Source organism: Stagnimonas aquatica (assembly GCF_003730135.1).
Taxonomy (GTDB): Bacteria; Pseudomonadota; Gammaproteobacteria; order Nevskiales; family Nevskiaceae; genus Stagnimonas; species Stagnimonas aquatica.
In genome coordinates this window covers 1-230,188 of record NZ_RJVO01000003.1, presented here as the reverse complement: position 1 = coordinate 230,188, position 230,188 = coordinate 1, and the positions used below count along the sequence as shown (strand labels likewise).

Annotated in this window: 196 protein-coding genes, 4 tRNA genes and 2 pseudogenes; 63 read left to right on the top strand and 139 right to left on the bottom strand. The window is 67.8% G+C overall.

Annotated features, from left to right (window positions below; translation table 11 throughout):
• Nucleotides 1–96: 96 nt before the first annotated feature.
• From mrtJ to ED208_RS08240, 8 genes are all read left to right on the top strand, one after another.
• The gene (mrtJ, locus tag ED208_RS08275) at nt 97–450 is read left to right on the top strand and encodes a JDVT-CTERM system glutamic-type intramembrane protease MrtJ (RefSeq protein ID WP_123211417.1); all 354 of its coding nucleotides are present in this window, start codon (nt 97–99) and stop codon (nt 448–450) included.
• Between the two features lie 158 nt (nt 451–608).
• Nucleotides 609–3,383: a choice-of-anchor D domain-containing protein gene (locus tag ED208_RS08270; protein WP_123211416.1), complete on the top strand. Its 2,775-nt coding sequence runs from the start codon at nt 609–611 to the stop codon at nt 3,381–3,383.
• Nucleotides 3,384–3,414: 31 nt separating this feature from the next.
• Nucleotides 3,415–3,951: a TlpA family protein disulfide reductase gene (locus tag ED208_RS08265; protein WP_123211415.1), complete on the top strand. Its 537-nt coding sequence runs from the start codon at nt 3,415–3,417 to the stop codon at nt 3,949–3,951.
• The gene (locus ED208_RS08260; protein WP_123211414.1) at nt 3,948–4,172 is read left to right on the top strand and encodes a DUF4266 domain-containing protein; all 225 of its coding nucleotides are present in this window, start codon (nt 3,948–3,950) and stop codon (nt 4,170–4,172) included. Before ED208_RS08265 ends, ED208_RS08260 begins: the two co-directional genes overlap by 4 nt.
• On the top strand, nt 4,159–5,313 hold the full coding sequence (locus ED208_RS08255) for a DUF3570 domain-containing protein (RefSeq protein WP_199720554.1): 1,155 nt from the start codon (nt 4,159–4,161) through the stop codon (nt 5,311–5,313). Before ED208_RS08260 ends, ED208_RS08255 begins: the two co-directional genes overlap by 14 nt.
• Complete coding sequence (locus ED208_RS08250; protein WP_123211413.1) at nt 5,276–6,259, top strand: FAD:protein FMN transferase; 984 nt, start codon at nt 5,276–5,278, stop codon at nt 6,257–6,259. Before ED208_RS08255 ends, ED208_RS08250 begins: the two co-directional genes overlap by 38 nt.
• 5 nt (nt 6,260–6,264) lie before the next feature.
• Nucleotides 6,265–8,175: a protein-disulfide reductase DsbD gene (dsbD, locus tag ED208_RS08245; protein WP_123211412.1), complete on the top strand. Its 1,911-nt coding sequence runs from the start codon at nt 6,265–6,267 to the stop codon at nt 8,173–8,175.
• Between the two features lie 236 nt (nt 8,176–8,411).
• Nucleotides 8,412–10,544, top strand: coding sequence for a TadG family pilus assembly protein (locus tag ED208_RS08240; protein ID WP_123211411.1), 2,133 nt, complete (start codon nt 8,412–8,414; stop codon nt 10,542–10,544).
• An 11-nt stretch (nt 10,545–10,555) separates the two neighbouring features.
• On the opposite strand, the gene ED208_RS08235 is transcribed toward ED208_RS08240, so the two are convergent.
• A complete protein-coding gene (locus ED208_RS08235; protein WP_123211410.1) occupies nt 10,556–10,876 on the bottom strand; it encodes a hypothetical protein in 321 nt (106 codons plus the stop codon).
• Nucleotides 10,877–11,099: 223 nt separating this feature from the next.
• Between ED208_RS08235 and ED208_RS08230 the strand changes: the two genes are divergently transcribed.
• From ED208_RS08230 to ED208_RS08215, 4 genes are all read left to right on the top strand, one after another.
• Nucleotides 11,100–13,049, top strand: a complete 1,950-nt coding sequence (locus ED208_RS08230; RefSeq protein ID WP_123211409.1) for a sensor histidine kinase — start codon at nt 11,100–11,102, stop codon at nt 13,047–13,049.
• A gap of 58 nt (nt 13,050–13,107) precedes the next feature.
• Nucleotides 13,108–13,803, top strand: coding sequence for a peptidoglycan DD-metalloendopeptidase family protein (locus tag ED208_RS08225; RefSeq protein WP_123211408.1), 696 nt, complete (start codon nt 13,108–13,110; stop codon nt 13,801–13,803).
• Entirely contained in the window at nt 13,800–14,189 is a 390-nt protein-coding gene (locus ED208_RS08220) for a cupin domain-containing protein (RefSeq protein WP_123211407.1), read from the top strand. Before ED208_RS08225 ends, ED208_RS08220 begins: the two co-directional genes overlap by 4 nt.
• Nucleotides 14,190–14,271: 82 nt before the next feature.
• Complete coding sequence (locus ED208_RS08215; RefSeq protein ID WP_123211406.1) at nt 14,272–15,975, top strand: hypothetical protein; 1,704 nt, start codon at nt 14,272–14,274, stop codon at nt 15,973–15,975.
• Nucleotides 15,976–16,084: 109 nt separating this feature from the next.
• On the opposite strand, the gene ED208_RS08210 is transcribed toward ED208_RS08215, so the two are convergent.
• Nucleotides 16,085–18,103 carry a S8 family serine peptidase gene (locus tag ED208_RS08210; protein ID WP_123211405.1) on the bottom strand — a complete coding sequence of 673 codons (2,019 nt, stop codon included), beginning with the start codon at nt 18,101–18,103 and terminating at the stop codon, nt 16,085–16,087.
• Between the two features lie 162 nt (nt 18,104–18,265).
• Between ED208_RS08210 and ED208_RS08205 the strand changes: the two genes are divergently transcribed.
• Together ED208_RS08205 and ED208_RS08200 are read left to right on the top strand one after the other, a co-directional pair.
• The gene (locus tag ED208_RS08205) at nt 18,266–19,324 is read left to right on the top strand and encodes an NAD-dependent epimerase/dehydratase family protein (protein ID WP_123211404.1); all 1,059 of its coding nucleotides are present in this window, start codon (nt 18,266–18,268) and stop codon (nt 19,322–19,324) included.
• 30 nt (nt 19,325–19,354) lie between these two features.
• Entirely contained in the window at nt 19,355–19,936 is a 582-nt protein-coding gene (locus ED208_RS08200; RefSeq protein WP_123211403.1) for a YybH family protein, read from the top strand.
• A gap of 19 nt (nt 19,937–19,955) precedes the next feature.
• On the opposite strand, the gene mtgA is transcribed toward ED208_RS08200, so the two are convergent.
• The 6 genes from mtgA to ED208_RS08170 all read right to left on the bottom strand — a co-directional run bounded on the left by mtgA (nt 19,956) and on the right by ED208_RS08170 (nt 27,011).
• Nucleotides 19,956–20,816 (bottom strand): monofunctional biosynthetic peptidoglycan transglycosylase, encoded by an 861-nt coding sequence (gene mtgA, locus ED208_RS08195; RefSeq protein ID WP_123211402.1) that lies wholly within the window; start codon nt 20,814–20,816, stop codon nt 19,956–19,958.
• Nucleotides 20,817–20,914: 98 nt separating this feature from the next.
• Nucleotides 20,915–21,874 (bottom strand): patatin-like phospholipase RssA, encoded by a 960-nt coding sequence (gene rssA, locus ED208_RS08190; RefSeq protein WP_123211401.1) that lies wholly within the window; start codon nt 21,872–21,874, stop codon nt 20,915–20,917.
• Entirely contained in the window at nt 21,871–22,707 is an 837-nt protein-coding gene (locus ED208_RS08185) for an SDR family NAD(P)-dependent oxidoreductase (RefSeq protein WP_158608484.1), read from the bottom strand. The genes rssA and ED208_RS08185 overlap by 4 nt, the downstream gene beginning before the upstream one ends.
• 260 nt (nt 22,708–22,967) lie before the next feature.
• Nucleotides 22,968–25,160, bottom strand: a complete 2,193-nt coding sequence (locus ED208_RS08180) for a M3 family metallopeptidase (RefSeq protein WP_123211399.1) — start codon at nt 25,158–25,160, stop codon at nt 22,968–22,970.
• Nucleotides 25,161–25,294: 134 nt separating this feature from the next.
• On the bottom strand, nt 25,295–26,530 hold the full coding sequence (serA, locus tag ED208_RS08175; protein ID WP_123211654.1) for a phosphoglycerate dehydrogenase: 1,236 nt from the start codon (nt 26,528–26,530) through the stop codon (nt 25,295–25,297).
• Between the two features lie 142 nt (nt 26,531–26,672).
• Nucleotides 26,673–27,011: a BON domain-containing protein gene (locus ED208_RS08170; RefSeq protein WP_123211398.1), complete on the bottom strand. Its 339-nt coding sequence runs from the start codon at nt 27,009–27,011 to the stop codon at nt 26,673–26,675.
• Nucleotides 27,012–27,337: 326 nt separating this feature from the next.
• On the opposite strand from ED208_RS08170, the gene ED208_RS08165 reads away from it, so the two are divergent.
• The 4 genes from ED208_RS08165 (at nt 27,338) to dacB (ending at nt 31,764) form a co-directional block, all read left to right on the top strand.
• Nucleotides 27,338–28,243: a peptidylprolyl isomerase gene (locus ED208_RS08165; protein WP_123211653.1), complete on the top strand. Its 906-nt coding sequence runs from the start codon at nt 27,338–27,340 to the stop codon at nt 28,241–28,243.
• A 40-nt stretch (nt 28,244–28,283) separates the two neighbouring features.
• Nucleotides 28,284–28,691 (top strand): GFA family protein, encoded by a 408-nt coding sequence (locus ED208_RS08160; protein ID WP_123211397.1) that lies wholly within the window; start codon nt 28,284–28,286, stop codon nt 28,689–28,691.
• A 350-nt stretch (nt 28,692–29,041) separates the two neighbouring features.
• Entirely contained in the window at nt 29,042–30,208 is a 1,167-nt protein-coding gene (locus ED208_RS08155) for a pyridoxal phosphate-dependent aminotransferase (RefSeq protein ID WP_123211396.1), read from the top strand.
• Nucleotides 30,209–30,315: 107 nt separating this feature from the next.
• Nucleotides 30,316–31,764 carry a D-alanyl-D-alanine carboxypeptidase/D-alanyl-D-alanine endopeptidase gene (dacB, locus tag ED208_RS08150; protein ID WP_158608483.1) on the top strand — a complete coding sequence of 483 codons (1,449 nt, stop codon included), beginning with the start codon at nt 30,316–30,318 and terminating at the stop codon, nt 31,762–31,764.
• A gap of 79 nt (nt 31,765–31,843) precedes the next feature.
• Here the strand turns inward: dacB and ED208_RS08145 are convergent, their stop codons facing one another.
• Both ED208_RS08145 and ED208_RS08140 read right to left on the bottom strand, forming a co-directional pair.
• Entirely contained in the window at nt 31,844–32,254 is a 411-nt protein-coding gene (locus ED208_RS08145) for a group II truncated hemoglobin (RefSeq protein WP_123211394.1), read from the bottom strand.
• Nucleotides 32,251–33,564, bottom strand: coding sequence for an adenylate/guanylate cyclase domain-containing protein (locus tag ED208_RS08140; RefSeq protein ID WP_123211393.1), 1,314 nt, complete (start codon nt 33,562–33,564; stop codon nt 32,251–32,253). The genes ED208_RS08145 and ED208_RS08140 overlap by 4 nt, the downstream gene beginning before the upstream one ends.
• Nucleotides 33,565–33,638: 74 nt before the next feature.
• Here ED208_RS08140 and ED208_RS08135 point away from each other — a divergent pair, with 74 nt between their 5' ends.
• The 5 genes from ED208_RS08135 (at nt 33,639) to ED208_RS08115 (ending at nt 36,639) form a co-directional block, all read left to right on the top strand.
• Nucleotides 33,639–34,868: a TCR/Tet family MFS transporter gene (locus ED208_RS08135; protein WP_123211392.1), complete on the top strand. Its 1,230-nt coding sequence runs from the start codon at nt 33,639–33,641 to the stop codon at nt 34,866–34,868.
• On the top strand, nt 34,865–35,107 hold the full coding sequence (locus ED208_RS08130; protein ID WP_123211391.1) for a hypothetical protein: 243 nt from the start codon (nt 34,865–34,867) through the stop codon (nt 35,105–35,107). Before ED208_RS08135 ends, ED208_RS08130 begins: the two co-directional genes overlap by 4 nt.
• A complete protein-coding gene (locus ED208_RS08125; protein WP_123211390.1) occupies nt 35,104–35,511 on the top strand; it encodes an RNA-binding S4 domain-containing protein in 408 nt (135 codons plus the stop codon). Before ED208_RS08130 ends, ED208_RS08125 begins: the two co-directional genes overlap by 4 nt.
• A 19-nt stretch (nt 35,512–35,530) precedes the next feature.
• Nucleotides 35,531–36,232, top strand: coding sequence for a YoaK family protein (locus ED208_RS08120; RefSeq protein WP_123211389.1), 702 nt, complete (start codon nt 35,531–35,533; stop codon nt 36,230–36,232).
• An 83-nt stretch (nt 36,233–36,315) separates the two neighbouring features.
• Nucleotides 36,316–36,639: a hypothetical protein gene (locus ED208_RS08115; RefSeq protein WP_123211388.1), complete on the top strand. Its 324-nt coding sequence runs from the start codon at nt 36,316–36,318 to the stop codon at nt 36,637–36,639.
• On the opposite strand, the gene ED208_RS08110 is transcribed toward ED208_RS08115, so the two are convergent.
• The 4 genes from ED208_RS08110 to ED208_RS08095 form a co-directional block, all read right to left on the bottom strand.
• The gene (locus ED208_RS08110; RefSeq protein WP_123211387.1) at nt 36,636–37,433 is read right to left on the bottom strand and encodes an endonuclease/exonuclease/phosphatase family protein; all 798 of its coding nucleotides are present in this window, start codon (nt 37,431–37,433) and stop codon (nt 36,636–36,638) included. The genes ED208_RS08115 and ED208_RS08110 overlap by 4 nt on opposite strands.
• A 132-nt stretch (nt 37,434–37,565) precedes the next feature.
• Nucleotides 37,566–39,068 carry a DEAD/DEAH box helicase gene (locus tag ED208_RS08105; RefSeq protein ID WP_123211386.1) on the bottom strand — a complete coding sequence of 501 codons (1,503 nt, stop codon included), beginning with the start codon at nt 39,066–39,068 and terminating at the stop codon, nt 37,566–37,568.
• A 144-nt stretch (nt 39,069–39,212) separates the two neighbouring features.
• Nucleotides 39,213–39,614 carry a CBS domain-containing protein gene (locus ED208_RS08100; RefSeq protein WP_123211385.1) on the bottom strand — a complete coding sequence of 134 codons (402 nt, stop codon included), beginning with the start codon at nt 39,612–39,614 and terminating at the stop codon, nt 39,213–39,215.
• Nucleotides 39,615–39,707: 93 nt separating this feature from the next.
• Nucleotides 39,708–40,868, bottom strand: coding sequence for a mechanosensitive ion channel family protein (locus ED208_RS08095; protein ID WP_158608482.1), 1,161 nt, complete (start codon nt 40,866–40,868; stop codon nt 39,708–39,710).
• 71 nt (nt 40,869–40,939) lie between these two features.
• Between ED208_RS08095 and ED208_RS08090 the strand changes: the two genes are divergently transcribed.
• Complete coding sequence (locus ED208_RS08090; protein ID WP_123211383.1) at nt 40,940–42,310, top strand: MBL fold metallo-hydrolase; 1,371 nt, start codon at nt 40,940–40,942, stop codon at nt 42,308–42,310.
• A 15-nt stretch (nt 42,311–42,325) separates the two neighbouring features.
• Here ED208_RS08090 and ED208_RS08085 read toward each other — a convergent pair whose 3' ends face one another.
• The 8 genes from ED208_RS08085 to hemA form a co-directional block, all read right to left on the bottom strand.
• Nucleotides 42,326–42,565 carry a hypothetical protein gene (locus ED208_RS08085; protein ID WP_123211382.1) on the bottom strand — a complete coding sequence of 80 codons (240 nt, stop codon included), beginning with the start codon at nt 42,563–42,565 and terminating at the stop codon, nt 42,326–42,328.
• 28 nt (nt 42,566–42,593) lie between these two features.
• On the bottom strand, nt 42,594–42,791 hold the full coding sequence (locus ED208_RS08080) for a hypothetical protein (protein ID WP_123211381.1): 198 nt from the start codon (nt 42,789–42,791) through the stop codon (nt 42,594–42,596).
• Between the two features lie 8 nt (nt 42,792–42,799).
• Entirely contained in the window at nt 42,800–43,123 is a 324-nt protein-coding gene (locus ED208_RS08075) for a hypothetical protein (protein WP_123211380.1), read from the bottom strand.
• Nucleotides 43,124–43,131: 8 nt separating this feature from the next.
• Entirely contained in the window at nt 43,132–43,878 is a 747-nt protein-coding gene (locus ED208_RS08070) for a HesA/MoeB/ThiF family protein (RefSeq protein WP_123211379.1), read from the bottom strand.
• On the bottom strand, nt 43,875–44,750 hold the full coding sequence (gene prmC, locus ED208_RS08065; RefSeq protein ID WP_233574943.1) for a peptide chain release factor N(5)-glutamine methyltransferase: 876 nt from the start codon (nt 44,748–44,750) through the stop codon (nt 43,875–43,877). The genes ED208_RS08070 and prmC overlap by 4 nt, the downstream gene beginning before the upstream one ends.
• On the bottom strand, nt 44,747–45,148 hold the full coding sequence (locus ED208_RS08060; RefSeq protein WP_123211378.1) for an Aq_678 family protein: 402 nt from the start codon (nt 45,146–45,148) through the stop codon (nt 44,747–44,749). The genes prmC and ED208_RS08060 overlap by 4 nt, the downstream gene beginning before the upstream one ends.
• Complete coding sequence (prfA, locus tag ED208_RS08055; RefSeq protein ID WP_123211377.1) at nt 45,148–46,242, bottom strand: peptide chain release factor 1; 1,095 nt, start codon at nt 46,240–46,242, stop codon at nt 45,148–45,150. Before prfA ends, ED208_RS08060 begins: the two co-directional genes overlap by 1 nt.
• A 106-nt stretch (nt 46,243–46,348) precedes the next feature.
• Nucleotides 46,349–47,614 (bottom strand): glutamyl-tRNA reductase, encoded by a 1,266-nt coding sequence (gene hemA, locus ED208_RS08050; RefSeq protein ID WP_123211376.1) that lies wholly within the window; start codon nt 47,612–47,614, stop codon nt 46,349–46,351.
• Between the two features lie 130 nt (nt 47,615–47,744).
• Between hemA and ED208_RS08045 the strand changes: the two genes are divergently transcribed.
• The 10 genes from ED208_RS08045 to ED208_RS08000 all read left to right on the top strand — a co-directional run bounded on the left by ED208_RS08045 (nt 47,745) and on the right by ED208_RS08000 (nt 56,264).
• Complete coding sequence (locus ED208_RS08045; RefSeq protein WP_158608481.1) at nt 47,745–49,463, top strand: tetratricopeptide repeat protein; 1,719 nt, start codon at nt 47,745–47,747, stop codon at nt 49,461–49,463.
• A gap of 3 nt (nt 49,464–49,466) precedes the next feature.
• Entirely contained in the window at nt 49,467–50,096 is a 630-nt protein-coding gene (gene lolB, locus ED208_RS08040; RefSeq protein WP_123211374.1) for a lipoprotein insertase outer membrane protein LolB, read from the top strand.
• The gene (ispE, locus tag ED208_RS08035) at nt 50,093–50,938 is read left to right on the top strand and encodes a 4-(cytidine 5'-diphospho)-2-C-methyl-D-erythritol kinase (protein WP_123211373.1); all 846 of its coding nucleotides are present in this window, start codon (nt 50,093–50,095) and stop codon (nt 50,936–50,938) included. The genes lolB and ispE overlap by 4 nt, the downstream gene beginning before the upstream one ends.
• A 3-nt stretch (nt 50,939–50,941) precedes the next feature.
• Nucleotides 50,942–51,016, top strand: a tRNA-Gln gene (locus tag ED208_RS08030).
• Nucleotides 51,017–51,168: 152 nt separating this feature from the next.
• On the top strand, nt 51,169–52,119 hold the full coding sequence (locus tag ED208_RS08025) for a ribose-phosphate diphosphokinase (RefSeq protein WP_123211372.1): 951 nt from the start codon (nt 51,169–51,171) through the stop codon (nt 52,117–52,119).
• Nucleotides 52,120–52,225: 106 nt separating this feature from the next.
• Nucleotides 52,226–52,912, top strand: a complete 687-nt coding sequence (locus ED208_RS08020; RefSeq protein ID WP_123211371.1) for a 50S ribosomal protein L25/general stress protein Ctc — start codon at nt 52,226–52,228, stop codon at nt 52,910–52,912.
• 129 nt (nt 52,913–53,041) lie between these two features.
• Nucleotides 53,042–53,644 carry an aminoacyl-tRNA hydrolase gene (gene pth / locus ED208_RS08015; protein WP_123211370.1) on the top strand — a complete coding sequence of 201 codons (603 nt, stop codon included), beginning with the start codon at nt 53,042–53,044 and terminating at the stop codon, nt 53,642–53,644.
• Between the two features lie 62 nt (nt 53,645–53,706).
• The gene (gene ychF, locus ED208_RS08010; RefSeq protein WP_123211369.1) at nt 53,707–54,804 is read left to right on the top strand and encodes a redox-regulated ATPase YchF; all 1,098 of its coding nucleotides are present in this window, start codon (nt 53,707–53,709) and stop codon (nt 54,802–54,804) included.
• A gap of 60 nt (nt 54,805–54,864) precedes the next feature.
• Nucleotides 54,865–54,941, top strand: a tRNA-Met gene (locus ED208_RS08005).
• Between the two features lie 99 nt (nt 54,942–55,040).
• Entirely contained in the window at nt 55,041–56,264 is a 1,224-nt protein-coding gene (locus ED208_RS08000; protein WP_123211368.1) for a GGDEF domain-containing protein, read from the top strand.
• 45 nt (nt 56,265–56,309) lie between these two features.
• Here ED208_RS08000 and ED208_RS07995 read toward each other — a convergent pair whose 3' ends face one another.
• From ED208_RS07995 to ED208_RS07960, 8 genes are all read right to left on the bottom strand, one after another.
• Complete coding sequence (locus ED208_RS07995) at nt 56,310–58,376, bottom strand: S9 family peptidase (RefSeq protein WP_123211651.1); 2,067 nt, start codon at nt 58,374–58,376, stop codon at nt 56,310–56,312.
• A gap of 108 nt (nt 58,377–58,484) precedes the next feature.
• Nucleotides 58,485–59,747 carry a serine hydrolase domain-containing protein gene (locus ED208_RS07990; RefSeq protein ID WP_123211367.1) on the bottom strand — a complete coding sequence of 421 codons (1,263 nt, stop codon included), beginning with the start codon at nt 59,745–59,747 and terminating at the stop codon, nt 58,485–58,487.
• Between the two features lie 48 nt (nt 59,748–59,795).
• Nucleotides 59,796–60,191: a hypothetical protein gene (locus ED208_RS07985; protein WP_123211366.1), complete on the bottom strand. Its 396-nt coding sequence runs from the start codon at nt 60,189–60,191 to the stop codon at nt 59,796–59,798.
• Between the two features lie 22 nt (nt 60,192–60,213).
• Entirely contained in the window at nt 60,214–61,776 is a 1,563-nt protein-coding gene (locus ED208_RS07980) for an FGGY-family carbohydrate kinase (RefSeq protein ID WP_123211365.1), read from the bottom strand.
• Nucleotides 61,777–61,795: 19 nt separating this feature from the next.
• Entirely contained in the window at nt 61,796–63,241 is a 1,446-nt protein-coding gene (locus tag ED208_RS07975) for a glycerol-3-phosphate dehydrogenase/oxidase (protein ID WP_123211364.1), read from the bottom strand.
• Nucleotides 63,238–63,600 carry an NIPSNAP family protein gene (locus ED208_RS07970; protein ID WP_123211363.1) on the bottom strand — a complete coding sequence of 121 codons (363 nt, stop codon included), beginning with the start codon at nt 63,598–63,600 and terminating at the stop codon, nt 63,238–63,240. The genes ED208_RS07975 and ED208_RS07970 overlap by 4 nt, the downstream gene beginning before the upstream one ends.
• Nucleotides 63,600–65,189: an FAD-binding oxidoreductase gene (locus tag ED208_RS07965; RefSeq protein WP_123211362.1), complete on the bottom strand. Its 1,590-nt coding sequence runs from the start codon at nt 65,187–65,189 to the stop codon at nt 63,600–63,602. Before ED208_RS07965 ends, ED208_RS07970 begins: the two co-directional genes overlap by 1 nt.
• A 56-nt stretch (nt 65,190–65,245) precedes the next feature.
• On the bottom strand, nt 65,246–66,031 hold the full coding sequence (locus tag ED208_RS07960) for an HAD-IA family hydrolase (protein ID WP_123211361.1): 786 nt from the start codon (nt 66,029–66,031) through the stop codon (nt 65,246–65,248).
• A 104-nt stretch (nt 66,032–66,135) separates the two neighbouring features.
• On the opposite strand from ED208_RS07960, the gene gluQRS reads away from it, so the two are divergent.
• Together gluQRS and phaR are read left to right on the top strand one after the other, a co-directional pair.
• Entirely contained in the window at nt 66,136–67,050 is a 915-nt protein-coding gene (gene gluQRS / locus ED208_RS07955) for a tRNA glutamyl-Q(34) synthetase GluQRS (RefSeq protein ID WP_123211360.1), read from the top strand.
• Between the two features lie 71 nt (nt 67,051–67,121).
• On the top strand, nt 67,122–67,625 hold the full coding sequence (gene phaR / locus ED208_RS07950; protein WP_123211359.1) for a polyhydroxyalkanoate synthesis repressor PhaR: 504 nt from the start codon (nt 67,122–67,124) through the stop codon (nt 67,623–67,625).
• A gap of 512 nt (nt 67,626–68,137) precedes the next feature.
• Here the strand turns inward: phaR and pnp are convergent.
• The 24 genes from pnp to ED208_RS07830 form a co-directional block, all read right to left on the bottom strand.
• The gene (gene pnp, locus ED208_RS07945) at nt 68,138–70,243 is read right to left on the bottom strand and encodes a polyribonucleotide nucleotidyltransferase (protein ID WP_123211358.1); all 2,106 of its coding nucleotides are present in this window, start codon (nt 70,241–70,243) and stop codon (nt 68,138–68,140) included.
• Between the two features lie 99 nt (nt 70,244–70,342).
• A complete protein-coding gene (rpsO, locus tag ED208_RS07940; protein WP_123211357.1) occupies nt 70,343–70,612 on the bottom strand; it encodes a 30S ribosomal protein S15 in 270 nt (89 codons plus the stop codon).
• A gap of 101 nt (nt 70,613–70,713) precedes the next feature.
• On the bottom strand, nt 70,714–71,634 hold the full coding sequence (truB, locus tag ED208_RS07935; RefSeq protein ID WP_123211356.1) for a tRNA pseudouridine(55) synthase TruB: 921 nt from the start codon (nt 71,632–71,634) through the stop codon (nt 70,714–70,716).
• Complete coding sequence (gene rbfA / locus ED208_RS07930) at nt 71,635–72,045, bottom strand: 30S ribosome-binding factor RbfA (protein ID WP_123211355.1); 411 nt, start codon at nt 72,043–72,045, stop codon at nt 71,635–71,637.
• Between the two features lie 21 nt (nt 72,046–72,066).
• A complete protein-coding gene (gene infB, locus ED208_RS07925; RefSeq protein ID WP_123211354.1) occupies nt 72,067–74,784 on the bottom strand; it encodes a translation initiation factor IF-2 in 2,718 nt (905 codons plus the stop codon).
• 31 nt (nt 74,785–74,815) lie between these two features.
• Nucleotides 74,816–76,306: a transcription termination factor NusA gene (gene nusA, locus ED208_RS07920; protein WP_123211353.1), complete on the bottom strand. Its 1,491-nt coding sequence runs from the start codon at nt 76,304–76,306 to the stop codon at nt 74,816–74,818.
• Entirely contained in the window at nt 76,299–76,811 is a 513-nt protein-coding gene (gene rimP, locus ED208_RS07915) for a ribosome maturation factor RimP (RefSeq protein ID WP_233574937.1), read from the bottom strand. The genes nusA and rimP overlap by 8 nt, the downstream gene beginning before the upstream one ends.
• A 63-nt stretch (nt 76,812–76,874) precedes the next feature.
• Nucleotides 76,875–76,951: transfer RNA gene (locus ED208_RS07910), tRNA-Met, on the bottom strand.
• A gap of 78 nt (nt 76,952–77,029) precedes the next feature.
• Nucleotides 77,030–77,114 (bottom strand) — tRNA-Leu (locus ED208_RS07905).
• 49 nt (nt 77,115–77,163) lie between these two features.
• A complete protein-coding gene (secG, locus tag ED208_RS17805) occupies nt 77,164–77,532 on the bottom strand; it encodes a preprotein translocase subunit SecG (protein ID WP_123211352.1) in 369 nt (122 codons plus the stop codon).
• Between the two features lie 20 nt (nt 77,533–77,552).
• A complete protein-coding gene (gene tpiA, locus ED208_RS07895; RefSeq protein ID WP_123211351.1) occupies nt 77,553–78,320 on the bottom strand; it encodes a triose-phosphate isomerase in 768 nt (255 codons plus the stop codon).
• Between the two features lie 64 nt (nt 78,321–78,384).
• Nucleotides 78,385–79,722 carry a phosphoglucosamine mutase gene (gene glmM / locus ED208_RS07890; protein WP_123211350.1) on the bottom strand — a complete coding sequence of 446 codons (1,338 nt, stop codon included), beginning with the start codon at nt 79,720–79,722 and terminating at the stop codon, nt 78,385–78,387.
• Nucleotides 79,723–80,565: a dihydropteroate synthase gene (gene folP / locus ED208_RS07885; protein ID WP_233574936.1), complete on the bottom strand. Its 843-nt coding sequence runs from the start codon at nt 80,563–80,565 to the stop codon at nt 79,723–79,725. It abuts the gene before it with no gap.
• A 71-nt stretch (nt 80,566–80,636) separates the two neighbouring features.
• Complete coding sequence (gene ftsH, locus ED208_RS07880) at nt 80,637–82,550, bottom strand: ATP-dependent zinc metalloprotease FtsH (RefSeq protein ID WP_123211348.1); 1,914 nt, start codon at nt 82,548–82,550, stop codon at nt 80,637–80,639.
• 49 nt (nt 82,551–82,599) lie between these two features.
• The gene (rlmE, locus tag ED208_RS07875; RefSeq protein ID WP_123211347.1) at nt 82,600–83,229 is read right to left on the bottom strand and encodes a 23S rRNA (uridine(2552)-2'-O)-methyltransferase RlmE; all 630 of its coding nucleotides are present in this window, start codon (nt 83,227–83,229) and stop codon (nt 82,600–82,602) included.
• 266 nt (nt 83,230–83,495) lie between these two features.
• Nucleotides 83,496–83,972, bottom strand: coding sequence for a transcription elongation factor GreA (gene greA, locus ED208_RS07870; RefSeq protein ID WP_123211346.1), 477 nt, complete (start codon nt 83,970–83,972; stop codon nt 83,496–83,498).
• An 84-nt stretch (nt 83,973–84,056) separates the two neighbouring features.
• Entirely contained in the window at nt 84,057–87,266 is a 3,210-nt protein-coding gene (gene carB, locus ED208_RS07865) for a carbamoyl-phosphate synthase large subunit (RefSeq protein WP_123211345.1), read from the bottom strand.
• A gap of 16 nt (nt 87,267–87,282) precedes the next feature.
• Nucleotides 87,283–87,930 carry a leucine efflux protein LeuE gene (gene leuE, locus ED208_RS07860; protein ID WP_123211344.1) on the bottom strand — a complete coding sequence of 216 codons (648 nt, stop codon included), beginning with the start codon at nt 87,928–87,930 and terminating at the stop codon, nt 87,283–87,285.
• Between the two features lie 7 nt (nt 87,931–87,937).
• On the bottom strand, nt 87,938–89,071 hold the full coding sequence (gene carA / locus ED208_RS07855) for a glutamine-hydrolyzing carbamoyl-phosphate synthase small subunit (RefSeq protein WP_123211343.1): 1,134 nt from the start codon (nt 89,069–89,071) through the stop codon (nt 87,938–87,940).
• 130 nt (nt 89,072–89,201) lie between these two features.
• A complete protein-coding gene (locus ED208_RS07850; protein ID WP_123211342.1) occupies nt 89,202–90,278 on the bottom strand; it encodes a PA0069 family radical SAM protein in 1,077 nt (358 codons plus the stop codon).
• Complete coding sequence (locus ED208_RS07845; protein ID WP_123211341.1) at nt 90,275–90,658, bottom strand: DUF1801 domain-containing protein; 384 nt, start codon at nt 90,656–90,658, stop codon at nt 90,275–90,277. The genes ED208_RS07850 and ED208_RS07845 overlap by 4 nt, the downstream gene beginning before the upstream one ends.
• A gap of 30 nt (nt 90,659–90,688) precedes the next feature.
• Nucleotides 90,689–91,999: an amidohydrolase gene (locus ED208_RS07840; RefSeq protein ID WP_123211340.1), complete on the bottom strand. Its 1,311-nt coding sequence runs from the start codon at nt 91,997–91,999 to the stop codon at nt 90,689–90,691.
• A gap of 39 nt (nt 92,000–92,038) precedes the next feature.
• Nucleotides 92,039–92,842, bottom strand: coding sequence for a 4-hydroxy-tetrahydrodipicolinate reductase (gene dapB, locus ED208_RS07835; protein WP_123211339.1), 804 nt, complete (start codon nt 92,840–92,842; stop codon nt 92,039–92,041).
• Nucleotides 92,843–92,852: 10 nt separating this feature from the next.
• Nucleotides 92,853–94,184, bottom strand: coding sequence for a class II 3-deoxy-7-phosphoheptulonate synthase (locus ED208_RS07830; protein WP_123211338.1), 1,332 nt, complete (start codon nt 94,182–94,184; stop codon nt 92,853–92,855).
• 79 nt (nt 94,185–94,263) lie between these two features.
• Here ED208_RS07830 and mutS point away from each other — a divergent pair, with 79 nt between their 5' ends.
• Complete coding sequence (gene mutS / locus ED208_RS07825) at nt 94,264–96,888, top strand: DNA mismatch repair protein MutS (protein WP_123211337.1); 2,625 nt, start codon at nt 94,264–94,266, stop codon at nt 96,886–96,888.
• Nucleotides 96,889–96,921: 33 nt separating this feature from the next.
• On the opposite strand, the gene ED208_RS07820 is transcribed toward mutS, so the two are convergent.
• From ED208_RS07820 to ED208_RS07800, 5 genes are all read right to left on the bottom strand, one after another.
• Nucleotides 96,922–98,169, bottom strand: coding sequence for a DUF445 domain-containing protein (locus tag ED208_RS07820; protein ID WP_123211336.1), 1,248 nt, complete (start codon nt 98,167–98,169; stop codon nt 96,922–96,924).
• Nucleotides 98,170–98,297: 128 nt separating this feature from the next.
• Nucleotides 98,298–98,555: a DUF2970 domain-containing protein gene (locus tag ED208_RS07815; protein ID WP_123211335.1), complete on the bottom strand. Its 258-nt coding sequence runs from the start codon at nt 98,553–98,555 to the stop codon at nt 98,298–98,300.
• 31 nt (nt 98,556–98,586) lie between these two features.
• Complete coding sequence (locus tag ED208_RS07810; protein ID WP_123211334.1) at nt 98,587–99,081, bottom strand: DUF2505 domain-containing protein; 495 nt, start codon at nt 99,079–99,081, stop codon at nt 98,587–98,589.
• A gap of 82 nt (nt 99,082–99,163) precedes the next feature.
• Nucleotides 99,164–100,516: a DUF1329 domain-containing protein gene (locus ED208_RS07805; RefSeq protein ID WP_123211333.1), complete on the bottom strand. Its 1,353-nt coding sequence runs from the start codon at nt 100,514–100,516 to the stop codon at nt 99,164–99,166.
• A 121-nt stretch (nt 100,517–100,637) separates the two neighbouring features.
• Nucleotides 100,638–102,035, bottom strand: coding sequence for an ABC1 kinase family protein (locus ED208_RS07800; protein WP_199720552.1), 1,398 nt, complete (start codon nt 102,033–102,035; stop codon nt 100,638–100,640).
• 10 nt (nt 102,036–102,045) lie between these two features.
• Between ED208_RS07800 and ED208_RS07795 the strand changes: the two genes are divergently transcribed.
• Nucleotides 102,046–102,486, top strand: coding sequence for a DUF6918 family protein (locus tag ED208_RS07795; RefSeq protein WP_148044717.1), 441 nt, complete (start codon nt 102,046–102,048; stop codon nt 102,484–102,486).
• 130 nt (nt 102,487–102,616) lie between these two features.
• Complete coding sequence (locus ED208_RS07790) at nt 102,617–105,124, top strand: DUF1302 domain-containing protein (RefSeq protein WP_123211330.1); 2,508 nt, start codon at nt 102,617–102,619, stop codon at nt 105,122–105,124.
• A gap of 133 nt (nt 105,125–105,257) precedes the next feature.
• Here ED208_RS07790 and ED208_RS07785 read toward each other — a convergent pair whose 3' ends face one another.
• Nucleotides 105,258–106,130, bottom strand: a complete 873-nt coding sequence (locus tag ED208_RS07785) for an SDR family oxidoreductase (protein ID WP_123211329.1) — start codon at nt 106,128–106,130, stop codon at nt 105,258–105,260.
• Between the two features lie 182 nt (nt 106,131–106,312).
• Here ED208_RS07785 and ED208_RS07780 point away from each other — a divergent pair, with 182 nt between their 5' ends.
• Entirely contained in the window at nt 106,313–107,407 is a 1,095-nt protein-coding gene (locus tag ED208_RS07780; protein WP_123211328.1) for an alpha/beta hydrolase family protein, read from the top strand.
• 759 nt (nt 107,408–108,166) lie between these two features.
• On the opposite strand, the gene ED208_RS17060 is transcribed toward ED208_RS07780, so the two are convergent.
• Genes ED208_RS17060 through ED208_RS07765 form a run of 3 tightly spaced genes read right to left on the bottom strand, consistent with a single transcriptional unit; the run spans nt 108,167 to nt 112,064 of the window.
• On the bottom strand, nt 108,167–108,526 hold the full coding sequence (locus ED208_RS17060) for a hypothetical protein (protein ID WP_148044716.1): 360 nt from the start codon (nt 108,524–108,526) through the stop codon (nt 108,167–108,169).
• 21 nt (nt 108,527–108,547) lie between these two features.
• Nucleotides 108,548–111,265 (bottom strand): MMPL family transporter, encoded by a 2,718-nt coding sequence (locus ED208_RS07770; protein ID WP_123211326.1) that lies wholly within the window; start codon nt 111,263–111,265, stop codon nt 108,548–108,550.
• 10 nt (nt 111,266–111,275) lie between these two features.
• Complete coding sequence (locus ED208_RS07765; protein WP_123211325.1) at nt 111,276–112,064, bottom strand: outer membrane lipoprotein-sorting protein; 789 nt, start codon at nt 112,062–112,064, stop codon at nt 111,276–111,278.
• 104 nt (nt 112,065–112,168) lie between these two features.
• Here ED208_RS07765 and ED208_RS07760 point away from each other — a divergent pair, with 104 nt between their 5' ends.
• Nucleotides 112,169–113,149 (top strand): ketopantoate reductase family protein, encoded by a 981-nt coding sequence (locus ED208_RS07760; protein ID WP_123211324.1) that lies wholly within the window; start codon nt 112,169–112,171, stop codon nt 113,147–113,149.
• A 6-nt stretch (nt 113,150–113,155) separates the two neighbouring features.
• Here ED208_RS07760 and ED208_RS07755 read toward each other — a convergent pair whose 3' ends face one another.
• Both ED208_RS07755 and ED208_RS07750 read right to left on the bottom strand, forming a co-directional pair.
• Nucleotides 113,156–113,356, bottom strand: coding sequence for a PLD nuclease N-terminal domain-containing protein (locus tag ED208_RS07755; RefSeq protein ID WP_123211323.1), 201 nt, complete (start codon nt 113,354–113,356; stop codon nt 113,156–113,158).
• A 12-nt stretch (nt 113,357–113,368) separates the two neighbouring features.
• Nucleotides 113,369–115,153: a DUF885 domain-containing protein gene (locus ED208_RS07750; RefSeq protein WP_123211322.1), complete on the bottom strand. Its 1,785-nt coding sequence runs from the start codon at nt 115,151–115,153 to the stop codon at nt 113,369–113,371.
• A gap of 41 nt (nt 115,154–115,194) precedes the next feature.
• Between ED208_RS07750 and rlmKL the strand changes: the two genes are divergently transcribed.
• The gene (gene rlmKL, locus ED208_RS07745) at nt 115,195–117,552 is read left to right on the top strand and encodes a bifunctional 23S rRNA (guanine(2069)-N(7))-methyltransferase RlmK/23S rRNA (guanine(2445)-N(2))-methyltransferase RlmL (protein WP_233574931.1); all 2,358 of its coding nucleotides are present in this window, start codon (nt 115,195–115,197) and stop codon (nt 117,550–117,552) included.
• 5 nt (nt 117,553–117,557) lie between these two features.
• Here the strand turns inward: rlmKL and ED208_RS07740 are convergent, their stop codons facing one another.
• Nucleotides 117,558–119,870: an FG-GAP-like repeat-containing protein gene (locus ED208_RS07740; protein ID WP_158608480.1), complete on the bottom strand. Its 2,313-nt coding sequence runs from the start codon at nt 119,868–119,870 to the stop codon at nt 117,558–117,560.
• 262 nt (nt 119,871–120,132) lie between these two features.
• On the opposite strand from ED208_RS07740, the gene ED208_RS07735 reads away from it, so the two are divergent.
• The gene (locus ED208_RS07735) at nt 120,133–121,572 is read left to right on the top strand and encodes an alkaline phosphatase family protein (RefSeq protein ID WP_123211319.1); all 1,440 of its coding nucleotides are present in this window, start codon (nt 120,133–120,135) and stop codon (nt 121,570–121,572) included.
• Here ED208_RS07735 and ED208_RS07730 read toward each other — a convergent pair.
• The 6 genes from ED208_RS07730 to ED208_RS07705 form a co-directional block, all read right to left on the bottom strand.
• Nucleotides 121,536–122,048, bottom strand: coding sequence for a hypothetical protein (locus ED208_RS07730; protein ID WP_123211318.1), 513 nt, complete (start codon nt 122,046–122,048; stop codon nt 121,536–121,538). The two genes, ED208_RS07735 and ED208_RS07730, sit on opposite strands and share 37 nt — an antisense overlap.
• A 20-nt stretch (nt 122,049–122,068) precedes the next feature.
• Complete coding sequence (gene dcd / locus ED208_RS07725) at nt 122,069–122,635, bottom strand: dCTP deaminase (protein WP_123211317.1); 567 nt, start codon at nt 122,633–122,635, stop codon at nt 122,069–122,071.
• 35 nt (nt 122,636–122,670) lie between these two features.
• Nucleotides 122,671–123,276, bottom strand: a complete 606-nt coding sequence (locus tag ED208_RS07720; protein WP_123211316.1) for a hypothetical protein — start codon at nt 123,274–123,276, stop codon at nt 122,671–122,673.
• Between the two features lie 3 nt (nt 123,277–123,279).
• Nucleotides 123,280–124,353, bottom strand: coding sequence for an iron-sulfur cluster carrier protein ApbC (apbC, locus tag ED208_RS07715; protein ID WP_123211315.1), 1,074 nt, complete (start codon nt 124,351–124,353; stop codon nt 123,280–123,282).
• Between the two features lie 125 nt (nt 124,354–124,478).
• Nucleotides 124,479–125,768 (bottom strand): S8 family peptidase, encoded by a 1,290-nt coding sequence (locus ED208_RS07710; RefSeq protein ID WP_123211314.1) that lies wholly within the window; start codon nt 125,766–125,768, stop codon nt 124,479–124,481.
• Nucleotides 125,769–126,041: 273 nt separating this feature from the next.
• Nucleotides 126,042–127,340, bottom strand: coding sequence for a S8 family peptidase (locus tag ED208_RS07705; RefSeq protein WP_233574929.1), 1,299 nt, complete (start codon nt 127,338–127,340; stop codon nt 126,042–126,044).
• 161 nt (nt 127,341–127,501) lie between these two features.
• Here ED208_RS07705 and sbcB point away from each other — a divergent pair, with 161 nt between their 5' ends.
• The gene (gene sbcB / locus ED208_RS07700) at nt 127,502–128,953 is read left to right on the top strand and encodes an exodeoxyribonuclease I (protein WP_123211648.1); all 1,452 of its coding nucleotides are present in this window, start codon (nt 127,502–127,504) and stop codon (nt 128,951–128,953) included.
• Nucleotides 128,954–128,983: 30 nt separating this feature from the next.
• On the opposite strand, the gene ED208_RS07695 is transcribed toward sbcB, so the two are convergent.
• Nucleotides 128,984–130,420: an aldehyde dehydrogenase family protein gene (locus tag ED208_RS07695; protein ID WP_123211313.1), complete on the bottom strand. Its 1,437-nt coding sequence runs from the start codon at nt 130,418–130,420 to the stop codon at nt 128,984–128,986.
• 66 nt (nt 130,421–130,486) lie between these two features.
• Nucleotides 130,487–130,918: a hypothetical protein gene (locus ED208_RS07690; RefSeq protein ID WP_123211312.1), complete on the bottom strand. Its 432-nt coding sequence runs from the start codon at nt 130,916–130,918 to the stop codon at nt 130,487–130,489.
• Between the two features lie 127 nt (nt 130,919–131,045).
• Between ED208_RS07690 and metG the strand changes: the two genes are divergently transcribed.
• From metG to ED208_RS07665, 5 genes are all read left to right on the top strand, one after another.
• A complete protein-coding gene (gene metG, locus ED208_RS07685; RefSeq protein ID WP_123211311.1) occupies nt 131,046–133,103 on the top strand; it encodes a methionine--tRNA ligase in 2,058 nt (685 codons plus the stop codon).
• Nucleotides 133,104–133,239: 136 nt separating this feature from the next.
• Nucleotides 133,240–133,815, top strand: a complete 576-nt coding sequence (locus ED208_RS07680) for an RnfABCDGE type electron transport complex subunit B (RefSeq protein ID WP_123211647.1) — start codon at nt 133,240–133,242, stop codon at nt 133,813–133,815.
• A complete protein-coding gene (nth, locus tag ED208_RS07675; protein ID WP_123211310.1) occupies nt 133,812–134,447 on the top strand; it encodes an endonuclease III in 636 nt (211 codons plus the stop codon). Before ED208_RS07680 ends, nth begins: the two co-directional genes overlap by 4 nt.
• 49 nt (nt 134,448–134,496) lie before the next feature.
• Nucleotides 134,497–135,507 (top strand): EF-P beta-lysylation protein EpmB, encoded by a 1,011-nt coding sequence (epmB, locus tag ED208_RS07670; protein WP_123211309.1) that lies wholly within the window; start codon nt 134,497–134,499, stop codon nt 135,505–135,507.
• Entirely contained in the window at nt 135,504–137,666 is a 2,163-nt protein-coding gene (locus ED208_RS07665; protein ID WP_123211308.1) for an EAL domain-containing response regulator, read from the top strand. The genes epmB and ED208_RS07665 overlap by 4 nt, the downstream gene beginning before the upstream one ends.
• 64 nt (nt 137,667–137,730) lie before the next feature.
• On the opposite strand, the gene htpX is transcribed toward ED208_RS07665, so the two are convergent.
• The 4 genes from htpX to parE all read right to left on the bottom strand — a co-directional run bounded on the left by htpX (nt 137,731) and on the right by parE (nt 144,648).
• Nucleotides 137,731–138,612 carry a protease HtpX gene (htpX, locus tag ED208_RS07660; protein WP_123211307.1) on the bottom strand — a complete coding sequence of 294 codons (882 nt, stop codon included), beginning with the start codon at nt 138,610–138,612 and terminating at the stop codon, nt 137,731–137,733.
• 56 nt (nt 138,613–138,668) lie between these two features.
• On the bottom strand, nt 138,669–140,906 hold the full coding sequence (gene parC, locus ED208_RS07655) for a DNA topoisomerase IV subunit A (RefSeq protein ID WP_123211306.1): 2,238 nt from the start codon (nt 140,904–140,906) through the stop codon (nt 138,669–138,671).
• 33 nt (nt 140,907–140,939) lie between these two features.
• Entirely contained in the window at nt 140,940–142,616 is a 1,677-nt protein-coding gene (gene ybaL / locus ED208_RS07650; protein ID WP_199720551.1) for a YbaL family putative K(+) efflux transporter, read from the bottom strand.
• A 94-nt stretch (nt 142,617–142,710) separates the two neighbouring features.
• On the bottom strand, nt 142,711–144,648 hold the full coding sequence (gene parE, locus ED208_RS07645; protein ID WP_123211304.1) for a DNA topoisomerase IV subunit B: 1,938 nt from the start codon (nt 144,646–144,648) through the stop codon (nt 142,711–142,713).
• A gap of 96 nt (nt 144,649–144,744) precedes the next feature.
• Here parE and xseB point away from each other — a divergent pair, with 96 nt between their 5' ends.
• From xseB to dxs, 3 genes are all read left to right on the top strand, one after another.
• Nucleotides 144,745–144,966: an exodeoxyribonuclease VII small subunit gene (gene xseB / locus ED208_RS07640; protein ID WP_123211303.1), complete on the top strand. Its 222-nt coding sequence runs from the start codon at nt 144,745–144,747 to the stop codon at nt 144,964–144,966.
• Nucleotides 144,963–145,853, top strand: coding sequence for a polyprenyl synthetase family protein (locus tag ED208_RS07635; protein WP_123211302.1), 891 nt, complete (start codon nt 144,963–144,965; stop codon nt 145,851–145,853). The genes xseB and ED208_RS07635 overlap by 4 nt, the downstream gene beginning before the upstream one ends.
• Nucleotides 145,854–145,937: 84 nt before the next feature.
• On the top strand, nt 145,938–147,830 hold the full coding sequence (dxs, locus tag ED208_RS07630; RefSeq protein WP_123211301.1) for a 1-deoxy-D-xylulose-5-phosphate synthase: 1,893 nt from the start codon (nt 145,938–145,940) through the stop codon (nt 147,828–147,830).
• A gap of 1 nt (nt 147,831) precedes the next feature.
• Here the strand turns inward: dxs and ED208_RS07625 are convergent, their stop codons facing one another.
• Together ED208_RS07625 and ED208_RS07620 are read right to left on the bottom strand one after the other, a co-directional pair.
• Nucleotides 147,832–149,346 carry a lysyl oxidase family protein gene (locus ED208_RS07625; protein ID WP_158608479.1) on the bottom strand — a complete coding sequence of 505 codons (1,515 nt, stop codon included), beginning with the start codon at nt 149,344–149,346 and terminating at the stop codon, nt 147,832–147,834.
• Between the two features lie 99 nt (nt 149,347–149,445).
• Nucleotides 149,446–151,152: an AMP-binding protein gene (locus ED208_RS07620; RefSeq protein WP_123211299.1), complete on the bottom strand. Its 1,707-nt coding sequence runs from the start codon at nt 151,150–151,152 to the stop codon at nt 149,446–149,448.
• A gap of 105 nt (nt 151,153–151,257) precedes the next feature.
• Between ED208_RS07620 and ED208_RS07615 the strand changes: the two genes are divergently transcribed.
• Nucleotides 151,258–152,409, top strand: a complete 1,152-nt coding sequence (locus ED208_RS07615) for an acyl-CoA dehydrogenase family protein (RefSeq protein WP_123211298.1) — start codon at nt 151,258–151,260, stop codon at nt 152,407–152,409.
• Nucleotides 152,410–152,788: 379 nt separating this feature from the next.
• Here ED208_RS07615 and ED208_RS07610 read toward each other — a convergent pair whose 3' ends face one another.
• Entirely contained in the window at nt 152,789–154,756 is a 1,968-nt protein-coding gene (locus ED208_RS07610; RefSeq protein ID WP_123211297.1) for a hypothetical protein, read from the bottom strand.
• A 291-nt stretch (nt 154,757–155,047) separates the two neighbouring features.
• On the opposite strand from ED208_RS07610, the gene ED208_RS17715 reads away from it, so the two are divergent.
• The 5 genes from ED208_RS17715 to ED208_RS07585 all read left to right on the top strand — a co-directional run bounded on the left by ED208_RS17715 (nt 155,048) and on the right by ED208_RS07585 (nt 159,471).
• Complete coding sequence (locus ED208_RS17715) at nt 155,048–156,541, top strand: OmpA family protein (RefSeq protein ID WP_123211296.1); 1,494 nt, start codon at nt 155,048–155,050, stop codon at nt 156,539–156,541.
• Nucleotides 156,542–156,636: 95 nt separating this feature from the next.
• The gene (locus ED208_RS07600; protein ID WP_123211295.1) at nt 156,637–157,044 is read left to right on the top strand and encodes a ketosteroid isomerase-related protein; all 408 of its coding nucleotides are present in this window, start codon (nt 156,637–156,639) and stop codon (nt 157,042–157,044) included.
• Nucleotides 157,045–157,055: 11 nt separating this feature from the next.
• Nucleotides 157,056–157,646, top strand: coding sequence for a GNAT family N-acetyltransferase (locus tag ED208_RS07595; RefSeq protein ID WP_123211294.1), 591 nt, complete (start codon nt 157,056–157,058; stop codon nt 157,644–157,646).
• A complete protein-coding gene (locus ED208_RS07590; protein WP_233574927.1) occupies nt 157,643–158,548 on the top strand; it encodes a carbon-nitrogen hydrolase family protein in 906 nt (301 codons plus the stop codon). The genes ED208_RS07595 and ED208_RS07590 overlap by 4 nt, the downstream gene beginning before the upstream one ends.
• Nucleotides 158,549–158,712: 164 nt before the next feature.
• Nucleotides 158,713–159,471 (top strand): dienelactone hydrolase family protein, encoded by a 759-nt coding sequence (locus ED208_RS07585; protein ID WP_233574925.1) that lies wholly within the window; start codon nt 158,713–158,715, stop codon nt 159,469–159,471.
• Between the two features lie 59 nt (nt 159,472–159,530).
• Here ED208_RS07585 and ED208_RS07580 read toward each other — a convergent pair whose 3' ends face one another.
• The 6 genes and pseudogenes from ED208_RS07580 to ED208_RS07560 form a co-directional block, all read right to left on the bottom strand.
• Complete coding sequence (locus ED208_RS07580; protein WP_123211645.1) at nt 159,531–161,525, bottom strand: acetyl/propionyl/methylcrotonyl-CoA carboxylase subunit alpha; 1,995 nt, start codon at nt 161,523–161,525, stop codon at nt 159,531–159,533.
• Nucleotides 161,526–161,642: 117 nt separating this feature from the next.
• Complete coding sequence (locus ED208_RS17800; RefSeq protein WP_199720574.1) at nt 161,643–162,551, bottom strand: enoyl-CoA hydratase/isomerase family protein; 909 nt, start codon at nt 162,549–162,551, stop codon at nt 161,643–161,645.
• A gap of 180 nt (nt 162,552–162,731) precedes the next feature.
• Nucleotides 162,732–163,076, bottom strand: a pseudogene (locus ED208_RS17795) (GIY-YIG nuclease family protein); the annotation flags it as partial.
• Entirely contained in the window at nt 163,054–164,220 is a 1,167-nt protein-coding gene (locus ED208_RS07570) for an acyl-CoA dehydrogenase family protein (RefSeq protein WP_123211291.1), read from the bottom strand. The pseudogene ED208_RS17795 and the gene ED208_RS07570, both read right to left, overlap by 23 nt.
• 23 nt (nt 164,221–164,243) lie before the next feature.
• Nucleotides 164,244–165,869, bottom strand: a complete 1,626-nt coding sequence (locus ED208_RS07565) for an acyl-CoA carboxylase subunit beta (protein WP_123211290.1) — start codon at nt 165,867–165,869, stop codon at nt 164,244–164,246.
• A 264-nt stretch (nt 165,870–166,133) separates the two neighbouring features.
• Entirely contained in the window at nt 166,134–166,805 is a 672-nt protein-coding gene (locus ED208_RS07560; protein WP_123211289.1) for a TetR family transcriptional regulator, read from the bottom strand.
• Nucleotides 166,806–167,000: 195 nt separating this feature from the next.
• On the opposite strand from ED208_RS07560, the gene ED208_RS07555 reads away from it, so the two are divergent.
• The 4 genes from ED208_RS07555 (at nt 167,001) to ED208_RS07540 (ending at nt 171,801) form a co-directional block, all read left to right on the top strand.
• A complete protein-coding gene (locus ED208_RS07555) occupies nt 167,001–168,110 on the top strand; it encodes a ferredoxin reductase (protein ID WP_123211288.1) in 1,110 nt (369 codons plus the stop codon).
• A 25-nt stretch (nt 168,111–168,135) separates the two neighbouring features.
• Nucleotides 168,136–169,341, top strand: coding sequence for a fatty acid desaturase family protein (locus ED208_RS07550; protein WP_123211287.1), 1,206 nt, complete (start codon nt 168,136–168,138; stop codon nt 169,339–169,341).
• Nucleotides 169,342–169,456: 115 nt separating this feature from the next.
• Nucleotides 169,457–170,593 (top strand): ferredoxin reductase, encoded by a 1,137-nt coding sequence (locus ED208_RS07545; protein ID WP_123211286.1) that lies wholly within the window; start codon nt 169,457–169,459, stop codon nt 170,591–170,593.
• Nucleotides 170,594–170,619: 26 nt separating this feature from the next.
• Complete coding sequence (locus tag ED208_RS07540) at nt 170,620–171,801, top strand: fatty acid desaturase family protein (RefSeq protein WP_123211285.1); 1,182 nt, start codon at nt 170,620–170,622, stop codon at nt 171,799–171,801.
• 11 nt (nt 171,802–171,812) lie between these two features.
• Here ED208_RS07540 and qhpR read toward each other — a convergent pair whose 3' ends face one another.
• From qhpR to ED208_RS07470, 14 genes are all read right to left on the bottom strand, one after another.
• Entirely contained in the window at nt 171,813–172,853 is a 1,041-nt protein-coding gene (gene qhpR, locus ED208_RS07535; protein ID WP_233574923.1) for an AraC-like transcriptional regulator QhpR, read from the bottom strand.
• A 63-nt stretch (nt 172,854–172,916) separates the two neighbouring features.
• Nucleotides 172,917–173,699: an ethanolamine ammonia-lyase subunit EutC gene (gene eutC, locus ED208_RS07530; RefSeq protein ID WP_123211284.1), complete on the bottom strand. Its 783-nt coding sequence runs from the start codon at nt 173,697–173,699 to the stop codon at nt 172,917–172,919.
• Nucleotides 173,696–175,093, bottom strand: a complete 1,398-nt coding sequence (locus ED208_RS07525; RefSeq protein WP_123211283.1) for an ethanolamine ammonia-lyase subunit EutB — start codon at nt 175,091–175,093, stop codon at nt 173,696–173,698. Before ED208_RS07525 ends, eutC begins: the two co-directional genes overlap by 4 nt.
• 3 nt (nt 175,094–175,096) lie before the next feature.
• Entirely contained in the window at nt 175,097–175,753 is a 657-nt protein-coding gene (locus ED208_RS07520; protein ID WP_123211282.1) for a histidinol-phosphatase, read from the bottom strand.
• Between the two features lie 44 nt (nt 175,754–175,797).
• Complete coding sequence (locus ED208_RS07515; RefSeq protein WP_123211281.1) at nt 175,798–177,948, bottom strand: phosphocholine-specific phospholipase C; 2,151 nt, start codon at nt 177,946–177,948, stop codon at nt 175,798–175,800.
• Nucleotides 177,949–177,976: 28 nt separating this feature from the next.
• Nucleotides 177,977–180,133: a phosphocholine-specific phospholipase C gene (locus ED208_RS07510; RefSeq protein ID WP_123211280.1), complete on the bottom strand. Its 2,157-nt coding sequence runs from the start codon at nt 180,131–180,133 to the stop codon at nt 177,977–177,979.
• Nucleotides 180,134–180,141: 8 nt separating this feature from the next.
• A complete protein-coding gene (locus tag ED208_RS07505; protein ID WP_123211279.1) occupies nt 180,142–180,390 on the bottom strand; it encodes a hypothetical protein in 249 nt (82 codons plus the stop codon).
• Complete coding sequence (locus ED208_RS07500; protein ID WP_123211278.1) at nt 180,387–180,992, bottom strand: HD domain-containing protein; 606 nt, start codon at nt 180,990–180,992, stop codon at nt 180,387–180,389. The genes ED208_RS07505 and ED208_RS07500 overlap by 4 nt, the downstream gene beginning before the upstream one ends.
• Entirely contained in the window at nt 180,989–182,128 is a 1,140-nt protein-coding gene (locus ED208_RS07495; RefSeq protein WP_123211277.1) for a TIGR03364 family FAD-dependent oxidoreductase, read from the bottom strand. Before ED208_RS07495 ends, ED208_RS07500 begins: the two co-directional genes overlap by 4 nt.
• Nucleotides 182,125–182,958, bottom strand: coding sequence for a phosphonoacetaldehyde hydrolase (phnX, locus tag ED208_RS07490; RefSeq protein ID WP_123211276.1), 834 nt, complete (start codon nt 182,956–182,958; stop codon nt 182,125–182,127). The genes ED208_RS07495 and phnX overlap by 4 nt, the downstream gene beginning before the upstream one ends.
• Before the next feature lie 8 nt (nt 182,959–182,966).
• Complete coding sequence (locus tag ED208_RS07485) at nt 182,967–184,658, bottom strand: putative 2-aminoethylphosphonate ABC transporter permease subunit (RefSeq protein ID WP_123211275.1); 1,692 nt, start codon at nt 184,656–184,658, stop codon at nt 182,967–182,969.
• Nucleotides 184,655–185,725 carry an ABC transporter ATP-binding protein gene (locus ED208_RS07480; protein WP_123211274.1) on the bottom strand — a complete coding sequence of 357 codons (1,071 nt, stop codon included), beginning with the start codon at nt 185,723–185,725 and terminating at the stop codon, nt 184,655–184,657. Before ED208_RS07480 ends, ED208_RS07485 begins: the two co-directional genes overlap by 4 nt.
• Nucleotides 185,726–185,746: 21 nt before the next feature.
• Complete coding sequence (locus ED208_RS07475) at nt 185,747–186,802, bottom strand: putative 2-aminoethylphosphonate ABC transporter substrate-binding protein (RefSeq protein WP_436286623.1); 1,056 nt, start codon at nt 186,800–186,802, stop codon at nt 185,747–185,749.
• 36 nt (nt 186,803–186,838) lie between these two features.
• A complete protein-coding gene (locus ED208_RS07470) occupies nt 186,839–188,140 on the bottom strand; it encodes an OprO/OprP family phosphate-selective porin (RefSeq protein ID WP_123211272.1) in 1,302 nt (433 codons plus the stop codon).
• Nucleotides 188,141–188,435: 295 nt separating this feature from the next.
• Between ED208_RS07470 and ED208_RS07465 the strand changes: the two genes are divergently transcribed.
• Complete coding sequence (locus ED208_RS07465; protein ID WP_123211271.1) at nt 188,436–190,013, top strand: OpgD/OpgG family glucan biosynthesis protein; 1,578 nt, start codon at nt 188,436–188,438, stop codon at nt 190,011–190,013.
• Between the two features lie 251 nt (nt 190,014–190,264).
• Here ED208_RS07465 and ED208_RS07460 read toward each other — a convergent pair whose 3' ends face one another.
• The 38 genes and pseudogenes from ED208_RS07460 to ED208_RS07270 form a co-directional block, all read right to left on the bottom strand.
• A complete protein-coding gene (locus ED208_RS07460) occupies nt 190,265–190,549 on the bottom strand; it encodes a HigA family addiction module antitoxin (RefSeq protein WP_123211643.1) in 285 nt (94 codons plus the stop codon).
• 24 nt (nt 190,550–190,573) lie between these two features.
• Complete coding sequence (locus tag ED208_RS07455) at nt 190,574–190,852, bottom strand: type II toxin-antitoxin system RelE/ParE family toxin (protein WP_199720549.1); 279 nt, start codon at nt 190,850–190,852, stop codon at nt 190,574–190,576.
• Between the two features lie 152 nt (nt 190,853–191,004).
• A complete protein-coding gene (locus ED208_RS07450) occupies nt 191,005–191,871 on the bottom strand; it encodes an SDR family oxidoreductase (protein ID WP_123211641.1) in 867 nt (288 codons plus the stop codon).
• A 68-nt stretch (nt 191,872–191,939) separates the two neighbouring features.
• Entirely contained in the window at nt 191,940–192,872 is a 933-nt protein-coding gene (locus ED208_RS07445) for an electron transfer flavoprotein subunit alpha/FixB family protein (RefSeq protein ID WP_123211270.1), read from the bottom strand.
• 21 nt (nt 192,873–192,893) lie between these two features.
• On the bottom strand, nt 192,894–193,640 hold the full coding sequence (locus ED208_RS07440; protein ID WP_123211269.1) for an electron transfer flavoprotein subunit beta/FixA family protein: 747 nt from the start codon (nt 193,638–193,640) through the stop codon (nt 192,894–192,896).
• A 98-nt stretch (nt 193,641–193,738) separates the two neighbouring features.
• Nucleotides 193,739–195,382 (bottom strand): electron transfer flavoprotein-ubiquinone oxidoreductase, encoded by a 1,644-nt coding sequence (locus tag ED208_RS07435; protein WP_123211640.1) that lies wholly within the window; start codon nt 195,380–195,382, stop codon nt 193,739–193,741.
• 122 nt (nt 195,383–195,504) lie between these two features.
• Nucleotides 195,505–196,194 (bottom strand): carbonate dehydratase, encoded by a 690-nt coding sequence (can, locus tag ED208_RS07430; protein WP_199720548.1) that lies wholly within the window; start codon nt 196,192–196,194, stop codon nt 195,505–195,507.
• Nucleotides 196,195–196,449: 255 nt separating this feature from the next.
• A complete protein-coding gene (locus tag ED208_RS07425) occupies nt 196,450–197,661 on the bottom strand; it encodes a methyl-accepting chemotaxis protein (protein ID WP_123211267.1) in 1,212 nt (403 codons plus the stop codon).
• Nucleotides 197,662–197,755: 94 nt separating this feature from the next.
• Nucleotides 197,756–198,781: pseudogene (locus ED208_RS07420) on the bottom strand (protein-glutamate methylesterase/protein-glutamine glutaminase); the annotation flags it as partial.
• 10 nt (nt 198,782–198,791) lie between these two features.
• Entirely contained in the window at nt 198,792–199,409 is a 618-nt protein-coding gene (gene cheD / locus ED208_RS07415; RefSeq protein WP_123211265.1) for a chemoreceptor glutamine deamidase CheD, read from the bottom strand.
• Nucleotides 199,410–199,423: 14 nt separating this feature from the next.
• Complete coding sequence (locus tag ED208_RS07410) at nt 199,424–200,293, bottom strand: CheR family methyltransferase (RefSeq protein ID WP_123211264.1); 870 nt, start codon at nt 200,291–200,293, stop codon at nt 199,424–199,426.
• Nucleotide 200,294: 1 nt separating this feature from the next.
• Complete coding sequence (locus ED208_RS17285) at nt 200,295–200,459, bottom strand: hypothetical protein (RefSeq protein WP_158608478.1); 165 nt, start codon at nt 200,457–200,459, stop codon at nt 200,295–200,297.
• A 26-nt stretch (nt 200,460–200,485) separates the two neighbouring features.
• Entirely contained in the window at nt 200,486–203,422 is a 2,937-nt protein-coding gene (locus ED208_RS07405) for a methyl-accepting chemotaxis protein (RefSeq protein ID WP_199720547.1), read from the bottom strand.
• 16 nt (nt 203,423–203,438) lie between these two features.
• Nucleotides 203,439–203,642, bottom strand: a complete 204-nt coding sequence (locus ED208_RS07400) for a hypothetical protein (RefSeq protein ID WP_123211263.1) — start codon at nt 203,640–203,642, stop codon at nt 203,439–203,441.
• A 27-nt stretch (nt 203,643–203,669) separates the two neighbouring features.
• On the bottom strand, nt 203,670–204,200 hold the full coding sequence (locus tag ED208_RS07395) for a chemotaxis protein CheW (protein WP_123211262.1): 531 nt from the start codon (nt 204,198–204,200) through the stop codon (nt 203,670–203,672).
• A 22-nt stretch (nt 204,201–204,222) separates the two neighbouring features.
• Nucleotides 204,223–206,229 (bottom strand): chemotaxis protein CheA, encoded by a 2,007-nt coding sequence (locus ED208_RS07390; RefSeq protein WP_123211261.1) that lies wholly within the window; start codon nt 206,227–206,229, stop codon nt 204,223–204,225.
• Between the two features lie 301 nt (nt 206,230–206,530).
• On the bottom strand, nt 206,531–206,896 hold the full coding sequence (locus ED208_RS07380) for a response regulator (RefSeq protein WP_123211259.1): 366 nt from the start codon (nt 206,894–206,896) through the stop codon (nt 206,531–206,533).
• Nucleotides 206,893–207,261: an STAS domain-containing protein gene (locus tag ED208_RS07375; RefSeq protein WP_123211258.1), complete on the bottom strand. Its 369-nt coding sequence runs from the start codon at nt 207,259–207,261 to the stop codon at nt 206,893–206,895. The genes ED208_RS07380 and ED208_RS07375 overlap by 4 nt, the downstream gene beginning before the upstream one ends.
• Nucleotides 207,262–207,407: 146 nt before the next feature.
• On the bottom strand, nt 207,408–207,953 hold the full coding sequence (locus ED208_RS07370) for a chemotaxis protein CheW (RefSeq protein WP_123211257.1): 546 nt from the start codon (nt 207,951–207,953) through the stop codon (nt 207,408–207,410).
• Nucleotides 207,950–208,927, bottom strand: a complete 978-nt coding sequence (gene motD, locus ED208_RS07365) for a flagellar motor protein MotD (RefSeq protein ID WP_123211256.1) — start codon at nt 208,925–208,927, stop codon at nt 207,950–207,952. The genes ED208_RS07370 and motD overlap by 4 nt, the downstream gene beginning before the upstream one ends.
• Nucleotides 208,928–209,680: 753 nt before the next feature.
• Complete coding sequence (locus ED208_RS07360) at nt 209,681–210,421, bottom strand: flagellar motor protein (RefSeq protein ID WP_123211255.1); 741 nt, start codon at nt 210,419–210,421, stop codon at nt 209,681–209,683.
• On the bottom strand, nt 210,412–212,157 hold the full coding sequence (locus ED208_RS07355) for a chemotaxis protein CheA (RefSeq protein WP_123211254.1): 1,746 nt from the start codon (nt 212,155–212,157) through the stop codon (nt 210,412–210,414). Before ED208_RS07355 ends, ED208_RS07360 begins: the two co-directional genes overlap by 10 nt.
• 27 nt (nt 212,158–212,184) lie before the next feature.
• Nucleotides 212,185–212,937 (bottom strand): protein phosphatase CheZ, encoded by a 753-nt coding sequence (locus ED208_RS07350; RefSeq protein ID WP_123211253.1) that lies wholly within the window; start codon nt 212,935–212,937, stop codon nt 212,185–212,187.
• 11 nt (nt 212,938–212,948) lie between these two features.
• Nucleotides 212,949–213,341, bottom strand: coding sequence for a chemotaxis response regulator CheY (gene cheY, locus ED208_RS07345; protein WP_199720569.1), 393 nt, complete (start codon nt 213,339–213,341; stop codon nt 212,949–212,951).
• A gap of 29 nt (nt 213,342–213,370) precedes the next feature.
• The gene (locus tag ED208_RS07340) at nt 213,371–214,201 is read right to left on the bottom strand and encodes an RNA polymerase sigma factor FliA (protein WP_123211251.1); all 831 of its coding nucleotides are present in this window, start codon (nt 214,199–214,201) and stop codon (nt 213,371–213,373) included.
• Nucleotides 214,202–214,229: 28 nt separating this feature from the next.
• Nucleotides 214,230–215,132: a MinD/ParA family protein gene (locus ED208_RS07335; protein WP_123211250.1), complete on the bottom strand. Its 903-nt coding sequence runs from the start codon at nt 215,130–215,132 to the stop codon at nt 214,230–214,232.
• A complete protein-coding gene (gene flhF, locus ED208_RS07330) occupies nt 215,119–216,369 on the bottom strand; it encodes a flagellar biosynthesis GTPase FlhF (RefSeq protein WP_123211249.1) in 1,251 nt (416 codons plus the stop codon). The genes ED208_RS07335 and flhF overlap by 14 nt, the downstream gene beginning before the upstream one ends.
• Nucleotides 216,370–216,378: 9 nt before the next feature.
• Nucleotides 216,379–218,469 (bottom strand): flagellar biosynthesis protein FlhA, encoded by a 2,091-nt coding sequence (gene flhA / locus ED208_RS07325; protein WP_123211248.1) that lies wholly within the window; start codon nt 218,467–218,469, stop codon nt 216,379–216,381.
• 116 nt (nt 218,470–218,585) lie between these two features.
• The gene (locus ED208_RS07320; RefSeq protein WP_123211247.1) at nt 218,586–221,087 is read right to left on the bottom strand and encodes a sensor domain-containing diguanylate cyclase; all 2,502 of its coding nucleotides are present in this window, start codon (nt 221,085–221,087) and stop codon (nt 218,586–218,588) included.
• Nucleotides 221,084–223,417 (bottom strand): sensor domain-containing diguanylate cyclase, encoded by a 2,334-nt coding sequence (locus tag ED208_RS07315; RefSeq protein WP_123211246.1) that lies wholly within the window; start codon nt 223,415–223,417, stop codon nt 221,084–221,086. The genes ED208_RS07320 and ED208_RS07315 overlap by 4 nt, the downstream gene beginning before the upstream one ends.
• An 89-nt stretch (nt 223,418–223,506) precedes the next feature.
• Nucleotides 223,507–224,643, bottom strand: a complete 1,137-nt coding sequence (flhB, locus tag ED208_RS07310) for a flagellar biosynthesis protein FlhB (protein WP_123211245.1) — start codon at nt 224,641–224,643, stop codon at nt 223,507–223,509.
• A 4-nt stretch (nt 224,644–224,647) separates the two neighbouring features.
• On the bottom strand, nt 224,648–225,421 hold the full coding sequence (gene fliR, locus ED208_RS07305; protein WP_123211244.1) for a flagellar biosynthetic protein FliR: 774 nt from the start codon (nt 225,419–225,421) through the stop codon (nt 224,648–224,650).
• Between the two features lie 833 nt (nt 225,422–226,254).
• Nucleotides 226,255–226,524 carry a flagellar biosynthesis protein FliQ gene (gene fliQ, locus ED208_RS07295; RefSeq protein WP_123211242.1) on the bottom strand — a complete coding sequence of 90 codons (270 nt, stop codon included), beginning with the start codon at nt 226,522–226,524 and terminating at the stop codon, nt 226,255–226,257.
• Complete coding sequence (fliP, locus tag ED208_RS07290) at nt 226,521–227,261, bottom strand: flagellar type III secretion system pore protein FliP (RefSeq protein ID WP_123211241.1); 741 nt, start codon at nt 227,259–227,261, stop codon at nt 226,521–226,523. The genes fliQ and fliP overlap by 4 nt, the downstream gene beginning before the upstream one ends.
• A gap of 5 nt (nt 227,262–227,266) precedes the next feature.
• Nucleotides 227,267–227,956, bottom strand: coding sequence for a FliO/MopB family protein (locus ED208_RS07285; RefSeq protein ID WP_123211240.1), 690 nt, complete (start codon nt 227,954–227,956; stop codon nt 227,267–227,269).
• A 4-nt stretch (nt 227,957–227,960) separates the two neighbouring features.
• On the bottom strand, nt 227,961–228,302 hold the full coding sequence (gene fliN, locus ED208_RS07280; RefSeq protein ID WP_233574919.1) for a flagellar motor switch protein FliN: 342 nt from the start codon (nt 228,300–228,302) through the stop codon (nt 227,961–227,963).
• Nucleotides 228,299–229,303, bottom strand: coding sequence for a flagellar motor switch protein FliM (gene fliM, locus ED208_RS07275; RefSeq protein WP_123211239.1), 1,005 nt, complete (start codon nt 229,301–229,303; stop codon nt 228,299–228,301). The genes fliN and fliM overlap by 4 nt, the downstream gene beginning before the upstream one ends.
• A 14-nt stretch (nt 229,304–229,317) precedes the next feature.
• Nucleotides 229,318–229,866, bottom strand: coding sequence for a flagellar basal body-associated FliL family protein (locus tag ED208_RS07270; RefSeq protein WP_148044715.1), 549 nt, complete (start codon nt 229,864–229,866; stop codon nt 229,318–229,320).
• Between the last annotated feature and the right edge of the window lie 322 nt (nt 229,867–230,188).

Here is a 230,188-nt window from a genome sequence, read left to right as displayed (position 1 = left end):
AAGGGGTCAACGTTTCTACGTTGACCCCTTTTTATTGCTCTCACGCCCGGAGGACGACATGCCGGAGTTGGTCTTGACCAGTCGCTGCCATACGCCATGAGTCCGCCGGCGGAACCCGCCCTGCTGGCGAGCCTGGTGCTGGCCGCCGTTCTGGAGGAGGTGATCTTCCGCGCCGGCCTGCAGGAAGCCTTGCTGCGCTGGAGGCATACCGCGAGCCGGCGCTGTCTGGGCCTGTCTGCCGCCAATCTGATGACGGCGCTGCTGTTCGCGGCGGCGCACGCATGGACCCGCTCGGCCTGGCTGGCGGGCGCGACGCTGGCGCCGGCGTTGCTGCTGGGCTGGCTGTACGAGCGCCGGAGAAGTATCTGGCCCTGCATCGCCTTGCACGCCGGTTTCAACCTGTGTTGGTGGCTGGCCGCACCCTGGCTGGCGTTTGGACTTCGGCACTGAGCCGGACGCAAGCTGCACGGGCGTCAAGGCACGCCGTCTGCACCGACTGGCGATACCGCCAGTCGCAACTGCGGCGGAATTAATCTGACGGACAGGCTCCGTCCATCTTCGGTTCAGCAGACTCCTCTCGCGCCCCACCCAGGGCCGAGGAGACCGAAGTGCCCAGCCAGAAAATCACCGTCGTCTACGGACGCCGCCTGCTTACCGCCCTGTTCCTGATCGCTGGCTCAGCCCATGCCGCCGATGCGCTGCGCGGCAAGCAGCTCTACAGCAGCACGCCGGGAGGCACCTCCTGCGCCAACTCCTCCTGCCACGGCACCAATGTCGCGGCCAACCGCAACAAGGTGCAGCGCGGTGCCAACAACCCCAGCCTGATCCAGAGCGCGATCAACAGCAATACCGGCGGCATGGGCATCTACCGCAACAACGTGCTGACCGCGACCGATGTCGCCGATATCGCGGCCTACATCGCCAACCCCAACGTCACGGCCGCCCCGGTGGCTGCGGTTTCGCCCACCACGCTGAGCTTTGCCGCCACCGCTACCGGCGCCACCAGCGCAACGCAGACGGTCAGCCTGTCGAACAGCGGCTCGGCGGCGCTGTCGATCAGCAGCATCACCGTCAGCGGCAGCGACTTTCTCCGCTCCGGCGGCAGTTGCGCCGCAGGCGGCAGTCTGGCGGCGGGCGCCAGCTGTACGGTCGGCCTGGCCTTCAAGCCACTGAGCGCCGGCAGCAAGACCGGCTCGCTGAGCATCGCCCACAACGCCACCGGCAGCCCCAGCACGGTCAGTCTGTCCGGCACCGCGACGACGCCGGCCGCCGCCAGTCCAGCGGTCAGTCCTGGCACCCTGAGCTTCGGCTCGGTGGAGGTCGGCAGCCAGAGCGCCGCGCAGACCGCGACGGTCAGCAACTCCGGCACCGCAGCGATGCAGCTCAGCAGCCTGAGCATCACCAACAGCGTGTTCAGCATCAGCGGTGGCACTTGCGCCGCAGGCAGCACGCTGGCGGCTGGCGGCGGCTCCTGCACGGTGTCGGTGCGCTTCAGCCCGGCGGCCAGCGGCGCTGCCAGCGGCACCCTGAACATCGCCCACAACGCCTCGGCCAATCCGCTGACCGTGGCGCTAACCGGCTCCGGAACGACGCCGGCGGTGGCCATTGCCCAGCTCTCGCCGGCCAGCCTGTCGTTCTCACAGACGGTGGGCAGCAGTTCGGCAGCACAGACCCTGACCCTCTCGAACAGCGGCAGCGCGCCGCTCAGCATCAGCGCCATCACCTTCGGCGGTGCGGCTGCCTCCGAGTACCGGATCGGCGCCGGCAGCACCTGCAGCGTCGGCGCCAGCGTCGCTGCCGGCAGTTCCTGCAGCCTCGGGGTGGTGTTCACGCCCGCCGGCACCGGCAGCCGGAGCGCCAGCCTGAGCATCAGCCACAACGACGGCGCCCACAGCCCTTCCAGTGCCAGCCTCAACGGCAACGGGACCGCGGCGCCCGCCGGACAAGTGTCGGTGAACAAGCTCAGCCTCGGCTTTGCCGCGCAGGCGCAAGGGAGCCGCAGCGCCAGCCAGACCATGAGCGTCAGTAACAGTGGCTCGGCGCCGATGCAGCTGAGCAGCATCGCCATCAATGGCGCCCATGCCGGCGACTTCGCCATCGACAACAGCCTCAGCGACTGCAACACCAGCAGCAGCATGGCGGTGGGCGCCAGCTGCACGTTGGGCCTGAGCTTTGCGCCGACGGTGTCTTCGGGCACTCGCAGCGCCGCGCTGCAGATCAGCGCCGGCAGCAGCAGCGCCACGGTCAGCCTCAGCGGCAGCGCCGCGCCGGCCGGTCAGCCAGCGGTCAGCTGGAGCCCGGGCAGTCTCGATTTCGGCACGGTACCGCTGGGCAGCAGCGCCAGCCGCAATCTCAGCCTGAGCAACAGCGGCAGCAGCACGCTCACGGTGATTGCGCTGTCGGTCAGCCCCGCCGCCTATACGCTCAGCCACGACTGCCCGGGCAGTCTGGCGGCGGGCGCCGGCTGCAGCCTTTCGATCCGCTACAGCCCGGATCGCAGCGGCAGCTCCAGCGGCGTGCTGACGCTGCAATCGAACGCTGCGACCTCGCCCGACACGCTGGCACTCAGCGGCGCCGGCATCGCGGCGGTAGGCCAGCTGGGCTGGCAACCCTCGGCCGGCCTCAGCTATCCGGACACTGCGGTCGGCAGCGCCTCGGCCAGCCAGATCGCCACGCTCAGCAACAGCGGCAATGCCAGCGTGCTGATCCAGCAGATCCAGCTCGCCGGCGGCAACAGTGCCGAGTTCAGCCCGGACGCCGCCAGCAGCAGTTGCAGTGTCGGCCAGAGTCTCGCGCCGGGAGCCAGCTGCACGCTCGGCTATGTGTTCGTCCCCAACGGCGCCGGCCCCCGCAACGCCAGCCTCAACCTGGTGGCCGATGCCGGCACCCCGCCAGCATTGCCGCTGTCGGGCAATGGTGTGGCCAGCGGCAACGCCCAACTGAGTCTCAGCCCCGGCTACATCACCCTCACCAGCAGCGCGCCCAACCAGCCGATGCAGCCCGAGGCGCTGGTGCTCAGCAACGACGGCAACGCGGTGCTGCGCATCACCACGATCAGCGCGACCGCCGGTCTGCAGGCCCTGAATGCCAGCTCGCCCGCCGGTGGCACCTGCCCGCCGCCGCCCTTCGAGCTGGGGCCGGCGCTGTCCTGCACGGTGATGGTGTCGGCACTGTCCGACCAGCCGGTGAGCGGCAGCGTCGATGTCTACAGCAACAGCAATCCGGCCAAGAGCAGCGCCAGCGTGCAGGGTGCGCCGCTGGGCAATGCCGGCGCCGGCGGCTGCTCGATCGGTCCGCCGGACCAACCCCAGGACCCGATCTGGCTGCTGATGCTGATGCTCGCCGTCGCGGTGCTGGCCTACCGCCATCGCCAGCGGTCCTGAACCCGTCCCCCCATTTGACCAGGAGCCCCCCATGTCCCTTTCGATTCGCAAACCCTGGCTGCGCGGCCTGAGCATCGCTGGCCTGCTGCTCGGCTTGGCCGCACCGGCCCTGGCGGTGAAGCCGGGCGAGGCCGCACCTGCTTTCGCCCTGCCCAAGGTCGGCGGCGGCACCCTCAGCCTCGCGGACTATCGCGGCCAGGTGGTCTACCTCGACTTCTGGGCCTCCTGGTGCGGCCCCTGCCGGCAAAGCTTTCCCTGGATGAAGGACATGCAGGCCCGCTACGGCGCCCAGGGGCTGCGGGTGCTGGCGGTGAACGTCGACAGCAAGAGCAGCGACGCCGAGGCCTTTCTCGCCCAGTTCCCCGACCTCGGCTTCGGCATCGCCCTCGACAGCAAGGGCGCGACCCCAGCGGCCTACCAGATCAAGGGCATGCCGACCTCGTTCCTGATCGGCCCCGACGGCAGGGTGCTGCTGGTGCACCAGAGCTTCAAGGAAAGCGACCGCGAGGCGCTGCAAGCGCAGCTGGCCACCGCTGTTGCCGCCAACGGCAAGGGCAAGCAGCCATGAGCCGCCACCGCCAGAAGCTGGCCGCCCTGTTCGTCGCGCTGACCCTGAGCGGCTGCGCGCTGGACCCGCCGATGCCCTGGGAGAAAGGCACCCTCGCCCGCCCGGAGATGAGCATGGCCGGCGACAACCTCGAACAACGCTTCGATGAACACATCCGCGCCAGCAAGGAGGCCGCTTCCGGCGGCTCCGGCGTGGGAGGAGGCGGCTGTGGCTGCAATTAAGTCGCGACACCAACGTCCGCCTGCGCGCCCGGGCGGCGAGCGCCTCGGCAGTGTGCTGCTCGCCGCACTCGCCCTGCCCGGCCTGCTGCCGGTGGAGGCGGTCGCCGAGAACGCGCCGGAACACGCGGTGCTGGCCTACAAGCAGCTCTATTACCAGGACTCCCAACCTGGGCTCGACCGCATCACCGTCAACGCGCCCTCGGTGTACGGGCTGCTACCGATGGGCGAGCACTGGTCGGTCGAAGGCTCGGCGGTGGTGGACGCGGTGTCCGGCGCCTCGCCGCGCTACTACAGCACCGTTTCCGGCGCCTCGCACATGGACGACCTGCGCACCGCCGGCGATGCCAAGCTGAGCTACTACCGCGAGCGCAGCGCCTACAGCGTCTCGCTCAGCCGCTCGCAGGAGCACGACTACATCTCCAATGCCGCCGCGCTGGATGCGCGCTTCTCCAGCGCCGACAACAACACCACCTACAACCTCGGCGTCGGGGTCGCCCGCGACTCGATCAACCCCACCAACGATCTGGTCGACGACGAGACCAAGAACAGCTTGCAGGGCATCGTCGGCGTCACCCGCGCGCTGACCGCCGTCGACCTGGTGCAGTTGCAGCTCGCCTACAGCAGCGGTCACGGCTACTTCAGCGACCCCTACAAGCTGTTCGACAACCGCCCGCGCGAGCGCAATCAGGGCACCGCGCTGCTGCGCTGGAACCACCATGTCGCCGCCGCCGACGCCACGCTGCGGCTGAACTACCGCTATTACAACGACAGCTACGGCATCGCCGCCCATACCCTCGGCCTGGAGTGGGTACAGCCGCTGGGCCGCAACTTCAGCCTGACGCCGTCGCTGCGCTACTACACCCAGAGTTCGGCGGACTTCTACATCGACCCGCCGGCTTCGGCGCCGTTCCCGAACATTCCGGAGGGCGCGTACTCCTCGCTGGACCAGCGCCTGTCGGCGTTTGGCGCCTTGGCGGTGGCCGGCAAGCTGGAGTGGCGCCTGAGCCCGGAGTGGAGCACCGACTTCAAGGCCGAGTACTACCAGCAGCGCGCCGAGTGGCGCCTCACCGGCAATGGCTCACCGGGCCTGGAACCGTTCCGCTATGTCTCCTTCGAATTCGGCCTCACCCGCCGCTTCTGAGGCTGGCCGGCCAACGCCGCTGCAGCTGAGCGCGGTGGCGGACGGCGGCGAGGAGCAGCTGGCCCGCTTTGGGGCGATGGCCTGCCGGGCGGAGATCCGGGTTGCCGGCGTCGATGCCGACAGCGTGCCGCCGCTGATCGAGGCGGCGGTCGCAGAGGTCCGGCGCATCGAGGCCAAATACTCCCGCTACCGGCCCGACAGCCTGGTGTCGCGCATCAATGCCGCCGCCGGCAGCGGCGCGGCGGTGGAGGTCGATGAGGAGACGGCGGGTCTGCTGGAGTTCGCCGCCAAGCTGCATCGCCTGAGCGGAGGCCTGTTCGACATCAGCAGTGGCGTGCTGCGCCGGGCCTGGAACTTCCGCAGCACCGACCTGCCGAGTCCGCAGCAACTGCGGGCCTTGCTGCCGCTGATCGGCTGGGCCGACATCGACTGGCGGCCGGACACGCGCGAGATCGCGCTGCCGCGCGCCGGCATGGAGATCGACTTCGGCGGTTTCGGCAAGGAATACGCCGCCGACCGCGCCGCCGCGCTGCTGCAGGCGGCCGGTCTGCGTAGCGGCTACGTCAATCTCGGTGGCGACGTCCGCCTGCTCGGGCCACGGCCGGACGGCCGTCCCTGGACCCTGGGCATCCAGCATCCGCGCCAGCTCGACGCCACCGCCGCCGGCCTGGCGCTGACTCAGGGCGCGCTCGCCACCAGCGGCGACTACGAGCGCTATCTGGAGGTCGGCGGCCAGCGCTATTGCCACATCCTCAACCCCAGGACCGGCTGGCCGGCACATCGCTGGCAGTCGGTCAGCGTACTGGCGCCGCTCTGCCTCGCCGCCGGTGCACTGACCACTGTCGCCATGCTGCTGGAAGAGGAAGGCATCGACTTCCTGCGCCAGCAGGCTGTTCCCTTTCTCGCCATCAATCAGCGCGGACAGCTGCTCCGCGAAGGTCTCTAGCCGCCATGAACCGCCATCCCCGATTCGCCCGCGCCTGCCGATACGCGGCGCTGCTGCTGGCCGCCCTGCTCTGGCTGGCGGCGCCTGCCCGCGCCGAGGAGTTTCTCGACGTCGATCAGGCCTTCGTCCCGAGCGTGCAGCCCGAGGTGCAGGGGCTGGCCCTGCGCTTCCAGATGCCGGCCGGCTATCACCTGTACCGCGAACGGCTGTCGTTCGAGTCGGAACCGGCCTCGCTAAAGCCAGCTGCGGCGCAGATGCCGCAGGGCGAGCTGGTACACGACAGCAACTTTGATCGCGATATGGAGATCTACGCCGGCCAACTGCAGCTGGCCTTGCAGTTTTCCGGGGCGACCCCGGCCGGCGGCAGCGCGCTGCTGCGGGTGGGCTACCAGGGCTGCGCCGACGCCGGCCTCTGCTACCCACCGCAGTCGCGCCGCTGGAGACTGCAGTTCGACGCCGCCGGCCGGGTCGCTAGCGCCACCCCGTTGGCCGAGCCGGCGGCCGACGACGCTGTACCGCCACCGGCAGCGACAACCCTGGCGACCACGGTCGCGGCGGCTGACGTCAGCACGACCACCAGCAGCGACAACGCAGCGGCCAGCGGCAACGACAGTTCGCGCATCCAGTCGGTGCTGGCCTCGCGGCAACTGCTGACCATTGCCGGCGCCTTCCTGCTCGCGGGCCTGCTGCTGTCGTTCACGCCCTGTGTGCTGCCGATGGTGCCGATCCTGTCCTCGATCATCGTCGGCCAGTCGGAAACCCCCAGCCGCGCGCGCGGCTTCTCGCTGGCGCTGGCCTATTCGCTGGGCATGGCCCTGGTCTATACCGCGTTCGGCGTCGTCGCCGGGTTGCTGGGCGAGGGCCTGGCCGCCTCGCTGCAAAACCCCTGGGTGCTGGGCGCCTTCGGCCTGCTGATGGCGGTGCTGGCGCTGTCGATGTTCGGGGTTTACGAATTGCAGATGCCGAGCGCGATCCAGACCCGCCTGACCGTCGCCTCCGGTCGCCTGCGCGGCGGCAATCATCTCGGCGTGTTCGTCATGGGCGGCCTGTCGGCGCTGATTGTCGGCCCCTGCGTCGCCGCGCCCCTGGCCGGCGCCCTGGTTTACATCAGCCAGACCCGGGACGTGGTGATCGGCGGCGTCGCGCTGTTTGCACTGGCGGCGGGGATGAGCGTACCGCTGCTGCTGGTCGGGCTTTCGGCCGGAGCCCTGCTACCGCGCGCCGGCCGCTGGATGGAAGCGGTGAAGCGGGTGATGGGCGTGATGCTGTTGGCTGTGGCCTGGTGGATGCTGTCGCCGGTGCTGCCGGCGGCGGCGGCCATGCTGCTGCTGGCCGCGCTGCTGGCCTTCGTGGCGGCGCTGCTGGGCGCGTTCCAGCATCTGGACGGTCAGGCCGGTCTGGGCCGGCTGAGCGCCAAGGCCATGGGCTGGCTGCTGGCCTGCGTGGCGGTGGCCCAGCTGGCCGGGGCGCTGTCGGGCGGCGACTCACCCTGGACGCCGCTGGGCCACTTCGCCAACCGAACGGTCGGCGCCGCGAACGCCGCTAGCGCCTCGGCCGATCTGCGCTTCCGCCCGCTGGACAGCAAGGTCGCACTCGATCAGGCCCTGCGCGAGGCGCAGGGGCGGCCGGTGATGCTGGACTTCTATGCCGACTGGTGTGTGGCCTGCAAGGAGCTGGAACACCGCACCTTCGCCGACCCGCGGGTACGCAGCCGAGCGGCGCAGGCGGTGCTGCTGCGCGTCGATGTGACCGACAACGGCAGCGAGGCGCGCGCCCTGCTCAAGCACTTTGGTCTGTTCGGCCCGCCCGGCGTGCTGTTCTTCGATCCTTCCGGCCCGGAGCGCCAACACGCACGGGTGATCGGCTTCCAGGACGCCGAAACCTTTCTCGGCAGCCTGGAGCGGGCCGGGCTGTGAGTGGCCGTAGCCACGCCGCGATCCCGGCCAAAGGTTCTCGGCGCGGCCGCCAGCGGCACTCCCGCCGTGCGCGGCAACTGAGGCTGACGGCAGAAAACGCCTGCCAGGCGAGTCGCCAAGCACCTCGATAAGTATCTAATTTTTATCGGCTAATTCGCACCGCTGGACGGGCTTGGTGACGGAAATTCGACACCGCCATTCAGGCTGCTGGGGCTCACTTTCCCGCCCTCCCAGCCATGAACTACAGACAAGCCCACGCGGGCCCCCGACGACAGCGCGGCGCGGTGGCGGTGATGGTCGCGATCAGCCTGCTGGCGCTGATTTCGGCGGTGTTTCTGGCCATCGAGGTCGCCCGCGTCTACCAGGCGCACCGCGAACTCAAGAAGCTGGCCGGCATGGCCGCGCTCGACGCCGCAAGGGTCGTCTCCGGCTGCGCCGACGAGCACGGCCAGAGCGGCGGCGGGCTGAGCGCACTGAACCGCGCCGTGCAAGCCAGCCTGAAAGCCAACAACCCCGGCGGCGAGCCAATCGAAGTGAAGATCACCCCCGGAGTGATCCGCAGCAATCGCGACCTGCCCAGCAGCGATCCCGGCTACAACACCCGGGTGCTGGAACCGACCTCGATCGGCGCGGCGCAGGCGGTGCGGGTGACCCTGACCCGGCCGTTCCCGACACCGATGCTGCCGTTCCTGTTCGGCAACCAGAACCGGCGGATGAGCGCCAGCGCCACCGCCGTGCAGGAGGCGCTCGGCAGCTTCTACCTCGGCACCACCCTCGCCTCGCTGCAAGGCGGCCTGGTCAACGATCTGCTCGGCGCCCTGCTGTGCCCGCTGGGGCCGGTCGGCAACAGCTGCCGCAGCCAGGTGCTCAACCTCAAACTGCTGGACAGCAACAAGGGCCTGGCCAGCCTGAATGTCTCGCTCGACAACCTGCTGCTGGGCGCAGTGCGGCTGGGACTGAATGTCCGCGATGTCCCGACACTGCTGGACCTGCAGCTCACCCTGCCGCAGTGGCTGGGTGTGCTGGGCTATGGCCTGGAGCAGGCGGTCGGCGGCACGGTCGGCCAGGTCGGCAGCGGCGTCGGCGGACTGATCCGTGGCCTGGCCGGCTACACCGACGCGACCCGCACCTTCAGCCTGAGCACCATCCTGAATGTCACCGGCGACCTGCTCAATCCGGCGGTGTCCGGCGTGCTCGGCGCACTGCCGGTGGTCAACGGCCAGGAGCTGCTGCTGGCCCTGGGCCAGGCCGCCAAGGCCGACCCCGGCGGCAACCTGCAACCGATTGCCCTGCCGGTGCAGGTAGGGCTGGGCAATCTGCTGCAGGTCTACATCTTTCTGCAGATCCTGCAGCCGCCGAAGTTCGCGGTCGGCCGCGCCACCGGCACGCCGCCGGCCTGGAACGGCAGTGCGGCGATGAGCGACTGCAGCTACGACGGCGAGTACACCTGCGCCCAGTCCAGCCAGATCCGGCTGAAGGTGCGCGCCGGCATCAACGACCAGGTACTGGGCTTGCTGAAGCTGCGTCTCGGCGTCGATCTCGATGTCGGTGCCGGGGTGGCCTATCTCGACAGTCTGGAATGTCCGAGCCTGCGGCAGCCGCGACCGGTGGCCCACCTCACCGCCATGCCTTCGCTGGGGGTACTGGGCGTCGGTCCCTATGTGGGCGAGCCGCAGAACGCCAAGAACGCGCCGGCGCTCTACAACCTTCCGGGTGGGCCCAGCGCGACGCGCCCCTATCTGCTGCAACTGTTCCCGGACCAGGGGCTGCTCGGCGGCATCAGCTGGTTGCTGGGCTGGCTGCTCGGCGACCTCACCACCTCGGTGGCGCTCAATGCGCCGTTGGAGGTTCCGCTGAGCACGCCTCGATTCCAGAATCTGGACCCCATCGACGACTTCCAGCTGGCAACGCCGAAAACCAGCCACGACACGCCGCTGTACCTCGCCTACGGGCAGTCAGGACTGCCGGCCAGCGATAGCAATCCGCAGACGGTGGGCAGCTCCGGGCTGCTCGACAGCCTCACTGGCGGTCTGCTCACCGGCCTGGCCTGCGGCAGCCTCAACGGCAGCTGCAATCTCAACAGCCCGCCCAATCTCTACGTCAGCGGGCCGGCCTGGCAGAACAATTCCGCCAATCTGCTGACGCTGTTGCTGAAGGGCTTGGCGCAGCTGCTGAACCAGGTGGTGACGCCGCTGCTGACCGGCATTCTCGGCATCCTCGACTTCCTGCTCTCGCCGCTGCTGCAGCTGCTGGACGCGGTGCTGGAAGGCTTGCTCGCGCTACTGGGCGTGGAACTCGGCTCGCTGACCGTCAACATGGACTCGGTGAGCATCGACCAACCGCACATCGTCGCTCTGGATGACGAATGACTGGCGACCGCCTACCAGACTTCCAGCGTCGGCTCGAAGCGGCCGGTCTTCTCGGAATGCCAGGCGCGAATGTGGATGGCTCGCGGCACCAGGCTGCCGGCGCAGTACTCGGGACGCACTTCCACCTGGTTGACCAGATCGCGGTGGAAGAATCGGTCCAGCGAGCCCATCAGCTGCTCCCAGTTGTCGGCCAACGCCGTCGGCAGGTAGGCGGACGACACCGGCACCGGCCGGTTGCCGCGCTGCAAGGGCGTCAGCCACAGCTTTTCCAGGGCACCCTGCTGGCAGAGACGCTCGGCCACATCCGGCGATTGCACCGACGAAAAGTCCATCACTCCTCCTGCACGCTGCGGTCTGCCATCAGCCTCGGAATTCGCGACGACTGGGCGACAACTATTTTCTGACTCAGAGCTCATGTTAAGCCAAAACCACCCGCCCCGGCGATGCCGCTACCGGTCAATCTGGCCAAGCCCACCCTCCGCCCAGGCAGGGTGACTTGTCCAGCAGCGACTGACTAAGCTGCCGCCTCGCGGTCTGCCCATTTCACGGAGCGCTGTGCGTTTCAAACTCTCACTTCCTCGCTGGCTGGGCAACGCCTCCATCTCGGCCAAGCTGGCGATCTCCTTCCTCGCCTTCCTGCTCGCCACCACCGCGCTGCTGGCGGTGGTGGTGCTGGTGTTCCAGGTGCTCTCCGGCGTGCGCGCCTATGTCGGCGGCGAAGGCCTGTGGTCGAAGGGCCAGAAGGATGCCGTCTACGCGCTGAATCGCTATCTCGACAGCCGTGATCCGGCCGACTTCCACCGCTTCGAACAGGCCATCAGCATCCCGCTGGGGGACCGCCGCGCGCGGCTGGCGATGGAGCAAGACGCGGACAACTACACGCTAATCGAGCAGGGCTTTGTCCAGGGCGGCATCGCCGCCGCCGACGTTCCGGCGCTGGTGTTCCTGTTCCGCCACTTCCGCGACTTCGCCTATTTCTCCGACGCCATCGCGATCTGGCGCCAGGCCGAGGCCTATGTGCTGGAGCTGGAAGCCTGCGGCGAGGAGCTGCGCGCTCTGGCCGTACAGGGCCCCTGGAGCGCCGATCAGGTTCGGGACTTCCGAAGCCGCATCGACCACATCAACACCGCAGTGACGCCGCTGGAGCAGCGTTTCTCCTCCACCCTTGCGGAAGGCGCCCGCGCCACCCAGGGCCTGCTGCTGACCCTGGTGCTGGTGGTGGCGGCGCTGCTGACCAGCTTCGTGCTGTGGATCAGCTGGCGCATCTCCCGCGAGCTGCGTTCCAGCATCCTCGGCCTGCGGCTGGGCGCCCAGCAGGTGCGCTACGGCGATCTCAATGTCGAGATTCCGGCCCGCTCCAACGACGAACTGGGCAAGCTGACCCGCGAGTTCAACGCCATGATCGCGGCCCGGCGCAAGGCCGAGCACTCGCTGACCACCGCCCAGGAGTTCAGTGACAAGGTGATGGAGAACGCCACCAACGCCATCTACGCGCTCGACCGTCTGGGCCGCTTCACCCTGGTCAACCGCCGCACCTGCGAGATCAGCGGCTACAGCCGGGAGGAGTTGCAGGGACAGCACTACAGCCTGCTGATTCCCGAGGCCTACCACGCCGAGCTGGCCGAGCGCTTCGAGGCGATGATCCGGGGCGAAGGCGCGATCCCCCACTACGAGGTGCCGTTGGCCCGGCGTGACGGCGCCACGGTGATCGTGATGTTCAGCACGGCGGCGATGGAGCGCGATGGCCAGATCTTCGGCGCCGTCGGTGCCGCCGAGGACATCACCGAGCGCAAGCGCGCCGAGTCGGAGCTGCGCAACCGCGCCGAAGAGCTGGCGCGCTCCAACCGCGAACTGGAGCAGTTCGCCTATGTCGCCTCGCACGATCTGCAGGAGCCGCTGCGCACGGTCTCCGGCTTCGCCGAACTGCTGGCCAAGCGCTACCAGCAGCAGCTGGGCGAGGAGGCCGACGAGTACATCGGCTTCATCACCGCCGGTACCCGCCGGATGAAGAGCCTGATCGAGGATCTGCTGCGCTACTCGCGGGTCAGTCGCGAGCGCACCGAGCTGAGCCTGGTTGACCTCAACCTCGCGCTGGAAACCGCGCTGGCCAACCTCCAGGCCGCGATCCGCAGCAGCGGCGCCCAGATCGACGCCGGCCCGCTGCCCAGCCTGCGGGCCGACCGCCAGCAGCTGGTGCAGCTGTTCCAGAACCTGGTCGGTAACGCTCTGAAGTTCCGTAGCGCCGCCAGCCCCGAAGTGCGGATTCGCGCCGAGCGGCGCGGCGGCGAATGGTGGTTCTCGGTGCAGGACAACGGCATCGGCATCGACCCAACCAGTGCCGAGCGGGTGTTCCAGCTGTTCCAGCGCCTGCATACCCGCGATGTCTACGAGGGCAATGGCATCGGGCTCACCATCTGCAAGAAGATCATCGACCTGCACGGCGGCCGCATCTGGGTGGAGCCAGGCAAGCCGGGCTCGGTGTTCCACTTCACCCTGCCCGCTTAAAGCGCCATCGAGGCTGCCAGCGCAGTAAGGTAACGGCGCTCCAAGGCCATTCATCGTTATGTCCGATCTGCTCCGCCTGCTGCCCCAACTTCCAGTCGCCAGCCCCCTGCCTTTCGAGCTTGGTGCGCGGCCGGGTCTGCATCTCGATCTCAGCGAACGCAATCCGGCGCTGCGGGGCTTCGATCCCGCCGACACCGCTGCTTTCTCCGCCTGGCTGCTGGCGCAACTGCGCGAGCACGGCGCCGATTACGCCATCGGCGGCTATGGCGAGAACCGTGGTCTCTACCGCCTGAGTCCGCACTTCAACGGCGATCATGGCGAGCCCCGGACCCTGCACCTGGGCGTCGACCTCTGGCTGGCTGCCGGTACCGCCGTCCACTGCGTGCTCGCCGGCACGGTGCACAGTACCCGCGACAACGCCGTGTTCGGCGACTACGGGCCGACGGTGATCCTTGAGCACCGGTTCGAGAACCAGCGCTTCTACAGCCTCTACGGCCATCTGGCGCGGACTACGCTGCAACGCCTCCGGCCGGGACAGCGCCTGGAGGCGGGCGAACTGCTCGGCTGGCTGGGCGCACCGGAAGAGAACCTGGGCTGGCCGCCGCATCTGCATTTCCAGTTGATCGCCGACCTCGGCGGCCGGGTTGGCGACTACCCGGGCGTCTGCAAGCCTTCGGAGGCGGCGCACTGGCTGGGCTTGAGCCCGGACCCCAACCTGCTGCTGCGCCTGCCGCTGCTGCGGGAGCCGGCATGAGACTGCCCGGCGCCAGCCCGATTCACCGCGTCGATCCCGCCAGCGAACAACTCACCGAGGAGCGCTGCCACATTCTGGAGCTGGCCAACCACGCCGGCGATCCGGCGCTGTCAATCGCCCGCGCCCGCGTTGAGCCCGGCGTCTGCACCCGCTGGCATCGGCTGCACGGCATCAGCGAGCGCTACCTGATACTCGAAGGCGAGGGCCTGGTCGAGGTCGGCGCGATGGCGGCGCAGACCGTGAAGCCCGGAGATGTGGTGCTGATCGTGCCCGGCGAGCGGCAGCGGATACGGAACTCCGGTCCGCACGATCTGGTCTTTCTGGCGCTCTGCACGCCGCGCTTTCGCTGGGACGCCTACGAGGATGTCGATCCGGCGCCATTGTGAGGGGCGGCGACTGGGCGTATCGTCATTCCGACCTTCGAGTCCGATCCCCCGTGCTGGCCTGCTGCGCCGCACCCCGAGAGCCATGCGCCTTTCCCTGATCCGCTACTGCTGCGCCGCGCTGATCGCCGGCCTCGCGGCCTGCAGCCATGATTCCAGCCGCTTCGTGAAACCGGTGGCGACGCCGGTGGCCGGCAACACGGTGCAGGGCACCGGCTCCCGCTACGACGACGGCTATCTGCGCATCTTCGTCAGCTCCAACCTCGACGCCAACGGCCGCGCGCTGGACTTCGGCAAGGAAGACCAGCGGCCGGCGATGCTCTTGATCTCGGCGCGCTTCGGCAAGGGCACGGTCGCCAGCTTCGCCAGCGATACCGACCCGGAAATTCCAGTGCTGCTCTATGACGTGCAGTCCGGCAAGACGGTCAGCTCGGTGGTCAACAACGCCCTGCTCACCGAAGGCCTGCTGGTGGACCCGGAATCGCTGTCGAAGTCGCCGCACCTGCAGATCTACGTGCGCGGCGTGCCGGCCGACAAGGCGCACTGGGTCACCAATCTGCTGGCCATCGCCAACGACGAGCCGATCATGAAGCTGGGCCTGGGCTTCATCCCCGGCGGCAGCGCGGTGAACCTGCTCAGCACCCGCCTGGGCAGCCTGCTCAGCGAGGAGATCAAGTCCAGCAACAAGCCCTGGGAGGAAAAAACCCTGCTGGGCCTGCGCTCCGACCAGGGCCTGGCCGCGCTCGACGGCCGTCAGTTCGTGGTGATGCTCAACCCCAGCACCACCACGCTGGAGCCGCCCTCGCCGGACCTGCGCCGCTGCCCGGTCGACCAATCCCCCACCGGACTCTGCAATGCCGACGGCAAGCCCTGGGCACCGGCGCAGGCCTATGTGCGCTTCGAGCTGGATGTCAGCGACTACCGTTCGGTGAAGGATTTCCTCGGCACCGCCGTCTCCTGCGAGGCCGATGAGCGGGTCTGGGGCGAGTACCGGGCGCTGATCGCCTCGGGTCAGTTGGCGCGTCGCCAGACCCAGTACGAGCGTCATTTGCTGAGCCGTGGCGAACTGCTGCTGGCAATCCGCCGCGCCCAGGCCGACAGCACGCCCACGCCCTACGCCGGCCGTCTGCTCTACTTCGCCCAGCAGGCCAGCCTGCTCGGCACCCCGGACGACGCTTACTGGGCGGAGCACTTCCGCGACCGCGCCAAGCAGCTCGATGCCTGCGTCCGCAGCACGGCGATCAAGGGTCAGTCCAGCCTCGCCGGACTCTGGGACGACAGCCGCGCGGTGTTCGCGCGCACCGCCGCCTACCCGGGCTGGCGCAGCGCGCTGGCGGAAGTGCGCGGCGCCGACGCGCCGGTGCTGCGCGAGGCCGAGGACGAACTCGGTCGCCTCAACCACCTGCTGGCGCTGGACGAACTGCGCGGCCTCGACCGCCAGAGCCTGGAGAGCCTGCTGAGCCTGTCCAACCAGCTCAGGCAGATGCTGCTGCCGGCCTACGAGCGCATCGCCCAGCAGACCGTCGGAGCCAACGACCTGCCCGCCGAAGCCCGCATCGCCCATCTCGAAGCGCTGGCGCTGCGCAGCGCCTGCACCGATTGCTCCTCGCTGCTGCGCCAACGCGCCGAGGCCCTGCGCGCCAGCCTGCGGCCGCCGGAACCGCCGCCCGCCAGCGCCGAGCCCACCGCGCCGGCGGCAGACGCCGCCACCGTGCCCACGCCCAATCCGGCCGCTCCCGAAGCCAGCGGAGTGCCGGCCACGGCCGCTAACGCCGCGCCGGCTCCTTGAGCCCAGACGCCAGGCCGGCTTGGCGGGCCCGGCCCGGCGCGAATCGCAAGAGCGCGGCGCGCCAGGCGGTGCTGCTTGGCGCGCGTTAGCGTTTGCGCCGCAGGCGCTCTCAGCGCCCTGAGAAGCGGCGGCGCAGGCCCGCCGCCAGCAGGCCCAGCAGGCTGATCCAGCCGAGGGCACCACCGCCGTAGCTTCCGGACGTGCCGCCACCGGAACCACCGCCGCTGCCATTGCCACTGCCGCTACCCACCGCAGTGAGCAGCGTCGGTGCCGCCTTCGGGCTGACCTGGTCGGCCTCGGCGCTGCCCGCCAGGCTGTAGCTGCCGCTCTGGGCCGGACTCAGTTCCAGGCTCAGAGCCCACTCCTCGCCCGGTGCCAAGGCGGCGTGGCTGAAGCTCAGCACCTGGCCCTCGCTGGCGCTGGGCGCCTCGGAGGAAGACTTCAGGCTCAGGCCACTCGGCAGCGTCAGCTTCAGCAGGGCATTGCTGAGGTCGATCTTGCCGCTGGCCGGCTGGCTGAGGGTGAACACGGCGGTGTAGCTACCGCCGCTGGCGACGCTGGCTGGCGCGCTGGCCTGCACCGCCAGCTGCGGACGCGCCAGCACGGCGGCGGCGGCGTCGATGCGACCGTAGCCGAAGATGTTGTTGGGGATGGTCGCAGCATCGGTGCCGCCGCAGGTGGAGGCGGTATTGCTGGTCTTGACGTTGGGGTTGGCGGTGCGCTCGATCAGCGCGCGGATGTCGTCAACGCGACCGATCAGGCGCGGCTCGGCGGACATGATGAGAGCCACCAGGCCGGCGACGTGCGGGCCGGCCATGCTGGTGCCGCTGATGGTGTTGTAGTCGCCGTCGTTCCAGGCCGAGCGGGTGTCGACGCCGGGCGCGGTGACGTTCGGCTTGGTGCGCAGCGAAAGGTCGGTGAGCACCGGGCCCAAGCTGGAGAAGTCCGCCATCTCGTCGCCGACATCGCTGGCGCCGACCGAGAACGAGGACTCGTACACCGCCAGCGGGAAGGCGATGGTGCCGCAGACGCCACCGTTGCCGTCGTTGCCAGCCGACACCACCTGGACGATGCCGGCGGCCTTGATGGCGTCGTTGGTGGACTTCAGCAGCGGCGGAATGCAGCCCTCCAGACAACCCCAGGAGTTGTTCACCACGTCCGGCGCCATCGCCGGGTCGGCGGCGTCCGGCTGATCCACCGGGTAGGGCGCCAGCTGCCACTGCATGCAGTCGAGATAGGTGGGGATGGTCCCGACGCCGACGATGGGGTCGAGCAGCGAGCGGCAGGCGATCCACTTCGCCTCCGGTGCAACGCCGACCTGATTGGCGCCGCCGTCCCAGCCGACCATGGTGCCGGTGGTGTGGGTGCCGTGGCCGTTGGAGTCGCAGGGCACGCCGGGATCGGTGCAGAACAGATCCAGCGCGCCAAAGGCATTGCGCCAGTTGTAATCGTGATGGGCAGTGCTGCCATCCCAGCCACGGTACTGGCTCTTCAGCGCCGGGTGGTCCCACATCACGCCGACATCGTGATCGCCGACCACCACGCCCTGGCCCTTGTAGCCCAGCGCCCAGACCTCGGGCGCGCGGATCAGCGCCACGCCGGGTTCGACGCTGTCGGCCAGTGCCTTGGCGAGATCGAAGCCACCGACCGCCGCCGTCGCGCGCGGCGCCGGACGCGGAGTGTCGATGAAGCGGGCGATGCCGGCTGGTAGTTGCCGGCTGAGCTGGTTGTCGATCTTGTAGAGCTGCTTCACCGGCGCCAGCGCGGCCAGCGCCTGCAAGTCGGCCAGGCTGCCACGCGCGGTGACGGCGTTGGCGATCCAGAACGAGCGGTACTCCAGGCCCCGGGCCCGCAACTGCGCCAGCACCGGCGCCTGGCTGCGCTCGGCGGTGGCGCGCAGGGCCTGCATCACCGCCCGGCCCTTGTCGGCGCGGGTCTTCTCGGCGTCGGCGGCGGACAGATCGGCCTGCTCCTCGAACCAGATCAGGAAGTCAGCCTGACCGGCCGACTGCACCGCGCTCAGCAGCGCCGGATCGATCTTGACGCTCACCGCCGCCTGCGCGGAGGCGAAACCTGCCGTCAGCATCAGGAAAACAACCAGCTTCAACACAGCAGCCTGCAACTTCATCGGCGCTCCTAGCAACATGTCGGTCGTGGACGCGGCCGGCGGCCGCAGAATGGCAGAGGGAATTTTCCCCGCCGGATGTGGGCCGTACAGGCACGGAACGGGCCAATTTCCGGCAACATAGAAGCAACGACCGCGCCCTTACGCGGTTGACCTGAGCCCTCCATGCAAATCGACAAAACCAAGCCGGTGCTGGTCACCGGCGGCAACGGCTACATCGCTTCCTGGCTGGTGAAATACCTGCTGGAGGACGGCGTCGATGTCCACGCCACGGTCCGCGACCCCGGCAACCAGGCCAAGGTCGGCCACCTGCTCAAGGCCGCCGCCGGCGCCAAGGGCAAGCTGACGCTGTTCAAGGCCGATCTGCTCAGCGAGGGCGCCTACGACGCCGCCATGCAGGGCTGCGAGCTGGTGTTCCACACCGCCTCGCCCTTCGTCATCAAGGGTCTGAACGACCCGCAGAAGGATCTCGTCGACCCGGCGGTGATGGGCACCCGCAACGTGCTGGAAGCCGCCAACCGCGTCGCCAGCGTCAAGCGCATCGTGCTCACCGCCAGCGTGGTGTCGATCTACGGCGACGCGGTGGACATGAGCCAGCTCGGCCTGAAGACCTACACCGAGGCCTACTGGAACACCACCAGCACGGTCGATCACCAGCCCTACAACTATTCCAAGGTCGCCGCCGAGCGCGCCGCCTGGGACATCGCCAAGGCGCAGTCGCGCTGGGATCTGCTGACCATCAATCCCGGCCTGGTGCTCGGCCCCTCGCTGACCAGCGCCAGCGACTCCACCAGCCTGAGCACCATCCGCGAACTCGCCGACGGCACCCTGATGAGCGGCGTGCCGGACATGGAATTCGGCCTGGTGGACGTGCGCGACGTCGCGCTGGCTCACATCAAGGCCGGCTACACCGCCAGCGCCAGCGGCCGCCACATCGCGGTGTCCGCCTCGGTGACCATGTGGCAGATCGTGCAGATCCTCAAAGCCCGCTTCGGCCGTGGCTACCGCTGGCCACTGATGGTGGCGCCCAAGCCCATCGTCTGGCTGCTGGCGCCGCTGCAGGGCTATAGCCGTCGCTTTGTCAGCGGCAACGTCGGCTGGCCGCTGAAGTTCGACAACAGCTACACCCGCAAGGATCTCGGCCTGCAGTTCCGGCCGGTGGAAACCACCCTCGCCGAGCACTTCCAGCAGATGCTCGACGACGGCATCCTCAAGAAGCGCTGAACTTCCAACCCGCAACTGCCGATCTCCGCCATGACCCGTCTGCTCCCCGGCGCGCTGCTTGCCGCCTCGCTGCTCAGCGCCTGCGCCAGCGCGCCCAAGTCCACGGCCTACTTCCTCCCCGACCAGGTGCGGGAGACCGAGCGCGCCTTCGCCCAGACCATGGCCAACCGCGACTTCGCGGCCTTCACCCGCTTCCTCGCCGAAGACGCGATCTTCTTCGAGGGCGACAGCGCCACCCGTGGCAAGCAGCGGGTCGCCCAGGCCTGGAAGCCCTACTTCGAGGGACCGCAGGCACCGTTCTCCTGGGAACCGAGCGTGGTCGAGGTCGCCGCCAGCGGCAACCTCGCGCTCAGCAGCGGCCCGGTGCGCGATGCCAGCGGCAAGACCATCGCCCGCTTCAACACCATCTGGCGTCTGGAAGCCCCGGGCGAGTGGCGGGTGGTGTTCGACAAGGGCACCGAGGTCTGCAATTGCGAACCGAGGATCAGCACCCAGGCGGTGATCCCGGCGGAGCCGCTGCCCGGCCCTGTGGAACTGCCCCAGGCCATCGAACCCGAAGCCCTGCCCGACCCGGCCACCGCGCCGCTGGCAACACCTCCGTCCGGCAACTGAGCCGGGCGGAATCGCAGACTCAGGGTTCCGTCGGTACCGGGACCGGCTGCGGAGCGGCGCCCTCGGCGGCTGGTACCGTCGACTCGGCGCCCTCGGGCGCCTGGCTTTGCTGTTCCGGCACGGTCGGCGGCCGCGCCGCTGCCTCGGAGGCCGGGTCCGGGTCTGAGTCCGGGTCCGAATCCGCCGGTGGCTCCGGCTCCGGTTCGGCGGCGAGACGGGCGCGCTGCCCGTAGCCCATCTGCCGCAGCACCCAGGCCGCGCGCTTCTGCACATAGGGGCCGGGCTTGCTGACGCTCCAGCGGCGCGGGCTGGGCAGCACCGCCGCCAGCCGCGCCGCCTCGGCGGCGCTGAGTTTGGCGGCCGGCTTGCCGAAGTAGCGCTGCGAAGCCGCCTCGACACCGTAGATGCCCGGCCCGAACTCGGCGACGTTGAGGTAGACCTCAAGGATGCGCTCCTTGCCCCAGAGCGTTTCCAGCAACAAGGTGTAGACCGCCTCGATGCCCTTGCGGAAATAGCCGCCGCCCGGCCACAGGAACAGGTTCTTGGCGGTCTGCTGGCTGATGGTGGAGGCGCCACGGATGCGCCTGGACTTGCGGTTGTGCGCCTGCGCCTTCTTGATCGCCTCCAGATCGAAGCCGGAGTGCAGCGGAAACTTCTGGTCTTCCGCCGCAATCACCGCCTGCCCGGCCACCTTGGCGATGCGCTCCATCGGCACCCACTGGTACTGCACCGGCCGCACCTCGCTTTGCAGCATGAAGGCGGTGGTCGGCGGCGGCAGCCATTTCAGCGCCAGCACCGGCAGCAGTAGCACGGCCAGCAGCACCAGCAGCAGCCGGAGCAGCCAGCGCAGGGGGCGGAACGGGGAGCGGCGTCTGGACACGGGGGCCGGGCTGTGGAGGGACTTGGGCGGCCGCCATCAGTGGCGGCGGCGCGATAGTGCCGGCTTGCCCGCGCGGGCGCCAGCCGGCGCCGGACGGCTCAGGTGCGGCCGCGCGTCCAGGCGCGGATCTCGGCCTCATGGCGCTGCACCAGCCGCCGCCCCTCCTCGATGGCCTCGTTGGCGCGGTGGAAGTCCATCAGCGCGAAGTCCTCCAGGTGCGGGATCAGGGTGATTTCCGGCGGATCGCCGGCCATGCGGCTGCGGGTGATGCGGTCCTGCATGATGTTGACGCTGGCGGCGATCACGTCGAAGAAGCTGGGGTGCTGGCCATCACCCTGGAAGCGCGCCATCACCCGGCTCCAGAAGCTGCGCTCGGGGGTTTCGCTCCTGTCGTGCGCCTCGCGCTCGGCCTCCTCGCGGCCGGCATTGGACAGGTGCGCGCCCACCAACTGGGTGTTGAGGTTGACGGCGATCACCACGTCCGCCCCCAGCGCCCGGCAGGCCGACACCGGCACCGGATTGACCAGGCCGCCGTCGAGCATCCAGCGCTCCTCGTACATCACCGGCGAGATCACCCCCGGCAGCGCGCAGGACGCCCGCGCCGCGCTCAGCACCGGGCCGTGGTCGATCCAGATCTCGCGACCGCTGCGCATCTCGGTGGCGACGCTGACGAAGCGCTGGCTGAGCGTCTCGATGTCGGGATTCGGGTGGTGGTCGTTGAAGTAGCCGAACAGCTTCTCGCCCTTCATCACGCCGCCGGAGAGGGTGAAGTCCATCAGCCCCACCACGTCGCGGACGTTGAGCTTGCGCACCCAGTCGGCGAATTCCGCCAACTGGCCGGAGACATACACCGCACCGACCAGCGCGCCTATCGAGGTGCCGGCCACCACCTCCGGCCGCACGCCCATTGCCTCCAGCTCCTGGATCACCCCGATGTGCGCCCAGCCGCGCGCGGAACCGCTACCCAAGGCCAGGCCGATCACCTCGCGCGGCGCGGTCGGCGGCGGCGGCACTGGCGCGGCGACCTCGGCCGACTTCTTCTCACTGGACTTCTTCATGCCGACTCTCCGGCCGCGTTCAACTTGTCGCGCAGTTTTTCCAGCCGCCGCCGGTAGAACCCGGCGAGCAGCCGCAGGGCCGGCGCCGGCATTGCCACGGTCGCGAGCTGGAAGCCCAGCGCCAGCGCCGTGGTGCGTCGCGCCGGGCGCTCGGCGATGGCCTCGACGATCCAGGCGGCGGCGGCAGCGACCTCCATCTGCGGCAGGTACTTGTAGATCGCGGTGGGCGCGGTCATCGCCGTCTTCACCAGCGGGTAGTTGATGCTGGTGACATGCAGACCTTTCTCGGCCAACTCGATGCGCAGCGAGCGCGAGAAGGCATCCAGCGCCGCCTTGCTGGCCTGGTAGGCGGCGAAGCGCGGCGTGGTCATCAGCGCCGCGACGCTGGAGATGTTGATGACCTGGCCCTCGCCCTGCGCCAGCAGCAGCGGCAGCAGTCCCAAGGTCAGGCGCACCACCGCCAGGTAGTTGAGCTGGATGGTGCGCTCGAAGTCGTGCGGCCGGTCCAGGCTGTCCAGCAGCGGCCGGCGGATCGAGCGGCCGGCGTTGTTGACCAGCACATCCAGGCTGACCAGCTCCTGGCGCAGGCGCGCCACCAGGGCGTCGACCTCGGCCGGCTCGGAAAGATTGCAGGGATAGATGCGCGCGGAGCCACCGGCGGCGCCGATGGCCTGCTGCACCCGGCGCAACTCGTCCTCGCGACGGGCCACCAGCAGCAGGCGGGCACCGCGCGCGGCCAGTTGCTTCGCGGCCTCCTCGCCGATGCCGCTGGAGGCCCCGGTAATGAGCACGGTCTTGCCGCGATAGGGATCGGTGGGAGCGGACTTGGCCATGCGCGGCGACTTCGAGGGAACAAACGCCGGCGGCATGCCGGCTCCCACAGCGTGGGCGGAGGCGCGGCGCTTTTCAAGCGGATTGTCGCGGCTCTGCCCGAACCGGGCGCGGGACGATGACCCGCCCGAATACTCGCTGCGCTCGCCCCCTCTCCCCTGCCCCTCTCCCACGAGGGGAGAGGGGTTTCCATCGGTTGATGACCAAGAAAAAAACCCCGCGTCCGGTGTGGACGCGGGGTTGGTCACTGCCCGTGCTGAGCTCAGGGCGTGGCTTTCTTCTTGCCGCTCGCGGCGGCGTCCAGGCCACGCCGCACCAGCAGCGGCTGGATGTCGGCATCGCGGCCACGGAACTCGCGGAACAACTGCATGGCGTCGGCGCTACCGCCGCGCGACAGCAGCTTGGCGCGGAACCAGTCGCCGTTCTCGCGCTTCAGGCCGCCCTGCTCCTTGAACCACTCGACGGTGTCGGCATCCAGCACCTCGCTCCAGATGTAGGCGTAGTAACCGGCCGAATAGCCGCCGGCGAAGATGTGCGAGAAATAGCCGCTGCGGTAGCGCGGCGGCACGGCGGCGAAATCGACGCCGGCCTTCTTCAGCGCCGCCGCCTCGAAGCCGAGCACGCCCTCGGCCTCCGGCGTCTGCTCCGGTGCGAGCTGGTGCCAGGACTGATCCAGCAGCGCCGCGCCCAGGTACTCGGTGGTGGCGAAGCCCTGGTTGAACTTGCTGCTGGCCTTCACCTTCTCCACCAGGGCCTTGGGCATGGTCTCACCGGTCTGCCAGTGCTTGGCGTAGTGCGCCAGGATCTCGGGGTCGTCGGCCCACATCTCGTTGACCTGCGAGGGGTACTCGACGAAGTCGCGCGGCACGTTGGTGCCGGAGAAGCTCGGGTACTGCACGTCGGAGAACATGCCGTGCAGGGCGTGACCGAACTCATGGAACATCGTGGTCACCTCGTCCCAGGTGAGCAGCGTCGGCTGGCCGGCCGGCGGCTTCGGGATGTTGAGGTTGTTGGTGACCACCGGCTTGGTGCCCATCAGCTTCGACTGATCGACGAAGCTCGACATCCAGGCGCCACCGCGCTTGCTGGAGCGGGCGTAGAAGTCGCCCAGGAACAGCGCCAGCGGCGTGCCATCGGCGTTGAACACCTCGTAGACGCGCACGTCCGGTCCGTAAGTCGGCAGATCGGTGCGGCGCTTGAAGCTGAGGCCGTAGAGGCGGTTGGCGGCGTAGAACACGCCGTCTTCCAGCACCCGGTCGAGTTCGAGGTAGGGCTTCATCTGCGACTCGTCGAAGTCGTAGAGCGCCTTGCGCTGCTTCTCGGTGTAGTAGGCCCAGTCCCAGGCGGCGAGCTTGAAGCCGCCCTTCTGCTTGTCGATCAGCTTCTGCAAGGCCTGGGCTTCCTTGCGGGCGTTGGCGACCGCCGCCGGCGCCAGTTGCGCCAGGCGCTGGTTGACCGCCTTGGCACTGCCGGCGGTCTCGTCTTCGAGCACGTAGTCGGCATGGGTGGGGTAGCCGAGCAGGCGCGCGCGTTCGGCGCGCAACTGCACCAGGCTGGCGATCACGCCCCGGTTGTCGAACTCGCCGCCCTGGGTGCCGCGCGCCAGCGAGGCCCGGTACAGGCGCTCGCGCAGGGCACGGTTCTTGAGGCTGGCCAGCGGCGGCTGACCGCTGGTGTTGAGCAGGGTCAGCAGGTATTTGCCTTCCAGCCCGCGCGCCTTCGCCGCTTCGGCGGCGGTGGCAATGGCCTCGGAAGACAGGCCGTCCAGCTCGGCGACATCGTCCACCACCACGGCCCGCGCATTGGTTTCCTTCAGGTTGTTCTGCTGGAAGCGGGTGGTCAGCGAGGACAACTGCTCGTTGATGGTGCGCAACTTGGCCTTGTCGGCCTCGGCGAGATTGGCGCCGGCGCGCACGAAATCGGTGTGCGTGCGCTCGACCAGGCGCAGGGTTTCGGCGTCGAGACCCAGACTCGCGCGGCTCTCGTAGAGCGCCTTGACGCGGGCGTAGAGCGCGGCGTTGAGGTAGATGCCGTCGCGGTGCGCGGACAGCTTGGGGGCCAGCTCCGCCTGCAGCTTCTGGATCGTCGGGTTGGCATCGGTGCCGGCGAGGTAGAAGAACACCGCCGAAACGCGGTTGAGCAACTGCCCGGACTTCTCCATCGCCACCAGGGTGTTCTCCACCGTCGGCGCCGCCGGATTGCCGGCGATGGCGGCGATCTCGGCCTGCTGTTCGGCCATGCCCTGCTCGAAGGCCGGCGCGTAGTCGGCGTCGGTGATCTTGTCGAACGGCGGCAGCAGATAGGGCAGCGTGCTGGGACTGAAGAAAGGATTGCTCACGGCGGGCGGGCTGGTTTCGGCCACGGCCGGGCTGGCCGAGGCATTCTGGGGCGGAGTGTGCGCGCAGGCGGTCAGCGCCAGGGCGCCGACCAGCGTCAGGGGAGTACGGAGTCGCATGAGAGGTCCGGTGAGAATGGGCTTGCCGACCCCGGTGCGGGGCCAAGCGCTACCGCGCTTGGAGTAGCCGGGGCGGCGAAAGGTTTAAACCGCGCCGCCCACGCCCCGCCAGACCCCGCCCGGCGCGGTGGCCCTCAGTACAGCAGCCGCGTTCGCAAGGTACCGGGGATCGCCGCCAGGCCGTCCTTGAACGCCTGCGCCTGGGTCTCGTTGGCGTTGACGTCGATCACCACGTAACCGACCTGGCCCGTGGTCTGCAGGTACTGGGCGTCGATGTTGACCTCGCCGCTGGAGAACACCTCGTTGATGCGCGAGAGCATGCCCGGCACGTTGCGGTGGATGTGCAGCAGGCGGCGGCTGCTCGGGTGCTCCGGCAGCGAGACTTCAGGGAAGTTCACCGCCGACAGGGTGCTGCCGTTGTCGCTGTAGCGCACCAGCTTGGCGGCGACCTCGATGCCGATGTTCTCCTGCGCTTCCAGCGTGCTGCCGCCGACGTGCGGAGTGAGGATGACGTTGTCCATGCCGATCAGCGGCGAGACGAAGGGGTCGGCATTGCCCTTGGGCTCGACCGGGAACACGTCGATGGCAGCGCCGCCCAAGTGCTTGCTGCGCAGCGCCTCGGCCAGCGCCTCGATGTCCACCACGGTGCCGCGCGAGGCATTGATGAGCAGGCTGCCACGCTTCATCTTCTTCAGCTCGGGCGCGCCGATCATCCACTTGGTGCTGGGGGTTTCCGGCACATGCAGGCTGACGATGTCGCTGCGCTCCAGCAGCTCGCCCAGACTGGCCGCCGGGCCGGCGTTGCCGAGTGCGAGCTTGGTCTCGATGTCGTGATAGATCACCCGCATGCCCAGGCCTTCGGCGAGCACGCCGACCTGGGTGCCGATGTGGCCGTAGCCGATCAGGCCCAGGGTCTTGCCGCGCACCTCGTAGCTGCCGCTGGCGGACTTGCTCCAGCCGCCACGGTGGCACTCCATGTTCTTCTCGGGGATGCGGCGCATCAGCAGGATTGCCTCGGCGATCACCAGCTCGGCGACGCTGCGGGTGTTCGAGTACGGGGCGTTGAACACCGGAATGCCGCGCGCCTGAGCGGCTTCGAGATCGACCTGGTTGGTGCCGATGCAGAAGCAGCCGATGGTCATCAGCCGGCGCGCCTGCTCCAGCACCTCGGCGGTGAGATAGGTGCGCGAGCGGATGCCGACGATGTGGGCATCGCCGATGGCGCGGATCAGTTCCGGCTCGGGCAGCGACTTCTCGTGGAATTCGATCTGGCTGTAGCCGGCGGCGCGAAAGCTTTCGACGGCGGTTTGCGACACGCCTTCGAGCAGCAGGACCTTGATGTCCTGCTTGGGATAGGAGGTTTTCTTCATGGCGGCGAGGGCCTGCGGCGGGGCGATCCGGCTGATCGCGGCGCGCATGATGCCAGCCCGGCCCGGCAAACACAGCCCCGCGCCGGCAACAAAAAGCCGCCCGGGACGGTGGTGCCCGGGCGGCCTGCCGGTGGCGAGCCAACTAGCCGGTGAGCTCGGACTTCAGACGCAGATCGTTCTTCACCTCCTTGACGCCCTTCACATGCTTGGCGACATCCACCGCCTGCTCGATCTGGGCGGTGGAGATCACCGCGCCACTGAGCACCACCACGCCGTTGGTGGTTTCGACGCTGATGTCCAGCGACTTCAGATTGGGCTCGGCCAGAAACGCCGACTTCACCTTGGTGGTGAGCGCCGCGTCACCGGCGTACTGCTTCACCTCGGCCTTGGTCGGCGTCTGGATCGGTTCGGCCGCATGAGCCAGCAGCGGCAGGGAGCTGGCACCCAGGATGGCAGCGGCAAGCAGGGTTTGCTTCTTCACGGTACACCTCCATTTCACTTTGGGCCGGCGCCCGGGGATTCCCGAAGACGCCGGCCATTGCTGCCCTGTCACCGCAATGCGTATTGGGGCGGACCACCAATAGGGATTGCGTCGAACCGCCGTGGGCGAAAAGGAGTGGCGGATTCGATGCCTGTGCAGTGACGGGGTTCAGCCTGCGCCCCCGGCAATGAACTCCCGGTGAATCTTCACAGTGGCTCACAACGCCTTTGCGATGGCCGCGTAGGGGCAGGCCCCGCACCGAGCCCGTGCAGTGCCCAAGGCCGGCGCCAGCGTTCAGAATGGCGCTTCCACGCAAGGACGCCACCATGACACCCCGCAGACTGTTGTCCCTCGCCCTGCCCCTGCTCGCACTTGCCTTGCCCCAGGCGCAGGCGCAGGCGGCGAGCAGCGCCGAGATCCTCGCCCAGTCCAGCGCCAGCGACTGGCGCCGGCCGGATCCGGACAATCTGCTGCTGATGCAACTGCCCGGCGGCCCGGTGCTGATCGAACTGGCGCCGGCCTTCGCGCCCCGGCACGTCGCCAACATCCAGAAGCTCGCCCGCGAGCGCTACTACGACGGCCTGGCGGTGGTCCGCGTGCAGGACAACTACGTCGCCCAGTGGGGCGACCCCCAGGCCGAGGACGCCACCCTGCGCCGGCCGATGATCGAAGGCCAGCCGCAACTGCCCGGCGAGTTCAGCCGGCCCATCGCCGGCCTGGAGCTGAGCCCGCTGCCGGATGGCGATGTCTATGCGCCCGGCGTGGGCTACTACCAGGGTTTCCCGGTGGCCAGCAGCCGCAAGCTCGGCCGCGCCTGGCTCGCCCACTGCTATGGCATGGTCGGTGCCGGCCGTGGCGACACCGCCGACAGCGGCAGCGGCGCCGAGCTGTACGCCGTCATCGGCCATGCGCCGCGTCACCTGGACCGCAACGTCACCCTGGTCGGCCGGGTGTTGCAGGGCATGGAGAATCTGTCCAGCCTGCCGCGCGGCCACGGCCCGCTGGGCTTCTATCTGCCGGAAGAGGCAAACACGCCGATCCGCAGCCTGCAAAAGGTCGGCGAACTGCCGCCGGAGCAGCGCCCGAAGGTGGAAGTGCTGCGCACCGACACCGCCACCTGGAAAGCCTACGTGGAAGCCCGGCGCACACGCCGCGAGGACTGGTTCCTGGAACCGACCGGCCGCATCGAACTGTGCAATGTGCCGGCGCCAGTGCGGGTGGTCGCGCCTTGAACGAGCCGATTTCGACTGAAATTTCCCTAGGAACAAGCCCATGAGCGAGACACACTGCGGATCCTGCCTGTGCGGCCAGGTCCGCTTTGAGGTGCAAGGCGCCTTCGAGCGCTTCTTCCTCTGCCATTGCAGCCACTGCCGCAAGGACAGCGGCTCGGCGCACGCGGCGAATCTGTTCAGCAGCACCGCCAGCCTGCAGTGGCTGACCGGCCAGGAGAGCGTCCGCAGCTTCAATCTGCCTGCCACCCGGCATACCCGCTCCTTCTGCACCGCCTGCGGCTCGGCGCTGCCTTACGCGGACGCCGCTGGCGGCTTCCTGGTGGTGCCGGCCGGCAGCCTGGACAGCGAACTGCGCCGGCGTCCGGATGCCCATCTGTTCACCGCCAGCCGGGCGGCCTGGGACCAGGGCCTGGAGTCGATCCCCTCGTTTCCCGGCTTTCCCTCCTGAGGCGCCGCGCCTTCGCTGGCCGGCGCTTCGCCATGGAAGGCAGAGGCGCAAGCCTCTCCGGAGACCGCCACGACGAAGGGGCTCAGCCGCTATCCAGCGGTCTGCGGCCTGCTGGCAACCGGGCCGGCGACCCTGCTGGCCCTCAGCAAAGGGCCAAGCGCGGGTGCGCAAAGCCTGGGAGGCCAGCAGCGCAAGAGACCCTCTTACCCTGCATCACCGGGGAGATGGCGGCGTCATGACGGCGGGCGAGCCCCTCAAGCTGCCGTCCCGGATGCGCCAGCCGGGGTATCAGCGGAGCGCTTCTTGCTAACTTTGCTGGCATTCCTTTCCGCCTCAGGAGACTGACGACCATGCTTGCCCTCAGCCGCCGCCACTTTCTGCAGCTCGCCGCCGCCAGCGGCGCCGCGCTCGCCCTGCCGGCGCTCACCGAGGCCGACCTCGCCCAGGCCGCCGCCCCCGCCGCCGGGCCGGGCGCGGTGCTGCTCAACTACAACGAGAACCCGCTGGGCCCAGGCCGCGCGGCGCGCGCGGCGATCATCGAGGCAATCCCCCGCAGCGGCCGCTACCTGTTCGAGCTGACCGCCGAGCTGGTGGCGGAATTCACGGCGCAGAACGGCCTGAAGCCGGACTACGTATTGCCCTACGCCGGCTCCAGCGAGCCGCTGCAATACCTGAGCCTCGCCTACACCGGGCCGGGCCGCAGCCTGGTCACTGCCGACCCCACCTTCGAGAGTGCCGCCGAGGTCGCGCGCGCCAACGGCGCCACGGTGCATGCGCTGCCGGTGCTGGCCGACGGTGCCCACGATGTCGAGGCCATGCTCGCCGCCGACCCCAAGGCCGGGCTGATCGTGATCTGCAACCCCAACAACCCCACTGGCTCGGTGACCCCGCGCGCCGCCATCGAGTACGCGCTGGCGCACAAGCCGGCCGGCTCGCTGCTGCTGGTGGACGAGGCCTACATCCACTACTCCGAGCAGAAATCGGTGCTCGATCTGGTCGCCGCCGATGGCGAGCTGGTGGTGCTGCGCACCTTCTCCAAGCTCTACGGCATGGCCGGCCTGCGGGTGGGCCTGGCGGTAGGCCGGCCCGATCTGCTGGCCAAGCTCAAGCCCTATGGCAACAACCCGATGCCGGTGCTCAGCGTCGCGGCGGCGCTGGCCAGCCTGCGCGACCCCAGCCTGGTGCCCAGCCGCCGCCAGCAGACCGCCCGGCTGCGGGCGGATGTCGCCGGCTGGCTGCAGGCGCGCGGCCACCGGGTGACGCCCTCGGAGGCCAATTGCTTCCTGTTCGAGGCCGGCCGGCCCGGCAAGGAGCTGGCGGCGGCGATGGCGGCGCAGGGCGTGGTGATCGGCCGTAGCTGGCCGAGCTGGCCGCAGTGGTCGCGCCTGACCATCGGCACGGCGGCGGAGATGGCGCGCTTCAAGACCGTGTTCGCGGCGGTGGCCGGCAGCCCGGCGCCCACCCGCCTCGGTCAGATCGAACCAAGCCTGCCGGCGTTTGTCCCACACTGGGCTTGACGCTGGGTTGATGCCCAAGGCCTCAGCCTTTATACAGTCGCCCCGGTTTTTCCCGGCCGCCCCGCCCGGCCCCAGATTGGTCCTCAATGCCGTCTTTCCATCGCTTCTTGCCTCGCCTCCCCGTCTTGCTGCTGGCCGGCCTGGCCTTCGGTCCCGGCCTCGCCCATGCCGACCTGCCGGCTCTGAGCAAGCTGCAATCGCAGGGCGGCAAGGTCAGCGCCCTGGTGGTGGATCTGGACCGCAACGAGGCGATTGCCGCGCTGAACGCCGACAGCCGGCTGTCGCCGGCCTCGGTGACCAAGCTGGTCACCGCCGGTGCTGCGCTGGACGCCTGGCCGGCCGACCGCAGCTTCACCACCCGCCTGCTGTCCGAACGCGGCCCGCGTGAAGGCGCCATCGAGGGCGCGCTGACCCTGCACGGCGAAGGCGACTCCACCCTGGATCACCAGGCGCTGTTCTCGCTGGCGGTGCAACTGCGCTCGGCCGACGTCACCGCCGTCAATGGCGGCATCACCGTCAGCACCGCGCCGTTCGGCCCGCTCGGCTGCGAGACCAAGGACCGCTGCGACGCCCTGGTCAAAAGCGCGACCGCCTACAACGCGCCGCTGGCGGCGCTGGGCGTGGACTACGGCAACTGGTGCATCGAGGTGCGTCCGCAACGGGTCGGCACGCCGGCGCAGATCACCGCCTGTGGCGGCGTGCAACTGCCGATTGCGGTCGAAGGCAGCGTGATGGTGGTGCCCTCCGGCCGCCGCCAGACCTTCTACCTGGACCGTTTCACCAACAGCGGCGGCGACTTCCTGCGGGTCGGCGGCGAGCTGCCCATGGGCGGCATGCAGACGCTCTACCGCGCCATGTCCGAGCCCAGCCTGGGCACCGGCCTGCTGCTGCGCGAGACCCTGCGCTCGGTCGGCATCCGGGTCGATGGCGCGGTCAGCGTCTCCCCCGAATGGCCGTCCAACGGCGCCACCGAGCTGGCGCGGGTGGAAGGCGCGGCGCTCAAGGAACAACTGGCGCGCATGCTGCGCCACTCCAACAACTATGTCGCCGACCTCATCACCCTGAATGTCGCGGTCGCCATCGGCCGCAAGCCCGGACCGCTGGCCGATGCCGCACAATCGCTGAGCGACTACGTGGCGCGCGCCCAGCCGGGGAAGAAGAACGACGCCCGGCCGGTGCTGTTCTCCGGCTCCGGCCTGACCCCGGAGAACCGGTTGTCGGCGCAGGACCTGGTCTCGGTGCTGGAACACCAGTACCGCGACACCCGCCGCTTCCCCGCCTTCTACGGCGGCCTGGTGGTGCCGCGCGAGGGGCCCTATGCCTTCCTGCGTCGCGGCGGCAGCCCCGCCTGGCTGGACCGGGTGGCGCTGAAGACCGGCACGCTCAGCGAGCCGATCTCGGTCAACGCCATGGCCGGCTATCTGCGCAAGAAGAACGGCGGCTGGATGGCCTTCGCGGTGATCGTCAACGGCGCGCCGCCGCGCCGGGTGATCCCCTTCGGCACCGCCGTCGAGGCGATCCGCACCGACATCGAGCAGATCCTGGCGCGCTACTGAGGCACCCGCCAGCTTCGCGCGGTCATCCGGCTCCGCCACCCGGCGTGCGGCGAATCGCGCCGCCGCCTCCAGCCGGCCGCTAAGCGTCGCCGGCTGGCGTACCCGGCTCGGGCCGGTTGCGCATCCAGTCGGCGGTGCCGGCGAGGTGCTGCATCAGCACCGCCGCCAGCTCCGGCTCCACCCGCCGTTGCAGCAGCGCGCCGGCCATGCAGTGCAGCCACTGGTCGCGCTCGGCGATGCCGATGGAAAACGGGAAGTGCCGCATCTTCAGGCGCGGATGCCCGTAGCGCTGCTGGAAGTACTGCGGCCCACCGGTCCAGCCGCAGAGAAACCAGTACAGCTTGTCGCGCGAGCCGGCTAGATCGGCCGGATGCAGGTCGCGGATCAGGGCGTAGTCGGGCTGCTGATCCATGCGGTCGTAGAAGGCATCGACCAGGGCGCGCAGGCCCTCGTCGCCGCCCAGGGCCTGATGAAGACTGGTTTCACTCATGCCGCCGATAGCGGCTGCAAGGCATGCAGCATCACCGTCTCCTCGTAACCCTTGATGGCCTCCGGCGAGCGCGCCAGGAAGCGCGCCGCCAGCTCCGGCGCCAGCGCCTGCCGGCTGGTCTGGTCGATCAGCAGCTCGCCGTCCCCGGCGCGCTGGCAGAGCCGGGCGGCGAGATTGATCGCCGAACCCACCGCCACATACTCCAGCCGGCCGGCACCGTGGATGGCGCCGACGGTCGCCACGCCGCTGGCGATGCCGACGCCCAGGCCGATCTCCGGCGCCCACTGCCGCAACTGCGGCCGCAACTGCTCGATCAGCGCGATGCCCAGGCGCGCGGCGCGGGCGGCGTGATCCTTCTGCGCCACCGGCGCGCCGAGCAGGATCAGCACGCCATCGCCGGCATGGTCCTTGACCGTGCCGCCCTCGGCGGCGGCGGCGGCACCGACGGCGGCGTAGTAGCGCTCCAGCAGGTTCATCACCTCCTCGCTGCCGCGCTCCTGGCTGTAGGCGGTGAAGCCGCGCAGGTCGCAGAACACCGCGCTGAGCGTCCGTCGCTCGCGCTTGAGCGCGCGTTCGATGCCCTTGAGGCGGACCATGCCGGCCACCTCCGGCGCCAAGAACTGGCTCATGAACTGCCCGCGCCGGCTCAGCACGTTGAGGTAGCGCAGCGAGCCGGCCAGCACGATCAGCAGCGCCAGCGCGATCAGCACCGGCACCAGGCTCGGCCGCACCATCAGGCTGGCGAAGAACAGCGGCCCGGCCAGCAGCAGCGCGCGCAGGCGGATCGACTCCGCCGGGTCGGTGCGGGTGATCAGCAGCATGAAGATGGCGATGGCCGCGACCAGCGCGGCGGCGCCCAGCACCGGCGCGAAGATCGCCCACTCCAGCGGCCGCACCCGGATCAGGCCGCTCAGTCCGCTGGTGGCATCGGCCGGGTCCAGCCAGAGATAGCCGAGCGCCAGGCCGCCGTAGACCAGCATCAGGATCTGGGCGGCGCGGAACAGCCAGTGGATGGCGCCGCGCAGCCGGCGGGTGGCGGTCTCGGCGACGCGCCGCGCCCACTCGATGCCGGTCAGCAGACAGAACACCTCCATGCCACGGGTGAGACCGGTGAGCAGCACCGGATGGGCGCTGCTGGCGGCCAGTTCCAGCGGCGCCAGTTGCAGGCGGATGCCGAGCACGATCAGGCACAGCGCCAGCGCCCGGCTGCTGCGGCTGTGGCGGTCGGCGAGACCGAAGATCAGCCCGCAACCGGAAGCGAACAGGCCCACCACCAGAAAGGCATCGGCGGAGGCGGTGGCTGGGTCCATGCGGGAGGATGCGCGCCGCGACAGCGCGGCGAGGCTTGGTTGAAAATGGACCGGTACTTTAGTGCAGACGCTCCATGTCCGACGCTTTCAGTCCGGTAGCGGCCCGGCCAGCCGCGCTGGTCTTCATCTTCATCACCGTGCTGATCGACGTGCTGGCGTTCGGCATCATCATCCCGGTGCTGCCCAAGCTGGTGGAGGAGTTCCTCGGCGGCGACACCCCGCGCGCCGCCGAAATCTACGGTCTGTTCGGCATCGCCTGGGCGCTGATGCAGTTCCTGTTCGCGCCGGTTCTCGGCGCGCTTTCCGACCGCTACGGGCGCCGGCCGGTGATCCTGCTGTCCTGCCTCGGACTGGGCCTGGACTACGTGCTGATGGCGCTGGCACCCTCGCTGCTCTGGCTGTTCGTCGGCCGGGTGATCTCCGGCATCACCGCCGCCAGCTTCACCACCGCCGGCGCCTACATCGCCGATGTCACCCCGCCGGAAAAGCGCGCCGGCGCCTACGGCATGATCGGCGCCGCCTGGGGCGTCGGCTTCGTGCTCGGCCCGGCGCTGGGCGGCCTGCTCGGGCATTTCGACCCGCGCTGGCCGTTCTGGGGCGCGGCCGGGCTGGCGCTGCTGAACTTCCTCTACGGCTGGCTGGTGCTGCCGGAATCGCTGCCGGCCAGTCGCCGCAGCCGGCTGCAATGGGCCAAGGCCAATCCCTTCGGCGCGCTCCGTCTGTTGCGCTCGCACCGCGAGCTGTTCGGGCTGGCTGGCGTCAACGTGCTGTTCTATCTAGCCCACCACTCGCTGCCCAGCGTGTTCGTGCTCTACACCAGCTACCGCTACGGCTGGAGCATCGCCACCACCGGCTCGGCGCTGGCCCTGGTCGGCGTGTGCAGCGTGATCGTGCAGGCCGGCCTGGTGAAACCGGCGGTGCGCTGGCTGGGCGAGCGCGGCGCGCTGCTGCTGGGCTCGGTGGCAGGCGTGATCGGCTTCGCCGGCTTTGCGCTGTCGCCGACCGCGCTGGGGATGTGGCTGAGCATCCCGGTATTCGAGCTGATGGGCCTGACCCAGCCGGCGATGCAGGCACTGATGACCCGCCATGTCGGCGAATCCGAGCAGGGCCAGTTGCAGGGCGCCAATGGCGCGATCATGGGACTCACCGGCATCGTCGGCCCGGGCCTGTTCGCCTACACCTTCGCCTGGTTCATCCGCCCGGAGGCGAGCCCGCCGCTACCCGGCGCGCCCTTCCTGCTGGCCGCCGCATTGATGCTGGCGGCGGCGCTGCTGGCGGCGCGGGTGACCCGGAGACCGGCATGAGCCGCGTCGAAGCGGTGCTCGAACAGCTGGAACCCTGGTTCGACGAGCGCGAACGCGCCGCCCTGGAAGCCGCCTGCGCGCTGGCGGCCGACGGCGGAGCCATCGACCTGCCGGCCCTGCTGCACGCGGTGGAGACCGCGCGGGCGCCGGCCGAGGCGCGCCGGATCGCCGCCAGCGCCCTGCGCTACCGCCTGGGCCTGCCGGTAGTCCCCGGCGCCCCCTGCCGGAAAGGCCCGTGACGCCGCGCCGGGTGGACAGCCTGCGGCTGGACAAATGGCTGTGGGCGGCGCGCTTCTACAAGACCCGCAATCTCGCCAAGCAGGCCATCGACAGCGGCCATGTGAAGCTCGACGGCGAGCGCGCCAAGACCAGCAAGGAGCTGCGCCCCGGCCAGCGGCTGCAACTGCGGCGCGGCCAGGAGGAGATCGAGCTGCTGGTCCTCGCCTTGTCCGACCAGCGCGGCGGCGCGCCCGAGGCGCAAACCCTCTACGAGGAAACCGCCGGCAGCCGCGAACGCCGTGCCCAGGCGGCGCTGGAGCGGCGCGCCAACGCCGTCCAGCACCCGGACGGCCGCCCGACGCGCCAGCAGCGGCGCGCTATCCTTGGCTACAAGCGCGGCGCCCTCGGCGATCCCAGCGCCTGAACTGCCCGCCATCACGACCATGCCGTTTTCCGCCAGCCACCACCGCCAGCTCGACCGCTGGCTGTTCGTGGGCGGGCCCCTGCTGGCGCTGCTCGCCGGCTATGTGAACGTGATCCTGCTGATGAGCTTCTCGGTGCCGGTGAGCCATGTCACCGGCTCGGTCGCGCACCTGGGCCTGGACGGCGCCCATCACGACGCCGCCCACCTGCGCCTGGCCGCCAGCATGGTGCTGGCCTTCCTGATCGGCGCTGCGATCACCGGCTACTGGACCGACGGCCAGATGTTCCAGCACCGGCGCCGCTACGGCCTGGTGTTCGTGGTGCAGGGCCTGATGTTCGGCCTCGCCGCCCACTGGCTGGCGGAGGAGAGCCCCTGGGCGGTGCCCGCCGCCGCGCTCGGCTGCGGCATGCAGAACGCGCTGGCCAGCAGCTATCGCGGCATGAACCTGCGCACCACCCACATGACCGGCATCGTCACCGACATCGGCGTGCTGCTGGGCCTGCGCGCGCGCGGCCAGCAGATCCAGTGGTGGCGGCTGGCGCTGCTGAGCCTGATCTTCGGCGGCTATCTGCTCGGCACGGTGATGGGCGTGCTGGTCGCCGACCGCTGGCGGGCGCTGGCGCTGTATCTTTCCGCCTGGACCTGCCTGATCGGCGGCATCAGCTACCTGCTGCTGTTCCCGCGCATCCGTGGCGCCGACGCGACCACGACCTCGGTCTAGCCCGGTCGGCGCCAGTTCAGCCCTCGTTCAGCGCCGCGACCGCAAATGGCGCGGGTCTTTCAGCCATCGTCACGGAGTCCGCCATGAATCTTGTTCGTACCGCCCGCCTGCTGTTGCTGCTGGGAGCCTTCGGCAGCGGTCTCGCCTCGGCGGTGGAGCCGGTGGTGATCCTGCAAGGCGGCGGCGCCGCTGGCGATAGCCGCTTCAGCCTGCGCAACGAACCCTCGGCCAGTTGCAGCGCCGCCGGTGTCGGCGACTGCGGCAGTTGCTCGGTGAGCTGCCCGCAGGGCCAGGCGGCGGTCTGCAAGCCCGGCAAGGTGCAGGCCCTGGTCGGCGACGGTAGCTGCCAGCGCGAGCCGGTGTGCCGCTGCGAGAACGCCAGCCCGGAGCCGGCCACCCGCCGCTAGAGGCTGACCTCGGCCGCCAGCGGCAGATGGTCGGAAAGCCGCGACCAGGGTGCCGGGCTCAGGCTCAAGGGCGAAGCCTGGCGGAAATTGCGCGCATAGATGCGGTCCAGGCGCAGTAGCGGCCAGGCGGCCGGAAAGCTGCGTGCCGCCCGGCCCTGACTGCCCACCCACAGCTCCTCCAGCCCCACCCGACGCAGCCGCTGGTGCAGGCTGCAACGCCAGTCGTTGAAGTCGCCGGCGACCAGCAGCGGCGCCTCGGGCGGCACCTTCAACTGGATCAGGGCCAGCAGGCGCTCGGCCTGCTCCCGGCGATGCGATTCCAGCAGGCTCAGGTGCGCGCAGAACAGGTGCAGCTCCGGATGGCCGTCCGGCAGCCGCAGCACACAGTGCAGCAGACCACGGCGCTCCGGGCCGGCGATGGAAATGTCGTGGTTGTCGTTGTGGATGATCGGAAACTTGGACAGCACCGCATTGCCGTGATGGCCTTCGGTGTAGACCGCGTTGCGGCCGTAGGCGTACTGGCTCCAGATCGAGTCGGCCAGGAACTCGTACTGCGGCTGCGTCGGCCAGTTGGGGTGGCGCCCGCGATGCCCCTCGTGCTGGCCCTGCACTTCCTGCAGAAACACCAGATCGGCGGCCATGCCACGGATCGCCTCGCGCAACTCGTGCAGCACGAAGCGGCGGTTGAAGGCATTGAAGCCCTTGTGGGTATTGAGCGTCAGCAACCGCAGCCGCAGCGGCGATTCGGCGGCGGCGGAGTTCCCCGAGGGCCTCTGCGGCCCGGCCTTGAGCATGAGCGGCCTTCCTTGGACGAATGCGATGCCGCCTATGCTCGCGCATCCGCCGCCGCTGGCAAGCCGTGCGCGCCGGGCGGCGGAAGCCGCGCGGCGAGCGGCCCGCCGCGTCGGCGGCTCAGCCTGCGGGAATCAACGCCCGCCGCGCGAACCCGAACGGTGCCCGCCGGGGCGGCCACCACCACCCGGACGACCACCGCCGCTGGGCTTGTTGAGGTGCGCAGGCAGATTGCCGCGACCGGTGCCCGGCGCAAAGCCGCCGCCGCTGTCCGAGCGCGCCGGCTGGTTGCCGTGGCGCTGCTCGGGCTGGCGGGCACCCTCGGGACGCTGCGCCACCGCCGGCCGGTTCCAGGAGTCGCCACCACGGCCACCACCGCCCGGCGCGGAGGAGCGACCGCCGCCACCGCCACGCGAATCGGAACGCCCCTGGCCGCCACCCTGACGACCGCGACCACCCTGGGGCGGACGCGGCGGGCGCGGCGGCTCCGGCCGGTCGGCGGCGGCGCTGGGCACGAAGCCTTCCACCGTCAGCACCGGGATCTCGCGCTTGATCAGGCGCTGGATGTCGCGCAGGAAGGCGCGCTCGTCAGGCGCGCAAAAGCTCAGCGCCTCGCCGTCGTTGCCGGCGCGGCCGGTGCGGCCGATGCGGTGCACGTAGTCCTCGGGCACGTTCGGCAGCTCGAAGTTGATGACGTGCGGCAACTGGTCGATGTCGATGCCGCGCGCGGCGATGTCGGTGGCAACCAGGGCGCGGATGCGCTTGGCCTTGAAGTCGGCCAGTGCCTTGGTGCGGGCGCTCTGGCTCTTGTTGCCGTGCAGAGCGGCGGCCGGCAGACCGACTTCGTTGAGGTAGTCGCAGATGCGGTTGGCGCCGTGCTTCATGCGCGCGAACACCAGCACCTGCTGCCAGTCGCCCTGGCGGATCAGGTGGCTGAGCAGCTCGCGCTTGTGGCGCTGCTCGACGTAGGTGACCTTCTGGGCGACGGTGTCGATGGTGGAGTTGCGCGGCGCGATGTCGATCTCGCGCGGCTGGTGCAGGAAGGTCTTCGCCAGCGTGCGGATGTCGTCGGAGAAGGTCGCCGAGAACAGCAGGTTCTGGCGCTTGGCCGGCAGCACCTTGAGCACCCGCTTGATGTCGTGGATGAAGCCCATGTCGAGCATGCGGTCGGCCTCGTCGAGCACGAAGAATTCGAGCTTGGAGAGGTCGCAGATGCGGTCGTTGATGTGCTCCAGCAGACGGCCCGGCGTGGCGATGATGATGTCGACGCCGCGACGCAGGGCGTCGATCTGCGGCTGGTGGCCGACGCCACCGAAGATCACCGTGCTCTTCAGCGGCAATTCCTTGCCGTAGGTGGCGATGCTCTCGGCGACCTGGGCGGCCAGCTCACGGGTGGGGGTGAGCACCAGGGCGCGCGGATAGCGCTTGGCCGGCACCGGCGCGCTGGCCAGCTTGTGCAGCATCGGCAGGGTGAAGCCGGCGGTCTTGCCGGTGCCGGTCTGGGCGGCGGCGAGCAGATCGTGGCCTTCCAGCACCACCGGGATGGCGCGTTGCTGGATCGGGGTGGGGGTGGTGTAGCCCTCGCGGGAAACAGCATTCAGCAGGGCTTGATTCAAGCCCAGTTCGGCAAACGACATCTAGGGGAACTCCGGGAGCGCCGTCGAAAGGGCGTGCAAACCTCGCTGCGGAGGTCTGACGGCAGGGCGCGCGACGGTGAACCGCACCCAGTGAAGGCGGCGGATTATACGGACTGCGGAAAATGCTGCCTGAATAGAACTGGCTCAGGCGTCGTCGTGGATCGCCTTCAGCACATCACGCCGCGAAATCTGACCAACCAGGCGGCCATCCTCCACCACCGGAAAGCGCTTGTAGGGCGAGTCGAGGAAGCGGTTGGCGACTTCCAGCAGGGTGTCGTCCGGCGCCAGGCAGCGCACGCTGGTGGTCATGAAGTCGCGCACCGCGCCGGGCGAGACGCCCTCGTAGCTGGCGACCACCGCGACCTTCAAGCAGTCCTTCTCGGAGAGCATGCCGACCAGCCGGCCGCCCTCTTCGCAGACCGGCGCACCGGAGTGACCGCTCTTCACCAGGGCCCCGATGGCGCTCATCACCTCGGTATCCGGCGTGAAGGTGAGCAGGTTGCGGGTCATGTGGTCGCGCACGCTGTGCGCGCTCAGGTCAGCCATGATCGTCTCCTCCCGCGCCCGTGTTGGCGCTGGTCAAAGACTAGCCGAACCCCGTGGCCCTGGGCAGCCGTCTGAACGGACGAGTCGCGGGCCTCAGGGCGTGTCGCCGGCAGGCTCCGGGAGCACCTTCGGCAGACCGCCGCCGAGCAGTTCCAGCTGCTGCTTGCCGGAGGTCAGGCGGATGCCCTCGGCAGCGAAGGCGGCCAGGATCGCGTAACGCAGCTCGCTGGCGATGCCGCCACGGTCGTTGACGTTCATCACATAGCCGCCGATCTCGAAGGACAGCGTGCCGCCCCCGAAGTCCTTCAGCGATACATAGGGGCCGCCCAGCCCGGGGATCTGGCCGGCCTGGATCAGCCGAGGGCTGGCAGCCACCACCGCCTGCAGCACCGTGCGCACCTGGTCGGGCCGGCAGTCGTCGGACACCGGCACCGCCATCACCACCCGGCCATAGGTGTTTCCGTAGGTGAGATTCTCGACCCGGGTGGAGATCAGCTCGGAGTTGGGGACGATGATCATGGTCTTGTCCCAGGTCTCGATCTCGGTGGCGCGGATGCGGATGTGGCGGATGAAGCCCTCGGTCGCGCCCACCCGCACGTAGTCACCGACCCGCACCGGCCGCTCGAACAGCAGGATCAGGCCGGAGACGAAGTTGTTGATGACGTTCTGCAGACCAAAGCCAATGCCCACCGACAGCGCGCCGGCGACGATGGCCAGCTTGCTGAGGTCGAGACCGGCCACCGACAGGCCGACCATCGCGGCGATGATGAAGGTGATGTAGCCGAACAGCGTCGCCACCGACACCCGCACGCCGGGGTCCAGATGCGACAGCGGCAGCCAGTCCTCCTCCAGCTTCTTCTTGATGTAGCGGGTGAAGGTGATCAGCAGGAAGAACCAGATCAGGCCGAGCAGTAGGCTGGACGGCACGACGTGCGACTTGCCGATCTTCACGCCCTGCCCGGTCAGCACCTCGCTAACCCGGTCACCGAGATCGTGCTGCCCCCAGACGTGCAGCAGCAGGAAGCCGATGAAGGGCCAGAGCACGAACTGGTAGCTGAGCGTCAGCCACTTCAGCTCGGAGATGCGCTTGCCCTCCTCAACGCCGATACGGCGGCGCAGCCGCCGCTGCCAGGCATAGCGACCGGTGTCGAGAGTGCGGGTGATGAACTCCACCACCAGCGAGCAGACCACGCCGAAGGCGATCAGTACCAGGGTGCTGGTGGTCGGGTTGGCGAGAGCCCAGGTCGGCAGCATGCGCAGATTTCGCTCGTTAAACAGGTGGCCGGCATTTTCCACCATTGCGCCGCTCGTGCCAGCATGTCGGCATGAACGCCCCAGCCACCGACTCCATCCGCGACGCCGTCACCGCCGTCCTCCTCTGCGCAGGCCGCCTGCTGATGGTGCGCCGCCAGCCCAGCCTGAATTCCTTCGCCGGCTTCACCGCCTTCCCGGGCGGCAAGGTCGACAAAGCCGATGCCGAAGGGCCGGAGCCGGCGCTCAGCTGCGAGGGCCACGCGCCACGCCTGATCACCGCCTTGCTGCGCGAGGTGCAGGAAGAACTGGGCATCGACCTCACCGCCCTGGCCCAGACCGGCGCGGTGCAGGGCCTGCACTGCCTGGGCGAGGCCACCACCCCGCCGATTTCGCCGGTGCGCTTCCGCACCCATTTCTACCGCATTGATCTGGACCGGGCGCCGGAGCCGGTGCCCGACCTGGGCGAGATCGCCGAAGCCGGTTGGGCGACCCCGGCGGAATGGATGGCGCGCTACCGCGATGGCCGCCTGCTGCTGGCGCCGCCGACCCTGGACGTGCTGCTGGCGCTGGAGGCCGAGCCCGCCGTCACCCGCATCCCGGCGCTGGACGAGGACAACGACCGCACCGGCGCGGTCAACGCCCTGCGCAGCATCGAGCCGCTGCACGAACTCAAGCAGGTGTTCGTGCGCTCGCACACCCTGCCGCCGGCGCAGCACACCAATGCCTTCCTGATCGGCGACAAGCACAAGGTGCTGGTGGACCCCAGCCCGCGCGACCGCGAGGAGCTGGAGCGGCTGCTCGCCCTGCTCGATGTCATCGGCGTCGACGAGGTGCTGCTCACCCACCACCACCCCGACCACCGCCAGTACGCCAACGAGATCGCCGAGCGCTACGACATTCCGCTGGCGATGAGCGACACCACCCGCAAGCTGCTGGGCATGGCCGCGCCCGGCTTTTTCGGCGAGCTGCTGCTGCGTACCTACGACGAGGGCGATGTGGTGACCCGCTGGCTGGGCCGGCCGGTGCGGGTGCTGGCGGTGCCCGGCCACGACGAGGGCCAGATCGCACTGATGCCCGATGGCCGCGAGTGGTGCATCGTCGGCGACCTGATCCAGGGTGTCGGCACCGTGGTGATCCACAAGCCGGAAGGCCACATGGGCCGCTACTTCCAGACGCTACAGCGGCTGATCGACCTCAATCCGGCGGTGATCATCCCCTCCCACGGCCAGGCGCTGGGCACCGTCTACCGGCTGGAGGAAACCCTCAAGCACCGGCGGCTGCGCGAGCAAGCGGTGCTGGAACTGCACCGGGCCGGCAAGGCCATCGACGAGATGCTGCCGCTGATCTACCAGGGCCTGGACCCGCGCCTGCTGCCGCTGGCGCGCGCCAACATCGAGAGCCATCTCGACAAACTGCTGGAAGAAGGCCGGCTGGCGGCCTGAGCGCCGCCGGATCGCCTACTGCGGCTGTTCTGCCGCCTTGAGCTGGGCGTCGAGCGCGTCCTTGCGCTGGTCGTTGGCATCGAGCGCGCCATCGACCTTGTTGGCGATGGCATCGCCGGCGTAGCCAATCGCCTCGGTGTTGCGGATGCCCTGGGTCTCGGCGCGGCCCTGGGTATCGTCCACCTTCTTCGGCTCGGCGTTCGGCTGGCAGGCGGCGAGCGGCAACAGCAGGGCGGCGATCAGGACGGGTTTCATGGGCTTGCTCCGGGGTTGAAAGGCATGCTTACCAGAAGCCGCTGGGGCGATCCGGGTCTTCAGCATCGGCATCGGTCTTCGGTTCAGCGGCGGACGCCGGCTTTGCAACCGGCGGTGCGCCGTTCGGGCGGCGGCTACGGCAGTGCGATACCGCGCGCAGGGTGGCGAACGGCCCGACGATCAGGGCCACCACCAGCACCAGCACCCAGATCAGGGTCGCGTTCATCGCCCGGGCTAATCGGTGACCGCCAAGGGCTGCTCCCGCAGGCCCTCGGCCAGCAGCCGCCAGCCGCGCATTTCCAGCACGCCCTTGGTGTTGAGCGAGATCACCAGATGCAGGCCGTCGCCGCTCAGCTCTTCCGGCAGCGGCTCGGCGGCGCTGGTGGGCTTGGAGTAGCAGCGGGCGTAAACCACCGCCCCCGGCGCCGGCTCGCCTTCGTGATAGCGCAACGCCCCCGGCTGCACCCAGCCACGGCTGCTGTCCGGCGCCGCCAGTTGGGCGGCGTGGAGGATCTGGATGGCGAGGCGGCGCGGCAGCACCAGCGGTTCTACGGTCATGGCGGAATCTAGGCAGTGGCAGCGGCCGGACCGCAATGCGGACAGGCGGGATCACGAAGCAGGCGCAGCTTACGCCAGTCGAAGCAGCGTGCATCCCAGCAATGCAGGACGCCGGTGTTGTCGGCATGCCCAAGCAGCAACTGGATCGCCAGCAGGGCCTGCATCGCGCCGATCACGCCGACCACCGGACCGAGCACGCCGGCGTCCTCGCAGGCCTCGGCGGGCTCGCCGGCATCCGGGTACAGGCAGGCGTAGCAGGGGCCGCCCTGGCGCAGGTCGAAGGCGGCGACCTGCCCTTCCAGCCGGATCGCGGCGCCGGAAACCAGGGGCTTGCGGGCGCGCAGGCAGGCGGCGTTGATGGCGAAGCGGGCCGGGAAATTGTCGGTGCAGTCGAGCACCACATCGGCCTCGGCGACCCGCGCCGGGAACTGCGCCAGCTCGGTGTCGCCGTCGAGGGTTTCCACGATCAGCGATGCATCCAGCGCCAGCAGCCGCTCGCGGGCGGCATCGAGCTTGCGGCGGCCGACATCGGCTTCGGTGTAGAGCAACTGGCGTTGCAGATTGCTGCGCTCGACCCGGTCGCGGTCGGCCAGCACCAGGCGGCCGACGCCGGCAGCGGCGAGATAGAGCGCGGCCGGGCTGCCCAGGCCACCGCAGCCGACGATCAGCACGCTGGAATCGCGCAGCAACTGCTGGCCAGCGACGCCAACCTCGGGCAGCACCACCTGGCGCGCGTGGCGGCGGAAATCGCTCACCGCGCCACCCCCGGCCAGCGCCCGCCGCTGACCCGCTCCTGGCCGCCATAGTCGCGACGGCTGCTCACTTCGACGAAGCCGGCGGCAAGCAGCAGCGCGCGTACTGCCGCGCCCTGGTCATAGCCGTGTTCCAGCAGCAGCCAGCCGCCGGATGCCAGGCGTGCCGGCGCCTGGGCGATCAGGCGGCGCAGGCAGTCCAGACCATCGGGGCCGGAAACCAGGGCCAGACGCGGCTCGTGGCGCAGCGCCGGCAGATGCGGGTCGTCCTCGGCGATATAGGGCGGGTTGCCGACAATCAGCTCGAACGGTACCGGCGTCGGCCAGTCCAGGCCGTCGGCCTCGACCAGCTCCACCCGCGACAGTCCCAGAGCCTCGGCATTGCCGCGCGCAACCGCGAGCGCCGCCGGCGACAGATCGCTGGCGAGCAGGCGCGCGGCGGGGCTGGCCTCGGCGATGGAAAGCGCCACGCAACCGCTACCGGTGCAGACATCCCAGACCTGCGGCGCGGCGCAGCCGGTCGCCTGCCAGGCGGCGATGCGCTCCAGCGCCCAGTCGACCAGATGCTCGGTATCGGCACGCGGGATCAGCACCGCCGGGTTCACCTGCAATTCGATCTGCCGGAACGGCTGCTGGCCGCTGAGATAGGCATAGGGCTCACCGGCGGCGCGGCGCGCCAGCCATTGTTGGTAGCGGCGCACTTGCTCGGCACTGGGGGCGGCGGCCAGACCGGCGGCGAGCCGGGTGCGGCTGCTGCCCAGCACCTCGGCGAGCAGGCGCTCGGCCTCGGCGCGCGGCGACTCGCTGACTGCCGCCAGCTGCGGCGTCGCCTCGCGCAGCAGGGCCTCGATCACCTCGGAAGCCGCTTGGCTCAAGGCGCGGGCGGGCAGTTGAAGCTGCAAACCTGCTGGCTGCTGACCACGCCGCCGCAGCCCTGGAAGCAGATGCGGTGGTCGGACTCGCACTGCTCCTGGTCGCTGCCGGCGCCGGAGACGTTGCAGAGGCGGCGCTGGCAGTGGCTCTTTTCGGGATCGGCGCCCTGCACGGTGAGGCAGCGCTCGAAGTCGTCGCGCGCCTCGCGCTCGCAGCGCAGCTGGCGATTTTCGGCGCGCAGGTCGGCGTTGATCCGGCACTGGCTCTTGCCAACTTCGCACTGGGCAATACAGGCGCGGCCCTGGGCGTCGGCAGGCGGCGTGTAGCGGTACTGGGTCTCGTAGATCGGCCCGCAGGACAGCAGCAGGAAAGTCGCCAGGGCAGCAAGCAGGATGCGCATCAATAGTCTCCGTTACCACTGGTGAGGTCGGCGAGCAGCTCGGCTTGGTGCTCGGCCAGCAGCGGCTGGATCACCGGATCGAGATCGCCCTGCATCACCCGGTCGAGCTGGTACAGGGTGAGGTTGATGCGGTGGTCGGTGATCCGGCCCTGGGGGAAATTGTAGGTGCGAATGCGCTCGCTGCGGTCGCCGGAACCGACCAGCTTCTTGCGGGTGGCGGCCTGCTCGGCCTGCTGCCGGTTGCGCTCGGCATCGACCAGGTGCGAGGCCAGCAGGGTCATCGCCTTGGCGCGGTTCTTGTGCTGGCTGCGCTCGTCGTCGCATTCGACGATGACGCCGGTGGGGATGTGGGTGATGCGGATCGCCGACTCGGTCTTGTTGACGTGCTGGCCGCCGGCGCCGCTGGCCTTGAAGGTATCGACCTTCAGATCGGCCGGGTTGATCTCCACCTGCGCCTCCTCCACTTCCGGCAGCACTGCGACGGTGGCGGCGCTGGTGTGGATGCGACCCTGGGCCTCGGTTTCCGGCACCCGCTGCACGCGGTGGGCGCCGGACTCGAACTTGAGCTGGGAATAGGCGCCGTAGCCGACGATGCGGCTGATGACTTCCTTGTAGCCGCCGTGCTCGCCCTCGCTCAGCGAGATGCGCTCCAGGGTCCAGCCGCGCGACTCGGCATAGCGGCTATACATGCGGAACAGGTCGCCGGCAAAGATCGCCGCCTCGTCGCCGCCGGTGCCGGCGCGGATCTCCAGAAACACATTGTTGCCGTCGAGCGGATCGCGCGGCACCAGATAGCCCTGCAACTCCTTCTCCAGGGCCTCGATGCGGGCTTCCACCAGCGGCAGCTCGGCGTCGGCCATGGCGCGCAGCTCGCGGTCGCTGTCGTTGCGCATGGCCAGAAGATCCTCGCGCTCCTGGCTGGCGGCGCGGTGGCCGTCGTAAGCCTCGACCAGCGGGCCCAGTTGTGCGTACTCCTGCGACAGGCGCCGGAACAGGTCGTTGTTGGCGGCCACCGCCGGCTCGGCCAGCTCGCGCTCGATCTCGGAGCGGCGCTCGGCCATCTGGGACAGTTTTTCCAGCAGGGAGGATTTCATGGCATTGCCTGTGGCCCGCCCCGTCTGTGTGGGAGGGCTGGGTGGGGGTTCGCATCGCGCGGAACGCCCCCATCCCTACCTTCCCCCGCCAGCGGGGAAAGGGGTGCTAATGGTCGGATTCGGTGGGCAGATCGAACAGCGTCTGCGCGGCATTGAGCAGCAAGGCCTGCTCGACCGCGTCGGCGCGCTTCAGGGCGGCGCTGGGGGCATGCAGCAGCTTGTTGGCGAGGGTGTCGGCGACGAACTGCATCACCGCCTCCGCCGGCTCGCCGCCAGCGAGCTTGCGACGCGCCTTGTCCAGCACCTCGTCGCGGTAACTGCGCGCCTGCTGGCGCAGCGCGCGGATGGTCGGTGCCGAATCGCGCGACTCCAGCCAGCGGGAGAACTCGCGGGCGTGTTCTTCGAGCATCGCCTCGGCCTGCTGGGCGGCGGTCGCGCGCGCCTTCAGGTTTTCCGAGATCACCGCCCGCAGGTCGTCGACGGTATAGAGGTAGCAGTCTTCCAGCTCGCGGATCTTCGGGTCGAGATCGGCCGGCACCGCCAGGTCGATCAGGAACACCGGCTTGCGCCGCCGCCGGGACAGCGCCAGCTCCATCTGCGGCCGGCCGATCAGGTAGCCGCGCGCGGCAGTGGAGGACACCACCAGATCGGCGTCGGCCAGATGGCTGGGGATGTCGTCCAGGGAACAGGCGAAAGCGCCCAGTTCGCGGGCCAGATTCTGGGCGTTCTCGATGGACCGGTTGGCGATGATCATCCGGCCGATGCCCTGCCCGCGCAGGTGGCGGGCGAACAGGCGGATGGTCTCGCCGGCACCGATCAGCAGGGCGGTCTGGCGCGAGAAGTCGGTGAAGATGCGCTTGGCGATCTGCACCGCCGCATAGGCGGCCGACACCGGGTGGGCGCCGATTTCGGTATCGGTACGCACCCGCTTGGCCACCGCGAAGCTGTGCTGGAACAGGCGGCTGAGCACCGGACCCAGCGTGCGGGTCTCGCTGGCCACCGCATAGGCCTGCTTCATCTGGCCGAGAATCTGCGGCTCGCCCACCACCATCGAGTCCAGGCCGGAGGCGACGCGCAGGGAGTGCAGCACGCTGCTGAGGTCGCGGTGCACGTAGAGGTGTTTTTCCAGCACGCCGGCCTCGGCCTGGCGCTCGCGCCGCCACCACTCTGCCAGCCGCGATTCGTGCTCGGGCTCGGCGACGGTGAAGATCTCGGTCCGGTTGCAGGTGGACAGGATCGCCGCCTCGCAGACGCCCGGCAGCCCACGCAGGCGGGTCAGCGCCTGCGGCAGCTCGGCATCGGTGAAGGCGAGCCGCCCACGCGTCTCGACCGACGCGGAGTGGTGGCTCAGCCCTAGCGTGATCAAGGACATGGGGCTACCGGTAACAGGTACACATTGTCCCGCATCCTCCGAAAGGCCGACAAGCGAACGCCCGCCGGTGGGCGTAAAATCCGCCTCGTCCAGCGCCCTGATCGCTGGCCCATCCAGAGACAGACGCCCCGTGTTGGAAGCCAGCGCCAGCCGCGTACCCGCTCACCTCAGCCTCCCCATCCTGTTGATCTGGGCCGCCGCCCTCGCCCATTCGCCGACGGCCTTGGCCACGGCCGAGCCGGCGCCGGCCCTGCGCTCGCCGCAGGCCCAGGCCCAGTACCACGTACTGGCGGGCGAGATGGCCGCCGGCCGGCAGATGCCGGAAATGGCGGCGCAGGAATTCCTCCGCGCCCTGGAGTTCTCGCCCGACCCGGCGCTGGCCGCCCGCGCCACCGCCATGGCCCTGGCCGCCAAGCGCGAAGACCTGGCCCTGGCCGCCGCCCGCAAGTGGCTGTCGGCCGAGCCCTCCAGCCTGGAAGCGCGCGAGGTGCTGGCGCGGCTGAGCTTGCGCGCCGGCAACAGCGCCGAGGCGCTCGCGCAGTGCCAGGCCATCGTCAAGGGACACCCGGGCGGCGAGTCCGACGGTTACCGCCACGTCGCCCTGCTGCTGTCGCAGGACCGCGAAACCGCCGAGCCGGCGCTGGCCCTGATGAAGACGCTGGTCGCGGAAAAACCGCAACTGCCAGGCGCCCAACGAGCGCTGGCCTTGCTGGCCTTCCGCTTCGACGACGCCGCGCTCACCGAAAAGGCCGCCCGCGAGGCCCTGCGGCTGGCCCCCAACGAGCGGGAGTCGACGCTGCTGCTGGTCGGCGCCTTGGTCAAGAAGGGCGATGTGGCGGGCGCTGACGCGGCGTTCGAGAACCTGGTGCGCGAGCAAAAGAGCCCTGCCGAGCTGCGACTGGGCTACAGCAAGCTGCTGATCGACGCCAACCAGCGCATCCCGGCCCGCGAGCAGTTGCTGAAAGTGCTTAAGCTAGACCCCGGCAATGCCGACGCCCACTTCGCCCTGGCCCTGCTGCTGCTCGACGAGCGCAAGCCCGACGAGGCCGAACCGCATCTGAAGCTCCTGCTCGACAATGCCGAGCGCCGTCACGACGCCGCCTACTACCTGGGCCGGATTGCCGAGATGCGCCGCCAGCCGGAGGTAGCCCTGGGTTGGTACGAGCGGGTGCAGGCCGGCTCGCAGGCCTTCGACGCCTATCTGCGCCGCGCCCGCATGCTGTCGCAGCTGCGGCGGATGCCGGAAGCGCGCCAGCTGCTGTCTGGCCTGCGCGCGCAGTTCCCGCCGCTGGCGAGCCGGCTGTACGCCGCCGAAGGCGAGCTACTGAGCCAGCAGGATGCCGTTCTGGAAGCGCTGAGCGTCTACGACAACGCGCTCAAGGAAATCCCGGACGACGCCGAGCTGCTCTACGCCCGCGCCCTGCTGCACGAGCGCATGGGGCGCATGGAGCTGTCCGAGGCCGACCTGAGGCGCGTGCTCGCCAAGGACGCCAACGACGCCCGCGCGCTCAACGCCCTGGGCTATCTGCTGACCGTGCACAGCAACCGCTACGAGGAGGCGGCCAAGCTGATCGGCCGCGCCGCCGAACTGAGCCCGAACGACCCGGCGGTGCTCGACTCGCTGGGCTGGGTACTGTTCAAGCAGGGCAAGCCGCGCGAGGCACTGCCGCCGCTGGTGCGTGCCTACGAAATCTTCCAGGACGCGGAAGTCGCCGCCCACCTCGGCGAGGTGCTGTGGACGCTCGGCGAGAAGGACCGCGCGCGGGCGATCTGGGACAGCGCCAGCAAGCTCGACCCCGAGCACCGGGTGTTGCGCGAGACCATCCAGCGCCTGGCGCCGACCCGCTGAGCGATGCCGGTTTCCGCCGCCAGATTGCTGCTGGCACTGGCCCTGGCGAGCGGGCTGGGCGCCTGCGCCAGTGTGCAACCGCCATCGACCGGCACCGGGCTGGAGCAAGTCAGCCGCGCCTGGGAACAACGCCGCAGCCAGCTGGGAGCCCAGGACGGCTTTGAGCTTCAGGGCCGCCTGGCCGCGAAAGGCGGCGGCCTGTCCGGCAGTCTGCGCTGGCAGCAGGCCGGCAGCCGCTTCCGGTTGCGCCTGAGCGGCCCCTTCGGCGCCGGCGCGCTGAGCCTGGAAGGCGACGAAGCCCTGGTGGCGATCAAGGGCAAGGATCTCGACCTGGTCACCGCCGAACCCGAGGTCGTGCTCGCCGCCCGCACCGGCTGGCGGCTGCCACTGGCCGCGCTGCGCTGGTGGGTGCTGGGCCTGCCGGCCCCGGACGCCGAGGCGCAGTTGCAGCTTGATGCCGACGGTCGTCCGCTCGGCTTCCGCCAGCTGGGCTGGCAGCTGCGCTTTGCCGACTGGCGTCCCGGCACACCCAGCCTGCCCGGCCGCATCGAGGCGCAGCAGGACAACTGGCAGGCGCTGCTGCTGATCGAAAACCTCAGCCTCGGCGCCCCGCCGGCCCTGAGCGCGCCGTGATTCCGGAGGTCTGGCCGGCGCCGGCCAAGATCAACCTGTTCCTGCACGTGCTTGGCCGCCGTGCCGACGGCTATCACCGGCTCCAGACCCTGTTCCAGTTCCTCGATCACGGCGACGAACTGCGCTTCCGGCTCCGTGAGGACGCCGAAATACGCCGCAGCGCCGGCCCGGCGGAGATTCCCGAGGACAGCGATCTCGCCATCCGCGCCGCTCGCGCGCTGCGCGCCGCCTGCCCGGGCAGCCAAGGTGTGGACATCGCCGTCGACAAGCGCACGCCCACCGGCGCCGGCCTAGGAGGTGGCTCTTCCGATGCCGCCACCGTGCTGGTGGCGCTCAACCGGCTCTGGGCCTGCGGCCTCGACAGCGACCAGCTTGCCGCCATCGGTCTGAAACTGGGCGCCGACGTGCCGGTCTTCGTGCGCGGCCTGGCGGCCTGGGCCGAGGGCGTGGGCGAGCAACTGACGCCCGTGCTGCTGCCCGAGCCCTGGTACGTGGTGCTGGTGCCGACGGTGCATGTCGCCACCGCCGCCGTGTTCGGCGCCCCTGAGCTGAAGCGCGACAGCGCGCCGATCTCGTTCGCCGACTACCTGGCTGGCGCCGGCCACAACGATTGCACGGCGGTGACCGCCGCGCGCTATCCGCCGGTGGCCGAAGCCTTGCGCTGGCTGGCGGCGCGCGGCCTGGATGCCCGCATGTCCGGCACCGGCAGCGCGGTGTTCGCCGCCTGCGAGGACGAGGGCCTGGCCCGCGCCACCGCCGCAGCGGCGCCGACCGAATGGCGCGGATTCGCCGCCCGTGGGCTGAATGTCTCTCCCCTCGCGGCTATAATTCGCGCCGCTTGATGTTGGGGCGTCGCCAAGTGGTAAGGCAGCAGGTTTTGATCCTGCCAATCGGTGGTTCGAATCCATCCGCCCCAGCCATTTTTTGCGCTTTGGCGCAAAAAATGCCCCCCGCGCAGGCGGGGGTCCAGTTTCGTCATTGACCACGAGCTGGGGAGCCATGAGCAAAACTGGATTCCCGCCCGTGCGGGAATGACCAACCCACAGAACCGGCACCGAACAGGAACCGCAGCATGTCCGACTCCCTGATGCTCTTCTCGGGCAACGCCAACCGCAAGCTGGCGCAGGACATTGCCAACTACCTGAAGCTGCCGCTCGGCCAGGCTACGGTCGGCAAGTTCTCCGACGGCGAAGTGCAGGTGGAGCTGCTGGAAAACGTGCGCGGCCGCGACGTGTTCGTGATCCAGCCGACCTGCGCGCCCACCAACGACCACATCATGGAACTGTGCATGATGCTGGACGCGCTGGAGCGCTCCTCGGCGCGCCGCATCACCGCCGTGGTGCCCTACTTCGGCTACAGCCGCCAGGATCGCCGCATCCGCTCCGCCCGCGTGCCGATCTCGGCCAAGGTGGTCGCCGACATGCTGGTGCACTCCGGCGCCGATCGCGTGGTCACCGTCGACCTGCACGCCGAACAGATCCAGGGCTTCTTCGACGTCGCCGTCGACAACATCTACGCCTCGCCGATCCTGCTCGGCGACATCTGGCGCCAGAACTACGACAACCTGATCGTCGTCTCCCCCGACGTCGGCGGCGTGGTCCGTGCCCGCGCCCTTGCCAAGCGCCTGGACGATGCCGACCTGGCGATCATCGACAAACGCCGTCCGCGCCCGAACGAGTCGAAGGTGATGAACATCATCGGCGACGTGCGCGGCAAGACCTGCGTGATGATCGACGACTTGGTGGATACCGCCGGCACCCTCGGCAAGGCCGCCGACGCGCTCAAGGAAGCCGGCGCGGTGAAGGTGGTGGCCTATGTCACCCACGCAGTGCTGTCCGGCAACGCGGTCAGCAACCTGATGAATTCCACCCTCGACTCGCTGGTGGTGACCGACACCATCCCGCTGGCGCCGGACGCCGCCGCCTGCGGCAAGATCCGCCAGTTGTCGATCGGCGGCCTGCTCGCCGAGACCATCCGCCGCGTCAGCGCCGAGGAATCGGTCAGCTCGCTATACGACGACTGAGGTCGGCCCACGCGGTTCGACTACCGCCCGGCACCCCGGTGCGGCTATACTCCGCGCCCTTTCGCCCGGTCGCAGGCGAAAGATTCACCATTTCCGGAGTAGTCCCATGAAAGAATCCTTCGTCGTCAACGCCGAAGTCCGCAACGATCAGGGCAAGGGTGCGAGCCGCCGCCTGCGTCGTGAGGGCAAGGTCCCTGCCGTGCTGTACGGTGGTCATGAAGGCGCGCAGTCGCTCGTCGTTGACCACAACGAGCTGAAGAACCACCTCAAGACCGAGGCCTTCTACAGCCACATCCTGACCCTGGACGTTGGCGGCAAGCAGCAACAGGTCGTGCTCAAGGACCTGCAGCGTCACCCGCTGCGCCACGAGGACATCCTGCACCTCGACCTCTACCGCATCCTCGCCGACAAGCTGCTGCGTCGCGCCGTGCCGCTGCACTTCGTGGGCGCTGAAGCCGCCCCCGGCGTCAAGCTCGGCGGCGGCAAGCTCGAACACGTCCACAATGAAGTGGAAGTCGAGTGCCTGCCGAAGGACCTGCCCGAGTACATCTCGGTGGATGTCTCCAAGCTGGAACTGAACCAGTCGATCCACCTCTCCGAGCTGAGCCTGCCGGAAGGCGTGAAGCTGACCAGCCTGCTGCGTGGCAAGGACGACAGCGTCTGCGCCGTGCACGCGCCGAAGGTGGTGGAAGAAGCCGCCGCCGCTCCGGCCGCCGCCGATGTGCCGGCTGCCAACCAGAAGGCCCCTGCGGCCGCTGCGGCTCCGGCCAAGGCTGCGCCCAAGAAGAAGTAAGCCGCGGTCGGCGCCGACGGCGCCCGGTCCTCGAACCGGGCTCCGACGGCACCACCCGGTGGTTGCTTGCCACCGTTGCCGACCCCATCCGCTCGCAAGAACCGGATGGGGTTTTCGCTTTAGAGCCCCATGCCCGCCCCCGCTCTCATCGCCATCGTCGGCCTGGGCAATCCCGGACCGGAATACGAACGAACCCGCCACAACGCCGGCTTCTGGTTTGCCGATGCCGTGGCCGAGCGCTGGCGCGGCAGTTTCCGCACCGAGAGCAAGTTCTTCGGGCAGTTGGCGCGGGTCAGGATCGAAGGCAGCGAGGTCTTGCTGCTCAAACCCTCGACCTTCATGAACCGTTCCGGTCAGGCGGTGCAGGCGCTGATGCAGTTCTACAAGTTGACGCCGGCCGAGCTGCTGGTGGCGCACGACGAACTGGATCTGCCAGCCGGAGAAATGCGCCTGAAGCTGGGCGGTGGACACGGCGGCCACAACGGCCTGCGCGACATCCACAAGCCGCTGGGCGATGGCTACCGGCGCCTGCGTATCGGCATCGGCCATCCCGGCGACAAGAATCTGGTGCTCAACTACGTGCTCGGCCGGCCGTCGAAAGCCGACGAGGACGCCATCCACCAGGGCATGGCGCGCGCCGCCGATGCACTGCCGGTCTGGCTGGGCCAGAGTTGGGACAAGGCGCTGCAACAGTTGCACAGCCGGGACGCGGGCCACGGGAAGGCGGAGTAGCAACTCCCTCCCCCGGCCGGCCTTTCCCTTTTCTCATTTTTTAAGTTTTCCGGAGTTATTCCATGGGCATCAAGTGCGGCATCGTCGGGCTCCCCAACGTCGGCAAATCGACGCTCTTCAACGCCCTGACCAACGCCCAGAACGCGGCGGCGGAAAACTATCCGTTCTGCACCATCGAGCCCAATGTCGGCATCGTGCCGGTGCCGGACAAGCGCCTTGAGGCGCTGGCCGCCATCGTCAAACCGAACAAAACGGTGGCGACCACGGTGGAATTCGTCGACATCGCCGGCCTGGTCGCGGGTGCTTCCAAGGGCGAAGGCCTGGGCAACCAGTTCCTGGGCCACATCCGCGAAACCGACGCCATCGCCCACGTCACCCGCTGCTTCGTCAACGACGACATCATCCACGTCAGCGGCGGCGTCGATCCGATCCGCGACATCGAGGTCATCAACACCGAGCTGGCGCTGGCCGATCTCGACAGCGTCACCAAGGCGGTGGAGCGCAATGCCAAGCTGGTGCGCGCCGGCAACAAGGACGCCGCCGCCCGGCAACTGGTGCTGGAGCGCGTGCAGGCCCACCTCAACGAAGGCCAGGCGGTGCGGGCCTTGAACCTCGACGCCGACGAGAAGCTGGCGATCCGCGACCTGATGCTGATCACCGCCAAGCCGGCGCTCTATATCGCCAACGTCGACGAGGCCTCGCTGAAGAACGGCAACGCCAACCTCTCGAAGGTGCAGGCCTACGCCGCCAAGGAAGGCGCCCAGGTGGTCGCGGTGTGCGCCGCCATCGAGGCCGAGATCGGCCAGCTCGACGAGGCCGACAAGGCCGAGTTCCTGAAGGATCTGGGACTGGAGGAGCCGGGCCTGAACCGGGTCATCCGCGCCGGCTACGCCCTGCTGGGCTTGCAGACCTACTTCACCGCCGGCGTGCAGGAAGTCCGCGCCTGGCAGGTCAAGAAGGGCGCCACCGCGCCGCAGGCGGCGGCGGTGATCCACACCGATTTCGAGAAGGGCTTCATCCGCGCCGAAGTGATCGCCTACGAGGATTTCATCCAGTACAAGGGCGAAGCCGGCGCCAAGGAAGCCGGCAAATGGCGGCTGGAAGGCAAGGAATACCTCGTGGCGGAAGGCGACGTGATGCACTTCCGCTTCAATGTCTGACCACCGGCACTCGACGCCACTGCGGTCATTCCTTAAACTTCGCGCCCCTGCAAAACGATTGGTGATGTAGCTCAGACGGTTAGAGCGAGGGATTCATAACCCCTAGGTCGGCGGTTCGATTCCGCCCATCACCACCAGTTGCATCGGGCAAGGACCAGGCCCCCGTTGATCGGGGGCCTTGTTGTATCTGGGCGACGGCGCCGGCCGACGACCCTCGCAGAACCCGGAGCGCCTCCATGAACAGCCCGCCGCGTCCGCGCCAGCCGCCCACCGAGATCAGCGATCTGCAACGTCTGCGCGCCGCGCTGGAAGCGGTGGAACGCAGTGGCTGGCGCTCGCCTTCCGGCTGCGCTTCGGCTCTGCAGATCGGCTTCGAATCCTGGCTGGAGCGCGACTACCTGCGCTATCGCTCGGAAACCAATCTGCTGCTGCAACGCCTGGCGGTGGCCTTGGGGGTGCTGTTCTACAGCATCTATATCGGCTACGACTGGCTGGGCTCGCAGCACTTTACCGATCAGCCCATGTTGTTCTGGCTGATGCTGTTCGTGGCTCCCAGCAACGCCCTACTGGTGGCCTGCAGTTTCCGTCGCGGAGCCTGGCGCTACATCCAGTCGGTGGCGCTGCTGGTGGCGGTCGCCAACACCGTCGGCATGGTGGTGGTCAGTGTTGTGGGTGAACGAAACGGACTGCATGCCCCGCACGAACTGCTGCTGATCCAGCTGTTCTACGACTTCTTCCTGCTCGGCCTGCCCTGGATCCAGGCCACCATCCTGGCCCTGCTCACCGCCCTGGTGGCGCCGTTCGCGCTGTGGCTGGCCGGCAGCCGCGGGACTGCTTTGTTCGACTACGGTTTTTTCCTCGCCGTCGCCGCCGTGCTGGGTACCATCGCCTGCTACCTGCAGGAACGCGCTCAACGACTGGCCTGGTTGCGTCAGCAGCTGCTGCGCCAGCTCTCCGAACACGACCCGCTGACCGGCATCTGCAACCACCGCGCCTGGTACGAGCGCTGCGACGCGATCCTGCGTCAGGCCCAGCGCGAACAGCAGCCGGTGGCGGTGCTGGCGGTCGATGTCGACCATTTCAAGCAGTTCAACGACCGCCACGGGCATCTCGCCGGCGACGACTGCCTGCGCCGGGTGGCGCAGGCGCTGGCCGGTTTCGCGCGCCGACCGCTGGACGTGGTCGGACGCCTGGGCGGCGAGGAGTTTGCGCTGTTCCTCTACGGCGTCGACGCGGCGACTGCCGAACAGCACGCCGAGGCCGTGCGCGAGGCGGTGCGCGCCCTGCAACCGCTGCCGGAGGTACGGGTCAGCACCAGCGTCGGCGTCGCCAGCGCCCTGGCCAACCGGCTGACCAGTACCGAAACCCTGGTGGCGCGCGCCGACACCGCGCTGTATCGCGCCAAGACCGGCGGCCGGGACCGGGTCTGCCTGTGGTCGGAAGCCGAACCGCCGGCCTAAAACAAAGGGCCGCCCGAAGGCGGCCCTTGATCGCGTTGTGGACGACTAGGGACTGGTGCCGGCGGCTTGCAGCGATTGGCTGAGGCCGGGGACGAACTCGGCGCCAACCTTCACCTGCAAGCTGGAGTTCGCAAAGTCCTTGCCCACCGCTTCGGCGCGACCGCCCAGGCATTTCTCCAGGAAGGCCTCGGAGATGGCGTAGAACGACTGGCGGTTGGGCGGACGGGCGAAGCCGTGGCCCTCGTCGGGGTAGAGCACATAGGTCACCGGGATCTGCTTGGCCTGCATGGCGGCGACGATCTGCTCGGCCTCGGCCTGCTTCACGCGCGGGTCGTTGGCGCCCTGGGCGATCAGCAGCGGTTTCTTGATCTGCTCCACGCGGCTCAGCGGCGAGCGCTCGGTGAGCAGCTTCTTGCCCTCCTCGGTGCGCGGATCGCCGACCCGCTTGGCGAACTGTTCGAAGAAGGTCTTCCAGTACGGCGGAATGGTCGACAGCAGGGTGTTGAGATTGGAAGGACCAACGATGTCGACGCCGCAGGCGAAGGTATCGGGGGTGAAGCTGAGGCCCACCAAGGTGGCGTAACCGCCGTAGCTGCCGCCGTAGATGGCGACCTTGTCGGCGCTGGTGATCTTGCTGTCGATGGCCCACTGCACGGCGTCGAGCAGGTCTTCGTGCATCTTGCCGGCCCACTCGAGATTGCTGGCGTTGACGAAGTTCTTGCCGAAGCCGGTGGAGCCCCGGTAGTTCACCGACAGCACCGCGTAGCCACGGTTGGCGAGCCACTGGTGCTCGCTGTCGAGGCCCCACTCGTCGCGCGCCCAGGGGCCGCCATGGACGTTGAGCACCAGCGGCAAGGGCTGGTTCGGCAGGCCGTCGCCATCGGGATCGGATTCCACCGGCAGCGAGAGATAGCTGACCAGCTTCAGGCCGTCCCGCGCCTTCAGCACCCGGGGATGCATCTTCGCCAGGGTCTTGCCCTCGTACCAGGGCCGGTTGGCGAACAGGAATTCCGCCTTGCGGCTGGCGCGGTCGTAGACGTAAGTCTTGTAGGAGGCGTCGGAGCGATCGACGCCCACCACCCAGCGGCGGTCGTCCAGGGTGCGGTCCAGCACCTTGAAGTAGCCGTCGCCGGCCAGCGCGGCCAGCGCCGCGAAATCCGCCTTCACCGCCTCGTCGAGCACCGTCCAGACCGGCTTCTCGTAGTTGGAGGCCACTGCTTCCAGCCCATGGCTGACCGGGTTGATCAACACCTCGTCGACATCGGCACGGGCATCCTCGAACACGAGCTTGGGCGCGCTGTCCTTGAGTCCCAGAGTAGCCAGCGCGGCGGTATCGCGGCCGCGCGAGTCGAGCAGATAGAGCGTCTCGCCCTTGGCGTCGAGACCCAGGACATTGGTGGTGAGCGCGTCTTCCAGGCCCACGCTCAGCAGCGGCTGCCACCGGCCCTTGGCGTCGCGCTGCAGATAGGTGGTGCTGCCGTCCGGCTCGCTGCGGATCGCCAGCTTCACCGCGTAATCGTCGTCGCTGACATAGCCGGCAAAGCCGGGGTTCTTCTCCACCAGCTTGCGCTTGCCGCTGGCAATGTCGATGCGATACAGATCGTGCAGCGAATGGTCGCCGCGATCATTGAGTCCAACCAGAATCTCGCCCGGCAACTTGTGGCTGAGACCGTTGATCTCGGCACGACTGCCTTTGTACGGCGTCAGATCGGTGGTCTTGAGGCTCGCCAGCTCGACCGCGTAGACGTGGAAATTCTCGTCACCGCCGCTGTCCTGAAGGTACAGCAGGCGCTGGTTGTCATAGGCCCAGTAGTACTGACGGATGCCACGACCGCTGTCCCGGGTCACCGGCTTGGCCGCCTTGGGGTCGGTGGCCGGCGCCACCCAGATATTGAGCACGCCATCCACCGGCGCCAGCCAGCTCAGTTGCTGGCCGTCCGGCGACAGCTTGGGCAGCGCCTTGTCGGGATTGCCGAACAGCTCGGCACGCGGGATCAAGGCCGGTGGCGCCACCGCCGCCGCGACGACCGGAGCACTGGCGGCGGGTGGTGCCTCCTTCTTGCCGCAGGCGGCCAGCAGGGCCAGGGAGGACAGCAGACAGATTCGCAGCAGGCGCATGGACGGTCTCCGTTTCAGGCTCATTCCTTGAACACCGCCGTAACTTAGCGGAGATGGCCAGGCTTTGGATGCCGCCTGCCGTACACCGGGTTTGGCTGAGGCTCAGTTCGACGTGCGCAGTTGCCGGCCGATGATCGCCATCAACGCCGCCCAGGGCAGCAGATGCGGGCCGAGCACCGCCTTGCCGGTGACCAGCAGGGCGCCGGAGAGCGCACGCGCCGGGTCGGCCCAACCGAGGATGTTCATGAAGCCCAGATGCCCGTAGACGCCGCCGGTGGCCGGGCCGAACAGGCTCATCGGCCCGCCCAGCATCATGCCCTCGCTGTAGCGCATCGGCAGCAGCAGCATGGCGTCCGGCACGGTACGGCCACGCGGCTGCACCGCGCGGGCGATGGTCTCTTCCTTGAGGATGCGCCGGCCCTGCCAGACGCCGCCGTCGAGCAGCATCTGGAAGAAGCGCGACAGCTCCTCGGCGGTGGCGTAGAGGTTGCCGGCCGGGATCACCGCGTCCATGAACGCCGGGGTGTTGGAGGCCGACACCACCTCGTCGAAGGGCACGATCAGCGCGCGCTCGATCAGCGGCGCCACCGGAAACAACACCGGCATGCCGGCCGAATAGTTCAAGGCCACGCGCTCGCGATGCTCGGGCGCCAGGCCGTACTGGAAGTACTTCATGCCCAGGGGCCGGCGCAGCTTGGCGTCGAGATACTGCTGGATGGTCTGGCCGGTGACGCGGCGGATCACCTCGCCGAGCACGAATCCGCCGGTGATGGCGTGATAGGCCACCGGCCGCAGACGACCACCGGGAGCGGCGCAGATGCGCTCGATGACGCCGTCCCAGTCGTTGAGCATCTCCACCCTGCGCTCGGCCTTGGGAATTTTCAGCCCCGGGACGCCGGCGCGGTGCGAGAGCACCTCGCCGAGAGTGACGCCGGCCTTGCCGTTGCGACCGAATTCCGGCAGGTAGTGGGCGACCGGCGCATCGAGGTCGACACCGCCCTCCTCCGCCAGCTGATGAACCAGGATGGCGGTCACCGCCTTGGAGGCGGAGAACAGGCAGACCGGCGTATCGAGATCGAGCAACTGCCGCTCGCTGCCGGCCGGCTCGCGCGGGCCGTTGCCGCGCGCGTGGCCGTAGGCGCGGTGAAACACCACCTGCCCGTGCTTGCGCAGGCACAGCGATGCCGCCGGATAGGCGCCACTGCGATAGACCGCCGCCAGCGCGCGGTCCACCGTCTGGATCGCCGAGCGGCTGAGGCCGACGCTTTCCGGCGCGACCTCGGCACCGAAGGTCTGCACGCCGGACAGCGCGCGCGGCACCGCGACCTGCGCAGGCAGCAGCCCGCGCGGACTGGGAAGTGGCATACCGCTCTCCTCTGATTTCTTGTTGTGGTCGTGGCGCCAGCCCAGCGCTCAGCGCTCGTCTTCGTCCTGCAGCAGGCCAGGGTCGAGACCCAGGCCGTCCTCGGCATCGTCGCCCAGCCGCTCGCGGTGTTCGATCAATGCCTCGATCAGCGCGCGGGCCACGCCTTCCTGATCCATCTGCTCCTCGATCTCCTCGCGCAGCGCCAGCGAGTCGTAGTTTTCATCGAGCGCGTCGGTACTGCCTTCCAGGCTCAACTGGCCGTCCCAGCCCTGTTGCAGCACGAAGGCGACCAGGCTGGGCGGCAGTTCCTCGTCGGCGGGGGTGAAGTCCCAGCGCTCTTCATCGTCGTACCAGAGCACGGCCTGGGGCACGCCGGTTTCGATCCAGGCGATGGCCGCCTCGGCGTAGACGGCGGCGAATTGCAGAGAGGTTTGCGGATTCATGAGGGGATCCTGGGCTTCGGGTCTAGGCGGGATAGCCGGTGATGCGGCGGATACGGTGGTAGAGCGGCTTCAGGCGCGGGTACAGCTCCTGGTAGACCCCGCGATAAAGCGCTTCGTAAGTACGCACCGCCTCGGGATTCGGACGAAACAACGCGCCGGGCCGGCACATCGCCGACACCGCGCTGGCGTGATCGGCATGCCAGCCCAGGCCAACGGCGGCATTGATCGCCGCGCCCAGCGCCGAGGTTTCGTACAGCGCCGGCCGCTCGGCCGGCAGGTTGAAGACATCGGCGGTGATCTGCATGGCGGCATCGCTCTGGCTGCCGCCACCGGCAACCACCAGCCGCCGCACCGGCCGGCGCAGCTTGCGCTCGATCTGCTCGCGGCCGGCACGCAGGCCGTAGACCAGGCCTTCGAGAATCGCGCGGTAGAAATGCGCGCGGGTATGCACGTCGCCGAAGCCGATGATCGCGCCCTTGGCCTCCGGGCCCGGATCGCGCACGCCGGGGCTCCAGTAGGGTTGCAGGGTGAGGCCGAGACTGCCGGGTGGGATGTCACGCACCAGCTCGTCGAACAGCGACTCCACCGACACCCCGCGCTCGCGGGCCAGGCTCTGTTCGCGGTGCGCGAACTCGCGCTTGAACCAGCTCACCATCCAGAAACCCCGGTAGATCTGGATCTCGGTGTTCCAGGCGCCCGGCAGCGCGCCGGGATAGGCCGGCAGCAGGCGCTGCACTTCCAGGTAACGGCGCTGGGTGGTGTTGATGGTGGCGGTGGTGCCAAACGACAGCTGTGCCACTTCCGGCTCCAGCGCGCCGCAGCCCAGCACCTCGCAGGCCTTGTCGGCGGCGGCGGCGATCACCGGCAGGCCGGCGGGCAGGCCCAGGGCCTCGCCAGCTTCGGCGGTGAGCGCGCCGAGCCGCTCGCTGGGACGCACCAGGCGCGGCAGCTGTTCGCGCCGCACCGCCAGCGCCTGCCACTTGAAGTCGCGTGGCGCCGCCCAGTCCAGGCGCCGGTAGTCGAACGGCAGGTAGCCGACCGTACAGCCGGTGGAGTCCACGTAGTCGCCGGTGAGGCGCTGGCTGAGCCAGCCGGACAGCAGCAGGAATTTGTCGGTGCGCGCCCACAGCTCGGGTTCGTGCTGGGCCAGCCAGTTGCACTCGGCCTGGCGCTGCAGATGGGCGATCAGGCCGCTGGCACCGGCCAGCGCGAAGGCGGCGCGCCAGTACCAGGACAGCCTGGGCGGCTGACTGCACTCGCGCTGGTCCAGCCAGACCATCGTCGGCCGCAGCGCCTGGCCCTGGGCGTCGACGCAGACCACGCTGGCCCGCAGGGTGGTCAGCGTTACCGCCGCGATCTCTTCGGGCCTTACCGCCCCGCCCTGCCAGAGCTGCTCGCAGACGGTGCGGATGGCGGTCCAGTACTGTTCCGGGTCCTGCTCGGCCCAGCCCGGCTGCGGCGAGACATAGGCCGGCTCGTGCAGCGACTGCGCCTTGGCGTGCACCTGCCCCTGGGCATCGAAGACCAGGGCGCGGCTGGACTGGGTGCCGACGTCGATGGCGAGGATCTTGTTCTTGGTGCTCATGCTCTCCCCGGTCGCCGCGCTAGGCCAGGCCGCGCGGATCGTGCTGACGGCGCCAGTAGTCGCGGTAACGGCCGGCCTCGGCGGCGCAGCGCTCGGCATCCCAGCCCAGTTGCGTCTGGCAGGCGGCCAGCGTCGGCTCGATCAGGGCTTCGGCGGCCTCCGGCAGCACCAGTCCGGCGCGGCTGCGGCGCAACAGCAGATCATCGAGGTGGAACACCTGCTCGCCGACGCGTGCGCGAATCTGCGCCAGGTCAGGGGTTTCGCCTGGAGATTCCTGCGCTGGCCGGTCGAACAGCGGCGCTGAATCTGCGGCCAAGCGCAGCGCCGGCAGCTGCTGCGCGGCGGCTCGCAGGGCCTGGCGGGCGGTGACCCGGAAGGTGGTGAGCTTGCCGCCGGTGACGCCGATAAAGCCCGGCGAAGCCCATTGCGCCGACTCCCTGGACGCCGCCGAAGGTTTGTCGGCACCGTCGTCCACCACCGGCCGCACGCCGGCGTAGCTGGACAGCGCATCGGTCAAGACCAGACCGGCGCTGGGAAGCAGCCAGTCCAGGGCTTCCAGCAGGTAGTCGGCCTCGGCGCGCTGCATGCGCGGGCTCCAGAGATCCTCGCGGTGATCGAGATCGGTGGTGCCGAGCAGGGTCGCGCCCTGCCAGGGATAGGCGAACACCGGCCGCCGGTCGCGCGGGTGCAGCCAGCCCACCGCTTGCGGCAGCGGCAAGCGCGCCTGCGGGAACAGCAGATGCGAACCGCGCAGCGGCCGCAGGCGCGGCGCGCCGGCCGGCTGGCCGGGCAGCGTGTCGGCCCAGACCCCGGCGGCGTTGATGACCAGCCCGGCTTCGATCTCGCGGCTCTCGCCGGTTTCGGCGTCGCGCAGCGCGGCACCGCAGACCCGGTCCCGCGCCTGCAACAACTGTTCGGCGGCCACGTAGTTGAGCGCCCGGCCGCCGTCGCGCTGGCCCTGGTCGATCAGCCGCCAGACCAGCCGGCAGTCGTCGGTGTAGGCATCCTGGTAGCGCACGGCACCCAGCAAGCGCTCCGCACGCAGACCGGGCTGGACCGCACTGGCATCCGTCGCCGGCAGAAAACGCGAACGCGCGCCGCCCCGGGAAAAGCGGTCGTAGAGCCAGAGCCCCAGACGCATGGTGGTCTTGCCGGGCTTGATACCCCTGTAGAGCGGCATCACGAAGTCCAGCGGGCGCACCAGATCGGGCGCCTCGCGCAGCAGACGTTCGCGCTCATGCACCGACTCGGCGGTGAGCCGCCATTCGCCGGTCTTCAGGTAACGCAGGCCGCCGTGCACCAGTTTCGACGACCAGGACGAGGTGCCGGAGGCGTAATCACGCGCTTCCACCAGCAGCACCGACACCCCGGCCCGCGCCGCCTCGCGAAAAATGCCGGCACCGGTGATGCCGCCGCCGACTACCAGCAGATCCACCTTCGCCGGCAACGCGCCCAGGCGGCTCACGACAGCAGATCCTTGTGGACGCTGAGCAGCACGGGCGCCCAGGTGTCGTCGATGGTGGCCAGAAAGCGGTCGCGCAGCGCCGGGTCCAGCGGCCCTTCCTGGCTGAGCAGTTCGCTCATCGCCTCGGAGGCGGCCTGGCTGGGCCACTGCGCGTAGGCGATCCAGGTGCCCTGCATGGAGCGGTGCAGACGCGAGCCACCGCTGCCGAAGCGGACACGGATGCGCTCGGTCAGCTCGGTCCAGGCGGCGACGAAGTTGCGCACCTCACCCGGCTTCACCGACCACTGATAGAGCACCGCGAACTGCGGCGCGGCAGCGTCGCTCAGCGAGGCCGGCGGATGCACGCTGGCGCTGGCCATCAGGCGAACAGCTTGCCGGGATTCATCTGCCCCTGCGGGTCGAACTCGCGGGCCATGGCGCGGATCAGGTCCATGCCCAGTTCGCCCTTCTCCTGCGCCAGGTAGGGCGCGTGGTCGCGGCCAACGCCGTGCTGGTGGCTGATGGTGCCGCCGTGGGCGACGATGGTCTCGCTCAGGCGGCGCTTGAGGCGGGTCCAGCGCTCCAGGTCGCGCTCGTAGTCGCCGCCGGCGCGGAACACGAAGGTGGAATAGACGCTGCAACCCTGGCGGTAGACATGGGAGAGATGGGTGAAGCAGTGCACCTTCTCGTTCTCGGCGGCGAACAGGCTACGCGCCGCCTCTTCGATGGCGCGCATGGTGGCGGTGGCGTTGTTCCAGCCCACGCAGGTCTCCACCGTGTCGGCACCGTAGCCCAGCTCCCACAGGGAGTTGCGCAGGTAGGGGCCACGGAAGCGGTTCTTCGCCCAACCCTTGCCGATTGCCCTGCCAGTGTTGACGCCCCGGAACTGCTTGCAGATCGCCAGCGCCTCGCGCTTCAGACGCAGCACCTCGCGGTGGTTGCCGGTGGTGCCGACCAGCAGCATCACCGGCTGTTCGCCGACCTTGCGTACCTTGAGATAGCGGCGCAGCCAGGCGATGAGCTTTTCGTGACCGGCCAGCGCCAGTTGGGTTTCGGTCTCGACTTCATTGGAGAGACGCAGCAGCGACAGACCGAGGTCGGCCTGCGCCAGATGGCGCACTGCTTCGCACCCCAAGTCCCAGGTCGGGAAGAACACCGCGTGGAAATCCTCGTGCGTGGGCAGCCGCCGCAGCCGCACCGAGACCTCGGTGAGCAGGCCCAGGCGCCCTTCCGAGCCCATCAGCGCCTCGCGCAGATCCGGGCCAGCGCTGGAGGCCGGCAGGCCGCCGATATTGAACACCCCGCGCGGCGTCGCCAGCCGGCCACCGTGGAACAGCTGCTCGATGCGGCCATAGCGCAAGGACTGCTGGCCGGAGGAGCGGGTCACCACCCAGCCGCCCACCGTCGAATACTCGTAGGACTGCGGAAAATGACCGAGCAGGAAGCCGCGCTCGCGCAGTTGCGCTTCCACCAGCGGACCCGGCGTGCCGGCGTCGAAGCGGGCGATCCACTGGCGCTCGTCCAGCTCGCGCAGCTTGTTGTAGCGACCCAGGGCGATGTTGACCACTGGCCGGTCGCTGACCGGAACATCCAGGTGGCCGACCACGCTGGTACCGCCGCCATAGGGGATCACCACCGCACCCAGCTTGAGCGCGGCCGCCAGCGCCGCCTCGGCTTCCTCGCTGCTGGTGGGCAGCGCCACGGCATCGGCGACCGGCCCGAGCTTGCCGTAGCGCAGGGCCAGCCAGTCCGGATAGCTCTGGCCGCGTGCGTGCTGGGCGCGGCTGGCGGCGTCGGTGAGAAAGGGGCCGTTGGCCAGGCGCGAGGGCGCGACGCCGGCCAGTACCGATTCCAGGCTGGCATCGCGATTGGCGCTGCCTTGGCCGACACGCTCGCGCAGGAAGCCGCGCGCGACCTCGTTCAGCGGGTAGTCCTGCGCCTCATCACCCCAGCCGTTCCAACGCCGCATGTTCGCTCCTGATCTGCCCTGCCGAAGAGCGGCGGAGTATACCGATGGGCGCTGGTCTAGAGCCTCGGCGCGGCGCTGCGGGCGATGCGACGCAAGGTCTTGAGCCCCAGCTGTGGTTCGTCCATGCGGCCGGCCAGCACCCGCGCCGGCTGATCCGGCTCGCCCAGGGCATCGAGCACCAGGCTGGCGGCGGAAAAATCCTGCTCCAGGGTGTCGCTGTTGACGGTGATGACGGTGGGCACGCCGGCGGCGCGGGCGGCCTGCAAGCCCATCGCAGAATCCTCGATGGCGATGCACTCGTACGGCGCGAGCTTGAGCTTGCCGAGGGCATAGCGGTAGAGGTCGGGCGCGGGCTTGCGGGCGGCGATCTGGTCACCGCCGACCACCAGGCTGATGCGCTGGGCCAGGTCCTGGCCGAGACCGTATTTGAGAAACGGCTTGACGCTGGCGCGGCTGGCATTGGTCACCACCGCCAGCCGCAAGCCGGCCTCGCTGGCCTCGCGCAGCAGCCGTGCGACCCCTGGACGCAGCGGCACCTTGCCCTGGCGGAGGTAGCGGCGGAAATAGCGCGACTTCAGCCGGTGCACGTGCTCCACCCAGGCCTCCTCGCTTTCGGAAACCGCCTCGGCGTGCTCCCCGAGCTCTGGTTGGTAGCGGCGCAGGTAGTGCAGCAGGCGCTCGCGGCCGCTGGGCTGCTTGAGCAGGCGCCGGTACAGCTTCGGGCCCCAGCGGAAGCCGAGACCGAGCTTGCGAAAGGCGCGGTTGTAGGACGGGCGATGTCCGTGCGCCTCGGTATCCGCCAGCGTGCCATCGAGATCGAACAGCAGGGCGCGCAAGGCCATCAGCGGCCCTCTAGGGGCCTGCCGCAGGCGCGAGGCAGGACAGGATGCATGCCGTATTCTAGGTGAAGAAGATGCAAGAACAGCTTGATTTTGTTCACGACCCGATGAGCCCTCCCGACCCCGAATACCGCGGTCGCTTCGCCCCTACACCTTCGGGCCCGCTGCACCTGGGCTCGCTGCTGACGGCACTGACCAGCTGGCTGCGCGCACGCCAGGCCGGCGGTCGTTGGCTGCTGCGCATCGACGACCTCGACCGCGCGCGCTGCCCGCCCGGCGCCAGTGCAGTGATCCTGCGGCAACTGGAAGCACATGGACTGCATTGGGACGAGACGCCGCGCCTGCAAAGCGCACACGGCGCCGAGTACACGGCGGCGCTGGAACGCTTGCAGTCCCAGGGCCGGGTCTATCCCTGCGACTGCACTCGCGCCCGGCTCGCGGCCGAGAGCCGGCCCGGCCCCGATGGCCCCGTCTACTCCGGCCGCTGCCGCTCGGCACCGATCGGCACCGGTGCGGCCGCATTGCGCTGGCGCGTCCCCAGCGGCGGCGTGGAACTGCAGGACCCGGTGCAAGGCCGTCTGTGGCGCGATGCGGAAAGCGAGATCGGCGACTTCGTATTGCGTCGCGGCGACGGAGTTTGCGGGTACCAGCTTGCCTGCGTGGTCGATGAACAGGCGCAGGGCATCACCGAGGTGGTGCGCGGCGCCGATCTGATCGGCTCCAGCCTGCGCCAGATCCTGCTGCTAGGCGCGCTGGGTGCGCCGGTGCCGGCCTACCTGCACTTGCCGGTGCTGGTCGCGGTGGACGGCCGCAAGCTATCCAAGCAAAACGGCGCTCCGGCGCTGGATGAACACAGCGCCGGCGCCAATCTCCAGCGTTGTTTACGTGCCCTCGGCGGCGCACCACCGGTGGAGCTGGAGCGGGCGGCGCCGCAGGAAATTCTGGCCTGGGCCCTGCGGGAATGGCGACTCACGCAAGTTGCTCCAGCCCGGCAACAGAGCATTCCTGAAATGGCGGGTTAGAAGCGCCTCAATAGCGGGAAAGGGCGGCTTCTGGCATTCTTTCCGCAGTGCAACATTTTTATCCCGCGCCCATGAACGATGTCCGCATCATCAAGAAGTACCCCAACCGCCGGCTGTACGACACCCACGTCAGCCGCTACATCACGCTGGAGGAGGTACGGCAACTGGTTCTGCAGAACATCAGCTTCCGGGTCGAGGACAAGCGCAGTCACGAGGACATCACCCGCTCGATCCTGCTGCAGGTGATCGCCGAGCAGGAGGAAGGTGGCAACCCGATCTTCAGCGCCGATCTGCTGATGTTCATCGTCCGTTATTACGGCGACCCGATGCAGTCCAGCATCAGCCGTTACCTGGAGCTGTCGCTGCGCCTGTTCTCCGAGCAGCAACACCACTTCACCGACCAGCTGCGCGACCTGCTCGGGCAGGCGCAGCAGCCAGTGCAGGTGCTCAAGGAACTGGCGGAGAAGCAGGTTCCGGTCTGGCGGGCAGTGCGCAAGGAGTTCCTGAAGAGCCTGGAACGCGCCAAGGCAATCAACCCCTTGCGAGAAAAAGGCGAGGACGGCCCTGGCGTCTGAACAGAACGGCCCGGTTATTGCTTTCTTCTAGCCGTGACAAGCCTGATTTCGCAGCGGCATTAGCTCAGATCAATCATTGATATAAATGACGTTTGCGTCACCAATTTTTCAAGAATCAAAATAACTCATTGTTATGGTTGAATTTTTTTAAGCATCTGCAGAATTGACATTGCAATAACAGAGGTCTATACTGCACTGCAACAAAAGTAGGAAACGAAAAAAGCCCGGAAGCGGGTCTCGTTTCCGGGCTTTTATCTGGTCTCCTCCAGAAAGGCCATGCGCCTTTCTAGCACCTTACCCCCTTCGGCAACGAGGGGGGTTCTTTTTTTGGTCGGGACAAACTGACAGCGACCCGATGTGTTGCATTCTGAAGCAATCAGACGGTTGTTTCAAGCCGATGACGGCGCAAAACCCGGGTTTATTCCGCCGCAACGGCGGTACCGCGTAAAGAACACCACAAAAAACAAAACGGCCGCTCCACATGGAGCGGCCGTCCTTGTTGCGGCCGACGATCAGGCGAGACCGACGTCGGAAGCCTTCATGGACAAACGAATCTTGCCGTCACGCCCCACTTCCAGCACCTTGACGCGCACGATGTCGCCTTCCTTGACCACCTCTTCCACCTTCTCGACGCGCTGCTCCGAGAGTTGGCTGATGTGCACCAGACCGTCGCGGCCAGGCAGGATGGTCACGAACGCACCGAAATCCATCAGGCGGGCCACACGACCCTCGTAGACATCACCCGGCATCACTTCGCGGGTGAGCATGGTGATGCGGGCGATGGCGGCTTCGGCCGCTTCGCCAGTGACGGCGGCGATCTTGATGGTGCCGTCGTCGTCGATGTCGATCTGGGTGCCAGTGGCCTCGGTGATCGAACGGATGGTGACACCACCCTTGCCAATCACTTCGCGGATCTTGTCCGGGTGGATCTTGATGGTGGTGATGCGCGGCGCCCAGGGGCTCATGGTCTCGCGGGTACCGGACAGCGCCTGATTCATGGCGCCGAGGATGTGCAAACGCGCGTCCTTGGCCTGGGCCAGCGCCAGCTTCATGATCTCGCCGGTGATGCCGGTGATCTTGATGTCCATCTGCAGCGCGGTGATGCCGTTGACCGAACCGGCCACCTTGAAGTCCATGTCGCCGAGGTGATCTTCGTCGCCGAGGATGTCGGTGAGCACCGCAAACTTCTCGGCCTCCTTGATCAGACCCATGGCCACGCCGGCCACTGGCGCCTTCAGCGGCACGCCAGCGTCCATCAACGCCAGGCTGGCGCTGCACACCGAAGCCATCGAGGAAGAGCCGTTGGACTCCATCACCTCGGTGACCACGCGCACCACGTAGGGGAATTCCTTGACCAGATCCGGCATCACCGCCATGACGCCGCGCTTGGCCAGACGGCCGTGGCCGATCTCGCGACGCTTGGGCGCGTTCAGACGACCAGTCTCACCGACGCAGTACGGAGGGAAGTTGTAGTTGAACAGGAAGCTGTCGTTGGTCTCGCCGGAGGCAGCGTCGATCAACTGCGAGCTCTTGCCGGTGCCCAGGGTGATGGCGGCCATCACCTGGGTTTCGCCACGGGTGAACAGGGCCGAGCCGTGCACACGCGGCAGCAGGCCGGTGCCCATGGTCAGCGGACGCACGGTAACGCGGTCGCGGCCGTCGATACGCGGCGCGCCATCAAGGATGCGGTTACGCACCACGCGGGCTTCCAGGGCGTGGAAGGCATCCTTGATCTTGCCCTCGCTGAACTTCGGGGCATCGCCGCCGGCCAGTTCGGCGGTGAGCTGCTTGCGGACGGCGGCCACGGCGTCCTGACGCGCCTTTTTGTCGGTGATGCTGTAGGCATCGCTGACCAGGGCTTCGACGGCATTGATGGCGGCGGTCAGCTCGGCGGATTCAGCCGGAGCGGTCCAATCCCACTTCGGCTTGCCGGCGACGGCAGTCAGCTCGTTGATGGCATTGATCGCGGCCTGCATCTGCTCGTGACCGAACAGCACGGCGCCGAGCATCACGTCTTCCGAGAGCTGCTGGGCTTCGGATTCCACCATCAGCACTGCGTCCTTGGTGCCGGCGACCACCAGGTCGAGCTGCGAGGTTTCGAGCTGCTTGGTGGTGGGGTTGAGCAGGTACTGGCCATTGGCGTAGCCAACGCGGGCGGCACCGATGGGGCCTTCGAACGGCACGCCGGCCAGGCTCATGGCGGCGGAAGCGCCGATCAGCGCCGGAATGTCACCGGCCACTTCCGGGTTCAGCGAGATGACGGTGGCGACCACCTGGATCTCGTTGTAGAAGCCATCCGGGAACAGCGGGCGCAGCGGGCGGTCGATCAGGCGCGAGGTGAGGGTCTCGTTCTCGGTGGGACGGCCTTCACGCTTGAAGAAGCCGCCAGGGATGCGGCCGCCAGCGTAGAAGCGCTCCATGTAGTCAACGGTGAGCGGGAAGAAATCCTGGCCTTCCTTCGGCTCCTTCTTGGCGACCACCGAGACCAGCACCACGGTCTCGCCCATGCTCACCACCACGGCGGCGGTGGCCTGGCGGGCCATGTGGCCGGTTTCAAGGACTACTTCGTGCTGACCGTACTGAAAGGACTTGCGGACCGGCTGGACTGGAAAGGTCATGGATTCGTTCTCTGATTCGAGTGGAAGTCGCGCCGGCGCCAAACGCAGACCAGACGCGCAAAAACGAACCGCGCCTTTGGCGCGGTTCGTGTGGATCGCTTAGCGGCGAAGACCGAGTTCGGCGATCAGCTTGGTGTAGCGGCTCTCGTCTTCCTGCTTGAGGTAGTCGAGCATCTGGCGACGCTGGTTGACCAGCTTGAGCAGACCACGACGCGAGTGGTTGTCCTTCTTGTGCTGCTCAAAGTGCGGCGACAGGCTGTTGATGCGGTTGGTCAGCAGGGCGACCTGCACTTCCGGCGAGCCGGTGTCGCCCTTGGCGCGGGCGAACTTCTCGATCACGGCGCCTTTCTGTTCGGTGGTAACGGACATAAAAACAACTCCAGGGGAATGCGTTTCGGATGCTTGCACTTTTTTGAGCGCGAAATTATAGCGGAGACCACATTTTCAAACAATTACCAGGGAAAAGCCGTTCAAATCCCGACCGACCCGAACCAGCGTCGTGGCTGCAGCCGACCTTCGGGAGTCACTTCACCCAGACCCAGCAGCCTCTGATCCGCCCCCTCGATGGCCACTGGCCCCACCTCCTCGCACGGCCAGGGAACCGACCCACCGTGGTCCAGCGTCGGGAGCAACTCATCCTCCGGCCGCACGAAACGCCAGCCGTCCAAAGCCGCGCGCGCCGGCAGCAGCAAGGCATCCAGCGCCGCCACGCCTTGCTGTGCGACCTGCCCGAGTTCTTCCAGGGTCCGCATCGGTTGCTGACCGAAGGGGCCGACTTCGATTCGTCGCAGCGAGTGCAGGTGCGCCACCTGCCCCACCGCCTTCGCCCAATCCTCGGCCAGGGTGCGGACGTAGGTTCCCTTGCTGCAACTCACGTCCAGCAAGGCCAGCCCGTCTGCGAACGACAACAGGTCCAGCGCATGGATTTCGACCTCCCTCGGCTCGCGCTCGACCTCCAGGCCTTCACGAGCCAATTCGTACAGCCGCTGCCCACCCTGCTTGATCGCCGAGTACATGGGGGGAATCTGGCGTATGCGGCCGGTCAGGCTCTGCAGGGCGGCGCGCAGACGCAAGGGTTCCAGTCCGGCGGGATCGCTGCGAGCGATCACTTCCCCTTCCAGATCGCCGGTACTGCGCAGCTCGCCGAAACGGACTTCAGCCAGATAGCGCTTGCGGGAGTCCAGCAATTGCGCGCTCAAGCGCGTCGCCTGTCCCAGGCAGATTGGCAGCAAGCCGGTGGCGAGAGGGTCCAGCGTCCCCGTGTGCCCCGCCTTGTCGGCCTGGTAGAGCCTGCGCACCCGCAACAAAGCGTCGTTGGAACTCAGCCCCCGAGGCTTATCGAGCAGCAGCACGCCATGCACGGCGCGCCGTGGCCGGCGCACGCTGTTCATTTATTCGGATTCGGAGTCTTCGCCACGCGAGCGGGCGTGCTCGCGATCTTCAGCGACCACGGTGCGGATCAGCGCCGTGATGCGATCACCCTCGCGAGTGGCTTGGTCGGCGGTGAAACGCAGCAGCGGCAGATGCCGGACCTGAATGCGCTGACCCACCTCGTGACGCAACTTGCCCGCCGCGTGGTTGAGACCTTTGACCGCCTCCGCCAGCTTGGCGTCGTCGACCAGGCTGGATACCCAGACATGGGCGTTCGCCAGGTCCGGCGTGACATCAACGCTGGTGACGGTGAGCCCGGCACCCGCGACCCGGGGATCGCGGATGACGTCGGCGCGCAGAATTTCGGTCAGCACCGCGCGCAGCTCGGCATTGAACCGGGCGGCGCGTGGGTAGTCACGCTTGCTGGCCATCGCGCTGGCGTCGCCTTAGGCCTAAGCCTTGACGACGCGCTGCACCTCGACGCGCTGGAAGCATTCGATCTGGTCGCCGACCTTGACGTCGTTGTAGTCCTTCACACCGATACCGCACTCGGTGCCGGCCTCGACCTTGGCGACATCGTCCTTGAAGCGACGCAGCGACTCCAGCACGCCTTCGTAGATCACCGTGTTGTTGCGCAGGACGCGGATCGGCAGGTTCTTCTGCACGCTGCCGTCCATCACCAAGCAGCCCGCGATGGCGCCGATCTTGGAGCTGCGGAACACGTCGCGCACCTGGGCGATACCGACGATCTGCTCGCGCGTCTCGGTGCCCAGCAGGCCGGTGATGGCCGCAGTGACGTCGTCCAGGATGTTGTAGATGATCGAGTAGTAGCGCAGATCGACGCCGGTGTCCTGCACGCGCTTGCGTGCCTGCGCATCGGCACGGACGTTGAAGGCAATGATGATCGCCTTCGAAGCCAGCGCCAGTTCGACGTCAGACTCGCTGATACCGCCGATGCCAGTGGAGAGCACATTGACGCGCACCTCCTCGCTGGGCAGCTTGCGCAGCGCTTCGGTGATCGCCTCGGCGGAACCCTGCACGTCGGCCTTCACCATCAGGTTCAGCGCCTTCTTCTCGCCATCGCCCATGTTGGCGAAGGCGTTCTCCATGCGTACCGCCGAACTCTGCGCGAGCTTGGTCTCGCGCATCTTGTTCTCGCGGACGATGGCCAGCTCGCGCGCCTTGCGCTCGTCGGCCACCACCACCACGTCGTCACCGGCATCCGGCGCGCCGGAGAGACCGAGCACCTGCACCGGAATCGACGGACCCGCCGACTTCACCGGCTTGCCATTCTCGTCGAACATCGCGCGCACGCGGCCGAAGTGCGGGCCGGTGAGAATCACATCGCCCTGCTTCAGGGTGCCGGAACGGACCAGCACGGTGGCGACCGGGCCACGGCCCTTCTCCACCGACGATTCGATGATCACGCCGCGCGCGAGGGCATCCACCTGGGCACGCAGCTCCAGAACTTCCGCCTGCAGCAGCACCGCGTCGAGCAGTTCGTCGATGCCCTGACCGGTGTGGCTGGAAACGCCGATCACCATGGTGTCGCCACCGAAATCTTCGGCGACCACCTCTTCCTTCAGCAGTTCGTTCTTGACCCGGATCAGATCGGATTGCGGCTTGTCGATCTTGGTTACCGCCACCACCATCGGTGCCTTGGCGGCGCGCGCATGCTGGATGGCCTCACGGGTCTGCGGCATCACGCCGTCGTCGCCGGCAACCACCAGGATCACCACGTCGGTGATCTGAGCGCCGCGAGCACGCATGCGGGTAAACGCGGCGTGGCCCGGGGTGTCGAGGAAGCTGATGACGCCCTTCTTGGTCTCGACGTGATAGGCGCCGATGTGCTGGGTGATGCCACCCGCTTCGCCGGCGGCGACGCGGGTCTTGCGGATGTGGTCCAGCAAGGAGGTCTTGCCGTGGTCGACGTGACCCATGATGGTCACGACCGGCGGACGGGTGATGGTCTCGACATCCGAGCCCTCACCGGTGACCGCCTGCTCCAGGCTGTCCTCGAAATCGGTGTCCTTGATCGCCTTGGCGGTGTGGCCCATTTCCTCGACCATCAGTACCGCAGTGTCCTGGTCCAGGGTCTGGTTGATGGTGGCCATGACGCCGTTGCGCATCATCACCTTGATCAGGTCGCCGGCCTTGACTGCCATGCGCGACGCCAACTCGGCGACGGTGATTGCCTCCGGCACTTCCACCTCGCGCACGATCGGCGCCAATGGCCGCTCGAAGGCGTGGGCGTTGTCACCCATGCGCATCGCGCCGGAAGGCTTCTTGCCACCCTTGCGATCCCGCCGCCCACCCTTGCCATCGGCCAGGTGCAATTCCTCACGCCGGCCGCGATCACGATCACGGTCGCTTCCCTTCTTGGCCGGAGCCGGCGCGCCTGCCGGCGCAGGGCGCGCGGCGCCAGGAGCAGGACGGGCACCAGCCGGCGCAGGGCGCGCGGCGGCGGCAGCCGGGCGGGCAGCGACCGGAGGCGGTGCGGTACGGGCAATGCGCGCGGCTTCCGCAGCGCGCGCCAAGTTCTCCTGGGCGCGACGACGGGAGGACTCAGCCTCCCATTTGGCGCGATAGATCGGGTCGTTCTTGAGCTTCTCAGCGTGCTCAGTGCGGGCGCGCTCGGCGGCCTCCGCCTCGGCCCGCTGCTTGGCCTCCACTTCCTCGCGCTCCTTGCGCTTGGCCTCTTCCTGCACCCGCCGCGCTTCTGCTTCGGCGGCGGCCCGGGCGGCGGCGGCTTCGCGGTCGGCCTGCTGGCGCAGCGCTGCCTCTTCGGCCGCCTGGGCTTCCTCGGGACTGATTTCCGGCAAGTCTTCCGGTGCGCGCGTCGCGGTCGGCAGCTCGTCCTGGGCGACGTAGGTGCGCCGCTTCTTGACCTCAATGTTGACCGTCTTGGAGGGCAGGCCACGACCACCACCCAGCTTCAGCTCGGTCTTCTCGGTGCGCTTGAGGGTGATCCGCCCGGCACCGCTGGTGGCCAGCGTGCCGCTGCCGCGAGCCATCTTCTGCAGGTGCGCCAACAGGGCCATCTTCTCGGACGGCGAGATCGCGGACTGCTCGTCCTTGGCCTCCACGCCGGCGTCCTTGAGCTGAGACAGCAGTTCGGTGACGGGCTTGTGCAGCTCCGCCGCCAACTCGCGGATCGTTTGGGTACTCATGCGTGCGTATGTCCTAGGTCTGGGTCCGGGCTTAGCCGAGACCCCGCGCCGTCATGATCAGATCCGAGGCACGGGCCTCGTCGAGATCCGGCAGCATTTCCAGCAATTCATCGGTGGCGAGATCGCCCAGGTTTTCCCGGCTGATCACACCCTTCTCCGCCAAGGCATAAGCGGTGTCTTCATCCATGCCTTCCACCGCCAGCAAGTCGTCGTCGGGCTTGGCGCCGGTCGCGCGTTCGGCCTTGGCCAGGGCGCGGGTCAGCAGCACGTCCTTGGCGCGATTGCGCAGTTCCTCGACGATACCCTCGTCGAACTCGTCGATCTGCAGCAGTTCCTCGGCCGGGACGTAAGCGATTTCCTCCAGCGAGGCAAAACCTTCCTGCACCAGGATGCCGGCGATGTCGGCGTCGACATCCAGGCCTTCCATGAACATCTGCAGCAGGTTCTGGTTCTCCTGCTCCTTCTTGGCCTCGGCGTCGGCGGCGGTCATCACGTTCAACACCCAGCCGGTCAGCTCCGAGGCCAGACGCACGTTCTGGCCACCACGGCCGATGGCCTGCGCCAGCTTGTCCTCGGCGACGGCGATCATCATCGAGTGCGCCTCTTCGTCCATGACGATGGACTCGACTTCCGCCGGCGCCATGGCATTGATCACGAACTGCGCCGGGTTGTTGTCCCAGGGCACGATGTCGACGCGCTCGCCCGCCAGTTCGGTGGACACCGCCTGCACGCGCGAACCGCGCATGCCCACGCAGGCGCCGACCGGGTCGATGCGCTTGTCCTTGGCCTGGACAGCGATCTTGGCGCGCACACCGGGATCACGGGCGGCACCCTTGAGCTCGATCAGACCCTGGGCAATTTCCGGGACCTCGAGCTTGAACAGCTCCATGAGGTATTCCGGCTTGGTGCGCGAAAGGAAAATCTGCGGGCCGCGCTGCTGCGGGCTGACTTCGTAGAGGTAGCCACGGATGCGGTCGTTGGGACGCACCGGCTCGCGCGGGATCAGCTGCTCGCGCAGGATGATGGCCTCGGCGTTGTTGCCCAGGTCGATGATCACGTTGCCGCGCTCGATGCGCTTGACCATGCCGGAGATCAGCTCACCGATACGGCCCTTGAAGGCCTCGACGATGCGCGCGCGCTCGGCATCGCGCACCCGCTGAAAGATGACCTGCTTGGCTTTCTGGGCGCCGATGCGGCCAAATTCAATCGACTGCAGCGGCTGGGTGATGACCTCGCCCACCTGGGCGTCAGGATTGTCGATCTGCGCGCGCGCCAGCAGCAGTTGGCGGGCCGGAGACTCGAAATTCTCGTCTTCGTCGTCGACCACGGTCCAGCGCCGGGCGGTCTCGTACTCGCCGGTGTCGCGGTTGATGGTGACCACGATGTCCCACTCGGCGCCGTAATGCTCCTTGCTCGCCGAGGCCAGGGCCGCTTCCAGAGCCTGGAAGACGATTTCCTGATCCACGCCTTTCTCGTTGGCCATGACCTCGACCATCAGCAGCAGATTCTTGGCGTTATTCATTCGTTGAGTCCCCATCGTCTTCCTGCTCGGAAGACCCTTTTTTGGAAAATTCCTTGGCGAAATCCGGCACCAACCTGGCGCGTTCCAGATCCGCCATGGGCACTTGCAAGCTCTCGCCGTCTACCTCGATCACCAGCGTCTCGGCACTGGCACCGCGCAGCACGCCCAGCAGCTTCTTGCGCTTCTGAACCGGGGCCAGCAACTGCAGGCGTACCTTCTCGCCGAGGAAGCGCTGGAAATGCGCCAGCTTCACCAGCGGCCGATCCAGACCGGGCGAAGACACCTCCAGGCGATAGGCTTTCTGGATCGGATCTTCGACGTCGAGCAGAGCGGCAACCTCCCGGCTCACCTTCTCGCAGTCCTCCAAAGCCACGCCCTTGGGCGCATCGATATACAACCGCAGGGTGCCGGTCTGCAGGCCGGGGCTGAATTCCAGCAACACCAGCTCGTAACCCAGCGATTCCACGGCGGGTTCGATCAAGTGGCTGAGGCGTTCACGCAGCAAGGGCAACTCCAGACCAGTAGCAACAAAAAAGGCCCACGAGGGGCCTGGCACCAATTCAATATTTGGTAGCGGGGGCAGGATTCGAACCTACGACCTTCGGGTTATGAGCCCGACGAGCTGCCAGACTGCTCCACCCCGCACCAGACAGACAAAAAGTATACCGCAAACCACTTTCCGAATCAATGAACCAAGCTCAAATCAGACAACCGATTTCCGCTTGGTACCGACGGCGAGACTCGAACTCGCATAGCTTTCGCCGCTACCACCTCAAGGTAGTGTGTCTACCAATTCCACCACGTCGGCATTCGGGGGCGCGGATTATAGCCCAAGCGCCATCGCTGGGTAGTGGCTTTTATTCGGGCAGCTTCGGCTTGGCATCTTCGGCCGGCGCAGCCGGCGCCGGAACTGGCAGTTGCTCACCGACAGCAGGCGCCGACGCCTCGCTGGCGGCGGCCGGCAGGCTGTCGACGACGCTGGCACCGACACCGCTCTTGGTGTTGACGAAATACGCCAGCGCCAGGCTGATGCCGAAGAACACCACCGCCAGATAGGCGGTCGCGCGCGACAGGAAGTTGGCCGAGCCGCGGGAGCCGAACACGGTCCCGGAGGCACCGGACCCGAAAGCGGCGCCGGCATCGGCACCCTTGCCATGCTGCAACAGCACCAGGGCGATCAGACCGATCGCGACAATGACCTGAATAACCACCAGAAAGGTATACATCCCAACCACCGTCCCTGCGTTTACGAGTGCGACTGCGCCGCAGCACAGATCGCGAGAAAATCGGCCGCCTTGAGGGCCGCGCCGCCGATGAGGCCGCCATCGACATCGGGCTGGGCAAAAATTGCCAGCGCGTTGTCGGGCTTGACGCTGCCGCCGTAGAGAATCCGAAGCGAAGCCGCGATTTTAGCATCGCGGGCGGCGACACGCGCCCGGATGAAAGCGTGGACCTCCTGCGCCTGCTCCGGACTGGCCGTCTTGCCGGTACCGATGGCCCAGACCGGCTCGTAGGCGATGACCGCCTGCGCGAAGACCTCAGCACCACCGGCATCCAGCACCGCATCCAGCTGACGGCCGATCACGGCTTCGGTCTCACCAGCCTCCCGTTCGGCCAGGGTTTCGCCGACGCAGACGATGGGCAGCAACCCCTGTCGCAGCGCCACCAGGGTCTTACTGGCGACAATCGCGTCCGTCTCGCCGTAGTAAGCACGACGCTCCGAGTGACCGACGATCACGTAGCGGCAACCCAACTCGACCAACATCGTCCCAAGCACCTCGCCGGTGTAGGCGCCCTGCTTGTCCTGGTCAGAGAGATTCTGTGCACCAAGCGCCAAAACCGACTTGCCGATGGCGGCCGCAGCGGCGTCCAGATAGGGGAATGGCGGGCAGACCAGGGCCTCCACCGCAGGCGCGGCCGAAAGACCGTCGCGTATGCCGGCGATCAGCTCTGCGGTCAGCGCCCGGCTGCCGTGCATTTTCCAGTTACCAGCGACGAGATACTTGCGGCTCACAGTGACACTCCCCTTGCGAAATACAGCTTGTTAGAAAGATTCATCGACGATTCCACACCTCGGCTCAGGCCAGTGCGCGGACCCGTTCGGCAATGCGTTCTGCCATGCGCTGGCTCAGCGCCGCCTCGTCGGCCTCAACCATGACCCGCACCAGCGGCTCGGTGCCCGAGGCGCGTAGCAGCACCCTGCCCCGCGCGCCCAACTCGGACTCGACGGCGGCAACCTCGGCCACCAGGGAAGCATGCTCGACCAGCGCCTTGGCACCACCAGCGACGCGGACGTTGATGAGCACTTGCGGAAACTTCCTCAGCCCCGCCAGCAATTGTTCCAGACCCTGCCCGGCTTCCACCATGGCGGCCAGTACCTGCAGGGCCGTCACGGTGCCGTCGCCGGTGCCGGTCCGGTCCAGGCAGATGGTATGACCCGAGGTCTCGCCACCCAGAACGCCACCCTTGGCTTTGAGCAGCTCCATCACGTAGCGGTCGCCGACCTTGGCCCGCTCGAACTCCAGGCCCAGTGCGCGCAGCGCCTGCTCCAGCCCGAGGTTGGACATCTGGGTGCCGACCACCGGACCGCGCAAGCTACCCGCCGCCAGCCGCTGGCGGGCGATCAGATAAAGAATGTCGTCGCCGTCGATCTCGCGGCCGCTCGCCGACACCATCAGGCAGCGGTCAGCGTCCCCGTCCAGGGCGACGCCGACATCGGCGCGATGTTCCAGCACCGCCGCCTTGAGCAGTTCCAGATGGGTAGATCCGCAGTCCCGATTGATGTTGAAGCCGTCGGGCCGATCTCCGATCGTGATTACCTGGGCGCCCAGTTCGGCAAACACCGCCGGCGCGGTCTTGTAGGCCGCACCATTGGCGCAATCGACAACGATCTTGAGCCCAGCCAGCGTTGCCTCGCCTGGAAAGCTGCTCTTGCAGAACTCGATGTAGCGGCCGGCAGCATCGTCGATACGGCGCGCGCGCCCCAGTTGCTCGGCAGCCACGATCTGCATGGGCTGATCCAGCAGCGCCTCAATCTGCAACTCCACCGCGTCGCTCAACTTGCCACCGTCGGCGCCGAAGAACTTCACCCCATTGTCGTAATGCGGGTTGTGCGAGGCCGAGATCACCACGCCGGCCTGACAGCGCAGGGCCCGGGTCAGATAGGCGACACCGGGCGTCGGCAGCGGACCCAGCAGGTCTGTCTCGACCCCGGCAGCGGCAAACCCCGCTTCCAGAGCCGACTCGAACATATAGCCGGAACGACGGGTGTCCTTGCCGATCAGCACCCGGGCACCTGGCACCCGGCCCAACACGCGCCCGGCGGCCCAGCCCAGCTTGAGCGCGAATTCGGGGGTCATCGGCGTCTGGCCTACCGTGCCGCGGATGCCGTCGGTGCCAAAATACTGGCGAGTCATCTATTGGGTCTCCCGGCGTGCCTGGCGGATAGCCTGGGCAGTCTGAACCGCCTGCACCGTGGCACGCACATCGTGGGCGCGGATTATCGCCGCCCCCTGCTGGATGGCAAGCGCGGCGGTCACCACGCTGGGAATCAGCCGCTCGCCCACCGGCAGGCCGAGCAGTTTGCCGAACAGGGACTTCCTTGACACCCCCAGCAGCAGCGGACAGCCGAGGTCTGCGAAGACATCGAGACGCGCCAGCAGACGCAGGTTGTGCTCCAGGCTCTTGCCGAAGCCGATCCCGGGATCGACCAGGAGGCGGTCTCGCGGGATGCCGGCGGCCAGGCAGGCCGCGACGCGCGCGCCGAGGGCGGCATGAACTTCCGCCAGCACGTCCTGGTAATGGGGCGCGGCCTGCATGCTGCGCGGCTCGCCCTGCATATGCATCAGGCAGACCGCCGCGCCGGTCTGCGCGGCCGCTTCGACCGCACCCTCGGCGCGCAGGGCGTTGACGTCGTTGATGAGGCCGGCACCGGCAGCCACGGCGGCGCGCATGACGGCCGGCTTCATGCTGTCCACCGAAATCACGCAATCCAGATCGCGACGGAGGCGCTCGATGATCGGCACGACGCGGTCCAGTTCTTCCTGCTCGGACACCGGCGCCGCACCCGGCCGGGTGGACTCGCCGCCGACATCAATCAGGCGCGCACCCTCCTCCAGCATCTGACGGGCCTGGGCCAGAGCCTGATCGGCCTGCAGCCAGAGCCCCCCATCGGAGAACGAGTCCGGAGTGACGTTGAGGATGCCCATGACCGCCGGAACGGCAAGATCAAGTTCGCGATCTGGCAACTGCAGGATCAAGGCGATGAAGAACTCGGGGCAAAAATGAAAATGGGGCCGGCAAGGCCGACCCCATCAAAGGAGCTCGCTGCTTACAGCTGACTGGCAGGCGCAACCGACGGCGTGGGCGCTCCGCCCGTGGAGCTGGGCTTGGGCGCACTGGGCTTGTTCGGGTCGGTCCAGTTTTCCGGCGGGCCGGGTGGCTCACCGCGCATCAGACGGGCCAACTGCTCGCTGTCGATGGTCTCGTACTTCATCAGGGCGTCGGCCATCGCGTGCAGGATGTCCATCTTCTCGATCAGGATGTTCTTCGCCCGCGTGTAATTGCGGTCGATCACCTCGCGGATCTCGCGGTCGATGGCGTTGGCGGTGTCGTCGGAGACGTTCTTGGTCTGGGTGACGCTCTTGCCCAGGAACACTTCGCCGTTGTCCTCACCATAGGCCAAGGGGCCGAGACGCTCGGACAAGCCCCACTTGGTCACCATGTTGCGGGCGATCTCGGTGGCACGCTCGATGTCGTTGGAGGCGCCGGTGGTGACCGCCTCAGGCCCAAAGATCAACTCCTCGGCAAGACGGCCGCCGAACAGCGAGCTGATCTGCGAGTTCAGGCGCGACTTCGAATAGCTGTAGCGGTCGGCTTCGGGCAGGAACATGGTCACGCCCAGAGCGCGGCCACGCGGAATGATGGTCACCTTGTAGACCGGGTCGTGGTCCGGCACGGTCAGGCCGACGATGGCGTGACCGGCCTCGTGGTAGGCAGTCAGCTTCTTCTCGTCCTCGGACATCAGCATGCTGCGGCGCTCGGCGCCCATCATGATCTTGTCCTTGGCCTTCTCGAAGTCCTGATGATCGACCAGGCGCTTGTTGGCACGGGCAGCGAACAAGGCCGCCTCGTTGACTAGATTGGCGAGGTCAGCACCCGAGAATCCAGGCGTCGCACGGGCGATGATCTCGGCCTTGACGTTATCGGCCAGCGGCACCGAGCGCATGTGCACCTTGATGATCTGCTCGCGGCCACGCACATCGGGCAGAGGCACCACCACCTGGCGGTCGAAACGCCCCGGACGCAGCAGCGCCGGGTCGAGCACGTCCGGCCGGTTGGTGGCGGCGATGACGATCACGCCCTCGCTGCCCTCGAAGCCGTCCATTTCCACCAGCAACTGGTTGAGGGTCTGCTCGCGCTCGTCGTGGCCGCCGCCCAAGCCGGCGCCACGGTGGCGGCCGACGGCGTCGATTTCGTCAATGAAGATGATGCAGGGCGCGTGCTTCTTGGCCTGGTCGAACATGTCGCGCACGCGGCTGGCGCCGACGCCCACGAACATCTCGACGAAGTCGGAACCGGAGATCGAGAAGAACGGCACGCCCGCTTCGCCGGCGATGGCCTTGGCCAGCAGAGTCTTGCCGGTGCCGGGCGAGCCCGACATCAGCACCCCGCGCGGAATCTTGCCGCCGAGCTTCTGGAACTTGCCCGGGTCCTTCAGGAACTCGACCAACTCGGCGACTTCCTGCTTGGCTTCCTCGACACCAGCGACGTCGGCGAAGGTGACCTTCACCTGATCGGCGTTGAGCATGCGCGCCTTGGACTTGCCGAAGCTCATCGCGCCACGGCCGGCGCCACCGCCCTGCATCTGGCGCATGAAATACACCCAGACCGCGATCAGCAGCAGGATCGGGAACGAGCTGTACAGCAGCTGCAGCAGGATCGGGGTTTCCTTCGGCGGCTGGCCGTCGAAGCGGACGTTGTTGTCCAGCAGGGTGCCGATCATCGAGCGGTTATCGGTTTCCGGGCTGTAGGCCGAGAAGCGCTGACCGCCCTTAAGCTGACCCCGGATTTGCTGGTTCTCGATGACCACCGACTCGACATCGCCCTTCTTCACCTGCTCCAGAAAATCGGAGTAGGCCAGCGGCTGTTCGGCACCACGGCGCCCCGAGAAACTCTGGAACACGGTCATCAGCACCACCAGGATGACCACCCAGAGCAGCAGGTTTTTGGCTAGATCGTTCAAGAATTCACCTTCACTTCCGACTACTACAGAAAATTCGCACGTTTTGACCTTACACCCGGCGAAAGTTCTTCGCCACCAGATAAACCTCGCTGGAGCGTGGGCGGCTGGCTTTGGGTTTGCGAATGGCCACAGAACCGAACAGCGCCCGAACCTGCTTCAAATAAGCGTCAAACCCTTCGCCCTGGAATACCTTCACCACGAAGGTGCCCTGAGGCTTGAGATGCAGCCGGGCGAACTCCAGTGCCAACTCACACAAATACAGGCTGGCCGCCTGGTCGGATGCATCAATGCCAGAGATGTTGGGGGCCATGTCGGACAACACAAGGTCCAGCGCCTGCTCTCCGACCAGCGCCTCCACCCCCTTCAGTACGGATTCCTCGCGAAAGTCCCCGCAGAGGAAGTCGACGCCGGGGATCGGCTCAATGTCGAGGATGTCGGTGGCGATCACCCGGCCTTTGGCACCGACCATGGGCCGGGCCATCTGACTCCAGCCGCCGGGGGCCGCACCGAGGTCGACCAGGGCCATGCCTGGCTTGATCAGACGGTCGCGCTCGTTGAGTTCCTGCAGCTTGAACACCGCCCGCGAGCGATAGCCCAGACGCCGCGCCTCCTGCACATAGTGGTCGGCGTTGTGCTCGGCCAGCCAGCGGGCGGAGGACGGGCGGCGCTTCTGGCTCATGAGGGCCTGCTGACGCCAATGGGATCGCTGCGGCGGAAGGCGATTTTGGCGCAGTGCCAGAAAGCAAGGCTGCGCAATATGTCGATATTGAAAGACTTGCTGACGAAGCAATGCGCCAAAACCGTCCCGCCCCGAAGGCTTGCGGCCAAAACCGTGTCATGCGGCGTTACCGGCCTGGCGCAGGCAAAAAGCCTTCGCGTCGTGCGGCGCCTTGCCTGACGCGGTTTTGACTCGCAACGCAGCGGTCCCGTTGGCATCAGCAGGCCCTACAGGTAGTGCACCGCGACGATTTCCAGCTCGCGCGTGCCACGCGGCGTGGCAACACCCACCGCGTCGCCTTCCAGCTTGCCGATCAGCGCACGGGCAATGGGGGAATTCACCGAGATCAGGTTCTGCTTGATGTCGGCCTCGTCCTCGCCAACGATCTGGTAGCGCAGCTCCTCGCCGCTGTCGCTGTCCACCAGCTCGACGGTGACCCCGAACACCACCTTGCCGTTGTGCGGCAGCTTGGTCGGGTCGATCACCTGGGCATTGGAAAGCTTGGCCTCGATCTCGGTGATGCGGCCTTCGTTGAAGCCGTGCTGCTCACGGGCGGCCGCGTACTCGGCGTTCTCCTTGAGGTCACCGTGGGCGCGGGCCTCCTCGACGGCGGCGATGATCTTCGGACGCAGCTCGGACTTGCGCTCGCGCAGCTCTTCGCGAAGCTTTTCGGCGCCTCGCAGGGTCATGGGGGTCTTGATCATGTCAAACGGTTTCCAGTGTTCGCTCGCCAGCGGCGCTCTGGCCCCGCCTAAGCGTGGGCCGGCGCCGCAGGTCGGCGGTTGATGTTAGTGCAGGTCCTGCAGGCGGTTGACCTGCACGTTGTCGAGATGGTCCATGGCCAGAGCCGCCGCCAGCGCGCCAGCCAGGGTCGTGAAGTAGCAGAGCTTGTGCTGCATCGCTGCCGCGCGGATCGAGCGACTCTCCTCGATCGACTGCTTGCCTTCGGTGGTGTTGCAGACGAAGTGGATCTCGCCGTTCTTGATCGCATCCACGCAGTGCGGACGGCCTTCCTTAACCTTGTTGATCGACTCGCAGGGCAACCCGGCGGCGGCAATGACCCGGGCGGTGCCCGAGGTTGCCACCACCTTGAAGCCCTTGGCGACCAAGGCGCGGGCGAGATCGACGGCACGCGGCTTGTCCTGCTCGCGCACGCTGATGAACGCGGTACCGGACTCCGGCACCACCATGCCCGCCGCCAGCAGAGCCTTGTTGAAAGCCTCGCCAAAGCTGTCGCCGACGCCCATCACCTCGCCGGTGGACTTCATCTCCGGCCCCAGCAGCGGATCGACGCCCGGGAACTTGTTGAACGGGAACACCGACTCCTTCACCGAGTAGTGCTTGGGCACCAGCTCTTCGAGCACGTTCTGCGAGGCCAGGGACTGGCCGGCCATGCAGCGTGCGGCGATCTTCGCCAGCGGACGACCGGTGGCCTTGCTGACGAACGGCGAGGTGCGCGAGGCGCGCGGATTGACCTCGAGCAAAAATACCCGGCTGGCCTGCACCGCGAACTGCACGTTCATCAGACCATTGACCTTGAGTGCGCGAGCCAGCTTCACGGTCTGCTCACGGATCTCGTCCAGCACCGGTGCCGGCAGCGAGTAGGCCGGCAGCGAGCAGGCGGAGTCACCGCTGTGCACGCCAGCCTGTTCGATGTGCTCCATGATGCCGCCGATCACCACCGCGCCGCTGCCGTCGGCAAGCGCATCGACATCAACCTCGATGGCGTCATCGAGGAAGCGGTCGATCAGCACCGGCGAGTCGTTGCTGACCTGCACCGCCTCGCGGATGTAGCGGGTCAGGTCGGCGTCGTCGTGGACGATCTCCATGGCGCGGCCGCCGAGCACGTAGCTTGGGCGCACCACGCTCGGATAGCCGACCTTCTTGGCGGCGGCCAGCGCGGTTTCCAGCGAGGTGGCGGTGCCGTTTGGCGGCTGCAGCAGCCCCAGTTCATCGACCAGCTTCTGGAAGCGCTCGCGGTCCTCGGCGAGGTCGATGGAATCCGGCGTGGTGCCGATGATCGGCGCGCCGGCGGCTTCCAGCTGGCGCGCCAGCTTCAGCGGCGTCTGGCCACCGAACTGCACGATCACGCCCTTGGGCTTTTCGAGGTCGATGATCTCCATCACGTCCTCGAAGGTCAGCGGCTCGAAGTACAGGCGGTCGCTGGTGTCATAGTCGGTGGACACCGTCTCGGGATTGCAGTTGACCATGATGGTCTCGTAACCATCCTCGCGCAGAGCGAGGCTGGCGTGGACGCAGCAGTAGTCGAACTCGATGCCCTGCCCGATCCGGTTCGGGCCACCGCCCAGCACCATGATCTTGTCGCGGCCGCTCGGCTGCGCCTCGCACTCCTCGTCGTAGCTGGAGTAGAGATAGGCGGTGTCGGAGGGAAACTCGGCGGCGCAGGTGTCCACCCGTTTGTAGACCGGCCGCACGCCCAAAGCATGGCGGCGGGCGCGCACTTCCAGCTCCATCACGCCGATGAGTTTGGCGATGCGACGGTCGGAGAAGCCGAGACGCTTCCAGCTACGCAGGGTGTCGGCGTCCAACTGGTCGATGCGACTGCCGGTGATCGCCTTCTCGGTGAGAATCAGTTCCTCGATCTGCTCCAGGAACCAGGGGTCGATCTTCGAAGCGCGGAAGATTTCCTCCAGGCCCAGGCCGGCACGGAAGGCATCGCCGACGTACCAGAGCCGCTTGCCGCGCGGCGTCGCCAACTCCTCGCGGATGCGCGAGATCGACTCTGCCGAGTGATCGGGCACCTGCGGGTCGAAGCCGTCGCTGCCGGTCTCCAGGCCGCGCATGGACTTGTGCAGCGCCTCCTGGAAGTTGCGGCCCATGGCCATCACCTCGCCGACGCTCTTCATCTGCGTGGTCAGGCGCGAGTCGGCGGCCGGGAACTTCTCGAAGGTGAAGCGCGGAATCTTCACCACCACGTAGTCGATGCTGGGCTCGAACGAAGCCGGGGTGACGCCGCCGGTGATCTCGTTCTTGAGTTCGTCCAGCGTGTAGCCGACCGCCAGCTTGGCGGCGACCTTGGCGATCGGGAAGCCGGTGGCCTTGGACGCCAGCGCGCTCGAGCGCGACACGCGCGGATTCATCTCGATGACGATCAGGCGGCCGTCCTTGGGATTGACCGCGAACTGCACGTTGGAGCCGCCGGTCTCCACACCCACCTTGCGCAGCACCGCCAGCGAGGCGTTGCGCATGATCTGGTATTCCTTGTCGGTGAGCGTCTGCGCCGGCGCGACGGTGATCGAGTCACCGGTGTGCACGCCCATCGGATCGAAGTTCTCGATGGAGCAGACGATGATGCAGTTGTCGTTCTTGTCGCGAACGACCTCCATCTCGAATTCCTTCCAGCCGAGCAGGCTCTCTTCGATCAGCACCTCGGTGGTCGGGGAAAGATCGAGGCCACGGGAGACGATCTCCTCGAATTCCTCGATGTTGTAGGCGATACCGCCACCCGAGCCGCCGAGCGTGAAGCTGGGCCGGATGATGGCCGGGAAGCCGACGTACTTCTGCAGCTCGCGCGCCTCGTCCATCGAGTGGGCGACGCCGGACTTGGCCGAGCCCAGGCCGATCTCGGTCATCGCGTCGCGGAACTTCAGGCGGTCTTCGGCGAGGTCGATGGCATGCGCGTTGGCGCCGATCAGCTGCACGCCGTACTTGTCGAGCACCCCGTGTTTGACCAGGTCCAGCGCGCAGTTCAGCGCGGTCTGGCCGCCCATGGTCGGCAGCACCGCGTCGGGCCTTTCCTTCTCGATGATGCGCGCCACGGTCTCCCAGCGGATCGGCTCGATGTAGGTGGCATCGGCCATCTCCGGGTCGGTCATGATCGTCGCCGGATTGGAGTTGACCAGGATCACCCGGTAACCCTCGGAGCGCAGGGCCTTGCAGGCCTGCGCTCCGGAGTAGTCGAACTCGCAGGCCTGGCCGATGATGATCGGGCCGGCGCCGATGATCAGGATGCTCTTCAGGTCTGTGCGTTTCGGCATGGAACTCTCACTCTCATCAAAGACTGGCGGTCGCCAGCTTGGCGCTGAACGCCATGAACAGGACACCGGCCAGACCGGTCCCACCCGCCGCCAGGCGGCGACGGGAGCGGACGCTCTCCGCCAGGCGGCTGCCGGCGAAGATCAGGGCGGTGAGGTACAGGAAGCTGATCGTCTGCAGCATCAGCCCCAGCAAGGTGAAACTCAGCCCGGGATGCGGGTAGACCGGGTCCACGAACTGGATGAAATAGGACATGAAGAACAGGATCGCCTTCGGGTTGGTCAGGCAGATGCCGACGGTCCGGGCGAAGGGGTTTTCCACCCGCGCCAGCGGCACCGACGGCATCGAATCCGCCGACCGCGACTGACGCCAGGCTTCGGCACCCGCACGCAGCAAACCCAGCCCCAACCAGGCCAGATACGCGGCCCCGGCCAGCCGCAGCGCCAGATAGGCGCTCGGATAAGCCTTGGCCAGAGCCGCCACACCGAGCACCGAGGCCAGCATCAGGATCGCATCGCCAACCATCACGCCCGCCGCCGCCCGGTAGCCATCGCGCACACCCTGGCGGGCCGCCACACTGAGCACGAACAGGGAGTTCGGACCGGGCAGCAGAATGATGACCACCGTACCGATCAGGTAGGCGGTCAGGTCGGTGATGCCGAACATGGCCGCCCTACTTCGCCGCCATCAGCTGGATGAAACGGTCGAACAGCACGCCGACGTCATGCGGACCCGGGCTGGCTTCGGGGTGCCCCTGAAAGCTGAAGGCCGGGGCGTCGGTCAGGGCGATGCCCTGGTTGGAGCCGTCGAACAGCGAACGGTGAGTAACCTTCACATTGGCGGGCAGCGTCGCCTCGTCCACCGCGAAGCCGTGGTTCTGACTGGTGATCATCACCTGGCCGGTGCTGAGATCCTGAACCGGATGGTTGGCACCGTGATGGCCGAACTTCATCTTCAAGGTCTTGGCGCCGGCGGCGAGGCCGAGAATCTGGTGACCGAGGCAGATGCCGAACAGGGGCGTCTTGCTGGCGATGAATTCGCGAGCGGCGGCGATGGCGTAGGTGCATGGCTCCGGGTCACCGGGGCCGTTGCTGAGCATCACGCCGTCCGGCTTGAGTTTGAATACCTCGGCCGCCGGCGTCTGCGCCGGCACCACGGTCAGCTGACAGCCGCGATCCACCAGCATGCGCAGGATGTTGCGCTTGATGCCGAAGTCGTAAACCACGACCTTGAAGCGCGGATTGTTCAGTTCGGTCTCGCGATTGGTCTCCAGCGTCCAGGAACCCTTGGTCCAGGCATAGGGTTCCTTCACCGACACCAGCTTGGCGAGATCGGCGCCCTTCAGGCCCTTGAAGCCGCGCGCAGCGCTCAGCGCCTGCTCGGCAGTGACGCCGGGACCAGCGACGATGGCGCCGTTCTGGGCACCCTTGTCGCGCAGGATGCGGGTCAAGCGGCGGGTGTCGATGCCAGCGATGGCCACCGTGCCCTGCTCGGCCAGATAGGCGCGGAAATCCTGGCTGGAGCGGAAATTGGAGGGCTTGCGCGGCACCTCGCGCAACACCAGCCCGGCCAGGCGCACCTTGCCGGACTCGTCATCCTCGGCGTTGACCCCGACATTACCGATGTGCGGATAAGTCAGGGTAACGATCTGGTCGGTGTAGGAGGTATCAGTGAGAATTTCCTGATAACCGGTCATCGCGGTGTTGAACACCACTTCCCCGGTCGTGGCACCTTCGGCGCCAACGGAAATGCCTTTAAAAACAGACCCATCGGCAAGGGCCAACAGGGCGGGCGTAGCTAGGTTCATGGTCGCAGGGGCTCTCGAACGTCGGGGTGCGGCCATGAAAAAGGGGGCTTTTGGCCCCCTTCTTCAGGATTAAGGCGATAGTTTAGTGGTTTTAGGCCATTTCGTCCATGCGGACGAGGCTCGGAGAAAGCTAGAACAGCCCCATCTGGCCACCGAGAGAAGGCGGCCGAAATCGCGCGGCACTCAAGCTCAGGCGCTCGCCAGTGGCCAGGCCCAGACGCCGACAGGCCAGCTCGAAGCGCCGGCGCAGCAGCTCCGCCACCGGACCGCTGCCACGGAAGCGGCTGCCCCAGTCGGCCTGGTAATCAGCGCCGCCACGGGTGTCGCGGATCAGGCTCATGACGTGCTGGGCGCGGTCCGGGTAGTGGCTCGCCAGCCATTCCTGGAACAGCGGCGAGACCTCGCGCGGCAGTCGCACCAGGATGGTGCTGGCCCTTTGCGCACCGGCCTCGCTGGCGGCTTCGAGAATCCGCTCCAGCTCGTGATCGTTGATGCGCGGGATCATCGGCGAGGCATTGATGCCCACCGGCACCCCGGCTGCACGCAGTTCGCGGATCGCGCGCAGCCGCGCGCCCGGGCTGGCGGCGCGCGGCTCCAGGATGCGCTTCAGCGCCGGGTCCAGCGTGGTCAGGCTGATGTAGACCGCCACCAGATCGAGCTTGGCCATCTCCGCCAGCAGATCGAGGTCGCGCAGCACCAGCACGCCCTTGGTGACCAGGGCCACCGGATGGCGCGCTTCGAGCAGCACTTCCAGCACGCTCCGGGTCAGCTTCAGCTCGCGCTCGCAGGGCTGGTAGGGGTCGGTGCTGCTGCCGAGATTGATCGCCGAAGGCCGGTAGCCGGGCGCCGCCAGCTCCTGGCGCAGCAACTGCGCCGCCTCCGGCTTGTAGAACAGCTTGGTCTCGAAATCGAGGCCCGGCGACAGGCTCAGGTAGGCGTGGGTCGGGCGCGCGTAGCAGTAGATGCAGCCGTGCTCGCAGCCCTTGTAGGGGTTGATCGAGTACTCGAACGGGATGTCCGGCGAGTCGTTGCGGGTGAGGATGGTCTTGCTGCGCTCCGGAATCAGTTGGGTCTCCAGCGTCGGCGCCGGGTCTTCCTGGATGTCCCAGTCGTCGTGGAAAACCGCATGTGAGTGCGCGCTGAAACGGCTGTCGGCATTGGAAACCGCGCCGCGCCCCTTGCGCGGCCCCGTGGTCGCCGAACTCACCCTGCCCTCGCCCGCGCGTTGGCTTCGACGAGCAACTGCTGGAGCACCGTCGGATTGATGCCGTCGAGGCCCTTGAGGTGCAGACAGGCCTTGCCGGCGCGGTACTTCCCCAGTCGCGCGACGATGGTCTCCAGACCTTCCAGGCCGCCACCCAGGTAGAGGGTGATCTCGTTGCGGCGCGGCGCGAAGCCCAGCCGGAAATCGCCTTCGGCACCGGCGGCGCGCCCGGGGCGACTGCCGAAGCCCAGCACCGAATCGCCGCAGACCCGCGCCGGCTCGCCGACCACGTTCTGCATCAGCTTGACCAGGAAATAGCAGTCCTGCCGCAGCTTGCCGTCCGCCACTGAGCGCAGCAGCGCATCAACGCCGGGCGCGGTCACGAACGCCCTCGTTCCGGCCGCCAGGCCCGCTCAGGGCTGGACCGTCGCGGCATAGTCCACCACCAGATTGGCCAGGGTGCGCACGCCTATCGGCAGCACTCCCTCGTCCAGATGGAAGCGCGGCGAATGGTTGGCGGCGAACTTCTCCGGCGCCTCGCCCTTGGGCCGCGCGCCCAGGAACACGAACAGACCGGGCACCCGCTGCGCGAAGTAGGAGAAGTCCTCGGCGCCGAGCATCGCGTCCGGGGTCTTCACCGGGCCGCCGGCGACCCGCGCCAGGGTCGGGCGCATGCGTGCCACCAGGGCCGGATCGTTGACCGTCACCGGGTAGTCCGACTCGGCACCGATGGTGACCTCGGCCGTGGTCCCCGCTGCTTCCGCGATTTTCTGCGCGGTGCGGGTCACCCGCTGGTGCAACTCCGCACGCATGCCGTCGTCGAGCGCCCGCAGCGTGCCCTTCATCACCACCTGGTCGGGGATGATGTTGTTGCGCACACCGCCGTCGATCTTGCCGATGGTGACGATGACCGGCTCCTTGCCGATGTTCATCTGCCGCGAGGCGACCGTCTGCAGGCCCATCACGATCTGGCTGGCGACGACGATGGGGTCGATGCCCTGCCAGGGTGCCGCGCCGTGGGTCTGCTTGCCCCTGACCAGGATGTCGAGACTGTCGGCGCTGGCCATCGCCCCGCCTTCCTTCACCAGCAGCTCGCCGACCTCCCACTGCGCGAACACATGCAGGCCGAAGATCGCCTCCGGCTTGGGGGCCTGGTCGAACACGCCCTGCTTGAGCATGAGCTGGGCACCGCCTTCCTCCCCGACCGGCGCGCTCTCCTCGGCCGGCTGGAAGATGAACTTCACCGTGCCCGCCAACTGCGGCTTGAGTTGCGCCAGCACCTCGGCGGCGCCGAGCAGGATCGCAGTGTGAGCGTCGTGACCGCAGGCGTGCATCACGCCGACGTCCTTGCCGTCGTAGCTGCTGCGGACCTTGGAGGCGAACGGCAGATCAACTTCCTCGACCACCGGCAGCGCATCCATGTCGGCGCGCAGCGCCACCACCGGCCCCGGCTTCCCGCCTCTGAGCACCGCCACCACCCCGGTGTGGGCCACTCCGGTCTGCACCTCCAGGCCCAGCCCCTTGAGCCGGGCGGCGACGAACTTGGCGGTCTCGAACTCGCGGTTCGAGAGTTCCGGGTGCTGGTGCAGGTGGCGGCGGTTCTTGATGACCTGGGGCTCGATCTGGGCGCTCAGGCGGTCGATCTCCGCATGCAGATCGACGGGCGCGGCGGCCGCCAGAACCGGAGCCATGGCGAGGGCGGCGAGTATGGCCAGGGATTTCATGTCGAGCGCTCCGGATCGCGGGAACCCCAGCTTAGCGGACTACAGCCCCAACACATCCGGCATGTCGTACAGCCCTGGCTTGGCCGTGGCCAGCCACTGCGCCGCGCGCACCGCGCCGCGCGCGAAGTTCATGCGGCTGGTCGCCTTGTGGGCGATCTCGACCCGTTCGCCGTCGCCCAGGAACAGCACGCTGTGGTCGCCGACCACGTCGCCGCCGCGCACGGTGGAAAAGCCGATGGTCTGCGCATCGCGGGCGCCGGTGTGGCCGTAGCGCTCGTAGACCGCGCAGGTCTTCAGGTCACGCCCCAGGCCGAGCGCCACCGCCTCACCCATGCGCAGCGCGGTGCCACTGGGGGCATCGACCTTGTGGCGGTGATGGGCCTCGACGATCTCGACGTCATAGCCCTCGTTCAGCAGCTTGCCGGCCTGCTCCAGCAGCTTCAGCACGACGTTGACGCCGATGCTGAAATTGGCCGCCAGCACGATGGGAATCTGCGTCGCGGCAGCGGCAATCGCCGCCTTCTGCTCCGGCGTGAAACCGGTGGTGCCGATCACCAAGGCCTTGCCCTGCTGCTGACACAGCGCCAGCGCGGCGAGCGTGCCCTCGGGGCGGGTGAAGTCGATCAGCACGTCCAGGCCGGCGATGGCAGCCGCCAGATCGTGGTGCACGCTCAGCCCGACCGGCGGCAGGCCGACCATGGAGCCGGCGTCCAGGCCGTAGCCGGGCGTGCCCTCGGGCGCGATGGCGGCGGCCAGCCGCGCGCCGTCGGCGGCGGCAACCGCCTGGATCAGCGCCTGGCCCATGCGGCCGGTGGCGCCGTGTATACCGATGCGCAAGCTCATGCGGCGCTCCTCAGCGGCCCTGGACGCCGACGATCTTCATCGCCAGCTCCAGCGCCTGTTCGTAGTTGAGTCGGGGGTCGACCTGCGAGCGATAAGCGCGCTCCAGATCGGTTTCGGTCAGGTTGCGGGCGCCACCGACGCATTCGGTGACATCTTCGCCAGTCAGCTCCAGGTGCACGCCGCCCAGACGCGAGCCGGCGGCACGATGGATCGCGAAGGCGCTGGTCAGCTCGCCGGCGATGTCGTCAAAGGCGCGGGTCTTGAGACCATTGCTGGTGCTCTGGGTGTTGCCGTGCATGGGGTCGCAGAGCCAGAGCACCGGGTGCCCGGACTTCCGCACCGCCTCGACCAGCGCCGGCAGGTGCTGCTCGATCTTGCCGGCGCCCATGCGGTGGATCAGCACCAGCTTGCCGGCCTCGCGCTGCGGATTGAGCGCCTCGCACAGGGCCAGCACCCAGTCGATGCCCATGCTCGGACCGACCTTGACGCCGATGGGATTGGCGATGCCACGGCAGTACTCGACATGGGCGCCATCCAGCGCTGCCGTGCGCAGACCGATCCAGGGGAAATGGGTGGACAGGTTGTACCAGCCGGGCTGGCGCGGCACCTGCCGGGTCTGCGCCTGCTCGGCCCAGAGCAGCAGGGCCTCGTGGCTGGTGAAGAAGTCCACGCGCTGGAAATCGCTGATCGGTGCGCCGGCCAGGGTTTCCATGAAGCGCAGCGAGTCACCGATGGCATCGACCTGGGTCTGGTATTCGGCCGCCAGCGGCGCGTGCTGTACCCAGTCCAGATCCCAGTACTCGGGGTGATGCAGGTCGGCGAAGCCGCCGTCGATCAGGCCGCGCACGAAGTTGATGGTCATCGCCGAGCGGGTATGGCCGTCGAGCAGGCGCTGCGGATCGGGCCGCCGCGCTTCGGGAGTGAATTCCGGCGCGTTGACCAGATCGCCGCGATAGCTGGGCAGCGTCAGTCCGTTCTTGGTCTCCAGGTCCGCCGAGCGCGGCTTGGCGTACTGGCCGGCGAAGCGGCCGACGCGGGTGACGCGGGTCTTGAGCCCGTGGGTCAGCACCAGGCTCATCTGCAGCAGCACCTTGAGCCGGTTGGTGATCAGCTCCGGCCGGCAGTCGGCGAAGCTCTCGGCGCAATCGCCACCCTGCAGCACGAAGCGCTCGCCACGCTGGGCGGCGGCGAACTCGGCCTTGAGCTTGTTGACCTCCCAGGAAGTGACCAGCGGCGGCAGCCGCTTGAGCTGGGCCAGCACCTCCTGCAAGGCAGCGGGATCGGGATAGGTCGGGTGCTGCGCGACCGGCTTGGTCTGCCAGCTTTCAGGGGTCCAGGTCATCGGTGAAGCGCGATCAAGGCGGTGCGGGCTGCGATAATGGGGGCGCAAGTATAGACCCCACCCGCCTACTTCCCGACCGATGACCGTGACTCCGGCCGCCGCGCACACTCCCTTGATGCAACAGTACCTGCGCATCAAGGCCGACTTCCCGGCGACCCTGGTGCTGTTCCGGATGGGCGACTTCTACGAGCTGTTCTACGACGACGCCCGCAAGGCGGCGCGGTTGCTCAACATCACCCTCACCCAGCGCGGTGAATCCGCCGGCCAGCCGGTGGTGATGGCCGGCGTGCCCTACCACCAGCTCGACAACTACCTGGCCCGGCTGATCAAGGCCGGCGAGTCGGCGGCCATCGTCGAGCAGGTCGGCGAGGTGGGCGTGGACAAGGGACCGGTGCGCCGCGAGGTGGCGCGCATCGTCACCCCCGGCACCGCCACCGACGAAGCCCTGCTCGACCCGCGCAGCAGCAACCGCCTGGCTGCGGTCTGCGTGCAGGACGGGCGCTATGGCCTGGCCTGGCTGGAACTCAGCTCCGGCAGCTTCCGGGTGCTGGAGACCAGCAAGATCAGCGACTTCAGCGGCGAGCTGGCGCGGCTGAGGCCCAGCGAGCTGCTGATCCCCGACGATCTCGCCTCCACGCTCAGCGACTTCCTCTCCGGCAGCCCGGCGCGCCGGCGTCCGCCCTGGCACTTCGATGCCGTCGCCGCCCGCCGCAAGCTGACCGAGCAGTTCGGCACCCGCGACCTGCGCGGCTTCGGCGCCGAGGACTTGCAGCCGGCGCTAGGCGCGGCCGGCGCCCTGCTCGCCTATGTCGCGGAAACCGCCCGCGCACAGCTCGCCCACGTCGCCGGCCTGACGGTGGAAATTCCCGACGAGGCGCTGATCCTCGATGCCGCCAGCCGCCGCAATCTGGAGATCGACCGCACCCTGGCCGGCGAGCCCTCGCCCACCCTTGCCAGCGTGATGGACAGCGCGGTCAGCCATATGGGCAGCCGCCTGCTGCGCGCCTGGCTGCTGCGACCGCTGCGCGACCGCAAGCTGCTGTCGGCCCGCCAGGATGCGGTGCAGGAGCTGCTCGCTGCCTCCACCGCCATCCCGCCCTGCGCTCAGCCGCTGCACGAGCCGCTGCGTCTGGCGCTGCGCGACATCGCCGATCTGGAGCGCATCACTGGCCGCATCGCCCTGCGCAGCGCGCGACCGCGCGACCTCGCCGGCCTGCGCGACACCCTCGCCAGCCTGCCGGCGGTGCGCGGCGCGCTCGCCGGTGCCAGCACCGCCCGTCTGACCGAGCTACTGGAGCGACTGGGTCAGCACGAGGCGCTGACCGAGCGCTTGGCCGGGGCGCTGGCCGAATCGCTGCCATTGCTGGCGCGCGACGGCGGCGTGTTCCGCGCCGGCCACGATGCGACCTTGGACGAGCTGCGCGGCCTGTCGGAGAACGCCGACGGCTATCTGCTCGACCTTGAACGCCGCGAGCGCGAGCGCAGCGGCATCGACAGCCTCAAGGTCGCCTACAACCGGGTGCATGGCTATTACATCGAGATCGGCAAGAGCCACGCCGCGAAGATCCCGGCCGACTACACGCGCCGACAGACGCTCACCAATTACGAGCGCTACATCACCGAGGAGCTGAAGCGCTTCGAGGACACCGTGCTGTCCGCCCGCGACCGCGCACTGGCGCGCGAGAAGGCGCTCTACGAGGCGCTGCTGGAAGAACTGGCCGGCCATCTGCCGGCGCTGCAGGCGACCGCCGCCGCGCTGGCCGAACTCGATGTGCTGGCCGCCTTCGCCGAGCGCGCCATGCAGTTACGGCTGGTGCGGCCGGAGCTGGCGGAGAGCGGCGGCATCGAGATCGTCCAGGGTCGGCATCCGGTGGTGGAATCGACCCTGAGCGAGCCGTTCACGCCCAACGATCTGCGCCTGGATGAAGGGCGCCGCCTGCTGGTCATCACCGGCCCCAACATGGGCGGCAAGAGCACCTACATGCGTCAGGCGGCGCTGATCGTCCTGCTCGCCCACACCGGCAGCTTCGTGCCCGCCGCGTCAGCGCGCCTCGGCCCCATCGACCGCATCTACACCCGCATCGGCGCCGGCGACGACCTTGCCGCCGGGCAATCGACCTTCATGGTCGAGATGAGCGAGACCGCCAACATCCTGCACAACGCCACCGAGCAGTCGCTGGTGCTGATGGACGAGGTCGGCCGCGGCACCTCCACCTACGACGGCCTGTCGCTGGCGCGCGCCAGCGCCGAGCATCTGGCGGTGGCGGTGCGTGCCTACACGCTGTTCGCCACGCACTACTTCGAGATCACCGCGCTGGCCAGCGAGAAGCCCGGGGTGGCCAATGTCCATCTGGAAGTCGCCGAATACTCGACGTCCGGCAATGGTGCCGGAGCTGATGCCGGTGGCGAGACCCTGGCCTTCCTGCACAGCGTCCGCGAGGGGCCAGCCAACCGCAGCTACGGCCTGCACGTAGCGGCACTGGCCGGCGTGCCCAAGCCGGTGATCGAGCAGGCGCGGCGCATCCTCGCCGAGCTGGAACAGCAGCCGGAAAAAGCTCCGAAGCCCGACCGCAAGGCGCCGCAGCTCTCGCTGTTCGCCGAGCCGCCCTCGAAGGCGCTGGCCGCACTCGACGCGCTGGACCCCGACGAGCTGTCTCCCAAGCAGGCTCTAGAAGCGCTCTACAAGCTCAAGAAGCTGCGGTGAGGACGGCGGCGGCTGGCGGCCGTCCTCGCCGACTCAGTGCAGCATGATGAAGGTCTGCAACTCGCCGACCAGGAAGCCGAGCACCGCGCCGACCACGATCAGCGACCACTCGTCCTCCTTGAACGCCGGCCGCAACATGCCCTCGAATTCCTCGGGGCTGAGCTTCTGCATGCGCGCCTGCAAGGTGTTGCGGATGTCCATCGCGCCCTCGGCGTAGCCATCGACGTGGCGCAGGGTCTTGGGCAGGGTCTGCACCAGCTTCTCGGTGACGGTCTGCTTCATCTGCTGGTACTGGCGCGAGCCGATGGCGAAGGCCACCAGCGGACGAGCGAAGCCGGCCTGCTCGTCCACGGTCTTTTCGACGTGCTTCTGCACCAGCGCGAACAGGCGATCGGAGGCAGGCCCCTCCAGCACCGCTTCCCAGATGTTGGCGGGGGTGATGATCTGGTCGGCGACCAGTCGCGCGTAGTCGCGCGAGACCTCCTGCTGGCGGCGCAGGAACAGGCCCTGGTAGGTCAGACCGAGGATCTTCTTCGGCTGCTTCGGGTGGAACAGCATCTGCAAGGCCAGCCAGTCGGAGGCGAAGCCGATGAACAAGCCGAACGCGGGCAGAATCCAGGGCGACTGGTAGAACAGCCAGACCAGCATCTGCACCAGACCGATGATGAAGCCGAACACCAGACCGGAGTGGCCGAAGAAGCGGAACTCCTTGCGCCCCACTTCGGAGAACACCCGGTTGAGCAACTGCTTGTCCCTCAGCAGCGCGGTGATGACCATGTGCTTGAGGTCGAATACCTGCCCGATGTTGCTGCGCAACTCGGCCATGACCTGCGCCACCACCTGCGGCGCCTCAGCCTGCACGCGCTTGATCAGACGCTCGCGGGCGAAGTTGGGCAGCAGCTCCCAGAGCCCGGGCTGATACTGCGAGAGCACCTCCCGGGTGATCTGCTCGACCGCGCCGAGCATCGGCTTTTCGATCTCGGCGGCGATCTGCTGGGGGTCGAGACGGGCAAAGATTTCCTCTACGGTGATCAGCCGGCTGGTGATCACGTCCACCGCGACGCTGGCCATCTTCTCGGCCTTGCGCGGGATCACGCCCTGCCAGCCCAGGTAGGGCTTGATGCCGACGAATTCCAGCGGCTGGAACATCATCCGCACCGCGACGATCTTGGTGACGTAGCCGATCACCGCTGCGATCAGCGGCATCGACAGGTACAGCCACCAATGCGCCAGAAAATTGGCCTGTGCGGTCAGCAAGGCAGCATGCAAGCTCTGCAACATGCAGGCGTTCTCCCCTCGAAAGGATTCTTGTGCCGGGAAGGCTAGCAGACCGGCGGCCACAAAAAAGCCCGCGAGCTGCGGGCTTTCCAGGATTTTCGCGCGCCGCCATGGCGGCGCATGGCGCCGCGCTAGTTGCCGGCCATACCCGCCTGCTCCAGCGAGCAGCGCACCGCAAACAGCACGCAGGTGACAAACACACAGACCATCACCGCGCCCATGAAGATCAGCTTGCCGGGGCTGGCCTTCTGGAAATCGCGCTGGTGGGCCTTGGAACTCTGAACCCCGAACATGGCCGCCGCCGCGCTGGCGGCGGCAGCGGCGAGGCCGCTGTCCTTGTCGGCATTGCCGGTATTGGGGCTGCTGTTCTCGGACTCCGGCTTGTTCATGCTCGCTCGCAGTGGTGCAAAAGGGTACTGCTCAATAATCGGCCAGGATCTTGGCCGACACCGTCTGATCGCGCGCCGACTTCACCTTGACGTCCTCGCCGAGCAGGGCCTCCAGTTTGCCACCAACCAGCGGAATGCCGCAGGACAGCGTCCACTTCATGCGGTTGACCGCGCTCTTGGCGTCGCCTTCCAGCTTCATCTCGGCGGTGACCTTCACCGGCGCGCCCTTGATCTCGGTGCTGATCTTGCCGGTCTTGCTGGCGGCGTCCCAGCTATCGGTCTGGGTCACGCTGATGCGCTCGCCAATGAACTTCTTGGCGAAGTCGGGTAGCGGCGCGTCGGAGCCGGCGTCGTAGCGGACGGTGATCGAAAAGCCCTTGGCGGAACTCTGGTAATCCAGCACTTCGATGTTGCTGTAGCCGGAGTCCTTGTACTTGCGCTCGAAGAAGGCACGGTCGGAGTACATCTTCCAGACGCTGGCCACGCCCTTGCTGAACTTGTGCTCGAGATCGATCTTGGTGCTCATGGTTTCTCCCCTGTAAGTCTCGTTGTGCGCCTAAGAAAAAAGGCCGCCGGGCGTACGCGCGGCGGCCTTTGTCACAGCCCTGTTACTTGGTGGACATCTTCTGCACCGAAGCGGCGGAGAAGTAGTCCTTGCTGAAGTTGGCGGTCAGGTCGAAGGGCTTGTCTTCGTTGAACGCGGCGGTGATGAAGTAACGGCCGGAGGTGAAGTGGTAGATGATTTCCGGCACCGTCGAGGTGGCCTGGATGTTCGAGCCGAACACCAGATGGCCTTCCTGGAACTGGTACAGGTTGCCACGCGCGTCGTAGTTGTCGGCGGCGACGATGTTCCAGCTGTCTTCGTCGAGGTACATCACGCGCTTGGCGAAGGTGTGGCTGGTGCCCGGCTTGATGGTGGCTTCCACCACCCAGACGCGGTGCAGCTCGTAGCGCGGCAGGTCGGCATTGAGGTGCTTGGGCTTGGCCAGATCCTTGTACTTGGTCATCGGGCCGGCCAGCTTGTAGCTGTTGTAAGGAATGTAGATTTCCTTCTTGCCGACCAGCTTCCAGTTGTAGCGCTCAAGCACGCCGTTGAAGACGTCCACCTGGTCATAGAATTCGTGACCGTCGGTGCCCTCGTAGGGGTTGTCGCAGCACACCGTCGGCGCGCGGCGGATGCGCTTGATGCCGGGCGAGTACAGCCAGGCCGCGCGACCGTCGTTGCCAATGCCCGCCTTGTCGTGAACCAGGATGAAAGTACCGGCGAGACGCGGCGGCGCCACGGTCTGCGACAGATACTTGAGGTACTCGCCCTCGGTCTTGGTCATCGGGATCGGGTTCTTGATCGAGGCGTAGGAGAACTGCACGTTCTCGATCACCTTGGTGAGCTGGAAGTCACCATTGGGCTGCACGATCATCTGGTTGTTGAAGCGGGTCACCGACTCGCCGCGCCACTTCAGCTTGTGGTTCCAGACCGGCTCGGCGCCGCTCTTCGGGATCGGGAAGGGGAAGCCCAACTTACAACCGTCGAGCACGTCGGTGCCGATCAGTTCGCAGTTGGTGGCGTTGACCTTGGTGGCGTCGTAGATCGGCTGCGGCCAGGACACGTTGCGATGCGTCGGGTAGACGTTCATCTTGTAGGTGTCGTAGGTCTTCAGCAGGTACTTGTGACCCTCGGTCAGCTTGTCCTTGTACTGGTCGAGCGTGGCCTTGGTGATGGTGAACTTCGGCTTCTCGGCCGCGATCACCGGATCCATCGGGAACTCGCCCTTCAGCGAGCCGCTCTGCGGAGCCGGCTTCCATTCCGGAACGCTGCCATCCTTGTTGCCGGCCTTTTCCGCACCGATCGGGGTGAGGCTGGTGCCGAGCTTGGCCGCTTCATCGGCCCCGACTTTCGCAATGGCCTGTTGGGCCGCAAGGCTCAGCGCGATGGCGCCGAACGCTAAGGACAAATTTTTCATGTCCGATTTTCTCCTCGGAGGGTGGCAGTGTTCGCAGGTTTACGGCCCCTGCGAGGCGTTGGATGCTAACGAATATTCCGCAGTCGCGCCAAGCTGACTAGAGGCTCGGTTGCAGAAGGATTTAATGCTGCATTGCGATAGCGGAAAGCGCTCTGGCCAGAGGCTTGCGCAGATCGAGTTCGGCACCCAGGGTCGCCAGGGCAATGAACACGCCGGCCAGGCGCCGGTGCAGGAAGACGATTTCGCGCGGCGGTACGCGGAAGCTCAGAGAAAGCGCGTTCTTTGCCGCCATCTGGCTGACCCGCATCGGCAGGTTGGAAGCGCCGAACCGATAGGCGCCACTCGCGTTCAGCAACTCCTTGGGTGCGTGCTCGGGGTCGAACGGCTCGACGATGCGCGCACACATGTCGGTGAACGCCTGCAAGGCCGCCGGGGGGAAATTCTCGCCGGCGAGGCCGATGGCCGTAGCCCCCACGCCGACCATCGGCGCATCCCGGTGCAGGGCGCCGCGCAGGATCAGGGCGTAGTCGCGGACGAAAGCCGGCTCGTAGACCCGCGTAGCCCCGAAATCCAGCAGCACCAGCCGGTCGCGGCCGTCGGCATCCAGACGCACCCGGTAGTTGCCGAAGTGCGGGTCGGTCTGGACCAGCCGCCACTCGAAGAACTCGCGCAGGAACAATTCGGCGAAGGCCAGGCCCAGGGCATCCCGCCGCGCCTGCGGCAGCTCCCGCACCTGCACGTCCTGCACCGAACAGCCGGACTCGTAGGTGGTGGTGAGCACGGTCGCGGCGCTGTACTCGGACAAGACCCGGGGCACGGCGTAGCGGTGGTCGTCGGCCAGGCGTCGCCCGAACTCCTCGGTCCAGGCGCGCTCCTGCACGTAGTCGCACTCGCGCAACAGCATCTCGCGGACCTCGGCGAAGATCGGAGTCAGATCGAAGTTCTTCGGCGTCAGCCGGCTGGCGGCGATCAGTCTTGACAGAGTCTTGATGTCGCTGTCGATGGCCGAGGCCACGCCCGGGTACTGGATCTTCACCACCAGCTCCAGACCGTCCTTGCGCCGGCGCGCCCGGTGCGCCTGCCCCAGGGAGGCGGCGGCAATCGGCGTGTGGTCGATGTCCAGTTCGCGCAGCACCTTCGCGCCCAGCGCCTGCTCCAGCTGCGGCGCCACCACGGTCCAGGCCACCGGCATCGAGGAGTCCTGCAAGGTCGCCAGCACCTGCACCGCTTCCTCCGGCAGGAAGTACTGGGCGTAGAGCGAGAGCATCTGCCCCGCCTTCATCACGCTGCCCTTGAGCTGGCCCAGTTCATCGGCCAGCACCTGCGCCTGCTGGGCGTAGAAGCGGCGGTCGGCCTCGGTGCGGGAAATCTCGCCACGGAAGATGTTGGACAGCGAATGCAGGGCGATCTTCGCGCCCGCGCCCATGCCCAGTTTGGCGAGCGCCAGATTGCGCTCCAGCGGTCGGGTTTTCAGGCGCGCGATGGTAGGCTTCGCGGCATCGAATTCGTCTTCCGACATCCCTGATCTCATGAGTTCTCTCGCCGACATTCTATTGGCCGCTCACCACCGCGACGAACTGATCGCCGATGCCGCCCGGCTGGTCGAGCAGCACATCCAGCAGCGTGGCGGACTCAAGGGCATGGGGCTGAAGACCGGGCTGGCCCTGCTCAAGGCCGCCCGGCCGGACATCCTCGAGCGCGCCAGCCAGCGCATGCTGCCGGACATGGTGCGGGCGCTGGAGCCCCTGTATCAGGAGTTCCGGAACTCCGGCGTGGGCGATTTCGCGGTGTTCCTCGACCGCCGTGCCGATACCGCCGTCGAACTGCTGCTGGGCGTCGCCGATGCCAAGGTCGCGGCGGCCCAGAATGCCGCCGCCAAGTCGGCCTACCAGAAGTTTCGCGGCGGTGCCGGGGAGGAAGTCCGTGGCCTGCTGCCCCGCATCGGCAAGCTGGTCGCCGCCTACCTGTAGAGCGGGCCAACCCGAGACCGTCAACCTGAACGCGAAAACAGGGTGACAGCGTTCTGACAGGCCGCTATAAACACTGCAAATCCGCCGGGCGGCATGTGTCCGGCGCATAAAAAATTCATTCGGAGGATTCATGCGTACCCACCGCCGCCCCAGTACCCTGCTGGCCGCCCTCGCCCTTGCCCTGAGCGCCGGCTCGGCGCAGGCCGTCAATCTCAATTTCGAGTCGCTCGGAATCGAGGGCACGCTCAACAACACCGTCACCGTCGGCGCCCAATGGCGCATGGAGACCCGCTCGGGAGACCTGGTCGGCAAGGCCAACCTCAACCAGGGGGTCTGCCGGGGCGTGTACCAGTCCTGCCAGGGTCTGTTCAAGGACCAGATCTACCCCTCCGAGCAGCTCGCGCGCTCCCCGGGCGCGGCGAGCATGCGTACCGACAACGGCAACCTCAATTACGACCGCTATGACATGACCCAGGGCGGCGTGCGCCTCACCCAGGACATCACCCTCAACAAGGGTGACTTCGGGTTCTTCGCCCGCGCCATCTCCTTCTACGACGTGCTCAACGACCAGAAGAAGGACTACTACCCGAGCCTGATCACCACCGACAACGCCGGTCGCGTCGGCATCACTGGCGACCCGGTCGCCAACCGCTACTTCACCCGCGTCTACGGCCCGGGCGAAACCACTGAGCTGGAGCGCACCGACTCCACGCTGCGTCGGCAACTGGTGGCCGATGTGCAACTGCTGGATTTCAACTTCTTCGGCAAGCTGCCCATCCCCTTCACCGACAAGGAATTCGCCTTCAAGCTCGGCCGCCAGAACGTCAACTGGGGCGAGTCCACCCTGCTGGTCATCAACTCGCTGAACCAGGCCCAGCCGGTCAACGCCAACAACCTCAACCGCTTCGGCTTCATGGTCGAGGAGGTGTTCACCCCGGTGAACATGGCCTTCTTCAGCTTCGAGCCCTACGAGAACGGCACCCTGGAGGCCTTCTACCAGCTGGAATGGAAGCCGGTCGAAATCCCGGCGCCGGGTAGCTATCTGTCGAGCAACGACATCGGCACCGACAACGTCATGAACTACGTCAACCTGTCGTTCGGCGGCTCGGCGGACGACAAGGACAAGGTCGGGTACTACCTCGACAACCCGCTGTCGCTGGTCACCGGCACCACCGCCAACATCAGCCGCCTGCCGGATCGCGATCCGGGCTCGGCCGGCCAGTTCGGCGTCGCTCTGAAGACCTACTTCGAGGACCTCAACGGCGGCACCGAGATCGGCCTGTACTTCATGAACTACCACTCGCGCCTGCCCTACGTCAGCTTCAAGGCCGGCCAGGCCAGCTGCGCGCGTCGCGAGGGCAACGCCCTGGGCATCGACGCCACCAACTCGGCGCAGATCTTCCAGACCTGCCCGAACCTGCCGGTACTGACCGTGCCTTCGGCGCTCAACCAGTTCCGCCTGGACCTGCTCGACACCATCGGCCGCAACCCGGAAATTCTGCTGAATAACGATCTGGGCCTAGGGCTCGACCCCGCCGCCCTGGGCGTGCTGACCAGCCTGCTCACCGGCGGCGATGCCAGCGACCCGGACGACTTGGTCAAGCTCGACTCCGGTCCGTTCTTCCTCGAATACCCGAAGAACATCCAGTTGTTTGGCGCCTCCTTCAACACCACCGCCGGCGACTACTCCTTCCAGGGCGAAGTTGCCTACCGGCCCAACCTGCCTTTGCAGGTGTCGGTGATCGACGTCGCCTTCGCCGCCGCGCAGCCCTTTTTGACCCGCTGCGGCGGCAAGGCTGCGGACGGCTCGACCATCAACTGCGCCGGCTCCAGCGCCGGACGCGGCTGGGCCGAGAACGGCACGCGTGTCGATTACGACCGCAGCGACGCCGACCCCAACTGCGTCGCCAACGGCAATTGCGACACCGTCAACCTGCTGCTCGGCAGTGCCCCCAATTCGGCGCGCTCCTTCCCGAGCTTCCTGTGGGCGTATCGTGGCCGCGAGGCCGGCGAAGCGACGCCGGGCGAGTACATCCAGGGCTACGAGCGCTTCGACGTGCTGCAGTACAACCTGGGCATCACCCGCATCTTCGGCGCCACCGAAAACCCATTCGGCGCCGACCAGATCATCTCGCTGGTGGAGATCGGCGCGACCCACGTGCCCAACATGCCATCGGTGGACGTGCTGCAGATCGACGCCCCCGGCGTTTACTACCACGCCAGTGCCGGCGCCGACGGCAGCGGCGCTGACGGCTCCCGCCAGGCCTGCGTCACCAACCCGAACTGCGTGGTTGGCCCCGACGGTGGCCGCTTCAACCCGCACCAGGCGAATCTCGAAGCCTTCGCCGATCCTTTCTCCTGGGGTTACCGCTTCGTCAATATCGTCAAGTACGAGAGCCTGCTGCCGGGCATCTCCTTGCAGCCCTTCCTGGTGTTCGCCCACGACGTCAACGGCACCGCGCCGGGACCGGGTGAGAACTTCATCCAGGGCCGCAAGAGCATGAGCGCCAACTTCGAGGTGCGTTACAAGTCGGACTTCTCGTTCACCGCCGGCTACAACTGGTACTGGGGCGGCGGCGAGAACAACCTGATCCACGACCGCGACAACCTGCAGCTGTACGCGCGCTACCTGTTCTAAGAGCGGCCTGCGAGGCCCAAAGCCCCAAGTCCGGGAGTCCGGGCTTGGGTTTTTTTGTTGCTGTGGCGAGTTTTCCGCTCTCCCGTGGCAGGAGAGGAAACGGCAAAGACCGACCGCAACGATAGGTCCGCGCCTACTCCGGCAACTCCGCCACATCCTTGGGCAGGAAGAAGTCCGGCAAGAATTTGCGGGTGCCCGGCACCGCCGCGTACGCGGAGAAATCCCGCACGCCCGCTTCGTACAGCACCAGATCGTCAATACAGAAGTTGCCGGTGAACGCCCTGGACGGCTTGCTCAGGATCTCCTGCGCGGCGTCGGCCATGATGCTGGGCAGGCGGCTCTGCTTCATCATCGGATCACCGCCCACCATCTGGATCGCGGCAGTGGCAATGGTGGTGCGCGGCCACAGGCTGTTGGCGGCGATGCCCTCGCGCTTGAACTCCTCGGCCCAGCCCAGGGTGCACAGACTCATGCCGTACTTGGCGATCGCGTAGGCGACATTCGGCCCGAACCAGCGCGGCTCCATCGCCAGCGGCGGCGAGAGCGTCAGGATGTGCGGGTTGCGACCGGCCTTGGCGGCGGCTTGCAGATGCGGCAGCACCACGCGACCGGTCAGATAGGTACCGCGCGCGTTGATCCCGTTCATCAGGTCGTAGCGCTTCATGTCGGTGGCCAGGGTGCCGGTGAGCTGGATCGCACTGGCGTTGTTGACCAGGATGTCGATGCCGCCGAAGCGCGCCACCGCCTGCCGAACCGCCTCGACGACCTGCGCCTCCTCGCGGATGTCGCATTGCACCGCCAAGCCCTGCCCGCCGGCGGCCTCGATCTCGGCCACGGCGGTGTGGATGGTGCCAGCCAGCTTGGGATGCGGCTCGGCGGTCTTGGCGGCGATGACCACGTTGGCGCCGTCGCGCGCCGCGCGCAGGGCGATGGCGAGGCCGATGCCACGGCTGCCGCCGGTGATGAACAGGGTCTTGCCGCTCAGGGTGTTGCCTTGCAGACTCATCGTCTTTCCTCGGACTGGACTGATTTGTTGGTGGCGCAGTTTAGCGAGGGGCGGCGGCAAGGGGGTTTACGCGGCGCGCGGCGAAGCTCGTTCATCGGGAAGCAAAGATTTGGCTCCCCGCTGCCGAATGGCGTGCAATTTGCGCATCGCTGAACCAGACAGGAAATCCAGGAGATTCGCCCATGCGTTGGCTTCAGCAATCGTTGCCGGGGATTGTGCTCTGGCTGATCGCCACCACCACCAGTGCCCAGGCCGGGCCGCTCGCCAATCTATTCCCCGGCCAGTCAGCCTGCCCCGCCGTGCCGGTGCCGCAGGCCGCAGGCGGCTACGGCGCCAACGGCAGCTACACCCAGGCGAGTCTCTCGTTCAAGAATCCGGTGACCGTGGGCGAGAAGGTCTACATCTACTACCCGCAGGGAGCGACCCCGGCTCCGACCATCTTCTTCTCGCACGCATTCGGGGCCCGCGACCCGGACCGCTACAGCAGCACCATCGCGCACCTGACCAGCCTCGGCTACACCGTGGTGTTCAGCCAGTACCAGACCCCGGGACGGGCCGACCCGAAGTACGACGTGCTCTGGGGTGGATTCCAAGCGGCGGTGGCCCAGCATCCCGAACTGATCGACACCTCGCGGGTGGCATTTTTCGGGCACTCGTTCGGCGGCGGCGCTAGCCCCCGCATGGCCCTGAATGCCAAGGCTGCCGGCTGGGGTTCTGCGGGCACCGCCATGTACATCATGGCGCCGTGGTACTCGCTGCGGCTGTCAGACGGCGACCTCGCCGGCTTCGATCCCAGCGTCAAGCTGGTGATGACGGTCTATGACGAGGACAGCACCAACGATCACCAGATGGCGATTGACGTCTACGATCACATCGCCATCCCCAACAGCGAAAAGGCCTTCATCAAAGTCTTCAGCGACACCGAAGCCGGCTGCACGCTGACCGCCGACCACACCCTGCCGTCAAAAGAAAACCAGGCCAGCAACGTCAACGGCCTCGACTACTGGAACTGGTACCACATGGACGCCCTGCTGGCCTACACCTTCACCGCTGACGGCGTGGCGAAAGACATTGCGCTGGGTGGTGGCTCCAGCGCCCAGACCTATTGGGGCAGCTGGTATACCGGTCGCGCGTTCACCCCAGCACAGGTGAGCACCGACCCGCAGCCATCAATGGCCTCCTGCGACTACGAGTTCCCCTGCGACTCGTCGGACAACTTGCGGGCGGCGAGTTGCCAGACGCATCAGTCTTGCGGAGGACTGCTTGGCGGCAGGTGAGGGGCTGCAAGCCCAAAACCGACACTCGCAATCCCGGTCACTTGACGGCCCAAAGTAGTGGGTGTGAAGTCGAGATCAGCTGCGGAGGGGTCTGCGGCATAACTCGGCGACGCTAAGAAGTAGCTCGCACCAAGGGACTGATTCGCATGACCAAGCACCCTCATACGACCGCCTTGCGGCAATTAGTTGCCGCATTTCGGCGGTCTAATTGGCGTTGGACCGCATGAATAACAGCAGCCCCAACCACATCGGGTCCGCCAAGATATTGGTTTCAGACGTCTTTAATGGCGTCGTCTTTTTCTCTTTTTTTGGACCTCCCTTAGGGGGTCTTGTATACGTAACCTGTGCATTTTGCGGCCAAATCGTTGGATGGCTTATGCAAGGGCAGTCGATACACTTCGGAGCAACGCTCGGGATGTTCTATACAGCGCCGTTCTTCGGATATTTATTGGGTTTGGTACCGGCCGCTGTCACAGGGCTCGGTGCAGGGCTTGCGAGGAGAGTTCGAGGCAAGAGTGTTGAGTCGTTAGTGGGCGTTTTTTCGGCCGCATGCAGCGTCGCTTACTTTGCAAAATCGGGCGAAGCGTACGCGACGGAAAAACTCGTCGGCATATGTGTTGCAGCCTTTTTGGCGTCATTTGTTCTTGCACGTATTTTCTGCAATCCAGCAGAGGTCCAACTAGCGGTTCAACGTGACGGCCCCGCCTCCAGCGGGTCCGCGCGTTAACCTAGGCGTTGACCGTCCGCGGCACTGCACGGTCACCGTGCAGTGACTATCCACTCCCCTTCCACTGCCGCCCGCTTCATCTGAAAGCGAGCGCGATGCGCCGTAGTGCCGCCGAACGGGGTGCGCGCTTCGAAGTGCACCTCCACATCGAATCGGCCCGGATCATCGGCGAGCGGTGCGATCGCGGTGACGGTGTAGTTCTGCAGACTGTCGGGAATCCGCAGTCGCGCCTTGACGAGAGGGCGGGTGTAGAACACCACCACGGGAATCTCGGGCGGGGCTTCCAAGGCTTTGGCGGGCGAGGCCGATGGGCCTGCTGCCTGCGCAGCACCCGGATTGAACAGCAAAAGGAAGCTGAGCAAAGCAACCCGAAGCAAGGGCGACGACGGCACGGGAGCAGGCCGCGAGGCGGCTCAGTTCAGCATCGCGGTCATCCGCGCGATGCGCTCGGACTGGATGCGGTTGAGGTTGCGGAACACCGTGGCGGCGATGCGCGGGTGACGCAGGCGCAGGCGTTCGAGATCCTGACTGTCGAAGCGCAGCAGACGGACATTGCTGGTGGCGTCGATGTTGGCGGTGCGGCGCTGACCGAAGTAGCCGGCCTCGCCGATCACCGCGCCACGGCCGAGCGTCGCCAGCGTCTTGCGCTCGCCGTTGCGTTCCACCCAGGCCTCGACCTGGCCGTCGATAATCACGTACATGTCGCGGGCGTAGTCACCCTCGGTGATGACCCGCCGGCCACCGGGCAGCTTCTCCATGTTGGAGAGCAGCGCGAAGGTGCGGGCCTGCCGCAGCGACAGGCCGGACAGCAGCGGGATCGTGTGTTGCGGACTGTGGCCGAGGTCCAGGCGCAGCAGATCCCACAGCGTGACGATGCGGGCGTAGGAGGCCAGCGCCGGGGTCAGGGTGATGTCCGAGGCCCAGGACAGGAAAAGGGTGAAGGCGGCGAGCGCACCGAACTGCACCTGGCTCTTCATGTCGGCGCCGAGGAACACCAGGAAGCCCAGGCAGAGCGCGATCATGGTCAGGGTGATCGGCCGCAATACGCCGGCCAGGGCGTGATGCACCGCCTCGACCTCGCTGCCGCGCGCCCTCGCCTCGCGGTTGAAGCGGACCATGTAGTGGATGGTGTCGTCCACCGAGATGCCGAGCACGATGCTGGCGATCAGGCTGGTGGTGGGCGACAGGCCGATGCCGGTGAGTTGCAGCAGGCCGTAGTAGATCGACACCGGCACCAGATTGGGCAGCAGGGCCAGCAGCGCCGCGCGCGGCGAGGTGAAGATCACTGCCAGGATCGCCCAGATCAGCGCCGCCGTCAGCGCCACCGTCGCCCACTGGCCGGAGGTGAGCTGCGCCACCGTGCGGGTGGCGAGCAGGCTGGAGCCGGTGAGACTGGCCGACAGCGGCGGCGGCAACAGCGCCAGGCGCGCATCGACCCGCTGCGCGAAGGCGGTGAGCATGGCGGCGTCGTCCACCTTCACCCGCAGCACCACGGCGGCGGTCTTGAACTGCTTGTCCACCACCCGCTTGATCTGCTCGCCGCCGGCGAACACCAGCAGTTGCTTGATCGCCGGCGCGTTGTCCGGCACCACCGCGTAGACCGGATCGCCCTCGTTGAGGCTGCGGTTGAGCAGCTTCAGCAGGTCGACATAGGTGTAGACGCCGCCCACTTCCGGTTGCTGGCGCAGCCAGTCGGCGAAGCGGTCGATCTCCCGCGCCAGCGCGGGATCGGTGAGCGCGTCCGGCACATGGGTCTCGACCAGCACGGTGAGCACATTGGCGCCGTCGAAATTGCGGTTGATGGCCTCGTAGTCGACCCGTACCGGCGCGTCCTCGGGGAAGCCGCGCACGAATTCGGCACTCGGCTTGAGCTGCGAGGCCAGCACGCCGCCCACCAGCAGTAGCCCGATGGCAGAGCTGATGATGAGGGTGCGGCGCCGCACCGCCAGCCGCGACAGGCGGGCGGCGATGGCGTGGTAGATCGGCTCGCGCGGCTGACGGTAGCGGCCGCTGCCGCAGAGCAGCGTCAGCGCCGGCAGCAGGGTGAGCGCGAGCACCGCCGCCAGGGCGGTACCGATGGCGGTCAGCACCGCGAACTGCCGGATCGCCGGCAGGTCATTGAGCAGTAGCGCCAGGAAGCCCGCGCAGGTGGTCAGCGCATTGAGCGCCAGCGGCAGCGAAGCATGCTTGAGCGCCCACTGCGCGCGGGCTGCTGGCGGGCGCGTGTCGCCGTGCTGCACATAGTCGGCCAGCCAGTGGATGCAGTAGCAGAGCCCCTGGGTGACCACCAGCACCGGCGTCAGTGCGGTGAGCATGTGCAGCTTCCAGCCCAGCCAATGGGCGATGGCCAGGGTCCAGATCAGCGCAACACTGACGGTGACGGTGCCCGCCAGGGTCACGCGCAGATCGCGGAAGGCCACCAGCAGCACGCCGACGATCACCAGCAGCACCATCGGCACGGTGACCATGAAGGTCTTCAGCAGCGCATCGGCGGTGGCGCGCTTGATCACCGGCGCGCCGCTCACCCGCACCACGCTGGCACCGCTGACCTCCCTGGCCAGCGCAGTCAGGCGCTCGGGATAGCCGGCGGCGCGGAAGGCCTGCTCGTCGAAGTCGTGCAGCGACAGTGCGAACGCCGCCTCCTTGCCGTCGGCGGACACCAGGGTGTTGCGGTACACCGGGTTGTCGGCCATCTGCCCGGCGAGCAGCGCCACCCGCGAGGGATCGGCCTCGGCCTGCTGGGTGAAGCTCGACACCTCGACATCCTCGCCGCTGGCCGAGAGGTTCGGCGCGGTAGCGAGCGAGAACACGTCGGCGACGCCGGGCTGCTCGCGCAGGCGGTCGCTGAGGCGGGCGACGGTGGCGAGATTGGCGGCGGTGAACACGCCGTCCTCGAAGCGGACGGTCAGCAGCACCGGGTCGGTGTCACCGAACACGGCACGAGCGCGATCCAGCACGGCACGGTCGCTGTCCTGCGCCGGCAGCAGGCGCTCCATCGCCGGGTCGATGCCCAGCTTCAGCTGGCGACTGTGGAAGTCGAAGATGCTGAACACCGCCAGCAGGCTGATCAGCGTCATCACCGTCAGGGTCAGCCAGGGGCGGGCGGCGAAGCGCTCCAGCAAACGCAGCATGCGCGGTCTCTTAGTTGCCGACGTAGAAGTTGCGGGTGTCGAAGAAGCGGTTGGCCATTTCCACGCCGCTCTTGACGCCGGTGATCTTCAGGCGGGTGCGGCTGCCCTCCTTGAGATCCTCCATGGTCGCCTCCGACAGATACCAGTAGCTGCCGGAGCGCTCCAGCGCCTTGGCCGGGCCGGTCAGGCGCTTGCGCACGCTGCTGCCTTCCAGAAACTCGACCTTCAGCGCCACGCAGCTTTCGTCGTCCACCCAGGCACGGATGCGGCTGTAGCGCGAGCCGGCTTCCTGATGCGGCACCACCGACAGCCGCTTCACCGAGCGGCCGTCCAATTTCTCGGCGGCTTCGATGACGGGCTGGTTGCCGCTGAAGGCGTTGTGGATCTGCTTGATGTCGGCATACGAGAGGTCGGTGCCGAACAGCGGGCCGTCGCTGCTGCCGCCGGTGATCCGCCGCACCTTGTTGAGCGCCGGCAGGAACACATACATGTCGTCGGACTTTTCGCCCTCGCGCATCAGGTAGGAGGCGCCGTTGACGTCGTTGGGGGCGGTGAGCCGCAGCATCGCGCGCAGCTTCTCGTCCTCGCGCTTGGCATACAGGCGCCCGCGCAGCAGGCGGGTGCCGCCGGCACGGTCGGTGGCGACGAGGTCGAATTCCTGGATGCGCAGGGTCTGCGGAATGTTGGCGCGCATGCAGCTCATCAGCTTGTCTTCCGGCGCGCCGGCCTGCGCCGTGCCGGCCAGCCAGCCCAGGACCAGCCCCCCTAGTCCGCGCAACAGCAAACCACGCATATCCATGTCCCCGGCCGCCAGCCTGTGATCCCGCCGGCAGTGTAGCCGGGGCCGACCACGGGCGCGTAAGCTCGCCACTCGCTTTCGGGTACGCACAGGAGTTGCAGCCGATGATCACTCTGGTCGGCGCCGGCGCGGTCGGCATCACGCTCGCCAGCTATCTGGCTGCCGCCGGCCGGCCGCTGCGCCTCTACGTCCGCGCCAAGGACCGCGCCGCCTTCGAGCAAGCCGGCCGCCTGCGCCTGGAGCGGCCGCGCGGCGCTGCGCTGGAAGCGCCGCTGCCAACGCTCACCGAGCGGCTACTCGACGCCGACACCCGCTATCTGCTGATCGCCACCAAGTTCGGCGCGCTGGACGGCGTGATCGACGCGCTCGGCACGCCGCCGCCAGGGCTGAGCCTGGTGTCGACGCTCAACGGCGTGCGCGCCCTGCCGCGCCTAGGCGAGCGCCTGCCGCAGACGCCAGCGCTGGCCCTGACCATCATGTTCAACGCCCAGCATCTGGGGCCGCTGCACGCGCAGCTCACCACCAAGCCGGCGGTGATCCTCGCCGACGGCGATGAGCAGTTGCGCAGCCTCCTCGAAGGCAGTGGCCTGGCCGTCGGCCGCAGCCGGGGCGAGGAGGCCTGCTGGGGCAAGCTGCTGATCAATCTCGCCAACGCCATCGGCGCGCTGACCCAGAGCACCTTCCGCGATCTGCTCAGCGAGCCCGACCTGCGCCGGATCTTCGCCGCCGTGCTGGAGGAAGCGGTGGACCGTATCGAGGCGGCCAACATCGCCTACAAGCTGCCGATGCCGCTACCGCACGCCGCCTACCGGCAGTTGCTGCTGCGCGGCGGGCCGCTCACCTGGTGGCTGGCACGGCTGAAGAATGGCCTCGACGACGGCGCCTATCCGAGCATGGTCTCGGACGTGCGCGCCGGTCGCGCCACCGAGGTGCGCCAGCTCAATGGCGAGATCGTGGCGCTGGGCGAGCGCCTGTCCTGGCCGGCGCCGCTCAATGCCCGGCTGGTGGAACTCGTGGAAGCGCTGGAGCTGTCCAGCCCAGCGCGGCTCAGCCCGGACGAACTGCGTCGGCAGCTCGGCCTCTAGCCGAAATCAACCGGCCCTGGCGCGCGGCCCGGCCAGCCACCAGATGATGAAGCCAAGCACCGGCAGGAACAGCACCAGCAGGGTCCAGACCACCTTCTTGCCCACCGTCTCGCTGCTACTGAAGATGCTGAACAGCGCGTAGAGGTCGGCCGCCAGAACCAGCAGTCCGAACAAGCCGCCGTAACCACCACCGAGGTTGATGCTCATCACTTGCTCCGATCAGGGTTGGGCGGCGTCTTGCGGCCGCATCAGGGATTCGATCACCGCCACCGGCGCGCTGCCGAAGCTCAGGAAGCGCTCGTGGAAGCGTTTGAGGTTGAAGCGCGGCCCCAGTTCAGCCTTGAGCCGCTCGCGGTAATCGTAGATCGCCGAATAGCCGGCGAAATAGCTGGTCAACTGCACCTGGCTGAGCGTCGCCCGCCGCCACTTGCCGCGTGCCTCAGTCTCGCTCTGGAAAGCCTCGTCGCGAATCAGGTCCAGCACCTGCTGCTCGGACCAGCCCAGCACCTGGATGCCGTAGTCGAGCAGGGTGTTGGTGACCACCCGCAGCAGCCACTTGCTGTGGATGAACTCCATCTCCGGCTCGAAGCCGCCCCAGCCGCTCTCCAGCATCATCTTCTCGGCGTACACCGCCCAGCCTTCGACCATCGCGCCGTTGCCGAACAGGGTCTTGATCCGGCTCGGCGACTTGTTGGCGTGCAGGAGCTGCACGTAGTGGCCGGGCACCGCCTCGTGGATGTTGAGCACCTGCAACTGCCAGTGGTTGTACTCGCGCAGGAAGCTCTCGGCCTGCGCCGGCGTGTAGTCGCTGAGCGGCGAGACGTTGTAGTAGGTGTTGGCGGTGGGGTCGTAGGGACCGGGCGCGTTGATGCTGGCGATGGAGAAGCCGCGCATATAGACCGGCGTCTCGCGCACCTGTAAGGGCCGGGTCGGGTCCTGGCTGACCAGATCGTGCTCGCGCACCCAGGCCTCCAGCAGCGGAATCTGCCGCTTCACCTCGGGGATGAAGTTGTCCGGCGTGGTGTGATTCTCGGAGAGCTTGGCGATCAGCGCCGCGATCTTCGCCACCCGGTCGGCGGGCGGCGCGGTGTCGGGGAAATACTTGGGCCAGAGCTCTTCGGCGAGCACCGCCATCCGCGCGTGCAGGCGCTCCTTCTCGGCCAGCGCGCGCTCGTAGAGCTGCTTGGCGCTGCCGCCGGACTGGATCTCGTGGGCGAACTTGGTTTCGTAGAGCGCCTCGCCGAGACGGAAGCTGCGGGCACCGCCGTGTTCGGCGAGATCGGCATCGAGCGCCTTCAGCCAGGCGATGTAGTCACCGACCGCCGCCCGCGCCCTGCCCAGGCGTTGCAGGAACAGCGTGCGCTCGGCAGCGCTGAGGCCGGAGCCGGCCACCTGGGTTTCCAGCGGCTTGCCCAGTACCTCCAGCGCACCGGCGTTCTGCTGGATCGCCAACTGCGTGTGCTCGCGGGTGGGCTGACGGACCGCCGCCTTCGCCGCCGCGTAGTAGGCCGGCACTACCGCCAGCCGGCGCAGCACCACCCGCAGGCGCTCCGGCTCCGGCGCATAGGGCGTGTTCAGCAGCAGCGCGAAGGGTTCGGCGACGTTGTAGAGCGCCGGATTCCACTGCCATTCCTTCAGTTCGAGCAGGGACCAGCGCTCCAGCTCCAGCCGGTTGGACAGCAGCGCCCAGTCACTGCGGTGGTTCTCGTCGAGCGCCTGCGGGTCCACCGCAGCCAGCGCCGCCAGTTGCCGGTCGAGATAGCGCAGGTAGCCGGCGCGGCCGGCGGCATCCGGCGCCAGCAGGCGGTCGGCGTAGCGGTAGTAGCCGTTGGCGATCCCGGCATCCGGGTTTTCGCGCCAGTAGCCGTCGAGGAAGGCATCGCCGAAACGCTGCTCGAAGGCAGCATCCGCCGCGCCCGCGCGCGCCGGCCCGGACAGGCCCCACAGGGCCAGACACAGCGCCAGCCATCCCCAGTTCTTGTTCACGGTGCCGCTCCGATGCATGGACGCCGCATGATAACGAGGCGGCTGCGAGATAATGCGCCATGAGCGATACCCCTCCCCCCGTCGTCCCGGTCACCGAGCCCAGCCCTGAGCTGTCCTCGTCCGCCATCCCCGCCATGCCCCTGTTCGCCACCTGCCCACGCGGCGTCGAGCCGCTGCTGCTGGAGGAGCTACGCGGCCTGGGCGCGGCCAGCCTGAAGGAAACCGTCGGCGGCATCCACGCCAGCGGCGACCTCGCCTTTGCCTACAAGGCCTGCCTGTGGTCGCGGCTCGCCTCGCGCATCCTGATGCCGCTGCAGCGCTTCCCCTTGAGCGGCGGCAGCGGCCCGCATGCCGGCAGCGAGCAGCTCTACGCCGCCGCCCATGCCATCGACTGGCCGGAGCTGTTCGATGCCCGTTTCAGCTTCGCCATCGAGGTCGCCGGCCGCTCGCGGATCGTCACCCACACCCACTACGCGGCGCTGAAGGTGAAGGACGCGGTTGCCGACCGCTTCCGCGCCGCAGTCGGCAAGCGGCCGGACGTTGATGCCGAAGCCCCCGACATCCGCATCCACCTGCACCTCGATGGCGACTACGCGACGCTGTCGCTGGATCTCGCTGGCGAGTCGCTGCACCAACGCGGCTACCGCCAGCGCGGCGTCGCCGCGCCGCTGAAGGAGAACCTCGCCGCCGCCCTGCTGCTGCGCGCCGGCTGGCCGGCTATCGCCGCCCGTGGCGGCGGCCTGCTCGACCCCATGTGCGGCAGCGGCACCCTGGTGATCGAGGCCGGCTGGATCGCCGCCGACATCGCCCCCGGCCTGCTGCGCGAGCGCTGGGGCTTCGCCGCCTGGAACGAACACCAGCCCCGCCTCTGGCGCACCCTGCGCGAACAGGCAGAGACCCGCCGCGAACGCGGTCTGAAAGCCGAGTTGCCAGCCCTCGCCGGCCGCGACCTCGACCCGGCGGCGGTCGCCGCCGCGCGCCGCAACGGCCAGCAGGCCGGCCTCACTGGCAAGGTCGATTTCACCGTCGGCGACGCCACCCTGGCGACCCCGCCGGCCGGCGCGCCCGGCCTGGTGATCTGCAACCCGCCCTATGGCGAGCGCCTGGCCAACGAGGCCGAGCTGGTGAAGCTGCATTCGCTCTACGGCAGCCGGCTGAAAGCCGCCTTCGGCGGCTGGAAAGCGGCGCTGTTCACCGGCCGCCCCGACCTCGGCCACCGCCTGGGCCTGCGCGCCGACAAGCTGTACGCCTTCTACAACGGCGCCCTGCCCTGCAAGCTGCTGCTGATGGACGTGCATGCGCAAGCCGCTGGCGGCCTACCGGCGACGCCGGGCGAGCCGCTACCGGACGGCAGCGCGCTTGAATCCGGCGCCACGCAACTGCCCACCGCACCCTCGCCGCTGGGCAGCGGCGAGCGCAAGGAGGTGGCGCCCGACTTCGCAAACCGCCTGCGCAAGAACCTGAGCCACCTCAACAAGTGGGCGAAGCGCAGCGGCGTCAGCAACTACCGCCTCTACGACGCCGACCTCAAGGACTACGCGGTGGCGGTGGACCTTTACAGCACCCCCGAGAGACACGCGGTGGTGCAGGAATACGCGCCGCCGAAAACCATCGAACCGGCCGCCGCCGAGCGTCGTCTGCGCGAGGCCCTGACCGTGATCCAGCAGGTGCTGGAACTACCTTCGGCGAATCTGCACTACAAGCTGCGCCGTGCCCAGAAGGGCCCCAGTCAGTACCAGCGGCAGGCGGAAACCGAGCGCTATCACGTGGTCGCCGAGCACGGCGCCAAGCTGTGGGTGAACTTCGACGACTATCTCGACACCGGCCTGTTCCTCGACCACCGTCCGATGCGCCTGCGTCTGCAGAAGGAATGTGCCGGCAAGCGCTTTCTCAATCTCTTCTGCTACACCGGCGCGGCGACCGTGCAGGCGGCGGTGGGTGGCGCGGCGCAGACCTTGTCGGTGGACCTGTCCAACACCTATCTCGACTGGCTGGCGCAAAACCTGGAACTGAACCAGATCGCCTGCACCGAGGTGGACGGCCGTGGCGCGCTGCCGACGCGGCTGCCGGCGCACGCGACCCTGCGCGCCGACTGCCTGGACTGGCTGGCGCGCACCGCCGCCGACCCGCGTGCGCCCCAGTTCGACGTGATCTTCTGCGACCCGCCGACCTTCTCCAACTCCAAGAAGATGGAGGACAGCTGGGACGTGCAACGCGACCACACGGCGCTGATCGCTGACGCCTTGACGCTGCTGGCGCCGGGCGGCGTGCTCTACTTCAGCTGCAATCGCCAGCGCTTCAAGCTGGAGCCGCGCGAGGACTGGCAGGTGCGCGACATCAGTCCGCAGACCCTGGACGAGGACTTCAAGCGCCCACCGCCGGCGCATCGCTGCTGGCGGATCACGCCGGCCACCTGATCAGCTCAGTCGTCAAACAGCGCGGCATTGATCGGCTTGATGCTCCGGTAGTGGCGTAGGCGGTCGCGGAGGTCGATCGCCAGGAGATCAATGCGGCCATCGCGATCAAAATCGCCGACCACCAGGCCGGTGCTGGTGTCGGCATCCAGCAGTTCGCTCGCATCGACGAATTTGCCGCCGCCACGGTTGAGCAGGATGGAACGGGACAGTCGGCCCTTGCCGCTGTCGGCATTGCCGATGGTCCGCAACACCAGGTCCGGTCGGCCGTCGTTGTCGAGGTCAGCGATGTCGATGCTGCTGACCCAGCCGTCGGTCTCCGGAAAAACCACGTCCAGCCGCGAAGAGACGTCGCTCAACTGTCCGCTGCCTTCGTTGAGCAGCAACTGCAGGCCCGGGACCTTGGATTCGGCATCGGTGGCCTGCAGCAGATCAAGCTTGCCGTCACCGTTGACGTCCAGGCAGACGATGGCGACGGTGTTGCCCTTGTCGCCATGCAGCTTGGCCGGAATCGGGAAGCGCGCGTCGGCGGCGAAGCGCCCAGTGCCGTCGTTCATCAGCAACCGGGTCGGCGCCTCCGTGCCGGCGCCGACCGAGGGGTTGTAGCTGCCACCGATCACCAGATCCGGCCGGCTGTCGCCGTTGAAATCACAGAAGGCCACATCGGACGGTGGCGAAGGCCATACCCGCTCCTCGGTGACGCGGCTGCTCTCATCGAGAAAGCTGCCGCCGCCCTGGTTCCGCCAGAGCACCGACCCGGACCCATCGTAGTTGGCAAGGTACAGGTCGAGCGCGCTGTCGCCGTCGATGTCGCCCGCGCTGACGCCGTGGCTGTAATGGTCTATCCGTGGCAGGCGGGTCGCCGTCTGATCGCTCAGGCGGCCAGCGGCAGTGCCGACCAGCAGCCGCGACTGCGTGCCGGGATAGGGCTCGGTGTCGGTGCCCGTATCGGCGATGAACAGGTCCTTGCGGCCGTCGCCGGTGAAGTCCGCCACCCAGGCGTCACGCGGGTTGATCGCCACGATGTCGCCGAGCAGGCTCTCGGTCGCCTCGACGAAACGGCCAGCGTCGTTGCGGAAGCCGAGCAGTCGACGCTCGGTCGCAGGGAATGTCGGTGGGAACGCGACCTGGAAGGCCACCAGGTCGAGATCGCCGTCGCCGTCGATATCGATCACCGCACCGCTGCTGCCATCGGTGAGCACGCCGGCCGGAACATCCACCGTCGACAGCTCGAAATAAGGCCCACTATCGAGCACGGCGGTGCGGCTGGTGCCGACCCGCAGGATGCGGGTCAGGCCGGCGCGCCCTTCGGCATCCGTGGCCGCAACACCGCGACGCTCGTCCAGCGGCCAGCGCGCGACCAGGCCGGTGCGATCCGTGGGCAACGACTGCCCCGCCGCCGCCTGAATCTGCGTGGCGCTGCGGGCAACGCTCCAGACCCTCAACTGCCGGGCATGCAAGCCGGGCTCGTGGCTGTTGGCGGGCAATCCGGCGGCGTCGTAGGGCGCTCCGACGCCGAAAGGCACGTCGGTCAGAGCCCGCAGCGTGCCGGTGTAGCTGCCGGTGGCGACGACCGCGCCGTTCACCAGCAGACGCGCCTGGCCGCCATCGAGCACGGCCGCGACATGGGTCCAGCGCCCCAACGGAATTGGCTCCGGCGCGTCGAGCGCGAAGGACGTGGTGGTCGAGAAGGCGAACTGCAACCGCCGCCCGTCACCCCCCAGCTTGAGCGCCGCCGCGATCTCGACGCCGCTCGCGCCACGATCAATGGGCCGGCCACGGCCCATGATCCAGGCCTGAGGCAGGGCGCGGCCGAGGTGGATCCAGCCCTCCATCGTGTAGCTCGTGGCGGGGTTGAGGGCGGCGACCAGCGGTGCCCGCAAGGGAGCACCGCCAACGTGGGCGACGAAGGCTTGCGCCGGCGGCGCGAGTACCACCGGATCGGCGGTCGCCGCCGCAGTCACGGTGCAGTTGGCGGTGACGCCCCCCGTGCTGTAGCTCACCGTCCCCGGTGTGGCGCGGCTCGCGGCCGTTCCGCCGCAGCCGCTGACGGTCAGATTGCTGTAGCCGGTGGCAAGCGTGACGGTGAAAGTAGCCGAGCCACCGGAGTTGACATTGGCGGAGCCAGGCGAGAAGGACGTACCAGGGCCTGGCGAAGTGCTGACGAGATGCTGGGGCGTCGGCGGTGGCGTGGTGCCGCCGCCAGCCTCGCCGCCACCACCGCCGCCACAGGCGGCCAGCACGACGGAAAGCGCCAGTACCAGAGCGGGGAGCGTCCGGGCTGGTGCCACAACCACCTGGAAATCCTGAGATGTGCCCATTCGTGATCTCTTCCTCATTGTTCGAATTTTTTAGGGATTCTGAACGAAATATACAGAAGTGGATTCGCTCCACCACCTCCGAGGCCGGGCCGCGAGGTCCGATCCGCCAGGCCGAGCAGGCCTGCGCTTCATCAGGCCGTGCGAAAGCCCCCCCGCAAAGAGGTCGAAGGCAGCCACACACAACCGATCCACCGGCCTTCATCGGTACGAAACATCGCGCCGCTAGGCTTGCTGGCCGACTATCGAACGCGGGTTGCGCTCCATGTCTCACCACGATTCGTTCAACGCCTCTCGGCGCCTCGTGCTGGCTGGCCTCGCCGGCTCCGCCGCCGGCGCTTCCCTGTTCGCCGCCTGCGCCAGTTCCGAAGCACCGAGCGACAACGGCCTACCCGAGGACTACGTCCCGGCCCAGCATCCACCGGCCGGCAAGACGCTGCCCAAGCCCGAGGACAGTGGCATCGAACACATCGTGGTGGTGATGATGGAGAACCGCTCCTTCGACCACATGCTCGGTTGGGTGCCCGGTGCCAACGGCCGCCAGGCCGGGCTTCGCTTTCCCAATATCGAGGGCAAGAGCGTCGAGACCTTCCGGCTCTCCGACGATCCCGATTACGGCTACCAGAGCTGCGGCTGGGCCGACCCCGACCACGGCTACAACGGCGGTCGCGTGCATCTCAACAACGGCAAGCTCGACGGCTGGCTGCTCACCGACGACACCAAGCTCAATCCCGCCGACAAGTTCCCGGTCGGCTATTTCACCGGCGAAGACCTGCCCTTCTACAAAGGCATGGCGGAACACTGGACGGTCTGCGACCAGTACTACCACGGCATTCTCAGCTCCACCTACCCGAACCGCATCTACATGCACTCGGGGGAAACCGACCGCCTCAGCAATGGCTTCGACCGCTGCGCGCTGCCGACCATCTGGGACCGGCTGGCGGCGAAGGGCGTCAGCGGCAGCTACTACTTCCAGGATCTGCCGCTGACCGCACTCTGGTACGAGCAGCATCTCAACGTCAGCCTGCCCTACGCGAGCTTCCTGCTGCAGGCCTCGCTGGGTCTGCTGCCGGCGGTGAGCTATGTCGAGCCGCGCTTCCTCGGCGAGAACCCGCAGGGCATCTCCAACGATGACCACCCGGTGGCCGACGTGCGTGACGGCCAGGCCTTCCTCAACCAGGTCTACGAGGCGCTGCGCAACTCGCCGAACTGGGACAAGACCCTGCTGATCATCAACTACGACGAATGGGGCGGCTTCTTCGACCACGTGGTGCCGCCGATGGCGCCACTGTCGGAGGCGGAGAAGGCGCTGGGCAACGACGGCCGCCTGGGCTTTCGCGTGCCCTGCCTGCTGGCCGGGCCGCGCGTCGCCAAGGGCGTTAGCTCGCTGCCCTTCGATCCGCAGTCCATCCTCAATCTCATCACCTGGCGCTTTGGCCTGGACCCGATCGGGCCGCGCGCCGACTGGTCGCTGAACCTGGCCTACGCGCTGGACTTCGCGAACCCGCCGCGCGGCGACAAGCCCGCCTTCGACGTGCCCGCTGGCCCGCACGGCCGACTGTGCACCAGCGGCCTGCCTCTCGGGGTGTCCTCGGCCAAGACGATGGAGACCCGCGCGGCGGAATCGCATTACGGCGAGTGGCTGGTGCTGCGCGAGATCGCGCGCCGCTACGGCTTTCCCGAGCCCTCCGCCAACGGCGGGTAGCGGAACTCCAGCACGCCGCCGACCGGCACGCCCGGCCAGTGCGCCAGCATGCCGGTCAGCGCCGCGTGCAGCGCCTGCCAGCGTGACTCGGACAGCGTCGGCATCGGCAAGTGGTAGTAGGCGAAGGACTCGGCGCACTGCCGACGTAATTCGCGCCAGTCCGGCGCCTGGCTCCAGTCCACCCAGTCGAGGGTGCTGGCGATGGTCTCGGCATTGACCGAATCCACGGTGCCGGCGTCGAAGCCGGCGAAGCTGCCGGTCGCCACGTCTTCCCGCAGATTCTCGTTGCGCAGCAACTGGCCGAACATGGCGTCGCCAAAGCCCAGTTCGGTCTCCACCAGCCAGTGCAGCAGGTCGTGCGGCAGGCCCGGCTGGTGCGGAGTAATCATCGCCAGACTGCGACCATCGCTGCGGGTGCAGCGTAGGAGACTGGTGACCGGGCTGATTTTCTCGAAGCGGACTTCCAGGCTGGCCATGTCCACTCCGTCCGCGAGGCTCAGGTGCGCGGCAGCGTCACACCGCGCTGGCCCTGATACTTGCCGCCGCGATCCTTGTAGCTGGTCTCGCAAACCTCGTCCGATTCGTAGAACAGCATCTGCGCCACGCCCTCGTTGGCGTATATCTTCGCCGGCAGCGTGGTGGTGTTGCTGAACTCCAGGGTCACATGGCCTTCCCACTCGGGTTCCAGCGGGGTGACGTTGACGATGATGCCGCAGCGCGCGTAGGTGCTCTTGCCCAGGCAGACCACCAGGGTCGAGCGCGGGATGCGGAAATACTCGACGGTCCGCGCCAGCGCGAAGGAGTTGGGCGGGATGATGCAGACATCCGACTTCACGTCGATGAAGCTCTTCGGGTCGAAGGCCTTGGGATCGACGATGGTGGAGTTGATGTTGGTGAAGATCTTGAACTCGTCGGCGCAGCGCACGTCGTAGCCGTAGCTGGAGGTGCCATAGCTGACGATCTTGTGGCCGTCGGCCGCCACCCGCACCTGGCCGGGCTCGAAGGGCTCGATCATGCCTTGCGCCGCCATGCGGCGAATCCACTTGTCCGATTTGATGCTCATCGCGTCCGTCGTTGCCTAGTCTTGGTTATTTGCTGTTATTTGCCACGGAGGAATACCGAGGCCGAGCGTACCCACATCAGCTCGCAGGCCCCGGCACCGGTGTCGGATCGGGTCAGCGAACTCTGCCACTGCCAGCCGTCCTGGGCGGCGACATCCACCAGCCAGCCGTCCAGCGCCACCACCTGCCCCGGACGCATTCTAGCGAGCGCGCGCCGCACGCTGTCGTCGGCGGGAATCAGATGGGTGTTGGCGGAGTGACGCAGCATCTCGCTCTCGCTCGCTGGCGCCGGCTCGCCCCAGCGCAGCCAGAAGTAGCGGCCGGACTGACTGATCTCCAGTGCATCCAGCACCCGGTTATCGGACATCACGCCCCAGCCCAGCGCGAAGTCCAGCGGTGACAGCTCGGCTTCGCGGCCCAGGTGATAGGACTCGCGCGACAGCAGACGGGCTCGCAACTGATAGCTGGCGCGCGGGCTGAGCCGATAGCCCTCGTACTCGAAGCTGTCGGCCACCACCGTCTGCTGGCGCGGATCTTCCGCCGCCAGCACGCCATCAGCCTGTTGCACCGGTCGCAGGCGCCACCACTGGCCGGCCTGCCAGGCGCAGAGCGCCAACAGCAGCACCAGCCACAGGCGCGACATCGCTCAGGCGATCTCGATGGAGGGGAACGCCGTCTGCGCCGCACCGTGCGCCAACCGGGCGGCGGCGGTGCGGGCGATGGCACGGTAGCTCTGCGCCTCGGCCGAGTCCGGCTCGGCGATCACGGTCGGACGGCCGCCATCGGCCTGGGCGCGGATCTTCGCCGACAGCGGCAGCGCCCCGAGCAGCTCGGTGTCGTAGTCGCGCGCCAGCTTCTCGCCACCGCCGGCGCCGAAGATGTGCTCGCTGTGGCCGCAATTCGGGCAGCAGTAGATCGCCATGTTCTCGACGATGCCGAGCACCGGCACCTCGACCTTGCGGAACATCTGCAGGCCCTTGCGGGCGTCGAGCAGGGCGATGTCCTGCGGGGTGGTGACGATCACCGCGCCGGACAGCGGAATCTTCTGCGAGAGCGTGAGCTGGATGTCGCCGGTGCCCGGCGGCAGGTCGATGACCAGGTAGTCCAGCGCCTGCCAGGCGGTCTCGCCGATCAGCTGGTTGAGCGCCTGGGTGGCCATCGGGCCGCGCCAGATCATCGGCTGGTCATCGTCGATCAGGAAGCCGATGCTCATCACCTGCAGGCCCTGCGCCTCGATGGGATGCATGCGCCGGCCGTCCGGCGAGGTCGGGCGCTCGCCCTCGACCCCCAGCATGCGCGGCTGGCTGGGGCCGTAGATGTCGGCGTCGAGCAGGCCGACCCGCGCACCCTCCAGGCGCAGCGCCAGCGCCAGATTGGCCGCCACCGTGCTCTTGCCGACGCCGCCCTTGCCGGAGGCGACGGCGATGATGTTCTTGATCTCCGGCAGCGGCTGCAGGTTGCGCCGCAGGGCCTGCGACTGGATCTGCCAGCTCAGCTTCACCTCGGCCTCCACGCCGCAAGCCTGGCGCAGGGTCTGCGCCACCGCCTGGCAGAAGCGGTCGCGGATGCCGGCGGCCGGGAAGCCCAGCTCGATCTCCACCAGCGGCCGGCTACCCGGCTGCACCGACTTCACCACGCCAGCGCTGACCAAGCCCTGGCCTAGCAGAGGGTCGACATGGTGGTCGAGAGCGGCAAGCAGGGTTTCGCGGCTGGCGGTCATGGTTTCGACGGGGCAAAAACGGCCGGCAGTCTAGCACCGGCACCCCTGGAGTCCGGCCCGTCGCCGGCCAGAAAAAAGGCGGGCACCAGGCCCGCCTTCTGTGTACAGCCTTGAATCGAGCTGACTCAATGCGCCACGTACAGCAGCGCGTTGGGCGAGCCGGCACCCAGGCCGGTCAGCACGCCCGGCGTGGCCTCGCCGAGCAGGGCGTCGGCGATCTCCTCCGGCGAGGCGGTCGGATTGGCGCCCAGCAGCAAGGCGGCGGCGCCGGCGACATGCGGGCTGGCCATGGAGGTGCCGGACAGCACCGAGGAACCGGTGTTGTTGGCGTAGTTGGCCGAGGTGATGTCGGAGCCCGGGGCGAAAATATCGACGCAGCTGCCAAAGTTGGAGAACGAGGACATCGCGTCGGTCTTGGTGGTCGAGCCGACGGTGATCGCTTCCGGCACCTTGTTCGGCGAACCCGAGCAGGCGTTGGCGGAATCGTTGCCGGCCGCCACCGCGACCGCAACGCCGCTGGCGATCAGGTTCTTCACCGCAACGTCCAGAGCCGGCGAGTCGCCACCACCCAGCGACATGTTGGCAACCGCCGGGTACTCGGCGTTGGCGGCCAGCCAGTCCAGGCCCTCGACGATGCCGGTGGTGGAACCGGAGCCGGAGCAACCCAGCACCCGCACCGAGTGGATCGTGGCCTTCTTGGCAACGCCGTAGGTACTGCCAACGGCGGTACCGGCGACGTGGGTGCCGTGACCATTGCAGTCGCTGGTGTTGGCGGGATCGGTCGGCCCCGAGAACAGGCCGGTGCCCAGATCCAGCGCGCCGAGATTGATCGGCAGCAGCCCGCCCAGCAGGCCGCCCACCAATCCGCCGAGCAGACCGTCGCTGTTGGGCGCGAAGTTGCGACCACCGCCGACCCGGCCGCTGAACTCGCTGTGGTTGGGGTTGAGGCCGGTGTCGATCACGTAGACGTGAACCCCGGCGCCACCCTGATCGGGATAGATGTACTGGCCATTCAGCGGCAGCGCGCGCTGGTCGACGCGGTCGATACCCCAGGTGGCGCCGGTCTGGGTGGCAGTCGCGTACATGATCTGGTCCGGCTCCACCGAGGCCACGTAAGACAGCCTGGACAGCGCCGCCGCCTGGTTGGCGGTCAGCCGCGCCGAGAAACCAAACAAGGCCGACTGGTAGTGACTCAGCACCACGCCACCACCCACCTGGCTCAAGACCGACTGCGTGATGCCCTGCAGACCCTGTGCTTTCAGGGTCTTGGGAAGCGCCTGCGGCTTCAGCACCACGATGTACTGATTGGGAATCACCGCCGGCTTGTTGGCGGGTGCGGCGGCCGAAGCGGAAAACGAGGCGGCGACAGCAAGAGCAGCGGCGAACAAGGGTTTCAGCAGCGGACGACGGGCCATGAGTTCTTCCTTGAGGGGACTGGTAAATACGATTTTGTTCGGCCCCAGGCGAAACGTCTTCCCTAATTTCGCCTGCTGAAAGCAGCCAATCGGACTCCTGTTCCACGAATCATCTGAAATCTGGACCAAGATTTCCGATTCGGGATCTGCCGCAACTTGAATTTGCTGTCACCTCTACAGCCGGCACCCCATCAAACCCGTGAGAGTTCGCGGCGGCGGCCAGGGCACAAAAAAAGGCGGGCACCAGGCCCGCCTTCCTTGCCGCTTCCGTGCTCAGTGCGCGGTGTAGAGCAGCGCGTTGGGCGAACCGGCGCCCAGGCCGGTCAGCACGCCCGGGGTGGCGTCGCCGAGCAGGGCGTTGGCGACATCCTCCGGAGAGGCGGTCGGGTTCAGACCCAGCACCAGCGCGGCGGCACCGGCAACATGCGGGCTGGCCATGGAGGTACCGGACAGCACCGCCGAGCCGCTGTTGTTGCTGTAGTCGGCCGAGGTGATGTCGGAGCCCGGCGCGAAGATGTCGACACAGGCACCGAAGTTGGAGAACGAGGACATCGCGTCGGTGTTGGTGGTGGAACCGACGGTGATCGCCTCCGGCACCTTGTTCGGCGAGCCCGAGCAGGCGTTGGCGGAATCGTTGCCGGCGGCCACCGCGATGGCGACGCCGCTGGCGATCAGGTTCTTCACGGCGGTGTCCAGCGCAGCGGAATCACCACCGCCCAGCGACATGTTCGCCACCGCCGGGTGCTGGGCATTGGCCGCCACCCAGTCCACACCGGCGATCACGCCCTCGTTAGAGCCGGAGCCGCTGCAACCGAGCACGCGTACGGAGTGAATAGTGGCCTTCTTGGCGACGCCATAGGTGGTGCCGACAGCGGTGCCGGCAACGTGAGTGCCGTGACCGTTGCAGTCGGTGGTGTCGGCCGGATCGGTGCCGCCGTCGAACAGGCCGGTGCCGAAGTCCAGGGCCGCCAGATTGAGCGGAATCAGACCGCCGGGGATCAGGCTGCCGATCAGGCCGTCGCTGTTCGGCGCGAAGTTGCGACCGCCGCCGACGCGGCCGGTGAACTCGCTGTGGTTGGGGTTGAGGCCGGTGTCGATCACGTAGACGTTGACGCCAGCACCGCCCTGGTCGCGGTAGATGTACTGGCCGTTGAGCGGCATGCTGCGCTGGTCGACGCGGTCCAGGCCCCAGGTGGCGCCGGTCTGGGTGGCGGTCGCGCGCATCACCTGATCCGCTTCCACCGAGGCCACGTAGGGCAGCTTGGCCAGTGCCGCCGCCTGATTGGCGGTCAAGCGCGCCGAGAAGCCCAGCAGCGCCGACTGGTAATGATTGATCACTTGGCCGCCACCGACCTGCGCCAGCACCGACTGCACCAGGCTCTGCACGCCCTGGCCACGATAGGCCTTGGGCAGCGCCTGCGGCTTGAGCACGACGATGTACTGATTGGGGATCACACGGACCTGCGCGGCCGAGACGGCCGACGCCGAGGAGGCGGGCATGGCGGCGAGGGAGGCGCAGCCGGCAACGGCAGCGGTGAACACGGACTTCAGCAGCTTGCTACGAGCGATCATGAGGAATCCTGAGCGACGTGGAAGGGAGTAGTAATGCGGTTCAGCAAGAGACATCCGATGATTGGCAACGGCTGTCCGATGGATGGGTTGACGACCGGATGCAAAAAGCAGCTTTCAGATCAGCAACTTGAACCAACCATCAGATTCGGATGCAGACCGGCATGAGCACTACCCCCAGCTTTCTCTGGCACGACTACGAAACCTTCGGGGCCGACCCTGCCCGCGACCGGCCGAGCCAGTTCGCTGCCCAGCGCACCAATGCCGAGCTGGAGCCGGTTGGCGAGCCGCTGCTGCTCTACTGCCAGCCGAGCATCGACGTGCTGCCCCACCCGGACGCCTGCCTGCTCACCGGCATCAGCCCACAGCAGGCGCGCGAGCTGGGCGTGCCGGAATACGAGTTCGCCCGCCAGATCGCCGAGGCCTTTGGCCAACCCGGCAGCTGTGGCGCCGGCTACAACTCGATCCGCTTCGACGACGAGGTGACCCGGCATCTGCTCTACCGCAACTTCTATGATCCTTACGAGCGCGAATGGCGCGGCGGCAACTCGCGCTGGGACCTGATCGACGTGGTGCGACTGTGGCACGCCCTGCGTCCGCAGGGCCTGGAATGGCCGAAGCGGGAGGACGGCGCCACCAGCTTCAAGCTGGAGCACCTGAGCGCCGCCAACGCGCTGAACCACGCCAAGGCCCACGACGCAATTTCCGACGTCGAAGCCACCATCGCCCTCGCCCGCCGCTTGAAGCAGGCGCAACCGAGGCTGTTCGAGCACGCCCTGAAGCTGCGCGACAAGCGCTACGCCGGCAGCCTGCTCGATGTGAACGCGATGACGCCGGTGCTGCACGTCTCCGCGAAGATTCCGGCCAGCCGAGGCTGCCTGGCGGTGATCGTGCCGCTAGCGCGTCACCCCACCAACAACAACTGCGTGCTGACCTACGACCTCGGCCAGGACATCGAGGCGCTGCTGAGCCTGGACCCGGAGGAGCTGCGCGAGCGGGTGTTCGCCCGCGCCGAAGACCTGCCCGAGGGCGTCGAGCGGCTGCCGCTGAAAGGCGTGCACCTCAACAAGTCGCCGATGCTCTCGCCGCTGTCGGCGCTGCGCCCGACCGATGCCGAGCGCTGGGGCATCGACCTCGCCGCCTGCCTGGAACGCCGCGAGGCCCTCCACGCGGTCCGCGAGGCGCTGGCGGCCAAGGTGCAGGAGGTGTTCAGCGCCCCCGAGTACGGCGAGCAGGACCCGGAACTATCGCTCTACGGCGGCTTTCTGCCCGACGAGGACAAGGCCAGACTCGCCAAGGTCCGCGCCGCCAGCGGCGATGCGCTCTGGCGCTACCAGGACAGCTTCAAGGACCCGCGCTACGACGAACTCCTGTTCCGCTACCGCGCCCGCCATTTCCCGGACTTTCTCGACGAGGATGAAAAGGCCCGCTGGCAGGACTTCGTGCAGCGCAAGCTGCGCTACGACACCGGGCTCGCCAGCCTCACCCTGGAAGCCTACGAAGCCCTGCTCGCCGAGCGCTTCGCCGGCGAACCTCAGCCCGAGCGCCTGCGGCTGCTGCAGAAGCTCAAGGACTGGCCGGTGGAATCGGGCCTGATGCGACTACTGGAAAGCTGAGCGCGATCTGCAATCCGCAATCCCCAGAACCTAGCGAACAATCTCCCGGGATTTGAGCACCATCATCTTGCGCACCTGCAGCTCGCGCATGCTGTGCGGGATGCCGCCGACGCCGTAGCCGGATTGCTTGAGCCCGGCGAAGGGCATCCAGTCAACCCGGAAGGCGGTGTGGTCGTTGACCATCACCGCCGAGGCATCGAGGCGCTGGTAGCAGCGCAGGGCGGTATCCAGATCACGGCTGTACACCGCCGCCTGGAAGGCCACCGGCAGGCTGTTGGCGCGGGCGATGGCCTCGTCGAGCTGCTGGTAGCGGTAGATGCAGACCACCGGCCCGAAGACCTCCTGGTTCGAAACCTCGGCCTCGGCCGGCGGGTCGAGCAACAGGGTCGGCGCGTAGCAGGTGGCGGACAGCGGCTCGCCACCACACAGCAGGCGCGCGCCACCGGCCACGGCCTTCTTCACCCAGGCGTCGATGCGCTGCACCTCGGCGGGCGAGATCAGCGGGCCAACCTCGGTCTCGGCCAGGGTCGGATCGCCGACCTTGAGCCGCCGCGCCGCCTCCGCCAGACGCTGCGCGAGCGTCTCGGCGATGGCGGCATCGGCATACACCCGCTGTACCGACACGCAGACCTGGCCAGCGTGGTAATAGCCGCCCTTGGCGAGGCTGGGCACCACCGCGTCGAGATCGGCGTCGGCGGCGACGATCACCGGCGCCACACCGCCGTGCTCCAGCGCGCAGCGAGTGCCGAGCGCGAGCTGGCTCCTGAGCTTCCAGCCCACCGCCGCGCTACCGATGAAGCTCAGGAAGGCCACCCGGGGATCGCTGACCATCGCCGTGGTCAGCCCGTTGTCCACCGGCAGCACCAATTGCACCCAGCCCGGCGGCAAACCGGCCTCGTGGAGGATGTCGACGAAGCGCTGGCAGGAGAGCGGCGTGGCCTTGGCCGGCTTCACCAGCACCGGGCAGCCCACCGCCAGCGCCGGCCCAACCTGGTGGGCAATGAGATTGAGCGGATGGTTGAAGGCGGAAACCGCCACCACCACGCCAATCGGCTCCAACTGGGTGAAGGCGATGCGCTGCGCGCTGGAAGCGGTGGCGCCCATCGGCACCACCTCGCCGGCCTCGCTGCGCAGGGTTTCGACGCAGAGCTTCAGCGAGTCGATGGCGCGCGCCACTTCGACCCGGCTGTCGATCAGCGGCTTGCCACCTTCGCGGGCGGCTTCCACCGCCAGCTCCTCGGCGCGCGCCTGCATGCGGGCGATGGCACCTTCGAGCACGGCGATGCGCCTGGGCATGGGCAACCAGGCGTCGCGATTGCGGAACAGCGCATGGGCGCCGGTCAGGGCCTGTTCCACCGCCGCCGCGTCGGCGAGCGCGATCTCGCCGATGGGACGGCGGTCATAGGGCGCCTCGACCACCAGCGTGTTGACGGCCGGCTCCTTGGGGTGAGGCTGTGGAGGGCTCATGCCGGCTGGACCAGTGGGAACGGGCGGCTAGTCTGCGTCCACCCGCGCCGCTTGCCCAGCCGTGGGTCAGGGAGCGCGCGCCGAGGCGGCGTCCTGGTGATAGGCGAGCAGCTGCTGCAACTCCTGGTAGTGCGCGAACACCCGCTCGTGTTCCAGGTACGGCAGGTCGGTCCGCAGCCGCAGGTTCACACCGTAGCCGGAGGCATCCCAGTAACGCTCCGGCAGCGACAAGCCGTACTGCCAGCGACCGTCGGCCTGCCAGAACCAGGTCTTGGTGCGCGGCGCGTAGTAGAAGCCGCCATCGGGGTAATAGACGTACTCACGGCTGGTGCCGGAGGGATCCTCCGGCTCGGCTTCCGGAATCGTCACCTCCACCGGCGCGATCTTGGCCGGCGTCGGGGCGGACTCCGAATGCAGGCGCGTCAGCAGCAGTGGCGCCAATCCCAGGACGGCGAGCAGGCTCAGCGCGATCCCATACCGCATCAACAGGTTGCTCATGGGGAACTCCTGAATGTCGGGTAAGCCAGACTAGGTTTCAGGCCCTGAACCGGTTCTGAACTCGCCGCCCCACGCCGGGCGCCAGCCGCACGGGTGGCATAATCGCGCCCCCTACGTAGAGGTCCCCATGTCGCGCCGCATCCTCGTCACCAATGCCCTGCCCTACGCCAACGGCCCCCTGCATCTGGGCCACATGGTGGGCTACCTGCAAGCCGACATCTGGGTGCGGTTCCAGCGCATGTCGGGGCAGCAGGTGCACTACGTCTGCGCCGACGACGCCCACGGCACGCCGATCATGCTCGCCGCCGAAAAGGCCGGGGTGACGCCGGAGGCCTTCATCGACGCGATCCGCGCCGGCCACGAGCAGGACTTCGCCGACTTCGGCGTGGCCTTCGACCACTACCACTCCACCCATTCGCCGGAAAATCAGCAGATGGCGGAGCTGATCTACGCCCGCCTGAAGGCCGGCGGCGCGATCAGCGCGCGCAGCATCCAGCAGCTCTACGATCCGGTGAAGGAGATGTTCCTGCCGGACCGCTACATCAAGGGCGAGTGCCCCAAGTGCGGCACGCCCGACCAGTACGGCGACAACTGCGAGAACTGCGGCGCGGCCTACTCGCCCACCGACCTCAAGAACCCGAAGAGCGTGGTCTCCGGCGCCACGCCAGTGCTGCGCGATTCCGAGCACTACTTCTTCGAGCTGGGCCAGTTCCAGAGCTTTCTCGAAGGCTGGCTGGGCCAGGAACAGGTGGCGCCGGCGCCGGTGCGCGCCAAGCTGCGCGAATGGTTCGACGCCGGCCTCAAGGGCTGGGACATCTCCCGCGACGCGCCCTATTTCGGCTTCCCGATCCCCGACGCACCGGGCAAGTTCTTCTACGTCTGGCTGGACGCGCCGATTGGCTACATGGCGAGCTTCCGCGCGCTCTGCGCCAAGCAGGGCCTGGACTTCGACAGCTACTGGAATGCCGGCAGCGCGGCGGAATTGCACCACTTCATCGGCAAGGACATCGTCAACTTCCACGGCCTGTTCTGGCCGGCGATGCTGCACGGCTCCGGCCATCGCACGCCGACGGCGCTACACGTCAACGGCTATCTGACGGTCAACGGCGCCAAGATGAGCAAGTCGCGCGGCACCTTCATCCGGGCGCGCACCTATCTGAATCATCTGAACCCCGAGTACCTGCGCTACTACTTCGCCGCCAAGCTGGGCAGCACGCCGGAAGACCTCGATCTCGACCTCAAGGATTTCCAGGCGCGCATCAATAGCGACATCGTCGGCAAGTACGTGAATCTTGCCAGCCGCTGTGCCGGCTTCATCGAGAAGCTGTTCGGCGGCCGGCTGGCGGCCGATCTGGGCGCCATCGGCCCGCTCTACACCCCGCAACTGGATGGCGCTGAAGTGGCCGCGCTCTACGAGGCCGGCGAGTACGCGGCGGTGGTACGCCTCGCCACCGGCATCTGCGACCGCGCCAACGAGCAACTGCAAGTGCACGCGCCCTGGAAGCTGGCAGCCGACGAGTCACGGCGCCAGGAGTTGCACGCGATCTGCTCGGCGGCGCTCAACACCTTCCGCGTGGTCAGCGTGCTGCTCAAGCCGCTGCTGCCGAAGCTGGCGGCCGAGGCCGAGCGCTTCCTGGGCGTGGCGACGCTGTCCTGGCGCGATCTGGAGCAGCCGTTGCTGGATCACCCCATCCAGCCCTACCAGCCGCTCGCCACCCGCATCGACCCCAAGGCGGTGGATGCCATGCTCGCCGAGGAAGCCGCCGCTGCGCCCGCCCCGGCCCCAGCCACTACCGAGGCCGCGAAACCGGCAGCCGCGAAATCCGCGAGCGCCAGCCCGGCTCCGGCCGCCAGCGACACCATCGGCATCGAAGACTTCAGCAAGGTCGATCTGCGCATCGCCCGCATCGCCGAAGCGGGCCCGGTGGAAGGCGCCGACAAGCTGCTGCGTCTGAAGCTCGACCTCGGCCCGCTCGGCGAGCGTCAGGTGTTCGCCGGCATCAAGAGCGCCTACGCAGCGGAAACCCTGGTCGGCCGGCTCACCGTCTGCGTCGCCAACCTGGCGCCGCGCAAGATGAAGTTCGGGATGAGCGAGGGCATGGTGCTGGCTGCCAGCGACGAGCGCGGTGGCCCCTACCTGCTATCGCCCGACAGCGGCGCCCAGCCCGGCATGCGCATCAAGTGACCATGCGCGCAGCGCATGGTCATCCCGGCGCAAGCCGGGATCCAGCTCAGACAACCTGCACAGCGCATGGTGGTCCCCACGGAAGCGGGGAGCCAAGCCATGGCGACCCGCATTGCCGCATCGCAAGCTTCCCACCGTGACCAGCCTCGCCGACCGCCTCGACGCCGCCCTGCCGCAGACGCAGTGCACCCGCTGCGGCTACCCGGACTGCCGCGCCTACGCGGAGGCGCTGGCGAACGGTGTGGCCGACATTGACCAATGCCCACCCGGCGGCCAGGCCGGGGTGGCGCGGCTGGCGGCGTTGCTGGGAGTGGCAGAGAAGCCGCTCAACCCCAGCTACGGCGTCGAGATCGCGGTGGAGCTGGTGGCGCGGGTGATCGAAGCCGACTGCATCGGCTGCACCAAGTGCATCCAGGCCTGCCCGGTGGATGCGATCTCCGGCGGCGCCAACCTCATGCACACGGTCATCAGCGCCGAATGCACCGGCTGCGAGCTGTGCATCCCGCCCTGCCCGGTGGACTGCATCGAAATGGTCGAGGCCCCCGGCCTGCCGGCGCCCTACGTCCGCGCGCCGCATTCGCTCCTGCGCTATGGCGCCCGCCAGCAGCGCCTGCGCCGCTGGCAGGCCGAAGACGCCGCCGCCCGTGCGCGCAAGAAGGCCGCCGACCCACTGGCCGCCGCCCTCGCCAAGGCCCGTGGAGCCCCGCCATGAACGCCGCCAAACGCCGCGCCATCTACGAAACCCTGCGTGCCGCCAATCCGGCGCCGACCACCGAGCTGCACTATTCCAACCCCTTCGAGCTGCTGGTGGCGGTGGTACTGTCGGCGCAGGCCACCGACGTCTCGGTGAACAAGGCCACCGCCCGGCTCTACCCGGTCGCCAACACGCCAGCGACAATCCTGGCGCTGGGCGAGGCCCGGCTGCGCGAGTACATCAAGACGATTGGCCTCTACCAGACCAAGGCGAAGAACGTCATCGGCCTCTGCCAACAGTTGCTGACCCTGCACGGCGGCGAGGTGCCGCGCGCCCGCGAGGCGCTCGAGGCCCTGCCCGGGGTCGGCCGCAAGACCGCCAACGTGGTGCTCAACACCGCTTTCGGCGAGCCGACCATCGCCGTCGATACCCACATCTTCCGGGTCGCCAACCGCACCCGGCTGGCCGTGGGCAAGGACGTGCGCCAGGTCGAGGACCGGTTGGTGAAGTTCACCGAACCCGAGTTCGCCCGCGACGCCCATCACTGGCTGATCCTGCACGGCCGCTACGTGTGCAAGGCCCGAAAGCCCGAATGCCCCCAGTGCAGCATCCAGGAATGGTGCGAATATCCTTCCAAAACCAGGGCCTAGACTTGGTTTTTCACTTGTCGCCTCAGGTGTTGCGACGCACAATCCATCCATGAATGCGATTTCTTCACCCCAGCGGCTGATCCCCGCCTGGCAGTCGGCGCTGACCGAGGCCTTTACCCGGCCGGCCGAGCTGCTGGAGTTCCTGCGCCTGCCCGCCGACCTCCCGGCCCTCAAGCTGGCTCAGATGCGGGAGTTCCCGCTGCGGGTGCCGCGCGCCTTCGCCGAACAGATGGAAAAGGGCAATCCGCGCGATCCGCTGTTCCTGCAGGTCTGGCCGCAGGCAATGGAGGCCGAAACCCGCCGCGACTACGTGATCGACGCGGTGGGCGATCTGGCCAAGCTCAAACCTGGCGGCATCATCCACAAGTACCACGGCCGCGCACTGGTGATCGCCACGGGCGCCTGTGCGGTGAACTGCCGCTACTGCTTCCGCCGCCATTTCCCCTACGGCGAGACCCGCGCCTCGCGCAATCACTGGAAGGGCGTGCTGGCCGAGCTGGCCGATGACGACAGCATCGAGGAAGTGATCCTCTCCGGCGGCGACCCGCTGTCGCTGACCGACGACAAGCTCGCCGACCTGGTCGAGGGTCTGGCCGGCATCCCGCACCTGAAGCGCCTGCGCGTGCACAGCCGCCAGCCGATCGTGCTGCCGGAGCGGGTCAACGACGACCTGCTCGACTGGCTCACCGGCTCGCGTCTGCAACCGGTCCTGGTACTGCACGCCAACCATGCCCAGGAGCTGAGCCCGGCGGTAGCCGCCGCCTGCGAGCGCCTGAAGCGTGCCGGGGTGCCGCTGCTCAACCAGTCGGTGCTGCTGGCTGGGATCAATGACTCGCTGGACGTGCTGAAAACCCTGTCCGAGCGGCTGTTTGAGAGCGGCGTGCTGCCCTACTATCTGCACCTGCTGGATCGCGTGCAGGGCGCGGCGCACTTCGAGGTGGACGAGGCAGTCGGCAAGGCGCTGGTGCGCGAGCTGGCCGGCCACCTGCCGGGGTATCTTGTACCGCGCCTGGTTCGCGAGATTCCCGGCAAGCCCGCAAAAACCTGGATCGCCTGGTGAACGCACCCGCCCGCAGTCACACCAGCCCCATCAGTCCCACTCTCGCGGCCGATGGCCGCGGACTGCTGCTGGTGGCCGGTCCTTCCGAGGAGGTCGCCAAGCGCATCGAAAGCTTTCTGCGCAACGCCGGCCATCCGCTGCGCTGCGCCTGGGTGGACGATGCCAGCGAGGTCGAGGACATCCTCCGCCGCTCGCCGCCCGATCTGCTGCTCTGCGACGACAGCGCCGGCCAGGCCCAGTGCGACCGCCTGCTGAAGACCGCGCTGGAACTGCGGCCCGACCTGCCGGTGCTGATCCTCAGCCGCGAGCCACGCCCGGGCGGCGTCGTGCAGGCGCTGGAACACGGCGCCCGCGATCTCCTCGGCTACGGCGACGCTGCCCAGCTACGGCAGCTGGAGCTGGTGGTGATCCGCGAGTTTCTCGGCCACCAGCACCTGCGCCGCCTGCGGGTGATGAGCGAGCGGCTGCACGATTTCGAGCAGCGTCACAGCCAGTTGCTGGAAACCACTGCGGACGCGGTCGCGCACGTTCAGGAAGGCATCCTGGCCCACGCCAACCCCTCGTTCGCCAAGCTGCTCGGCTACGAAAACCCGGAAGCCCTGCAAGGCGAGCCGCTGATCGACTTCGTGGTCGCCGACCAGCGCACCCGGGTCAAGGAGCGTCTCCGCCTGGTGCTCAAGGGCAAGCATGCCGGTGAGCCGCTGGAGTTCAGCTTCGAGGGCAAGGAGCATCCGGTACCGGTGTCCGCCCAGCTGGTGGTGAGCAGCGAGGATGGCGAGCGGGTGATCCAGATGATCATCCGCTCCGACACCCAGCCCGGCCTGACCCCTTCGGTGGTGGAAGGCACCCTGGTCGCCAATCCGCCACCGGCGTCCGCGAGCGTCGCCCCCTCCAACGAGCGCCTGGGCTTCCTGCACGCACTCAGCGCCAGCGAGCGGTCCGGCCAACCGCGCGGCGCGCTGCTGCTGACGGTGGATGGCTTTTCGGCACTGGAAGACCGCTTCGGCCTCGCCGACAGCGAGAGTCTGCTGGAGCAGCTGCGCCAGGCCCTGAAGGCCCGGCTGGCGCCGGCGGATCAGGTGTTCCGCTACGCCGCCGGCGAGCTGGCGGCGGTGGTCGGCCGTCCCCGGCTGGCCGACATCCAGTCGCTGGGCGAGCTGTTGCAGCGCGAGCTCAGCCAGCAGATCTACACCACCGCCCAGCACGAAGCGCAACTGACCCTGAGCCTGGTGGCCTATCCGCTGGCCGGCGACGAAAAGGCCGAGGCGGTGGTGCGGGAAATCCAGCGCGAGAGCCGCCGGCTGTCGCAGAAAGGCGGCAACCAGTTCGCGGTGCTGGGTGCGGCGGCGGAAGCCAGCCAGAGCGAGCGCGAAGACGCCCGCAAGGCGGCCATGGTGAAGAAAGCCATCGAGGAAAACCGCCTGAAGCTGGCCTATCAGTCGATCGCCAGCCTGGAAGGCGACTCCCGCCAGCACTTCGACGTGCTGGTGCGGATGATCGACGACACCGGCAAGGAACTGCATGCCGGCGAGTTCCTGCCGGCCGCCGCAAAGTTCAACCTGATGCGCAATGTCGACCGCTGGGTGATCGCGCGCAGCCTGGCGATCATCGCCAAGCGCGCCGGCGGCAAGGACATCCCCTCGCTGTTCGTGCGTCTTTCGGAGGACAGCCTGCGCGAGACCGACGACTTCCTGAAATGGCTCACCGAGCTGCTCAAGGCGCACCCGCTGCAGAACGAGGAGCTGGTGTTCGAGATTCAGGAGATGGTCCTGCAGAACCACATCCGCAAGGCCAAGACGCTCACCGAAACCCTGGCCAAGCTGGGCGCCAGCATCGCCGTGGATCACTACGGCATGTCCAGCAACAGCGCCCAGATGCTGGAACACCTGCCCAACATCAGCTATCTGAAGTTCCACTCCTCCTACACCCAGAAGTTCAACGAGAAGGAAGTGAACCGGCGGATGAGCCAGCTGATGGAGGTGGCCAAGCAGAAGAAGATCAAGACCATCGTCAGCCATGTCGAGGACGCCAACGTGATGGCGCGGCTCTGGCAGATGGGCGTGAACTACATCCAGGGCTACCACGTGCAGGAGCCGGAAGTGGTGCTGCTGGCCAGTGAGTTCATCACCAAGGCCAAGTCGATCCACGCGCCGCGCTAGTCCCGAGGGCGGCACAAAAAAAGGCGGCCTCTCGGGCCGCCTTTTTGTTGCCTGGCGGAACCGCTCAGCCCTGCGCCTGCTCCAGCGCAGCGATGCGCTTTTCCAGCGGCGGGTGCGAGGAGAACAGGCCCATCATGCCCTCACGGATACCGAAGGCAGTCATCTCCTTGGGCAGCTGGCTGGGCGAGTCCTTGAACGACTGCAGGCGCTGCAGGGCGGCGATCATCTTGCGACGGCCGGCGAACTGCGCGCCGGCGGCGTCGGCGCGGAACTCGCGGTAGCGCGAGAAGGCGGCGACGATCATCGAGGCACCGATACCCAGCACCACCTGCATCACCAGCGAGACCAGCATGTAGGCCACGCCCGGGCCGCTGTCGCGGCTGTCGCCACGGCGCAGGAACTGGTCCACCGCGTAGGCGATGACGCGCGAGAGGAAGATCACGAAGGTGTTGACCACGCCCTGGATGAGGGTCAGCGTCACCATGTCGCCATTGGCGACGTGGCCGATCTCATGGCCCAGCACCGCCTCGACTTCTTCCTGCTTCATCGCCCGCAGCAGGCCGGTGGAAACCGCCACCAGGGCGTTGTTCTTGTTCATGCCGGTGGCGAAGGCGTTGGGCTCCGGCGAGTCGTAGATGGCGACTTCCGGCATGCCGATGCCGGCGGCGCGTGCCTGGCGCTCCACCGTCTGCAGCAGCCACATTTCGGCGGAGTTGCGCGGCTGGGTGATGACTTCGGCGCCGGTGCTGCGCTTGGCCATCCACTTGCTCATCGCCAGCGAGATGAAGCTGCCGCCCATGCCCATCACGGCGGAGAAGATCAGCAGCGAGGTGAGGTTGAGGCCGTTGGCGGTGAGGTAACGGTCGACGCCGAGCAGCGAGCAGACCACGCCGAGCACGAGGACCACGGCGATGTTGGTGAGCAGGAACAGGGCAATGCGTTTCATGGCGGTTGGCTGGGGAAACAAAGTGTCAAGGGATTGTGGAGACTGAGACCGCGAACTCAAGCCTGAGGTTTCACCGGCAGATCCGGCCGCATCGCATCAACCCGCTGGAATCCGCGCGGCAGGTGGTTGCCACGGGTGGCGCGCGAGCCGAGATAGCCTTCCAGATCGCTGGCCTTGAGCGTGTAGGTGCGCTTGCCGCTGGTGATTTCCAGCGGCGCGCCGGCCGGTAGCACGCAGTGGGCCAGGATGCGGTCCTCGCCCTTCAGGCTGACCAGCTTGTTGCCCTTGCCCTTGGCCAGTTCCGGCAGTTCGGCGACCGGGAACACCAGCAAGCGTCCCTCGGCGGTGGCCAGCGCCACGCGGTCGCTGGCGCTGTCGCCGACCCGCAGCGGCGCCAACAAATTGCCTTCGACATTCACCACCGCCTTGCCAGCCTTGTTGCGGCCTTCCAGATCGCCGAGCTTGGCGACGAAGCCATAGCCATCGCTGCCGCCGAGCAGCAACTTCTCGCCAGCCTCGCCGAGCAGCATGGCCACCACCTTGCCGCCGTCCTGCAGGTCGACGCGGGTGGTGATCGGCTCGCCCTGCGAGCGCGCGGACGGCAGCTCGCGCGGGTTGAGCGTGTAGGCGCGGCCCTTGTCGTCGAGCAGGATCAGCAACTGGTTGGTCTTGCCCTGGGCGTGGCAGAAGTACTCGTCGCCGGCCTTGTAGGACAGCGCGGTCGGGTCGAGTTCGTGGCCCTTGCCGGCACGGATCCAGCCGGCCTTGGACAGCACCACGGTGATCGCCTCGGCGGGTACGATCTCCTCGGCCGCCAGCGCCACCGCCACCGGCCGCGCCACCATAGTGCAGCGGCGGGCGTCGCCATACTTCTTGGCATCCTCGCGCAGTTCTTCGCCGATCAGCTTCTTCAACGCCTCTTCGGAGTTCAAGAGTTCCTCGATGCGCCCCTTCTCGGCGGCGAGTTCGTCCTGCTCGCCCTTGATCTTCATCTCCTCCAGGCGCTGCAACTGGCGCAGGCGGGTGTCGAGGATGTAGTCGGTCTGGATCTCGGAGAGCGCGAAGGTCTGGATCAGCTTGAGGCGCGGCTCGTCCTCGAAGCGGATGATGCGGATCACCTCGTCGAGGTTGAGGAAGGCGATCAGCAGGCCCTCCAACAGGTGCAGGCGATCATTGACCTTCTGCAACCGGTGGTTGAGCCGGCGGGTGACGGTGGCAAAGCGGAAGTCCAGCCACTCGACCAGGATCTCGCGCAGGTTCTTCACCCGCGGCCGGCCGTCGAGGCCGATCATGTTGAGATTGGCGCGTGCGCTCTTCTCAAGATCGGTGGTGGCAAAGAGATGGGCCATCAGTTGCTCGGCATCGACGCGGTTGCTGCGCGGCACGATGACGAGGCGGGTCGGGTTCTCGTGGTCGGACTCGTCGCGCAGATCCTCGACCAGCGGCAGCTTCTTCGCCCGCATCTGCTCGGCGATCTGCTCCTGGATCTTGTTGCCGCTGACCTGGTGCGGCAGGTGGGTGATGACGATGTTGCCGTCGTCCTCGCGCTCCCAGCGCGCACGCATGCGGATCTGGCCGTTGCCGGTCTGGTAGAGCTTCAACAGGTCCGCCGACTCGCTGACGATCTCACAACCGGTCGGGAAGTCCGGCCCCGGCACGAACTCCATCAGGGTTTCGAGCTGGGCGTTGGGATGCTTGAGCAGATGCAGACAGGCCTTGACCAGCTCGCCGACGTTGTGCGGCGGGATGTCGGTGGCCATGCCGACGGCGATGCCGGTGGTGCCGTTGACCAGGATGTTGGGCAGCCGGGCCGGCAGCAGCTTGGGCTCCTCCATCGTGCCGTCGAAGTTCGGCGCCCAGTCCACCGTGCCCTGCTCCAGCTCCTGCAGCAGGGCCTGCGCGTAGGGGGTGAGCCGCGACTCGGTGTAGCGCATGGCGGCGAAGGATTTCGGGTCGTCTGCCGAACCCCAGTTGCCCTGCCCGTCCACCAGCGGATAGCGGTAACTGAACGGCTGGGCCATGGTGACCATCGCCTCGTAGCAGGCCGAGTCGCCGTGCGGGTGGTACTTGCCGAGCACGTCGCCAACCGTGCGCGCCGACTTCTTGTGCTTGGCAGTCGATTGCAGGCCCAACTCGCTCATCGCGTAGACGATGCGCCGCTGCACCGGCTTGAGGCCATCGGCAATGTTAGGCAGCGCGCGGTCGAGCACCACGTACATCGAGTAGTCGAGATAGGCCTTTTCCGCGAACACTCGCAAGGGCAGGCGTTCGGGTTCGATCAGGGTCGCGGTCATTGGTTCGGATTGGCGTGCAGCTGGGTGAAAAACTTAGGCGTGGCGGCGCTCGAAGGCGATGTCGAGCATGCCGCGGGCGATCTCTCGCTCGCCCATGATGATGGTGCCGGCACCGCACTTCTGGAGGTGGGCGACCTCGGCGTCGGAATGGGCGCGGGCGACGATGCGCAGATCCGGGTTGGCAGCGACCGCCTGGCTCACCACCTGCCCGGCCTCGAAGCTCTGCGGGATCGCCACGAACAGCCGGCGTGCCGCCGCCAGATTGGCGGCGCGCAGCACCTTGGGATCGGCGGCATTGCCGGAAATGATTTCCGCACCGTCAGCGCGCGCGGCGGCGGCCGGCAGCTTGCGGTCCTCGATCACCAGAAACGGCTCGCCGGCACGCTTCAGGCCGGCACCGACCATGCTGCCGACGCGGCCGTAGCCGACCAGGATCGAATGATTGTGCAGGCTGGTCGGGTGCAGATCGCTGACCACCGGCTTGGACGGCGCATCGGCCGGCGTGGGCAGGGCCTCGGGGCGGTTGGGCACGAACAGCTTGAACAGCAGCGGATTGAGCAGGATCGACAGGATCGCGCCGGCCAGCACCAGGTCCTGCCCCTTCTGCGGCAGCAGGTTCAGGGTGACACCGAGACCGATGAGGATGAAGGAGAACTCGCCGATCTGCGCCAGGCTGGCGGAAATGGTCAGCGCGGTGCGATTGGGATGCCCGAAGGCGCGCACGATCAGGAACGCGGCGACCGACTTGCCGAACAGAATGATCGCCAGCGTCGCCAGCAACTCCAGCGGTGCGCTGAACAGGATGCCGGGATTGAACAGCATGCCCACCGAGACGAAGAACAGCACCGCGAAGGCGTCGCGCAGGGGCAGCGACTCCTCGGCGGCACGCTGCGACAGCGGCGACTCGTTGAGCATCATGCCGGCGAAGAAGGCACCGAGCGCGAAGGAGACGCCGAAGAGCATGGCCGCGCCAAACGCGACGCCCAGGGCAATCGCCAGCACCGACAGGCTGAACAGCTCGCGCGAGCCGGTCTGCGCCACCCAGTGCAGCAGCGCCGGAATCACCCGCCGGCCGACGATCAGCATGAAGGCGACGAAGGCTACCGCCTTGCCCATCGCCAGCAGCACCACCCCGCCGATGCCGGTGCCGGCGTCGGCATCGGTGCTCCCGGCCTCACCACCAAGACCGACGACGCCGGCAATCGCCGGGATCAGCACCAGCGCCAGCACCATCGCGAGATCCTCGACGATCAGCCAGCCAACGGCGATACGGCCCTCCTGGGTATCCATCAGCCGCCGCTCCTGCAGGGCCCGCAGCAGCACCACGGTGCTGGCCACCGACAGCGCCAGGCCGAACACGAAGCCGGCCATCAGGCCCCAGTCGAGCAGCGCCGCCAGGCCCATGCCCATGAGAGTGGCGACGGCGATCTGCACCAGCGCGCCGGGCACGGCAATGGCCTTTACCGACAGCAGATCCTTGAGCGAGAAATGCAGGCCGACGCCGAACATCAGCAGGATCACGCCGATCTCGGCCAGTTCGTTGGCCAGCGATTGGTCAGCGACGAAGCCCGGAGTGAACGGCCCGACCGCCACGCCCGCCAGCAGATAGCCGATCAGCGGCGACACCCGCAGCCGGTGCGCCAGCGCACCCAGCAGGAAGGCCAGCACGAGGCCGGCGACGATGGTGGCGATGAGTGGGCTGTGATGCATGGGAATTCCGTCGGTGACCAGAGACAGCGGGCGGCGGGTGACAGCCGGAGAATACCGACATCGGGACGCGACGTCGGTTCCTCAAGTCACTGGATCAGATCTCGGCGCGATTTCCTTCACGTTCCAGCCATTCCTTGCGGTCCCCCGCCCGCTTCTTGGCCAGCAGCATGTCCATCAGGCTGTCGGTCTTCGGCGCATCCTCGCTCTCCGGCTCGTCGAGGCTGAGCTGCACCAGGCGCCGGGTATCGGCGCTCATGGTGGTCTCGCGCAACTGCAGAGGGTTCATCTCGCCCAGGCCCTTGAAGCGGGTGACCTGGATCTTGGCGCGATTGCCTTCGGCGGCCAGACGGTCCAGCACACCCTGCTTTTCCGATTCGTCCAGCGCGTAGAACACCTGCTTGCCAGCGTCGATGCGGAACAGCGGCGGCATCGCGATGTAGACATGCCCGGCCGCCACCAGTGGCCGGAAATGCTTGAGGAACAGCGCGCACAGCAGGGTGGCGATGTGCAGGCCGTCGGAGTCGGCGTCGGCCAGCACGCAGATCTTGCCGTAGCGCAGGCCGCTGAGGTCGGGGCTGCCGGGATCAACGCCGATGGCGACGCTGATGTTGTGGATTTCCTCGCTGGCGATGGCCTCGCCGGCACTAGCCTCCCAGGTGTTCAGGATCTTGCCGCGCAGCGGCATGATCGCCTGGGTGTCGCGGTCGCGCGCCTGCTTGGCGGAGCCGCCGGCGGAATCACCCTCGACCAGGAACAGCTCGGTGCGGCTGAGATCGGTCAGCACGCAATCGGCCAGCTTGCCGGGTAGCGCCGGGCCGCTGGTGATCTTCTTGCGCACCACCTGCTTGGCCGCCTTCATGCGCGCCGAGGCGTTGGCGATGACGAGTTGGGCGACGCGCTCGCCCTCGTCCGGATGCTGGTTGAGCCAGAGGCCGAAGCTGTCGTGCACGACGCCGCTGACAAAGGCGGCGGTCTCGCGCGAGGACAACCGCTCCTTGGTCTGGCCAGCGAATTGCGGGTCCTGCATCTTGACGCTGAGTACGTAGGCCAGACCCTGCCAGACATCCTCCGGCGCCAGCTTGAGGCCACGCGGCAGCAGATTGCGGAACTCGCAGAACTCGCGGATCGCCTCGGTCAGGCCGGTACGAAGACCATTGACGTGAGTGCCGCCCTGGGCGGTGGGGATGAGGTTGACGTAGCTCTCGGCCAACAACTCGCCAGCACCGTCGGCATTGACCCAGGCCAGCGCCCACTCGGCCTCTTCACGCGGCGACTTGAACTGGCCGGTGAAGGGCGCGACCGGCACGATCTCGTGGCCCTTGACCGCGTCCAGCAGGTAGTCGGTGAGACCGTTTTCGTAATACCAGACCGTCTCCTCGCCCGCCGCCTCGTCCTTGAGCGTGATCTTCAATCCCGGGCAGAGCACCGCCTTGGCGCGCAGGTTCTGCTTGAGCTTGGTGACGGAGAATTTCGGCGAATCGAAGTACTTGGCATCCGGCCAGAAGCGCACCCGGGTGCCGGTGTCCTTCTTCGCGCAGGGACCGACCTCGCGCAAGGGACCGGCGGTGTAGCCGTTCTCGAAGTGCATGGTCTGTTCGACGCCATTGCGTCGCACCCAGACATCGAGGCGGGTAGAGAGGGCATTGACCACCGACACGCCGACCCCGTGCAGACCACCCGAGAACTGGTAGTTCTGGTTACTGAACTTGCCGCCCGCGTGCAGCTTGGTGAGCACCAGCTCCACACCGCTGATCTTGTGCACCGGGTGGATGTCGGTGGGGATGCCGCGACCGTCGTCCTGCACTTCGCAGGAGCCATCGGCATGGAGCGTGACCCGCACCTGCTTGGCGTAGCCACCCAGGGCCTCGTCGACGGCGTTGTCGATGACTTCCTGCGCCAGATGGTTGGGGCGGGCGGTATCGGTGTACATGCCCGGGCGCTTGCGCACCGGATCGAGGCCGTCGAGCACCTCGATGGCGTTGACGTCGTATTCGCGGGGACCGGATCCCGGAGCTTTGCTGGAGGCGGCCATGGCGGCAGATGGTTTAAAGGGCGGCGGGAAGGTAACGGAGCGCCGCCGGTGCGGCAAGGCGGGTAAACTGCGGCATCCATACGCCTCTTCCCCACCATGAGCACTGCTGTCGACCCGGTTGCGCGTTTCGAAGACGCGATGAAGGAACTCGAAGCCATCGTCCAGAAGCTGGAGCGAGGCGAGCTGAAGCTGGAGGAATCGCTGAGCCTGTTCGAGCGCGGCATGGCCCTGAGTCAGGAATGCCGTGGCGCGCTGGATAGCGCCGAGCTGAAAATCAAGACCCTGGTTCCGGGCAAGCCGGCCGACGACAGCGAATGAACCGCTGCGATTTTTCCGCCTGGGAGCTGTCCCGGCGAGCACGCTTGCACGCGGCGCTGGATGCCGCGCTGCCGCCAGCCGAGACCTATCCCGCACGGCTGCACGGCGCCATGCGCTACGCCAGCGAAGGCGGCAAGCGCCTGCGCGCGCTGCTGGTCTACGGCGCCGGCGAGGCCCTGGGCCTGGCGCCGGAACAACTCGATGCCCCGGCGCTGGCGGTGGAGCTGATCCACGCCTTCTCGCTGGTGCACGACGACCTGCCGGCGATGGACAACGACGACCTGCGCCGTGGCCGCGCCACCGTCCACAAGGCCTATGACGAGGGCACTGCGATTCTGGTCGGTGACGGCTTGCAGACCCTGGCCTTCGAGGTACTGGCCGCCTCCCCACAGCTAGGCGCGGAGGCGAGGTCCCAGATGCTGCTCGGCCTCGCCCGCGCCAGCGGCTCGCGGGGCATGACCGGCGGCCAGCAGGCCGACCTGGCAGCCGAGGGCGCCAGCCTGAGCCTGGCGGAGCTGGAGCAGTTGCACAGCCACAAGACCGGCGCCCTGATCCTGGCCTGCCTGGAGCTGCCGCTGGCGGCAGCGCCCGCAGCCAGCCCGGATTCGCGGCTGGCCTTGAACCGCTATGGCCGCGCCCTGGGCCTGGCCTACCAGATCCAGGACGACGTGCTGGACGTGACCGCCAGCACCGGCACGCTGGGCAAGACCGCCGGCAAGGACATCAGCAGCGTCAAGTCCACCTACGTGCGCCTGCTCGGGCTGGAGGCTGCCCAGGCCAGAGCCGAGACGCTGTTCGAGGAAGCCCAGACCGCGCTGGCCGGTTTTGACGAGCGCGCCAACCCCTTGCGCGACCTCACCGACCGCATCCGCGCCCGCCGGCACTGATTTTGCTGCAACGCACAAATTCGTCAGAATAACGACCCTGTGACCCTGCACCTTGCTGGTGCGCCGCTCCGTCATAATTGCGACATGACCACCCATTCCGCAGACACGCCCGGCTATACCTTGCTGGGGCGGGTCAACACCCCTGCCGACCTGCGCCAGTTGCCAGTTCGTGAACTGCCCCACCTCGCGGTGGAGATGCGCCGTCACCTGATCGAGACGCTGGGCCGGATCGGCGGGCATTTCGCCGCCAATCTCGGCACCGTCGAGCTGTCGATCGCCCTGCACCATGCCTTCGACACGCCCCACGACCGCCTGGTCTGGGATGTCGGCCACCAGGCCTACCCGCACAAGATGCTGACCGGCCGGCGCGCAAGACTGGAGTCGATCCGCAAGCTGGGCGGGCTGATGCCGTTCTGCCACCGTGGCGAGAGCGAGTACGACGCCTTCGGCGTCGGCCATTCCTCCACCAGCATCAGCGCCGCCGCCGGCATGGCCGCCGCCGCGCGGGTGAAGGCCGAGCAGCGCCGCGTGGTCGCCATCATCGGCGACGGCGGCATGACCGGCGGCATGGCCTACGAGGCCATGAACCACGCCGGCCATCTCGGCCTGGACCTGCTGGTGGTCTACAACGACAACGACATGTCGATCTCCGAGAACGTCGGCGCTCTGCGCAACCACTCGGCGCGGATCGCCGCCAAGCTCGGCTTCCCCACCCCGCACCGCGAGGCGGAGGGCTGCGAGAACGCCATGCACCTCGCCGACCGGCCGGGCGCGCTGTTCGAGACCCTGGGCTTCGCCTACCACGGCCCCATCGACGGCCACGATCTCGACGCCCTGCTTGGCGCCTTCGAGCAACTCAAGGACGCCAAGGGTCCGCAGTTCCTGCACATCATCACCACCAAGGGCAAGGGCTTCGAGCCGGCCGAGGGCGACCCGATCAAGTATCACGGCGTCACCCAGTTCGATCCGGTCACCGGCGCCTTCCCGGGCAAGAAGCCGGGCAGCAAGCAGACCTACACCCAGGTGTTCGGCGACTGGCTGTGCGAAACCGCCGCCCGCGACCCCAAGCTGGTGGCGATCACCCCGGCGATGCGCGAAGGCTCTGGCCTGGTCGAGTACTCGCAGAAGTTCGCCGAACGCTACTTCGACTGCGGCATTGCCGAACAGCATGCGGTGACGCTCGCCGCTGGCCTCGCCTGCGAGGGACTGAAGCCGGTCTGCGCGATCTACTCAACCTTCCTGCAACGTGGCTACGACCAGTTGATCCACGATGTCGCCATCCAGAACCTGCCGGTGCTGTTCGCCATCGACCGTGGCGGACTGGTCGGCGCCGATGGCGCCACCCATCACGGCGTCTTCGACTTAAGCTTCCTGCGCTGCATCCCCAATCTGGTGGTGATGGCGCCCTCCGACGAAAACGAGCTGCGCCGCCAGCTCGCCACCGGACTCGCGCACGCCGGCCCCAGCGCGGTGCGCTATCCGCGCGCCACCGTGCAGGGCGTGGAGGTGGACGTGATCGCCAAGCCGCTGCCGCTGGGCAAGGGTCGCGTCGTCCGCGAGACCCACGGCCGGCGCCGGCCTCGGGTTGCCTTCCTGGCCTTTGGTGCGATGGTGCAGACCGCGCTGGAAGCGGCGGAAATCCTCGACGCCACGGTCGCCGACATGCGCTTCGTGAAGCCGCTGGACGTGGAGCTGATCCTCGACCTCGCCCAGGAGAATGACCTGCTGGTGACGCTGGAGGAGAACGCCCGCCTCGGCGGCGCCGGCAGCGGCGTCAACGAGGTGCTGGCCGCCCACCACCAGCCGCTGTCGGTGCTCAACCTCGGCCTGCCCGACCACTTCGTCGAGCACGGTACCCGCGAGGAGCTGCTGGCGCAGATCGGGCTCGACGCCGCCGGTGTGCTGCGTGCGGTGCAGAAGCGCCTGCGCGGCAAGGAGTTCGACGCGCGCGAAAGCGCGCTGCCGCGCCAGGCTTAAGTCAGTGCCGCCGGCGCAGACCGGCGGCCATCAGCAGCAGGCTCAGCAGACCCAGCGGCAGCGCACCGCCATCGGCAGCCTCGGTCGGCGACTGCGTCATGAGCTTGCCGGTATCCGGCGTCGAGGCCTGCATGGGCAGCACCTCGCGCTGCGCCGGGCCGTTGCCGGCGAACACGGTCTTGCTGGGATCCCAGGGACTCTCGCCCCAGCCGCGCTCCAGCAGTTGCACCACGTCGTTCTCGACCTGCACATAGGCATAGGCGACGTTGTCGTTCTCGTTGCTTTCGAGAATGGCGTCGCGCTCATCGACCCGCGACTGCACCACGTAGCGGCCGTTGGGCTGACCGTAGAACTCGACGTACATGCCCGGCCGCTGCCAGCGGTAGACATCGCCCCAGCCCACCGACAGGCCCATCACGCCGTTTGCCGGCGAGGTGCAGTTGCCCAGGGGCTCGTCGCCACCCGGCACCTCGTAGCCCTGGTCGAAGCTATACCAGTCGCCCCAGAGCTGGTCGGCCGGGCAGAAGCCCGACTTGGTGCCCTCGCCGACCCGCTCCATGGCGCCACTGGCGGTGTCATGCACGGCGTAGAGCCGGAAGCTCAGCACATAGTCGTCGTGGAAGTGCGCGTGGATGGGATGGAAGCTGTAGGTGCCGGCGGAGCGCTCCTGGGTGCTGCCGTCGCTGTAGTGGATGACCTGGCGCATCGGCCCGATCACCAACCGCGACAAGGCTTCCTGCGGAGCGAGGTGCGCGGTGCCGGCGATGAAGTCGCCGATCATGTCGAAGCGCATGTCGTACAGGCCCTCGCCGAGATTGATCGGCCCGGAGGTGAAACGCAGGCATTTCTTCGCCGCGCCGCCGCCCAGGGCGACCGGCGCCATCTCGTCCACCGTGCAGGAGATCGGATGGATGCCGGCGATGTCCAGCGGCGGATTGATGGTGTCCGGCGGATACAGGCCGTTGAGCGGATTCAGCGGCGCGATGAAGCCGAACTCATAAGGCGGCACCACCTTGAGGTTGGGCAGCTCCGGGACCACGCCGGGCGCACGTGGCAGGTCTTCCGGCAGCATCGACTCCAGCTTGGCGCGCATGCGGTAGGAGCCCTGCTGCACCGATTGCGGCCGCACCCTAACCGTGTACACCCCGCCCGCCGGCTGCAACAGCATGGCCTCGGAGTTGAACTGGTTGGAATTGTCCTCGCTGGCCAGCACGGTGCCGGCGGCATCGAGCAGCTCGACCGCGAAGGTATTGGTCCGCACTGGGCTGTCGATGCCCACCCGCAGCCGCGCGCCACCGTGGGCGATGCTGAGCTTGTAGGTGGGACAGGCACCGGCGGCGGTATCGCAGAGCGCGGCGGTCTGCACATTGCCGGCCAGTGTGCCACCGTCCCAGAACACCGCCTCGTCCAGGCCCAGCACGCCGCCGTTGAGGCCAGCCTTGCTCGCCACCGGCGCCTGCGCCGTGCCGTGTGGCCAGGCGAGGCCCGAAGCTGAAGTCAGTATTGCCGCAGCCATCCACAGTCCGGCCCGCCGTTTCGCATCCTGCTGCATCGCTTTGTCCCCTGGAGATTTCCAGGGGCAGGCGCAAGCAGCATGCCAAGGCGCGGCAATCCCTCAGCGCGCCTGGCCGGCCGCGAGCCCCTGCCAGACCACCGTCTGCCTGCGCTGCGCCCAGGCCTCGAACTGCCCGGCGTAGCTGGCCTCGATGCTGGGACGCTTGACCTTCAGGGTTGGCGTGATCAGGCCGTTCTCCACGGTCCACTGCTCGGGGACGACCACCAGGAAATCGAGCTTCTCGTGCTCATCCAGCGTGGCATTCACCGCGTTTAGCAACTGCTGCAGCGAGGCCCCCAGCTCCGCCCTACGCCCGGCATCGGCGGCGCAGCCAGCGGCGGCCTCGGCATTGAGCATCAGCAGCGCGAAAGGCTGTGGAAAGCTGGCACCCACCACGCAGCAGGCCTCCACCGCCGGGTGCACGCTGAGCTTGTTCTCGATCGGCGCCGGCGCCACGTATTTGCCCTTGCTGGTCTTGAACTGCTCCTTGAGCCGCCCGACGATGCGCAGCCGCCCCAGTTCGTCGATCTCGCCGAGATCGCCGGTACGCAGCCAGCCATCCTCGGTCATGGTCTCGCGAGTCTTCTCCGGCTCCCGGTAATAGCCGAGCATGGTGGTCGGCCCTCGGGTCTGCACCTCGCCCTCGGGCGACAGGCGATGCTCGGTGCCCTCCCAGACCTCACCGACATAGCCGATGCGGGCGCGGCCAACGCGGCAGCCGTGCGAGCAGCCGAAATTCTCGGTCATGCCATAGCCCTCCAGCAGTTCCAGGCCGAGGTCGCGATACCACTGGATCAGCGAAGGTGGCATCGGCGAGGCGCCACCGCCGGCGTAGCGGCAGTGCTCCAGGCCCAGGCCCTTGAGGATCTTCTCCTTCATCAGCCCGCCCAGCAGAGGCAGCTTGAAGATCAGGTCCAGCTTCTGCTTCGGCAGCTTGCTGAACACGCCCTGCTGGAACTTGGTCCACAAACGCGGCACCGACACGAAATGCGTGGGCCGGGCGCGGCGCAGATCGCTCAGGAAGCTGTCCAGCGACTCGGCGAAATAGACGCGAAAGCCAGTGCGGATGGAGGCCGCCTCCACCAGCCAGCGCTCGGCGACATGCGCCAGCGGCAGGTAGGAGAGCATGCGGTCGTCGGCACCGATGCCGCTGGCGGCGGTCACCGGTCCGGTGGACCAGCCGATGGCGCCGAAACTGTGCATCACGCCCTTGGGCATGCCAGTGGTGCCAGAGGTATAGACGATGGTGGCCAGTTCGTCGGCATCGCGGACGATCTCGCCCTCCAGCGGCTCGGTCTCGGCGACGATCCGCTCCCACTGTGGGTAGTCGTTCTTCGGCGACAGAGGCGTGGAAAAGCACAGCACGCCTTCGGGAATTCCCGGACGCATGGCCTCCCAGCCGTCAAGCTTGCCAACCAGACAGGCCCTGGCCCCGCTGTGCTCCAGGATCTGGCGCACGCTGTCGGCGGTCAGCGTCGGATACACCGGCACGCTGACATGGCCGGCCATCCAGATCGCGAAGTCGGCCATGATCCAGTGCGCGCAGTTCTTGGACAGGATCGCGACCCGCGAGCCCGGTTCCCAGCCTTGGGCCCGCAACCAGGCCGCCACCCGGCGCGCCTCGCCCACCGCCTGCGCCCAGCTGTAGTCACGAACCAGGCCGTTGCCCATGGGCTGGGTGAGATAGGGGTAATGGGCCCGTTCGCGCTCCCAATGGAAGATGCGCGCCAGAGGCAGGAATTCGGGGGCACAGGGGTGCGCGGACATGGACTCTCCTCCATACGCTCGGGCGGTTCTCGTTGTGCGTCGATGCTAGCGCATCGCCACCATCTCCCGTAACCTGCGGAACACCGTTTTCCGAAGGAGATGGAAATGCCTGTATCCGCCGCTAGTCCTTTCTACAATCAAGAACACGAGGACTTTCGCGCCCAGGTAAGACGGTTTGTGGAAAGAGAGATTGTTCCTCATATCGAGCGCTGGGAGGCGGCCGAGGAGCTGCCGCGCGAACTGCATCGCAAGGCCGCCGACGCGGGTCTGTTGCAGATCGGCTTCCCGGAGCGCGCGGGCGGCGTCGAGGTGCCGGACCTGTTCTACATGATCGTTCTCACCGAGGAACTGGCGCGCGCCGGCAGCGGCGGCCTGATCGCCTCGCTGATGAGCCACGGCATCGCCACTCCACCGATCTGTCACACCGGCAGCGCGGAGCAGATCGCGCGCTTCGCCGCGCCGGTCCTGGCCGGCGAGAAAATCGGCGCACTGGCGATCACCGAGCCCTCCGGCGGTTCCGACGTCGCCGCGCTCAAGACCCGCGCGGTGCGCGATGGCGAGCACTATCTGGTGAACGGCTCGAAGACCTTCATCACCTCCGGCATGCGCGCCGACTACATCACCTGCGCGGTACGCACCGGCGGCGAAGGCATGGGCGGCATTTCCCTGCTGGTGATCGAGGCCGGCACCCCCGGCTTCAGCCGCTCGCCGCTGCAGAAGATGGGCTGGTGGGCGTCGGACACGGCCAGCCTGTACTTCCAGGATTGCCGGGTGCCGGTCGCCAACCGCATCGGCGCCGAGAACATGGGCTTCATGGCGATCATGATGAACTTCAACCAGGAGCGGATCATGCTCGCCACCCAGGCCTGGGCCTTCGCCAAGGTCTGCTACGAGGACAGCCTCATCTACGCCCGGGAGCGGCAGACCTTCGGCAAACCGCTGATCCGCAACCAGGTGATCCGTCACAAGCTGGCCGACATGAAGATGCGCCTGGACGCGGTCAAAGCGCATCTCGACATCCTGGCCTGGCGGGTCAGCCACAAGCAGATGCCGGTCGCCGAAGTCTGCCTGCTGAAGAACCACGCCTGCACCGCGCTGGAATGGATCGCCAACGAAGCCATGCAGATTCTGGGCGGTGCCGGCTACCTGCGGGGTTCCCGGGTGGAGCGCATCTACCGCGAGACCAAGGTACTGACCATCGGCGGTGGCTCACTGGAGATCATGAAGGATCTCGCCGGCAAGCAGATGGGGTATTGACGCGGTAGACGCCGGCTCCCGCACCCACTTGTGCCCGGCCAATGGCCGGACCCAAGACACCGTGTCGCCAGCGCACCGCGAGACCAAGGTACTGACCATCCGCAGTGGCTCGCTGGAGATCATGAAGGATCTCGCCGGCAAGCAGATGGGGTACTGACGCGGTAGACGCCGGCTCCCGCACCCACTTGTGCCCGGCCAATGGCCGGACCCAAGACACCGTGTCGCCGGCGCACCGCGAGACCAAGGCACTCACCATCGGCGGCGGCTCGCTGAAAACCATGTAAGGCTTTGGTCAGCAAGCAGATGGGCTACTGGCCCCTGAAATCCGAGCACAAAAAAAGGGCGCCAATCGGCGCCCTTTTGTTGCAACTGATCCAGCTTACTTGGGCAGTTCCGCCTTGGCGCAAGAGCCATAGACGGCGAACTCGGTGGTACCACCCAGCAGCAGGGACTCCAGCAGGCCAAGCACCGGCCCGATGATGATCGGATCGCTGGTGAGGTAGCCCGGCACCGTCAGCGTCATGTCCACGCGGCTGAAGGTCGGCTTGGTGGTCGGCGTCGGCACCGTGATCAACTCACGGACGCGGTTGCTGGAGCTGGCGCCCGGCAGGGGATTAACCGACAAGGTGCCACCCTGGTACTCGGTGCCGCCAGACCACACCGACAACTTCAGACCGGCGTTGTTGGCGGGATCGGCCGGAACGAAAGCGCTGTTGTTCGCACGCTCGATGATGAAGCCGATGCGGCCCTCGGCCGGGAATTCGATACCCGCCGCCGCAGACACGGCGAGACGGATGTTGGCATCCAGCGGACCGGAGGCCAGCGCGACCGTCGCGGCGTTGTTCACGTCTTCGTCAATCACGTTGCCGGCGTCGGTGACACCCGAGGCGTTGCCGAAGATCGGCAGCGTCGAGGGCGTGGGGGTACCGGAAACGGTGGCGCCGTCCGCCGCCCGCAGCGGGATCACGCAGACACGGTCGGTGAGCGTCACCTGGATGGAGTCGCTGCGCACGGTCGCGTTCGGGTAGACACCCGTCTTGATCGTGCCAGTCACCACCACCGCACCGGTCGCGGTGCCGGCAGTGACGATACCCTGGGTGTTGACCGTGGCCAGATTGCTGGAAGCCGTCCAGTTGATGAAGCTGTCGCTGATCTCCTGGGGCTCGTCGCTGTTGCTGAACCGGCCGAGCAGACGCACTTCCCGCTTGGAGTCGGGGGTGGTCGTGGAGGTCGACGCCGGCAGGTTGAAACCATCAACCGCACCGGACGGGCATTCGACAAGACCGGTAGTGGTCGACACCGGGCAGGCCTGCAGCACTTCCAGCAGATCGGCCTGGGTCACCACGAACAAGGCGGTATCGGTGATGTCATTGCCGTTCTCGTCCTTGATGGGCGTGTTGCTCTTATCAAGGGCGCGGGCGGTGATGGTGACAGTGACGGTCGAGTTCGGCGCCGAGGAACCGGTCGAGACCGCAGTCGCCACGGTGCTGGTGCTCGGACCCTCGATCACGGTGGCGTAATCAGCCTGCGAAGACGTCCATTTGATGTCCACCGCCGAAGTCGGAATTTCACCGAAGGTCGAGCTGTTGCTGTAACGCCCGGTCACGGTGAAGTTCTTGGTGGTGCCGACCGGAGCCGACTGGTTGTCCGGCGCGATCACGATCTCTTCCAGAACCGGCTGGGTCACCGAGAAGCCGATGCTGCGGGTGATCAGCTCACCTTCGGCATTGGTTACGGTGGCGCGCAGGGTGGTCACGCCCTGCTGGAGGCTCTGGACCACGGTGTCGCTACCCTGAACCGGGGTCGCCGAGCCGACCGCCGGGTTTGCCAAGGCCCAGCTGACGCTGACCGGAGCGGTGCGCGTCGAGGACACCGGGCAAGTGGAAGTGCTGGTCGAGCAGGTGTAAGTCGTGTAGGTGCCGGTGGCGCCGTAGGAAATCGAACGCCCCAGAGCCGTGGTGGTGGTGCCACCCGCTTCCGTGGAAATCAAGGTCACATCGGTCAGCACCTCACCGCCGACCAGCACCGAAGCGCTGTCGGTGAAGTTGCGGAACTGGGCGCGCACGGTGCCCGTGCCATGACGCAGGCCTCGCACCAAACCGGTGCTCGGGTCCACGCTGATGGTGGCGCCGGAGCCGCTGGAGTCGGTGGCCCAGGTAATGCTGGACGGGGCAGGACCCAGCGAGCAGAAGTTCGTACCGCAGGGGTAGGCCGTGGCCGTGCTGCCGGGCGGCAGGGTGTAGAGACCCTGGGCCACCAGCTGCGTAGAGCCGCCGACATCGACACTGGCCGGGTTCGGCATGATCTTCACGCCGACCACCTGGTCGTCAAAATTCGGGCTTTCCACCCCACCACCGCAAGCCGACACCAAAATAGAGGCGGCAACCGCTAACCACGCAAAGCGCATCATCTGAAATTCCCCTGTCCCGAGATTGGTGGAGGCTGACACAAAATTCTTTCCGTTTCCATGCTGTTGGACGGTTTACGACGCCGCCCTCAGCGAATCATAATCGGAAGAGCGGTCGAAAAGTCGTGGCTCAGCGGTAGTACATGCAACTCTTGCACCACAAGTCGGGACCTGTGGGGCCACGATGATCAAGAACTCTTAACGCAACGGCAGCATCCACGGATGACACTCATGAAGCGGATTAAATGGTTGTACACGGTGCTGGCCACCGTCGGACTGGTGGCCGCTGCGCAGGCCGCAGAACCGGACTACCGGTGGTACGTCTCCCCCTCGATTGGTGCAATTTTCTCTGGTACCGGCGGCGGCGCACATTTCGGTATTGCTGCGGGCCGCGACGTGCTGCCCAACTTTGGCGTCGAATTGGAATTGGCCACTGGCAGCCAGAGCGTCGACAACCTGCCCTCCGGCAACGATTACGAGCGCAGCATCTTCGGCATCAATGCCCTGGCCTACCTGACGCCGCAGGGGGAAAAGATTCGCCCCTACCTGCTGGCCAACGGTAATTTCCACGCCATCGACTTCCTGGGCGAGAGCCTGTCGGGCGCCGGTATCGGCCTCGGCGGCGGTGCCTTCATCAGCATCACCAAGAGCCTGGATCTGCGTCTGGACGGCCGCTACAACCTCGACTTCGTGTCGGCTTCGGGCCCGGTCAGCGACAAGACCTTCAACGTCGGCACCGGCACCGTCGGCATCCGCTACAAGTTTGGCGCCGACCCGGATGACTCCGACGGCGACGGCGTGCCCAACAGTCAGGACAAGTGCCCCGACACCCCGCGCGGCGTGAAGGTGTACTCCGACGGCTGCCCCACCGATCTCGATGGCGACGGCGTGCCGGACTACCTGGACAAGTGTCCCGGCACCCCCAAGGGCGTGGTCGTCAACAAGGATGGTTGCCCGGCCGATGCCGACGGCGATGGCGTGCTCGACTACCTCGACAAGTGCCCCGGCACCCCCAAGGGCGTGCCCACCGGCAAGGATGGCTGCCCGCTCGATAGCGACGGTGACGGCGTGCCCGACCACCTCGACCAGTGCCCGAACACCCCTCCGGGCACCCAGGTCGATGCCCGCGGCTGCCCCTTCGTCGACAAGGACGGCGACGGCGTGCCGGACTACCTCGACAAGTGCCCGGATTCGCCCAAGGACATCCCGGTCGGCAAGGACGGCTGCCCGCTTGACAGCGATGGCGACGGCATCCCCGACTACCTCGACGAATGCCCGAACACCCCGCCCGGCCTGAAGGTGCTGCCGAACGGCTGCGCGCTGAAGGGTGACTGCCGCCGTCCGCGCCCGGGCGAGGCGGTGGACAAGAAGGGTTGCGCGCTGGATCAGCGCTTCATCCTGCGCGGCGTCAAGTTCGAGTTCGACTCCGACCGCCTGACCGAACCCTCCAAGGAAATCCTGGCCGAGGTGGCGGTGACGCTGCTGAGCTACCCGGACGTCAAGGTGGATGTCGAAGGCCACACCGACGATGTCGGCACCGACGCCTACAACCTGGGCCTCTCGGAGCGCCGCTCCAACGTGGTCAAGAAGTTCCTGGTCGACAACGGCGTCAACCCGGCCAATCTCAAGCCGGTGGGTTATGGCGAGAGCGTGCCGATCGACACCAACCTCACCGAAGCCGGCCGCGACAACAACCGTCGCGTCGAATTCAAGGTGACCAACTAAGGTTTGCCGACAGCCCAACGGCTGGCAGACCGGACCCGGCGGATGGCAACATCCGCCGGGTTTTTTATTGCCCGCCATCCATCGCGCCCAAACCCATGACCGCCGCCACCCGCACGCTGATCGAGAACTACTACGCCGCCTTCAACGCTGGCGACATGTCCGCCTTCCTGTCCATGCTCAGCGACGACGTCGCCCACGACATCAACCAGGGTGGTCGCGAGACCGGTCGCGCCGCCTTCGTCGCCTTCATGGAGCGGATGAACCGCAGCTACCGCGAGCAGATCGTCGATCTCTGCGTGTTCGCCAGCGAGGATGGTCGTCGCGCCGCCGCCGAGTTCACCGTGCTGGGCGAATACCTGAAGACCGACGAGGGCCTGCCCGAAGCGCGCGGCCAGACTTACCGCCTGCCGGCCGGCGCCTTCTTCGACATCCGTGACGGCAAGGTCGCGCGCATCAGCAATTTCTACAATCTGCAGGACTGGCTGCACCAGGTCGGCGCCTGAGCCCGACGCCGATGTCCGAGTTGCGCTACGAACTGGTGCGGGGCGAAGTCATCGCCAGCCGGCTGGAACCCCTGGCCGCACTGCGCCTGCAAGTGTTCCGTGATTGGCCTTATCTGTACGAGGGCAGCATGGAATACGAGCGCCACTACCTGGAAACCTACAGCCGCTGCCCCGACAGCCTGGCAGTCCTCGCCTGGGATGCGCAGACCTGCATAGCCGCCACCACCGCGCTGCCGCTACGCGAGGCCAGCCCGGAAATGCAGGAGCCCTTCCTGCGCGCGAACATCGACACCTCGGACATCCTCTACTTCGGCGAGTCGGTGGTGCTGAGCCCATATCGCGGCCGCGGCGTCGGCCTGCGCTTTTTTGCCGAACGCGAGGCGCACGCCCGCCAACTGGGCCTAGGGCACTGCGCCTTCTGCGCCGTGGACCGCCCCGAGCAGCACCCGCTCAAGCCCGCTGGCTACCTGTCCAACGATGGCTTCTGGCAGCGGCGCGGCTACCAACGCCAGCCGGATCTGGTCTGCCACTTCGACTGGCAGGACCTCGGCGAGCCAGCGCCCAGCCGGCACCCGCTCACCTACTGGCTGAAAACCCTGTGAGCACACTGCTCCGCATCGCCGCCGCCCAGTACCCGGTCAGCGAACCGGCCGATTGGCAGGCGGTGGAAGCCCAGTTGGAACGCTGGGTGGCTAAGGCTGCCGACGACGGCGCACATCTGCTGGTGTTTCCCGAGTACGCGGCGATGTCTCTCGCCGCGCTGTTCCCGCCCGCAGTACGCGGCGATCTGCAGCTGCAGTTGCAGGCCTTGCAGGAGTTGTACGCCGGCTACCAGAGCCTGCACCGACGCCTGGCGCAGCAGTACCGGCTGTACATCCTGGCCGGCAGCTTCCCCCTGCGGGTCGGAGAGGTCTACCGCAATCGCGCCGAACTGTTCGCGCCCAGCGGCGCCAGCGGCTGGCAGGACAAGTGGACCATGACCCGCTTCGAGACCGAGCAGTGGGGCATCAGCGCCGGCCGCCAACTAAAGGTCTTCGACACCGCCCTGGGCCGGATCGGCATCAACATCTGCTACGACGTGGAATTCCCGCTGCTCGCCCGCGCCCAGGTGGAAGCCGGCGCTGAGCTGATCCTGGCGCCGAGCTGCACCGATACCACCGCCGGCTACTGGCGCGTGCGTCTGGGCGCCCAGGCCCGCGCCCTGGAAAACCAGTGCGTGGTCGTGCAAGCCCCGCTGGTGGGCGAGGCGCCCTGGAGCCCGGCCGTGGACGTGAATGTCGGTGCCGCTGGCGTCTACACCCCGCCCGACCGAGGGCTGCCGGACCACGGCGTGCTGGCCGAGGGCCGTTGGAACGAGGCAGAGTGGCTGCATGCCGAGATCGACCCGCAGCGGCTGCTGGCGGTGCGCGCCGATGGCCAGGTGTTCAATCACCGGGACTGGTCGCGCCAGCCCGGCCTCGCCGGAGCCGGTATGGTGCCGGTCGAGATCGAAACCCTGCGCTGAACCTGGAGGGGTCAACGCTAGCCAAGCGGCGCACCCGCGCTGCCACATCCGAATCCCTGCTGGCCGCGTAAGCGAGGCCAGGCATTCACTCCCAAGGAGAACCCCACATGATTCGCTCATCCCTGCCCCGCCTGCTCAAATCCCTACCCCTGCTAGGCATGCTCATGGCCGCATCCGCCCAGGCCGCAATGACCGAGACCGCCGTCGACTACCAGATCGCCGGCGCTCCCCACCGTGGCTATGTGATCTACGACTCCGCCGTAAAGGCCAAGCGCCCGCTACTGGTGCTGGTGCCCAACTGGCTGGGCGCGAATGCCGCCAACCGCAAGCAGGCTGCCGAGATCGCCGGCAAGGACTACGTGGTGTTCGTCGCCGACATGTTCGGCCGCGACCAGCTGCCGGCGAACACCGACGAGGCCGGCAAGGCGGTCGGCGCCATCTATGCCGACCGGGCGCTGTTGCGCAGCCGGGTGATCGCCGCAAAGAGCACCGCCATCGACACGGTGAAGGCCAAGAAACTGCCGGCCGATCTCGACAAGATCGCCGCCATCGGCTTCTGCTTCGGCGGCGCCAGCGTGCTGGAACTGGCCCGCAGTGGTGACGACTCCGCAGCCGTGGTTTCCTTCCACGGCAATCTGTCACTGACCGGTCCGGCGCAGGACCAGCCGATCCGCGCCAAGGTGCTCGCCTTGCACGGCGACGCCGACCCCTTCGTGCCGGCCGAACAGGTCGATGCCTTCCTCACCGAAATGCGCGCCGCCAAAGCCGACTGGGAGCTGGTGCGCTACGGCGGCGCCGTGCACTCGTTTACCGACCCCGACGCCAACTGGGCCGGCAAGGCCGAGTACAACCCCAAGGTCGCCAAGCGGGCGTTCGCGCGCATGAAGAATTTCCTCGACGAAGCCTTCGCCGGCAAACCCTGATCCCCAGGCAGCGCACAAAAAAAGCCGGCGCGAAGCCGGCTTTTTGTTGACCGCGCGGCTCAGGCCAGCGGCTTCACCACCAGCAGCACCGCCTTGTTGCGCACCTGCTGGCCGGGCTCGGCATTGACCGACTCGACCACGCCGGCCACCGGCAGCGAGAGCTGGAACTCCATCTTCATCGCCTCCAGCACCGCCAGCGTCTGACCCTTCTCGACCTGCTCGCCGGGCTTGACGTGCACCGCCACCAGCTTGCCGTCGGAATGCGCCAGCAGGCGGCCGTCGGAACCGGGCGCCGCGCCTTCCACCGGCGCCAGGGTGCGGTCGTTGAAGCACCAGTTGCGGCCTTCGGCCTCCAGCCAGAGCTGATCGCCCTGGCGCGAGAAATAGGCCTTGCCCTGCACGCCCTCGCAGAGATAGCTGTAGCTGTCCGCGTCCTGCCGATGCAGTTCCAGCTCCACCTTCTCGCCGGCGATGACCGCGCTGAAACGCCGTGAGGCCTGCGCGCTCAGTTCAAATTCAAACTCCTGCTCGCGGCACTTGAGCTTGAAGTCGACGCCGGTCTCGTGCGAGCTGTGCCAGCCGATCATCTCGGCTTCGATGCCGTGCTCGCTGCGCAGGCGGCGGGCGTCGTCCAGATACAGCGCCACCGCCGCCAGCACCACCTGGCGGGCACTGGGCCTGGCGGCATTGATGGCCTCCTGCGAGAAATACTGGCCGATGAATCCGGTGCTGAAGTCGCCACCGGCAAAGGCCGCGTGGCCGAGGATGTCGCGCAGATAGTCCTTGTTGCTGACCAGGCCGAAAAAGCGGGTGTCAGCCAGCGCCTTGAGCAAACGTTGACGCGCCGTTTCGCGGTCTTCGCCCCAGGCGATCAGCTTGGCCTGCATGGAGTCGTAATAAGGGCTAACCACCGCGCCGGTTTCCAGATAGGTATCGACGCGCAGACCCTCGCCCACCGGCGCCTGCCAGCGCAGCACCGGCCCGGTCTGCGGCAGGTAGTTGGCCTGCGGGTCTTCGGCACAGAGCCGCACTTCGATGGCATGGCCGTAGCGGTTGTCGAGGATCTCCGCCTGGCCCAGCGGCAGCTTCTCGCCCTGGGCGACACGCAGCTGCCACTCGACCAGATCGACGCCGTAGACCAGCTCGGTCACCGGGTGCTCGACCTGCAGACGGGTGTTCATTTCCAGGAAATAGAACTGGCCGTCGCGCGCCAGCATGAACTCGACGGTGCCGGCGCCGACATAGTTCACCGCCTTGGCGGCGGCGACGGCGGCGGCGCCCATCTTCAGGCGCAGGGCGTCATCGACTGCCGGCGACGGCGCTTCTTCCACCACCTTCTGATTGCGGCGCTGCACCGAGCAGTCGCGCTCGCCGAAGTGCACGACGTTGCCGTGACGGTCGCCGAACACCTGGATTTCGACGTGGCGGGCATCCATCACCGCTTTTTCGATCAACAGCTGGCCGGAGCCGAAGGCGTTTTCCGCCTCGCTGCGCGCGGACCGGATGTTCTCCAGCAATGCCGCCTCGTCGAACACCAGACGCATGCCACGACCACCACCGCCGGCCGCCGCCTTGACCATCACCGGCAGGCCGGCTTTCCTGGCCTCGGCCACCAGGGTGTCGTCGCGCTGGTCGTCGCCCTGGTAGCCCGGCACGCAAGGCACGCCGGCCGCGATCATGCGGATCTTCGAGGCGCTCTTGTTGCCCATGGCCTCGATGGAAGCCGGGTCCGGGCCGATGAAGATCAGGCCAGCCGCCTGTACCGCCTGCGCGAAGGCCTCACGCTCGGAAAGAAAGCCGTAGCCCGGGTGGATCGCCTGCGCGCCGCTGGTCTTGGCGGCGGCGATGATCTTCTCGATGACCAGGTAGGAATCCTTGGCCGGCGAGGCGCCGATGTGCACTGCCTCGTCGGCCTCGCGCACGTGCAGGCTTTGAGCATCGGCGTCGGCGTAGACGGCGACGGTCTGATAGCCCAGCTTCCGGGCGCCACGGATCACCCGCAGCGCGATCTCGCCACGGTTGGCGACCAGGACCTTGTTGAAACGCTTGCTCATGATGTTCTCGCTCATCTTGTAGTGCCGTCATACCGGCGCAAGCCGGTATCCAGTCCTTCAATCTCTTCCCCAGTCGGATGGACTGGATTCCGGCTCACGCCGGAATGACGACCAAAATCATTGCGCCCACTTCGGCGCGCGCTTCTGCATGAAGGCGGCAATGCCTTCCGGCGCTTCCAGCCCGCGCACGCAGGCGGCGAACTTGGCCGCTGCGTCGTCGAGCACGGCGTCCATGTCGAGCTTGCCGACATTCAGCAGGATGGCCTTGGTCACCGCATTCGCCTTCGGCGCGCAGCCCAGGACTTGCTTCAGCGTGTCGGCGAGCTTGGTCTGCAACTCTTCCTCGCTGGCGAAGCCTTCGTGCACCAGCCCCAGCCGCAGCGCCTCGGCACCACGAAACTGCGCGCCGGTCAGCGCCAGCCGGCGCGCCTGGGTCAGACCGATGCGCTCGACCACGAAGGGCGCGATCTGCGCCGGCGGCAGGCCACGGGTGGTTTCCGGCATGCCGAACTTGGCGTCCACATGCGCGAAGGCGATGTCGGACACGCAGGCCAGACCGAAGCCGCCACCCAGCACCGCACCCTCGCACACCGCGATCACCACCTGCGGCGCGTTCTGCACCCGGCGCAGCATGCTGCCAAAGGCGCGGTTGATGCCGGCAATCGGGTCGGGCTCGCCCGGCGCCGGCGGCTTGAGTCCACGGGGCTCCGACACGGCGTCCGACCGAAGGGAGGTGGGAGCGGGAGGAGCCCCAGCGCCCGCTCCCGCACCCACGCTTCGCGGCACCGTGTCGCGGGCGCCCATCATCGACTTGAGATCGGCGCCCGCGCAGAAGTGACCACCCTCGCCGCGTAGGACCACGGCGCGCACCCCGTCGTCGGCAGCGATGGCAGCAAACACCGCCTCGATGTCAGCCAGCATCTCCGGCGACATGGCGTTGCGCGACTCCGGGCGGTTGAGTGTCAGATACAGAACCCCCTTGTCGAGGTTCAGCAGCAGAGTTGGGGGTTCAGGCAGCTCCACCATGTTTCCTACTCCGTCATACCGGCAGAAGCCGGTATCCAGTCCTTCAATTTTTTCCCACGCCGGATGGACTGGATTCCGGCTTTCGCCGGAATGACGACTGGGAGATTCACCACAAATGTCTTCATACAGATCACGCCATGCCGGGTTGTTCTTTTCGATCAGCTCGCGCTTCCATTGCCGCCTCCATTCCTTGATCTGCTTCTCGCGGGCAATAGCGCTTTCTGCGTTGTCATGTGCCTCGAACCAAACCAACTGATCGACACCGTACTTCTTGGTGAAGCCCTCAACGACCTTGCTCTTGTGCTGCCAAACCCGCCGCACCAAGTCCGAGGTCACGCCGGCATACAGGGTGCCGTTCTTGCCACTGGCGAGGATGTAAACGAAGAAATGTTCCCCATGCCAACCCTCGCCAGTCTCGTCATACCGGCGAAAGCCGGTATCCAGTCCCGTAATTCCCTCCCAAGTCGGATGGACTGGGTTCCGGCTTCCGCCGGAATGACGACTAAACCCTCTTCTTCCCCCCAAACCCCAGCCGCTTGCTGATGATGCCGAGCATCACCTCGTCGGCACCGCCACCGATCGCGTGCAGGCGCAGGTCGCGGTACATCTGCGCGACGTAGTTCTCCCACATGAAGCCCTGGCCGCCCCAGTACTGCAGACAGGAGTCCGGCACCTCGCGGCCAAGCTGGCCGGCCTTGAGCTTGGCCATGCTGGCGAGCAGGGTCACGTCCTCGCCGGCGAGCATCTTCTCGCAAGCGCGGTAGATCAGCGCCCGCAGCGCCTCGATCTCGGTCTGCAACTGCGCCAGGCGGAACTGCACCACCTGGTTGTCGAGGATCACTCCGCCGAAGGCCTGACGCTGACGGGTGTAGGTCGCGGTCTCCTCGATGCACTTCTCCATCGCCACCAGGATGCTGGCGGAGAGGAACAGGCGCTCGTGCTGGAACTGCTCCATCTGGTAGATGAAGCCCTTCCCCTCCTGGCCAATCAGGTTCCGCACCGGCACGCGGACGTTGTCGAAGAAGATGATGGCGGTATCGCTGCTGCGCTGGCCGAGCTTGTCGAGCTTGGTCTTGCGATCGACGCCCTTGGCATCCAGCGGCACCACGATCAAGCTCTTATTGCCGTGGCGACCACCGCCTTCAGTCGAACCGGTGTTAGCGAGCAGGCAGACCCAATCGGCCTGGGTGCCGTTGGTGATCCACATCTTGCTGCCATTGATCACGTACTCGTCGCCCTCGCGCACGGCGACAGTCTTGATGCCAGCCACGTCGGAGCCGGCGCCGGGCTCGCTGACGCCGATGGCGGCGACCATTTCACCGGCGACCGCCGGCTTCAGGAAGTTCTCCTTGAGATAGTCGGAGCCGTAGCGCGCCAGTGCCGGCGTCGCCATGTCGGTCTGCACGCCGATGGCCATCGGCAGGCCGCCGGTCTTGCAGTGGCCGAGCGCTTCGGCGAAGGCGAGCTGGTAGCTGTAATCGAGGCCGAGGCCGCCGACCGACTCCGGCTTGGCGATGCCGAGCAGGCCCAGTTGGCCCATGCCGCGCAGCACCTCGCGCGCCGGCCAAAGGCCCTCGCGCTCCCAGGCATCGAGGTGGGGGTTGATCTGCTCCTCGACGAACTTCTTGGTGGTGTCGTAGAGCGACTGGTGTTCGTGGGTCCACTGCATGTCGAAAACTCCCGGCGCCGCGCTTACAGGCGCGCCACGCCAAAACTGTTGGGGAACACCTGCCGCAGCTTGGCCTCGCGGCAGACCGAGAGCGTCAGGCCCAGCACCTTGCGGGTGTCGCGCGGGTCGATCAGGCCGTCGTCGAACAGGCGCGCGGTGGCGGCGAAGGCGTGGCTTTCCTTGTCGAACTGGCTGATGACCTGCTGGCGCAGCATGGCCAGCATCTTCTCGTCGGTCTCACCCATCAGCTTGCCTTCGGCTTCCCACTTCTGGCGGGTGATGATCTCCATCACCCCGGCGGCCTGCTCACCGCCCATCACGCTGGTGCGGCTGTTGGGCCAGGCGAAGATGAAGTGCGGCCCGAAGCCACGGCCGCACATGCCGTAGTTGCCGGCGCCGAAGCTGCCGCCCATGACGATGGTGATCTGCGGCACCGTGGCGTTGGCCACTGCCTGGATCATCTTCGAGCCGTGCTTGACGATGCCGCCCTGCTCGCTCTCGGTGCCCACCATGTAGCCGGTGGTGTTCATCAGATAGACGATGGGGATGTTGGACTGGCAGCACTGCTGGATGAACTGCCCGGCCTTGGTGGCACCCTTCACGGTGATCGGACCATTGTTGCTGATGATGCCGACCGTGTGGCCCTGGATAACCGCCCGCCCGCAGATGGTCTGCTGGTCGTACTCGGTCTTGAAGTCGAGGAACTCGCTGCCATCGACCAGCCGCGCGATCACCTCGCGGCAATCCACCGGCTTCTTGTAGTCCGGCGGCACCACGCCGCAGAGTTCCTCGATGTCGTAGAGCGGCGCCCGCACCTCGCGCAGTTCCAGCTTCGGCTTCTGCGCATTCCAATGAATGCTTTTGACGATATCGCGGGCGATGCGGATGCCGTCGGCATCGTTCTCGGCCAGGAACTCGGCGGTGCCGGCCACCGAGCAGTGCATGTCGGCGCCACCCAGGTCTTCGTCCTTGGCAATCTCGCCGGTGGCGGCCTTCAGCAGCGGCGGGCCGGCGAGAAAGACCTTGGCGCGCTTGCGGATCATCACCACGAAGTCCGACAGGCCCGGCATGTAGGCGCCGCCGGCGGTACTGGAGCCGTGTACGACGGTGATCTGCGGAATGCCGGCCGCCGACAGCCGGCACTGGTTGGCGAAGGTCTTGCCGCCGGGGATGAACACCTCGGCCTGGTACAAGAGGTTGGCGCCGCCGGACTCGATCATCGACACCACCGGCAGCTTCTGCTGGAGCGCGATCTCCTGCAGGCGCAGGGTCTTCTGCACGCCCCAGGGGGTCATGGTGCCGCCCTTGATTGCCGAGTTGCTGGCGACCACCAGGCAGCGGGTACCGGAGACATAGCCGATGCCGGCGATCATGTTGCCGCCGGCCAGCGAACCGTCCTTGTCGTCGTGCTGCTTGTAGCCGCAGAGCGTGCTGAACTCCAGCCAGGGCGAGCCACGGTCGAGCATCAGGTGCACGCGTTCGCGCGGCAGCAACTGCTTGCGCTTGTGGAAGCGCTCGCGCTTGCTCTCTTCTTCCTTGCGGCCCTTGGCCTCCACCGCGCGCCAGTCGGCGATGAACTGGAGCATGCCCTCGCGGTAGGCCGCGAACTGGGCGCTATTGGTATCAATCTTCGATTCAATGACCGGCATGTCGCTCTCTCACTCCCACGTCACTCCCGCCAGGCGGCGGAAATCCAGTTTTTTCTAGTCCCGGCCAGCCCGCCGGCGCGCTACGGCAACCGGAAAATCTCCGGTGCGGACGGTCGGCAAGCGCCGTTGACAGGCATGATAACGGGGCTTTCCAGAAACCTCGAAATCCTGGCCTCTATAGGGCCTTTTTACCAGTCTTTACGCTGGCTTTCACGAACAATATTTCTTACCAATCAAACAGAAAACTGACTCTCCGCAGGCCGCTCAGGCCTGACTCTTCCAAGCTGCGGCGCCCAGGAAGATCAGCATGATCTGCTTCTCGGCATTGCGATGGATGCGCGCCACCTCGGCCGTGTCCTTGGTATCCACATCCAGAATCAGCTCGGTGGCGGCGATGACGGTGTTCACCACCAGCCCGGCCATCATCCGCAGGTCGTCGCCATTGAAGGATTTGAGCTTGGGAAACGGCGCCAGGTCCGCCGCCAGCTCGCTGGTCCAGAGCCGGATCTCGCGACGGATCGCCAGCCGCACGGCGGAGGAGCCGCTGTAGCGCTCCTTGGCGATGAACTCGAAATGCGGCCGGTGATCCTGGCTGTACTTGAGGAAAGTCGCCACCGAGTTGGCGATGAGATTGGACGGCGGCAGCGGCGCGCTGCGCGCCTCGCGCATCATCGTGTGCAGGGTGCGGAAGGAATCGTCGACCAGGGCCAGCCCCAGGTCTTCCATGCCGCTGAAGTGACGGTAGAACGCCGCCGGCACCACCCCAGCAACCTTGGCCACCTCGCGCAGGCTGATCGAGCTGAAGCTGCGCTCGCCCTGGATCAGTTCCAGCGCCGCATCCATCAGCGCACGGCGGGTGCGCAGCTTGCGCTCGTCCCGCAGGCCGCCGCCGGTCGCATCCGCCCCGCTTTCCTCGGTCTTTTTCCGCAGTCTCATCAGGCCATTGTAGCGTGAACACCCCATCGGCCTTTGTTGCGGCATTCGCTGCACGACTCTTCGAGATAGCTACAAGTCACTGTTTTCATTGAATCCATACTTTCAGTGAACACTTGTTGACTTGTTCGCTTTCCCCAAACTATAGTGCACATATGTTCACTAATGTGCTTGCAGCCTGAGCCCGGAGCCATCGCGATGAATGCCAGCCAGCCCCACCACCAGCCCCGCCCTCGCCAGGAGTCCGGTTTCGTACGCCTCGCCGCCCTGCTGACGACGCCGCTGGTCCCGGACGACTACATCGAGCTGGTCAACCCGCTGTGGACCCGCAAGACCCTGCGGGCGCGGGTCGAGGCGGTGATCCCGGAAACCGCCGACAGCGCCAGCCTGGTGCTGAAGCCCGGTCTGCGCTGGCAGGGTCACCGCGCCGGGCAGTTCCTGCGCGTGGGCGTCGATATCGACGGCGTGCGCCACTGGCGCTGCTACTCAATCAGCTCGGCGCCGGAGCGCGCCGATGGCCGGATCAGCATCACGGTCAAGGCGGTCGAGGGCGGCCGGGTGTCCAATTATCTGGTTCGCGAACTGCGAGCCGGTGCCGTGCTGGAACTGGCTGCCGCCGAGGGCGAGTTCGTGCAGCCGCAGGGCCACGACGACAAGCTGCTGATGATCACTGCCGGCAGCGGCCTGACCCCGGTGATGAGCCAGCTGCGCAGCGCCGCCGCCCGAGGAGCGATGCCGGAGTGCACGCTCGTTCACTACGCACCGACCGCCGAGGACTGCCTGTTCCGCGACGAGCTGCTGTCGCTGGCGGCCGAGCACCCACAGCTGCAACTGCATCTGGTCTACACCCGCAGCGGCCAGAAGGGCGGGCACTTCCAGGCCGCGCAGCTCGCCACGCTATGCCCGGACTGGCGTAGCCGCCGGGTCTATGCCTGCGGCCCCGCCGCACTGCTGACGAGCGTCGAAGCCTTCTGGGCCGAAGCCGGCCTGAGCCAGCAGCTGGTGGTGGAACGCTTCCGCCCTGCCCTGGCGGCGGCCAATGCCGGCGCCACCGGCGGCGCGCTGAACTTCGCCGCCAGCGCGCGCCAAGCCGACAGCGATGGCCAGACCTCGATCCTGGAAACCGCCGAGCAAGCCGGCCTCGCCCCTGCCCATGGCTGCCGCATGGGCATCTGCCACGGCTGTACCGCCCGCCTGATCTGCGGCCAGGTGCGCGATCTGCGCAGCGGCCAGGTGTTCGGCGAGACCGACGACCTCATCCAGATCTGCGTCTGCGCCCCGGCGGGCGACGTGCAGATCGACCTCTGACCCCACACCCCGCAGGAGCCACGCCATGACCCTGTTCCAGAGCCCGGCCGGTGATACCGAGATCGGCCACAGCGAGTCCGTTACGCCGAAGCCGAGAAAGCCGCGCGCCAAGGCAGGCGCGCCGGCAACTGCCGTCACCGCCACCTCGGCCTGGCTGAGCAAGGCCGAGGCCGATGCCTTCGGCCGCGAGATGGAAGCCATCCGCGAGCAGGTGCTGGCGAGCCGTGGTGCCAAGGACGCCGCCTACATTCGCCGCATGATCCGCATCCAGCGCGGCACCGAGATCGGCGGCCGCGCGCTGATCTACGCCGGCATCGTCTTTCCGCCCGCCTTCCTGGCCGGCGCCACGACGCTGGGTGTGGCGAAGATCCTCGACAACATGGAAGTCGGCCACAACATCATGCACGGCCAGTGGGACTGGATGCGCGATCCCAAGATCCACTCCAGCAGCTGGGAATGGGACACCGCCTGCCCGGCCGACCAGTGGAAGCACAGCCACAACGTCGGGCACCACACCTGGACCAATGTGGTCGGCAAGGACAAGGACGTGGGCTACGGCATTCTGCGCATGAGCGAGCAGGAGCCCTGGCAGCCGCGCCATCTGCTCAACCCGATCAACAACGCGCTGCTGGCGACCCTGTTCCAGTGGGGCGTGGCGGTGCACGACACCGGCATCGAGCAGGTGCGTACGCCGACCGCGCTGCACAACATGCCTTCGGAGATGAAGGCCAAGCTGCGCGGCGTCTGGAAGAAGGCGAAGAAGCAGGTGCTGAAGGACTACGTCTTGTTCCCCGCCCTCGCCGGCCCGTTCTTCCTGCCGGTGCTGGCGGCCAATGTCGGCGCCAACCTGATCCGCAACTTCTGGACCTACACCATCATCTTCTGCGGCCACTTCCCCGACGGCGTGCAGCAGTTCAGCGAAGAGAGCATCGAGGGCGAGTCGCGCGGCCAGTGGTATCTGCGCCAGCTGCTGGGCTCGGCCAACATCGAGGGCGGCAAGCTCTTCCACGTGATGAGCGGCAACCTCAGCTTCCAGATCGAGCACCACCTGTTCCCCGATCTGCCCAGCAACCGCTACGCCGAGATCGCGCCGCAGGTGCAGACGCTCTGCGCGAAGTACGGCCTGCCCTACAACAGCGGCTCGCTCAGCCGGCAGTTCGGCACCACCCTCAAGCGCGTGTTCAAGCTGGCGCTGCCGAATCGCGAAGAGTTCAAGGCCGCCTTCGCCTGATGGCCGCACGGCGGCGGCCCGCAAGGCCTGCCGCAGTGCATCAATGACCGGCCCGGCGCCGAAGCGCATAGTGCCGGGACAAAACAACAACACCGAGCCACATGGAGGAGACACCATGCAGCCATCCGCAGCACCCGTCGCACACAAGAAATCCCTGCTCGACCGCGTACTCGCCGTCACCGACGCCTTCGCCTGGCCGCTGCGCACCTCGCACTACCTGGAGCTGGTGAATCCGCTCTGGACCACGCATGCCTTGCAGGCGCGGGTCGAGAGCGTCTGGGACGAGACCGCCGACGCCCGCACCATCACGCTCAAGCCCGGCCGCAACTGGCGCAGCCACCGGCCGGGCCAGCACCTGCGCATCGGCGTGCCGATCGGCGGCATGCACTACACCCGCACCTACTCGATCAGCTCCGCGCCCGAACGCGAGGACGAGTGCTTCACGATCACGGTGAAGGCGATCCAGAGCGGGCGCATGTCGCACCACCTGGTGCGGCAGATCAAGCCGGGCGATTTCCTGCCCATCGGCGTGCCGCAGGGTGACTTCTACCTGCCGGACGCCAACCCGGTCCAGCCGCTGTTCATCAGCGCCGGCAGCGGCATCACCCCGATCATGAGCATGCTGCGCAGTCTGGTCGCGCAGGAGCGCCTGCCCGATGTCACCCACATCCACTACGCGCCGCACGCCTACGACGTGATCTTCGGCCAGGAGCTGAAGGCGCTCGCCGACAAGCATCCGCACTACAAACTGCATCTGGTCTACACCCGCGAACCGGGCGAAGACCTGAGCGAAGCGGCGAAGCGCCGCAAGCCCTACTTCAGCGGCGAGCAACTCGAAAAGGTCTGCCCGGACTGGCGCAGCCGCGATGTCTGGGCCTGCGGGCCCCAGGGCCTGCTCGACGCGGTCGAAGGCCACTGGCGCGAGGCCGGCCTGAGCCGGCAGCTGCATACCGAGCGCTTCCGCGCCCAGGTCGCGCCGACGCCGACCGAGATCACCGCCGGCACCGTGCGCTTTGCCGACAGCGCGGTCGAGGCAAGCAGCGACGGCATCATCAACCTGCTGCGGCTGGCCGAGGACAACGGTCTGAACCCCCCGCACGGCTGCCGCATGGGCATCTGCCACGGCTGCGACGCGGTGCTGAAGTCCGGCTGCGTGCGCGACCTGCGCACCAACGCGATGCTCAACGAACCCGGCCAGATCGTGCAGATCTGCGTCTGCGCCGCCGCCGGCGACGCCGAGCTGGCCCTCTAGTTTCCTCACCTTTCAGGAGAACCCTCATGGGCATGCCCACGCACCTGTCCGCCGCCGAGATCGAGGAATTCGGTCGCGAGATGGACGCCATCCGCAACGAGGTCATGGACTCGCGCGGCGAGCGCGACCGCGCCTACATCCTCAAGATCATCCGCTGGCAGCGCAGCCTGGCGCTGGGCGGCCGCCTCGTGATGTTCCTGAGCCTGCTGCTACTCCCGGCCTCGCAGCTGCCCTACGCCGGCTGGCCGCAGTTCCTCGCCGTTCTCGGCCTCGGCGCGGTGATGCTGGGACTGGCCAAGATCATCGAGAACATGGAGATCGGCCACAACGTCATGCACGCCCAGTGGGACTGGATGCGCGACCCCGAGATCCAGAGCAACACCTGGGAGTGGGACAACGTCTGCCCGTCGGACCAGTGGAAGCACAGCCACAACGTCGTGCACCACACCTGGACCAACGTCTTCGGCAAGGACCCGGACATCGGCTACGGCGTGCTGCGAGTCACCCCGCAACAGCCCTGGCAGCCCAAGCACCTCGCCAATCCGGTCATCAACTTCTTCCTCAACATCTGGTTCCAGTGGGGCGTCGCGGTACACGACGTCGAAGCCGACAAGATTCTCGAAGGCAAGAAATCGCTGGCCTCGGTGAAGCCGCTGCTGCGCGGCATCTGGCGCAAGGCCGCGCGGCAGCTGCTGAAGGACTACCTGCTGTGGCCGGCGCTCGGTGCCGCGCTGACCGTACCGGCCTCGCTGGCGCTGGGTCTGTCGCCCGGCGGCATCGCCCTCGCCGCCTTCCTGTGGATCGCCGGCGCCAACGCCCTGGCCAACTTGCTGCGCAACGTCTGGTCGAACGTGATCATCTTCTGCGGCCACTTCCCCAGCGGCGTGCAGCACTTCACCCAGGAAGAAGTCGCCGGCGAGACCCGCGCCCGCTGGTACGTGCGCCAGCTGCTGGGCAGCTGCAACATCGGCGGCGGCACGCTCTTCCACATCCTCAGCGGCAACCTCAGCCACCAGATCGAGCACCACCTGTTTCCGGACATGCCCAGCAACCGCTATCCGGAAGTGGCACCACGCGTGCGGGCGCTGGCCCAGCGCTACGGCCTGCACTACAACACCGGCTCGCTGACGCGGCAGTTCGGCACCACCACCTGGACGATCTGGCGTCTGGCCCTGCCCGGCGGCGGCACCGCCCACGCGGCCGCCTGAGCCGCGCTGCCTCAGCTCACCGCCGCGCGCTGGGCGCGCATCCGCGACGGCGGCACCCCGTAGCGGCGGCAGAAGGCGCGGGTGAAGGCGCTGGGCTCGGAATAGCCGAGCAGGCTGGCGATGTCGGCCAGCGGCAGTTGCGGCTGCGCCAGATAGGCCATGGCGAGGTCGCAGCGCACCTCTTCCACCAGCTCGGAATAGCTGTAGCCGTGCTCGGCGAGCCGGCGTTGCAGGGTCCAGCGCGGCAGCCGCAGCAACTCGGCGACCGCCTCGATGTGCGGCGCGCCCTCGCTCAGCGAGGCGCGGATCTCGCTGCGCACCCGGTCCATGAAGGCCAGCGCGATGGGGCCGCTGCCGCCACCGACGCGCGACAGCTCTTCGCAGAGCCGGGGCAGTTGCGCCAGATCACGCCCCGGCATGGCGCGCTGCAACTCGCGGTTGCGGAACACCAGGGCATTGCTGCGGCGGCCGAAGTACACCGGCGCGTCGAAAGCACGCTCGTGCTCGCGCCAGTCGCCGGGGCGCGGATGCTCGAACTCCACCCGCTCCGGCGCCCAGCCGCGCCCCAGGCAGCGGCGCAGCACGTTGGCGAACATGCCCAGGGTCAGCTCGGCGTCCTGGCGGCGCTCGACGATGTGGCCGTCGAGGATGCGGTACTCCAGGCGCAGCAGGCCCTCGGCCTGGTAGAAGCGGGTTTCGGTGACCTGCTGGTGCAGGTGGAACAGGCGGGCGAGATTGTCGAGTGCGCTGCCCAGGGTCGGCGAGGCCAGCGCGATGCGGCCGATCAGGCCGAGTTGCTCGGGCTCGAACTGCTGGCCGAACCAGAGCCCGAAATTGCCATTGCCGGTCTGCGCGGCGGCGGTTTCCATCAGCCGGCAGTAGGCGCCGAGATCGACTTGCAGGCAGGGATTCTCGATCTGCTGCGGCGCCAGGCCGGCGCGCGACATCAGCGTCAGGGGATCGCTGCCCTGCGCGGCGATGAAGCGGTCCACACCGTGCGCGGCGGCGGCGAGCACATGGCGCTGGCGTTGATAAGGGCTTGCGACGGACAAGGGCCAGACTCCGAAACCGACGACCCGGCCTGGACTACGCCAGACCGGAACCGGAACTGCGTTCTACTCCAAGCAAAGATCGTTCCGCGCCGCCTCGCCCAGGGCCGGCGCGGCGTCCACCTTCAGCTCGACGCCGGTGAGCCGGCGCTGGCGCGCCTCCGCCATCAGCCAGACCAGGGTGTCGGCGGCCTGGGCGTAGGACAGGCCGTCGGCGTGGATGTTGGAAATGCAGTTGCGCTCGGAATCGGCGCGCCCCAGGCGCGGCGCCCAGGTGAGATAGATGCCCAGGCTGTCGGCGATGGAAAGACCGGGCCGCTCGCCCACCAGCACCGCCACCAGGCGCGCGCCGAGCGCTTCGCCGACTTCGTCGCCCAGCGCCACCCGCGCCTGCTGCGCCAGCACCACCGGCGCCAGCTTCCAGTTGGGGATGCGCTCCAGCAGCGCCGCGATCAGGGGCGCGGCATGGGCATTGACCGCCGCCGCCGAGAGGCCGTCGGCCACCACCAGAGCGAGGTCGTAGTCGCCGTGCAGGGCGGACAGCGCCGGCAGATCCTCGGCATGCAGCCGTCGGCCCCAGTCCGGGCGACGCAGATAGCTGGCGCGATCCGGCGCGCGCGAGCGCAGCCTCAGGCTTGGCAGCGGCTGCAACAAGCCAGCGATGCGCTCGTAGTCCACCACCCCGTGCACGGCGTCGCGGGCGCGGCCGTGCGCGGTCTGGAAGTCGAGCAGCGCCGTGGTCGGCAGCGCGTCGCCGCTGCGGCCCAGGCCGATGCGCGCGCGGGTGGCGACCCGCAGCCCGGCGTAGGGATCGACCAGGTCCGCCGGCGGCGGCTTGAGCGCGCTCATCGCGACAGGCCCTCCAGCGCCAGCAACTGCCGCAGCGCGCGACTGTCGGCTCCGGGCGGCGGCAGCCGGCCCTGCGCGTCGAGCAGACCCATGCGCGCCAACCAGGCCTCGAATTCCGGCGCGGGTTTGAGATTCATCAGATGCCGGGTCGCCACCACGTCGTGATAGGACAGGCTCTGGTAGCTGAGCATCACATCGTCGGCGCCCGGCACCGCGATGACGAAGTTGACACCCGCGGTCGCCAGCAGCACCAGCAGCGTGTCCATGTCGTCCTGATCGGCCTCGGCATGGTTGGTGTAGCAGACATCCACGCCCATCGGCAGGCCCAGCAGCTTGCCGCAGCAATGGTCCTCCAGGCCGGCACGGATGATCTGCTTGGCGTCGTAGAGGTATTCCGGGCCGATGAAGCCGACCACGGTGTTGACCAGGAGTGGCTGGAACTCGCGCGCCACCGCGTAGGCGCGCACCTCCAGGGTCTGCTGATCGACGCCGTGATGGGCGTTGGCGGACAAGGCCGAGCCCTGGCCGGTCTCGAAGTACATGCAGTGCCCGCCGACCGTGCCGCGCTTCAAGCTCCGCGCCGCCGCATGCGCCTCGCGCAGCAGGGCGAGATCAATACCGAAGCCGCGGTTGGCGCCCTCGCTGCCGGCAATGGACTGGAACACCAGATCCAGCGGCGCGCCGCGCTCCATCGCCCGGAGGCTGGTGGTGACATGCGCCAGCACGCAGGACTGGGTGGGAATCTCGAAGCGCTGGCGCAGCGCGTCGAACATCTCCAGCAGGCGGATGCAGTCGGGCACGCTGTCGGTGGCCGGGTTGAGGCCGATCACCGCGTCGCCGGCGCCGAACAACAGGCCATCCAGGGTGGAGGCGGCGATGCCGAGCGGATCGTCGGTGGGATGATTGGGTTGCAGCCGGCAAGCCAGCCGGCCGGGCAGGCCCAGGGTGCTGCGGAAGGCGGTCACCACCCGGCACTTGGCGGCCACCGCGATCAGATCCTGGTTGCGCATCAGCTTCGACACCGCCGCCACCATCTCCGGCGTCAGACCCGGCGCCAGCGCCGCCAGCGCCTCGCTGGTCGCCGCGTAGGACAGCAGCCAGTCGCGAAAGCCACCGACCGTGAGATGCGCGACCGGCGCGAAGGCGGCGGCATCGTGGCGATCCACGATCAGCCGCGTCACCTCGTCGTCCTCGTAGGGGATCAAGGCCTCGCTGAGAAAGCTGCGCAGCGGCAGCTCGGCGAGCGCGTAGCGCGCGGCCATGCGGCGCTCGTCGCTGTCGGCGGCCAGGCCGGCCAGCTCGTCGCCGGAACGGCGCGGCGAGGCGCAGGCCAGCAGGGTCTTCAGGTCATCGAAGCGATGACGCCGGACCCCGAGGTCGTGGTGGTAGGCCACGGTTCAGCCGCGCAGGCTGATCGCCCGCCAGCCGCGCTTGGCGGCCTCGGCGCTCAGCACCGGGTCGGCATCCACCGCCACCGCCTCGTCGGCCATCTCCAGCAGCGGGATGTCGTTGCGGGAGTCGCTGTAGGCGATGGTGCTGGTATAGGCCTGCGGCTGCTGCGCCAGCCACTGCCGCAGGCGCGTGACCTTGCCGCCCTGGAAATTGGGCAGGCCGGCGACCCGACCGGTGTAGCGGCCATCGACCATCTCGACCTCGGTGGCGAGCAGGTGATCGACGCCGAGCAACTCGGCAATCGGCTCGGTGACGAAGCGATTGGTGGCGCTGGTGATGAGCAGGGTGGCGCCCTCGGCGCGGTGACGCGCCAGCAGCTCCGGCGCCTTGGGCGCGACGATGGGCGCGATGCGCTCGGCCATGAACTGCCGCCGCCAGGCATAGAGCGTCTGCGGATCGTGCGCGGCCAGCGGTCGCAGCGCGAAGGCGCAGAACTCCAGCATGTCCAGGGTGCCGGCCAGGTACTGCTGGTAGTAGGCCTGGTTGGTCGCCTCGTACTCGGCGCGGTCGACATGGCCCTCGTCGCACAGGAACTGCCCCCAGAGGAAGTCGCTGTCGTCGGTCAGCAGGGTGTGGTCGAGGTCGAAGATGGCGAGGCGCATGGACTAATGATGGGCAATACGAAGTGTGAGGAAGCGTGCCGGGCTCAGACGCCCATGGCCGGGTCGCTGACCGAGGCCGCGCCGGTTTCGACCCGGCCGGCGTAGCGGCGGCTGTAGCCGCTGTCATCGCCTTCGACGGTCACCGTGAAGTCGTACCAGTGGAAGCTGTCGGCCAGCGACCAGGCGTGGTCGGCGCTGCCATAGCCGGGCAGGCGCAGGCGCACCGGGCCGCTGCTGAAGTAGGCGTTGGGGGTGATGAGCAGGGTCCGCGCCTCCTTGGACGGGTTGCGGGTCTGCAGGTAGACATCGCCGTTGGCGGCGTCGTAGCAGACCCGGATCTCCGGCGTCGGCGCCTGTGTCGAGGCCTTGCCGGTGAAATGCCGGTGCCAGCCATTGTGGCTCAGCACCCAGAGATCGTAGGCACCGCCGTCCTCGGCCAGATCCCAGTGGTCGTCGAGCATCTTGCCGGCTTCGATGCCGTAGCGGCGCGGGTTGCGGTCCAGATGCAGGCGGTCGTAGACATGGAACACCGCGCCGGCGGAACCGGTGTTGGCCAGCAGCAGCTTCAGCCGGCGCTCGGCGTGATCGACCTCGGCGGTCACATGCAGCTCGTAGGGCAGCGCGCAGGAGGGCTTCACGCCCAGCTCCTGCACCGGATAGGCCTGGCTGGCCTCGTCCGGCACCGCCACCTGCGACTGGATCTCCTGGCTGTAGCGGATCAGATCGGCGCTCAGCTTGGTCTGCAAGGGCAGGCTGTCGCCGCTGTCGTCATTGGGATTGACGAAGTTGAAGCAGCCCATCAGATCGCCGGAGAAGGTCTTGCGCCAGGCGCTGATGTTGGGCTCGGCAACCCCGAAGCGCTGCTCCAGGAAGCGCAGCACCGAGGTGTGGTCGTAGGCTTGCGAGTTGACCCAGCCGCCACGGCTCCAGGGCGAGATCACGTACATCGGCACTCGCGGGCCGGGGCCGAATACATGTTGGTGGTACTGCTCGCCGCTGTAGTACTCGCTGCCGAGGTCGGCGAGCGTGCTCTTGCCGGCCAGGCTGCCGTCGGCGTTCAGCGAGGGCGCGGCATGCGGCGGCACATGGTCGAAGAAGCCATCGTTCTCGTCGAAGCAGACCAGCAGCACGGTCTTGGCGAAGACCTCCGGGTTGGCGGTCAGCGCATTGAGCACTTCCTGCGTGTACCAGGCGCCCTGCACCGGGCTGGACGGCCCCGGGTGCTCGGAGTAGTTGGCCGGCGCCACCACCCAGGACACCTGCGGCAGGCTGCCGGCCAGCACCTCCGCCGAGAAGTCCATCAGCATCAGCGGATTCAGCATGTTGCCGTTGGGCATGGTGTTGGAGCAGCCCTTGTACAGCGGGATGTCGCCGTGCAGCGCCTCGGTGTAGGTGAAGTAGGGGAAGCCCTCGCTGGTGTTGCCGGCCGCCTCGTTGGCGACGCGGTACTGCTTGAAGCCGTGCAGCGGGTTGTCGGTGAAGTTGTCGGGCAGGTTCTGGTAGACCTTCCAGCTCACCCCGGCCGCTTCCAGCCGCTCGGGATAGGTGGTCCACTCGTAGCCCTCGCTGGAGGCGCCCAGCGAGTCGTAGGTGTTGTCGATGGCCGGACCGCCGCCGACGCCGCTGGGGTTGTTGGTGCCGGTCCAGTAGAACAGGCGATTGGTGTTGGTGCCGCCTTGGAAGGCGCAGTGGTAGTCGTCGCAGAGCGTGAAGGCATTGGCCAGCGCGAACTGGAATTCCAGCTCCGCCTGCTTGTAGTAGCCCATCGACTGCGGCTGCTTGTAGGTCGGCCACTGGTCGATGCGGCCGTTGTTCCAGGCCGGCTGGGCGTTGTCCCAGCCGTGCGGGGTGCCATCGACGCGCTGGGCGTTGCCGGCGCTGCTGTCCAGGTGGTAGGGCAGGATCACGCGGCTGCCGCCGTCCACCGCGTAGGTCTGCTCCCAGACCTTGCGCCCGCCGGGCAGCGGAATGCCGAAGCGGTCACCGAAGCCGCGCACCCCGGCCATGGTGCCGAAGTAGTGATCGAAGCTGCGGTTCTCCTGGATCAGGATCACCACATGCTCGACATCCATGATGGTTCCCGCCTTGTTGTTGGCGGGGATCGCCAGGGCGTCGCGGATGCACTGCGGCATCAGCGAGGCGGCGGCGCTGCTGCCGGCGAGCTTCAGGAAGCGGCGGCGGTCGAGTGTGCTCACGGCGTCTTTCTCTAAGGAATAAAAAGGTTCAGCCCAGGCCCATGGCCGGATCGCTGAGCAGGGGCTCGCCGGTTTCGACGCGGCCGGCGAAGCGGCGGCTGTAGCCGCTGTCGTCGCCCTCGATAGTCACCGTGAAGTCGTACCAGTTGCCGCTGCTCGCCAGCGACCAGCCGTGGTCGGCGGCGCCGTAGGGCCGCAGGCTCAGACTCCAGGGGCCGTCGCCGAAGTAGGCATTGGCGCGGATCTTCAGCGTGCGCGCGCTGGCGCTGTCGTTCTTGGTCTGCAGGTAGACACCGCCGTTGGCGATGTCGTAGCAGACCCGCAGTTCCGGCAGCGGCTCGGCCTGCGCGAACAGATTGCCGGTGAAATGCCGGTGCCAGCCGTTGTGGCTCAGCACCCAGAGATCGTAGGCGCCGTCATCGGCATTGAGATCCCAGTGGTCGTCGAGCAGCTTGCCGGCCTCAACGCCGTAGCGACGCGGGTTGCGGTCCAGATGCAGACGGTCGTAGACGTGGAACACCGCGCCGGCGCTGCCGGTATTGGCGAACACCAGGCGCAGGCGGCCGGTCCTGGCGTCGAGTTCGGCGCTGGCATGCAGCTCGTAGGGCAGCGCCCGCGACAGCCGCACCCCGGTCTCCTGCACCGGGAGGCTCTGCTCGCTCTCCGAAGGCACCGCCACCGGTAGCAGCAGCGACTGCGTGAGCGTGACGGTATCGACGCCGAGCTTGGTCAGCGCCGGCAGTTCGGCGCTGTTGTCGTTGTTGGGATCGACGAAGTTGAAGCAACTGGTGAGATCGCCGCAGAAGGCCCGGCGCCAGGGCCCGATGTTGGGCTCGATCACGCCGAAGCGCTGTTCCAGGAATCGCAGCACCGAGGTGTGATCGAAGCTCTGGCTGCACACCCAGCCGCCACGGCTCCAGGGCGAGATCAGCATCATCGGCACCCGTGGGCCGGGGCCGAAGGCGTGATTCTTGTACTCGTCGCCGCTGTGGTACTCGCTGGAAATGTCCGCCAGCGTGCTCTTGCCGGCCAGGCTGCCGTCCTCGTTCATCGACGGCGCGCAGGGCGGCGGCAGGTGGTCGAAGAAGCCGTCGTTCTCGTCGAAATTGACGATCAGCACGGTCTTGCTGAACAGCTCGGGATCGGCGGTGAGCGCGTTCAGTACCTCCTGCACGTACCAGGCACCCTGCACCGGGCTCGATGGACCCGGGTGCTCGGAATAGAACATCGGCGCGATCACCCAGGACACCTGCGGCAGCTTGCCGGCGGTGATGTCGGCGGCGAAGTCGGCCAGCATGTTCGGGTTGAGTGTGTTGCCGTTCGGCAGCGTGTTGGCCACACCCTTGTAGAGCGGATTGCTGGCGTCCTGCGCTTCGTCGTAGGCGGGATAGGGAAAGCCGTCGCTGTTGTTGCCGGCCGCCTCGTTGGCGGCGCGGTACTGCTTGAAGCCGGCCAGCGGGTTGTCGGTGAAGTTGTCCGGCAGGTTCTGGTAGACCTTCCAGCGCACCCCGGCTTGCTGCAGGCGCTCGGGATAGGTGGTCCAACTGTAGCCACTGCTGCTGGCGTCCAACGAGTCGTTGGCATTGCTGGTGGCCGGGCCGCCGCCGGCGCCGCTGGGGTCGTTGGTTCCGGTCCAGTGGAAGATGCGGTTGGGGTTGGTGCCGGCGTGGATCGCCGCGTGGTAGTGGTCGCAGACCGTGAAGGCGTTGGCGAGCGCGAACTGGAACTCGACCTCGGCCTGCTTGTAGTAGCCCATCGACTGCTCGGTCTTGTAGGTCGGCCACTGGTCGATGCGGCCGTTGTTCCAGGCCGGCTGGGCGTCGCTCCAGCTGTGCGGCAGCGCGGTGAGCTGGGCCACCCGCAGGGCATTGCCCTTGCTCTTGTCCAGGTGGTAGGGCATCAGGGTGCGCGAGCTGCCGTCGGCGCTGTAGGTCTGCTCCCAGACCTTGAGCCCACCGGGCAGCGGAATGGTGAAACGGTCACCGAAGCCGCGCACCCCGGCCATGGTGCCGAAGTAATGGTCGAAGCTGCGGTTTTCCTGCATCAGGATCACCACATGCTCGACGTCCTGGATGGTCCCGGACTTGTTGTTGGCGGGAATCGCCAGGGCGTCGCGGATGCACTGCGGCATCAGCGAGGCGGCGGCAGTGCTGCCGGCCAGTTGCAGGAAGCGGCGACGGTCCATGGCGCGGCTCAGGAGTGGCTGGCCTTGGCGTGCTCGGCTTCGCAGGCGGCGCTGTCGATCTTCGCCACCGCGACGCCGTCGGCCGACTTCGCCGCCACCGTCGCCGGGTCCGGCGCGCAGCGCAGCTCGCGCGGCGCCGGCGCGAAGCTGGCCTCCGGCGCATGCGAGGGGCCGCAGGCGGCGAGGCCGCCGGCCAGGGCCAGACCCAGACAGAGGCTGGCGGCGGCACGATTGCGACGGTGGGCGTGGTGGTTCATGACGTGGCTCCGGTCTGGGCTGACGGCGAATCGGGTCGGGTGGCTGCGGTCCGCGTCTCGGCCTGGGCCTGACGCAGGTGAGGTAGAAAATGGCCGGCGTCGGGGCTTTGCGCCAGCGGATTCTTGGCGCAGTCGTCGTAGCGGCGCAGACGCAAGGCCGCCTCGGCCTGCGGCAGGCGGATGAAGGCGGCGGCCTCGTCGGCCGACATCGCCCCGCCCTGCACCGCCAGGCTGGCGCGCGAGGCCGCCGACAAGGCCGCGAGGTAGTCCGGCTCGCGCGCGCAGAGGTAGCGCTTGGCCTGTACATGCAGGCGCACCGGCTCGACCACGGCGGCACCGAATTCGCGCTTGAGCAGGCGCAGCGCGCGCAGCTCGTGATGGTCGTCCTCGCCGCGCGCCAGGCGCTCCACCTCGCTGCCCTCGACCAGATGACCGAGATCGTGCAGCAGCGCGGCGGCGACCAGCGGCGCGCCCTCGCCCGCCGCCTCGGCGAGGCTGGCGGTCTGCAGGGCGTGAGCTAGCTGGCTCACCGGCTCGTAGCCGTACTGTCCGCCGCCCCGGCTCACCAGCAGCGCCAGCAGACTCTCGACGCCAGCACTCACAGCCGCGCCTCCAGCACTTCCTCGGCGAGGCCCAGCGACAGCGTCATGCCGGCGCCGCCCAGGCCATTGACCACGGTCACGCCCTTGAGCGGATCGGCGATCAGCTCGGTGCCGCCCTTGAGCTTGGGATAGATGCCATGCCAGCTCCGCGCCGGGCGATGCCCGGGCAGGCGCATGAACTCGTGGATGGTGTCGAGGATCGCCTGGTTGATCTCCTCGCGGTCGAAGGGCTCCAGGGTGTGACCGTACTCGTGCGAATCGCCGAGGATCAGCTCGCCGCCGGCGTGCTGCGAGATCAGCGCGTGGATGCCCCAGCGCCGCTGCAGCGGGTAGACCGCGTCGGCGCGCGCGCGCAGCGCCGGCAGGCTGTCGGTGCAGCCGCTGAAGGCGTCGTAGTGCAGCAGCGTGAGGCCGGCGCAGAGTCCGGGGCCGAGGCGGTAACCGCTATCCTCCGGTGCCACCGACAGCATCTGCAGCTTGCACAGCGTCAGGGGCGCCAGCAGTTGCGGGAACAGGGTCTGCAAGTCCGGCCCGCTGCACACGAAGATATGGCCGGCGCGGATGCGGCCCTGCTCGGTGTAGAGCAGGCCGCTGTCGACGCCGGTGACCATGCAGCGGTTGAGCAGGCGCACGCCCCAGCGCTCGGCCAGGTGGCTGGCCAGGCCACGCACGCACAGCGGCGAGGTGGCGGTGAGTTCGGTGGCGCTCCAGAGCGCGCCGAGCAGGCCCTCGCGGCGTAGCGACGGCGCCTTGGCGACCGCCTCGTCGGGCGTCAGCAGGCGCATCTCGTAGCCGGCGTCGGCGTAACGGCCGAGGAATTCCTCCAGCACCGCCAGCTCGGTGGGATGCCGCGCCGCGTGCAGGCTGCCGCTTTCCTCCAGCGGCAGGCCCGCCGCCGCCTTGAGATCCAGCCAGTGCCGGCGGCTGCGCAGCGCGCGGTCCAGCAAGAGGCCGGGTGGCTGGCCGATGGGCCAGATCAGGCCGAAGTTGCGTACCGAGGCGCCGACCGCGAACTCGCTGCGGTCGATCAGCGCCACCTTCAGGCCGCGCCGCGCAGCCTGATAGGCGTGGGCCAAGCCGACGATGCCGGCGCCGACCACGGCGACATCGAAGTCGCGCCCGCCATTGAGGCTCATGGCCGCTCCCCGCAGGCGAGGCGCATCTCGATGTCGTCCAGGCTGACTTCCAGGCTGGCGACGCTGTCGATCACGTAGTGGGCGCCGGCCTGCCTCAGGCGCTGGCTGGCGGCGGCGGCGCGGGCGCTGCGCTCGGCCGGCGGCAGCTTGGCCCAGTCGGCCAGCGACAGGCCCACCTCGTTGCCGCTCAGGGCCACCGCCACCGTCCACATGCCGGCCGACAAGCCTTCCTGGATGCCGGCCACGGTGTCGTCCACCTTCACGCAGGCCTGCACGCAGGACAGGCCCAGACGCTGGGCATTGGCCAGCGCCAGATCCGGCCAGGGCCGGCCGCGCGGCGCGTCCTCGGCGGCGAGGCTGCAATCCGGCGCATAGCCCTGCGCCAGCGCGGCGCGCTCGCAGAGCGCCAGCATCTCGCGGTTGTAGCCGGTGTTGGCGCCGATCTTCAGGCCGCGCGCGCGCAACCGCTGCACCAGGGCCACCGCGCCGGGAATCATCTGCGCATTGCTGGCGATGGTGGCGAGCTGGATCGGCTGGAACTCCCGGTAGAGCCGGTCGATGTCGGCCTCGCTGGTGGTGCTGCCCTTGGCTTGCTGCCAGGCGGCGGCGACCGCCGGGATCGCCAGCAGGCGGCGGATGTGTTCGCGCTTCTCGGTGCCCATCGGCTCGCGCGCCTGCGCCTGGCTCAGGCTCAGGCCCTCGCGGCGGAACAGTTCGACGAAGGCCTCGACCGGCGCCAGGCAGCCGTAGTCGATGACGGTGCCGGCCCAGTCGAAGATCACCGCCTGTAGCGGGCCGGTGTAGCGGCGTTGATAGCGTTGCGCGCTCATGGACGTGGCTAGGAATGGCGCCAGTGCTGGAGGCGCGCCAGCAGGAACTTCGACACCAGCCAGTGCAGCAGGCGCACCAGCAGGCAGGCCAGCACGATCAGCACCGCCATCGCGCAGGCCTCGGCGGTCTCGCCGGAGTCGTCGAGGTTGAGCGAGGCGACCGAGGCCAGGGTGGTGTCGGTGGCGTAGAGGAAGATCACCGCCGAGACGGTGCGGATGCCGTTGACGAACAGGTAGAACCAGATGTCGAGGATGGCCGGCAGGCAGACCGGCAGTGTCACCTTGCGCAGCAGCCGCCAGGCCGGCGCGCCGAGCATGGCGTTGGCGGCCTCGAATTCGCGGTCGAGCTGGTTGATGGCGGTGGCGGCGGTCATGTGCACCACGCTGTAGAAGTGCACCACGGTGCAGATCACCAAGAGGCTCATGCCGCCGTAGAGCACATTCAAGGGATTGCCCGGCGCGTTGAAGTAAAAGACATAGCCCAGACCGAGCACCAGGCCGGGGATCGCCAGCGGCAGCATCGCGAACAGGCGGAAGGCGTTGCGCAGCAGCACGCCCTTGCGGCCCTTCTCGGTGAAATAGGCGAACAGGAACACCAGCACGGTGCCGAAGCAGGCGGTGTGGAAGGCCAGCTCCAGCGAGTTGCGGAAGGCGCGCCAGCCGGTGCCGGGCACCGACTCGAAGCGGTAGTTGTCGAGCGTCAGCGTCAGGTTGTAGGGCCAGTAGCTGACCAGCGAGGCGTACACCGCCATGCCCATCACCGCCAGCACCGCCGCCGACAGCAGCAGCGCGTAGACGCCGGCCAGACCGTCGCGCAGGCGATCCGGCGGCGGCGTGTAGCGGGTGGCGCGCGCGCCCAGGGCGGCGCTCTGCTTGCTCGCTGACCAGCGATCCACCGCGAAGCTCAGCAGCGCCGGCAGGATCAGCACCAGGCTGATCGCCGAACCCATGCCGAAGTTGTGCTGGCCGATCACCTGCTTGTAGATGTCGGTGGGCAGCACGTTGTACTGGCCGCCGATCACCTTGGGTACGCCGAAGTCGGTGAACACCTGGGTGAACACTACCACCGCCGAGCCGATCAGGCCGTAGCGCACCGAGGGCAAGGTGACGGTGCGGAACACCCGGAACGGGCTGGCGCCGAGCACCCGCGCCGCCTCGAACAGCCGGCCGTCGGCATTGGCGAAGGCGGTGCTGAGGATCAGGAAGGCCAGCGGCAGGGTCCAGAACACCGAGCCAATGACGATGCCCACCGGCCCGTACAGCTCGGCGCCGAACAGCAGGCCCTTGGCCAGACCCTGTTCGCCGAACCAGTAGACCAGCGCCAGGCCGGGCATCAGCGAGGGCGCCATCAGCGGCAGGAACAGCACCAGCCGCAGCAGGCCGCGCCCCGGCAGCAGGGTGCGGGAGACGCTGTAGGCGGCGAGAAAGGCCAGCGTCACCGAGATCAGCGTGGAAACCGTGGACACCCACAGCGAGTTGCGCAGCGAGCGCTGCAAGGCCGGATCGGCGAGATAGCCGAGGAAGCGCGCAAAGCCGACCCAGCGGCCGGAGTCATCGAAGAAGGCGTGCTCGACCAGGGTGCCCAGTGGCAGCAGCAGGGTCGGCACCGCCAGCGCCAGCGCGAACAGCAGCAGGCCGCGATCCGACAGGCCCTGCCAGAGCGGGCGCCAGCGCGGCAGGTTCAGAGCCAGGCTGCTCATGCCGTGGCCGACTCGCTCAGCGGTTCGGCGGGAAACAGCCGCAGATAGTCGGGGTTGAAGTCCAGCGCCAGCGCGCCGCCCACTTCCGGCAGGCCGGCGGCGGCCTCCACCGGCAGCAGCAACTGCAATTCGCTGCCGTCCGCCAGCCGCGCCAGCAGGCGCAACTGGCTGCCGAGGAATTCCCGCGCCAGCAGCGTCGCCGGCAAGCCGCTGGCGGCCAGCCGCACCCGCTCGGGGCGGATGCCGGCGGTGATCGGCAGCCCGGGCAGCAGCGAAGCTGGCTGCGGCAGCTCGATGAGCGTGCCGGCGACTTCCAGCAGGCTGGCGTTGCGCAGCCGCGCCGGCAGGAAGTTCATCGCCCCGACGAAATCGGCGACGAAGCGGGTGCGCGGCTGCTCGTAGATTTCGTACGGCGTGCCCACCTGCTCGATCTCACCACGGTTCATCACCACGATGCGGTCGGCCATGGTCAGCGCCTCTTCCTGATCGTGGGTGACCATGATGGTGGTCACGCCCAGTTGCGCCTGCAGCGCCTTGATCTGGCTGCGCAGGTGCACCCGCACGCGGGCGTCGAGCGCCGACAGCGGCTCGTCGAGCAGCAAGAGACCCGGCTTGGGCGCCAGGGCACGCGCCAGGGCGACGCGCTGCTGCTGGCCGCCCGAGCACTGCGCCGGATACTTGCGCTCGAAACCTTCCAGGCCGACCGTCGCCAGCAGTTCGCGCGCCCTGGCCTCGCGCTCGGCGCGCGGCAGCTTGCCGACCAGACCGTAGGCGACGTTGTCCAGCACCGTCAGATTGGGGAACAACGCGTAGGACTGGAAGACGATGCCGAAGCCGCGCTTCTCGGCCGGCAGCGCCGAGATTTCCGCCTCGCCCTGGTGGATGCTGCCGGCGCTCTGCGGGTCCAGGCCGGCGATGGCGCGCAGCAGGGTGGTCTTGCCGCAGCCCGAGGGGCCGAGGAAGCACAGGAACTCGCCGGCCTGCACGTCGAGATGGATGCGATCCAGCGCGATGGCCTGGCCATAGCGCTTCTGCAGCTTGCGGATGCGGAGCAGCGGCTCGGTCATGGGGAGCGGTTCCGGCGCGGCCTAGGTCTTGGGCTCGGTCTTGCTGGAGTAGCGCTTCTGCCACTCGGCCAGCACCCGCTCGCGGTTGCCGGCGACCCAGGCGAAGTCGTTCTTGGCGTACTTGCTGGCGATGTCGGCCGGGTAGCCGCTCACCGGCTGCGCCAGCGCCGGGATGCCGATCATCGGATAGGCCTGGTTGTAGAGCTTGTTGGCGGTTTCGCTCACTGCGAAGTCCATCAGCTTCCGCACCGCCTCGGGCTTCTTGGTGCCGGCGATGATCGCCTGCGCTTCCATGTCCCAGCCCAGGCCCTCGCTGGCGAACACGATCTCCACCGGCGCGCCCTTGGCCTTCTGCTTGACGCCGGTATAGCCCAGCGAGATGCCAACCGGCACTTCACCGGTGGCGACTTCCTTGCAGGGCTTGGAGCCGGAATGGGTGTAGCGCGCGATGTTGGCGTCCAGCGCGTTCATGTACTCCCAGGCCTTGTCCTCGCCCATCATCTGCAACCAGCCGGCGACGGCGAGGAAGCCGGTGCCCGAGGAATTCGGGTTGGGCATCACCACATAGCCCTTGTAGACCGGCTTGGTGAGATCGGCCCAACTGGCCGGCATCGGCAGGTTCTTCTTCTTCAGCTCTTCGGTGTTGACGCAGATCGCCGCCTCGTAGGCGTCGGCGGCGGTCCACAGCGGCGGCGTGTGGCTGTCGACGAAGCGCGGGTCGAGCTTTTCCACGCCCTGCGGCGCATAGGCTTCCAGCAGCTTGTAGTTGTCGAGCAACAACAGCGAGCTGGCGGCCAGACCCCAGACCGCATCGGCGCGCGGATTGTCCTTCTCGGCCAGCAGGCGGGCGGTGATGACGCCGGTGGAATCGCGCACCCAGTCGATGCCGATGTTCGGGTTGGCGGCCTCGAAGGCCTGCTTGAAGGCCGGCAACTGCTCCGGCTCGAAGGCGGTGTAGACCACCAGGCTGGTCTTTTCGGCGACGGCCGGGGCGGCTTCCTCGGCGCTCTTCTTGCCGCAAGCGGCGAGCAGGCTCAGCGCGACGGCGGCCAGGGCGAGGTGCGGACGGTGCTTGATGAACATGGCGTTGTGTATCCCAAAGAGGCGCGGTGCTTAGAAAACCCACTGGACGCGGCCGACCACGGCGCGGCCGCTGTCGCCAGCGGCGCCGGTGTCGAGGCCATCGACGGTGGCTTGGGTGACGTTCAGCGCCAGCTTCACGGCGCGGATCGGATACCAGTTGGCGCCCACCGTGTAGGCGTCGGCGCTGACCTCGGTGCCGCCCTGCGGCGACACCGTGGCGCTCTGGATGCGGGCGACCAGCTCGATGGCGCCGTAGCGCTGGTTGCTGGGCACGATCTTGTCGAAGCGGCCGTCCTTGCGCTTGTAGCCGCGCGACTCGCCGGTGAGCGTGTAGGTGCCGGTGAGGTAGTAGCCACTGACCTCGATGTCGGCGTTGCCTTCGGCGCCGCCGATGCTGCGGTTCTGGTACTCGGCCTGGAACGACATCGGCCCGAAGATGCCGGCCGCCTCGAAACCGAACTGGCTGTCGCTGGCTATCGGCTGGCTGGCCGCCAGGGTGAGCTTGTTGATGCCGTGCACGCCCAGCCGCGAGCGGACGTTGGTGGTGGCGCCGTCACCGGGGTTCTGGTCGCCGTAGGACAGGCCCAGGTGCAGCATGCGGCCCTTGTCCACCCAGGGGGTGTAGACCAGGCGGCCGTTGAGCGCGTAGTGGTCCTTGCCGCTCTTGGTCGGCTCGTCCTCGGCGTAGGCGTCGGACAGCGCCAACTGGTAGACCAGGCCGGACTTGTTGCCGAACTCGAACAGCTTGCTGGCCTGCACCGAGAACTTGGTGATGTCGTTGGCCGGCGCCAGCTCCCAGATGTAGGCCAGCTCGGTGAGCGGCTGCCAGTTGGAGCTGGTGAGGATGTCCAGCGACACCGGCCGCTTGAAGCGGCCGACGGTGAGATCGGCGTACTTGAAGCCGGTGTACTGCACCATCGCGGTGTCGATGGTGGTGGCGGTGGAGTCGATGTTGCGGGTGTCCTCGGCGAGGTTGACCAGGAAGGTGTAGTTCCAGTCCTTGCTGTACCAGCCGTTGAAGCCGAAGCGGGCGCGGCGCAGTTCGCTCTCGCTGCCGGTGGCGCCGTCGCCACCCTGGTTGTAGAAGCCGTCGAAGTAGTTGACGTCGAACACCGTGCGGCCTTCGATGTCGAAACCGGCGCTACCGTCGTCCGACTCGATGCTGAAGCCGCCACGGCTCTTCACCTTGAAGCCGATCTCGCGGACTTCCGGCTTGGCCGGTTCGGCCAGGGGCTGCACCGGGATGGTGGTCACCGGCTCCTGCGCCGCGACCGAGTAGGAAACCGCGAGCAGGGCCGCTCCGGCGAGACGGGCTGGCAAAGACTGGTGCATGGAAGTCCCTTTTCTTGTGGCGGGGGAAGAGAGCGAAGGCAGCGTGGATCGCTGGAATCACCCCGGACGGGGCTTCGAGCTTGGCTGGGAGTCTAGGCAGCGCTTCGCGGCAGCCATTTGACATTTGGATACAAGTTGACCGCACCCGCTTGGTGCGTCTGCACCAGCGCTGACTTTTTGCCCAGCCCGTCAAGCTCGGTCTGGGAACCCGGCCAAAAATCGCCGGTCGCATGCCCTGCTCTGCCGCAACTGAATCTAAACTTCGCGCGCCTGCCCCAAAGAAACACGCCAGCTCATGAATCGCAGAGGCTTCCTGAAGTCCGCCACCGCCCTCGCCGCCTACGGCATCCCGCTCGCCGCCCTACTGGAGGCGCTGCCGGCCGAGGCCGCCACCGCCAAGGCGCAGGCCTTCGACTACGCCTGGCTCAAGGGCCATGCCCGGCATCTGGCGGAATCGCCCTACGTCTCGCACCAGGGCGAGCTGCCGAAGTCGCTCAAGGACATCAGCTGGGACGACTACCAGCGCCTGCAATTCAAGCCCGAGCACTCGCTCTGGCGCACGCCGGACAGCCCCTTCCAGGCCCGGCTGTTCCACCTCGGCCTGTACTTCCAGACGCCCGTGCACCTGTTCGAGGTGGTGGACGGCCAGGCGCGCGAACTCGCCTACAAGCCGGAGTACTTCAAGTACGACGGCAAGGCCAAGCTCGGCAAGCTGCCGGAAGACCTCGGCTATGCCGGCTTCCGCATCCAGGTGCCGCCCAAGTTCGAGCTGGATGTCGCCGCCTTTCTCGGTGCCAGCTATTTCCGCGCGGTGGGCAAGGACAAGCAGTACGGCCTGTCGGCGCGCGGCCTGGCCATCGACACCGGCCTGCCGCGTCCGGAGGAATTCCCGATCTTCAGCGCCTACTGGCTGGAGCGCCCGAAGAAGGGCGACGAGCACCTCACCGTCTACGCCCTGCTCGACTCGCCGAGCACCACCGGCGCCTACCGCTTCCTGCTCACCCCCGGCGACAGTCTGGTGATGGAGATCGACGCCGCGCTCTATCCGCGCAAGGCCATCGAGCGGCTCGGCATTGCGCCGCTGACCAGCATGTACCAGTACGGCGAGAACGACCGGCGCATGGCCTGGGACTGGCGCCCGGAGATCCACGACACCGATGGCCTCGCGATGTGGACCGGCGCCGGCGAATGGCTGTGGCGGCCGCTGGTCAACCCCACCGGGGTGCGGGTGAACAGCTACTTCGACAACAACCCGCGCGGCTTCGGCCTGTTGCAGCGCGACCGCAACTTCGACCACTACCAGGACGACGGCGTGTTCTACGAGAAGCGCCCCAGCCTCTGGGTGGAGCCCAAGGGCGACTGGGGTCTGGGTGCGGTGCAACTGGTGGAGATTCCCACCGTCGACGAGACCTTCGACAACATCGTCGCCTTCTGGAACCCGAAGGAGCCGGTGCAGCCGGGCCAGGAGTACCTGCTGTCCTACAAGCTGCACTGGGGTGCGGTGCCGCCGGCGACGCCGCCGCTGGCCACCGTCCATGACACCCGCACCGGCCTGGGCGGCGTGATCGGCCAGAAGCGCACCCGCTTCTCCTGGCGCTTCGCCATCGACTTCGCCGGCGGCAAGCTCGCCGAGCTGGACCCCAAGACCCCGGTCGAGGCGGTGATCGAGGCCTCGCGCGGCAGCGTCGAGATCACCTCGGCCCGCCCCCTGCACGCACTCAAGGGCTACCGGGCGATGTTCGACCTGGTGCCGGACGACAGCCTGGAGCCGATCAACATCCGGCTGTATCTGAAGAGTGGCAAGGAAACCCTGAGCGAGACCTGGCTGTACCAGTACACGCCGCCGCCAGTGAGCGAGCGCAAGCTGTACTGAACTTCACGAAAAAGCCCCGGGAAACCGGGGCTTTTGCACTACTGCGTAAATGCTTCTTTGGGTGGATGCAACCCAACCTGCAACGGTTTCACGCCCTCCAGTCGAGGGAGCGAGAGACAACAGACGGCGTTGGGTGGGAAATCGGAAAAACCAACTTACTTTCACAGGAATGGCACATATAGGTCTTCGCAGAGTAGGCGGTTACTCGCAAGTGCAAGCGAGCGTAGGGTGAGCTTCAGCTCACACAGCATCTAAGCTGCAAGGCGCTCAACACCAAGACGATCACGTTGATCCTGCAACTGCCAAAGATCGTAGGCAGCCTGATGCCCAAGCCAGCTCTCGGCACTCTTGCCGAAGGCCAGCTCCAGCCGCAGCGCCATTTCCGCGCTAACCGAAGCACGGGCGTTCACGATTTCGGACAAGGTCTTGCGCGAAACCTTGAGCTGCGCCGCTGCCGCCGTCACCGAGAGGTTCAGGGGCTGCAGCCATAGCTCACTCAGCAGCTCGCCGGGATGCGGGGGATTGAACTGGGTCATGGCGCGCTCCTTCAACAACATCAGTCAGTGGTAGTCCAAGTAATCGACGATCTCGGCGTCACCGTTGGCGTAGCGAAACATCACTCGCCAATTGGCCTGCACCGTCACCGACCACTGGCCGGCCAGATCGCCCTTGAGCCGGTGCAGAGCCAGGCCGGGCGCGTTCATGTCTTCGATCACGCGGGCCTGATCCAGCAGGGCAAGGATCAGTTGCAAGCGCCGGGCGTGCATGGCCTGAATACCGGCCTTGCTCCCGGTCCGGTAGAACCGCTCCAGCCCCTTGTGCGCGAAGGACTTGATCACGGCCCGGATTGTCACCCTCAGAACCCCGATCTGCAACCCATGGGGTTACAATTTCACCTCGTCGTCATTCCCGCGCAGGCGGGAATCCGCCGTCGAGGCAGGTCACTTCGTCGCCAGTCTGGATTCCCGCTTTCGCGGGAATGACGAGCGTCTCAACCGCCGCCCACGGCCTTCGGCTTCACCGCCCGATGAAAGCCGTCGTAAGGCCGGTTGCCCTTGCCCTGCAGCGGGAACAGCTTGGTGTTGAGGCTGGCGCCACCGTCGATCTTGATCGTGTGGCCGGTGACGAAACTGGCGCCGTCGGAGAGCAGGAAGACGATGGCAGCGCTGATCTCCGCCTCTTCGGCCATGCGCTTGAGCGGGATGGTGCTGGCCATCTGCGGAATCACCTGGGCGGTGAAGGCCGGGTCGTACTGATCCATGCCGGAGCTGGCGACAAAGCCCGGCGCCACCGCGTTGACCCGCACCCCGGCACTGGCCCATTCGGTGGCCATGGTCTCGGTGAGGTTCATCATGCCGGCGCGCGCGGCACCCGAATGCGCCATGCCGGGCATGCCGCCCCACATGTCGGCAAGCATGTTGACGATGGCGCCGCCGTTCTTCTTGAAGTGCAGGTTGTAGAGCTCGCGGGCGACCAGGAAGCCGCCGGTGAGATTGTTGGCGACCACCGCCTCGAAGCCCTTCTTGGAGATCAGCGCGACCGGCATCGGGAACTGCCCGCCGGCATTGTTGACCAGACCGTGGATGGCGCCGTGCTCGGCAAGCATCTGCTTGAGCGCCGCCTTCACCGCCTCTTCGTCGCGGATGTCGAAGGCATAGCCGGCGGCCCGGCCGCCGTCCTCGAGGATCTCGGCGACGGTCTTGTCGAGCTTTTCCTGCTTGCGGCCGGTGATCAGCACGGTGGCGCCGAGGCTGGCCAGCTCGTGCGCGGTGCAGCGGCCGATGCCGGAGCCGCCGCCGGTGACGATGTAAGTGCGGCCGGCGAAGGCCGCGCGCGAGAACACGGAACGGTAAGACATCTTTTCATCCTCCAGATACGACAAAGGCCGGTCGCCCGGCCTTTGTCAGTTTCAGCCTGCCGCGCGCATTACAGCTTGGCGGTCAGCTCCGGCACCACGGTGAACAGATCGCCGACCAGACCGATGTCGGCCACTTCGAAGATCGGCGCTTCCGCGTCCTTGTTGATGGCGACGATGGTGCGGGCATCCTTGATACCGGCAAGGTGCTGGATGGCGCCCGAGATGCCGATGGCGAAGTACAGCTCCGGCGCGATGATCTTGCCGGTCTGGCCGACCTGCATGTCGTTCGGCACGTAGCCGGAGTCCACCGCCGCGCGGCTGGCGCCGACGCCGGCGCCGATCTTGTCGGCGAAGTCGTAGATGACCTTGAAGTTCTCCGAGGAGCCCAGCGCACGGCCGCCCGAAACCACCTTGGCGGCGGACTGCAGGTCGGGACGCGCGGACTTCTGCGCTTCCAGCTTCACATAGCGGGTGTGGGTGGCGGCGGTGACGCTGACGCTGGCCTTCTCGACTGCGGCGCTGCCAGTGGCGGCGACGGCGGTGAAGGAGGCCAGACGCACGGTGGCGACCACGGTGCCGGCCGGGGCTTCGACGGTGGTGATGGCATTGCCGGCGTAGATCGGGCGGTCAAAGCTGCTGGCCGAGTGCACGGCCATCACGTCGCTGATCTGCGGCACGCCCAGCTTGGCGGCGACGCGGGGAGCGAGGTCCTTGCCGAAGGTGGTGCCCGGGAACAGCACATGGCTGTAGCCGGCGGCCAGTTCGACGATGGCGGGAGCGAGGTTGGCGGCGACCGGCGCGGCCAGGGCGGCGTTGTCGGCAACGACGACCTTGGCGACACCGGCCAGCTTGGCGGCTTCGGCAGCGACGGCGGCACCGTCGGCGGCCAGCACCAGCACGGTCACTTCGCCACCGATCTGGGTGGCGGCGGCCAGCACCTTGGCGGTACCGGCGTTGAGCTTGCCTTCGGCGTGCTCGGCGATTACGAGAATCTTGGACATGGTTCTGAGTTTCCTTTCGTCTTAGGCGAGGCCCTTGGCCTTCAGCGCGGCGACCAGATCATCGACGGTCTTCACCATCACGCCCTTGCTGCGGCTCGGCGGCGGCACGGTCTTGACGGTCTTCACGGCGGCAGCGGCGGTGACGCCCAGGTCGGCCAGGGTGGTGGCCTCGATGGGGATGCGCTTGGCCTTCATGATGTCCGGCAGCTTGAGGTAGCGCGGCTCATTCAGGCGCAGGTCGGCGGTGATCACCGCCGGCAGGTCGACCTCCAGGGTCTCCAGGCCGGCGTCCACTTCGCGGACCACGGTGGCCTTATTGCCATCGACGTCCACCTTGCCGGCGAAGGTCGCCTGGGCGATGTCGAGCAGGGCGGCGACCATCTGGCCGGTCTGGTTGGCGTCGTCGTCGATGGCCTGCTTGCCGGCGATCAGCAGCGAGGCGCCTTCCTTCTTGAACACGGCGGCCAGGGCGCGGGCAGCGGTCAGCGGCTGCACCTCGCCTTCGTCCTTGATGTGGATGGCCTTGGTGGCGCCGAAGGCCAGCGCGGTGCGCAGGGTCTCTTCGTTCTTGGCGCCGCCGATGGTCACGGCGATGATCTCGGTGATCTTGCCCTTCTCCTTCAGACGCACCGCCTCTTCCATGGCGATTTCGTCAAAGGGGTTCATGCTCATCTTGACGCCGTCGGTGACGACGCCGGAGCCGTCCGGCTTGACCTGGATGCGGACGTTGTAGTCCACCACGCGCTTGACGCTGACGATTGCTTTCATGCGGTCTCTCTACGGTTCAAAAGAAAAAGCGGTTTATTTTGCGGTGCAGCAAGGCAGTCGGGATTGGCCGTAGCGACGCAACCCCGCCGGCCGGCGCCTTACATCGCCGCGTAATTCGGGCCGCCGGAGCCTTCCGGCGCCACCCAGTTGATGTTCTGGGCGGGGTCCTTGATGTCGCAGGTCTTGCAGTGCACGCAGTTCTGGGCGTTGATCTGGAAGCGCTGCGCCTCGCCCTCGCCCACCACCTCGTAGACGCCGGCCGGGCAGTAGCGCTGCGCCGGCTCGTCGTACATCGGCAGATTCTTGGCGAGCGGGATCGAGGGATCCTTGAGCTGCAGATGGCAGGGCTGCTCTTCCTCGTGGTTGGTCGAGGACAGGAACACCGAGGACAGCTTGTCGAAGCTGAGCTTGCCGTCCGGCTTCGGGTAGACCGGCTTCACCGAGTCCTTGGCCAGCTTGAGGGTGGCGTAGTCCGGGATGCGGTCGTGGACGGTGAACGGGAACTTGCCGCCGAACCAGTTCTGCTCGACGTAGTTGATGCCGCCGCCGATCAGGGCGCCGAACTTGTGCAGGAACGGCCCGAAGTTGCGGCTGCGGTACAGCTCGTCGTAGAGCCAGCTGGCCTTGAACTTGTCGGTGTAGTTGTCGAGCACATCGGCCTCGCGGCCGGCGGCCAGGGCCTCGGCGGCGGCTTCGGCGGCGAGCATGCCGCTCTTCATCGCGGTGTGGCTGCCCTTGATCTTGGCGAAATTCATGGTGCCGAGGTCGCAGCCGATCAGCACGCCGCCCGGGAAGGCCATCTTCGGCAGCGAGTTGAAGCCGCCCTTGCTGATCGCGCGGGCGCCGTAGGCAACGCGGGTGCCGCCCTGCAGGTACTGCTTGATCACCGGGTGCTGCTTGTAGCGCTGGAACTCGTCGAAGGGCGACAGGTGCGGATTGCTGTAGGAGAGGTCGACGATCAGGCCGACCACCACCTGGTTGTCTTCCAGGTGGTACAGGAAGGAGCCGCCCAGGCTCTCGGTGCCGCCCACCGACAGCGGCCAGCCGGCGCTGTGCAGCACCAGGCCCGGCTTGTGCTGGCCGGCGGGCACCGTCCACTGCTCCTTGATGCCGATGGCGTAATGCTGCGGGTCGGCGTCCTTGTCCAGCTCGTACTTGGCGAGCAGGCGCTTGGCCAGGTGGCCACGGCAGCCCTCGGCGAACAGGGTGTACTTGGCGCGCAGCTCCATGCCCGGCGCGAAGTCGGGCTTGTGGTGGCCTTCGCGGTCCACGCCCAGATCGCCGACCTGGATGCCACGGACGATGCCCTGCTCGTCGATCAGCACTTCCTGGGCGGCGAAGCCGGGGTAGATCTCCACGCCCAGTTCCTGCGCCTGATCGCCCAGCCAGCGCACCAGCTTGCCCAGCGAGATGATGTAGTTGCCCTCGTTGTGCATCGGCTTGGGCACGAACAGGCCGGGCATCTTGAAGGCTTTTTCCTCGGAGAGGAGGAAGTAGATGTCGTCGCCGGCCACCGGGGTCTTGAGCGGCGCGCCCTTGGCCTTCCAGTCCGGGATCAGCTCGTTGAGCGAGCGCGGCTCGAACACCGCGCCGGAGAGGATGTGGGCGCCGACTTCGGAGCCCTTCTCCACCAGACAGACCGAGAGGTCGGGGTTGATCTGCTTCAGGCGGATGGCGGCGGACAGGCCTGCGGGGCCTGCGCCGACGATCAGCACGTCGTACTCCATCACGTCGCGTTCGATGCTCATCTGGGTGCTACCTGGATCGAAAAGGAACTGTTTAGGCGCCACAGCGGGCGGCCAAGCCGGGCGATTTTACGTGCTTTACCCCCTCGAAGCGACGGCCCCGGGGCGGTCCCAAGCCTTCAATCGGGGCGGTTGGTGTGGGTACGGCGCGCCTCGCTGATGCCGCGCACCGCCCGCTCGCGCAGTTGGCCCAGATCGGCCGGACCGCTCACCGCCACGTCCAGATGGCGCACCAGACCATCGCCCAGGCCATAGATCCAGCCGTGGACGGTGAGGGGCTGGCCGCGCGCCCAGGCGTCCTGGACGGTCAGCGAGGAGCAGACGTTGAGGGCCTGTTCCAGCACGTTGAGCTCGCACAGGAGGCTGAAGCGGTGCGCTTCGTCCGGCTCCAGGTCGATCAGCGGCTGGTGGCGGCAGGCGACATCGCGCACATGCCCAAGCCAGTGGTCGGCGACGCCGTTCACCCGCTGGCAGGTCAGCGCGGCGCGCACGCCGGAGCAGCCGTAATGGCCCACCACCATGATGTGCTTGATCTTGAGCACGTCGACGGCGAACTGGATCACCGACTGGCAGTTGACGTCGGAATGGTTCACCACGTTGGCGACATTGCGGTGCACGAACAGCTCGCCGGGGGCGAGGTCGACCACCTCGTTGGCGGGCACCCGGGAGTCGGCGCAGCCGATCCAGAGGTATTCCGGCGCCTGTTGGGCGACCAGCCGACGGAAGAAGCCGGGGTCGTTCTTGACCACGCGGGCCGCCCAGCGGGCGTTGTTGTCGATCAGGTGCTGCAAATCGTAGTTACCGGCCATCATCGGTCCCTTGTCAGGAAGGAAATCGGGGGCGTACTGGCGCCCTGCACGGCGGGTGGCCGCATCGGACGCCGGTCGGAAAGTGCGTTCGACGCAATAGTTTGCCAGTTCCCGGCGCGCTTTTCGCGGCGGGCAGTGTGGTCTGGTCGCTGCCGCCGCGCCTGCGCCATCGGCGGCTTGACAGCCATCCGGCCCTTGGAAAAGACAAAGCCCGCGACGGACGCGGGCTTTCGGGCGCTGCCTCGGTTGCGGCGGCTAGAACAAGTCCACCGAGCCGGAATCCATCGAGGCCTGAAGCACCGCCTTGTGCGGCACCGCCCGCCACTGGCGGATGCGGTCCTCGGCCTGCCGGTGCCAGCGGTCCACCTCGCTGCGCCGCTGCTCGTCGTCGGTGGCCGGGGATTCCGCCATCAGCCGGTGCAGGTTCTCGGCCTCCAGTGCCATCGCCTGCACCCGGTCGATGTGGCTGACCGCTGCGCTCAGGGCCTGGGTGGAGATGTCCTCGAACTGCAGGCAGCGCACCGCCTCGCCCACCGCGTCGGCGATGCGCTGGCCGGAGCTGGAAAGCTCGCGCATGCCGGATTCCATCGAGCTGTTGAGCGCCTCCACCTGGCCGAGCACGCCCGACATCTCCTGCTGGGCGGTGCGGCTCAGGCTCAAGTCCCGGCTGGCCATCTCGCTGACCGTGGCGCGCACCGCCGCCACCGCCTCCCGCGAGGAGCCGACCAGGCCACGGATCTGCTCGTTGAAGGTGTTGGAACGCTGCGAGAGGTTGCGGATCTCCTCCGCCACCACCGCGAAGCCGCGTCCGGCCTCGCCGGCGCGCGCCGCCTCGATGGCGGCATTGAGCGCCAACAGATTGGTCTGGTCGGCAATCGACTTGACGTCGTTGAGCAGCTCGAAGATCGCGTCCATGTGCTGGACCATGGCGTCGATCTGGCCGACGCTGGCAGTGCTCTGGGCGCTGACCTGGGCCAGGGAATCGACCAGGCCGGACATCAGGGTGCCGGCGCGGCTGACGAAGCCGTGGACGTTGACGCCCTCGTCGGCGGCGGCGTCCTGGCGGGTGACGATGCGCGCCACCGTCGCCGACTGCTCGCGCGACTGCCGGTTCATCGCCTCGAAACTCTGCTGCAACTGGCCGACCGCGTCGCGGATCAGCACCCGCACCCGGTCCACCTCGCCGAGCACGCTCTGCGCCTCCTCGCGCGCCGAGTCGCAGATGCCGGCCAGCAGCCGGTGCTGCTCGGCCAGCCAGGCCTCGTCGCGGGGTTTCTGGCGCAGCAGGGCGTCAAGCTTCCGGCGCTCCTGACGTTGCAGGCGCCAGCTGGCGTGCACCCAGGCCAGCAGCATCGCCGCCAGCAGCGTCCACACCATCGGCGCCGGCGCGGCCAGCAGGGTCGCCAGCGCGTGGGCCGCGGTGAACACCAGGGGCGGCAGTAGGGTTTTCAGGATCGGACTGGTCATGGCAGGCCTATGGGCTTTGATTCGGGTGAGATATCGACCCCGGCTCGACGGTCCTTGAGCGTGGCTCGGAGGAACGGCGCGCCGAGGCCGGCGCACTGGCCAGCCTCAGCAATTCCTGTGCGATCTGCGCCAGCGGCAGCACGCTTTCGGCGCCGCCCATGCGGACCGCAGCCCCGGGCATGCCCCAGACCACGCTACTGGCCTCGTCCTGCACCAGGGTGCGGGCGCCGGCCTGGCGCAGCGCCAGCAGGCCCCGGGCACCGTCCTCGCCCATGCCGGTGAGCACCGCCGCCACCACATTGGGGCCGGCGTGCTGGGCCAGGCTGCGGAACAGCACGTCCACCGCCGGCCGCTGGAAGTTTTCCGGCGCCTCGTCGCCGAGCCGGCAGACGTAGCGGGCGCCGCTGCGCACCACGTGCAGGTGGCGGCCGCCCGGCGCGACGTAGATGTGACCGGGGACGATCTGCTGGCCGTCCTCGGCCTGGCAGGCGCGCATCGCGCCGCAGCGGTCCAGGCGTGCCGCGAACGGCGCCGAGAATGCGGCGGGAATGTGCTGGGTGATGACGATGGCCGGCGCATCCGCCGGCATCCGCCGGATCACCTCCTTGACCGCCTCCGGGCCGCCGGTGGAAGAGCCGATGGCGATCAGCTTGTCGGTGGTGCCATAGAGCCGGCGGCCGCCGCCGAGCGGACTCGCCGCCGGTCGCGGCAGCGCCGGAATCCGGGCGCGTGCGACCTCCTTGAGCTTGCCGCGCAGAAACTCCGACTGCTCCAGCAGGCCGGCGCGGATGTCGAGCTTGGGCTTGGTGATGAAGTCCACCGCGCCCAGATCCAGCGCCTGCAGGGTCACCTCGGCGCCGCGCTCGGTGAGCGAGCTGACCATCAGCACCGGCATCGGGTGCAGGCGCATCAGGTTTTCCAGAAAGGTCAGGCCGTCCATGCGCGGCATCTCGACATCCAGCGTCAGCACGTCGGGCTTGAGCTGCTTGATCTTTTCGCGCGCCACCAGCGGGTCGGCGGCGCTGCCGACCACCTCGAAGGCCGGATCGCTGGCGATCATTTCGGTGAGCAATTGGCGCACCAGCGCGGAGTCGTCAACGATCAGCACTTTGATGGGCATGGGGTCGTCACTAGTCGAACAGTTCGACGCTACCCGCCACCGGTGCCGTCACCAGGCGCGAGCGATAGGCGGTTTCTTGGGCGAGGTCGCGGCTGGCGAGCGTGCTGGTCAGGCGGCGCACCAGCACCCGGCCATCGGCGGGGAAGTAGAAGATCTTGCGCGGACAGGTGTCGCCCAGATCCTGGGCCAGCACCGGGATGTGTTCGGCCTTGAGATAGTCGAGCACGAACTGGGCATTGCGGTTGCCGACATTGCTGTCGGTGAAGCTCTTCAGCACCGCCGCGCCGCCGAACACCTTGGCCTCCAGGCCGGAGCGCCGGGCGCCGGCCTTGAGCAGTTCGTTGACCAGCACTTCCATCGCATAGCTGCCGTAGCGCGCGGAACTGCCGCTGCCCAGTTCGGCGTCGGGCAGCATGAAATGGTTCATGCCGCCGATGCCCAGGCGTGGATCGCGGATGCAGGCCGACACGCAGGAGCCGAGCACCGTGGTCAGCACCAGGTCCTCGCCGGAAACATAGAACTCGCCGGGCAGCAGCTTGACGCCGGTCTTCTCGAACTGGCGGTCGTAGTAGACAAAGCTGGCCCAGCCATCCCCGGCGGCGCCGGAACGGCCCCAGGAGTCGCCCATGGTCGCATCCGCGCTCACGCCGCCACCGGACGCCGGCGTACCGGCACGGAGGAAGCGGTCGCCGCGTAGATCGTCCGGCCCAATGGCCGGATCAGGTGCGCGGCATGGAAGAAGCTCTCGGAATGCCCGGCGTACAGCAGGCCGTCGGCGGACAGTCGCGGCACCAGCTTGCTGATGATCTCCAGCTGCGTCGGCTTGTCGAAATAGATCATCACATTGCGGCAGAAGATCGCCTGGAACGGCCCCTGCATCGGCCATACCGGATCAAGCAGATTGAGCTGCCGGAAGCGGATCAGCTGCCGCAACTCGTCCACCACCTTGCAATAGCCGGCGTTGCTGCCGGTGCCGCGCCGGAAGAAGCGGCGCTGGCGTTCGGCGGAGAGCTTCTCGATGCGCTCCAGCGGATAGACGCCGCGCTCGGCGGTGGCCAGCACCTGGGTGTCGATGTCGGTGGCGAGGATGGTCACCGGCGGCGTCAGCGTGCCGAACACTTCGGCGGCGGTCATGGCGATGGAGTACGGCTCCTCGCCGGTGGAGGCCGCCGCCGACCACAGCAGGATGCGCTCGCCACGCGGACGCGACTTCAACAGGCCCGCGAGCGACTCGAAGTGATGCGCCTCGCGGAAGAAGGCGGTGAGATTGGTGGTCAGCGCATTGGTGAAGGCCTGCCATTCCTCGGCGCTGCCAGCGCTCTCCAGCGTGTCCAGATACTCCTTGAACGAGCCGCTGCCGGTCGCGCGCAGGCGCCGCACCAGCCGGCTGTAGACCATGTCCGACTTGCTGTCGGCCAGCGCGATCCCCGCACGCGCGTGGATCAGCTGCCGCACCCGCTCGAAGTCGCGCGGCAGGTACGAATACTGCCGCTGTTCCTGGTCCTGGCTCATCTCAGTTCGCTGGAATCGGCGTTATCGCGGCTTCCGCCGGCATCGGCCTGGGGTCCGGCTCCTCGTCTTCGTTGACGGCGAGCGGCAGCCCGGCCAACCCCAGCCCCCAGTTGGCGAGTAGCCGGAGATAGCACTGCGAATCGCTGTGGGTGGCGAACAGCTTCATCTCCGGGGCTCCCGTTCGGTGGTCGTCTAGAACTCGCTCCACTGGTCGTCCGACTTGCCGGTGGTGCCGTTGCGCTTGCTGACCACCGCCATCGGCTTGCCGACCGGGCGGCTGGGTGCCGTGGGGCGCGGCGCCCGCGCCACCGCCGGCCGCTCCATGCGCACCGGCGCCGGCCGGGCCGCCACCGTGGGTGCCGGCGCGTAGCGGTCGTTCTGCGCCTCCGAGAGGCGGAACTGGCTGACTGACTGGCTGAGGCCGCCGGCCTGCTCTTCCAGCGAGCGGGCGGAGGCGGTGGCCTCTTCGACCAGGGCGGCGTTCTGCTGGGTCACCTCGTCCATCTGCGTGATGGTCTGGTTGACCTGCTCGATGCCCTGGCTCTGCTCCTGCGAGGCGGCGGTGATCTCCGACATGATGTCGGTCACCCGCTTCACGCTGCTGACGATCTCGTCCATGGTCTTGCCGGCCTGCTCGACCAGCTTGGAGCCGTTGCCGACCTTCTCCACCGAATCGCCGATCAGGCCCTTGATCTCCTTGGCGGCGCCGGCGCTGCGCTGCGCCAGGCTGCGCACCTCGGCGGCCACCACCGCGAAACCGCGACCCTGCTCGCCGGCGCGGGCGGCTTCCACCGCCGCGTTGAGCGCCAGGATGTTGGTCTGGAAGGCGATGCCGTCGATGACGCTGATGATGTCGACGATCTTCTTCGAGGACTCGTTGATGGCCGACATGGTGGTGACCACCTCGCTGACCACCTTGCCGCCCTGCACCGCGATGCTGCTGGCGCCGATGGCGAGCTGGTTGGCCTGCTTGGCGTTTTCGGCGTTCTGCTTCACCGTCGAGGTCAGCTCTTCCATGCTGGAGGCGGTTTCCTCCAGCGAGGCCGCCTGCGACTCGGTGCGCGCCGAGAGATCGCTGTTGCCGGCGGTGATCTCCTTGGCGGCGGTGTTGATGGTTTCGGTGGCCTGCTTGATCTGGCTGACGATCTGGGTCAGCTGGCTGACCGTCGCGTTGGCGTCGTCCTTGAGCTTGCCGAAGGTGCCCTTGAAGTCGCCGCTGACGGTCTGGGTGAGGTCGCCCAGCGCCAGCGCGCCGAGCACCCGCGCCACTTCGTTGAGGCCGACATCGCTGGCTTCCAGCAACTGGTTGATGTTCTCGGCGAGCTGCTTGAAGAAGCCGTCCTTGCCGTCCAGGCCGACCCGGCGCGAGAAGTCGCCGTTGGCGGCGGCGGCGACGATGGCGCCCACCTCGTTCTCGACCATCACCTCGGCGGTGCGGTTCTTCCACTCCACCACCGTACCCAGGCGTTCGCCCTGGGCGTTGATGATCGGGCTGGCGATCAGCCCGAAGGTCAGGCCGCCCACCTTGATCTCGGTGCGGTAGGTGCTGCGCAGATTGGCCAGCATCTGGGTCTGGTGCGCGGGATTCTTGTGGAACACGTCGATGCTCGCGCCCATCAGCTTGCGGGCATCGAAGTGCGGCAGGGCCTTGCGCAGGTCGGACTCCGCCTGGGTCAGCATCTCGCCGACCGCGCCGTTCATGTAGACGATCTCGCGCTCGTTGTTGGCGATCATCACGTTGCCGGACACGTTATCGAGCGCGTTGCGGATACGCAGGTTCTCGTTGGCGATGCGGCGCTCGTCCGCCTGGCGCTCCGCCTCGCGGGCGGCGGCGGCGAGTTCGGCGGTCAGGTCCTTCCATTCCACCACGTAGCCGAGACGCTCGCCCTTCTCGCCATTGATCGGGTTGAGGATCAGCGAGAAGCTGCGGCCACCGAGCTTGAGCTGGGCCTTGTGGGTGTCGGTCATCTTCGCCAGCAGACCGCGCTGGTAGGCGGGCGTCTTGTGGAAGGTGTCGATGTTGGTGCCCACCACCCTGGCGGCGTTGAAGCTGGGCACGTCCTTGCGGATGTCGGACTCGGCGGTGGCCAGCATCTCCTTGATCGAGTTGTTGACGTAGACCACGTTGAGGTCGGCGTCGGCCACCATCACATTGGTCTGCACCACGTCCAGACCCTGCTTGATGCGGCTGGTCTCGGCGCTGAGACGCTGCTCGCGCGCCAGCGCCGCCAGCTCGGCCGTCATGTCCTTCCACTCCACCACGTAGCCGGTTTTCTTCTCGGCCTCGAAGATCGGATTGAGGATCAGCGAGAAGCTGCGGCCACCGATGGAGAGCGTGGTCTTGTGGGTGTGGCTGAGCTGCGCCAGCATGCCGCGCTGGTAGGCGGGGTTCTTGTGAAAGCTGTCGATATTGGTGCCCACCACCCTGGCGGCGTTGAAGCTGGGCACGTCCTTGCGGATGTCGGACTCGGCGGTGGCCAGCATCTCCTTGATCGACTCGTTGACGTAGATCACGTTGAGATCGACGTCGGCGATCATCACATTGGTCGCCACCACGTCGAGGCCCTGCTTGATGCGGGCGGTCTCGGCGGCGCGGCTGATCTCCAGCGCCTTGGCGGCCAGCTCCGCCTGCTTGTGGACGGTGATGTCGGTGGCGTACTTCACCACCTTGTAGGGACGGCCGGCCTTGTCCAGCAGCGGATTGTACGAGGCCTGGATCCAGACCTCGCGACCGCCCTTGCCGAGGCGACGATATTGTCCGGCGTCGAACTCGCCGCGCCCGAGCTTCTCCCAGAAGGCCCGGTATTCGGCACTGGCGCGGTATTCGGGATCGACGAACAGGCTGTGATGCTGGCCGCGCACCTCGTCGAGGCTGTAGCCGACGGTCTTGAGGAAATTGTCGTTGGCGCGCAGCACCGTGCCATCCAGGCCGAACTCGATCACCGCCTGCGAGCGGTTGATCGCGGCGATCTGTGCCAGCGACTCGTCCTGCGTCCGGCTCGGGGCCGGCGGCTTCTTCACCAGCGCCGCCGGACGGCGGGCAGCCGTGGCCTTGAGCGGCTTGGCGGGCGCGGATTTCCTGGCGGGCTTGCTGGCCTTCTTCGACTGGACGGCGGCGACGGATTTCATGGCGGTTCGGCCCTGATTAGTGATGGGATGAGCTGGCGACGGCGCAAGACGCGCTGGCTTTCGGGGAACGTTGCAGATGCAGTGCGGCGGCAAGCAGTTCGCGGCCGGCAGCGCCCAGCAGGGCCAGCCCGAACAGCGGTGCGAGAACGATGGCGGCGATCAGGATCAGTGGCGTGCCGATCAAAGCGTCCATGGCCATGAACAAGTTTTCCGATTTCATTGGTGACTCCTTTCCAAGACGGCGTCCTTACTGCAGGGACTGGGCATGCGCATCCATCAGCGCCATGTCCGATCCGGACATCAGCTTCTCGATGTCCACCAGAATCAGCATGCGGCTGTCGAGCGTGCCCAGGCCGGTGATGTAGCGGGTATTGATCGCGCTGCCGAACTCGGGCGCTGGACGGATCTGTTCGGCCGTCAACTGCATGACATCGGAGACCCCGTCCACCACCATGCCGACCACCCGGCGGGCGATGTTGAGGATGATCATCACCGTGAACTCGTTGTACTCGGCACGCCCCAGCTTGAACTTCAGACGCATGTCCACGACCGGCACGATGGTGCCGCGCAGGTTGATCACGCCCTTGATGAAATCGGGCGCGTCGGGGATGCGGGTCACCGCGTCGTAGCCACGGATCTCCTGCACCTTGAGGATGTCCACGCCGTACTCCTCGGCACCGAGCGTGAAGGTCAGGTACTCGCGGACCGCAGCCTCCGAGGGATTGCCGCCGGCCTGGGCGATGGCGGCGTTATGGGAATCGAAGACGGGAGGATTCATGCTCGGCGAGCTCCTGTTGGTACTAGGCCGCCACGGCGGGCTGCAAGCGGCGCACCAGCTCGCCGGCGTCAAGAATCAGTGCCACCCGGCCATCGCCGAGAATGGTGGCGCCAGACATGTTGGGAACCCGGCGGTAGTTGCTTTCGAGGTTCTTCACCACCACCTGCTGCTGGCCGAGCAGGTCGTCGACACCGAGTGCCAGCTTGCGGCCGTCGGACTCGATGAGGATGCAGAGATTGCGGTCGTTCTCGGTCGCCGCCGGCAGGCCGACCAGATCGTGCAACGCCATCAACGGCACCATCTCGTTGCGCACCCGCACCACCCGCGCGCTGTGGCCGATGGTCTTCACATCCTCGGGATGCGCCTGCAGCGACTCGACCACCGCCGCCAGCGGCACGATGAACACCTCCTCGCCGACCGCCACGCTCATGCCGTCGAGGATCGCCAGGGTCAGCGGCAGGCGGATGGTCACCTGAGTGCCCTGCCCCGGACGGCTGCCGAGATCGACCTGGCCGTTGAGGGCGAGGATGTTCTTCTTCACCACGTCCATGCCGACCCCACGGCCGGAGACATCGGTAACCACTTCGGCGGTGGAAAAGCCCGGCGCGAAGATCAGCTGGTAGACCTCGGCATCGGCCAGGCTGTCGGGCGCGTCCAGGCCCTGGCTGCGCGCCTTGGCGAGGATGCGGTCGCGGCTCAGGCCACGGCCGTCGTCGGAGATTTCGATGACGATGCTGCCGCCCCGGTGGCTGGCGCGCAGGGTGATGACGCCCTCCTCCGGCTTGCCGGCCGCGAGACGCTCGGCGGCGGTCTCGATGCCGTGGTCCAGGGCGTTGCGCACCAGATGGGTGAGCGGATCGGCAATCTTCTCGATCACGCTCTTGTCCAGCTCGGTGTCGGCGCCGACGGTTTCCAGACGCACCTTCTTGCCGAGCTTGCCGGCAAGGTCGTGCACCAGGCGCGGAAAGCGGCTGAACACGAAGTCCATCGGCAGCATGCGGATGCCCATCACCGATTCCTGCAGGGCGCGGGTATTGCGGTCTAGCTGGGCCAGCGCGGTGAGCAGGCGCTCGTTGACCACCGGGTCGAGGTTGGCACCGGTCTGCGCCAGCATGGCCTGGGTGATGACCAGTTCGCCGACCAGATTGATCAGCACGTCGATCTTGTCGGTGGGCACGCGGATCGAGCCGGTGCCCTCGCCGGCGCTGCGGCGCTCGCTGCCGGCGCGCGCCTTGGGCGCGGCGCTGGCGGCCGGCGGCGGCGTCTCGGCCTTGCCGCCCTGGATCAGGGTCAGCGCTGGCCGGGTGTCGGCGGCCAGCAGCGGGCTGATCTGCAGCTCGCATTCGTCCTCCACCCAGGCGAAGGCCTCGCGCACCGTCGCCTCGCTGGCGGAGCTGAGCAGCTCCAGATTCCAGCTGACGTGGCTGTCTTCCGGCTGGGTGTCGGCCAGGCTCAGCGCCTCCGGCAGCTGCGCCTCGGCGCTCAGGCTGCCCAGGCCGGCCAGCTCGCGCAGGATGCGCAGCGGGTCGTTGCCGGAGCGGAACAGCCCCGGCTGCGGAACGAAGCGGATGCGCCAGCCGCGCGCGGCGGCCGGCGGCGGCTCGGTCGCCGGGCCGCCGGTGCTGCTGGCGGCGACGGGCTTGCCGGCCAGGGCCTGCTCCAGGGCCAGCTGGTGGCCGGCGATCAGATCGAGATTGGCCGGGCGGCCGTCGCGGGCGGCGTTGAGCAGCTCGCGCACCGCGTCCACCGAGCGCAGCAGCAGATCCACCAGCTCGGCGGTAACCGGCCGGCTGCCGCTGCGCATCTGGTCGAGCAGGGTTTCCAGCAGATGGGTGAAGGCCGACACCGCCGTGAAACCGAAGGTGCCGCCGCCGCCCTTGATCGAGTGGGCGGCGCGGAAGATGGTGTTGATGGTCTCGGCCTCGACGCTGGCCGGGTCCAGGCGCAGCAGCGCCGATTCCATGGTGTCCAGGCCTTCGAAGCTCTCCTCGAAGAAGGTCTGGTGGAAGCGCGACAGATCCAGGCTCATGGCGTCGCCCTGCGCCTCTGCCCTTGCTCCTCTGCCTGCTTGCGGGCGGAGGCCGGAGGGCCGGCGTGCGCGAGCGCTGCCCGGGCGGAAACCGACCCCACCCTGGCCCTGCCCCGCTCGCGGGGGAGGGAACAAACACGGCTTTCGGCGATGACCTGCCGCTCGTAGGCGCGCACCGCCATCGCGGCCTTGCGCATGGCGTCGGCGGCGGAATTCATCCCTGCCGTCCCTGGCGCGACTTCGGTGCCCGGATCAGACCCCGGCCCGGCCATTGCGGGCGGTGCCCGCAAGGCATGGCCGCTCACCCCAGCACCTTGCGGATGGTGGCGATCAGCTGCTCGGGATTGAAAGGCTTGACCAGCCAGCCGGTGGCACCGGCGGCCTTGCCCTCGGCCTTCTTCTCCGGGGTCGACTCGGTGGTCAGCATCAGCAGCGGCGTGAACTTGTAGTCGGGCAGCGTGCGCAGGTTCTTGACCAGGGTCAGGCCGTCCATGTTGGGCATGTTGACGTCGGCCAGCACCAGCTTGAATTTTTCCTTCTGCGCCAGGTTCAGCGCCACCTGGCCATCCTCGGCCTCGGTGACCTCGAAGCCGGCGGACTGGAGAGTGAAGGCGACCATCTGCCGCATCGACGCGGAGTCGTCGACGGCGAGGATGCGCAGGCTCATGCCGCCACCTCCGCCGGGTTGTCCTGGCTCAGGGCGAGCAGGCCCAGCAGGCTGTTCATGCCCAGCAGGGTGGCGGCGCTACGCAGCGCCTCCGAGGGTTCCGACCAGCGGGTTTCGCGGCCGGCGGCGCGACGGTCCCGGCAGAACAGGCAGAACAGCTCCAGCGCCGCCGTGTGTACCGCGCGCACCTCGCCGGCCTGCAATTCCACCGGACCCGGCTCGTCCACCGCCCCCAGCAGCTGCCGGTGCAAGCCGCTGGCCTCCTCGATACCCAGTTCGGCGCCGAGGGGAATACAGGCCACCCCGGCCGGCGCGGGTGGAGTCCGGGGCGAGGTTTGCGCGACGGCGGAACGTTTGGCGGCCATGTTCTTGAGTTCTCCGCAGTGGGTCTTGTCGATTCCCGCGTCGGCGTGTTGACGTCGCTGGCTGCGGTTACCGCCCTATCGGCAAGCCCTGTTCCCGCTTGAGAGGCCGCTCCCGCCGGCAGCGGCCACTGCGATGAACGGCGGTTTCAACCGCCGTGAGCGGCGGGCAGCTGCGGCGCCAGCAGCGGCGCGGCGTCGAGCAGAGTCAGAATCTCGCCGCCGTCGGCGGTGCTGCCGCAGGCCAGGGCCTGCAGCGCCGGCGAGGCCTCCGGCGCCGGCGCCAGAACTTCGTCGGGCATGCGCTTGAGCAGTGCCGCCATGGCGTCGACGCGCAGGCCCAGGCTGTAGCCGCCCTGCTCCAGCACCAGTACCGGCCCGTCGGCGCGCGCGGGCGCCTGCCCCAGCCAGCGCCCGAGGTCGAGCAGGGTGACGATCTCGCCACGCAGGTTGATCACGCCCAGCACCGCCGCCGGGGCCCCGGGCACCGGCTCCGGCCGCGTCTCCGCCAGCACCTCGCGCAGTTGCCGGATTTCCAGCGCGTAGCGGGCCGCGCCCAGCCAGAAAGACACCCAGCGACGCAGCTCCGGCGGCTCCGCCGCGATCTCGGCGGCGATCAGCTGGGCGGCCAGCAGCTCCGGACCCGGCAGCGGCAAGGGGATCGGCATCGGCGTCGGCGGCTTGGCGAGCGTCATGGCGCGGCGGCAGCGTGGTCGACGAGGCCGCTGGCGACGGCCGGCGGACTGGCGGCACCGACGGCCGGCGCGGCCGACGGAATCTCGGCGCCGCCGGAGACCGCCGCCGGCGCCTGGGCGGCGAGCGGATCGCCGCCGTCTTCGCTGGCCAGCACCACCAGCACCACCCGGCGGTTGCGGTTGCGGTGCTCGACCGAATCGTTGGCGACCACCGGCTGGAACTCGCCGTAACCGGCCACCGACAGCCGCTCCGGCAGCAGGCCGGCGCCGATCAGCACATGCACCACGCTGGTGGCGCGCGCCGCCGACAGCTCCCAGTTGCTGGGAAAGGCGGCGGTGGCGATCGGCATGTCGTCGGTATGGCCCTCGACGCGGATGCGGTTGGGAAACTGCGCCAGGATGCCGCCCAGCTTGGCCAGCACCGGCCGCGCCGGCTCGGCGACGGCGGCGACGCCGGAGGCGAACAGGATGTCGGTCTTGATCTCGATTTCCAGCCGGTTGTCCTTGCGGCGGACGATGATGATGTCCTTGCTGATCAGGTCGCCGAGCGCGGCCTCGACCTCGTGGGCGATGCGCCGCAGAGCCTCGCGCTCGCCGGCGTCGGCGGCGGATTCGCCGCGCTCCTTCATCGGCATCGGCACGCCGGCCGAGGGCAGCACCGCGCCCAGCCCGTGCAGGCTGTCCGGCATGCCGGTGCCACCCTGCTCGCGGCGCGGCCGCGACGGCGCGGCCGCTGGCGCGCCGCCGATGCCGTGGGCGCTTTGCTCGCCGATCTGGATCGGCCGCGAGACCCGGGGGGTGCCGTGGAAGGCTTCGTTGAGCGATTCCGAGAGCACGCGGTACTTGCCTTCGTTGACCGAGGACATGGCGTACATCACTACGAACAGGGCGAGCAGCAGGGTGACCAGATCACCGTAGGGGATGGCCCAGGCCTCGGCATTGAGATGCTCTTCGTGCTTGTGCTTTCTAGCCATGTGCTGCTCTGGCTGGGGCCTGCTTGTGGTTCGCGCGTTCGCGCTCTGCTGGCTGTGCAGGGCTTGATAGCTTTTTTTCGCCTTTTGGCGACTCACTTTTCTTTGCTTGTGCAAAGAAAAGTAAGCAAAAGAAAGCACACCCCTGCGTAGCGCCCCTACGGGGTACCCTGCGATGCTCGTGGCCGGGGGGACGCGCCCGAACTCGGCGCCCTATAGGCGCCTCAAACATGCGGGCGCTTCCATACCCCCCGTCCACTGCGCTTCTCGGCGCTACGAAGGGGACCGGAGCATCTACAGCACGGCAGTCTCCGCCCGCCGCCACCACAACATCACCAGCAACAGCAGGCGCTTGCTTCGCTCGCGCGAGGTCGGCGAAGCCGACGAGCCAGAGTGCCGTTGATGTGGCTTTTGATGTGGCTGTGGCTGCTGATGTGGCTTTTGACTTGCCCTCCCCTTCGTAGCGCCGAGAAGCGCAGGACCAAAGGGGGATAACAGCGAGCGCATGTCTGAGGCGCCTATAGGGCGCCGAGTTCGCGAGCGGCCCCTTTGGGCCGAGCATCGCAGGGCAGTCCGCAAAGCGGACCGCTACGCAGGGGCCTGCTTTCTTTTGCTTACTTTTCTTTGCAGGAGCAAAGAAAAGTGAGTCGCCAATAGGCGAAAAAAAGCTATCAAGCCCTGCACAGCCAGCAGAGCGCGAACGCGCGAAGCACCCCCAAGCAGGCGAGGCCCAAAGCACGCCTGGCAAGAAACCACTCAATGCAAATACCCCGAGAGCTTCGCCTCGATATTGCGCGGGTTCTCCCCCTGCGCAATCGAGATCAACCCCTCGATCACCAGATTCCGCATCGCCGTCTGCGCGGCAATCGCCGCCTTGAGCTTGGCCGCCATCGGCAGGAAGAACAGATTGGCGGCGGCAATGCCGTAGATGGTGGCGGTGAAGGCGGCAGCGATGCCATGACCGAGCTTGGACGGATCGGCCAGGTTCTTCATCACCGCGATCAAGCCCAGCACCGCGCCGATGATGCCCAGCGTCGGCGAGTAGATGCCCATGCCCTCGAAGAACTTCGCGCCCTGGGTGTCGAAATGCTCCTTCGCCTCCACCTCGACTTCCAGGATGGTGCGGATGGTGTCGGGCTCGGCGCCGTCGACCAGCAGTTGCAGGCCCTTCTTGAGGAAGGGATCGGACTCGCCCTCGACGCTGCTCTCCAGCGCCAGCAGGCCCTGCTTGCGCGAGAGATCGCTCCACTCGACGATGCGGTTGATCAGTGCCCGGCCATCCTGCGCCGGTGGCTTGAAGATCCACTTGGAGATCTTCAGCGCATGTTTGACCGTCGGTCCCGGGGTCTGCACCAGGATCGCGGCGATGGTGCCGAGAATGACGATCACGAACGCTGCCGGCCCCCACAGCGCCTGCACGCCGGCGCCCTTGAGGATGGAGCCGCCGACCAGCGCGCCAATCGCCAGAACCACACCGATGATCGACATCAGGTCCATGCGCAAGCTCCCAGTTCGCTGCCGGTTTCATGGGCCTGCACCAAGCTGTCGACATCCAGCACCAGCGCGACCCGGCCCTCGCCGGTGACGGTGGCGCCGGAGAATCCGGCCAGGCCCTTGAGCAGGGCGCCCAGCGGCTTCACCACGGCTTCCTCGCGGCCGCGCAGGCGGTGCACCAGCAGAGCGGCACGGCGTTCGCCCACCTGCACCACCGCGACGTGGCGGTCGGGATCGGCGGCGGCCTCCTCGGCGTCGAGCCAGCGCGAGAGATCAATCAAGGGCATCTCCTGCTCGCGGTGCCGCCAGCGGCGGCCGCCGGCGTCCTCGACCAGGGCCTCGGGGCGTAGAGCGGCGACTTCCAGCACCTTGTCGAGCGGGATCGCGTACAGGCGCGAGCCCACCGTGGTCATCAGCACCGGCGCGATCGCCAGGGTCAGCGGCAGGCTCAGCCGCAGGCTGGTGCCCTCGCCGACCACCGATTCGATGGCGACGCTGCCGTGCAGGCTGACGATGCGGCTCTTCACCACGTCCATGCCGACGCCACGGCCGGAGAGATCGGAGACTTCGTCCTTGGTCGAGAAGCCGGGCAGCAGGATCAGCTCCAGCGCCGCCTGCGCGTCGAGACGGGCGGCGGCCTCGGCGCTGATCAGGCCTTTCTCCACCGCCTTGCGGCGCAGCCGCTCGGGGTCGATGCCGGCGCCGTCGTCGCTGACCGTGATCAGCACCCGGTCGCCGGTATGGCGGGCGGCCAGGCGCAGCCGGCCGGCAGCCGGCTTGCCGGCAGCCAGCCGCCGCTCCGGCGTCTCGATGCCGTGGTCGCAGGCATTGCGCACCATGTGCAGCAGCGGGTCGGCCAGGGCTTCGACCAGGTTCTTGTCGAGATCGGTGTCCTCGCCTTCCAGAACCAGCTCGATCTCCTTGCCGAGCCCGCGAGCGATGTCGCGCACCAGCTTGGGAAAGCGGGAGAACAGCTTCTTCACCGGTTGCAGGCGCAGGTTCAGCACCGAGCCCTGCAGGCGGCGGGTCAGTGCGTCGAGTTCGCGCAGGCTGCGCTCGCTCTCGGCCGGCAGGCTGCCCTGCGGGTGCAGGGTCTTGAGCCGGTTGCGCACCAGCACCAGCTCGCCGACCAGATTCATCAGGCCGTCGAGGCGCTGGGTATCGACGCGGATGCTGCCATCGCCATCGCCGGCGCGGCGCGCCGGCAGGCTCACCGCCTCGATGCCGGCCGCCGGCGCCTGTGCCGGCGGCGGCGGCGGCGGCAGTTCGACCGCCGAGGTCGGCGGCTGGCCGCTGCCGTGCAACTGGTCGAGCAGGGCCTCGAATTCGTCGTCGCTGATGCTGGTGGCGGCGGGCGCACCCAGCAGTGCTTCAAGGTCATGCAGCAGGGTCGCCGGTGCCGGCGCCGGGGTCTGGCCCTCGCGCACCCGGTCCAGCATCGACTGCACCTGATCGAGCGCCGCCAGGCTGACATCCATCAGCCGGGCATCGACCTCGCGCTTGCCGGCGCGCAGGGCGCCGAACACTTCCTCGGCGCGGTGGCAGAGCTCAGCGAGCATGCCCAGCTGCAGAAAGCCGGCGCCGCCCTTGACGGTGTGGAAGCCGCGAAAGATGGCGTTGAGCAGCTCCGGGTCGTCCGGGCGCCGCTCCAGCTCCACCAGCTGTTCGCCCAGGGTCGCCACCAGCTCCCCGGCCTCGGCCAGGAAGTCGTCGCGGATGTCGTCTTGGACGGCGGACATGGCAGTCGTGGTTCCTTGCGAGTGGCCTTACATGAACATCGCCAGCAGCGCGTCGGCGTCATCCTGACCGCTGACCGCGCCGGCTTTTTCCAGGCCCGGCACCGCCGGACCCTGCAAGCCGGTATCGGCGCCGGCGCCGCGCTCTTGAGCGCCACTGCGCTGGCTGAGCAGCTTCATCAGCTCCCGCTCGACCTCGCGGATCACACCGGTCACCCGCTTCAGCAACTGGCCGCTGAGATCCTGGTATTCCTGCGCCATCGCCAGCTCCGAAAGTCGGTGGCGCAGCTGGCCCTGGGTAGCGATCAGCGCGCGCTCGATGCTCTCCAGATCACCCGCCAGCTGCGCCAGCGCCGGCGAGCTGCCGGCCGCCATGTGCAGGCGCGCGCGGCTGCTGGAGATGTTCTGGGCGGTGGCGCCCAGCGCCGCCAGTTCCGCCTGGCTCTCCTCGACCAGATCGAGCGTGCGGTGCGCGGCTTTCTCGGTGAGTTGCAGCACGTGATCGAGGCGGGCGCCGGCATCCGGCAGCTCGCTGGCCAGGGCGTTCCAGCGCGAGTCGCTTTCCAGCGCGGTGAAGGCCGCGCGCAGATCCTGGGTGAGCTGGGCGATGCGCAGAAAGAAGCTGTCCTCGCGGCGGCGCAGCAGGTCCTGCAGGCGCTCGGCAAACAGCAGGTCGTCGCCCTGCTCCAGTGCCTGGGTCATGTCACGCAGCCGCCCGAGCAGCTCGTTGCGCGCGGCCTGCTCGGCCTCCGGGCTCAGCCCGGAGCTCTTGCCATCGTCCATTGCCAGCTCCTTTAGGCGGCTTGCGCGTAGCGCTCGAAGATCTTGTCCAGCTTTTCCTTCAGGGTGACGCCGGTGAAGGGCTTGACGATGTAGCCGCTGACGCCGGCCTTGGCGGCCTCGATGATCTGCTCGCGTTGCGCCTCGGCGGTGACCATCAGCACCGGGATGCCCTTCAGGCGCTCGTCGGCACGGATGTGCCGGAGCAGCTCGATGCCGGGCATGCCGGGCATGTTCCAGTCGGTGATCACGAAGTCGAACTGGCCGGCTTGCAGCAGCGGCAGCGCGGTCTTGCCGTCGTCGGCCTCGGTGATGTCGGAGAAGCCCAGCTCATTGAGCAGGTTCTTAACGATGCGCCGCATGGTCGAGAAGTCATCGACCACCAGGATCTTCAGGTTGCGGTTCAAGGGAGCGGTCATGGCGGAGTCTCCGGCGTCTAGACGGGATGGGTTTGGGGATCGGGGAAAGCGGCGGGGCCAGAGGACCCGGCAGCCTTGGGGCTGGTCTTGGCCAGCCGCACCGCCGGCTTGCGCCGGGCCGGCGGCGACAGCCAGTCGGCGAGATGGCCGCGCAGCCGCACCAGCGCCTGGCCGTGGATCTGGCAGACCCGCGATTCGGTGATGCTCAGCACCTCGCCGATCTCGCGCAGATTGAGTTCGTCGCGGTAGTAGAGCGAGAGCACCAGCTGCTCCTTTTCCGGCAGCTTGCCGATGGCCTCGGTCAGCGCCTTCTTGAACTCCCGGCCCTGCAGCTGCTCGGCTGGCGAGGGGCTGTTGTGGTCTTCCACCTGCCAGGCCTCGTCGTCGTCGCCGTCGCGCGGCGCGTCCAGCGACAGCATCTGGCACTGCACGGCGTCGGCCATGGTCTGGCGGTAGTCCTCCAGGCTCACGCCCAGGGTCTCGGCGATGTCCACCTCGCGGGCGGCGCGGCCGAACTTCTGCTCCAGCGCGCGCATCGCCTCGCTGGCCTCGCGCACCTTGCGGTGCACCGAGCGCGGCGCCCAGTCGCCGGAGCGCAGTTCATCGACCATGGCGCCACGGATGCGGATGCCGGCATAGGTCTCGAAGCTGGCGCCGGCCGAGCCGTCGTAATGGCGGGCGGCGTCGAGCAGGCCGATCATCCCGGCCTGGATCAGGTCGTCGATCTCGACGCTGGCCGGCAACCGCGCCGCCAGATGGTGGGCGATACGCCGCACCAGCTCGGCGTGCTTCTGCACCAGCGCACGTTCATCGACGGCCGGCAGGGCGAATTTCGGCATCGCGCTCATGCGCCGCTCCGGGTCTGGGCAGGGCCGCTCACGCCGCGACTCCCTGCGGCTGTTGCAGCAGGCGTTCGACGAAGAACTCCAGATGCCCGCGCGCGGCGGTGGGCGGCACCCAGGCCTCGATCCGGCGGGCGATGGCCTGGAAGGCCAGGGCCGAGGGCGAACCCGGATACAGCTCCACCACCGGCTTCTGCCGGCGCACCGCCGTCTTCAGCCAGTCGTCGTAGGGCACCGCGCCGACGAAGGCGAGCGTGACATCGAGAAAGCGCTCCGAGACCCGCTCCAGTCCGGCGTAGATCTCGCGCGCCTCGCCAAGATTGGCGACCTGGTTGGCGAGCACCTGGATGCGCTGCACGCCGTGGTCGCGCGACAGCACCTTGATCAGCGCATAGGCATCGGTGATCGAGGCGGGATCGTTGGTGACCACCACCACCACTTCCTGTGAAGCGGCAGAAAGCGTGGTCACCGAGTCGGCAATGCCGGCGGCGGTGTCGACGATCAGCACGTCGATCTCGCGCCGCAGTTCGGAGAAGGCGCGGACGATGCCGGCGTTCTCGGCCGGCGTCAGCTCGGCCATGTTCTTCTTGCCGGACGCGGCCGGCACCACCATCAGCCCGGCCGGGCCTTCCAGCAGGGTGTCTTCCAGCGAGCAGCGGCCTTCGAGCACGTGCGAGAGGTTCCAGGCCGGGGTCAGGCCGAGCAGCACGTCGACATTGGCCAGGCCCATGTCGCCGTCCAGCAGCAGGGTCTTGCGGCCGGTCTGGGCGATGGCGGTGGACAGGTTCACCGAGACCGTGGTCTTGCCCACCCCGCCCTTGCCGCTGGCCACCGCGATCACCTTCGGCGGCGGCCGTGGGCCGGTGCCGGAATAGCCGCCCAGGCGCAGGCCGGCGGCCTGATCCTCGGGCGCGCGCTCGGATTCAGACGGCCACATGGCTGGCGCCTCCGTGCTGGGTCTGTCGGCCGTGCTGGGCGGCGGCGTAGTCGTCGGCGAGCAGTTCCTCGTCGCGCGCCTGCGGCAGCAGCCGCGCCAGCTCGCAGGCGCGGCGGACCAGATCGTCGGCGCGCACCGCGCAGAGGTCTTCCGGCACCCGCTGCCCGTCGCTGATCCAGGCCAGCGCCAGCTGGTGGCGTATCGCCGCCGACAAGGCCGCGCCGATGCGCGTCGCCTCGTCGATCTTGGTGAGGATGCAGCCGGCCAGCGGCGTCGCCCGGAATTGAGCCACGATGTGGTCGCAGTCGCCGGCCGAGGCGCCGCCCGGCATCACCAGGTAGCTCGACAGCTTGCCGGCCAGCGGCCGCAGCAGCGACAGCTGGTTGGACAGCAGGCGGTCGCGCGGCCCCATGCCGGCGGTGTCGATCAGGATCAGCCGGCGGTCGCCGAGCCGGCCCAGCAGCGCCTCCAGCTCGCCGGCGTCGCGGGCGGTCTGCACCGGCACGCCGAGCAGGCGGCCGTAGTGGAACAGCTGCTCCTGGGCGCCGATGCGGTAGTGGTCGGTGGACACCAGGGCGATGTCGCGGGTGCCGTGGCGCTCGGCGTAGCGGGCGGCGAGTTTGGCGATGGTGGTGGTCTTGCCGACCCCGGTGGGGCCGACCAGGGCCAGCACCTGCTGGCCGCCGGTGGTGTCGATCAAGGGCTCGCGCGGCAACACCGGCAGCTTGCGCGCCAGGCCCTGCAGCACGCTGCGCTTGGCCTGCTCGGCATCCGCCTCGGCGCCGGCCTCGGCGCTCAGCTCGCGTGCCAGCGCCGGGTCCAGCCCCAGGCCGAGCAGCGCCCGGAACAGGCCGGCGCGCTGCGGCTGCTGCATTTTTTCCCGCGACCAGGACAGGCCGGCGAGCTGACTCTGCATCAGGCTCTTCACCTCGGCGATCTCGCGGCGCAATGCCGCCAGCTCGCCGTCACCGGCGCGCGGGCCGGTGCTCCAGGCCGACGCCGCCGGCGGCGGTGGGGTGTAGGCCGGACGCGGCGCGGCGGGCGGCGGCGGTTCGGCGGCCTGCACCGCGCGCAGGGTCTGCTGCGCCGGGGTCTCGTCGTAGTCGACGGCCGCCACCACCTCGACGCCATCGGCGAGCCGGCGGCTTTCGAGGATCACCGCGTCGCCGGACAACTCCTGGCGCACCCGGTTCATGGCCTCGCGCATGTTGCGCGCCTGGAAGCGTTTGATCTTCATCGAGCGTCCTCAGGGTGAGACTGCCGAGACCAGACGCAGCTTCTGGGTCTCGGGAACTTCGTTGAAGGCCAGCACCCGCAATCCGGGCACGGTCTGGCGGGTGAACCGGGCCAGCATCGGACGCAGCGGTCCGGGCACCAGCAGCACCGCCGGCTCCCCGGCGTTCTGCTGCTTGCTGACGGCATTGGCGAGACTGGTATGCATGCGCTCCGCGAGTCCGGGTTCGAGCACGGCGGCTCCTTGGCTGAGGGAGTCCTGCAACACGCGTTCCAGAGCCGGAGCCAGGGTCAGCACCGGCAATTCGGTGTTGGCGGCGGCGCCGGAGGAGTCCTGGATTTCCTGCACGATCTGCCGCCCGAGCGCGACCCGCACGGCGCTGGCGAGGGTGACGGGATCCTGGCTGCGGGCACCGGCATCCGCCAGAACTTCGGCGATGGCCTTCAAGTTGCGCAGCGGCACCTGCTCGGCGAGCAGGGTTTGCAGGACCTTGGTGAAGGCGCCCAGCGACAGGGTCTTGGGCACCAGGTCTTCGACCAGCTTGGGCGCGGCCTTGGCCAGCGCGCCGAGCAGCTGCTGGGCCTCGTCGAAGCCGAGCAGCTCGGGTGCGTGCTCGCGCACCACCTGCGAGAGATGGGTGGCGATCACCGTGCCGGCATCGACCACGGTGTAGCCGAGCGTCTGCGCATGGGCGCGGGCGCCGGGCTCGATCCACACCGCTTCCATGCCGAACGCCGGGTCATGGGCGCGGATGCCGTCCAGCTCGCCGTAGACGCGGCCGGGGTTGAGCGCCATCTCGCGGTCGGGATAGACCTGGCCACGGCCGACCGGCACGCCGGACAGCAGCAAGCGGTAGGCATTGGGCAGCAGCTCCAGGTTGTCGCGGATGTGTACCGGCTGGATCAGGAAGCCGAGTTCCTGGGTGAGCTTCTTGCGCACGCCCTTGATCCGCGCCATCAGCTCGCCGCCCTGCTGGGTGTCGACCAGCGGAATCAGCCGGTAGCCGACCTCCAGGCCCAGCGGATCTTCCGGCCGCACGTCGTCCCAGCTCAGCTCGGCCGGCGGCGCTGGCGCGCTGGGCGCGGCCTGCGCCGCCGGCTGCGCGCGCGCCTTGGCGATCAGCCAGGCGCCGGCTGCACAGGCGCCTGCCAGGATCAGGAACACCAGGTTGGGCATGCCCGGGATCACCCCGATCAGCGCCAGCACCGCCGCCGCCACCGCCAGCACCCGTGGTTGCCGGAACACCTGGCTGGCGACCTGCTGCGCCATGTCGCTGGAACGCGACATGCGGGTCACCAGCATCGCCACCGCGACACTGGTGAGCAGCGAGGGCACCTGGGCGACCAGGCCGTCGCCGATGGTCAGCAGGGTGTAGTTCTTCAGCGCCTCGCCGAACGGCAGGCCGTGCTGGGCGACGCCGATCAACAGGCCGCCGAGGATGTTGATGAACAGGATCAGGATGCCGGCGATGGCGTCGCCACGGATGAACTTCGAGGCACCGTCCATGGAGCCGTAGAAATCGGCCTCCTCACGGATCTCCTCGCGGCGGGCACGGGCGTCCTCGCGGGTGAGCAGACCGGCGTTGAGGTCGGCGTCGATCGCCATCTGCCGGCCGGGCATGGCGTCCAGCACGAAGCGGGCGCTCACTTCCGAGACCCGCTCCGCGCCCTTGGTCACCACCATGAAGTTGATGATGGTGAGGATCATGAAAACGATGAAACCGACCGCGTAATTGCCGCCGATGACGAAGTGTCCGAAGGCCTCGATCACCCGGCCGGCGGCGTGGGCACCCTCGTGACCGTGCATCAGCACCACCCGCGAGCTGGCGACGTTGAGCGCCAGCCGCAGCAGGGTGGCGAGCAGCAGCACGGTGGGAAAGGCGCTGAACTCCAGCGGCCGCAGCACGTAGATCACCGCCAGCAGGATCACCAGCGACAGCGCGATGTTGAAGGTGAACAGCAGATCCAGCACCGGCGTTGCCAGCGGCACCACCATCATCGCCAGGATCGCGAGCAGGAACAGCGGAGCCGCCAGGCCGTCGCGCGGGATGGCCTTGAGGCCAGTGGCGGCGCGGCTCAGCAACGGATTCTTGGCGTAGGGCATGTCAGGACGGGTGACGGATTTCCGTCTGCCCTACTGCAAGCCGCGTGCGCGCCCCGGTTTTGCACCTAGCGGTGGGGCTTTGCCCCGGCCACGCAGCGATCTGACGATCCTGGAAGCTAGCGCTCCAGGGCGCCGATCACCGGCGGCGCCAGACGCGGCTGGCGCCGTTGCAGCTCAAGCGCTTTCGAGGCCTGCTCGATCAACTGCGGCGGCGAGACGGCGTCACGCGGGTACAGCGCCAGCCCCAGAGACAGCTGCACCGGCGGCAGCGGTTGCCCGCGCGGCGAGAACGACAAGCCCTGGACCTGGACCTGCGCCTGCACGCGCTGCACCGCCAAGCGCGCCAGCTCCGGGTCGTCGCCGACCAGCACGATGGCGAACTCGCCGGGGCCGTGGCGGAACAGCGGCTCCTCGGTGCGGGTGGCCTGTTGCAGCAACTCGGCCAGTTCGCGCAGCAGGGCCTCGACGGCATCCAGGCCGAAGCGCTCCAGCAGCCCGGTGTAGTCGTCGACATCCATCCGCAGCAGCCCGAAGCCGCGACCGCCGCGCGCCTGCTCGGCGGCACGGCGGCGCAGGTGCTGTTCCAGCTGCTGACGGTTGCCGAGGCCGGTCACCGGATCGTGCACCGACTGCCGGCGCAGCTCCTCGCGCAGGCGGACATTGCCGATCGCCAGCCCGACCTGCTCGGCCAGGCTTTGCAGCAGCACCGGCTCCGGCGCCCAGCCGTCCGGGCGGGCCTGCCAGGCCAGGGACAGCAGGCCCACGGTCTGGCCCAGCGCCACCAGCGGCAGGCAGGTGCGCGGCTGCTCGCTGGCGAGATGGTGGTGATGACCGCAGCGCAACTCGTCCAGGCAGTCCTCGATGCGGTGCTCGCGGCCGCGACGTACCGCCCAGCACTCGGCGGGCTCGAAGCCGGCCGGCGGCGGCTCGCCGCCCCAGTGTTCCTGCAGCACGAAGCGCTCCGGCGCCTCACCGATCAGGTACAGGGCGGCCTGCACGTCGGGGAACAGCCGGCGTCCGGTGTGGGCGACGATCTTCATCGCCTCCCGCAGATCGCGGGCGCCGCCGAGCAGACCGGTCATCTCGGCGATCCGGCGCAGATCGCGGCCGCGTCTCTCGGCCTCGTTGATCGCCTCGTGCAGCTGGTTGGTGCGTTGGGTGACGCGATTCTCCAGGCTGGCGTTGAGCGCCTGCACGCGGGCCTGGCTGGCCTTCAGGTCGCTGATGTCTTCCAGCAGCTTCACGTAGCGCGCCGGCGCCGGGTAGGCGGTTTCGATCCGGCGGGCATTGATCATCACCCAGGCCTCGCCGCCGTCCTTGCGCCGGAAGCGCTTCTCGCAGCGGTAGCTGGACAGCTCGCCGGCGAGCAGACGCCGCACCAGCCGCTGGTCGTTGCCGGGGTCGGCGGGATGGGTGATCGCGTCCATGTTGAGCGCCTGCAATTCGTCTTCGCGGTAGCCGGTCAGCTCGCAGAGCCGTTGATTCATCGACAGCCAGCGGCCCTGGTCGTCGAACAGGGCGATGCCGACCCCGGCCTGATCGAACAGACTGCGCAGCAGGGCCTCGCTCTGGCGCAGACCGTGGACCGCCGCCTGTCCCTCGCTGATGTCGTCCACCAGGGCGAACACCGACAGCGGTTCACCCCGGGCGTCGCGCAGGATCGAGTTGTACCAGCAGCAGTGGGCGATGGAGCCATCGCGCCGGTGATTGCGGCATTCAATCGTCAGCTGCAGATCGCTGCCGTTCTGGATGCGCTGCTCCAGCTCGCGCACCTTGGCCTCGTCGTCGTCGTGGATGAACGGCCACTCGAAAGGGCTCTTGCCCAGCACCTCGGCAGCCGACCAGCCGAAGATCTGCTCGGCACGCCGCGACCAGCCGGTCAGCCGCAGCTGGGAATTCCATTCGATCACCGCCAGCGGCGTGTTCTCGATGTGGAACTGCAACACCTGCCGCTGACGCGCCCAGGCGGCCTCGGCCTGCTGCGCCAGCTGCCGGGATTCGCGCTCGGCGACGGCGGCGGCGGACAGCTGGTCGGCCAGCCGCTTCTGCACCCAGGCGGCGCTGAACAGCAGCAGCACCAAACTGCCATGCCCGAGCCAGACGTAGACCAGGGTGGCGGCGAGCATCGGCCGCGCCGGCAGGCTCTGGAACTGCGGATAGCTGAGCACGGTGGTGACGCTGGCCAGCAACAGCCAGGCGATGACGCCGGCCAGTGCCGACGCCGGATACGGCAGCAGCACCAGGATCGCCAGGTAGAGCAGCACGTAGTAGGAGAACACCGGCATGAACAGGCTCTGCGTCGGATCGTCGAGCAGGGGCCCGGTGAAGATCGCCAGCAGCCGCTCCACCAGCAGCAGGCTCGCCAGACCCACCGACAGCGAGGCGGCGGTGAGATAGCCGATCCAGTCGCGCCAGAGCGCCAAGGACAATACCAGCAGGATGCCGCCGACGGCGGTGAACAGCCTCGTCTCGTAGCTCAGCGCCCCCGGCAGGCTTTGCAGTACCCAGGTGTAGCTGAAGCAGAGCAGGATCACCAGCAGATTGTTGAGCAGCAGGGTGCGCCGGCGCTCCGCCGCCTGCGGCAGCCAGGCCAGGACGCCGGTGGGGTCCGGATTCATGACCGTCGCGCCTGCGGCAGCTCTGGCGGCCGGCTCAGCCGGTCGTAGCGCTGCGCACGGTTGCGACCGCCGTGCTTGGCGGCGTACAGCGCCTCGTCGGCGAGATTGACCAGCTTGTGCACATCCGGGCTGTCGCCGGGCAGGCAGGCGATGCCGATCGACACCGTCACCGCCGGCAGGATCTGGCCACGCCGGGAGACCCGCAGCGTCTGCATCTCGGCACGGATGCGCTCGGCGGCGCGCTCGGCCTCTCCGGGGTCTTCGGTGGCCAGCACCATGACGAATTCCTCGCCGCCCAGGCGGAACACCGCTTCCTCGACGCGCGCGCAGCGGCGGAACAGCGCCGCCGCCTCCTGCAGTACACGGTCACCGGCCTCGTGGCCGAAGCGGTCGTTGATGGTCTTGAAGTAGTCGAGGTCGAGCAGCAGCAGCGAGCAGCCACGGCCGCTGCGCTGGTACTCGCCACCGCGCTGGCGCAGGTGCTCGTCGAGCTGGCGGCGGTTGAGCAGGCCGGTGAGCGGATCGTGCTGGGCCTGCCGGCGCAGCTCCTCGCGCAGGCGGACATTGCCGATCGCCAGACCAATCTGCTCGGCGAGGCTGCGCAGCAGCACCGGGTCCGGCGCCCAGCCGGCGCCGGCACGCCAGGACAGGCTGAGCAGGCCCAGACGCTCGCCCAGGGCCATCAGCGGCAGGCAGCTGTGGGCGCGGTCGTCGCCGTCCTCGCCGCCGCCGTGGTGCCGGCAGCGCAGCGGGTCTCCGGGCTCTTCCACCCGGTGCTCGTGCCCACGCCGCAGGCCCCAGCAGTGATCGGCGAGCAGGTTTTCCGCCGGACGCGGACCATTGCCCCAGTGCTCGCGCAGTTGCAGGCGGTCGGGAGCCTCGGTGGCCAGATACAGGGCGGCATCGGCGAGCGGGAACAGTGTCCGGCAACTGCGTCCGACGATGCGCATGGCCTCGTCCACGTCGCGGGCGCCGGCCAGCAGACCGGTGGTCTCGGCCACCTGCGCCAGCTCGACGTTGCGTTGCTCGCTGGCAGTGGCCGACAAGCGCAGCTGCTGGGTGCGCTCGCCGACCTGCTTTTCCAGGGAGATCTGCAAGGCCTGCAGACGTCGCTCGGCGGCCTTGCGGGCGCTGATGTCCTCGATCACCGAAACGAAGCAGACCGGCAGCTCGGCGGTGGCGTCGATGCGGCCGACATGCAGCAGCACCCAGACCAGGGAACCGTCCCGGCGCAGGTAGCGCTTCTCCATCTGGTAGCCGGGGATCTCGCCAGCCAGCACCCGGTTGGCGAGATCGACATCCTTGGCCAGATCTTCCGGGTGGGTGATGCTCTGGAAGTCCAGGCGCAGCAGTTCCGCCTCGTCGTAGCCGACGATCTTGCAGAGGCTGCGATTGACCTGTAGCCAGCGGCCCTGGGCGTCCAGCAGCGCGACACCCACCGTCGCCTGATCGAAGACGCCGTGGTAACGCGCCTCGCTGGCGCGCAAGTCGCGCAGCGACTGCTCGCGGGCGCTGACATCCTGGCTGAAGCTGAGCAGCGAGACGATCTGGCCGGCGCCGTCGCGCAGCAGCGAGCGATGGGTCTCGACCAGCAGCTCGCTGCCGTCGCGGCGCCGGCAGCGGCAAAGTACCGGCGACAGAATCTCGTTGGCGCTGTAGAGGTCGCGCAGCCAGCGCTGGCGATTGCCGCGCTCGGACTCGGCGAGCAGGCCCAGCTCGCTGGCGCTGCGGTCCAGCGCCTCGGCGCGGGTCCAGCCGAACATCGCCTCGGCCGAGGCCGACCAGTCGCGGATGCGCAGCCGCGCATCCCATTCGATCACCGCCATCGAGGTATTGCCGAGGTGGAAGCGGTGCCGCCGCAGATGCTCGCTCAGGGCGTCCCGGTTTTGACGCTCCTCGGTGACGTCGCGCGCGGAGGGAATCAGGTAGCGCGGGCGGCCACGCCGGTCGGGCTCGGCGCGCAGGTGGAGATCGACAGTCCGCACCTGACCGTCGGGCAGACGGATCTGCAGGTCTTCACGAACGCTGTCACCGGCGGCGGCGCGCTGTACCAGCTGCCGCCACTGCAGGCGCGAGGCCGGCAGATCCAGCGTCCAGGGTGCCTCCCAGACCGGCTGGCCGATCAGGCGTTCGCGCGGCAGCCCGGCGAGGCGCAGGGCGGTTGCATTGGCTTCCAGAACCAGACCACGCGGATCGAGCAGCGCCACGAAGATCTCCGGATCGAGACCATCGAGCATCTGCGCCCAGCGTCGACTGTCATTCCGAAAACGCGTCACGACGCCCTCGGCCAGGCGTCGCAGCACGCGCTTCAGTCTGGGGGCCTCGGACATCGACTCTCCTGGTGGCGACGGCCGGCGTTTGTCGTCCCGGCATTAACCTCCGGCCGGCAGCTGCTGGCCGGCCCGGCCCGACAAACGCATCAATCCGGCTGGCCGTTCGGCAAGCCTTCGTCGATCCGGGGTGGGGTCGGCGCGGCGGCGGCGCGGCGGCCGTGACGGATCTCCCGCAGCTGATAGACATAGCTCAGCACCTGCGCCACCGCCTGGTAGAGCGCCGAGGGAATCTCGGCGTCGAGTTCGCAGCTGCGGTACAGGGCCCGCGCCAGCGGCGGCGCCTCGACCAGCGGCACCCGGTGCTCGGCGGCGAGTTCGCGGATCGCCCGCGCCAGTTCATCGGCGCCCTTGGCCACCACCCGCGGCGCGCGGTCCTTGCCGGCGCTGTAGCTGAGCGCCACCGCGTAGTGCGTGGGGTTGGTCACCACCACGTCGGCGCCCGGCACCTTCTCCATCATCCGGGCGTTGGCCATCTCCTGCTGCAAGCGGCGGATCTTGGCCTTGACCTCGGGCTTGCCCTCGCTCTGCTTGTACTCCTCGCGCACTTCCTGCTTGGTCATGCGCAGCTGCTTGGCGTGCTGGAACAGCTGCCAGGGCACGTCGATGGCGGCGATCAGCAGCAGCCCTCCGCCCATCCACAGCAGGGCGTTGAGCGCCAGCCGCAGGCCCTCGGCGATGGCGCCGGCGGTGGGCAGCGCGCCCAGCGCCAGCAGTTGCTCGCGGTCGCTCCAGATCACGCCGCTGGCGATGCCGGCGATCAGCAGGAACTTGAGCAGGGCCTTGAACAGCTCCGCGAGGCTGTTGGCCGAGAAGATGCGCTTGAGGCCACTGAGCGGGTTGACCCGCCCCGGGTCGGGAGCCGCCGCGCCAGGGCTGAAGTTCCAGCCGCCGATCAGCATCGGCGCCGCCAGCGCCGCGATAGTGGTCAGCGCCAGGATCGGCAGCACCTGCAGGAAGCCCTGCCCCGCCAGCTCCGCCGCGCGGATCGGCAGCTGGCCGGGGTCGTCCAGCGCCGGAACGATGCCGGCATAGCTGTCGCGCAGCAGCGCCGCCGCGCCGGTGGCGGCGGAGCCGCCCCAGGCCAGCACGCCACCGGCACCCGCCAGCACCACCGCCGCCGCGCTCAACTCGCGCGAGCGCGGCACCTGACCTTTCTTGCGGGCGTCGGCCCGGCGTTTCGGGGTGGCGGCTTCGGTGCGGTCTTGGGCAGAGGATTCGCTCATGTCCCTACCCTGCAAGCAGCATGCTCACCTGCTGGGCGGTTTCGCTGAGCAGGCGGGCAAAGCCCTGCTGCATGCTGTCCAGGCTGAGGGTGAGCATCACCAGGCCGGCGGTGAGCGAGATCGGAAAGCCGACGCCCATGATGTTGAGCGAGGGCGCCGCGCGGCTGAGCACGCCGAAACCGAGATTCACCAGCAGCAGCGCACACAGCGCCGGCAAGGCCATCAGCAAGCCGCCGGCGAACAGCCGGCCACCCTGCTCCGCCAGCCCGCGCATCGCCTCCGCGCCCAGGCCCTCGGGCCCTACCGGCAGCGCGGTGAAGCTGGCGACCAACCAGTCGAGCAGAGCGTGATGGCCGCCCAGGGCCAGGAAGCTGAGCACCGCCAGCGCGTTGAGAAAGGCACCCAGCACCGGCGAGGCGCTGCCGCGCAGGGGGTCGGCCATCTGCGCGAACGACAGGCCCATGGCCACCGAGATCAGTTCGCCGGCCATCAGCACCGCCTCGAACAGCAGATGCAGCAGCAGGCCCAGGGCGAGGCCGATGAGGATCTGCTGGAGGATGATGAGCAGGCCGTCGCCCTCGAAGAACTGGAGCGGCGGCATTGCCGGCAGCGCCGGTGCCAGGGCGATGGTCAGCACCAGAGCGAGCATCAGCCGCAGGCGGGCCGGCAGGGTGCGGCTGCCGAACAGCGGCGCAGCCATGAGCGCGGTGCCGATGCGCAGGAAGGGCCAGAACCAGGCGCCCAGCCAGGTGAGTAGTTGCTGGTCGCTCAGGTGCATGGGCGCTTCCCAGCGACTTGTAGCGTTTGCTTGCGGACTGCTGGAGGACTTGCGCGGAGAGTGGTGTCTTCGCGTTGACCTTCTTGGCTGCGGTTCGCGCGTTCGCGCTCTTTTAAGTGTGCAGGGTTTGAGGTCTTTTTTTCGCCTATTGGCGACTCACTTTTCTTTGCTTGTGCAAAGAAAAGTAAGCAAAAGAAAGCACACCCCTGCGTAGCGCCCCTACGGGGTGCCCTGCGATGCTCGTGGCCGGGGGGACGCGCCCGAACTCGGCGCCCTATAGGCGCCTCAAACAGGCGGGCGCTTCCATACCCCCCGACCACTGCGCTTCTCGGCGCTACGAAGGGGACCGGAACATCTACAGCACGGCGGTCTTCGCCCGCCGCAACATCACCAGCAACAGCAGGCGCTAGCTTCGCTCGCGCGAGGTCGGCGCAGCCGACGAGCCGGAGTGCGTTTGATGTGGCTGTGGCTGTGGCTGTGGCTGTGGCTGTGGCTTTTGACTTGCCCTCCCCTTCGTGGCGCCGAGAAGCGCAGGACCAAAGGGGGATAACAGCGAGCGCCTGTTTGAGGCGCCTATAGGGCGCCGAGTTCGCGAGCGGCCCCTTTGGGCCGAGCATCGCAGGGTAGTCCGCAAAGCGGACCGCTACGCAGGGGCCTGCTTTCTTTTGCTTACTTTTCTTTGCAGGAGCAAAGAAAAGTGAGTCGCCAATAGGCGAAAAGAAGCTTGCATCAACTGCACCGCCAGCAGAGCGCGAACGCGCGAACCACAACCCAGCGACAATCCCGGAAAAAGGCAAAGACAACCGCACTAGCGCGCAAGCACCCACCACCCGCTACCCAATCAACCCCGGAATACTCTCAAACAACCGCCGCGTGTACTCGCTTAGCGTCTGCAACATCCACGGCCCGGCGATCACCACCACCGCCGCCATCGCCATCAGCTTGGGGATGAACGACAGCGTCATCTCGTTGATCTGGGTCGCGGCCTGGAACAGGCCGACCAGCACACCCACCGCCAGGCTGGTGAGCAGCAGCGGCGCCGCCAGGCTCAGCGCCAGCAAGAGCGCCTGGTGCCCCAGCGTCAGCACGGTCTCTGGCGTCATGCCACTGCCTTGAACGAGGCCGCCAGCATCGACATGGTCAGCGACCAGCCATCGACCATCACGAACAGCATCAGCTTGAACGGCAGGCTGATCAGCATCGGCGACAGCATCATCATGCCCAGACTCATCAACACGCTGGACACCACCAGATCAATCACCACGAAGGGCACGAAGATCAGGAATCCGATCTGGAAGGCGGTGGTCAGCTCGCTGGTGAGAAAGCTCGCGGCGAGCACCGTGAATGGCACCTCGCTGGCCTCGGCATAGGGCTCGTCGCGGCCGGACAAGCGGGTGAAGGTGAGCAGGTCGGCCTCGCGGGTCTGCGCCAGCATGAAGGCACGCAGGGGTTTCTGGGCCTGATCGAGCGCCGGCTGGAACTCCAGCTTGCCGTCCATGTAGGGCTTCACCGCGTCGTCGTGGATCTTGCCCAGCACCGGCGCCATCACGAACAGGCTCAGGAACAGCGAGAGACCGATCAGGATCTGGTTCGACGGCGTCTGCCCGGTGCCCAGCGCCTGCCGCAGCAGGCCGAGCACGATGACGATGCGGGTGAAGCTGGTCATGGTCAGCAGCAGCGCCGGCAGCAGGCTCAGCGCGGTCATCAGCGCCAGCACCTGCAAGGACAGCGACCAGCTCTGCGCGCCGTTGGCGGAGGTTTCCAGGGTCAGCGCCGGGATGCCGGCGGCCTGCGCCGTGGGCCCCAGCGACAACAGCAGCAGTAGCGCCAGGATCTTCATCGGACTCAGGCGGCGGTGTGGAAGCGCGAAGTACGGAACGCCGCTGGCGGCGGAGACGGCGGAGGCGTCGCCAGGGGCGCGCCGCTCGGCGGCGAGGCCGGTGCGGTCGCAGCGGCGGCGACCGGCCGCGCCGGAGCCAGGGCGTCGGCGGAGCGCTGACGGGCGCGGTCGAGGATCTGGCGCAGCCGGGCCGCGAAGTCGGTGCTGTTGGCCCCCTTGAGCTGCGGCTGATCGAAGTCCGGCGGCACCTCGAACACGTGCAGGTTGTTGACCCGGCCGGCGGCGACGCCGAGCAGCAGATGGGTCTCGCCAGCCTGCATCCACACCACCCGCTCGCGGCTGCCGACCTGCAGGCTGCCGCGCAGCTTCAGCGCTTCGTTGCCGACCGCGCGTCCGCCTTGCAGCACCCGCACCCCGCGCGCCAGCAGCAGGATCAGGCCCAGCACCAGCAACAGCGAAACCAGCATGGTACCGGCGCCGGCGGGCGCGCTGAGGCCGGTGGCCAGCGGCCTGGCGGGGACCTGCACACTGGCCAGCTGCGTCGGCGCCGCGCTCAGCGCCTGCGGCTCCTGCACCGGCAGGCTGGGCAGCTCCAGCAGGGCCGGTTCGACACTGGCCGGGGCGACCACCGCCGGGCTGGCATCGAGCGGCGCGAGCAGCGTGATGGGCGTGATCGGAGTGATGCTGGCTTTCATGGCGCTACCTCAGCTTGCGAATGCGTTCGGCCGGGCTGACCACGTCGATCAGGCGGATACCGAACTTCTCGTTGATGACCACCACCTCGCCGTGGGCGATGAGGGTGCCGTTGGCGTAGACATCCAGCGGCTCGCCGGCGACGCGCTCCAGCTCCACCACCGAGCCCTGATTGAGTTGCAAGAGATTGCGGATCGGCAGACGGGCGCGGCCGACTTCCATCGACAGCGTCACCGGCACGTCGAGCAGCACGTCGAGGTTGACGTCGTTGCTCTGGGCCGGCGCCACCGCCTTGTCGTCGAACACCGGCGGGGTGAATTCCTGATTGGTCGCGGCGCTGCTGCTCATGCACTGACTCCTGGCTGCTTGGGGTTGATGACGCGCGGATCGCGGCGGACGGTTTCGAGAATGCGCACGGCGTTGTGGCCACCGGAGACGCCGTAGGCGGCCTTGAACAAGGGCACGTCCTCGACGCAGAGCTGCACCTGGCGCGGCATGGTGAACGGGATGACATCGCCGCTCTTGAGCTTGAGCAGCTGGCCGAGGCTGATCTGGGTGCGCGCCAGCTCGCAGCTGGCCATCACCTCGGTGTCGCGGATCTGCTCCCGCAGGGTGGCGCTCCAGCGCTCGTCCTTCTCGACACGGTCCGATTGCAGGCCGGCGTCGAGCTGCTCGCGGATCGGCTCGATCATCGAGTACGGGAAGGTGACGTGAACATCGCCGGCGCCGCCTTCCAGCTCGATGTGGAAGCGCGACACCACCACCACCTCGGAGGGACTGACGATGTTGGCGAAGTGCGGGTTCATCTCGTGACTCATGAACTCGAACTCCAGCGGCAGCACCGCGCTCCAGGCCTCGGTGAGGTCGGCGAAGCCCTGGCGCAGCATCAACTGCACCACCCGCAACTCGGTGGGGGTGAACTCGCGGCCTTCGATCTTGGTACGGTAGCGGCCGTTGCCGCCAAAGAAGTTCTCGACCACGGTGAACACCAGGCGCGGCTCGAAGATCACCAGGGCGGTGCCGCGCAGCGGCTTGACCCGGATCAGGTTGAGACTGGTCGGCACATAGAGGCCGTGGACGTAGTCGGAAAACTTCATCATCTCGATCCCGACCACCGACAGCTCCGGCGTGCGCCGGAGCATGTTGAACAGGCTGATGCGGAACAAGCGCGCGAAGCGCTCGTTGATCATCTCCAGCGTCGGCAGGCGGCCGCGGACGATGCGGTCCTGGGAAGCGAAGTCGAAGGACTGCGCGACGCCGGGCGGCGGTGGCGGCGCGGTATCGACCTTGCCGCTGTCGACGCCGTGCAGCAGGGCGTCGATCTCGTCCTGGGAAAGGATGTCTTGCACGGGCGCGGACCGGGCTACTGCATCACGAAGCTGGTGAACATCACGCCGTCGATGCGCGGCTTCTTGCGCTCCTCCAGCAGCTTGTTGATCTCTTCCAGCGACTGCTGCTGGAGCTTTTCCTTGCCCTCGCGCGGCAGCAGGTCGCGAAACTTCTGCGAGGAGAACAGCAGCACCAGGCGGTTGCGGATCACCGGCAGATTGGCGCGTACCGCATCCAGCGCCGCCGGCTTCACCGCCATCACCTCGACCTCGATCTGCAGGAAGCGGGAGACGTCCTCGTCGTTGAGGTTGACCACGAACGAGGGCGCCAGGGAGAAGTAGTCACCGCCGGTCACCGGGGCGCCACCGCCATGCTCGTCGTGCCCGCCGCTGGCCGCCGGGGCCTCCTCGGCGGCCTCGCCCGCTACCGGCGCCGCAGGCGGCGGCAGCAGGTGCTGCGCCGCATAGAAGGCGCCGCCGCCGGCGACCGCAGCCGTCACCAGGATGGCCAGGACCATCTTCATGGCGCCGCCCTTTTTCTTCGGTGCGACGGGAGCGGCTTCGGTGGCGGCAGCGGCAGACATGGCGGACTCGGACGGCAGGGACAGCCAGCCCGGGAGCAAGCCATATGCCAGGCCCGGAGAGCCCTTGGGGCGGGGGTTTGTCGGGGGAGTGCCGGAGAATTGGCGCCTGCTTTGCAGGTGGCGTGTCGGGAAATCGGCTGGGTGCAGCAGCTTGCTACCGGCGCTGTGGTTCGCGCGTTCGCGCTCTGCTGAGTCTGCAGTTGGTGCGAGCTCTTTTTCGCCTATTGGCGACTCACTTTTCTTTGCTCCTGCAAAGAAAAGTAAGACGGATTCAAGCATCAAGTGCAACACGGTTGTTTTGATCGCGTTGTTCGAAGCATTT

Coding starts and splice junctions, on each gene's coding strand:
- eutC (WP_123211284.1), bottom strand. CDS start 173,699: ATGAGCGCGCTCAAGCCGCCGCCGGCGGACCTGGTCGATCCCTACGCC.
- rlmKL (WP_233574931.1), top strand. CDS start 115,195: ATGAGCGATACCCCTCCCCCCGTCGTCCCGGTCACCGAGCCCAGCCCT.
- metG (WP_123211311.1), top strand. CDS start 131,046: ATGTCGCGCCGCATCCTCGTCACCAATGCCCTGCCCTACGCCAACGGC.
- gluQRS (WP_123211360.1), top strand. CDS start 66,136: ATGAGCCCTCCCGACCCCGAATACCGCGGTCGCTTCGCCCCTACACCT.
- ED208_RS08020 (WP_123211371.1), top strand. CDS start 52,226: ATGAAAGAATCCTTCGTCGTCAACGCCGAAGTCCGCAACGATCAGGGC.
- ED208_RS07370 (WP_123211257.1), bottom strand. CDS start 207,953: ATGACGCTCGCCAAGCCGCCGACGCCGATGCCGATCCCCTTGCCGCTG.
- ED208_RS07540 (WP_123211285.1), top strand. CDS start 170,620: ATGGGCATGCCCACGCACCTGTCCGCCGCCGAGATCGAGGAATTCGGT.
- secG (WP_123211352.1), bottom strand. CDS start 77,532: ATGTATACCTTTCTGGTGGTTATTCAGGTCATTGTCGCGATCGGTCTG.
- ED208_RS07270 (WP_148044715.1), bottom strand. CDS start 229,866: ATGTCTGCCGCTGCCGCCACCGAAGCCGCTCCCGTCGCACCGAAGAAA.
- fliR (WP_123211244.1), bottom strand. CDS start 225,421: ATGCACCTGAGCGACCAGCAACTACTCACCTGGCTGGGCGCCTGGTTC.
- ED208_RS07750 (WP_123211322.1), bottom strand. CDS start 115,153: ATGCATCGGAGCGGCACCGTGAACAAGAACTGGGGATGGCTGGCGCTG.
- ED208_RS08100 (WP_123211385.1), bottom strand. CDS start 39,614: ATGGCTGACCTGAGCGCGCACAGCGTGCGCGACCACATGACCCGCAAC.
- ED208_RS07520 (WP_123211282.1), bottom strand. CDS start 175,753: ATGCGCCTCGCCATCTTCGACCTCGACCACACCCTGCTGACCGACGAC.
- sbcB (WP_123211648.1), top strand. CDS start 127,502: ATGAGCACTACCCCCAGCTTTCTCTGGCACGACTACGAAACCTTCGGG.
- ED208_RS08135 (WP_123211392.1), top strand. CDS start 33,639: ATGTCCGACGCTTTCAGTCCGGTAGCGGCCCGGCCAGCCGCGCTGGTC.
- ED208_RS08225 (WP_123211408.1), top strand. CDS start 13,108: ATGTCCGATCTGCTCCGCCTGCTGCCCCAACTTCCAGTCGCCAGCCCC.
- ED208_RS08205 (WP_123211404.1), top strand. CDS start 18,266: ATGCAAATCGACAAAACCAAGCCGGTGCTGGTCACCGGCGGCAACGGC.
- ED208_RS07480 (WP_123211274.1), bottom strand. CDS start 185,725: ATGACCGAGCCGCTGCTCCGCATCCGCAAGCTGCAGAAGCGCTATGGC.
- ED208_RS08235 (WP_123211410.1), bottom strand. CDS start 10,876: ATGGACTTTTCGTCGGTGCAATCGCCGGATGTGGCCGAGCGTCTCTGC.
- ED208_RS08120 (WP_123211389.1), top strand. CDS start 35,531: ATGCCGTTTTCCGCCAGCCACCACCGCCAGCTCGACCGCTGGCTGTTC.
- dxs (WP_123211301.1), top strand. CDS start 145,938: ATGACCACCCATTCCGCAGACACGCCCGGCTATACCTTGCTGGGGCGG.
- ED208_RS07790 (WP_123211330.1), top strand. CDS start 102,617: ATGCGTACCCACCGCCGCCCCAGTACCCTGCTGGCCGCCCTCGCCCTT.
- ED208_RS07595 (WP_123211294.1), top strand. CDS start 157,056: ATGTCCGAGTTGCGCTACGAACTGGTGCGGGGCGAAGTCATCGCCAGC.
- ychF (WP_123211369.1), top strand. CDS start 53,707: ATGGGCATCAAGTGCGGCATCGTCGGGCTCCCCAACGTCGGCAAATCG.
- leuE (WP_123211344.1), bottom strand. CDS start 87,930: ATGTTCGGCATCACCGACCTGACCGCCTACCTGATCGGTACGGTGGTC.
- can (WP_199720548.1), bottom strand. CDS start 196,194: ATGGCCGGTAACTACGATTTGCAGCACCTGATCGACAACAACGCCCGC.
- ED208_RS17800 (WP_199720574.1), bottom strand. CDS start 162,551: ATGGTGGAGCTGCCTGAACCCCCAACTCTGCTGCTGAACCTCGACAAG.
- ED208_RS07805 (WP_123211333.1), bottom strand. CDS start 100,516: ATGAAAAATTTGTCCTTAGCGTTCGGCGCCATCGCGCTGAGCCTTGCG.
- epmB (WP_123211309.1), top strand. CDS start 134,497: ATGAATGCGATTTCTTCACCCCAGCGGCTGATCCCCGCCTGGCAGTCG.
- ED208_RS07760 (WP_123211324.1), top strand. CDS start 112,169: ATGATCACTCTGGTCGGCGCCGGCGCGGTCGGCATCACGCTCGCCAGC.
- nth (WP_123211310.1), top strand. CDS start 133,812: ATGAACGCCGCCAAACGCCGCGCCATCTACGAAACCCTGCGTGCCGCC.
- ED208_RS08145 (WP_123211394.1), bottom strand. CDS start 32,254: ATGAGTGAAACCAGTCTTCATCAGGCCCTGGGCGGCGACGAGGGCCTG.
- flhF (WP_123211249.1), bottom strand. CDS start 216,369: ATGAAGATCAAACGCTTCCAGGCGCGCAACATGCGCGAGGCCATGAAC.
- ED208_RS08165 (WP_123211653.1), top strand. CDS start 27,338: ATGACACCCCGCAGACTGTTGTCCCTCGCCCTGCCCCTGCTCGCACTT.
- lolB (WP_123211374.1), top strand. CDS start 49,467: ATGCCGGTTTCCGCCGCCAGATTGCTGCTGGCACTGGCCCTGGCGAGC.
- infB (WP_123211354.1), bottom strand. CDS start 74,784: ATGAGTACCCAAACGATCCGCGAGTTGGCGGCGGAGCTGCACAAGCCC.
- ED208_RS07840 (WP_123211340.1), bottom strand. CDS start 91,999: ATGAAATCCCTGGCCATACTCGCCGCCCTCGCCATGGCTCCGGTTCTG.
- ED208_RS07450 (WP_123211641.1), bottom strand. CDS start 191,871: ATGTCTTACCGTTCCGTGTTCTCGCGCGCGGCCTTCGCCGGCCGCACT.
- ED208_RS07990 (WP_123211367.1), bottom strand. CDS start 59,747: ATGCCACTTCCCAGTCCGCGCGGGCTGCTGCCTGCGCAGGTCGCGGTG.
- ED208_RS07735 (WP_123211319.1), top strand. CDS start 120,133: ATGTCTCACCACGATTCGTTCAACGCCTCTCGGCGCCTCGTGCTGGCT.
- ED208_RS07730 (WP_123211318.1), bottom strand. CDS start 122,048: ATGGCCAGCCTGGAAGTCCGCTTCGAGAAAATCAGCCCGGTCACCAGT.
- ED208_RS08060 (WP_123211378.1), bottom strand. CDS start 45,148: ATGCGCATCCTGCTTGCTGCCCTGGCGACTTTCCTGCTGCTGTCCTGC.
- ED208_RS08160 (WP_123211397.1), top strand. CDS start 28,284: ATGAGCGAGACACACTGCGGATCCTGCCTGTGCGGCCAGGTCCGCTTT.
- pth (WP_123211370.1), top strand. CDS start 53,042: ATGCCCGCCCCCGCTCTCATCGCCATCGTCGGCCTGGGCAATCCCGGA.
- ED208_RS07580 (WP_123211645.1), bottom strand. CDS start 161,525: ATGAGCAAGCGTTTCAACAAGGTCCTGGTCGCCAACCGTGGCGAGATC.
- nusA (WP_123211353.1), bottom strand. CDS start 76,306: ATGAATAACGCCAAGAATCTGCTGCTGATGGTCGAGGTCATGGCCAAC.
- ED208_RS07705 (WP_233574929.1), bottom strand. CDS start 127,340: ATGATCGCTCGTAGCAAGCTGCTGAAGTCCGTGTTCACCGCTGCCGTT.
- ED208_RS08110 (WP_123211387.1), bottom strand. CDS start 37,433: ATGCTCAAGGCCGGGCCGCAGAGGCCCTCGGGGAACTCCGCCGCCGCC.
- htpX (WP_123211307.1), bottom strand. CDS start 138,612: ATGAAACGCATTGCCCTGTTCCTGCTCACCAACATCGCCGTGGTCCTC.
- ED208_RS07560 (WP_123211289.1), bottom strand. CDS start 166,805: ATGAGACTGCGGAAAAAGACCGAGGAAAGCGGGGCGGATGCGACCGGC.
- ybaL (WP_199720551.1), bottom strand. CDS start 142,616: ATGCATCACAGCCCACTCATCGCCACCATCGTCGCCGGCCTCGTGCTG.
- ED208_RS07795 (WP_148044717.1), top strand. CDS start 102,046: ATGAGTTCTCTCGCCGACATTCTATTGGCCGCTCACCACCGCGACGAA.
- ED208_RS07820 (WP_123211336.1), bottom strand. CDS start 98,169: ATGTTGCAGAGCTTGCATGCTGCCTTGCTGACCGCACAGGCCAATTTT.
- ED208_RS07585 (WP_233574925.1), top strand. CDS start 158,713: ATGGCCGCATCCGCCCAGGCCGCAATGACCGAGACCGCCGTCGACTAC.
- dapB (WP_123211339.1), bottom strand. CDS start 92,842: ATGAGCTTGCGCATCGGTATACACGGCGCCACCGGCCGCATGGGCCAG.
- ED208_RS08240 (WP_123211411.1), top strand. CDS start 8,412: ATGAACTACAGACAAGCCCACGCGGGCCCCCGACGACAGCGCGGCGCG.
- ED208_RS08105 (WP_123211386.1), bottom strand. CDS start 39,068: ATGTCGTTTGCCGAACTGGGCTTGAATCAAGCCCTGCTGAATGCTGTT.
- ED208_RS08075 (WP_123211380.1), bottom strand. CDS start 43,123: ATGACCGTAGAACCGCTGGTGCTGCCGCGCCGCCTCGCCATCCAGATC.
- ED208_RS07380 (WP_123211259.1), bottom strand. CDS start 206,896: ATGAGCCTGCGCATCCTCGCCGTCGACGACTCCGCGTCGATGCGGCAG.
- ED208_RS08260 (WP_123211414.1), top strand. CDS start 3,948: ATGAGCCGCCACCGCCAGAAGCTGGCCGCCCTGTTCGTCGCGCTGACC.
- ED208_RS07410 (WP_123211264.1), bottom strand. CDS start 200,293: ATGAGCCAGGACCAGGAACAGCGGCAGTATTCGTACCTGCCGCGCGAC.
- ED208_RS07395 (WP_123211262.1), bottom strand. CDS start 204,200: ATGAATCCTCCCGTCTTCGATTCCCATAACGCCGCCATCGCCCAGGCC.
- ED208_RS08210 (WP_123211405.1), bottom strand. CDS start 18,103: ATGAAGTTGCAGGCTGCTGTGTTGAAGCTGGTTGTTTTCCTGATGCTG.
- cheD (WP_123211265.1), bottom strand. CDS start 199,409: ATGGGCGACTCCTGGGGCCGTTCCGGCGCCGCCGGGGATGGCTGGGCC.
- parC (WP_123211306.1), bottom strand. CDS start 140,906: ATGACCGCGACCCTGATCGAACCCGAACGCCTGCCCTTGCGAGTGTTC.
- ED208_RS08215 (WP_123211406.1), top strand. CDS start 14,272: ATGCGCCTTTCCCTGATCCGCTACTGCTGCGCCGCGCTGATCGCCGGC.
- ED208_RS07440 (WP_123211269.1), bottom strand. CDS start 193,640: ATGAAAGCAATCGTCAGCGTCAAGCGCGTGGTGGACTACAACGTCCGC.
- ED208_RS07815 (WP_123211335.1), bottom strand. CDS start 98,555: ATGAACAAGCCGGAGTCCGAGAACAGCAGCCCCAATACCGGCAATGCC.
- ED208_RS07765 (WP_123211325.1), bottom strand. CDS start 112,064: ATGGATATGCGTGGTTTGCTGTTGCGCGGACTAGGGGGGCTGGTCCTG.
- ED208_RS07390 (WP_123211261.1), bottom strand. CDS start 206,229: ATGAGCCTGGATCTGTCGCGCTTCCACCAGACCTTCTTCGAGGAGAGC.
- ED208_RS07360 (WP_123211255.1), bottom strand. CDS start 210,421: ATGGACCTGATGTCGATCATCGGTGTGGTTCTGGCGATTGGCGCGCTG.
- ED208_RS08180 (WP_123211399.1), bottom strand. CDS start 25,160: ATGCGACTCCGTACTCCCCTGACGCTGGTCGGCGCCCTGGCGCTGACC.
- ED208_RS07965 (WP_123211362.1), bottom strand. CDS start 65,189: ATGCGGCGTTGGAACGGCTGGGGTGATGAGGCGCAGGACTACCCGCTG.
- ED208_RS07550 (WP_123211287.1), top strand. CDS start 168,136: ATGACCCTGTTCCAGAGCCCGGCCGGTGATACCGAGATCGGCCACAGC.
- ED208_RS07465 (WP_123211271.1), top strand. CDS start 188,436: ATGAATCGCAGAGGCTTCCTGAAGTCCGCCACCGCCCTCGCCGCCTAC.
- ED208_RS07830 (WP_123211338.1), bottom strand. CDS start 94,184: ATGACCTGGACCCCTGAAAGCTGGCAGACCAAGCCGGTCGCGCAGCAC.
- ED208_RS08085 (WP_123211382.1), bottom strand. CDS start 42,565: ATGAAACCCGTCCTGATCGCCGCCCTGCTGTTGCCGCTCGCCGCCTGC.
- ED208_RS07970 (WP_123211363.1), bottom strand. CDS start 63,600: ATGGCCAGCGCCAGCGTGCATCCGCCGGCCTCGCTGAGCGACGCTGCC.
- ED208_RS07350 (WP_123211253.1), bottom strand. CDS start 212,937: ATGGACGATGGCAAGAGCTCCGGGCTGAGCCCGGAGGCCGAGCAGGCC.
- ED208_RS07620 (WP_123211299.1), bottom strand. CDS start 151,152: ATGTCCGCGCACCCCTGTGCCCCCGAATTCCTGCCTCTGGCGCGCATC.
- ED208_RS08080 (WP_123211381.1), bottom strand. CDS start 42,791: ATGAACGCGACCCTGATCTGGGTGCTGGTGCTGGTGGTGGCCCTGATC.
- ED208_RS07375 (WP_123211258.1), bottom strand. CDS start 207,261: ATGGCCGCCAAACGTTCCGCCGTCGCGCAAACCTCGCCCCGGACTCCA.
- ED208_RS07400 (WP_123211263.1), bottom strand. CDS start 203,642: ATGAAATCGGAAAACTTGTTCATGGCCATGGACGCTTTGATCGGCACG.
- ED208_RS08000 (WP_123211368.1), top strand. CDS start 55,041: ATGAACAGCCCGCCGCGTCCGCGCCAGCCGCCCACCGAGATCAGCGAT.
- ED208_RS08140 (WP_123211393.1), bottom strand. CDS start 33,564: ATGGACCCAGCCACCGCCTCCGCCGATGCCTTTCTGGTGGTGGGCCTG.
- dcd (WP_123211317.1), bottom strand. CDS start 122,635: ATGAGCATCAAATCGGACAAGTGGATTCGCCGCATGGCGGCGCAAGGC.
- xseB (WP_123211303.1), top strand. CDS start 144,745: ATGAGCACTGCTGTCGACCCGGTTGCGCGTTTCGAAGACGCGATGAAG.
- ED208_RS08200 (WP_123211403.1), top strand. CDS start 19,355: ATGACCCGTCTGCTCCCCGGCGCGCTGCTTGCCGCCTCGCTGCTCAGC.
- apbC (WP_123211315.1), bottom strand. CDS start 124,353: ATGACCGCCAGCCGCGAAACCCTGCTTGCCGCTCTCGACCACCATGTC.
- ED208_RS07800 (WP_199720552.1), bottom strand. CDS start 102,035: ATGTCGGAAGACGAATTCGATGCCGCGAAGCCTACCATCGCGCGCCTG.
- hemA (WP_123211376.1), bottom strand. CDS start 47,614: ATGTCCTTGATCACGCTAGGGCTGAGCCACCACTCCGCGTCGGTCGAG.
- ED208_RS07335 (WP_123211250.1), bottom strand. CDS start 215,132: ATGTGGCCGTCTGAATCCGAGCGCGCGCCCGAGGATCAGGCCGCCGGC.
- flhB (WP_123211245.1), bottom strand. CDS start 224,643: ATGAGCGAATCCTCTGCCCAAGACCGCACCGAAGCCGCCACCCCGAAA.
- motD (WP_123211256.1), bottom strand. CDS start 208,927: ATGGCTAGAAAGCACAAGCACGAAGAGCATCTCAATGCCGAGGCCTGG.
- flhA (WP_123211248.1), bottom strand. CDS start 218,469: ATGCCCTACGCCAAGAATCCGTTGCTGAGCCGCGCCGCCACTGGCCTC.
- ED208_RS07555 (WP_123211288.1), top strand. CDS start 167,001: ATGAATGCCAGCCAGCCCCACCACCAGCCCCGCCCTCGCCAGGAGTCC.
- ED208_RS07445 (WP_123211270.1), bottom strand. CDS start 192,872: ATGTCCAAGATTCTCGTAATCGCCGAGCACGCCGAAGGCAAGCTCAAC.
- ED208_RS07635 (WP_123211302.1), top strand. CDS start 144,963: ATGAACCGCTGCGATTTTTCCGCCTGGGAGCTGTCCCGGCGAGCACGC.
- ED208_RS07405 (WP_199720547.1), bottom strand. CDS start 203,422: ATGAAATCCGTCGCCGCCGTCCAGTCGAAGAAGGCCAGCAAGCCCGCC.
- ED208_RS07615 (WP_123211298.1), top strand. CDS start 151,258: ATGCCTGTATCCGCCGCTAGTCCTTTCTACAATCAAGAACACGAGGAC.
- ED208_RS07720 (WP_123211316.1), bottom strand. CDS start 123,276: ATGTCGCGCCTGTGGCTGGTGCTGCTGTTGGCGCTCTGCGCCTGGCAG.
- ED208_RS07470 (WP_123211272.1), bottom strand. CDS start 188,140: ATGCACCAGTCTTTGCCAGCCCGTCTCGCCGGAGCGGCCCTGCTCGCG.
- ED208_RS07780 (WP_123211328.1), top strand. CDS start 106,313: ATGCGTTGGCTTCAGCAATCGTTGCCGGGGATTGTGCTCTGGCTGATC.
- ED208_RS08155 (WP_123211396.1), top strand. CDS start 29,042: ATGCTTGCCCTCAGCCGCCGCCACTTTCTGCAGCTCGCCGCCGCCAGC.
- ED208_RS07545 (WP_123211286.1), top strand. CDS start 169,457: ATGCAGCCATCCGCAGCACCCGTCGCACACAAGAAATCCCTGCTCGAC.
- phaR (WP_123211359.1), top strand. CDS start 67,122: ATGAACGATGTCCGCATCATCAAGAAGTACCCCAACCGCCGGCTGTAC.
- ED208_RS08115 (WP_123211388.1), top strand. CDS start 36,316: ATGAATCTTGTTCGTACCGCCCGCCTGCTGTTGCTGCTGGGAGCCTTC.
- ED208_RS07320 (WP_123211247.1), bottom strand. CDS start 221,087: ATGAATCCGGACCCCACCGGCGTCCTGGCCTGGCTGCCGCAGGCGGCG.
- glmM (WP_123211350.1), bottom strand. CDS start 79,722: ATGACTCGCCAGTATTTTGGCACCGACGGCATCCGCGGCACGGTAGGC.
- ED208_RS07315 (WP_123211246.1), bottom strand. CDS start 223,417: ATGTCCGAGGCCCCCAGACTGAAGCGCGTGCTGCGACGCCTGGCCGAG.
- ED208_RS08220 (WP_123211407.1), top strand. CDS start 13,800: ATGAGACTGCCCGGCGCCAGCCCGATTCACCGCGTCGATCCCGCCAGC.
- fliN (WP_233574919.1), bottom strand. CDS start 228,302: ATGAGCAGCAGCGCCGCGACCAATCAGGAATTCACCCCGCCGGTGTTC.
- ED208_RS08090 (WP_123211383.1), top strand. CDS start 40,940: ATGAACGCCCCAGCCACCGACTCCATCCGCGACGCCGTCACCGCCGTC.
- carB (WP_123211345.1), bottom strand. CDS start 87,266: ATGCCGAAACGCACAGACCTGAAGAGCATCCTGATCATCGGCGCCGGC.
- ED208_RS07510 (WP_123211280.1), bottom strand. CDS start 180,133: ATGGACCGTCGCCGCTTCCTGCAACTGGCCGGCAGCACTGCCGCCGCC.
- ED208_RS07425 (WP_123211267.1), bottom strand. CDS start 197,661: ATGACCAGTCCGATCCTGAAAACCCTACTGCCGCCCCTGGTGTTCACC.
- mutS (WP_123211337.1), top strand. CDS start 94,264: ATGACCGTGACTCCGGCCGCCGCGCACACTCCCTTGATGCAACAGTAC.
- ED208_RS08265 (WP_123211415.1), top strand. CDS start 3,415: ATGTCCCTTTCGATTCGCAAACCCTGGCTGCGCGGCCTGAGCATCGCT.
- rpsO (WP_123211357.1), bottom strand. CDS start 70,612: ATGTCCGTTACCACCGAACAGAAAGGCGCCGTGATCGAGAAGTTCGCC.
- truB (WP_123211356.1), bottom strand. CDS start 71,634: ATGAACAGCGTGCGCCGGCCACGGCGCGCCGTGCATGGCGTGCTGCTG.
- rssA (WP_123211401.1), bottom strand. CDS start 21,874: ATGAAGAAGTCCAGTGAGAAGAAGTCGGCCGAGGTCGCCGCGCCAGTG.
- ED208_RS07285 (WP_123211240.1), bottom strand. CDS start 227,956: ATGAAAGCCAGCATCACTCCGATCACGCCCATCACGCTGCTCGCGCCG.
- rlmE (WP_123211347.1), bottom strand. CDS start 83,229: ATGAGCCAGAAGCGCCGCCCGTCCTCCGCCCGCTGGCTGGCCGAGCAC.
- greA (WP_123211346.1), bottom strand. CDS start 83,972: ATGATCAAGACCCCCATGACCCTGCGAGGCGCCGAAAAGCTTCGCGAA.
- ED208_RS07485 (WP_123211275.1), bottom strand. CDS start 184,658: ATGAGCAGCCTGGCTCTGAACCTGCCGCGCTGGCGCCCGCTCTGGCAG.
- ED208_RS07980 (WP_123211365.1), bottom strand. CDS start 61,776: ATGAGCACCAAGAACAAGATCCTCGCCATCGACGTCGGCACCCAGTCC.
- ED208_RS07625 (WP_158608479.1), bottom strand. CDS start 149,346: ATGGCTGCGGCAATACTGACTTCAGCTTCGGGCCTCGCCTGGCCACAC.
- ED208_RS07565 (WP_123211290.1), bottom strand. CDS start 165,869: ATGCCGGTCATTGAATCGAAGATTGATACCAATAGCGCCCAGTTCGCG.
- ED208_RS07755 (WP_123211323.1), bottom strand. CDS start 113,356: ATGAGCATCAACCTCGGTGGTGGTTACGGCGGCTTGTTCGGACTGCTG.
- ED208_RS07710 (WP_123211314.1), bottom strand. CDS start 125,768: ATGGCCCGTCGTCCGCTGCTGAAACCCTTGTTCGCCGCTGCTCTTGCT.
- prfA (WP_123211377.1), bottom strand. CDS start 46,242: ATGAAATCCTCCCTGCTGGAAAAACTGTCCCAGATGGCCGAGCGCCGC.
- ED208_RS07690 (WP_123211312.1), bottom strand. CDS start 130,918: ATGAGCAACCTGTTGATGCGGTATGGGATCGCGCTGAGCCTGCTCGCC.
- ED208_RS07785 (WP_123211329.1), bottom strand. CDS start 106,130: ATGAGTCTGCAAGGCAACACCCTGAGCGGCAAGACCCTGTTCATCACC.
- ED208_RS17715 (WP_123211296.1), top strand. CDS start 155,048: ATGAAGCGGATTAAATGGTTGTACACGGTGCTGGCCACCGTCGGACTG.
- ED208_RS07340 (WP_123211251.1), bottom strand. CDS start 214,201: ATGAGCGCGATGCCGAAATTCGCCCTGCCGGCCGTCGATGAACGTGCG.
- carA (WP_123211343.1), bottom strand. CDS start 89,071: ATGAACCTAGCTACGCCCGCCCTGTTGGCCCTTGCCGATGGGTCTGTT.
- ED208_RS08095 (WP_158608482.1), bottom strand. CDS start 40,868: ATGCTGCCGACCTGGGCTCTCGCCAACCCGACCACCAGCACCCTGGTA.
- ED208_RS07770 (WP_123211326.1), bottom strand. CDS start 111,265: ATGCTGCGTTTGCTGGAGCGCTTCGCCGCCCGCCCCTGGCTGACCCTG.
- ED208_RS07695 (WP_123211313.1), bottom strand. CDS start 130,420: ATGAGCCCTCCACAGCCTCACCCCAAGGAGCCGGCCGTCAACACGCTG.
- ED208_RS07985 (WP_123211366.1), bottom strand. CDS start 60,191: ATGAATCCGCAAACCTCTCTGCAATTCGCCGCCGTCTACGCCGAGGCG.
- rbfA (WP_123211355.1), bottom strand. CDS start 72,045: ATGGCCAGCAAGCGTGACTACCCACGCGCCGCCCGGTTCAATGCCGAG.
- ED208_RS08185 (WP_158608484.1), bottom strand. CDS start 22,707: ATGGCCAAGTCCGCTCCCACCGATCCCTATCGCGGCAAGACCGTGCTC.
- fliP (WP_123211241.1), bottom strand. CDS start 227,261: ATGAAGATCCTGGCGCTACTGCTGCTGTTGTCGCTGGGGCCCACGGCG.
- ED208_RS17285 (WP_158608478.1), bottom strand. CDS start 200,459: ATGAAGCTGTTCGCCACCCACAGCGATTCGCAGTGCTATCTCCGGCTA.
- ED208_RS07460 (WP_123211643.1), bottom strand. CDS start 190,549: ATGACCCAGTTCAATCCCCCGCATCCCGGCGAGCTGCTGAGTGAGCTA.
- ED208_RS07960 (WP_123211361.1), bottom strand. CDS start 66,031: ATGGCCTTGCGCGCCCTGCTGTTCGATCTCGATGGCACGCTGGCGGAT.
- ED208_RS08250 (WP_123211413.1), top strand. CDS start 5,276: ATGTCTCCTTCGAATTCGGCCTCACCCGCCGCTTCTGAGGCTGGCCGG.
- parE (WP_123211304.1), bottom strand. CDS start 144,648: ATGGCCGCCTCCAGCAAAGCTCCGGGATCCGGTCCCCGCGAATACGAC.
- phnX (WP_123211276.1), bottom strand. CDS start 182,958: ATGAGCGCGCAACGCTATCAACGCCGCTACACCGGCCCGCTACAGGCG.
- ED208_RS07740 (WP_158608480.1), bottom strand. CDS start 119,870: ATGGGCACATCTCAGGATTTCCAGGTGGTTGTGGCACCAGCCCGGACG.
- pnp (WP_123211358.1), bottom strand. CDS start 70,243: ATGACCTTTCCAGTCCAGCCGGTCCGCAAGTCCTTTCAGTACGGTCAG.
- fliQ (WP_123211242.1), bottom strand. CDS start 226,524: ATGACGCCAGAGACCGTGCTGACGCTGGGGCACCAGGCGCTCTTGCTG.
- ED208_RS07600 (WP_123211295.1), top strand. CDS start 156,637: ATGACCGCCGCCACCCGCACGCTGATCGAGAACTACTACGCCGCCTTC.
- mrtJ (WP_123211417.1), top strand. CDS start 97: ATGAGTCCGCCGGCGGAACCCGCCCTGCTGGCGAGCCTGGTGCTGGCC.
- ED208_RS07570 (WP_123211291.1), bottom strand. CDS start 164,220: ATGCAGTGGACCCACGAACACCAGTCGCTCTACGACACCACCAAGAAG.
- ED208_RS07355 (WP_123211254.1), bottom strand. CDS start 212,157: ATGTCCGCCGTCCAAGACGACATCCGCGACGACTTCCTGGCCGAGGCC.
- ED208_RS07495 (WP_123211277.1), bottom strand. CDS start 182,128: ATGAGCCTCAATGGCGGGCGCGACTTCGATGTCGCCGTGGTCGGCGCC.
- ED208_RS07505 (WP_123211279.1), bottom strand. CDS start 180,390: ATGAACCACCACGCCCACCGTCGCAATCGTGCCGCCGCCAGCCTCTGT.
- dsbD (WP_123211412.1), top strand. CDS start 6,265: ATGAACCGCCATCCCCGATTCGCCCGCGCCTGCCGATACGCGGCGCTG.
- ED208_RS08130 (WP_123211391.1), top strand. CDS start 34,865: ATGAGCCGCGTCGAAGCGGTGCTCGAACAGCTGGAACCCTGGTTCGAC.
- ED208_RS07810 (WP_123211334.1), bottom strand. CDS start 99,081: ATGAGCACCAAGATCGATCTCGAGCACAAGTTCAGCAAGGGCGTGGCC.
- serA (WP_123211654.1), bottom strand. CDS start 26,530: ATGAAGAAAACCTCCTATCCCAAGCAGGACATCAAGGTCCTGCTGCTC.
- ED208_RS08025 (WP_123211372.1), top strand. CDS start 51,169: ATGTCCGACTCCCTGATGCTCTTCTCGGGCAACGCCAACCGCAAGCTG.